This window comes from Bdellovibrio reynosensis, from assembly GCF_022814725.1.
Classification (GTDB): domain Bacteria; phylum Bdellovibrionota; class Bdellovibrionia; order Bdellovibrionales; family Bdellovibrionaceae; genus Bdellovibrio; species Bdellovibrio reynosensis.
In genome coordinates this window covers 1725331-1955269 of the sequence record NZ_CP093442.1, presented here as the reverse complement: position 1 = coordinate 1955269, position 229939 = coordinate 1725331, and the positions used below count along the sequence as shown (strand labels likewise).

The window sequence follows — 229939 nt, the reverse complement described above, 5'->3', positions numbered from 1 at the left end:
AAGTGAACTTCCCGAAGATTTATCTTCTGGATGGTGACCAAGATATGTTTTTTGAAGAGTCACGCAAAGCTCAAAACGCGAAGGTGAAAATCGACGGTTTTGAAATTGAGATCCCTGATAATAAATCATCGGATCTTATTCCGGGTGTGACACTGGATTTAAAATCCGCAGCTCCAGGTCGGGAAATCCGCTTGGGCGTAAAAGAAAATTTAGAAGTCATCAGCGGTAAAATTAAGTCTTTCGTTGATGCCTACAATGCGGCCCTGGATTTTATCCAGAAGCAAAGTAAGTTGCAGGCCAATGCAGGTGGAAAGCCAGCCCTGGGACCTCTGGGTGGCGACGGTATGATGCGTTCGATTGAGAACAGTCTGCGCCGGGTGATTTTAAATCCACAAATGGGTGTGGATACACCGATCCGCCGAGTGGGTGAGTTGGGAATTGAGTTTAATAGAAACGGTACTTTGAATTTCAACCAGGAAAAGTTCAATAAAACATTGAACGCGGATCCAGGTGCAGTAGCTAACTTCTTTAGAGGTGATGGATTCAATACCGGTTTCGTTGCGACTGTAAAAAGAGAAATTGGCAATTTAATGAATGGCCAATTCGGTGCGATTTCAAACCGTAAGAAGGGTTTGCAATCCCGTATCGATCAGGTGAACAGCCGGATTGAGACAAAAGAAAGACAGTTGGAACGAAAAGAAGAAAGCTTGCGCAAGAAGTTCGCTGACCTTGAAGGCAAGATGTCAGCGATGCAGGCGCAACAAGCCAAATTCGCAGCAATGGCCCAAGGTGGCGGTGGCGGATAATTTATTTGGATTTTATAAGTTTAAGTAATTTGGGACGAGTGTAGGTGAGAGGGGTATATGTCAAACGCATATCAAAAATATAAGACGACGGCAGTGCAAAGTGCATCCAAGGAAAAAATCCTTTTGATGCTTTATGAAGGCGCAATCAAATTCACGAAGCTTGCGATTAAAGCAGCCGAAGAAAAGAAGATTGCAGATCGCGGTATGAACATCGGCCGTGCCTTTGACATTATCATGGAACTTAATAACACCCTTGACCACAAAGTCGGCGGAGATGTCGCTGTTCAACTTGAACAGTTGTATATGTTCATGATGGAACAATATACGAAAGCAAACATCACCGGCGATGCAGAACCATTAAAGGCCAATTTAAAGCTATTGAACACGCTTTATGATGGTTGGGTTCAAGCTGTTGAAAAAATTAAAAAAGAAACTGAAAAAGCGGGCTAATTACCACGGAGGGGAACTGTGAATAGGATTATCACGTTGCTGAACGAAAAGAATCATTACCTTGAAAAATTCTACGCCTTGAATGAAGTAGAATTGGCAAACTTTGCGCAAGGTCAATTCGACAATATCGAATATTTTTATCAAACCCGCGAAAGAATTCTAGACGTAATCAAATACGTTGATGCGCAAATTGATAAGGCCCATGACGGTGTCCAACAAATGGGCGGCATCACAGAATCCCAACGCAACGAAGTTAAAGAAGCATTGGCAATCAAAGATGAGTATGTAGCCCGTATCATCGAACAAGATATTCAAGTACTTGCATGCATCGAAATGGCGAAAAATTCGATCATCAAGGAACTTCAAGAAGTTCGCCGCACCAAAAAAGGTGTGAGTGGATACAAGACTAAGACATTCACAAATCGTTTAGACGAAGAGGTCTAGGCAATTTATTCTCATTCACTCCGGCTTCGCCGGAGTAGCGATGACAAAAACCTGACGGAGCTTTCAGCGAAAGAGTCAAAACTTTAGGCGGAAGGCTTCCCAGATCAAATTAAATCAGTTCTTAAAGATGGCATCTGTGTTGCTCCTCGATTTTGGTGAGGAGACAAGTTCAGATGTTGGAAAATCAGTTCGTTCAAAAGTCCAGTGAAGTTTCAAGTCAACAGGCACCCGCTGATCCGTTAAACGAAGGCGCTGGAAAAATCTATTTAGATCCACAAGAAGCCATCGCCGATTTCGAAGCAGATTTACAGACTCAAAGAGAAATCACACAACTAGATCCAAGAGTTTCTTCTTACATTCGTCACGCGCAAACGCTGATGAAACACAAAGAATTTTCTTTGGCGATGAATCTATTACGCCAAGCTAGCAATTTTGATTCTAAAAATCCAATTACCTTGGACATGCTTGGTATGTGCTTGGAAAATTCAGGCCGCTTCAGCGAGGCATTGATCGCCCGTAAAGCTTTAACGGGTGTCGATTATGGCTTTGACAGTCTTTATAAATTGGCAACAACATATTATAAATTAGGCCAAGATCAAGAAGCTTTGAATAAATACTATGAAGCCTTGGCTGTATTAACTGAAGAAAACAGTCATCTTTTTGATTTATATAAAAACATGGGAAATATTTTTGTGCGCCAGGGTGATTTCGACGGCGCAGAAGAATATTACAATAAAGCGTACACTTTAAATCCTCAATCAGATGTTTTGCTGGTGAACTTCGGTACTCTTGAAGTGCAAAGAAATGATTCTGATAAAGCTCTTTATTGTTTCCGCAAAGCTGTAGAGATCAATCCACAAAATGACAAAGCATGGGTGGGGCTTGCCATGGTTCATAACCAATTGGGCGACAGTGATCTTGCTTGGGCCAATATTGAAGCGGCGATGGATATCAATCCGCAAAACCGCACGGCTGTTCACTTGGCTGCGAACTGGGGCTTAAGAGATTCCAAAGTTCACAGAGCCATCGAAGGCCTGCAGGCTTACCTAGCGACCGTAGAGGAAGATGAAGACATGTCTTTGGTGCTTATCAATCTTTTCTGCACAGTAGGGCAAATCGACAAAGCTCTTTTAGAAATGGAAAGAGTCCTTTTGTGGAATCCAGATCACCAAGAAGTACGCAATTTAAAGAAACAACTGCTTTCATCTCAGAAGGTTGCATAATTATGTCATCAATTACTTTTTCAGAAAATCATGAATCCTCTTTTATCGCTTACGACGATGGACAACCTTTAGCTTGCCTTCGTGATCCGCGCGCAGAAGGTCTTAAATGGGCTTATTCTTTAGGACCAATGCCCGCTAATCACGTTGTTATCGTTGGGTTGGGTTCTGGTTTTCACGTGGCAGCTCTTGCTGACATCGATGCTGAAGTTCAAATCACAGTGGTGGAATCAAGAGAATCCCTGATCACTGTTTTTAGATCACAGTTCCCAGATCTAAAAGACCGCGTAAATATCGTGGTTGCTCAAAACACTGAAGACATCTTTAAAACGGATTTCTATCAGGAAGTGGTTGATCACCGCGCTTATGTTCTTTCTTTCAGAGAATGCTGGGGCCCACGCACAGAATTTTTCTCGCAAATGTTTGCGCACCTGACGGGTCGCACTTTGGAAGCTGTGAAATATCACTTCCAAGAATTTGGTATCAATATGAAGGCTCTTTACCTGCAACCAGATCATCTTTTATCAATTAAAGATGTTTTGCCAGTGGTGGAGTCTTCAAACATGGATGACAACAAAAAGAAGATCTTCCGTGTTTTAGGTGAATTGGTGAAATAATGAAGATTTTGGTTCTTTCGCTTCTTAGATTAGGTGACATCATTCAGCAAGGCCCTTTGTTAAGGGCTTTGCGCGCCAAATATCCAGAAGCGCAGATCCATCTTCTTTTAAACCATCAGTTTGCAAATGTAGAAAAGGTTTTAGACGGGGTCGTAAATAAATTTATTTATTTTGATCGCGAGCACATCCAAAAAGGGTTGGGTGAAGCTAATTACAATATCTTATGGTCCTATACCCAGGTTGAAAATCTTGTGAAGGAATTAAACAGCGAAAACTACGACCTCGCACTTAATTTCACCCACAACAAACTTTCAGCCTTTCTATTGGGAACTCTGCAAATCCCAGATCGTCGTGGTCTTTACCAAGATGAAGGACGCTTCCAAGGATTAAATAATCCTTGGCTTCGTTATTTTAACGAACGCTTTTCTGGAACTCAGAAATCCTTGTTCCATTATGTGGAGCTTTTAGGAAATGCTTTTGACTTACCATTAGATAAGTCACCGGTTCCTGCTAAAGACAGAAAAAAGAAAACAGTTCTTTTTCAATGTCTTACCAGTGACCAAAAAAAGAACTGGGGATTGGAAAATTTCCGTCAGTTAAAAAGGACTATCGAGCTTGCCTTAAACGACTACCAAGTAAAGATCTTGGGCGCTTCGTTTGAAAGAGACACGTTATCTAAAGTCTTCGCAGAAAGTGAACTTTTGATCTGTGATCTTTCCGAAGTAAAAAGTCATTTAAAGGAAGCCGCACTTTTAGTGACTGGCGACACCAGTATTAAACACTTGGCTGCGCAGTACGGAACTCCGATTGTAGAATTGGCATTAGGTTCCAGTGATTCTTCAAAAACCGCAGCTTATTCTGAGAACTCAGTAGTTATCGAAACTAAAGTTCCTTGTGCGCCTTGCAACCATTCACAAGCTTGTCATCAGCCACGTCAGTTCTGTGCAGAGGATATCTCTGTGGAAGATGTGTTTGCTGCGGCGTGGGATCAGTTGAGTGGCGAAAAAATGCAGCAGAAAAATCTTAGAAAGTATCTAGATCGTTCTGTGTGGGAATTACACTTAAATAGAAAATCCCCAGAACAAAAGCCTGACTATTCCGCAGCTATAGCTTCGTTATATCTGAACCCAGCCATGGTGACTTTCCAGGAATCTTTGCCAAGCTGGAACGCTGATACTGAATTGCTAAATACTTGGTATAAAAAGGCTAAACAAGTTTTGCCAGCTAGGGAAGTGTTGGCAACTAAAAAGAATTTTCAATCTAGCGACGTGTCTGAACTGATCATGATCGCACAGGATATTTTAAAATCTAAAAAAGACGGAGCAGGTTACTTCCAAGGTTTCATTGAAGCCTTGCTGACTCGCTTCACCCATCCCGTTCAAATTTATGACCGTGTTAACGGTGCCTTACTAGAAACTGCAGAGCTTTTAAATATACGTGAATCATTGACTCAACAGTTGTGTTCACTTTCTACGGAAGGAAATTTTTATGCAAAAGGAATTGGACAATTACCTCAGCATGGCTTTGAAGAGGCTCGAGAAAGCCTACGAAGAAATCCGAAAGACGCAAGCCTATAACCAGGAAGCCGAACGAATTCAACTGTTAAAGGAACTCGTAAAGGAACAGGTTAAGAATGAAAATTCTAGTCATCCAGCTCGCTAGGCTTGGGGATATTTATATGACTTGGCCTGCTTTGCGGGCGTTACGCCGTAGCTATCCCGCGGCAGAGATTCATTTTCTTTCCCGTCCTCGTTTTGAAGGCGCCGTGGAAGGTCTGTCGGCGATTGATCGCCATTGGACTTTACCTACTAGCAATATCTTAGCTCCCCTTGTTCAAGAAGAAGCTAACGTCACTGAATCCCTTCAACTTCTTGGGAACTTTATTGATGAAGTTAAAGCGCAAAACTTTGATTGGATCATCAATTTCACGTTCTCTCCGGCTTCAAGTTACTTAACTCATTCATTAAGTTCTTTATTTACTAAAGTGAGCGGTTATTCCCGCTATAAAGATGGAACATTGTGTTTGCCTGATGAAATCAGTGCTTATTTTTATGCGCAGGTAGGAATTGGTAAAGCAAACCGCGTGCATGTTGCAGACGTACTTGCATCCATGATTGACGTGCAGTTTGTTGAATCTGACTGGGCACCACCAGAAGCCATGGCGACATCTTTAAATTTGCCAGAGCAATACCTAGTTTTGCATGTAGGCGCGAGTGAAAAACAAAAATCACTATCTCCGGCAACCTGGGCGCAGACTTTAAATTATTTCGCTAAGAGATATTCGTCATTGCCGATCGTTTTAATAGGTGCCGCTTCCGAATGGAATTTAGCTGACGAAATTCAAAGGTCCGTTCCAAATCTGACTTTCTTGAATCTTGCGGGTAAAACTAAGATCTCCGATTTATTTTCCATCATTCAAAAAGCAGATTTGCTTATTGGCTGCGACAGCGCCCCGATTCACATGGCTTCCTTAACAGATACGCCGACTTTGAACGTCAGTATCGGTGAAGTGAACTTTTGGGAAACAGGTCCCAAAGCGACTTTGGGATTTATCTATCGTAGTGATAACGAAGGAACCCTGGTGCCAGAACGCTTGGGTGAAGTCCTTGCCTTGCTATTAGAAGGTAACGTTGCCCCTGAACTTATCACTCGCACAAGTGGCATGGTCAGTTACGACAAACCAGAAACGCCGGCAGAAAAATTCCGCTGGCAGTTAACCGAAGCTTTATATCTTGGTGGAAGTTACCCAGTGGCAGAACGTATAGAAATCATCAAAGGCGCTATGCAATTGAATGATATCAATAGCTTCGCCATGGAACAGATCCGGTTAATTCCAACCAAAGGTTTAGAGTTCGTAGGTCCCTTATTAGATCGCGCAGAAGAAGTTATACAAACTATTAGCCAATCGGTCCCTGAGCTGGGTCCTCTAATTAGCTGGTACCAAGCGGAAAAAATCCGTATCGGTCCTGGCACCCTAGAGGAGATTTGTACCGCAGCTTTGAGTGTTCATGAGAAGATGGCTCGCCATATTCATGTCTACATTCCTCAAGAGGCCATTGATGAAGAGGTAGACAATGGAACGCTTTAAAGTATCAGGTGATGATTTAAGAAATTTCTATCAAGGCAATATCGAGCTTGGAAAGGTCTTTAGCGACATCGAGTCTGACTTAAGATCTACAAACCAAGTCGTATGCCGTTATATCGTCAACGGTCTTGAGATCGCTGAAGCCGAAGAAGCGAAATTTGCGACAGTAACCTTAGAGCAAATTGAAACGTTGGAATATCTTACGGAAAACAGCCGTGACCTTACTTCGATTGTCCTTAAAGGATGGATCGAAGCATTGCCAGAATTGATTCAAAACACCGAAAACCTGGCGCAGAGAATGCGCACCCAAGGGTTCACGGGTCTTTTAAAATCAATTCACGAACTGGTATCCAATTGTGAGTATCTGATTGACAGTACAGTGATGATTAAGAGCACAATGGGGGACCAATTCTTGGTCACTAGTCCAGTTGATTGGTTTAAAGCCGAAGAAGAAAGCAAAAGAACTGTGACTGAGGCACTTCAAGCTTTAGAAAATAAGGATTTTGTTCTTTTAGCCGACGTCCTAGAGTATGATTTGAACAATGTTCTGCAGATGTGGTTAGATCATTTGCGGATGTTGGAGAAGTCACTTAATGGGGAATACACCGGACCTAATTCTATCGATACCAACCAAACTAGATCCAATTCTATGGGTGGGAAACGTATCGCCAATTAGACTTCCGCATTTTTTTCCGTTTCAGAAAAAAGAAGTGCAGATTATTTTCAGGGCCTCGGTTGAAGAGGCCTTGCCTCTTTTAAAAATCCAAAAGTTTTCCTCGATCTTAGTCCAGAACACGGAAGATGCCTTAGAGTTCCTCGTCGAAGCGAGAATGTATCAGCCTATGGCGCCGAGACTGCTCATTGCCGAAAATCTGTTAGAACAAGAAGTGCGCGAGGGCATCAATCGCGCTCAAATCTATCGCTTCATGCGCTGGCCCTTATCTGAAAAAGAAATCTGGGAGCAATTGGAAAGCGCCTTGCAGCGCCACTCGATGTTTTTGTCACGTTCTTTGCTGTTAAAAGAGTCTTCCCACCAGAATAAGGAATTGGAGGCGTTAACCCATTCCCTAGAAGGTTTGGTTGAAGAGCGCACGAAATATATTGAATTGTCCCATAATGAAGAAAGTGAAAAGCTGAACCGTGAACGCCAGCTTCTTCGTTTCATCAAAGATCTAGCAACCCAAACATCGTTTGAAGACATCCTGGGAATATTAAGAAAAGAACTTCGCAAATTCCACAAAATGGGGGATCCGGTCTTAGTTTATCGTCTTGCCGGGGATAAAACTTTTTTCATTAGTTTTCAGCTAGGCCACTTTACCCAAAGTGAATCCCTGACTCATTTCGAATTTCCTAAAGCAGCACAAATTCCCAATTCTGAGTTGATCAGACATTTTGCAAATCATTTCGGAAGACCGTTTATTAAAGCTTACGTTTTACCACTAGAACTTCGCTTAACCAGTCACTTCGTGGGTGGCCAAGCTGAAGCCATCTTGTGTATTGAAAACTCACTGACTGATAAAGAAATGGGCCCGTTCGTTGATTTCATTTCAGATCGCATGCGCCCGTTAAGCATGGCTTTGGACCGTGTACTATTGGAAAATCAGCTTTCAAGCTTTTCTTATCGCTGGGAAAAAACCTTCGATAATATGCGCGACCCCATTGCGATCGTTGACCTTGAATACAATGTGGTTAGAGCCAACCGTAAGTTTAACGATAAGTTCATTCACGAAAAGTGCTATCAAAGTTTTGCCCATAAAAAAGCTCAATGCGAAGGTTGCCCCGTGCCCCAAGCATTGAAAGAAGGAAAACCTGCCGCAGGACAAATTCAAGTCGACGGGCGCGTGTACCAGGTGCAGTCGTATCCGTTACTTTTGGATGAAGGTGTTCGTCCTACAAATGTGGTGAATCAATATGTGGATATCACCCAAAGCCGTGAACTTTACTTGCGCATGTTGCAAAGTGAAAAGATGGGCGCCATCGGTATGCTTGCGGGGAATATTGCCCATGAGCTTAATAATCCATTAACCGGGCTTAGAGCATTAGCTCAGGTTCTGTTACAAGAAGCCCCTCAAGACGGAAACCTTCATTCTGATTTGATCGAGATTGAAAAGGCAACTGCAAGATCACAAAGAATTATTAAGAATTTGTTGGATTTTTCTAAGGGCGAAGACCAACCTTCTGAGTTTATCAGTGTGGATGAGGTGATTGAGCGTACTTTACCGATGTTGAAATCGGCACTGCGCACCCATCGCCTTGAAGTGGATTTGCAGACGCTGAATATTACTGTGTCCGTGGACTCTCACTTGCTTCAACAGGTGGTGTTTAATCTGATTAACAATGCCTGTCAGGCCATGAAAGACCCAGGTCGTCTGCGAGTCACAACTCGCTTGGATGGCGGTAAGGTTTTAGTAGACATTGAGGATACCGGTCCAGGCATACCAGCAGATATTCAACGACGCATCTTTGAACCTTTTTTTACCACAAAAAAAGAGGGACACGGCACCGGTCTTGGGTTAAGTATGTCAAAGTCCATAATTGAAAAATTTGGGGGCACCATCCAATTTCGCAATGTGGAACCTCATGGAACCTGTTTCACTATCGTGCTCCCTCATAAAAGTCCGGAGTCTGCCTAACTCCGGGTTCACCGGGGCCGGCTTATGAAAATTCTGATCGTAGATGATGAAGTTTTAGTCCGTCGCTCTTTAAGTCGCGCCTTAAAAAACAAAGGTTATGAAGTTACTGAAGCTGTAAACGGAACCGAAGGTCTTCAATTTTGGAAAAGTATTAATCCTGATTTGGTTTTCTTAGATGTCTTAATGCCCGGAATGACGGGCCCTGAAGTTTTAAAAGAAATCGGTTCAGACTCAAAAGCAAAAGTTATCTTGATGTCGGCATTTTCCGGTGAGCATAATATGCAGACGGCTCAGCAGATGGGTGCGAATCTTTTTGTACCTAAACCGTTTGAAGATATTTTTGCAGTCGTGAAGATGGCTGAGGATTTGTTAGCATGAGAATTATTGCCGGTAAGTACAAAGGTCACCAATTAGTTGCATTTAAGGCTGATCACATTCGCCCGACCACAGATCGCGTGAAAGAAACTCTTTTCAATAAATTGCAATTCCAAATGGAAGATTCCAAGGTTGCTGACCTTTTTTGTGGAACAGGGAATCTGGGAATCGAAGCACTTTCCCGTGGTGCGAGCTTTTGTACATTTGTCGAAAAAAATCCAAAGTCCTTAACCATCACCAGACAGAACCTTGAAAAGCTAAAGGTACCTGCTGACCAGTTAAAAATTATTAACATGGATGTCTTGGCCTTTTTAAAGTCCTATGAAGGCGAACCTTTTGATATTATTTTTGCCGACCCACCTTTTACTGAAAAGATGGCCCATTTCGTAATGGAAGCGGCCAGTGTCAGTGCTGGATTTGGAGCGCACACAGTGTTAGCAATTGAATCAGAGCGTAAAGAACGCATGGAAGATCGCTATGGTTCACTTGTCCGCTTCAGTAAAAAAGAATTTGGCGATAAGATCCTAAGCATGTTCTGCCACGAAAGTGCCCTGGAAGGTGAGCAAACGAATGACTAAAATTGCGGTATATCCTGGAAGTTTTGATCCGATCACAATGGGTCACGTTGATATCATCAATCGTATCGCACCTTTTTATGACCAAGTGATCGTACTGGTTGCTCAATCTTCGCAAAAACAATCTTTGTTCACGGCTGAAGAAAGAAAGGCTTTGATCGAACAGTCATTGCCGCACACAAAAAACGTAAAGGTTGATATCTTCGGTGGCCTGACCGTCGATTATATGAAAAAAGCCAATGCCCAAGTGATTGTGCGTGGACTGCGTGCTGTGGTGGACTTTGAATATGAAATGACCATGGCGAATATGAATAAAAAATTAGCGCCGGAAATTGAAACTCTTTTGGTGTTCGCAAGCCCTGAGTATTATTACATCTCTTCCCGTGGCGTAAAAGAAATTGCCGTGAATGGCGGAGCACTTAAAGATCTTGTTCCGGAAATCGTTATCTCAGCTTTGGAAAAAAAATATAAAAAAAAGGAGTAAGTCTTGATACAACTTTCTAAAAGAGCCCAAAACTTAAAGACCTCTCCCACTCTTTTCCTAGTGGCAAAAGCCCGCGAACTAGCTTCGCAAGGTCACGATGTCATCTCGTTGACAGTAGGTGAGCCTGACTGGCCAACGTTCAAAGCGCCGTCAGAGGCGGGGATAGAGGCGATTCAAAAAGGAATCACAAAATACACTCCTGCAAGTGGAACTTTAGAGTTGCGTAAAGCTATCTCTGAGAAAATTAAAACGGAGCTTGGCTTTGAATACACTCCTAAAGAAATCACCGTAGCTTCAGGTGCCAAGTACATCATCTTTGCAGCTTTGCAGATGTTATGCAGCCCTGGCGATGAAGTGATCGTGGCGACACCATATTGGGTCAGCTATCCAACGATGATCGAACTTGCCGACGGGGTTCCCCACATCGTTGAATGCGGTGAGGTTGAAAACTTCAAAATCACTCCGGAGCTTTTAGAAAAAGCCATCAACGCCAAAACGAGAGCGTTCTTGTTCTGCTCGCCAAGCAACCCAACTGGATTGCAGTATTCTGCTGAAGAACTAAAGGCATTGGCGGAAGTTTTAAGAAAACATCCGCACGTAGCGATCATTTCTGATGACATCTATAACCGCTTGGTTTTCGATGGCACAAAAGTAGCGCCCCACATCTTGCAAGTGGCACCGGATCTTCGTGATCGTACGGTGCTGGTGAACGGCGGCTCAAAAGCTTATTCAATGACGGGCTGGAGAATCGGTTGGGCCGCGGGCCCTGAACGTTTAATCACGGCCATGGCTGATTACCAAAGTCAGTCAACGGGTTCACCTTCAAGTATTTCACAACATGCGTTGCTTGCGGGCCTTAAGGTAAGTGAAGGCGATATCGCAGAAGTGGTTGCAAAGCTTATTAAAAGAAAGTTTTCGGGCTTAAAAGAATTGTCTTCTATTGAGCAATTCAAAGTCGCTGAGCCTCAAGGCGCGTTTTATTTCTGGGTTGATATCAGATCTTGTTTGGGAAAAACCTATAAAGACAAACTGGTAAGAACTTCAAAAGACTTCTGTGACATTTTATTAGACCAATACTTCGTCGCAACAGTACCTGGCGCTGAATGTGGAACCGAAGGTTTTATGCGTTTAAGCTTTGCAGTTTCGGAAGAAACGATGAGCAGAGCCATCAAACGAATGAAAGAATTTGTAGGGGAGCTAGCCTAAGCGACTCTCGGTACCGACTTTATCCCAAAAAAAAGGAGAGCTTAGGCTCTCCATTTTTATTTCTAAATTTTCAAACCAGATGTTAGAACAAGCTCTTAAAGAAGTTAACGATCTTAGCGAAGAAACCTAGCTCTTGCGCTAAAGGAACCGCTTTCGCCACAGAACTTGGTGCGCGGTCACTACATTGATATTTAAGCGCAATGCTGTGACCCGCAGGCACTGGAGTATCAAACACTAGGTTCTGACCTTCGATACGGGATTGCACAGGTCCAATCGTTGGAGTGATTGTTACCGTGATATTGCCATTGTAAGGGCTGCATTCTAAAGGAACCGAGCTTAATGAATCTTGAATACGCTCTAGGAACAAATTCAAGTTTGTAGCGTAGTCTTCAGCACAGATACTTCCAACGCCACCACCAGTTAAATTAGAAAGTTCAGCATATTTGAAGCCATAGTGACTCTTAGCTCCACCAGCATCTTGCGAAGATTTGCAGGCTGTGTCCCCTGGTTTTACGATGATTGAATTCACTGTAAAACGGCGAGCGCTACCGAAGACTTCTTTAATATAAGATACAAGAACTGCAGGCTTATCTTCTTCTTCTAGCGGTTTATTTTCACCAGAATAAACCTGTTGGGAGGCATCACCCGCGATACTTCTTTCATCTTCATCAGAAATGATAATGTAGGCGATCGCTGAATCTTCACGGTAGCAACCACTGTTCGGTTGATAACGAAGATCACCGTTGTAAACGTGATGCCAGGCCGCTTTAATACCGCGCTCGTCATCAGAATTCGCCCAACCTGCGTTGATATAGTTGATAGTGTTCGTGAATATATTTGAAAGGTTCGCAGTCCCTTTTTTAAGAACCATTCCTAAGCTATTAGAAGCGGTCGTGGAGTTCTGCCAGTAAATCGAAGCACCCCAGGCATTTTGCGTAGAAGAAACAGGCAACGCACGGGTTACTGTCGCACACATTTGCCAGTCAATATTTGAATTTTGAAGTTGGGTTACGAAACCATTTAACTTGGCAGCAAGCTTTTGATTATCTGGAAGCATTGAGTTCGAGTCATCGACCACAAGAATGATATCAAGCTTGTTATCAGTAGCTTCAATCATTGTATTCGTTTCAATATCACGCAAAGTTGCCTTCGGATCTGTTGGTGTCGGCGTGTTCTCTTCAGTCACGTTCGGAGCGTCTTTAACTGCGGGAGAAGTAAACTGAACGGGGCCGCAAGATGTTAGAAACAGAAAACCAATTAAAGAGGTTGATAGAACCCCTTTTGATAAATTTTGAAGCATATACAACGCTCCCCTTTGTTGCATATTAGCACACGGTAAAACGTGTACCAAAGCGGGTTAGGGTCTAGGTCTTGGTTTGAAACAATATGGACCATCGTCTCATTGTGAGAATCCTCACGTCGAGTTTAGAATTTATATTAATAGTGGCGGGGAGGCCGGGTGAGCTTTTGGTTCTTACTTCAAGTGCTTGTAAATTTGATTCTTTTGGCAGGCGTTGTGGGATTGTGGATTCGACTGCAAAGACCCCCTAAAGATGACCCAAGACTAAGTAAAGGTCTGCAGCTTTTGCAAAGTAAAATTGCTGTATTAGAGGACCTTTCTGATCGCACCGAAACCCAAGTAAATCAATTAACGGCTTTGCTTGAACAAAAAGTAAAAGACATTCAAATCAAAATTCAATCTGCTGATAAACAATTAGCTAAGATTGAACAATCGATGCAAAAAAGTTTGGAAGTGGCAAAGATCTTTCAAGATCGTATTCCCCACACTGAAATCGTGGAACGCAAAAACACTATTAAATATGTAAAAGCAGCGCGCCTTGCCCATCAAGGTTTAAGCGTTGATGAAATCGCAGATCAAGTGGATCTTTCTCGCGGTGAAATCGAATTCATCGCTAAAGTTAATAAAGATCAATTGATGTTCTGTGAAGACAGTCTGCCAGAGTGGATTCAAGACGATGCAGACACTGCAGCTTCACAAATGCAGTCGGATTTAAGTGATGTTGATAACATCAGCTTTATGACTCCGCTGCACCGTGAATCGGTTCCAGATTTGAGCACAGTATTCGAAGTTCCAAAGACGGACCAAGAAGCATTGAAAAAATTAGGTGATGCATTTAAAGCGGCTTGCGCAGAAGTTAAAGAGCAAGAAGAAGCGTCTCAACAAACGGCGAACAATGTTTCTGCGTTATTCAACGTAACTCAAAATATGGCGCAAACTTTCTTAAGTGAAAAACCAACTCCTACAGCTCCGACGGCAACCCCGATCGCAGCTACTAAAGGTAAAAAAGATGGAGTGGTTCGTCCTGTAGAATTCCGCCGTATCGACATGACCAAGGATTTAGGTTAATCCTTGGCTTCCACCGCCTTTTTAAAGTCATTACAAAAAGGCCAAATCTTAAAGGCCAAAGTGGAAGAGGTCACTTCACCCACTTCGGCCCTTTGCAACTTCCAGGGCGAACTTTTACTGATCGCCAATCAAACAGGAAAATCTTTGCAAGTCGGTGATCCGATCACCTTGCAAGTGATAAGTGTGAATCCTCTGCAGTTTGAAATCTTTAATTCTAGAAAATTCGAACGAGTAATATAAAAAAGCCCCGTTCCCGGAGCTTTTTTTCGGACTCGTCACGCCGTAGCTTTAGCGGAGGCGGAAGCTTTAGCGAAGGCGGAGGCTTTTGAGTTTTCTATTTGGAACTCTCTTTAATGAACAAAGTCAGATAGTGGCGAACCATGTATTCCAGTTTCACCGGCAAACCTTGGTAAGTCCAAGCAAGCTCACCGAAAGCACCCCACTTAGCTTCAACGATATGTTCATCCATAACGTTGGTTGCAACTTGCTGAGCTTCTGTAGAACCCGGAGTAGGAATGTAGTTCGTACCGATAAAGTTAAAACGAATGCTGATTTGTCCCGGAGCTTTCAAAGAGAAAATCATCTTAAAGCCATTACGGAATAACATGAAATCCGCATGGGTTTTTGCGATGCCATAAATTTTAATGCGGCCTAAGGCAGAAGGCTTCAATTCATTGAATGAAGTAGAAGCATCGACAAACTCAGTTTTAAGTTCCAACAAAAACTGAATGGTCTCGTTGATAAGAATCTTATCAGCGTCAAAGCCAAAGCTCATATCCACAAGCCCAGACTCTTCCATCTGTTGTTCAGCCTTCACAAGTTCTTTAATCCAGCTGATTTTTTCCATCAGTCCTCCAAGACGCGAGTTGTCGTTATTGTTAATGATTTCGAGGGCCTGCAACTTTGTCAAGACCACACAGTTAGGCACACCGTGACATAATCAATCGAAGAAGATTGGCCCTCGTCCCGCCGTCTCGTCCGCCGTAGCTTTAGCGAAGGAGGAAGCCGCAGGCGAAGGAGGACCGCAAACCAAGAGTTCCCCCGAAGAAAACTCCGTTAAAACCCCGTGATCTGCAAAGTAGATCCCAACACTCCCTCAACTCCACGAGCCGTATTGAAGGCAGCATAATACCCAATAACAAAATTTATCGGAATCACATAGCCAACAGTAGTTTCTAACTTCACCTCGGCCCCCGCCGACCAAAACGAACGCTTCATCGAGATTCTTTCAGAAAACAACTCATCAAACATCATCCCATCAGCCGCAACCCCATCAACGATCACCGCCCCAGACAGTCGGCGCATAAAAATAGGATCCGTTCCAGAGCCATTATAAATTGAAGCAATTGGGAAACGATATTCAGCATTCACACTTAAAAGATTTTTTCCACTGATTTGCCCACGACGATACCCGCGCAGAATATACTCTGGCAGTGGATTGTCAGAAACAAACACTAACGGTTCGGTTGAAACCCCATAGATGTGGGATTCTTTATCAGGAGTATAAACGCCATTGGCTTTTAACATGATGGCGTGATGGCGAGGTAACCACTTCGAAAGATAAATCTCTCCACCAGCAATGACTTGCGAATGATAAACATAGTCTTCGTACTTAACGTAGTTGTAAGCGCCAAGATAAGCACCACCGCCAGATTCAGGCGAGATCTGCGCACCTGATTGACCATAATTTGAATAACTAGCTACCGCGAACGGACCCACCCGTTTGATCGAAAGAGCAACATCAGTTCTTTCTAAATACTGAACACCCAACTGCAAAGAGCTGTATTTCGAAACACCAAAGGTATCCGGCAAAACAGCAAGCGTAGTTCCGTAATAATCAATCGGGTTATGAATAGTGCCTAAGTAAGAACTGCGTTTGTAAGCTAAAACCGCAAATGGAAGTTCAGTCACTTGATTTAGATAAGACCCCTCAAAACTTCCGCGATTAAGTCCCGTGTCGTAAGAAACGCCTAACGAATAAGAATGTTTTTTTAAAGGATCAAAGCCAGAGGTTAACGCTCTAAAAATAATTCCAGAATCACTTGTCGATCCCCAAATGAAAGGCAACCAATAACGAGGCCACAGATATCCGTAAGGGGAATAGTCTTCTAACTTTCCTTCTTGCACAGCCTTCGCACCAAACGCTTCACTTTCAACGTTCTTCGCAGCGCGATCAGGATAACGATCTGCCATTAAGGCGCTGACCTGAGGAATTTCTTCGCGATTTTCTTTCCAATCTTTTTCTAAGATGGCAGAAACACGTGGGCCTTGGGCCGTCATGTGAGTTGCAAAGATTTCTTTACGAATCGGATCAAGATCCGCCGTCATAAATGCAGTAAGGGTGTTTGTAATAGGGCGAGCCGACCTCAATTTATTGTCAGCCATGTACAAATTCAAAACGCCGTTGGCGGCCGAAGTGAACATCAAACCTTCAGTAGTCTTTCGCGCAAAACGGATATTTTTAAAATCACCAAGCACAACTTCAGAAGTTTTCGCTGAAAGCGAAAACTTATAAAGCTGTTCGACACCATTTTCCTTACGTAACGAAAATAAAATCCCGTCGTCGTAAAAAAGTGGATAAGAAATGCGCTCTTGCAGGGAAGGCGAGAATAGAATTTCCTCAGTCCATTTGTTATTTGCAAACTTTAAAACCGCCAAATGGGTCCGGCCGCCCTCTAGTTTCACAAAAGTGATTGCACCACCATCGGCAGAAACCGAAGGCTCACGCCCACGAAGTCCTTTCGTTAGGCTTTCAGTTTTCTTAGATTGCAAATCGTAAGTATAAAGATCTGAATAACGTTCAATGCGATTCACATAGTCAATTTTGTCATAAACGATCTTTTGCGAATTCGGAAACCAGCTGACCCGTTGAATACTTCCTGTCGGTGGCCCATCTTGCGGAACATTCGGTTCCAATTCCTGGTTAAACTTTTCAACTGTATCAGCAGCGGGCGCATCTAGGAAACTTTGATCATCCTTTTCGCGGGTGATGATTTTCACCGAACGCGAATTACTATCGTCTTCCGTGATCACCGCCAAATGCTTCCCGTCAGGGGAAATCGCCGGAGCCGTCACCGAAGTGAAATTATTTTTAGGAATGACCACCGGGGTGATGGGACTTTCACGCAAGGTCTTAAGCTGATTCTGCGCGCGGGTGATGGTATCACTCATCATGCGCTCGTATTCCTGCTCATAGCTTTTGCCTAAAGCTTCACGGGCAGGAACTTCAATAAAGTACGGAACCCTTTCACCGTGACGTTCATTCAAAGCAGCAATGACGGATTCCCCGCGGTCAGCCAGCATTTGACTCCACATTAAAGAACCAAACAGATACGGGCGCATACCTTCAGGCCAAGTCGGAATATATTCATTCGCTTCGGCGATGTCATAGGTGTAAAAACTGTTGTCTTCAACCATGGCGCGGATTGTGGCTTCTTGATAGTACGAGCGTAAGCGCCCCTGGTGACCCAACCGGGTTTCCATCTCAACCGCCAAACCTTCTTTCCACCAATTCGGCAGCAAAATATTGGGCGCAATGATGTTACCAAAGATCATACGCAAGGGTTTCATCACTCCGCCGGCGGGCTCAAATGTAAGAATGTGTGTGTATTCGTGGGCTAAAAGTTCAAAAGCCCAGTCTCCAGAGTCTGCCAAGCTTTCTTCAGGTCCCGGAAGTACAGGGTATGCCATGATGTGTGGGTAAGGAATTCGAGTAGCGTAGCCATTGGTGACATCCGTTTTGTCATTGATAACAACGACGGTCTTCTTTGGAAGTGAACGAAAAAATGGCAAAAGTGCGTGATAGGCTTTTTCTAATTTCTGCGCATACAGATGACCTAGGTCCTGCTGCTTGGCATTAAAAATGACTTCAAAATGCTCTGTCTTAAGGGTTTTCCACGAAATACTCGGAGGAACTTCAAGTGCGAAGGCAGATTGAATGAAAATTAAAAAACCTGTGAAAGCGATGCTGATCAAGACAAGGTGTTTGTTCATAGTTTTTCTTAGCTGTACAGCAACGCCATATCAATTATTGACAATGAGCCGCTATAAATTAAAGTTTTCTTTGTTAATGATAACTATAGGAACTTCATTGGAGGACATCATGCTTCGTAAATTAGCTCTTGGTCTTGTTGCTTGCGCCCTAGTTGCAGGTTGTAAAGGAAAACAAACTCAATCTGACCAAGCAATTGAAACTTTGCCTACGGGCGGATCAACACAAATCGACACGGCTCCTTTGGCATACGATGCTATGGGTTCTGATTCTGGAAAAATCGATGGTTTGGTAAGCGTATTCTTCGGTTACGATAAATCAAACTTGGATGCTCAAGCGAAGAAAGACATCGCGACAAACGTACAGTGGATGAAATCTCATCCAAACGTGAAAGTTCAAGTTGAAGGACACACTGATTCTCGTGGTACTATCGAGTACAACGTAGCGTTGGGTGAGCGTCGTGCTAACGCGGTGAAAGCTTACATGGCAAGCCTTGGTATTGCTTCAGACCGTTTAAGTGTTATCAGCTACGGTAAAGAAAAACCACTTGAGATGGGTGAAACAGAAGCAGCTTGGGCGAAAAACCGCCGCGCGAACTTCGTACCTGCTCAATAGGTCTACACTCCGGCTTCGCCGAAGTAGGTAATGAAAGGGAGCGCAGTGAATTTGCTAAAACTGATCATCGTAGTACTTGTAACAGTGATCGTCAGTTGTCAGACAGTTCCTGCGCCCGTCGAGGATTATTCCTTAGCACGAGCCGCTTTAGATGCGGCTCGTTCCGTTCAAGCCGCCCGCCATTCTCCCGGTTACTGGCATCAGGCCGAGGAGGCCTATCGCAAAGGGCGCATTTATTTTGAAGACCGCGATTTTTCAAAAGCCAAAGAACAATTCGTTCGTGCCCGTGTTGCTGCTGAAAAAGCTGAAAATTCAGCCCGTCTGATTCGTCAAAGAACTGGAGATGTTCTATGAAGTTAGTTTTTATTCTTGTATCTGCGTCCCTATTTCTAACGGGTTGCTTGAAAACCCGTAACGAAGTGAAAGACGTTGAACAACGTCAAGTTATGCAACAACAGGTGACTACACTACAAAGAAGTAACGCCGACGTTTCAAACCGCTTTGCCGAACTTGAAGAAGAAATGAGAAACCTGAACGGCCGCGTGGATGTTGTCGAAAACAAAGTCGGTCGCAGTGATTCTGGTTTTGATAGCGCCCTTAAATCATCTCAAGCGCAAAATCAGGAATTAAATCAAAAAGTCATGATCCTGCAGGAAGCCCTGACAAAAATGGAACGCGACATGATCGCGCTCAATGCCGAACTTCAGGCAGTGAAAGCGGACCGTGCCTCTGCCCAAGCGGAAAGAACTTCAAGACAAGCTAAGAAAAATGTTTTCGAAGTGGGTGAAGAGTTCTTTGAAAAAAAGGATTGGAAGCAAGCAATTCTTAATTTCCAGAAATACCGTGATGAAAATCCAAAGGGCGGCAAGTTCGCTGAAGCCACATATAAAATCGGAGTTTCCTTCCAAGAACTTGCAATGCGCGAAGAAGCTAAAACTTTCTACGACGAAGTCGTAAACAAGTTTCCTAAATCGGATGAAGCCCGCAAAGCTAAAATCCGTCTTAAAGGCATGAAAAAATAGTGATCGAAAAAGTCTTGGCCATAGAAACCAGTTGTGATGACACTTCCGTTGCGATCGTGAATCGCAGCGGTTGGGTGCATTCTGTGGTTGCAGCTTCCCAAGATTTAGAGCATGAAATGTACGGCGGAATCGTTCCAGAGATCGCCGCCCGCAATCATTCCATCGCGCTTATCCCTTTAATTGAAGAAGCTTTTAAAAAAGCTGGTATGACGTGGTCTGATGTTGACGGCATTGCCGTGACCAATAGACCAGGTCTTATTGGCGCCTTGATCGTGGGATTAGTGACTGCGAAGTCATTATCTCAAGCAAAGAAAATTCCTTTTCTTGGCGTGAATCATCTTGAAGGCCATTTGCTTGCGCCATTCTTAAAAGATGCACAGTACGCTCCACCAGAAGACTTCGATTACCCTTATGTGGGTTTAGCAATCAGCGGTGGACACACCAGTCTTTACCACATCACAGAACTTGGCGAATACCGCGTTTTGGGTGCGACTAAGGATGATGCCGCTGGGGAGTGTTTTGATAAATTCGCAAAAATGGCAGGCCTTGGTTTCCCAGGCGGTCAGCGCATTGATCAAATGGCGAAAACGGGAAATCCCAAAGCCTACGAATTTCCTCGCAGCATGATTCACGATGAAACTTTCGATATGAGTTTCTCTGGGTTAAAATCCTCTGGCCAACGCATGCTTGAACAATTAGGCCCTGAACTGGTTCAAGAACATCTTCCAGATCTTTGTGCTTCCTTCCAAGAAGCGATCGTCGATGTACTTATCGCTAAACTTGAAAGAGCCGCTAAAGTCTTCAGAAGTAAACGAGTGATCTTAACGGGCGGGGTGAGTGCAAATTCGCGCTTACGTGCACGCGCTGAAGAGTGGGCTGCACAAAAAGGTTTAAGACTGGTGATCCCACCTTTACGTTACTGCACCGATAACGCTGCCATGATTGGCTATGTAGGTGCTTTACGCATGGCCCGCGGCGAGTTTTCAGAATTAGACCTGGGACCTTCACCCCAAGCACTGGCAACGGATTTTAAATGAGTCAATCCAGAGAACGTTTAATGCAAACCCTGCAAGAGCTAGGGATCTTAGCCAAAAGATCCTTGGGCCAAAACTTTTTGGTCAGTGATTTAGTTATTGAACGAATCATCAATCAGGTTAAAGAATTTGCACCAGAGGAATTAATCGAAGTGGGACCCGGTCCCGGTGCTTTGACTTATTTTCTAAGACAAATGAATGTGCCACTGCAACTGATTGAACTAGATTCAAAAATCGCAGCTTACTGGAAAGAACAGGGCTTAGAAGTTCTTGAAGAAGATGCCTTGCAACTTGATTGGTCACGGTTCTTTACCGGTAAAAAAATCGTCTTCGTCAGCAACCTTCCTTACCAAATTTCTTCTAGCATCGTGATTGAAAGATCCCTTGAAGCAAACGGTGTGGAACACATGGTGCTGATGTTTCAAAAAGAAGTAGCCCAAAGAATCCGCGCACCAGCAAAGAATGAGCATTACGGTCTTTTAAGCGTCATCGCCCAAGTCTTCTGGAAAACAGCCATGGTGACTGAGGCGGGGCCACGGGATTTTGATCCACCTCCAAGGGTGGCAAGCCGCGTCCTTTCATTCAGCCGCTTGCCAACGGAAATCTCAAACCGCAAAGCCTTCTTAACCTTTGTTAAAACCGCATTTGCGCAAAGACGTAAGCTTCTTAAATCAAATTTATCTGGTCTTTTAAAACAAAAGCAGCTAACTGAAGAGCAATTAGTAAGTCTGCTTGCCGAACTGGGTTTTAAAGAAACCGCAAGGGCCGAAGAACTAAGCCCTCAACAGTTTGTGACAGTGTTTAAAAAACTTGGATTTGATACATGAGCATCTTGATCATTCAAGAAAACAAAAAAGCCCGCTTTGATTATACGATCGTAGAAACCTACGAAGCGGGTCTTATGCTTATGGGAAGCGAAGTGAAGTCTTTGCGCAATAAAGACGTTCAGCTGAAGGATTCCTACATTTCTTTTAAAGGTGATGAAGCTTTCCTTCAGAACGCCCATATCGCTGAATACAAGGCTTCTAGTTACAACAATCACGCCCCTGAACGTCTTAGAAAGCTTTTATTAAATCGCAAGGAACTTGACGAAATCTTCGGAGCTCTTCGCGAAAAAGGCTATTCCTGCGTGCCATTAAAAATCTATTTCAAAGATGGCAGAGCGAAATTAGAAATTGCTTTAGTGAAGGGTAAAAAGACCCACGATAAGCGTGAGGCGATTAAGAAACGCGACGTTTCTGATCATATTCGCTCAAGCTTGCGACGTTCTCGTTAAGAATAAATTCTTCCTTAACTCCCAAACGAGCGCGCTTTTCTGCCAACAAGTGTTTCCACGCGGCATAAGCTTCGCGATTTTGCGGATCGATACTTAACTTTTCTAAAAGTCTTAATTCAGTTTCCGTATTCGCTTTCAAGGCGCGATAAAAATAATCATAGGTCATCGCTAAATCACGGAAATCGTCATCTTCTTGCAAATGGAAGTCAGGAATATTCCATTGTCCCAACATCAATGAATGCATGTGTTTTTCCATGCTTACTAACGGGGACAAAAGGTTCTTAGTCATGCGCACGCTCAAAAACAACGTAACGCCGATTAAGAACATGAAGCTCGCAGCAAGGAACACCGTCAGCCACGTCATCTCTCGTTCAAGATGCTCTACCAAGTGGGGTTGAGTATCGAAAGCTAGACCTTTGAATAGTTCAAAGTTCTGACTAATGAAGTAATAAGATGGAAGTAAGAATAGAAAAGCGCCACCCGCAACCGCAGTGATCATGTACCAGCAATACTTATATTGAAACGTTTTATTCAATATATAGCGGCGAGATCCTTGTCCCGCGGGTACTCGTTGAGGTTCGATCACTCGTCTTCCGTATAACATAGCTCCCTTATCGGCCGGTTGTGTTTTAAGAAGAGTCCAATTATTCTCAAAAAAAGACATTGTTGGAGGTTTTGATGAGTCTAACACGACTGCCATTTGAAAAGAGGTCCCGAGGTCCTCTTATTGGTCTTTGGACTTTAATAATTATTGTTAGCTGTCTAAGTATGAACACTCCTGCAATGGCCGACGAAAACGCGCCAGAGACTTTGGTCGATGAGAAGTATTCATTGAAAGCCGATCGCGAAGCTTTAGAAAAGCTTCGTAAAGACATTCCGGCCGACGTAAAAAAAGAAAATGACGAAAAAGCCTTCATGGATCAGATGATGAGCGATCTGTCCCGCAATCCTAGTGAAGTACGGGGCAAGTTTTCAAGCCTGTTAAATAAAAAGCGCACACTATTTAATAAAGATATGACCAAAGCGCGCGAGACTTTTACCAAAGCTCAGAAAAAAGAACGTGATGAGTTCAGTAAAGATCTTGGTGAACAAAGAAAAGACGCTTCTAAAAAGAAAATGAGCAGTGAAGAGCGCAAAGATTTCTTTGATGACCTAGAAGCAAAACGCAAAGACTTCTACGCCAACCAAAAAGAAAAGCGCGATGAGTTTGAAGCGAACATGCGCGATAAGCGTAAGGACTTCGACGATTATGCTCGCAGCAAGAACGATGAATTCAATCAGCTTCATCGTGATTACTCCAAACGCTATGAAGAAAATAAGAAACTAGAAAAAGACCGAAAAAAAGAAGCTGAAGAACAACGTAAGCAGCAGACTTTCAATTTGGATCAAGAATACGAGCCAGTCAGAAAAAAAGCGCCAAAGATCTTGGCGCCGAATGAATCAGAACCGAGTAACTAGGAAGGGCGTTTAAAGACGTCCTTATGTATTTCCATCGTAATCGCAAACAATTTGTTTTCAATGATCGGCGATAGGGGAGTGAACTCAATTCCGAAAGTTTGAATCACTTTATTGCCTTCATCCACGCGAATATGGCGAACGATCCCTTGAATTTCCATCGGTGCTCTTTTGCCAATGACTAATAGACCTGTCACGGTGTCGCCAACTTTCATTAGCGGAGCATCCATACGATAAACCACGCGACAACCTTGGCTGCTTAGGTCCGCTAATGCTCCGCTGATTTTCTGCGGTTTATCGTTCACAAGAATGATGTTGTAAAAGGCGTTGTAGCTTTCTGGAATGCGCACGCGATAATTCTGACGGCGTTGCAGGTGATAAAGTTCCTTCGGAATTGGTACGACGACTTTACCCTGATGAATCTGCGCTTGGGCTTGGAAATAGTATTTTTCGCCGCCCAAAAAGAAATGCCCTAGGTATTCTTCAAGGTTTGCCATGGTGGTCGAAGATTCAACAACGCATTCAAGGCTTAAAGTTTTTGAATTATAAAATGAAACGCGCAGTTTACAGATGGATTCTTCTTTTCCCTTACATAGAAGTTCGCCTTTGGCTTGGGCTAAGTCCTGCCAAAGTTTGATTTTTTCATCTTCCCTTCCAATCAGGGTGAAGATGTCTTTATCCATACAGTAACCTCGTGCTTGTTGTGATACAAATGTTGAACCTTGGCTTTTTCCATGGACTGAAACTTCTTTAATGTCGCAAAATCAGTCTTACCTTGAAATTTTATCGTGCAAACGAAGTTGCGGCAAAGTCCTGAATTTTGCCACTGCTGAACAAGTTCTAAAAGTTTTTCTGGATAACAAATGATATCTGAAAAAAACCAATCAATGGCCCCAATGTCCTCGGGCTTCACAGTGAAGGCATTGGTTTTCATAAAGTGAATTCGTGGCAAACGTGCGATATGGGGTTCAAGGGGTGCGCGATCAATGCTGACCACTTCACAACCCATTTGTTGTAAAACCCAGGTCCACCCACCAGGGCAACTGCCGAAGTCGACAACTTTCTGACCCGCTTCGGGTTTAACTCCATAAACTGTAAACAGCTCCCAAAGTTTTAAGTAAGCGCGAGAAGGCGGATTCTTTTTATCTTCGTTAAACTGAATTTCACCCAAAGGAAAAACAGAGTTCGTTTCGCTAGAAACCAGCAAAGTATTTTTATCTAATAAAGTCCAAGCACCCAATGGATCGCTGGGCAGCGGACTTAAAAAATCCATAATTCGGGGTTTTAACTTAGGAAGGTTGTCTTGAATCAGTTGCGCGCGACGATGGTTATCAACGCTATAACAAGCCCACAGTTTGCCGCGTTCTTTTAAAGCCTTAGCCGCTTGAGTGATAGATTCAAAAGTGATCACTTCTGGATTCAACCAGATTTGTTGAGCCCAAACAGAATCCTGAACGGGGCCATCAGCAATAATCAAATTGCCGTGCACTGATTTGATGTTTTTGATTTCTTCTTGAAGTTCGGGAAGAAACTGTTCGGTGGTGAGGTAAGCGATCATGGGGGAGATTATAAAGGAAAAAGGGAGCCTTGGCTCCCTTTTATTTGTTTGTGTAAATTGGTACTGCCCCAGCTTTGCCGGCGTCTGCCAATTACGCTGCTCTCGTTGCCACTGCCGGAGTCAATAGACCTCTGCTATTCCAGCAAGTCATAGCATCTGCCCAGAACTTTTCTTTCAGTTTAATCTCTGCAGGACTGAATTTAACCTTAGGATAATCCTGTTTAGTGAAGTGCTCAGTAAAGTGAGCTTCATCAGAACCACGGACGATTTTCATCATCATGTTGAAATGAACTTCAGAGAAAGGTTTGTTATCGACGAGCATTTTTCTGAGACCAGCCTCTGGCGTTTGAGTTAAGAAATTATAGAGGTTTGGTACATCATATTGTTGACTCATTTTGAGACTCCCTTTGATTTGTTGCATTTAATTTATCGGTCAGGAGTTGTCGGAGCTTGAATCAACTTCCAGTCAAAGGTCTAGGAAAAACGATTAAAACTTTTCCAGTTTCAATTTAATTGGCAATAAGTTTCAAAGAACCCTCAGAAAAAGGTCTAGGTGACCTTAAGTCCTAAGACCTTCCTCCGATCTAGGAGGCATGACAACACATAAAAGAACAAACATCATTTTAGCCGCTTTATTAACAACTGTGTGCGCAAGCTCTAGCTTTGCGATGGCAAAAAAACCACCTCAAGAATCTAAGGCGCCATCGACTCCAAGCCCGGCTCCCGCACCCACACCGGCTCCCGCGCCGACCCCTGCTCCAACTCCAGCTCCGACACCAACGCCGCCGCCAGCGCGCGAACCAGCAGCAATCTCTGATGATCTTACTCCGGAAGGATTTAACCCATTTACAGAAGTGGCTTATCCAGTAGGTGGCATCGTCGATACGACTTACAAGGGTTACCGCGAACTTCTTCCGGTGCGTGATGCTTCTAAAGGTCATCGTACTGATAGCTGTGATGCAAGCCTTGATGGTAACGATCGTTTCGCGGATCGCATCGCTTACGCAGTAGAACTAAAAATGCATGCTTCAAAAGCGCAGCTAGGTTATGTGGCTTCTTATTTTGGTTTAAATAAAGACGTAAACACGTATTTACCAAACAGTTTGATTTCGCATCCGTTGTGCAACGTAACTAATTCAACTCTGAATACAACTTACGGCGGGAAAAATGTACCGGGCGCAGCGACCATCAAAAAGATGAACGTTTTTGCTGATAAAATGAACGGCTATCGTCGCGAAGCTTTAGCAGGGAACCGTGATGGTTACGTGAAGGCTTCAAAACTTTGGTCAAAATATATGATGTGCTTATCTTACCTAGAGTCGTTAACGTCAGCGAACTCTTCAAGTACACAAAGAGTGGCTGAAAAGTATGCTCCATCTGGTTACCGTCGTCCTGCAAGTGTGGCTTTCTATGAAGATCCATACCAAGACGAAGCTTCTAGATTGAACATTGGTGTGTTCCAATTCACTCCGACAGCAAGTGGTAACATCCAAGCATGTATCCGTGAGTGGAACCAGGTTTACCCAAGCTGCGGTATTTCAACAAGCGCAAGTCAGTCTGAATTAATCCGCATTCTGGGCAGCTCTTTACAGACTTTCAATTCTTTCTGTGCGGCTTCGAAAGTAACAGGAATGTTTGCGGTGCAAGTGAATGCAGTAAAGGCTTACAATACGCATCCATATAACGTGAATTCAAGTGGCAGCTTAAAAGCTCCAGCTGAACGTTGCGTAAGTCCGCATATGTCGGTGGGGCGCTCGTACAACCACTTCGGTCCTTTCCAAAACGTGATGGGCGATACGGTGGATAAATTGTTATCTTGTACATTGAATGGTGAATACTAAAAAAAAAGCCCCTGAAACGGGGCTTTTTTCGTTTAGGCCTTTTCGGTTTGGCCTAGGCGTCCTACTGATTTGATCAGCTTTTCCATGCCGCTGCTAATCGACTGCTTTTCCTCGACAGAAAAGTCAGACCAGAACTTAGAAATACGCTCGTGATAAAGCGGAGCGATTTCTTGGCAAGCTTGAATGCCTTTTTCAGTTAAAAGGATAACGAACGAACGACCATCTTTTTCATGGGTAGTTCTTTTCACAAGTTCTGCTTTTTCAAGACTGTTAATAAGGCCAGAAATCGTTGCTTGCGTAACGCCCACTTTTTGCGCGATCTCTGAGGGCATCAAGCCACCTGGAGTTCTGTTTAGCAACAACATCAAGGCAAAGCGACCCGATGAAAGATTGTATTGCGAAAAGAATTTATCAAGGTTCACTTCAAGATCAGTACTGATTTTACGCAAAAGGATATGGGAGTAGAATGTTAAATGATCCAACTCAGGATGCAGCATTTTAGCACTCTCTTGAATCTCTTTATACGTTGGAATTTCCGTAAAAAACAATTTAGCCATGTTCCGACTCCACCTAATAAGGCCAGCAATTTAATTTCGTTGCATAAGCAGTTTATTTGGGAACAAATACAGGCGCAAGAAAAACACCACATTTGTAGGACAAAATCCTTTGATAAGAAACCAAAAATCGTTTTGAATTTCAATACTTTAGGTGGTGTGATGTTAAGAAATCTTGTTAACTAAGGAGAACTTAAAAAAAAAGCCCCTCCGAATGGAAGAGCTTTCTACATTTGTTTGTCAAAACAGTTTGTTATTCCAAAGTGTAAAGAACAACTTTTACTGAATCTCTAGAACCCAATGATTTTTGCAAGCATCCTTTAGCTACTTCAAATGGAGTAAGGCCTTTTGCTGCAGAGAAAGTGATGAATAGCATTCCATTCACGCTTTCGCCTTCAACCAAGCAGCGGTTGTCTCTAAGATTCAAAACGCGGCCTTTAGTTACAGGAAGCTCGCCGTCTTGAGTGAATTTAATCGCGCATGAAAAGAAAGTTTTTGGTTTAACAGTGTCAGCTTCATCGATTGTGCTGATGCAAGAGTTATAAACGTTAGAGATAGTTCTTTCTACCGCGATTACGTTTCCAACTTTACGATCGTTTGCTTGAGCAGAAAAAGCCAAAAGTAGCGATGCTACGACAAAAAATAGTTTCATAAGTCCTCCGTCTTTAGACCCTGATAGCCTTTCATTTTTTTGATAGGACTCAAGCCTAAAGGCGGCGTGTCTATGTAAAAGAATCGCAACTTGTTACATTAACTTCCGGCGGTTGCCATTTTGGTCGACTTTAAGAGCGCCCGTGGTCCAAAGAACCCCTGAATAGATCACCCACAGCAATAACACCGCTGACGAGATTTCGACGGCGAAAGGAAGGCCTGTAGGAAGTGTCAGATCAGTAAAAAGCTTATCCATAGCGGCTCCCAGCGTGGTTCTTAAATGCTAAACCCTAAAAACCGCTCGGAGCAAATGAACTATATACAGGTGTCTTTATACAAGACACTAGGCATAGAAATCGGGGATTGTGACAATCAAAGCACGGTCTTTCATGACGACCATCGTGTGTTCAAATTGAGCCGTTCGATATTCAGGCCCTGTTACCAGAGTCCAACCGTCAGCTTCTTCATCCACAAAGCGCGCACCCGTAGAAACGAAAGGTTCAATTGTGATCACATGACCTTCACGCAGTTTGCGTTTGTCGTTCTTGTCAAAGTAACCCGCGATAAATTTTGGCTCTTCATGCAGTCCCTTGCCGACACCGTGACTTCCTAAATTTTCGATGACTGTGTAGCCGTGTTCTGTGGCGACTTTTTGAATGTTGTAGCCGATGACGTTGATGTTTTCTTGCGCCTTAACAGCGGCGATCGCGGCGTCTAATGCGGCCTTAGTAACATCCAGCAATCTTTGATCTTCCTTACGACCCGGAGGAACGATGAATGAGCCACCATTGTCGGCAAAATAACCACCAAATTCAGCAGATACGTCGATGTTGATGAGATCGCCTTTTTTGATTTTCTTGCTGGAAGGCACACCGTGGGCAGCTTCGTGATTTAAGCTGATGCAATTAAAACCAGGAAAGTTGTAAGTCACTTTAGGACCTGACTTGGCACCGTGCTTTTCTAAATAAGCTCCGCCTAAATCATCAAGTTCTTTCGTAGTCATGCCCGGTTCCATGGACTTTGCCATGTGCTGCAAACAGTTTGCTACGATTTTGCCAATTTTCTTCAGACCTGCTAGATCTGCTTCCGTCTTTACGATCATAGGTTAGGGTTATACACTTAAAGCGATGACGAAATCCACTGCTCCCGTATTAATCTTAAAGAAAGCAGCGGCCCGGAAACTTTTACCGGTGATTTCAGAACAGGATCATAAAGGTTCCCGGGGGCGCAGTTTAATTTTAGCAGGAAGTGCGCAGTTCCCCGGTGCTGCCGTTTTAGCAGCAAAAGCTGCATTGCGAATGGGAAGTGGCTACGTTTGTGTCGCGCAAAAAAATGTTTCTATTTCCAGTCTTGAAAATCCCGATTTCCTGGTGGCTGATTTGAATAAAACACCCTGGCAAGAGATCCAATTTAATTCGGTCCTCGTAGGCCCTGGTTTTGGAATAAACGATTTTACTGCTTCGGTCATCCAGCAGTTAAAGCAGGCTCAAGTCGAAAATGTAGTGCTTGATGCAGATGCCCTTCGAGTTTGCGCTGACGAAAAACTTTTTCCTGTTCCAGATCAGTGGATTCTTACCCCTCACGCCGCTGAAATGGGATATTGCTTAGGTATTAACAGTTCCGACGTCAATAGTGACCGCGAAGCCAGCATTCGTGAAGGGCATGCCCTGATGGGGGGGGTGGTGTTGCTTAAAGGTCATCGAACACTGATTTTTAGCGGCAAAGATGTTTATACAAATGCCACCGGCAACTCCGCTTTGGCGAAATCAGGAACCGGGGATGTTCTTGCTGGGATCATTACCGCCTTAAGAGCCCAGGGTCTTTCCGCCCTTAAAGCCGCTTTATTAGGTGCCTACGTCCATGGTGCCACGGCCAACTTATGGAAAGCGCATAAAAAGGATCTGATATCCATGACTGCCAGTGATGTTATTGATTATTTGCCTGAAGTCTTATTCCGGATCCGGAACTCTTAAAAATTTTACTATTTGTGAACCTGTCACGACTCTGACTTTCTTTTTTGAATCCTCCCAGGTAAAACCTTCGGCAAACCAGGGAGATAAACATGAATCGCCAGCTATTTTTAGCAGCTTTGATGACTTTGACCGTTCAAGCAAATGCGCAGACTTCAACTACCACTGTATCAGCACCAGCTACCCAAGAATCTGTCCTTAAAACAGACAGCGTTTTGCAAAATAAAAAATTCGAAGACAATAAAGAAATCACGGATTCAAAACTTAAAGCTGAAGGCGGCTCATTCTCTCGTTACTCTTTAAAAGTTTCTTTAAACTTCAGCGGCCCTCCAGTGGGTGACCTTTCAAACAAACGCCAGCCAAACCCAGATGGAAACATCGGAAACTCTGAAACTTCTTTAGGTGGTAGCTTAAGTGCTCGTTACCGTCTGGATAGCAAAAGCGCATTAAGCACAGGAACAGGCGTAAGTGCTTTGACTCCTTTTCACGGTGTTGAGCGTGTTGACGTTAGAAATCCTTTTTTACGCTACGACCGCAGTTCACGCCTAGGCGAAGTTCAAATTCGTAACTCTTACGACGTATCACTAAATACCAATCCTGCTTTCCAAAAAGTAGGTCAAACTTCTGGTGTTGGTTACGATAACTCGGTGGTTTACAACATTGGTACTTCTGGATTCGCTGTGGGTTTAGATTCTTCGATCAGTGCTTTCATCTATGACCGCGGTTATGAAAAAAGCGATAGAACTGCTAGCCGTTACTATGTAGGCTTTTACCCGCAAGTGAAATACAACTTCTCTGATAAAGTGAACATGTATAACTCTTTTGCCTTTGGTTTTGCGAACCCACGCGCTCGCGATAGCGAATTCGATCTTTTAAACAAAACAGTTTCGGGTCGCTTGGGAATGGGCATGGCCTTTACTAAGGACATCTACTTTGCTCCATTCTTGAACTACTACCCAGAAAATCTAAGAACTGAGTCGACGACGTTCAGTTTCTCGACAATCTTCTCGATTCTTTAATAGGGTCCAATTTCATTCTTAAAAAACACCAAAGCCAGGATTACACTCCTGGCTTTTTTTGTTGGACATAGGTCTATGGCGTTTGAGTCCTCTTGACGGTCTTTGCAGAACACCGAAAAATATTACTTCGGAGGCCGCATGGACTTAAAAATGCTCAAATCAATTTATCTTTTTTCTGAATTTTCTGATGCAGATTTGCAGAAGGTCGCTTCAGTTGCTGAACTTAAAAATTTCGTTCCTGGTCAGGATATCTTTTCTGTCGGGCAGGAGGCGGATGCTTTTTATGTCGTGGTGATGGGTTCCGTAAAAATCTCTGTTAGCACGGGTGGCGGTGATGAGATTCAAATCAGAACTTTAGGATCTGGTTCTCATTTCGGTGAAATGCCCTTCATTGATGGTGGCAAAAGATCTGCGACCGTTCAAAGTATCGAATCATCCCATATCGCCGAAATCCCGTTTGCAAAATTAAGCAATCTATTTCAAGCAGATCCAGCAATGGCTTTGAAGTTTTATAGAGCCACGGCGAAGTCATTAGGTGTGCGTTTGCGTGCAACAACATCTGATTTAAATGCGATGAAAGAACTAAAATTCCAGCAGTAGCTTGATTTGCAAACTGCCAAAAAAAACAAAAACCATAATCCCTTGTGCGATTATGGTTTTTTGTTTTGTAGCTAATTTTTCTAGCTTAGTTAAGGCGGCCCCGTCTCCGTATGTAAAGCCAATTCACGAATCTCCCTGTTATAGATATATTCGCGACGTACTACTTTAAAATTCGCCATTAAGGCTCCTTTCGTACAAGGTAGTAAACTTATCGGCTAGACCTTTGTAGAGTTAAGGCCTTTTTATTTTTTTCTGCGGATTTTTATCCGAATCTAGAATTGAAACGGCTTTTTTTTGCTCACAAGTTTTTCACTGTCGAACTTTTATATGCGCTTAATTTCAAACGATCAAATAAGTTAAGAATCATCATATAAGTTAAGCCCCATAATGGTGGATCCCTGTCTAAATGAACTGCAGGCAAACGAATTCCACCGGTATCGCGCACGACTCCATAAAATGTTTGTCGGTGCGGTGACAGGATTTCTTTCAGAGGCGTCCAAAAGAAATCGGCCACCTCAGAAGCATCCAATGTGATCCCAAATTCGCGATCAATATGAAACACGAAAGGTCGAATATAAAAATCCAGCATCGTTCCTGATTTGCGGGCTTGTATATCGTCAAGACGACCTACAAGCTCATCAGGTGAAAGTTGCAAGCCGACCTCTTCCTGAGTTTCGCGCAAAGCTGCATCCAGATCCGAAGCATCAGATTCTTCCCTTTTGCCACCAGGAAAAGCGATGTGTCCTGACCAGCGATCGTCGGGATTGAAGGCTCTTTGAATAAAAGCGACTTCTAAATCTTCCATTTTTTGACCCCGAAGAATCACTGCGACACAGGCATGACGGTGCAGTTTTTCATGAAGATCCAAGGGCGCCGGGTTTAAAAACAATGACTTTAAGCTATTCGTCAAAGGGTGTTCCTTTTGTTACTTAAATATCAGAACAATATTTACGGCATTTTTCATCTTGTTTTCAGTGAGCTGATGAGTCAGGCTCGACCCTAGACAAGCAGCTCCTTTTATTAGACACATCAACCTTACTTGGAGGTTCAAAAATGAAAGCACTTTTAATGTCTTTTGTCCTATTAGCGTCTGCGGTTTCTTTTGCTGGTCCTGATTGCACAAAAGAACCAAAAGAAAAATGGATGCCAGAAGCCAAAATGAAAGAGATGATTTTGTCACAAGGCTATAAAATTAAAAAATTCAAAGTCGACGGCAATTGCTATGAAATCTACGGTTGGGATAAAGAAGGTAAAAAAGTAGAAATTTACTTTAACCCAGTAGATGGAAGCATCGTAAAACAAAAGTAAGACCGATGAAAAAGGCCCAACTGACTGCGTTGTCGGGCCTTGTCCTCGCTCCAACGTGGCGCTGCCACGTCTGCGCTGTGGGAAGACCCTCCGCCTTGCATTTGGACCTTTTTGATCGGTCTTGTGCTGTGGAGTTGGCTTAAGGAGAAAAATGGAAATGAAGAGCCCGGAAAGAATATACGTTTGGGATATTTTTGTTCGGGTTTTTCATTGGACTTTGGTGATCTGTGTTTTTTTAAACTTCTGGGTTACTGAAGAAGGCGATACTCCGCACGAAGTTCTTGGGTATATTGCTGCGGGGTTCGTCGTTGCGCGATTGTTTTGGGGATTTTTTGGTAGCCCCTATGCGCGTTTTAAAATCTGGCTTGCTTCACCCAAGTCTATTTTTTCTTATCTTCGTAATTTCAAAACCCGTAAAACCTATCAGTCCCACAACCCGATCGCAGGTTGGATGATCATTTTTTTAATGAGCTGTATTATTGGATTAGCAGTTTCAGGTTTCATGATGGGCACAGATAAATATTTCGGCGAGGAGTGGGTCGAAGAGCTTCATCACTGGATTTCAGACATCTTAATGGGTGCTGTCGCGATTCATATCATCGGGGCACTTTATGAAAGCCGCCACGAAAAACAAAATCTCGTGGCGGGGATGGTTCACGGATATAAAAACAAAGTGGACTAGCGGCAAGAACGGCGGGATACCTGTTCTGAATTTTCACTGCAGTTTGTGATTCGGCAGTTTTCATAACGATACTGGCAGCGATCCATAGCATCGCGTTCAGCATCGAAGCGATACTCAGAACGACCTTGAACTGTCATTTTGTAGCCGCGGTAATCAACACCTTCAGCAGTGCACGTCGTGTTTTTGATGCTGCAAGTTTCAACGCAGTCGCCATGTTTTTTCAAACACTCTCGACAACTGCCATGACCACCCCAGTGTTCTTCCCAGCCGTTGTCTGTCGCAGAACAAGTGACTTGTGAATGACCGCCACCTGGGTAACGAGGAGGACGACCTCCATCACCTGGACGAATCCAATCAAAGATTCCTGCGTAAGTGTTCAAAGCAAAAAAACTAATTAAAAAAATGGTGGTTAGTTGTTTCATTCATTCCCCCTTTAAATGGTTAAGCACTATTTTGCTTTTCAAAGAGGGTGCCAACAAAGATGGAGTCATAATGTAACCAGAGCGCTTTACGCACTTCGGCTTTTTCGCAGCAGTTCTTACGCTTCTTTTTTTCTTAAAAGAATCAACCAACAGACGACGCTGACGATGGCTGCAAAAAAGTATGGAGCACCAGGCAGGTACACATCAGTCCTTTGCGCAGTAAACATCGCAAACAGTTTTGTCGTCACGATCGGAGTGATGATCGCAGCTAAACTTGCAAGACTTACAAGTGTTCCTTGCAGCTCGCCTTGTTCATGGGGCGGAGTTTTGTGACTGATTAAAGACTGCAAAGCCGGCGTGGCCACCCAAAATACCGAAGAGAAAATTAGAACGACATACATCATCCAGCCCTCATTTGCTAAACCGAACAGTGCAAAAGCAACGGCATAACCCAAAGATCCGTAAGCGACGGATTTATATTCACCAATCCACGGAATAATGACTCGAGTCAGCCATCCTTGCGCTACGGCACTTAGTAAGCCCACAACCGCCAAAGAAAAACCAACCTCTGCCGTCGACCAGTTGAATCTTTTCTCAGTATACAAAGTCCAAATCGATGGATGCGTCTGCCCAGCCAGCGAGAACAAGAAATAGATAATTAGAAATGCCAGAATGTGTTTCGCATCAAAAACTTTTTTAAGTGAACTTAGCGGGTTGATTTTGCTGATGTCGACCTGGCGACGTTTTTCCTGCGGCAATGATTCAGGCAAAATAAATAATCCAAATAAGAAATTCAGCAAGTTCATTCCTGCCGCCATCAAGAATGGATAGTGCGGGCCATAGTGACCAAGCAGGCCACCAATTGCAGGACCTATAATAAATCCCAAACCGAAGGCAGCGCCAATCATCCCAAAGTTTGCCGCGCGATTTTTATCATCACTGACGTCAGCAATATAAGCCATTGCCACTGTGATATTCGCACCCGTTAAGCCCGCAAGAATTCGACCTGCAAAAAGAATCCAAAGATTTGGTGCAAAGGCCATTAACAGATAATCAAAACCGGCCACCAACAAACTTACTAACAACACTGATCGACGCCCGAAGCGATCAGACAGCGCACCCAATAGCGGGGAAGCTAAAAACTGCATCAACGCGTATAAGGAAATGAAATAACCAAAATAAGAAGACACCGAAGTTTCTGAACTTACAAAGCGTCGCATGATGTCGGGTAGGGAAGGAATGACTAGGCCGATACCGATCATATCCAAGGTGACAGTGATAAAAATGAATATAAGGCCTGCTTTAGAATTTTTCATAAGAAAACGGTAACAACAAAAAAATGCACTGGCAATTAACCACTCTAGAAGGCCCGCGGTTCTAGTAGATAACGGAGGGCAAGGATGCGCTTCTTAATAGTAATAATAAGTTTATACGGTTCATTTGCAAATGCAGCGGTACAGGATTTCAACTCTCTCGTAAAGGAGGCATCGATCCAGCAAAAGATCATTCACAAAAAGTTATTGCAGTCGATTCAAAATACGAAAGTTCTAGTGGCTTCAAATGAAGTTCAAGAAGGGGAGTTTGCAGAGAATCCAGAGGACATTAAAGTAAGACTAGTACGTGCGAATTAAATAATAACAATATCAAAAAATAAAAAAGGCTCAGACGTAAAACGCTGAGCCTTTTTATTTTCTAAGTTAAAAACTTAGATTAGTAACGAGGACGTCCGCCGCCGAAGCCGCCGCCACGGTTTCCACCGCCACGGTTGCCGCCGCCACCGAAGCCACCACCACGGTTCTCACGAGGAGCCATTGGTTTAGCTTCAGAAACGTTGATGTTACGACCTTGTTGGTCTGTACCGTTTAATTTTTCGATAGCTGCAGAAGCTTCTTCGTCAGAAGACATTTCTACGAAACCGAAACCTTTTGAACGACCAGAATCGCGATCCATAACGATGCGAGCTGATTCAACAGTTCCAAACTCACCAAAGATATCTGCTAAGTATTGGTCGTCACATGAATATGATAGATTTCCAACGTAAATTTTTTTGCCCATGAATTCCTCCTTAGGATTGGGTGCCACTAAAGAGAAGAAAGGCCGAACGCTATTCACTCAAGAGAGACGGTATTGGAGTCTTCTTTCTAGCGTAAAGTGTTGCGGATTTAAAGAGGAAACTTTCAGACTGAGTAAAAATGTGCCTCAGATCAAATGTATTAGATTTCAAATCGAATATATGAGATCTGGCCTTACATCTGTGTCACATAGAACGAAAGCACCATTTTCGTGTGTTGAACGGGGGTTCTCTGGTTGTCGGCACTTCTAAAGGGAAGCTCTTGCTTAGCGAGGCTTAAGTGTTCGAAATACAAATTCAAAGAGAGGTGTACGATGAAAAAATGGATCCTGTTAGTGATCTGCAGTATCGCCTTTAGCGCCTATGCCGCAGAAAAAGTAAAAGTATCAGCAGAGCAAACTCAAGTTTACGATGATATCAAACAAACTTTAGGAATGGTTCCCACTTTCATGAAAGAATATCCTGCAGAAGGTATCGCCGGAGCCTGGGAAGAGTTTAAGGGCATTCAATTAAGTCCAAACACAGCCCTTGATGGAAAAACAAAGGAACTTATTGGCCTTGCAGTGTCTTCGCAAATTCCTTGTCGTTACTGTATTTACTTCCATAAAAAAGCATTGGCATTTCACGGCGCAAAACCGGAAGACATTCGTTTAGCCATCGCTATTGCGGGCTTCACCAGAAAGTGGAGCGCAAATCTTTACGGTAATCTTTACGATGCAGAAGTCTTTAGAAAAGACATCGATCGTATGGTTGCAGCTACGGCCAAAATGCCTCAGCAAACGGAAGTCAAAGAGCCTGTTCAAGTGACTGACGCGCAAAGTGCTTACAAAGAAATCGAAAAGACTTTTGGTTTTGTTCCGGCCTTCTTAAGAAATTATCCCGAAGCTGGAATTGCAGGAGCATGGAAAAACTTTAGGGACATGAATGCGAATCCGAACACGTCTTTGTCGCCTAAAACGAAGGATCTTATTAGCCTAGCTGTTTCAAGTCAGATTCCTTGTGATTATTGCACCTATGCTGACACGCGCTTTGCAACAGCAAATGGTGCAAGTCCCCAAGAAATTAAAGAGGCTGTTGCCTTAGCAGGTATTGTGCGTAACTGGAGCACAGTGCTTAACGGTGTTCGGCAGGATGAAAAAGCATTTGAAAATGAAGTAAATCAAATTTTTAAATACTTAGATAAATCAAAAGCAATGCCGCCAAAAAAAGTGTCTCAAAGTAAATAATGCCAAGATCAAGGTTGCGGGCTTCTTGAAAGCCCGCTAGCTTTTTAGAATGAAAGTCATTCGAAGTTTAGAATATCAGACGATGTCCTGGAAAAACGGACTGGGCTCTACCGCCCAAATTGATATTTATCCCGCATCAGCCGTTTTCCCTCAGGATTTTTTATGGCGCATCAGTTCTGCCACGGTGGAAGCGTCATCGCCCTTTTCAAATTTTCCTGGTTATGATCGTTTGTTAAGTGTTTGGAAAGGAGCGGGACTGTTTCTTAATGGCGAAAAACTTGGGCAAAGTCATATTCTAGCATTTCCTGGCGAGCGAGTGATCGAATCAGAACTTGTCACCGACACAGTTGTCGACCTGGGAATTATTTTTAACCGCGCAAAGGTAATTGCTCATATGAGTTTTCAAAAAATACAAGATGAAGAGTTTCACTTTGATTGTGCTGAGACAGCGAACTACTTTTTCTGCTGTGAGGGATCTATCAAGGTTCAAGGATTTGGCGAAGCTGTCTTATTGAAACAAGGCGACACATTAAAGGTTGATGCTAAGGAAAGTATAAAGCTAAGTAGCGCTTTCAAAGCGGCCTTCTATCGTTTTCAGATACAGATACTGTAAACGGATGTACCAAACAGAGAAATTTCATTTTGAGAATGTGTTGAATGTGACAACGCCTGTTAATTTTCTGACGATCAAGTGCCATTAAACGGCTCAATAGCAGGCCCAGTCTTTGCTTTATAGCTTTGTATGACAAACGCAAAGAACTCAGTACATACAGTGAAAGTCGCAACTAAACTTGTTACGAAAACTATTCTAGCAAGTGTTTTCGTCATCGTTGCGGAAGCGGGGATCGCACCACTGTGCTCAAGTAGCACAGCAACGACTTCTGTTTATTTCATCCCGCATGTGAAGGACTACTGTCAGTCTTCGCAACCTTGCGCAGCTTTCCGTCGTGAGGTTCGTATGCAGGGTTCAGGGATCCTTCCGGGGAATCGTCTGTTAACTTATAATAATAAAACGATTTCGATGGGAAATTGTGAAACTGCTTTTGGGGCTTCAAACCAATGTTTGATTCCCTATATCTCTGTAGCTGCTGATCCAAAGTACTATAGCATGGGCGACATTATCGAAATGCCATCACTGAAAGGTAAAGTTATGACTTTACCAAACGGTAAATCCTTTGTTCATCCAGGCTATCTGATTGTGCATGACAAAGGTGGAGCTATTAAAGGTCCAAATCGTTTTGATCTTTTCACTGGCACAATGGGCATGCATGATGAAAGAAATTCGTTTGGTACAAATGCAGATGTTAATACTATCATGGCCGACGTAAGTGATTGTTCTGATCGCAAAAACTTCTGGGTTACTCGCCGTGGTTCAGAACAAAATGAAATGAAAATGGCAGTGATTCACGAAGCGCTTGAAGGTACAAGTTCAAACTCTTCGATGCAAATTGCGATGGTTGCAAATTCAACATCAGGAGTGAGATAGGATGCGGGCTTCTTTGATTTTCATCTTAGTTTTTATCGGCTACTTAAATCTAAGTATGGCGGCAGACAAGATTGATATGTCTGCCCCGCCATTTTGGATGTCTTCGTATGACGAATTTAAAGATCTGCGCGCAGATCAAAAAGAATTCTATCTAGAAAAACTGCAGGTTTCGCTGAAATCGATTCCTGGCCTAGAAAAGACGTCGAAAAGTAAATTAGAAGAAGCTGCAGAATGGTATCAAACCTGGAATAGTATTCGTCGTAAGCTTTACCAGGCTTGCCAAGATAAAGAACTGGTGAAAGAGTGCGAACAGATCGCAGACATTCGTATCCAGGCTTTAGATATGTACGGTAATCAAAAGCTTGAAAATCGACACGCCCAGGGACTTGATCTAGATGTGAAGGCTGAGGAAACGGCTCCAACCAAAAAGAAAAAATAACAAAAAAAGCCGGGAACACCGGCTTTTTTATTTTATCTTAATTCCAAAATAAAAAGGGATTCGGCCGACAAGGTCGTTGCCATTTAAAAAAAGAGCTGAGGAAGTAGAAAATCCCTCTGTTACCAAAGGTTTCACCGCGAAAGTTTTTTCGTCTATGCTACTAATTATGAACTTTTCAGTGTCATTCACTTCAAAGCGTATTGAAAAATCGGGGAACCGTTTTAAAACTGCATCGTTCATAGAGGCCGATAAAAAAAGAATACCGCTTGGGGTCAAGCGATATCGATTCAAAGAGGAATAACTAGCATTGGTAGGTTTTATTGAAATTTCTAAGGCACTGGACTTGGCAAAGCAGATGTCTTTTGATGATTCTTCGGTGCGGATGCGGAACTTTTCTAAATCAAACCAAGTGTCTTTATCCAGCCAGCTATGATTTTTTTCGATAAGGTGGGAAACCAGCGCATTTCCTTTTTCATGGGACCCGGTGACCAAGGCGTAGCAAAGTTTTGTAGCATAGCTTCTGATGGCTTTTTTATCGGTATAAAAATTTTCACCAAATTCTTCATCTTGTGAAATCTGTTGGGCAAAAAAATCTGCCAACGCTTCGTGAGTTGCACGGTGATCAATCGAATCTAAAAAATCCGTTGTGCACGTATGGGGGAACTTCTGACAAAACATTGCATGAAAAGTTTCATGATAAATGACGTCTGAAGAATTTAAGCCCATGTTGATGACGGATTTATTGCTGCAAAAATAAATAAGTTGGTCTGTATAATTATAACCAACGCGAAGGCAGTTACTGCTATTTAAATCGATCTTGATGTCTTTAGATAACTGGCCAAATATCTTTTCAAATTCTGAAATTGCTAGCCGGGCGTGTTGTTGTAAGAAACTAAGATCACTGTCATTTTGGGCGCCAAAAATCTGCACGTTCGCAGACCAGGCCCTCGCACCAAAGAGAACTAAAATGAAAATTAGAAAACAGGCTTTCACAATACCACCGTAACCCAAACGCAGAATAGATACTAAGAGTTCAAAGTAATTAGAAATAAATTTAGTGTATGGACGTAGAATTGACGGTGCCAGTATAAAATTGACTCTATGAAGGACCAAAAAATGTCATTCGTTGCCATAATTTCATGCTGGGTAAAATAAGCACAACCTCTTTCAATGCGCAGTGATAGCTCGAAGTGACGGCGTTGAACTTGCAATAGATTTCTCAAATTCACTTTTTAAGATCTCTAGGAAGGAGTTCTTCTATGTTGGCAATGACCTATCGGGGACCCTATAAAATCCGCCTTGATCATAAACCGATGCCTGATATTGAACATCCCAATGACGCCATCATAAGAGTCACCCGCGCTGCCATTTGTGGCTCTGACGTTCATATTTTCCATGGTCTTGTGCCAGACACCAGAGTTGGATCTACGTTTGGTCATGAGTTCACAGGGGTGGTCGAGGCTGTTGGATCTTCAGTGCAAAACTTAAAAGTCGGCGATCATGTACTAGTTCCGTTTAACATTGCCTGCGGAGCTTGCTTTTACTGTACAAAACAGCTTTTCGGAAATTGCGACAACACCAATCCTAACTCGACGGTAGGTTCCGGAATTTATGGCTATTCGCACACCACGGGGGGATATGATGGTGGCCAAGCAGAGTATGTGCGAGTGCCTTTCGCTGATGTGGGACCAATGAAGATTCCACCTGATTTCAACTTAGAGGACGCGCTGTTACTGACCGACGTAGTTCCAACGGGTTATCAAGCAGCCGAAATGGGTGAAATTAAAGAAGGCGATACGGTTGTTGTTTTTGGTGCAGGTCCGGTTGGAATTATGGCAGCAAGATCTGCGTGGCTGTTCGGTGCAGGGCGAGTGATTGTGGTTGATTATTTGGAATATCGACTTGAGTTCGTAAAAAACTACGCAAAATGCGAGGTTGTAAATTTCAGAGAGCACAAAGACATCGTCCAATATCTGAAAAGGATGACTGATGATTTAGGTCCTGATGTTTGTATCGACGCTGTCGGTTGCGAGGCGAAAGGTTTGAAGTGGCAGGAAATTTCTGGGATCAAAATGAAAATGCAAGCCGGATCTGCGACAGCTATTATGTGGGCCATTGATTCTGTAAGAAAAAACGGGGTTGTATCTATAGTTGGGGTTTATGGCCCGCCATTTAATACAGTCCCTATCGGTACAGCCTTAAATAAAGGCCTTACGTTAAGAATGAATCAAGCAAACGTAAAAAGATATTTGCCGCACTTGATTGAACATGTTCGCGCTGGAAACTTAGACCCTAAAGCGATCATCACTCATCGTGTTCCACTTGAAGGAGTCGTCGATGCGTATCACATGTTTGATAATAAGGAAGATGATTGCATTAAGTGTATTTTAATTCCACCAAGCGAAAGACACTAGGAGGTTCAAATGGAAATGGAACAAACGCGTATTCCATCAGGTGTGCCAGGTTGGGGAGCAGATCTTCCCAAAGCCAACCGTCCTGGTGTTCCTCGAGAAAGAAAAGTCGATAAGGAAGATAACGGGGCAAGATGGCAAGCCATGGATCGTCAGCAGCCGCACATGAAAATTCATAAAAGTATTGAAAGGCCCGCGCTAACGCCAGTATTTGGCACGGCTTGTCCGCCAAAAGGTCTTAGCGGGTTTTTACGCGATCAAGCTTATAAGCTCGGCGAAGACAAAGTGTCTCGCTGGATGATGCTGATGCTGGCTGACCGTTGTGACATGGTTGAAAGCGGAATGGATGAACTTATTTTCGGCCCACCAACTCAAACAGAAGAAGAACGTCGCAAAAGAAAAAACACTGTTTATGGCGTCGGTGCCGGGCTTGGCATCGCAGCACTAGCGCTGATTCTAAAAAGTCGCAAAAAATAGTTTTTATCTCGACACAGATTCGAAAAGGCACCTAAAAAAGGTGTCTTTTCTTTTTGGTCTCCGTATTAAACTTGATCTTATTTCTAATCATTCTTCAATTCATATTTTTTATGACTCTGGCGCGAAACCTTTGTCCAGAGCCAATCTAGAGCTCTGCCGCAATTTCCTATAAGCTTGAAAGGTTCTGTGAAGTATTAATTAGGAAGTGAGATGACTGTACTTAAAAAACTAAAAGCCATCCAGAAAGGCATTGCTAGTTGCAAAGAGTGCCCGCAGATGTGCGGTACACCCGTGCATGGGCCAGCCATTGAAAGTTCCGTAATGCTTATTGGTCAGGCCCCAGGAGTTCATGAAAGTACTTTTGGAAAGCCCTTTGCCTATACTGCCGGTAAAACACTTTTTAAATGGTTTTATGAGGGCACTGGCATTGACGAAGAGACATTTCGTACAAAGATTTACATTGCGGCCGTGGCGCGCTGTTTTCCTGGAAAGGCGGGGAAGGGTGACAGAGAGCCCAGCGCCGCTGAAATTGCGAATTGCCGAAATCATCTGCAAAAGGAGGTAGAGGTGTTAAAACCAAAACTTGTGATTGCAGTGGGACGCGTGGCGATCACGGAAGTCTTGGGCGCAAAAGATTTTCCTAAATCGAAAACTTTAGGGGACGTCGTCGGCAAAAAGTTGAAGGGACTGTTTCATGGCCAAGCAGTGGATGTGATTTGCTTACCTCATCCCAGCGGAGTTTCAACTTGGCCCCACAGTGTGGAAGGAAAAAAGAAACTCAAAAAAGCATTTAGCCTTTTAGGATCCCATCCTGATTGGCAAGAAAGGGTTCAGTGAAAAAAGCCATGCTTGTTTCTATTATGGTATTTTTTAAATCAATTTTTTCTTGGGCTGATGATTGGCGTACAGCGGATCGCAGTTCTATTGGTATAGCTCCGACTCCGCAGTCAGAAACTAGAGCCATGGTGCAGGTCTATTCTGCACGCACCTATGGATGGAAGGGAAATCTTGCTGTCCATTCCTGGCTTGCTGTGAAACAGAAAAATGCCAAGCAGTACGATGTGTATGAGGTGATGGGCTATTACGCTAATCATGGAATGAAAGTCGTGCGCTTAACCCATCGTCAACCTGATCAAAAATGGTTTGGTAATGAGCCGACATTGCATTTTGATTTGCGCGGTGAAGAAGCTGAAAAGATGATTCCCCATGTGGTGAAAGCTATTGAGTCTTATCCCTATCCCGATTCTTATCGAATTTGGCCTGGGCCAAATAGTAACACCTTTGTTTCCCATGTGATGCGCAATACTCCGGGCTTGTATGCAAGCTTGCCTCCCCATGCTGTTGGTAAAGATTGGATCGGCACGGGGCAGCCTGTTGGGTTTTCTGAATCCGGCACGGGCGTACAACTTTCTTTGTTTGGCTTGTTGGGTGCCACGGTCGGATTAGAAGAAGGAATTGAGCTAAATCTTTTAGGCATGAGTTTCGGTGTTGATTTCGCAAATCCTGCGATCAAACTTCCATTTCTTGGAAGATTAGGAATGAAGGACAAAGCTTTATTTCAAAAAGATTTTACCGTCCCAGAAATCACTGAAGGACAGAAGTTATCCAAGGAAGGATCGTTATGACTATTTATACGGTCGGCTATGAAGGCTGTGACATTGATCAATTTTTAGAGGGTTTAAAGAAAAACAAAGTTAGCTATATTATTGATATTCGCAAGAATCCAGTCAGTCGCAAAAAAGGTTTTTCAAAGTCTCGCCTGCGCGAGCGTCTTGAGGAAAAAGGCATCGGGTATATTCACTATGGCACTTTAGGAACACCCAATGCCTGGCGAAAGGAAGAAAAAGCAAAACTGATCACTCGCAATCAGATGTTTGGAAAGTTTGTTGATGAAATCATTCCAAAAACGCAAAAAGAATTGCAGGAAGTGGTAGAGCTTGTAAAACAAACTGATCGTGCGGCCTTGTTGTGTTATGAAGCTGATGCTTCGGATTGCCATAGACATTTTGTGGCTGAAGAGCTTCGTAATAAAACCAAAATGAAGGTCATTGACTTAGATGTGTTGCCTGAAGGTTCCGATCTAGGAATGTTTGGAAAGCCTTTAAAGAAGGCCAAGAAAGCATCATAAAGAAAGGCTGCATGAAAGCAGCCTTTTCCTTTTCTGGATTACTATGGCAATTCGTATTCTAAATCGACTGAGGTTGGAAGTGAGCCTGTCTGACCATTATTCCAAACATTTACTGGAGTAGAAACTGTTATAGTTCCAGTTACTGTATCAAGTTTGATGGCATCTAAGAATTCAGAATTTGTGGCAGGGAACTGTGGTAAGACGAAGTCACGGCCATTACCAGACTGATGACAGTTTTTACCCGCGATATTTAATTCAGTCGAGATCTGTGTTTCATCGAAGTTTGTCATACATCCTGGCGCATCGTTTAGATAAGCAGCCCAAGTTCCCCACGAGTACATGGTCATTAAGGAAGTAGTCATTGTATAAGCGATGGCATAAGTATCAGTCAGGGTAGGAATAGCATCGCCCACTGCAAATGCCCCCGCTGTGGTATATGTCCACAGGGCTTGACCGCCCGCTGAACAATTTGTACCAGTATAAAAGAAAACAGACATTGTATAGGTGTTATCATCATTAAGATCTAGGCTTCTAAAATAAGAGTTACCATTTAGGTCAGGTCCCATAGAGCTTCCAACTGGAATACATGCTGAATATCTGACATCACCGGCAAGATCAGCGGCGGTAATTCCGCCTGTGGAAGCTTCTTCTTCCAGTTTCTTTTCACAGGCCGCCGTAGTGATAAGAAGTGTTGTGGCTAAAATTAATTTAGTGAGTACATTTCCGGTAACGTTCTTCATTTGTTTCTCCTAACAAGGTGAATTTGATAAGCAGATGTAGAACTCTTCGGTAAGGTATTAAACGGGCTAAAACATTTTTCCTCTTAGAAATCAGGAATTTAAGATTGCGAAGTGCCCGAAATGGGATTTTGCTTCGTTATGAGATTGGCTGTTTCGGGGTCACCTCACTGTGGAATTTTGATCACTGTCTTTTTTGATGCGATTGATAATTTAATTACGACAATAGGTCCCATTCATGCTCTTAAACATAATTCTTCGATGAAAGTTTTTTGCATTCTGTCGCAAGGCCTTATCTTCCTGTGAGTAGGTGGTATGAATAGTATATGCATTTTGCATCGATCGTTTTTTTATTTTTAAATATTTGGGTGTGTATAAGCAGCTTTGCAAAAGGTGAAGCGAGAACGCTTACATGGATTCGTTGGAATGATCCTCCGATTTTTATTTTTGAAGCTCCATTTAAAGGCCAAGGGGTTTTAGATGTTGTGGAAAGGGAACTTATCGCGGCTTTACCGCAGTACCGACATAAACATTTAGAAGCCAATGTCCCCCGTGTTTTGAAAGAAGCAGAAGAAAAGTCGCCCATATGCAATGCGGGGTGGTTAGATACCCCGGAGTGGGCTAAGCTTTTTTATTTTTCTAAACCCGTTTTTTTGATTCCTGCAAATGGTGTGCTTTTAAAACAAAGCAAACTGCGTGAAGTGAAGGGACTTAAAAGTCTTCAAGATTTTTTAGATAAAAAAAGTCATTGGCTTTTAGGCGTTGGTCGTCTTTATGGTGAAGGTATTGATGAAGTTCTTTTTAAGAATGACTATAAAAAGAATAAAAAAATCCTGCCGGTGGCTTCAAGCCTGTTAGTTCATCGCATGCTGAACACGAATCGTGTGCAGTACACGCTTGGTTATCCTTTTGAAGCGAAATACTATGATGAGCTTTTTGGAAACACCAAGGATCGCGTCGTGCATGTTCCGTTAAGCGATAACAAACCTTTCGTAGAAGTTGTCGTAGCTTGCCCTAAAACGGAGTGGGGTAAACAAGTCATAAAAGATGTGAACAAAGCCTTAACCAACCTTTCTCTATTAAAGCGTCTAGAAAAAGGAGTTGCTCGGTGGCATTCGCAAGAGGACCAAAAACGTTTGGAGCCAGAACTAGTAAAGTTCTATCAACGAAATTATCCAGGCTTATAATTGAATCCCATTGATAAAAACATGAGACCTCACTTTCTGAGGAATTATTTAGATTTCCCTTGAGGTTGCCTAAGTATTACCGATGAGTAATACATGACGGGCACATACTTGCACATTCTTAAATCTGTCTTCCTTCTGCTAACACTGCATCTTCTTGCAGGATGTACTCTGGACATTGCCATTTTTAAGAAAGATTTAGAACAGCCAAGTCTGTTATCTCCGGTTACCATCGATCTTTCAAATAAAGTTTCAGACTTTCCAACTTCGGTTCCTGAGTCTTACCCGTACTATGGCGAAATGGATCTTTCTGGGATTCCTTCGGGGGCAACTCTTTCTTTAGCGGATAATACTTGTACAGGACTTAGTATCGCACAAGACGGAATGTTGTCCGGTGATATTGATTTATTAGATGGTGCAAATTGTGAATATAAAATTCAAGCGACGTACGGTTCAGTGACGGCGCTTTCGCCAGTAGTGTCTTTGACAATTGGACCAAGTCTTACAATGACTTTTGCTCAAGCCGATTATGTCTTAAAAAGTTCTGCTACAGCGCAAACAGCAACTTTAAATCTATCAGCAGCAGCGCCGTTTGATACGTACGTCAAGTATTCTTCGTATTCATCTTCCAGCAATCCTATTCCACTTGAAGACCTCAATGCTGAAGGACGAATTTTTATTCCTGCCGGTGCAACATCTGTAAATGTAGCCTTAAAAATTCCGACCGGCACGACTCTTTCAAGTAAAGACTTACAGGTACTACAACTTAATAATGGAATGTCTCTTTTAAAAGCTGCTCTGAATTTTTCGATAGTTCCGGGAAATCCAGCTATCGCGAAATCATACGATGTTGTACAGGCAGGAGCTAAACACGTCTGCGCGATCAGCAGCGGAAAGCTTTATTGCTGGGGCAATAACGATTATGGCCAGTTAGGGTTGGGGCATTCGGATCCGCAAACAAGTCCTACGCGAGTTGGCACTTCCACCACGTGGCAATCCCTTGCATTAGGTGGTGAGCATACTTGTGGAATTAACGCCGGCGAACTTTTTTGTTGGGGTCGAGATTCCAGTCAGGCACTTGGAAATGGCCCTGGAAATACACCGTCAACAGTTCCGCAAAAAGTAGGTTCTTCAAACACTTGGCAAAGTATCTCTGCAGGGATGTTTTTCACTTGTGGAATCAATGCTGGAGAAATGTATTGCTGGGGTGACAGTCAATTCTATCAACTTGGACTAGGGAATAACCTTCCACAAAATGTTCCGACGAAGGTGGGCGCTAGCACGACCTGGACTTCAATTGGTGTTGGATCCTCTCATAGTTGTGGGATTGATGCCGGAAAGCTATTTTGCTGGGGGCGCGACAACCGCGGTCAGCAAGGTAACGGCGCGCCAACAGCGAACGTGCAAACTCCAGCGCAAATCGGTGCTTCAACAACTTGGGAAGAGGTCAAGGGTGGCGGAGATCACACTTGTGGTATCAACGCTGGCCAACTTTATTGCTGGGGCGATGACATGTATGCCCAGCAAGGAAACGGAGCCGGCGACGTGAGCACTACAACGCCGCAATTGATCGATGCTGGGACTGACTGGGAAAAGCTGACGTCTCGACAAAGTTATTCATGTGCTATTTCTAACGGTGAACTGCACTGCTGGGGAACTATATATTTCGGTGACGAGGTTGAATCAGTGACCCAAGTCGGAACTTCAGCGCAGTGGAGTGCTATTACTACCGGAGACTATTTTGCTTGCGGTTTAGATGCGGGAAAAATGTACTGCTGGACAACAGACGATGACACCGGCAGAAGAGATTTAGGCTTATATAGTCCCGAAGAAATTGGCAGAGTAAACACTCCTCATCAAGCCAGTGATGCCACAGGGTGGACCCATGTGACCGGAGCATTAGGTTTTGCCTGTGGAATTAAAAACGGCGAACTTTACTGCTGGGGCGAGAACGTTGATGGACAACTTGGAATTAACGATCCTGCCCTAGTTAAAAAGTATGTTCCGCAAAGGGTTGGTAACGGAAGCACTTGGACCGACGTTGCTGGCGGCGTTTTCGCTTCCTGCGGAATTAAATCTGGCGGGTTGTACTGTTGGGGTGATGATCAGAATGGTGAACTTGGAAATGGTGCAGGTTCAACTGCAAAGGTTTTAGTTCCTGAACGAATCGGTGCATCGACTCAATGGCAAGAAATTGCTGCAGGCCCAGTTTCCTTCTGTGGAATTGATGGCGGCAAATTATTTTGCTGGGGTAATAATGTTGATACTCCTCAACAAGTGGGAACATCAACAACGTGGCAATCATTGGGCATGGGTGCTGGGCATAACTGTGGTATTGATGGCGGGAAATTATTCTGTTGGGGCATGGGCGGGGATGGACAGCTCGGCGATGGCTTAGGTCAAGACTCTGCTACACCTGTGCAAGTGGGTACTTCGACAACATGGACCGCGATTGCAGCAGGTTACATGCATACTTGTGGTATCAATTCAGGAAAATTATTTTGCTGGGGTCAGGACACTGTGGGTGCTGTTGGAAACGGAGCCGGGTCTGGGAATGTTCTTACTCCGCAGCAGATTGGTATTTCGACGTCTTGGCAGTCTTTAGGTATCACTGTTTTTTCAGAACACTCTTGCGCTGTGAATGGCGGTAAACTTTTTTGCTGGGGCTATAATTATTCCGGCCAAGTTGGCGACGGTACTTACATTGATAGTGAGTCGCCAGTTCAAATAGGCAGTTCAGACAAGTGGACTAAATTGGGTGAAGGCGACAGCCATACCTGCGGAATTAACGAAGGTCGCCTGCACTGCTGGGGCGACAACTGGTACGGGCAAATTGCTGTGCCTAATCCACCTTCGCTTACAGGTGTTGACTATAGTTCACCGATTTTAGTGGGGACTGTGAAAGAATAAGAAATAGATTCTCGAACACATTATCTTTGCGATATGTTTATTCATAGACGGGGAAAAGACATGTCCAGAGCGCTAACGAATTTTTCAGTGAAGCAAGTTTCTGCAGAAGAACTTAATGAGATTTTAGAAAAGCATTTTGATAATGCTTTTTCGAATCGATTTGCAGCTGCGCTTAATTTTGATATTGATGAACAGTCTAAAAATAAAATCAGCGATAGAAAGAAAAATGACCAGCGGTACCGTCTGCGGTTATTAGCTTATGAAGGTTCAGAAGTTATTGGGTGGCATTTTGGTTATGCTGTTGATGCAGAAACTTATTACATGCAAAACTCTGCCATTGTTCCCGCATATCGCAAGCGCGGCGCTTATTCTAAACTGTTAGATCATGTATTGCACATCCTTACCGAAGAAGGCTTCCAGGTCGTAACAAGTAATCATCATCCGAATAATTCTGCTGTTCTGATTCCAAAACTAAAAAAAGGTTTTGTAATAAGCAGCATGCAATTTCACGAGCGATTTAAGTTTCTAATTGAGCTTAGATTATTCTTAAATAAAGAACGCCGAACTGCTTATGGAAAGCAGCTTGGTTTGGAATTGGATGAATAAAGCGACCGGGCGATCGCTTTATTTGAATCTAAAAACTATTTGCAATTCAAGGTGCCAAGGTAGTTGAAGATATTTTCAACTTCAGTTTCGTGATAAACTTCAGCGGTTGCATTTTTCATGTTCACTTTAAACTTTACGCCTGATGGAACTTTTTCTACACATGTGATTGCAGAAAAATCTTTTTGGCTGCGTTTACAGTTAAAGTACACATCATAGTCTCTGTCTTCGCCAACAACCATAATCGCCGTTAGGAATGTTGGAACTGCAGTCGAAGAGATTTCGAATTGCACGTATGTTCCGCTTTTTAATTCACCGTCACAGAATGAAGTTTCGTTAGTTACACGAGCTTGAGCAGAGAACGCAGTTAAGACTGTTGCAATTGCGATAAGTAGTTTCATTTTTCTTCCTTTGTTGATGGCGCACTTTAATTGTAAAGAAGGAAAATGTGAAAGTTAGGGTTGTGTTGGGAAGTGCGTTTTAGTTCTGGGATGTTCCGCGGGTTGCCTCAAGTCAATTACGTGTGGCTCATATTATGTATTTCAGTAGGATATCTCCTGCGAAGCGCTATTTCGTGATTAGCATCAAGTCTCAAAATGCTATCGCGAAGGAGCAGTCATGGCGCTTTATCTGACGAAGTTCAGCTACACACCCGAAGCTTGGGCCCGATTAATCAGTCATGGCGAGGATCGTCGCAAGGCTGCGCAAACTTATATTGAAGCTGTGGGTGGGAAACTAAATGGCTTCTGGTATGCGTTTGGCTGTCATGATGGATACATTGTCTGGGAAGCTCCGGATAACGTTGCAATGACGGCTGTGGCGATAGCGATCACCGCTGGAGGCGCCGTCAAAGATTATGAGACTACCGTGCTTGTGACGGTAGACGATACATTAGAAGCGCTTAAAAAAGCTGCGCAAGTGAAGTACAAGCCCCCAGGGACTGCGTAAAAATAGAAAAAGCTCTTCTATTCTCATCTTGAATCATTTTCTTTCCAAAGCCTGGCTAATGGTCTGGCTGAAGCGTCCGATAAGCTTTGCATGAGATGGCTTAAAAGACGCTTTTACAGTTTCCTTTGGTTTATTGCCAAGCTTCCTTTCAAGCTGATCTTTCTATCTTTGCGCTGGGTCTTTTCTGACAAGCGGTTAAATCGTGATGGTTACGTTCTTAAGAAATCGCATTCAGATGGCAAGGATCGCCTTGAGCATCGAGTTGTGGCGGAAGGAATTCTTGGTCGGCGTTTGGAGCATTGGGAAGTAGTACATCACATCAATGGCAAGCGTGACGATAACAGAGCTTCTAATCTGTGTGTTATGTCTCGAACGGGGCATGATCGATATCATCGCTGGTACGACAAGGTTTATGAGAGTTATAAAAGGTATCCACCTCGGGAAACCCAGCTTCGTCAGTTGACGGAGAGGTTTGGCGGAGTGCTTTTGGGGGATTCGGTTAGGAAGAAAGCTGGGTAATCGGGTGAAACTCATCGGCCTTCGAGGCCGCTGACTTTCATAAGTGCCCCGCGAGGGAGTGCGACTGCGGGCCGTAGTGGCCCTTGCCCCTTCGGGGTGATCGCTTTGCGATCATCGAAAAATTAGCGTACTGCTAATTTTTGGAACCCCCAAAGTTTTAAGTCCAAGTCCCTAACGAGAACTAAGTGTAAAAATAAAAAAAGCGACCTCTTTGGGTCGCTTTTTTTATTTTTAGATTTGGTGCCCCGCGAGGGACTTGAACCCCCACGCTTGCGCACTAGATCCTAAGTCTAGCGTGTCTGCCAATTTCACCAGCGGGGCAGCACCTTTAAAATCGAGAACTAGGTTTAGCGCATTTTAGGCCGAGATTGCAAGAAAAAAGTTTCTGCATTCTGCGGCTCTAATGCCTTTTATTTCTCGCTGATCAACTTTTTGTAATCAGGAGCTCTCATAAGGTTCGCTAATTCTTTTTCAGTATCCATTTCGATGCGAACCAACCAGCCTTCATTTACTGGGTCGTCGTTCAATACTGAAGGATCGTCACCCAAAGCTGTGTTTACTTCGATAACTGTGCCTGAAACAGGAGCATAAAGGTCGCTCACGGCTTTTACTGATTCGATAACACCGAAAGTTTGGCCTTGAGTGATTTTTTGACCTTCTTCTGGAAGTTCCACGTAAACGATTTCACCAAGTTGGTCTTGAGCAAACTCAGTGATACCAACAGTTACGATGTTCTCGTCAACCTGAGCCCATTCGTGTTCTTTTGTGTAGTAGTAGTCTTCTGGGATGTGAAATGCCATGTGAGGCTCCTTATTTCTGAACAAAAGGGGTCTTAACAACCACTGCTTTTACTTTACGGCCGCGGATATCCAGGTGGAACTCTGTTCCCTCTTTAGCATACGCTAGATCGATGTAAGCGATGCCAATAGGTTCATCCAGGGTCGGTGAGTGTGTACCACTAGTTACCTTGCCGATTTCTTTGTTGTCAAAAGAAAATAGGCTGTAACCCTGACGTGGAATGCCCTTCTCTAGCATCTTAAAACCGATCAAACTTTTCGTTAGACCTGCTTCTTTTTTGCCCACGATTAACACTTTACCCATGAAGTCTTTTTTAGCTGGTTTAATTACCCAACCAAGGCCGGCTTCATAAGGATTCGTTGTGTCATCAATTTCGTGACCGTACAGAGAGTACTTCACTTCCGTGCGCAAAGTATCACGGGCACCGAGGCCGATGGCCATGACTCCCAAGTCTTTGCCTTTTTCTAGAAGTTCATTCCACAAAGCCACTGTGCCGCCAGCCTCAACGAAAACTTCGCAGCCTTTTTCGCCGGTGTAACCCGTTGTTGCCACCATGATCTTGTGATTTTGGAAAGTGCCGTGTTGAAGATGGAAGGGTTTCATTTCGCTAACTTTGAAACCGAAAACGCGATCGCAAAGTTCAAGTGCTTTTGGTCCTTGAATCGCGATTTGCCCCCAAAGGTCACTTTCATCAACAAGGTCTGCACCGTTGTTGTGTTTATTCATCCAAGCAAAGTCTTTGTCTTTGTTAGAAGCGTTCACGCAAACAAGATAGTCTTCATTTTTCTTTAAGCAATAAACGATGATGTCGTCAACCAAACCACCTTGGTCATTCGGAAGAAGAGAGTATTGCGCTTCACCGTCATTTAGTTTTGCAACGTCATTCGTTGTTAACCACTCTAAAGTTTCTAAAGCTTTTGGTCCCTTCACACGAACCTCACCCATGTGGGAAACGTCGAACAAACCAACGTTCTTACGAACATTATCATGTTCTTCGCGAAGGCCAACGTATTGCACAGGCATATACCAACCAGCGAAGTCGACCATGCGTGCACCCAAATTTACATGCGTATCTGCTAAAGGCGTCTTTTTCATGGCGCGAGTTTCCTTTCCTCTGGACAGACAGTCAATGAAACATTTATTTGATCCTTATGTATCAACTTACTCCGCGACTGCAGTTTATCCATGATCATCTAATTTCTGGAGAGCCCGTATGGGACTTCTGTTGTGATCACGGGATTGTTGGCCTTTCTGCTTACAAAAGCGGCAAGTTCCCCGAGATCTATTTTGTCGATCAAGTCAGCAGCATTATGGAAAAACTAAGCCGACGATTCGCTGAAAAGTTCCTTCGTGTGGAACAAAACACACAGGTTCAGTTTTTAACTCTTCCAGGTGAAGAAGTTAAAGACGTGTTAAAGGGAACAGTGGTGATTGCTGGAGTTGGTGGCATCGCCATTCATAAAATTGTTAAGAATCTGCACGAGCAAGGTTTGTTAAAAGCCACACGCTTGATACTGGGGCCACAACGTGACGAACAAAAGTTGGAAGAAATGCTCTGTCAAATGCTCGATTCTGACTACAAGATTTGTAATGTAGATTACAGAATTGAAGAGCGAGGACGCACTCGTAAGTTATTGATATTTAATAAAAAATAAGTAAGGTTCGTAGTCCAAATGACGCACCCCGAATGGCATTATTAAAACTATGTAAGGTGTGAACAACTATTTGATTATTAATGCCCCTCTGAATAATTGTGTCCTCATGCAGGACGTAAAACAAAACTCAGATTTTAGACAGTTTCTTGAAGATGAATTGGCTCGCCGTAGCCAAAACTATCCCCGTTATTCATTGCGTGCGTTCGCGCGCCACTTGGAAGTGGACTCGTCTTTCTTGTCCAAAATTCTAAATGGCAAACGAACTGTCACAATGAGAACAATTCGTATGTTCGGGGAGCGTTTGAACCTTACTCCAGACGAATTATCGCGTTTCGGCGAAATCAGCCGTGAAAAGAAAATGAAGCGCAAACTTGAGCGCCTTTTGGAGAAAATGCCGACAGAAGAGCGCGAGCAATCTACAATTTCAATCACTGTAGATGAAAATCGTCTTCCTGAAGCAAAAGAAAAAATCAAAGCATTCCGTAAAGAGTTGGCTCAGTTCCTTGATACAGGTGTTGCTGGTGGCAGAACTTACCAAATTTCTGTTTCACTTTTCCCAGTATCAGGTTTCGGTCCTAACGAATAGTTCGGAAAAAACCTTTTAACAAATTCGACTAAAAAAATGCCGAGAGAGATCTCGGTATTTTTTTGCCTTTTTAGTGAATCTTTTTGTTTTCGAAAAGGTTGAAGCTAAAGCTACAGGACTTTAATTTCGCTTTTTAAACGAAGTTCGTTTGAAACAACCTGCATATCATTGGGAAGTTCCACCAAAACTCCTCTTGGAATTTCTTGGCTAATACCGGTCTTGTGCATCCAAGCTAAAAACTCGCGTTGAGGCCCTCGGCACACCAACTGGCGATCCTTTCCTTTTTCCTTCAGTAAATCACCGACCATGCGAGCCGCTTGAATAGGTTGTGGAGGTGTCTTACGCATTAAAACGTAACTCATCGTCAGGGTGCGGTTTTTCATTGGAAGCTGTTCTTCCATTTTTAAAAACCATTCTGGCGCCTGGAAATGAACTCGGTCATGGCACCAGTCAGTTTTAGAATTCATTAACAGCGGGCAAGCTAGTTGATGAGTACATGGTGCCCACGCATAGTAACCCTTATCTAAAAGCTTCTGGCGTAATCCTAAAAGCTTTCGGCCATCTTGTTGCGTAGACGGTTCCACTAACATCAACGCTTCACATTCATAAGCCCAATCAGGAAGGTCTGCTAATTCAGTCAGTGAATAGGAAAACAGCGCCAGAGTTTTTTTAGGATCTTTCAGTCGGCCAGAGCTAAAAGTTCTGACCCATTCTTCACACTTAAATTGCGGGAAGAAGTTTTCAATCAGTTGCTGTGGTTCTGCAGCTCTTTCAACTAAATGAAACTTCAAAGGATGTTTTTCAGACAAAGTAAGTGAAGCTGTCGCCAAGCCCGCACCGAAATCAATCACTCGATCTAAGCCATCAAAAAAGCCGCGTTTGTCACCCTCATCAATCAGCGCGCGAAGGCGGGTGGAATTAAGCGGTAAATAGTAACAAAGGTAGGCAACCTGGGCCCAAGATTCATTCCACGGTGTTGGGGATTCAGGGCGATGAATGAAATAATCCGATAAAGCCATTACACATTTCGCTAGCGCTTTGGAATCCTTAAGCGTCAGCTGATGCTTTGATAATGCACGGCTGATGGATTCTTCAAATGAAGCTGGGTAAGTGTAAAGTCTTTGCATGCAGCGATTTTACAGCGAATTTAAGGCCTTTAGCAAATCATCCGCCTGAATCTCAAGCATGCATGAAGGATCTACTTGGTCCGGGTCTTGGTTTTCAGGCATGAAGATCTGAACGTTCTTCCCGCGGGCAGCCCAGCGACGGGGATGCTGAACACGGACTGGCGAATAAATGCCTAAAACTGGGGTTCCTAATGAAGCTGCCATATGAGCAACTCCCGTACTTGGTGCAACAACAGCTTTCGCATTTTTTAAAACGGTAAACAGTTCCCCGGCATTCAGCTGATTTTGCAGAGATAAAACCTGAGAATTATTTTTAAAGGTTTCTTTAATTTCAGTCAGCCATACTTCATCGGCAGGAGTACCGGTAAGCACCATCATCGATTGCTCAGAGGCTTTTTTAATAAATTCAATATAGCGCGGGATCGGCCAATTCAAAGCTGAACCCGCCATCCCGGGATGAACCACAACGTAGGATTGTGGCTTTAAGCCGTGCTTTTCTAAAAGCGGAGCATTGTCGGCGGCATTCAATTTTAAAACAGGGATATCCGTGCCGGGCGAAGAAGTATTTAAAGCGTGGGCAAGCAAATCCATGTTGTAAGCAGCTTCATGTTGAACTGCTCGGCTTCGTTTCTGTCGTAATCCTTTATTTAAAAACAAAAAGCTATGCCACTGAGATAGAACGCCAGCGCGAACTTTCACGCCTTCAGCCCAAAGCGCGAAATTCACCCACCACGGGGCCTGAAAGCTGACCGCCACATCGGGTTGATATTCTTTAATAAACTTGCGTAAGGCATTTAAGGACGTTTTCCAGTCCTCTTTAGAAAGCTCCAGATAATTTCTGCGTGGTTCTGCGTTTTCCGGGATAAATTTAAGTCCCTTGGCGATAACCCACTGAACTTCATAGTCCTTCAAAAAAGAAACCTGATCTACACACATGGTGCAAATCAGGTCGCCAATTTTATCAAGTCTGATAAGAAGAACTTTTTTCTTCATCTAAAAATTATTTGTATTCATCCAATGAAGGGCAAGAACAAATTAGGTTACGGTCCCCGTAAGCGTTATCCACGCGGGCAACCGAAGGCCAGAACTTGTTTAGACGCAACCACTCTAGAGGATAAACGGCTTCTTCACGGCTGTACGGATGATTCCATTCAGGTTTCATCAACATTTGAGCTGTGTGAGGCGCGTTCTTAAGCGCATTGTTTTCTTTATCGATTTTTCCACTTTCAACTGTCGCGATTTCTTGGCGGATAGCGATCATAGAGTCGATGAAACGATCCAATTCTTTTTTAGATTCAGATTCAGTGGGCTCAATCATCAAAGTTCCCGCAACTGGGAAGCTCATAGTTGGCGCGTGGAAGCCAAAGTCCATCAAACGTTTTGCTACGTCAGTAACATCCACGCCTGAAGTTTTTTTGATTTCACGAACGTCAACGATACATTCATGGGCCACAAGACCGTTTTTACCTTTGTAAAGAACTGGGAAATGGCTTTCTAGTTTTTTAGCAATGTAGTTCGCATTTAAGATACTTACTAGCGTCGCTTTTCTTAAACCTTCTGCACCCATCATCGTAATGTAAGCCCAAGAGATCGGAAGGATACTAGCGCTTCCCCATGGAGCAGACGTCGTCGCAGAAATGCCGTCTTTAGGTCCACACTCTGGCACCAAAGAATGTTTTGGCAAGAATGGGGCTAAGTGAGCGCCCACGCCGATAGGACCAACACCCGGTCCGCCACCACCGTGAGGGATCGAGAATGTTTTATGTAAGTTCAAGTGAGATACGTCAGGACCGAAAGTTCCAGGACGGCACATACCAACAAGGGCATTCATGTTGGCGCCGTCCATGTAAACTTGACCGCCGTTATCGTGGATGATTTTGCAAATCTCAACGATACCTTCTTCAAACACACCGTGAGTTGAAGGGTAAGTGATCATCAAAGCAGCAAGATTGTTTTTATGTTGTTCAGCCTTCGCTTTAAGATCAGCAATATCGACGTTACCTTGATCGTCACACGCGACTACTACAACTTCCATGTTCACAAGCGCTGCAGACGCAGGATTTGTTCCATGGGCAGAAGATGGGATCAAGCAGATGTTACGATGACCTTGGTTGCGAGATTGGTGATACTTACGAATCACCAATAGACCCGCGTATTCACCTTGGGAACCCGCATTTGGTTGCAAACTCACAGCCGCAAAACCAGTGATGTCAGCAAGTTTCTTTTCTAGGTCATGAATCATTTCAATCAAACCAGCCGCTTGAATAGTCGGTGCAAATGGATGAAGTTTGCTTATCTCTGGCCATGACACTGGAACAAGTTCTGTCGTTGCATTTAACTTCATCGTGCATGATCCAAGTGGAATCATGGAATGAGTCAAAGTGATGTCTTTGTTTTGCAACTGATGGATGTAGCGCAAAATTTCAGTTTCGCTGTGGTGAGAGTTAAACACCACGTGAGTCATGTAAGCTGAGTTACGGGTCAGGTTCGCAGGGATTTCGATATCTTTAAGCGCTTCATCCACTGATAACGCCGTGAATGTCGGCATGTTGCCAAGATTGAAAGCAGCCCAGATCATTTCAACATCTTCCAAAGAAGTTGTTTCATTTAACGAAACACCCAATTTGTTGTTGCCGAAATTGCGGAAGTTCATTTGCATTTTTTCAGCACTTGCAATGATCGCGGCCGCTTTATCTGTCGTCACAGTCACAGTGTCAAAGAAAGCGCCCGGCGCTACTTTGAAACCAAGCTTGTTTAAACCTTCAGCTAAAATACCAGTCAGACGCTGAACACGAAGAGCGATTTTCTTAAGACCTTGAGGTCCGTGGTAAACCGCATACATCGAAGCCATATTTGCTAATAACACTTGGGCTGTACAAATATTTGAAGTCGCCTTTTCACGACGGATGTGTTGTTCACGAGTTTGCAAAGCCAAACGCAAAGCAGGCTTCCCTTGTGAATCCACGCTAACGCCCACAAGACGACCTGGCATCAAACGCTTGTAAGCATCTTTAGTTGCCAAGAAAGCCGCGTGAGGACCACCATAACCCAATGGTACACCGAAACGTTGGGTGTTACCCACAACCATGTCAGCGCCCCATTCACCCGGAGGAGTTAGAAGAGTCATCGCCAAGATATCAACAGAAGCAGTAACTAATGCGCCTTGGTCTTTATATTTTTTTGCAAGGGCCGAGTAATCTTCAACCACACCAGAAGTATTTGGGTATTGGAAGAAAACACCGAACACAGGTTTTGCAAAATCATATTTCGCTGGATCCATAACAATCATTTCAAAGCCCAACGGCTCTGCGCGCGTTCCAATAACTTCGATGACGTGTGGATGCATTTCTGGCGAAACAACAAAAGCGTTTGCTTTAGTTTTGCAAAGTGAGTGCGCCATGAACATCGCCTCAGCTGCCGCCGTTCCTTCATCAAGAAGAGAAGCATTTGAGATTTCCATTCCAGTTAAATCAGCCACCATTGTTTGGAAGTTCAATAAAGCTTCCAAGCGGCCTTGAGAAATTTCTGGCTGATAAGGAGTGTAAGCCGTGTACCACACTGGATTTTCAAAGATGTTTCTTTGAATCACAGTTGGAGTGATCGTATCGTGGTAACCCATACCGATATAATTTTTAAAAACTTTGTTTTTAGAAACCATCTGCTTCAGGTGATTTAAAAGATCGTATTCAGAAATGCCGGGTCCAACATCTTCGTACTTATGTTGATTTCTGATTTGCGCAGGGATGACCTTGTCAGCCATTTGCTCAAGAGAGTTAAAGCCCAAAGTTTTCAACATCGCGTGGATGTCTGAATCAGAGGGACCAATGTGACGTGGGATAAATTCATTGCGTGGGGAAAGATCGGCAATTTTCATGAAACACCTCGAGGTTTTTTACGCGCTCGAGAGTAGCATAGCCCTCTAAGGTATGAAAGATTTGTAAGGCACGGACCTGCCCTAATGCGAGGCGAAATGTTAAAAAACCGAACCCTGACTTGAATTAGAGGCCGCGTCAGTTTGGAATCAGAGATTCACACTCTGCAAAAACCTGTTTTTTCGGTTTTAAACCCATCTGGCAGGACCTAAATAGTTCCCGTAACGGCTTACGGTTTTGAATCTGGTTTTGGATTTCATCCCAGGCCATAGCTATTTGAGTTGCTTCAATCAAAACCGCCGCTTCAGCTTGCATTGCTAACATCAGCTTATCGGTTGCACTGAGGACAGGACGATTTAGGTTCAAAACCACTTCACGTAATCTTGGTGCATAAACCTGCGCTAGCAATTCCGTTTCTTTGGTCACAATTCTAAAAAGTGGATCTTGGAATGCGCGCGTGCCTTGTTCTTTATAGTAAGCAGCTAAATAATTAGCGCCTTCCAGTTGTAATCGCTCTTTGCTTAGTGCGACTGGATTGCAAAGTACTGAGCATAGCTCTGGCTTTGGTTTAAATTTCGTAGCGTCAGTCAATTGATCGAAAAGATTAAATTCCGAAGCATAATTTTTCGCCAACCGAGTAAGCTCACGCAGATTTGGATTTACTTCGTTTTTGTCTGTAGGCAATTCGGGAACAGAAGGAAGTAACGAGGCTTTAGCTGTACTTAAGGGCAGCTCGGGTTTGGAAATAGAGGCTTTATGAACTTGATCAACACCATAATAGCTTACTGCTAGTAAACCGATGAAAGTGGCTGCGACAGCACCAAAAACGAAAAAGCCAGTATATTTAAAAAGAGACAAAAGAATTCGGATCATTGGCTTTAACTAGCGAAGGTTTGCCTGTGGGGCAAGCGAAACTCTATATCCGTGCAGCGAATTCCAAATAGATATATTTCTGTTTTGAAGAATGAAATTTCTGATTTCTGGGATTTATCGAGGTTAAAACAATTATAACAGCATTTCAGCTTGGAACGGGGACTGCAAAAAGCGATTTACTTATAGGAGAAATGCCATGAGCTTCATCAAAAAAGGAAATCAAAACTTTATCAACAGCTTCAAAACTAAGGATGGGTCCCTGAGTCTTTTCCAAGTATTTATTTTCGCTTTGAATTTGCTCTTGGTTTTTTATGCAATCGGCAGCTTGATGAAACAATGATTCTAAAAAAAAAGGAAGGCGATGCCTTCCTTTTTCAATTCAAAACTAACGAACTAAGTTTAAGCTTTTTTCTTAGTTGTTTTTTTCGTCTGCTTTTTACCAGCTGCTTTTTTTGTAGTCGCTTTCTTAGCGGCTTTAGCTTTTGGCGCTGCAGTTTTTTTCGCAGTCGTTTTTTTAGAAGAAGCTTTTTTAGTCGTTGTTTTGTGGAAAACAGCTTTTTCTAAAATAGTTTTTTGCGCGATCGCCTTTTTCTTATAAGTCTGGATGTTTTTTTCCAAATCATCCGCAGACTTTTTGATCTTTTTGATGGCCGTGTTCACTTCTTTTTCTAGCTTTTCTTCAGAAGTGCTTAGAACTTTGATGATTTCTTGGTACTTCTTCCAAGCCAATTCAATTTTTTCTTCTTTTTGTTGGTCAAACTTATCTTTAAGCTCAACTTCTTTTTTCTTAATTTCGTCGTTCAACTTTTGGAAGTTTTCAAGAAGGTTTTGCACACCTTTGTTTCCAGATAAGTTTTCTAGAATTTTTTGAAATGCTGCTGTAGCCACAAAGAGCCTCCTATAAAGGTTTTATCTTTTTCAACATACACCGCACTAGGCGGAAAGGATAGAGGCAGGCCTGTTTTTTGACGTAAAATTAATATATCGGGAATCTTCTACTTGGTCGGGAGCTGCTCGCGGTGAACGAAAAAACTAGAGTACGCATTCAAAAAAAACGCCGATTTCACTCGGCGTTTTTGCTCTTTAGGCGTTGAACCCTTCAGTCTCTAACCACACTTCGCGGCTGGCAGAGAATTGTCCTGGGAACTTTTCAAGACCCTTTTCACGCAGTTTCATCGCGTATTCGGTCATATAAAGCTTCATGTGCTCTTCGTCTTTGATTCGGTAAACGACTTTCACTTCTTTGCTAGAAGCTTCAAGATTACCACCTTTTCTTAGGCATAAATCGGCCCCTAAGAATCCAGGGCACGCTAGGACTTCTTTGATGTGTTCTTTTTTAAGCCATTCGACGTACTCAGGGTAAACCTCGTGGCGAACGGTTAGGTGAACGATGTATGTAACCATGAAAGAACTCCTATAACGTAAATTTGAAGTCCCTGATTAGCATACCCGGGATTTTTTTGCCACCGAAAGAGCGGCTTTCATAAGTGGAAACCATCGGGTCGACCTCTTGGAAATCCGTGATGGCCTCTAAATTCGCGCCTAAGCAGTCATAAAGGCTTTCATCAAAACGCAAATCCGCGATCGGCGCGATGATTTCACCATTTTCTACCCAGAAGCACGCATAGCGAGTCATGCCGGTGATGCGAGCATTCAAACGATCCGACCAGTTGATATAGTGAAGATTTGAAAGGTAAAGACCTGTTCCCAGTTCTTTTAAGATGTCTTCTTTTTTCAAAGTGCCTGGCAGAATTTCTAAAGCTCTTGGAGCTTCATAGTTATCAGCGGCATTTCCTTCTAAACCGTACTCTTTTGCTGAACGGGTGCTAGTTAAAAGATTTTTTAGCTCGCCCCCAGTAACAAGTTCCATTTTTTCCGGCGCTAATTCACCCAATGAATTAAAACGGTGAGTTAATCCCATCGAGTAGTTTTCAATAAGGTTTAATTTCGGTGATAAAGACTTTTCTTTATTCACTAATTTTTGGAAGGCGCTGGCCCCTGTTTTATAAGAGTTGCAGCCCAAAGCACCCCAAGAAAACATCGAGCTAATTTCAGCAACGGCTCCTGGAGCTAGGTAAGCGCGATAGGCACCCGGCTTCAACGTGATCTTAGGACGATCCATCAGGCGAAGCTGGTTTTTACTTTGTGCAAGATTTGCTTCAAAATCAGTTTGATTCCAAGTGGTGCCTGCGTAAATCGACTTTACAGCTTTTTCGCCAAGATAAAGCGAATAATCCATAAAGAAGTTTTCCGTCGCGAACCAGTGGCTTTGGCCAGAAGAGTTTTTATTAGCACTGATCAAGGGACCGGCACAGTAAAGACCAGCGAGGTCTGTTCCCACCGCCGGTTTTGTGATGGCAGCGATCACTTCTTCATCATTAAGAAGTTTGCCTTTGAAGGTGCTATCACTAACGCCATTATTTTTTAATGGCACTTGAAATGGATCTTCAGGCAGAAGGTCACACTCTTTACGAGCTTGGGCCAGCCAGTGATCCGCACGTTTGATATCTTCTGTTACGTCACCGGTGATAGAAAAAGTAATGTTCGCTGTCTTTCCCTCGTGTTGTAGCAACAGACTTAAATGGCGTTGTTCAACATGGGTGTTCTGACGAACCTTGTTGCCGTTAAAACGAACGAACAAAGATTCTTCCGCATGTAAGTTTACGTTTGCAGCTTCGCCGGACTTTAAGCTTCCCAGAATATGGTCAGCGACTTTGTTGAAGGTTACCTTCATGTTTTCAGTGAAATTCATTTTATGCTCCAAACACTTCAACGTCTTTAAATAAGCAATACGGAGTTGTGTGACCTACGCGAATAACTTGATTCGGTTCACCTTTTCCGCAGAAAGGGGAGCCATAGGTTTCACGCACGTTGCTGACCGCTTTTAAGTTATTCCAGAACTGCACCGTGGTGCCGCGATAGTTTGGATTCTTTAAAGTCTTAGTCAATTTCCCGTTTTCAATCAGTTTCGCGTATTCACAACCGAACTGAAATTTGTTGCGATAGTCATCGATGGACCAAGACTTATTCGCAAGCATGAAAACACCACGCTCTACAGAGGCGATCATGTCTTCTAATTTTGAATTTCCAGGCTCAAGATTAATATTAGCCATACGATCAATAGCAGCTCTGTTCCAAGATGAAGAACGCGAATTTGCAACACCAGGAAGACCCAAACGAGCTTGGGATTCTAAGCCGCCCAAGCCGCGAAGAAGGACTCCGTCTTTGATAAGGAATTCTTTGGTTGCTTTTAATCCTGTGTCATCAAAGGCATAAGAGGCCATGGCGTCGGTGATCGTCGGGTCAAAAGTAACGTTCATTAAGTTTGAACCGTATTTAAGATTGCCGAAGTCGTTTGGTTTTACAAAGCTCCAACCGGCATAGTTTCTTTCATCACCCAAGATACGGTCATATTCTAGCGGATGACCGATGGATTCATGCACCTGCAAAGTCATTTGATCAGGGGCTAATAACAAATCCATTTTTTCATCTGGACAGTTTTCAGCTGATAACAATTCAACCGCTTCGCTTGAGATCTTTTGGCAGCGCTCAAGGATGGTATTGCGATCAAAAATTTCTGCTCCTACTTGCAAACATCGAGCAAGGCCTCCGCTATCGGAACGCGTTTGGGTTTCACTTCCTTCTGCCGCAGTCGCCGAAAAATCGGTACTTACGATTGAGAAGCTTTGATCCACTTCGCTGCCAGAGGAGCTGATTGTGTAAAATTGAGTTTCTGTGATCATGGTCGTTGCAGAACGACTGACGATTTTGTCTGAAGTTTTCATCGCGCGAGTAGCTTCGATGAAAATGTCAGAGATTTCTTTGGCCGAAAAAGCGTCTAAAGGTTTTACCACTGGCGAGCGGTAAGTCCCTTGGGCCACCGGGCGGTGATCGGCTGAAAATTCATGAACCCTGAAGGCGGCAGCACTTTTTGCCATGGCCGTAGCCTTAGCAAAAGCTCTTTTGATTCCTGATTCAGTGAGGTCGCTAGTGCCTGCGAATCCAAAATGCCCCTGGACCAGGACTTCAACCATGACCCCTTGATCGAAAGTGATGTTGTTGCGATCCGGTTTTTCATCGCGAACGGAACGTAATGTGGTTTTTTCGGTCACGTATCTGAGGCTGACCCAATCAGCGTCGTTCCGCAGAGTTTTTAGCGTGCGTTGCAAGTCTAGCATAAAATGCCTCTTTCCTGAGTGTAATTCCACACTTGGAATAATGGATGATTAACTGCAGATCAATATGTTTTTGGGTGGTGTTGAACCGACTTGGCAAGGGCTTTGCTTTATATGGAATGCAGGAGGCAACTGGTGTCATTTAAGACCCAGTTTTTAAAGAAGGGGCAACATATGAGAGTTTTATTCGCTGTTTTAACTACCTGTTTAATCGCACTTTTATCTTCACTGCCAGCTCAAGCAACGCCAGTGGAAACCCCTTCTTGTGGCCTAACTAGCGAAGGAATCTATAACGGTCTTTGGGTTAAACACCGGATCTACGTCAACGAAGACGTGGTTTTCGGTGCTAACGATATGGATTCTATTCTATCCCAACTTGAAAACTTGCGTGGTCAGGGTCTTTGCCGCTAAAGTGGCAGGGCTTTGACCAGAACTGATTATTTAACCAACATTTGGAAACCTTACCCCGCGATGCCAGCGACTTTTTTAGTGGCTGGTCGAATCTATAAGCTTGAGCGTGAGGGCGAGCTATTAGAAGTAACCGTCGCTCGCGATAATCAAAATCATAAAATCAAATTCGAAAAAGCACCTTCACACAGCGAGTTTCTAAGTGAAGGTGATTTGATCGCCGTTGTTTCTAGCGATGAAATCGTGTTATTAGCGCCGCAGTTGGCGGCACTTCCCGTTAGAACTTTGGATTCTGATCTTTTAAAAAAATACGAAAATTATCTGAAGGTTCTGCGTCAGTTCTTTTATGAAAAAGACTTTCTAGAAGTGCAAACGCCAACACTTGTGCCCTGCCCAGGAACGGAACCCAGTCTAGATGTTTTTTCTAGTCAGCTAAAGGTGGGCTCGCGTCAGGAAAAACTTTTCTTACGCACTAGCCCTGAACTTCACTTGAAAAAGGCCTTAGCTTTAGGTGCGGATAAGATTTTTGAATTTGCACCTTGTTACCGTAATGGCGAGATCACGGAACGCCACCAGCCTGAATTTCTGATGCTTGAGTGGTATCGCGCTTTTGATAATTTAAAAACTATCAAAGAAGATGTGTTGAAGCTTGTTGGCTTCCTTGCAGAGGTTTTGCAAATCTCTGCGCCTAAAGAGGTAAAAAGCTATTCAGTAGCAGAGCTTTTTAAAATCCACTGTCATTTTGATTTTAAACCAGAGACTTCAATCCCAGAGCTCAAAGCACTTGCGCAAAAACTAAACGTCGACGTGCGGAGTGCAGAAAGCATCGATGATTATTTCTTTTTGATCTTTATGGAAAAAATCGAATCGCAATTGTGTAGCGATGATTTAGTTTTTGTTGAAAAGTATCCTCCCTACCAAGCGGCTTTGGCGCGAATGACAGAAGACGGGTGGGGAGATCGCTTTGAAGTTTATTGGAAGGGTTACGAACTAGCTAACGCCTTTAACGAACTGAACGATCCAAAAATTCAACGTCTTCGCGCTGAGGAAGATCTAATTAAAAAGAGCGAGATGAAAAAAGAAGAAATTCAACTGGATGAAGAGTTTTTTAAAGCTCTTGAAGCGGGAATGCCACCGTCAGGTGGAATTGCTCTTGGGGTTGATCGTTTGTTTATGTGCCTTTACGGCATCGATGAAATCTCAGACCTTCGTACGTTTGCGTATAAATAAAACGCCTGTAGTTTCCAGCTGATAGTTTTCCATTTCTCACTCTGAGACGGAAATGTGAAAACTCCGTTATTTCGGCATCTTTATTTTCAGGAAAACACCAATAATTCCGATAAGATTAATATGAAAACTCGAGCAATCGCACGTCAATTAATCTCGATGGTTGTTTCTTTAACTGCGTCTTTCGCTTTGGCGACACCTGCGTCGTTGATGTATCAAGGACGAATTTTAAAAACTGATGGAACTGCGCTGAATTCTGGAACGATCAGTTTTCTTTTTGAAGTAACGAATCCATCTGGGTCTTGCATCATTTATCGCGAACAAGTGAATGGTATTTCCATGAATAATTCCGGTGGTGTGTTTGACGTACCCATCGGTCTTGGTACCATCACTTATCCTGATATCGCGGCAAATCCGACGTTTAATGTTCTAAGCGCATTTGAAAACAGCACAAGTTTCGTCTGTGAAGGGAATACGCCGTACAACGCAGGTCAATCTGACGAAAGAAAGCTGCGCGTGCATTTTCACGATGGAACGGGATGGAAGCTAATTACTCCTGATAACGTGATTCGCACTGTACCTTATGCAGCCCATTCCGCTGTGGCGACAAAATCCAAGTCGGCAGAAACTTTAGATACTCATCCCATTGCAGACTTCGTTTTAAAAAATATGCTAACTACTTGCGTGAGTGGTCAGTACTTAACATACGACGGAACTACTTTTGCCTGTCAGAACGACGCTGGCGGTGCGGGGATGGTATCTGACGTCAACGTATCAGCTCCATTAACAAAAGGTGGAACTGCAAGTATTCCGGTGATCGGTGTTTCTGTAGGAACGACTGCGGGCACTGTGGCAGCAGGTAACGATGCAAGATTTACTGATGCACGTACTCCAACCGGTGCTGCCGGCGGTGACCTTGGCGGTACTTATCCAAATCCGTCTGTAACGAAACTTCAAGGTGTGGCCGTGGCATCGGGCGCGCCAACGAGTGGGCATTTTTTAAAATATAACGGCACTCAGTGGTTAAGTGCAGCCCTCGCGATTTCAGACGTTACAAACCTTTCTACAGCACTTGCAACTTACCAAACGACTGCTGCCTTTAATACTGCAGTAGGCAGTGCGAACTGTGCAGCTCACCAAACTCCTTACTGGAATTCGGTTTCGGGATCATTCCAATGTCAGGCAATCAATGTTTCTGTCGCGGGTGACGTAAGCGGCACTATTGGTGCTGTCAGTGTTGATAAAATCAAAGGTGTCACCGTTGATACAACAGGTTTAGTAACAGGTCAGGTTTTAAAATACGACGGTACGAAGTGGGCACCTGGTTCAGATACTTATTCTGGTACAGTTACAAGTATTGCAACTGGCACTGGCTTATCTGGTGGACCTATTACTGGAAGCGGAACAATTTCTTTAGCAAATACTTCGGTCACTGCCGGTTCTTATACCAGAGCTTCCATCACAGTGGATGCACAAGGTCGCTTAACTGCAGCAAGCAGTGGAGCCGCAATTAACTTAGCTTCAGATGTGACAGGAACTTTGCCGATTTCAAGCGGTGGTACGGGACAAACGACAGCCGTGGCTGCGTTTGATGGATTGTCTCCGTTAACAACAAAGGGCGACATCGTTGTTAACGACGGCACCAATGATATTCGTTTGGCGGTTGGTACGAATGGACAAGTGTTATCAGCGAACTCTGCTCAAGCATCTGGGCTGCAATGGGTAACGCCAACTAATGGAACTGTTACAAGTGTAACCGGTACAGCTCCTATCGTTGTAGCTACTGGTACAACAACACCAGCTATTTCAATTAACGATGCGACAACTTCAACTAAAGGTGCTGTACAAGTAGGTGCGGGTATCGCAGTCAGTTCTGGAACGATCACTGCTGATCCTGCAAACTTTCCTTCGGCAGTTCCGGTTTCTAAAGGTGGAACAGGTGTCACTTCGATCACTGCAAACAGACTTATTGCATCGAATGGCACGGGTAACGGCCTAGTGCCATTTACATGTGCTGTGGGTGAGTTAGTGACTTTCAATGCATCGGGTGTAATGGGTTGTACTACTTATTCATCATCTGGAATCTTTGCTAATGGAGGAAACTCATTTGCAGCGATTGCAACTTTAGGAACGAATGATAACTATGCTTTAAATTTGGAAACAAACGGCGCAACAAGAATGACTCTGGCAGCTGGCGGAAATGTCGGCATAAATGTGACAAATCCCACTGCAAATTTCCATGTGTATCGCGATGCTGTTGCTGCTCAGCCGGTAGCAATTTTCAGAGACGCTACGTCTGCCAACAGTTATAGTGATGTGGTTGTTCAGGCGTATAAACCCGGTGTTATTTTCAATGATCAAAGCACAACAGCAACGGATTTCCGTCTGGGTGTTGAATTAAATAAACTAATATTTTCTGCTGATACGGATGATGACGAAGTCAAAGAAGCAGACTCTCATTTCGATGACACTCAGATTATGACTTTGTTGGGTACAGGGCTTGTCGGAATCGGGACGACCAGTCCATCAGCGAAACTGCATGTTACGGGATCTGGCGACGGGGACGTGACGAGTTATCTTATGAACACCGATGATACCGGTACACTATCACGCGCACTATTTCAGGTGGGTACTTCTAATACGGGTGCACGCTATGGATATATCTCGCATCAAGGTGCGGGCTTCTCTGCGACGGGGCCGCAAAAACCACGAACGACAGTGGTTGCTGGTGTTGATACTGGAGGACTTAATTTATACTCGAACAATCAAGTTGGCTTCTGGATCGGTAACACTGAAATCGGGAAAGTAGACTCAACTGGTTTAATTGTGAATAACGATTTTGACTTAGGGGCCGTGAACCCAGTGTCGACGGGAACTATGCCCGGCTATGGCAACAAAATCTCTTTCCAAGGTGGGCCTTCGCCTGCAACTCAAGACAGTACTGTGACGGATCCACTTTGGATGGGGCGTTATAATTTAGCAGCTGACTCTGCAGAACTTCGCGTAAATATCAGTGACAATGCCCAAGCTGCAGATGCTTTTGCAGTCGGATGGAGTACGGCCGCAGGTGCATGGACTCAAATTTTCAGAGCTCAATCAGATGGAAAAGTGGGGGTGGGAATTACCCCTGCTTATAAGTTTCAAGTTGGCGGTGAAATGGCAGTCCAAAATGGTTACGGCGATCTTCTTTATTTCGGAGGCGATGCGGGCGGCAGCGACATCGAAATCGGTACGACTCAAGGGACGCGTAACTTGCTAGTTTTTTATAATCGCAATTTAGGTACTTTTATGGACCTTACTGCTCGCAACATCACCTATACGGGCTCTTTAACTCCGTCTGATCGCAGATTAAAAAGCGACATTAAAACTATCGATAACTCGTTAGATAGAATTCTGCGTGTCGAAGGTGTAACTTATAAATACAAAGACGAACTGAAGTACACAAGCGGTGTGCAGTACGGTGTGATCGCCCAGCAAGTTGAAAAAGTATTTCCGGACCTAGTAAATACAGATGATAAGGGCATAAAAAAAGTAAACTACATGGGCTTCATTTCACCAGTTATCGAAGCGGTGAAACAGTTCTATACATTGTGGTTCAACGACAGCCAAAAAATCCATAAAGAATTGGCTCAGCACAAACGTCAAATCGCCTCTTTGGAAGAAGAAAACAAGGCTTTGAAAACTAAGGTTCAAGAAGTAGATCTTATGAAAAAAGCACTTTGCGAAAAAGATGCTTCATTAGAGTTCTGTAAAAAATAATTAAGCGCGGTTAGATCCTTCTAACCGCGTAAAAATCACATGAAATTCTTTCTTTGTTTTGCATTTAAGGGCAGATCCCTTAAAACCTCGTTTATCAACTTCACCTAACGAGGAATTTCTATGAAAAAACTAATTCTTGCTGCTGTTCTTTTTGCTTCTCCAGCGTTTGCCGGAAAAATGAAAGAAATCTGGTTCATGACTAACGAAAGCGTTCTTGAAACTCTTGGTTTTGATGAAGAGACAGTGAATGTTCAAGGTCATAAATTCGTGACTGTAGAAGGCGCTGATCTTGCGATTACTACTGAAGTTCGTGGCTATTACGCTCGTGTGACTTTTAAATGTTTAACGACTTTCAAAGCAGCCAACGGTTTCTATGAAGTTATTAAAACTGAGTGTGTAAAATAAGCTGTTCTGACAGTAAAATTTAGGAATAAAAAAAGGGGCTTTTTAGCCCCTTTTTCTTTAGCCCTCTTTAGAGCCGTTGTTGATATCTTCTTTAAGTTCTTTTCCAACTTTGAAGAATGGAAGTTTCTTTTCCTCTACGTTGATGATTTCACCTGTACGAGGATTGCGGCCTTTATAAGCACCATATTGGCGATTCACAAAGGAACCAAAACCACGGATCTCAATACGATCATCACGCATAAGTGCTTCAACCATAGAATCAAAAATAGTGTTTACTACAGTCTCTGCTTTCACACGGGTGATGCCCGCTTTTTCAGAAATTAAATTAATCAAATCCGCTTTAGTCATCTCTGGTTCCTAATACTTAAAGTATTGATAACACTCTCGATTATACAGATCAGAAAGGCTGTGACTACCACTTTTAAAAGTTTTAACTCATTGCTTCTTATAGGCGCCGCTATTTATAAGGATTTTGCGGTAGGCATCTAACGTAGCCTGGACCATCTTGCTTGTATCGAACAAATCGACCACTTTTTGGCGGGCTCGATCGCCGATCTCATCAGCAGGCAGGGTTCCAGAGAAAATTTCCACCAAAAGATTACTCATAGAGTCCACATCGGCCGGTCTTAACAAGAATCCATCGCGACCATCTTCAATAATATTAGCGATCGGGGACACTTCGGAACCTAAAACGACCTTTTTTTGAGCCATAGCTTCCAAAGTAGATGGTTCAAAACCAGTTGTTCTAGAACTCATGTTTACAAAGACATCGCCTAACAAAATATAGTCTTCAAGTTCATTGGCGGGGACAGCGCCAGGCATGATCACTCGATTGCCTAAAGCTAGGTTTAATACTTCATACTCAATCTTTTTAAACTTCGGACCATTACCCACTAAAAGCAGATAGCTATTTGGTTTTTTGATAGCGACTTTTTCAAAAGCTCTTAATAGAGGTAAAACCTCTTGAACCTCGGTCATGTCAGTGATCGTGGCTGCAATGTGGGCGTTTTCAGGAATGCCAAGTTTTTTACGCAGCTCTAAGGATTTTTCCTTCGGGGATAAGTCACCTAACTCAATTCCATAGGGCACTGTGTAGGTGTGAAAGTCGGGATAAAGATAATAACGCTCTAAAATAATTCGTTGTTCAGGGTTGGTAACGAAGATCCCGTCGGCGGTCGAAAGTAAACGTCGGTCTCCACCATAATAAGTCGTCAAAAACTTATAAGACACCGCTAAGGCTGTCGTTAACATGCTTCCTAAGGTGTCTTGTTTCATCGCGCGGATCGCAAAAAGTTGTGACATCTGAGTCGCCTCAACGTCATAGGCAACGGCCACTTTTAGATCTTCTTTGCGAGTGGCAATACGGAACGCTGATTTATCAATACTGTGCACGATGTGAAAGGGTTCTTCCTTATGCAGCTGACTGAAACGCTGACGAACCGCCATCTGAAAATTCATATGGCTTAGGTTTTTTTCGCCTTCATGAAGAAAGTAAGCGCGCACGCCGTCCCTAAAAACTTCAGGTTTTTTTAAGGGGGAAGAAGCAGCTAAAACTGTGACTTTATGACCTTCGCGAGCAAGGCCTCTGGCGATGGGCCATAAAAAACCTAAATCCGTTGCGCGACTTAAAATCGGAAAGCGATGGGAAGTCAGACAGATATTTAAGCTTTCAGGCAGACGTGGTTTTTTAGCCATGTCTTATCTTAGATTATTTAAAGCCTTGTTGTACAGACGATTGAGTTCATTCAAGGACGAATCAATCACGTGACGGTCTTGCGCCAGTTGGTCTGATAAACTTTCAGGAACTCGTAAATGAGATTTCGCTAATAATCTCACCAGATCTCTTTGCAGATGATGATAGTCCAGGACCCAGCAATTCACGGCATGTTTCCACAAATCAGAATGCAAGCTGGTTTGTTTTGAATCCAGAATCAATGTGGCACTTGATTGAATGGCGCGCAGATAATACTCGGTCATTTCAACTGGGGTCAGATGTTGTCCTGCTAAGACAAACGCTTTTGAATTTTCCAAAAGCTGCTGACTGATTTGTGCCGATAAAAGTCCAGTCACGGTCCAACAATCTGAACAGCCAAAATCAGCCATCCATTTTGCGAACTTTTTTCGTTCCCTTAATGCCCAGTGAGAATAGCTTCCCCACAAGACCACTTTATACTTCTGCGCAAAAGCGCGGATGCGAACAAAAGTTTCAGAGTCTGGATCAAATTTGTCTTCACGAAAAGGAATAACCACATAGTCTTTATCGGCAAAGTGCTGGGCTAACGCGACTTCTTCGCCAGAGTAGACTTCGTCGTGAATTTCGTTTTTCAAGTCTAAAACCGGAGGCAAAATCCCGCGGCCCTGTCGAACAGATCGCACGTTCAGACCACGAAGCTGGCCCAATGAATCTACTGTTGGGCAGGTGACGATATCACTTTCTTCAATCAAATAGCGAACCGCATTGCCTCGGCTAAGTCCATGGCGGATGTGAAGCAATGACGTCGTTAAAACGCAAGAAGGATGGGATTTTGCAAAAGTTGAAAGCACCATCTGCGCGGCATTCATTTTATCTTCATCAAGCAAGATGTGCAGAATTTGCGGCTGTAAACCGAACAAGCCAGGGATGATTCTAATGCCTTCAAGCAGATTCCATCTTTTGAAATAAGCCATGAATTCAATGCCATTACTTTCAGGGGGAATTTCGCCGTAACTAGTAAGCAAGATGACTTCGTGTTGCTGGGCTTTTAAGGCCTGAGCAAGTTGCCAGGAGGTGGCGTCAACTTTTTTGCTAACTAGTATTACTTTCGCCATTCAAGTCCTAGAGCTTTATAAATCTTATGCAAGATTTTGCGATTGGCTTCAGGAATGTTTCGGTGTTTTAGTTCTTCAGGGTGAATCCACTCTAGCATCATGTGATGTTTCGCGCGGGGTTCGCCCTTCCAATATAATATTTCGTAAAACAAAATCAGGATACCGACATCACCATAGGAATGCGTACAAGCAAGTTTTAGTTCACCCACTTCGGCTTCAATTCCTAGCTCTTCGTTTAATTCACGGGCTAAAGCATCTTCAGGTGTTTCGCCAGACTCAATTTTTCCGCCAGGAAATTCCCACTGGCCCGCTAAAGAGTTATTTTCAGGACGCTGACCTACAAGAATTTTGCCATCTTTGCGCAAAAAACCAGCAACCACTGGAATCCAATGTCCTTTGCGGATTTTAGATTTTCTAGTTTTGCTTTCCACAGCGCTATCGTCCGTCATTATACCTTCTTGCTACGTCATGGAAAAAATGAGGTCCATGAAAAACTAAAGCAGAATAAATTTGAACAAGATCTGCGCCCATTTGCAATCTTTCAAAGACATCTTCGGGGGTCATAATTCCGCCTACGCTGACTAGAAGCTTGCCTTCGCGTTTTTGTCCTAAACTTTCTGTTGCGATTTTCAACGCACGTTTAGAAAGTTCCTTTAAAGGCGCCCCAGAAAGGCCGCCCTCTGCGGGGAAAGTGCAGCCAGCAGGTCGAGAAAGAGTCGTGTTTGTTAACACGAATCCGTCAACTCCCAAATTAGCCAAGTGCACAACAGTTTCTGACAAAACTTCTTCGCCCATATCTGGCGATAACTTCACCAGGACAGGTGTGGGTTCATAGCGAGAAACACGTTCAACAATAGGACTGATTAAAGAATCCAGATTCTCTTTGTTCTGAAGATCTCGAAGGCCCGTAGTGTTGGGACTAGAGATATTCACAACATAGGCATCTGCAAAAGGACGAAATTTATCGACTAGAGTCAGATAATCTTGAACAGCTTGATTGTTCGGAGTGTAGCGGTTCTTACCGATATTCACAAAAATCGGTGTACGATATTTCGGAGCGTACGAAGAAAGATTGTAAAAGACGTCGTCAGCGCCTTCGCTGGGAAAACCCATCTTATTCCACATCGCCTGAAGCTCTAGATCACGATCCATGATCTTACCAGGATTTGGATTTTGCGCGCGGGGAGTAACCGTTCCCACTTCAACAAAACCGCAGCCCAAAGCCCACCAGTCTTTCAAATTATCAGCATTTTTATCAACTCCGCCGGCGATTCCCAATGGGTTGGCGAAATGAAGTCCACGCCAGTCAAAGCTATTCCATTGCGGAGTTTTGCGACCGTGGATGAAAGAGTACAGAGGTAAAGCCAGTGAGCTCAGATCGTGAGCCCACTGGGGTGGTATAAGAAACCAAGGCTTGGACAAAGACATTATCTTGGATATAGACCGCGCAAAAGCATGGCTTTTTCAAGACGCTGAACAGATACAGCCATAGCTGCGTTTCTCATGTCGATGTTTTTTTCCTTCGATAAAGCATAACCTTTGTCGAAAGCTTTAGTGATAATACCTTTTAAGCGGCTATTCACTTCATCTTCATCCCAGAAAAGAGCCATCGTATCTTGAACCCATTCAAAGTAAGAAACGATCACGCCGCCACCGTTAGCAATAACGTCTGGAGCGATGAATACGCCACGTTTTGAAAGGATCTTTGTTCCTGCATTCGTGATAGGTCCGTTAGCACCTTCAACGATGATTTTAGCTTGGATCTTTTCAGCATTGTGCGTGTCGATTTGATTTTCAAGAGCACACGGGAAAAGAGCATCACATTTCACTTCAAGCAAATCTTCATTGCTGATTGGTTGAGCTTTAGGATAGCCCTTCAAGAATTTGTGAGCCTTTACGTATTCAACAACGTCAGCGATGTCTAAGCCGTCACCGTTATGGATACCGCCAGATACGTCACTTACTGCCACGATACGAGCACCGCGTTCAGCTGCGAATTTCGCTGCGAAAGAACCTACGTTACCGAAACCTTGAATCGCGATCGTAGAGCCCTTCATGTTCATGCCGCAAACTTCGAAAGCTTTTTCAGCAACATAAACAACACCAAGACCTGTTGCATGGTTACGGCCCAAAGAACCGCCGATTTCGACTGGCTTACCAGTTACAACACCAGGTTGCGCGAAGCCACCTTGTTCTTGAGAGTAAGTATCCATGAACCACGCCATAGTTTGTGGATCAGTGCCCACGTCTGGAGCTGGGATGTCTTTTGTTGGTCCAACAAAAGGTCCAATTTCAGAAGCATAACGACGAGTCAGGTTTTGTTTTTCGGTACGAGAAAGTTTAGTTGGATCTACGGTGATACCACCTTTAGCTCCACCAAGAGGAAGACCCAAAACAGAGTTTTTGAAAGTCATTAAAGCTGCAAGACCTACAACTTCAGAAAGGTCCACGTTTTGGTGATAACGAATTCCACCTTTGTAGGGGCCTAAAGTTGGAGAGTACTGAACGCGATAACCAGTGAAAACTTTAACGCTGTAGTCATCCATACGAACCGGTACCGATACAGTGATAGCGCGACGAGGACGTTTTAGGCGCTCAAGTACGTTCGGGTCACAGTTGATAATTTTTGCCGCTTCTTCGAGAGTTTGAATGGCGTTTCTGAAAAGAGGCCCATCATAAAGGGGCTCTATCTTGTGTTCCATGATTTGTGTCTCCTTAAAATCTCAGGCCTAAACTTTAATTAAGTAAATACTCAAAGTCACTCCGGAAAAAGGTGATGACTCAGTGGTTCTTTTTGGCCACAATACCCTTCATGCGTTGGTCTTGTATTTTATCTATCTGCCTTCTTACTTTTGCTTTATCCGCAAATGCGACAACTCCTCAACGAGCATTCCTAGAGCAATTTAAAAGCTCCCGGATCAGTTTTCCGCCAGAGAATTCACCGCTCCTTGGTAACAGCCCAGGGCGTTATTCTTATGCGCTGAACTTTGTATTCGAAAACCTGCTTAGCTGGACGCCTGATGGAAAGACTAAAGAAATGTCATCCCACTGTGTTCCGGCGGTTTGGCAAGAGCGCATGATGGATCCGCGTCTAGCAAAATCAGCGCAACTGCAAGGCGCGCTGGTGCAGAAATATTTTAGCGATTGTAAAGCCGATTTAAGTACTGGCGACACGGGATACTTTACGAATTTAGTCAGCATGATGTCCATGAAGTACCAACCGCAAGAGCATCCGTTTTTACGTCGCGTGGTTTTTAATCTTCCAGGAAACGTGAAACTGAAAGGCTTGTTAGCACTAAAAGGAGATTTCAAACGCCGACCGTTTGTGATCGTGCGCACAGGAATTTTTTCAAGTATCGAAGATTTTAAACCAGAGCGAGCTTGGTTGATGATGCTCTTTGAGCAATCGCCATTCAACGTGGTGATGGTTGAAAATATGTCCAGCTCTGATTTTGTCGCTAACAACTCTCAGTTTTCTTTTGGTGGTTACGACGAGGGAATTCAAAATCTTTTGATCGCTAAACTTTTGAAAAATCCAGATGAGCCTATTTCACAGATCGTTGATAGCGTGCACGTTTTCGGTGTGAGCTTAGGTGGGCATGGAGTTTTATTTTCGTCTTTGTTGAACAAGTACAACTCTGGCAAAACTCCGCTGATTAATAGCTTCACAGCACTTTGCCCGGTCGTGCAACTGCAACCTACAATGCTGAATTTGACCCATGGCGGATTTAAATCAGTGGTTGTCGATCTGTGGAGCCGCCAACGCCTTTTAGGTCTTGATCAAAAACTTCCTGCTTTGCTGACACATGACAATTTTGCTTTTCTTTCTAAGGCGATCACTGAGATCGCCAGAACCTACAAAGGTGGACTTTCTTATATTTCTTCAGTGCAGTTGCCGCCGGGAATGAAAGACGGAAATGATTTCTGGGGACTGAACGATTTCTGGAAATACTATAAAAATGTCGAAGAGCCTGTTTTGATCTATGCCACCCAAGAGGATCCAGCGGTTCCTTATTTTATGAATTCGCAGTTGCTTCAGAATAAAACTATCAAGTACGACAGCAAAAATATTCGCGTGATTGATTTACCTGAAGGCGTTCACTGCACATTGCCAATTCCCTATGAATGGAGCGCTTTTACTGGTTTATTTCAGTCCTACGTTCTATCCCATTCACCGAACTTTCAAATGTCCCAGCAAGGGCTTGAGGTTGAGCTATCAGATGATGAATGGGCAGGGTTTTTCGATAAAAACGTTAAACTTCATTTTGAAGTTCAAGAGCCAGGTAAAAAAGTGGGATTCGTTACCGTTGAAATCACTTTTGAGAACTCAAAAGGTAAAGAAAAAACCATGAGCTTAAGTCTGCCGCTTTCGCAGTTTGATTTCCGATTTTTGAATAAACAAATGCATCCGTCAGAACAAGAAATGATGGTTCGCTGGTTGAATCAAAATTTGAAACTGACGTGGGCTTTTGTGAAAAGCAAACCGGTTTTAAAGGCCTCGTGGCCAATCGCTTTATAGTTGGGATTTAAAAAATTCAGAGTGTTCGGCAAGCTTTTGCACGTAACCTTGCACGTCTTCCTTGGCTTCAGCCGGAAGGCGTGAAAAAGGTACGATGTGCTCGTCCGGAACGTATCTAAAGGTAAAATTAATTCTTCTAGTTTCGAAGTTGTCGATTTCATTAAGTGGGAAAATCGTGTCTTCTTTTTTCTCAACCCGTTGCACACGGTGAAACAGATGTCTCTTGAATTTATCGCCGCCAAAGATTTGTAGCGAGCTGTCTTCCAACCACTGTTGGAAAACGACATTGGACTTAGACTCCGTTCCACGGCTTGAAACAAACTGGAACAGCGCCTTTTCGCCAAAAGAAATTGAAGCCACCGGACCGGGTTCAAAATCCTTATGCTCACCCACGCGCGCACAGTCTAAGCGTTTGCCGTCTTCTTGAATCTGATTGCCATAATAATTGATCAAGCAGGTGTTTAAGTGCCACCCGCGAGGGATGTCTCGTTGTTCGTAACTATCGCGAACGATGGCTTCAATTTTTTGCACCAAATATTCTAAAATCGGCGGGTAACCTTCAGCTTGCACGCAGCGGTTATAGATGCCTTTTGGCGGATGATAGTAGTTCAGACAAGCAAACTGCCAGTTACCAAGCCAATAAACCGGGCGCAACAGGGGACGCTGTTTTTGATTTTCCGGCGGAGGATTATTTTTGGAATAACGCATTTCCCAGATTGGATAAAGCGTCTTTAGATAAGTCAGAATCTCTTGTTTTTCTCGGGCTGAAATAAACGCGTTTTTATAGATCAAATTGTGGGGCAAGGTCTTGGTTTCAGAAGGTTGTGACTTCTGAAAAAGCCCTCTTTTTGGCGGAGGGGAGCCTGATTTCGATGAAGAGCCCTTAGGTTTGAACATAGAAAGCCCTTTTACCATAGGCATCAGAGCCTAGCCAAGGAGAGTGACAGCAGGCAGCAGTTCCGTTACAAAGAAGCCTCAGGAGAATGAAAAAATGACAACACCTGTAAAGGCTCAAGTAGGTCCTCAAGATAAAGAACTTTTGGTGCAGCAGATTCCTCGTTTAAAGGGAAAAAAGATTCTTATTATCGGTGACGTGGGTCTTGATGAATACGTGATGGGGCAAGTTCGCCGCATCAGCCCTGAAGCTCCTGTGCCTGTTGTTGAAGTTGATGAAGAAGATATGCGTTTGGGCCTTGCTGCCAACGTTGCGCAAAACGTAGCAAGCCTTGGTGGCGAAGCGATGCTGGTTTCGGTTGTCGGTGAAGACACGGGTGCTGACCTATTAAAAGTTTTGGCAGCAAAAAGCGGAGTCAGCTGGGATTACATGATCGTTGATAAAGATCGTCCTACCACTCGCAAAACCCGCGTGATGGCAAAGCACCATCACATCGTGCGCGTCGATTATGAACTTCGTAAATATCTTTCTGCGGATGCCGAAGCCCGCTTGATTGCGACAGTTGAAAAGAACGTGGATAAAGCGGATTGCGTGATTATCGAAGATTATGCAAAAGGTGTTATTTCTCGCAATGTGGTCGAAAAAGTTTCTGCGATTTGCAAAAAGCATAATAAAAAATTGATGGTGGATCCACACCGTAACAATCCCGGTTCATTCTACTTGGGTGTTGATTTGATTAAGCCTAACTATGACGAAGCGGTTGTGTTGACGGGACTTGATTTTGACGATCTTCGCGACAATCCAAATAAGGTGGTCGAAGTAGGTCGTGCTTTACAAAAAATCACTGGCGCTAAAGAAGTTGTTCTTACCCGTGGTAAAGACGGTATGACTATTTTTTCAGATGACCATGTGACGGAAGTCCCAACATACGCACGAAAAGTGTTTGATGTGACGGGTGCCGGGGATACAGTCATTGCCGCTCTGGCTTTAGGTTTGGTTTCTGGTTTGTCACTTGTTCAGTCTTGTATGCTTGCAAACTATGCCGCTGGCGTGGTGGTTGGCAAAGTGGGATGTGTACCTTGTGAGATCCCTGAACTTATCGAATATATCCAAACAGCCCACTAGAATATTTTAAATAACATATGGCCTGTTTTTGGGCCTGTTTCGTAACCTGACATTATGAAGTTGGTGATGTCAGGTTTCTTCATACTTTGCCTTTCGTTTGTGGGTTGCAATGGTGTTCCTAAAACCTACATTTCACCAAAGGCCTACGCCATTAAAGAAACCTCTGACACCGTTCTGGGAAAGCTGCTAAGTCCCACCGTTCAAGCCCATAAAGGCAATTCTGGATTTGTTCCGCTTGAGGCTGGAACAGATGCATATAAGGCGCGAATCGTTTCCATTCAAATGGCCCAGAAGACTTTGGATTTACAATACTATCTTTGGGCAGACGACAGAATCGGTAAAGCCATGGGACATGAGGTAATCCAGGCGGCTGATCGCGGGGTACGCGTAAGGATTCTGCTGGATGATTTAAATTTAGGTCCTTACGAAGATGCGCTGCTTGCTTTAGATCGTCATCCGCAAATTGAAGTGCGCATGTTTAATCCATTTTCTTTTCGCAAAATACGCTTATTTGAAATTGTCCGGTTTCACCAAGCCCATCGCCGCATGCACGGCAAACTTATGATCGCCGATAATCAAACGGCCATCACGGGTGGAAGAAATATTGGTGAGCAGTACTTTACGGCCCACGGTGAAGAAAATTTCGGTGATTACGACGTGTGGGCTTTTGGTCCTATCGTGGGTCAGTGTTCTGATGCCTTTGATGAATATTGGAATAGCGGTTTTTCAGTGCCCATTTCTGTTTTAAATCAGCGTGAAATCACCGATGAAGATTATAAAAACCTTCGTGAAAGTTTTGCGTCCGCTTCTAATGATCTGCAAAAGTCATCCTATGCAAAGCAATTGGCAAGCTCTAGTTTAGATGCGGACTTTCGCGCGGGACGACTAAAAACTTATTGGGGCAGGGCGCAGATCTACTATGATTCGCCGGAAAAAATTGACCAGGAAAATCAAGATACCTACGACGGAAGAAATTTAAAAAAATATATGGAGGCGATGCCAATTTCACCTCCGACAAAAGAGCTCTTCATCGTTTCACCTTACTTTATCCCGGGTGCAAAGGGTGTTGAATATTTTAAAAACAAAGAAGCCAAAGGTGTGCAGGTTTCCGTTTTTACGAACTCTTTAGGTTCAAATGACGTCCCTTTAACTTTTGCTGGGTATAAGAAATATCGCAAACAACTTATCAGAGCGGGTGTCGATCTTTATGAACTTAAACCGCGCGTGACTCCGAAGGCTCGTAAATTTCGTTTGGTGGGAACCTCAGGAGCAAGGTTGGGTCTGCACGGCAAAGTTTTTATCTTTGATCGTCGTGCGATGTTTGTTGGTTCACTGAACTTAGATCCCCGATCTATTGAGCTTAATACTGAGTTTGGGGTTTTGTTTGAAAGCCCGGAGCTGGCTGATCAGTTTTTAAATAATGCCTTAAGATTCTTACCAGAACTATCTTATCGGGTAAGTCTTAATGATAAAAACGATGTGCAATGGAACACGGTCGAAAGTGGAAAGAGTATCGTCTTTAGCGAAGAACCCGACGCCCGCTGGTGGCAAAGCTTTCAGTCAGAATTTCTATCATTGTTTGTTCCAGAGACTATGTTATAAATCCTGGCCATGGAACGTCCCTACAAAGTAAATTCACAACTTTTGCCTGCTGGCTTCCCTCGGGAATTCGATGCGCATATCTATTTTTCCGCTGAACAAAGACAGCAAGCCGAAACCTTTCGTAAAGCCGCCATCGAACAATTTGCGGGTCTAAAAGTCTTCGTTGGGGAAATGATTCCTGAAGCCATTGGTCCTCATCCTGTTCCCATGTTTGAAATTAATTTCCCAAAAGAACTTTTTTCTGAAGTCGTTTTATGGCTTATGCATTCTCGTGGGGATCTATCTGTTTTAGTACATGAGCTGACAGGGGATGATCACTACGATCACACTCAAGCGGCACTTTGGCTAGGCGAAGCTGTCGAGCTAAAATATTCTGTTTTTAAAAAGTAATTTCTAAAGTTTCGTTTTTGGAACGCAGTTTGTTCAGTTCTGTATAAAGCACGGTCATACGATCATAGGTGTCGATACCAAGATTTTGCCATGAAGATCTTTGTTTTACATGCTGGCTTTGTGGCGCCAGCACTTGGCCGCCTTGAATCTTTAATTCCATTTTTTCTGCGATTTTAATGCGCGCATTTAATAGCTGAGTCAGCTTTTTTGTACGTAAATAGGTGGCAGCGGAGCGAATGAAATGACGTTCATACTTGTCGGCTAAGTCTTCCGCTGTGAGCTCGATTTCCACTTCTTCTTCATCTTCCGTTTCGGTGTCAGCTGCGGCTTCTTCAGGCTCTTCAATGATTTCTTCTTCCTCAGCTTCTTCGACTAACTTGCGATACCAGTTAAGGCCTACGGCAAGAACAGAGCGGACCGAACGAAAATCTTCTTTGCTGAAACCATGGCGATCACAAAACAAATCAAAACCGGCTTCAAGCAGTTCAGCATCAATCGGTTCGTAAAACATGTTTTCATCAAAGGATTGTTCTTTGACGGATTGGCTTAAACGCAAAACTGAATCCAAGGCCATGGCGTTTGAAAACGGACCTATTTGATGAATTTCATCAGCCACAGGACTTAGTGAAGTAAAATCTTCATTAAAGAAGGCAAGTTCCCTTCTGCCGACTTTTAAGCTGACATTGTACGGAGGATTTAAGCGTTTGATCTCGTCGGTCTCTAAAAGTGCTGATTCTAAAGGACTGCCAACAACCGTGACTTGCAAATCCCAAACTTGGGTCAGCATTTCAAGCTTTCGACTATCGCGATTCTTTTGCCCGCGGAAATAACTATTCACACGGTCATGAAGTGAAGTGGCTTTACCAACGTAAAGGACTTCGCCCCAGCGGCTTAGCATGCGGTAAACCCCAGGTTCCTTCGGAAGGCTTAAACGCTTTTCTTTAGGAAGTGGGTATTCGTATTTGACCCGGGCTGTTTTTGGAGTTTCGCTAAGCCAAGTGTTAAGATCGCTTAAAGAAAGAATGTTTTTTTCTGCTAGCAAACCCGTAAGACCTTGCCAGATCACTTGGGTGGCTTGCACGTGATTCGCAGCGCGTTTTAATTCCCCTGAAGGGCAGCCAAAGTAACCGGCCAGTCCTTTAATTCCTCGGGTCGGTAAGTTTGGTAAAAGTCTTTTTGCGATTTCGTGGGTGCAAAGAATTTGAAAAGGGAGTTCTTCTGTAAGTTTCTCGTAGGCATCAGCTAAGAACGGTTTTTCAAACTGAGCGAAATGAATGACCGCCACGGGATTTTCAAGGCAGTGTTCTTTAATGAAATCTTTAAGCTCAGCAAAAACTTGAGTGAAAGGTTTCGCCTCATTCATGTGTTTTTGGTAAATGCCCGTAATAAACTGAATACGGCGCGGAATCTCTTCGCCGTCGGGTTGTTCAACCAAATAACTTGTTACTTGTTCTGAAGATAAAACACCCCAGGCGATCTCTAAAATATTTCCTGACTCAGGTTTTGCCCCTGTGGTCTGCAAATCTAAAAAAAGAACGGGATGCTTTAACAGGCTCATGGCGTGTTTTCCCAAAAGTTTTTAACGTCAGCAAGAATTTGGCTAGAAACGAGTTCCTGTGGGGATTGATCATACCATCCGTCGGGCATTGTTTCAGCGTACGCATTTTGTAAAAAGCGTGAATCAAGCATCACAATTACACCGCGGTCTGATTCAGAGCGAATCACTCGGCCCGCAGATTGAATGGCTTTCGCCATGGCAGGGTAGACATAGGCATAATTAAAGGCTTTGTCTTTTCCATAACGGTTTTCATAATAGTTGCGGATCTGTTCACGTTCGAAGTCAAAGTTAGGAAGAGCCGGTCCCACGACAAATGCACCGATTAACATGTCACCAGGGAAGTCGACACCTTCAGAGAAAACTCCGCCTTGCACCCCCAACAACAATGTCGGATTGTTCGCAAGTTTCATTTCTTCTAAATAGCTTTGGGTCTGTTGCTGTTTCATTTCTCGTTCTTGCACCAGCACTTTGTAACCAGTGAGGCGAACCTTGCTTTCCACCAAGCGCATAAATTCAAAACTTGGAAATAAGGCAATGTAGTTCCCAGGTTTCACTTGAGTAATTTTATTAATCGTGTCAGCGATCTTACCGGCGTTCATTTGGCGGTCAGTGAACTTGGTTGAGATCTGCGGAATGATTAATAGCTTGCGGTTGTGTTTTTCAAACGGAGACTGAAATTCAACTTGTTTGGTGTCTAAATTCGAAAGACCTAAAAGTTCCTGATAATAATTAAAAGGCTTTAAAGTGGCAGAAAAAGCCACAACGTTTTTAAATTCCTTATAAGCAAGTTTTAGATGTTCCGAGGCATCACAGCAGGTGATCTTCAGCATTTCGGTGAAGTTGTTTTTTTGATAAGTCTGGAAGAACTCTTCGCCACTTAAAGTGATTGAGTTCACGAAATCGGACCACATATTGGTGAAGCGCAGAACCGGGTCTTGCGGCATGATTTCTACATCTGAATCCAGGTACTCCATCGTCAGGTCGCGAATATCCTTATCTAGTTCCATGAATGGATCTAAATCAATTTCAACGCGCCTATTGATTCCATCCTTGCCATAGGATTGAATGAGACGTCGAGCACGATGAACTAAAGCATTACCTTGAATAGAAAATGTCGCTGGAACCCTGATGAAGTCACGTTCAAGTTGACCTAGTTGTTGTAAAGAAAGGCTAGGCGAAAAATAGTCCTGGGATCTTGAAGGCAGGTTATGGGCTTCATCAATCACAAGATTTGCTTTTTCATTTTCTAAAAGCGGCGCTGAAAGTCGACCTAACAAACCACGTGGAGCAAACACGTAATTATAATCGCCTATGACAACATCGGCTCTTTCAATAGCTTCCACCGAAAGTTCAAAAGGGCAGACTTCGTATTCTTCACCCATGGTTTTAAGTTTGCTGCTGGTGATTCCACGCAGTTTTGCAAGCTTGTTAACCAAGTCGTTATCATAGATTTTTTTATAATAGTCTTTAGCGAATTCACAGTACTTGGGATTGCACAAAGGCTCAGCTTTTAGGCACATCTTGCTTTTTGCTGTGATGGTCAGACTGCGAACTTTGCATCCTTGCTCTTGGATTTTTTCCACAGCTTCTTCGGCAACTTGGTGCTGGGAATTTTTCGGAGTGACGTAAACAACCTTTTGCCCGCGAGCTAAAGATTCTTTTAAAGCTGGGTATAAAATTCCTGCGGTTTTCCCCAAGCCTGTTGGGGCTTGAACAAGTAAAGCACGGCCTTCTTCAAAGTTTTCAGCAACTGTCTCAACCAATTCCTTTTGGCCGCGGCGGGGAGCTGCGAAAGGGAAAGTCATTTCTTTAGAAATTTTTTGACGACGATCAAAAAGTTTTTCTTTGATCTTTGTTTCTGCAACCAACTCTTCAAGGCGCAGTTCTAGCCAAGCTTCATAACCTTCAATATCTAAATTTATATTAATGTCTTTGCTACGAAAGTTGCGTGAAGAAACAAGATGCAGATTTAGGCGGGGAACTTTTCCAGTTTCCTTAAAAAAGAAATATCCATAGGTGCGTAACTGCCACACATAAGGATGGTTGGGTTCTTTTAAAAGTTTGGCGTAAAGCTCTTCCACATCAAATGCGGATTTGATTTCTTCAATCAATGCGGGGTCTTCGACACAACCATCGGCGCGACCAGAAATGCTAAACTGATAAGGGCCTTTTTCAAAAATATAGGCTAAGCGCTTTTCTGCTTCATAGCCTTCATATTCGCGCATACGTTCACGTTGTACACGCACATGTATCTCTTGCCCGCTGACGGGCGAAGCACCGTAACCAGAGTGGGTTTCAATACTTCCTACTCTGGGAACAGGGACAGAGAATTGTTTTACATCAACGTGCACTTTACGCATATTACTCTATATTAAATTTCAATTGATCGCCGGGTCTTTGAAAGTGGGCGGTGGAAAGATTGAAATGTTTCATATTTAAATTATATTTGCGAGTATAAAGAGCGAACATCTGCGCCATTTGGTCAGCCCTAGGCCCTTCCCCGCGCATACGCGATCCAAACTGCGCGTCATTCAATTTGCCGCCCCGAATATCACGCACCGAGTTTAAAACCTTTTCTTTCTTTAAAGGCTGATGCACCTCTAGCCATTCTTCAAAAATAGGTAAAACAGAAGAAGGTAATCGCAAAGGTGTATATCCCGCCGAAGTAGCGCCCGCTTCACTGGCTGCTTTTAAGATCTGTGGCAATTCGTGATCGTTCAGGCCGGGAATACACGGAGCCACGTTAACACCAACAGGAACGCCGGCATTTGCCAAAGCTTCAATCGCTTGCAAACGAGCTTGGGGTCTTGAGGTACGTGGTTCTAAAACTTTTCCAAGTTCAGGATCTAAAGTTGTTACGGAAATATAGATTTTAATTCCATCGTATTCGATCATCTCTTTGAAGATATCGATGTCCCTAGTAATCAACGCATTTTTGGTGATCATCGAAACAGGATTTTTAAAATCTGCCAAAACGCGCAAGCACCCGCGAGTAAGTTCGTATTTTCGCTCTAAGGGTTGATAGCAGTCCGTAATCCCACTCATCATAATCACAGCGGGTTTCCACGATGGCTTCATTAAAGCCTCACGCAAAAGTTCAGGCGCTGTTTCTTTGATCACGATTTTAGATTCAAAATCCAATCCTGGAGAAAACCCCAAGTACTCGTGGCTAGGACGTGCATAACAATAGGCGCAACCGTGCTCACAGCCTCGGTAGGGATTTACCGAGAACTCAAAGCCGATATCAGGACTGTTGTTTTTCGTGATAATGGAGCGAGACGAATCCTTCAGAACTTCCGTTTTCAGCAAACTTTTTTCGGTTTCATAATTGTCGAAGTCTTCTTCGGTAGCTTCGTATTTTAAGGTGTCGTATCGATTGGTGACGTTGCTACTAGCTCCACGACCGCGAATGTCTTTTCGAAATTCACGCGCCATAGGCGGCTAGTATGGCACAGCTCTATTAGGGATGGAAGACCGTGGGACTAATATGAGGTGCCTTTGGTTTCACCTCGGGGCGAGTCGGCTTATGGAAGAGCGGTTTATAGCTGACAACCATAAGCAAAGAAATCACCACAAATGAGATACCCGCTAGTATCGCCGTTTGAATGCTAAAGACATCGGTCAGTTTACCAATAGCTAAGTGCATAAGAATTAAGACGATAGAATCCGATGCTTTCATATACGACACCGCAGCGTCTAGGTCGGTGGGAAATTCCGAGGACACCCAAGCAATCGACATTGGATAAAAAGGAGCAATTGTGAATCCCGTCAGAGCTAAGAAAAGCGGATTCACGTAGATACCCGCGGCAATACTTAGTCCTGTTAATATTAAAGAAGTTGAAAGCAAATACTGCGGCGATCTTCTGAAATGCAAAAATGAAAACAGTAAACGGCCCACCATCATAGATACGAAGAAGTAGGTGACGTAAAGGCTGGCAGCCTCTGTCGAAAAATTCAATGCTCTTTGCATGTAAAGGGCAAGACGGGAAGAGATCATAATCTCTGCAGCCACAGCGGAGCTTAACATAATCGCTAGGAAGATCTGCGGAGCTAAGTTTTTCTTTTTATTCGCCCTACGATCTTCTGACGATATTTCCACTTTTTTATGAAGGGATCTGTGTGTGGGATGAAAAGAATAAATTAGCAAAGCCACCGGAGCCAGCGCCACCGTCGCAAACACCCAGCGCCAATTCCCCGTCGCGGCAGCAATAGCCGCGGTTAATAACGGAGCTAGTAAGCTAGAAAGCCCATACATTGTATGCAGACCCGAAAGCATTCTTTGTTTACGTTGTGGGGTTGAGCCAATCGGAACCAGGATGTTTGGAATCAGACCCAAGATCCCAAGTGAAACACCCATCAGAAAACTGAATAACAAAAACACAGAGAACGCCGGGGAGGCGGCAAGTCCCACTAAAGCGATAACCATGGTTAGTGCTGCACCTTGGATGATTTGCAGGCGATCAAAACGGCGTAATAGCGAATGGGCGGCATAACTTGCAGCCAGCCCCGCAATACTGCTTAATACATACATTAAAGCGCCCATAGAGTCAGAAACGCCGAACTGTTTCATGATTTCAGGAAATAATGGCCCACGGACGTTGTCAGAAATGCCGAGAGTAAACAAGCTTGCGTAAGAGATAAAAATAAAAGGCCAAATCATGTCCTCATCTTAAAGGGGCCCCGCAGCCAAGACAAGGGCAACTAATTATGCGTGTTTTGCATCCCTATAGCCCTTGGCCCAAAATTTAGACAGCCTTGTAAGCATTTCCCTAAATGCTTGGCTATGTCGCTTAAACTGCCCCTTTCTACTAGGCAAATTACAGGAGCCTATGCTACAAACGGCGCCTACATATCCTTTAACCAACGGGACTAGTTTAAGGTCCCAGCTGTAATAAGCATGGCTGTAATAAGCCCCAAGGAGCCCAAGATGGAATTGAACCCAGTCACTAACGACTCTGTGTCGTCTGCCCCTTTTAATTATGCTGACGATAACGTCGCAAAACCTTTAGAAAATAAGCCCGTTAATTTTTATTCTCTGACATTGGAAGACCTTAAGGCTTACTTAAAAGGGAAGGGCAAAGAACAATTCCGCGCTCAGCAGATCTTTAAATGGGTTTATGAACAAAGAGTCACAGACCCCGAGCAAATGACAAACTTGTCTAAAGAGTTTCGTGCGTCTTTGCCAAGCATCCTGACTTTCGACCTTCCAAAAATTATTACTCACTTAAAGTCTGTCGATGGCACTCAGAAGATGCTTTTTGATATGGGAGCTGGCCAAAGTGTTGAGGCGGTATTGATTCCTTCAGAAGATCGCCTGACTTTGTGTATTTCATCTGAAGTCGGTTGCAACATCGGCTGTAAGTTCTGCTTCACCGGTAAACAGAAATTGAAACGTCGCTTACGTACTGAGGAAATCGTTGGTCAGTTCATGCAAGCGCATGATCGTCTTGGCGAAGGTCAACGCATTTCTAATATCGTATTTATGGGCATGGGCGAGCCGTTAGACAATCCTGAAGCGGTATTTAAAACAATCGACGTGATTCACTCTCCATGGGGGATTAATCTTTCTCGTAAAAAAATCACTGTGTCTACATCCGGTATCGTTCCAGAAATGTGGCGCGTGGCTGAAGCGAAGGTTCGTTTGGCTGTGAGTCTTAACGGACCTACTGATGAAATCCGTACGCAAGTGATGCCGATCAATAAAAAATGGAATACGACCGAATTGTTGAAGGCATGTAAGGACTATACCAATGCGACGGGCGATAAGGTCACTTTCGAATACGTCTTGCTTAAAGGGGTAACAGATCAAATCGAGCACGCGCGCCAATTGGTTAAATTAGTTCACGGTGTTCCATGCAAAATCAATATCATTCCATTTAACGAACACCCAGGTTCAGGTTACGAGCGTCCTTCTGACGAAGCTGTTGAAGCCTTCCATACAGAATTGATCCGCTTAGGGGCGCATGTTCTTTTAAGACGTTCAATGGGACGTGATATTTATGCGGCTTGCGGTCAATTGACCAGCCAAGTGCCAAACAAGCCAGATTCTATGGACATCTCCAATTCTAAATTGGCGGGTCTTCCAAAATATAAACGTGAAATGTTAGCCAACGCTGCACAGGAGCAACAATAATGTCTGAAATTTTAGTAGTCGGAAGTTTAGCTTATGATTCAATCCAAACTCCATCTGGAAAAGTGGATCGCGCCCTAGGTGGTTCTGCGAACTATTTTTCTTTGGCAGCTTCATTGTTTTCAAAAGTGCGTGTTGTTGGTGTTGTCGGTGAAGACTATGATCAAGAACACTATGAGCTTTTAAATAAGCGTGGTGTTGATCTTGGCGGTCTTTCTAAAGTTCCAGGGAAGACTTTCCACTGGGCAGGTTCTTACGAAGGTGATCTTAACGAAGCAAAAACTTTGAAAACAGAGTTGAACGTTTTTGAACACTTCAATCCACAATTGCCAGAGCATTTCAAAGATTCTTCTTTTGTATTCTTGGCTAACATCGCTCCTGAATTGCAATTACAAGTTCTTGAACAAGTGAAACAACCTAAGTTCGTTGGTATGGATACAATGAACTTCTGGATTTCTATTAAAAAAGACAAGTTGGTTGAAGTTCTTAAAAAAGTAGATTTAGTTTTAATCAACGAAGGTGAAGCTAAAATGCTTACTGGCGCTGCGAACGCTATCTCTGCAGCTCCATTGTTAACGGCATTGGGGCCTAAAGCTGTAGTTATCAAGCGCGGTGAGTATGGTTTTGCAATGTACACCAAAGACGAAGGTTACTTTATCCTTCCTGCGATGCCGATCCCTACGGTTGTTGACCCAACGGGCGCTGGTGATACTTTCGCCGGTGGATTCTTTGGTTATTTGGCTGCGCAAAAAGAAGTTCCAACGATTGCTAACTTGAAACAAGCGTGCATCATGGGTTCAATGATGGCCAGCCACACTATCCAAGATTTCTCAGTCAACGCGCTTTCTAAAGTTACGCTGGGGGATCTAGAGAAAAGACTTTCGGAGTATCGCAAAGTCATTACTGTCTAGGTCGGTCGCCGATAATGGCCCAATCGACTGCGTTGTGCGGTCCTTCTCTTCGCTGCAACGTACCCTACGGGTACGCCTCCGCTACGGAAGGATCCTCCGCCTTGCGCTTGGACCATTCTCGCCAACCTCGGTTAATGACTTCGAATTTTAAAGCCCCTTACGGGGCTTTTTGTTTTTGTATTTAGATTTTTTTGTTATTTGCAGAATGGGGCTTTTGAGTCTTTGGCGCAGAGGTAGTCTTTAAGCATTTTGTTTTCTTTTTTCAGATCTGCGATTTCTTTATCTTGGTGTGTGTTTTCAGTTTTTATTGAAGCGATTTGACGACCTTGTGTTTCGAGTTTGGCTGCTAATGCATTCCATTGTTTCTCTGAAGCTTTACACAAGCCGTAGGTTTCTTTTGATGCTTCGATCAATGGCGCCACTAACTTACTGTAAGCTACTGACTTATAGCCGTTCGCATCTGTTGTTACTGCTTCTGGGAAGATGGCTTCTACTTCTTGAGCGATCACACCGATATCAGCTTCGCGATCAGCTGTTACCACTGGCATCTCTGTTTTCCAGTTGAAGTGAACACCGCGCAGGCGGCTTAATTTTTCATTAGCATTTTCGATGTTGTGAACATCACGTTTGAAACGCTTATCAGAGGTCGTATTCCAAGCCGTTGCTAAGGCTGAACCATTCACAGTTAAAAGTTGGGTTGGGCTAGTGGTACCAATTCCAACATAACCATCACTTTCACGAATATGGACTTTGCCGGGGTTAGTACCATTCGTGTTAATAAAGAAGCCTGCACCATCTTCGTAAAGAATGCGGCCTCTATAGTCAGCAGCTAAGTTAGTGCTTCCTTTAAAATCGATGAAAGAACTTCCGTCATTACCACTGGCGATCTCAAGCCCACCATCAGATGGGGAGGCAGTGAAATACCCGTTTCCGCCCATAGTATCTTGGACGTGAAGGCCTGCTTGTGGAGTTGTAGTACCGAAACCGACTTTCCCATTTGAATCAATGAGCATACGCACGTAACCTGCGGTGTCGTCCTGGATCACAAAGTGATTTGAGGTATCACCCCGAACGGCCATGGCCCAACTGCGCAAAGTGTTTTTCACTCTCACTACAGCACTTGCCGAAGTCGCATTTGTATTTTCAACTAAAAGATTCACAGCTCCACTGGCTGTTGAACCTGATACGTGAAGTTTTTCCGCCGCTGTGGTTGAACCAATACCCACGTTACCATTGGCTTCGATTCTAACCCGGTCTGCATTGTTGGAAACTAACTTGAACGGGTGGTTTGAAATTGTGCCAAGGGCAAGAGTTGCACTATTTTGTTCAAATTTGGATTGAAACGAATTAGTAGAGTCTGCGATATATAGACCGCTTGTCGTACTGTTGTCGATACAGATACCTGTTCCACCAGCAGAGCAGTTTGCGGTTGCGATACCGGACACGGTTAGCTGTTTAGTTGATTGAGGTGTTGAACCACCAAAGGAAGCTTTACCGTTTGTATCGATGATGAATCGGGCAGCACCAGCGGTGTTGTCATAAACGCCGAAAGACCCTGCGGCTGTCGGGCTTCCGCCAGAAGAGTAGATTCCATAACTCTTTCCGTTAGTTGCTGTGTTAACAACGTTGATTCCAGTGTTGGCAGTGCTAGCACTTTCTACCTGTAACAAACTTGTTGGAGCAGTGGCACCGATACCAACTTTACCTCCCGGCATGATTCTCATAGCTTCGCTTAAAGTACCTGCTTGAGCTACTTGGAAGCGTAAAGAAGAATCAACAGACGTCGCCCAGTTGGCTTCAGCAACACCCGTAATCTGTGCACCATAGTTGAAGGCCGTCGAATAGCCCTTACCCGCAATACTTAAGAAAGTGTTGCCGCTTAAGATCGCCGTTGGCGCAGCGGAAGTACCTCGTGCTTTTTGCATCATGAAAGACGGTGAAGTGCTATCGGCATAAGTGACGATGCGCACATCATCGTCATACTCATTAGCCGTGTTTTCACTTTGTATATGAAGTCGATAAGCAGGGGCGTTGGTACCGATTCCAACATATCCTGCATTATAGTAAGTAGAAGTACCGTTTAAGGTCCATTGACCTAAAGTTGAAGGTAATGCACTTGCTGGCAAGCGTCCGCTACCATCAAGCAGGGCTACTTCATTGGCACCAGTACCAGCAGCTTTAGTTGAAGCCGTTCCCAATCCAGAAACTTGAGTGTTAGCGATAGCGATGTTTTGACACTGGAATTTATCAGTGATGGAACTCCAGTTCATTGTCTGCGCGGCCGTACAAGAAGCGATATCAAAAGCACTGCCGCCTGTAGAGTTTACGAGCTCACTTAATTTCACGAAGTTCGCGGTCCATTTACTTGTCACACCATCCCATTTTAAAACTTTGTTTGCAGCGGGGGCCGCAGAATCCACGGCATAACCTTGAAGTTTTGCGACTGTTGGACCTGGATAAGAACCACTTAAATCACCACTGGCACTTCCTGTTGGAGCCGCGCCCGTAGTTGCAATAGTGATAGAGCCATTGCCATTAGTAACTGAAATGCCTGTACCGGCAGTTAGTGTAGCTTTAGTTAAAGTATTCCCGGTGGTGTTACCAATTAACAATTGACCATCGGTGTAAGTCGATTGGCCTGTACCACCTTTCGCAACTGACACAACAGTTGAAAGGTTAGCAGGATTTAAATTCGTCAAAGCAGAACCATCCACAGCAGGCAATTTTGCGGAACCATCTAATTGCACAATTTGGTTGTTCCCGGTACCTGCATTCACATTCAAAGTAACAGTACCTGAAGAGCCCCCACCTGTTAAACCAGTTCCCGCAGTTACACCAGTAATAGTACCAGCATTTGAACTATCAGATGCTGGCGCCCACTTAGATCCATCATATTTTAAAACCTGACCAGTTGTTGGAGCTGTTGTATCTACCGCAACACCTTTAATTTTATCAACAGTGACTGCGCCGATCGCACCACTGACGTCCCCAGCAACTGAAACGTTAATCGCCTGACATTGAAAAGAGCTTGAAACAGAATTCCAGTAAGCCGTTTGATGAGCAGCACAGTTAGCGCTTCCCACAGCAGCGTTAAACGCAGCCGTAGTGTGCAAACCAGAAATAGTCGAAGTTAGGTTCGTCACATCAGAAATCGCAACCGCTACAGGAGCCCAATCAGTCCCGTTGTATTTCAAGAAATAACCATTTGTAGGTGCAGTGGAAGAAACCGCAACGCCTTGAAGTTTTGCTACACTTGGATTTGGGTAGGTACCGCTAAGATCCCCACCCGCAGTACCAGTCGGTGTACGAGCATTGGTGAAACGCGCGTCGTCACCTGCTGCCACAGTATTTGCAACCGAGCCGACATTTAAAGTTAACGCTGGTGTTGAAGTGCCATTAGCTACAGACAAGTAAGAATTCGTAGAAGAAACCGCTGTAACAGTACCACCACTTGCGCCAGTGACAGGAGCACATGAAAAATTGGTTCCATCAAAAGTTAAAAAGCTATTCGCAGGGCATGAAGTGATATTGTTTTTTAAAACAAAATCCGCAGCGACATTAGTGCCTAGGCGTTCTGAGGAATAACTAAAACCCGCATAGGGTACAGATCTAATTTCATTATCCGGTGAAATCGTCTTCCATCCTGATCCGTCATGGAATTTCACACGCAGCTTACGTTGATCACCGGCAGCGGCGTTATATGTCGATCCGCCATCACAAGTGAAAATGGATGAGTTATTAAATGAATCTAAAAGATTAAAAGTGCCAGCGGTAGGATAGCTTCTTGTGCCCCCACCAATTGGCACGTCAAACACGCCATTTGAGTTGGTCATGTCGACGTGATCGACTTGTTCACGATAGATGATACATAAACCATTTGGACTGGTGATTTCAAATTGGAAGCTCACATTGGAGTATTCCAAAGCTGTTCCATCGGTTTTTAAAATGCGCCCTTGATAAGTCAGTGCTTGCGGTGATGCCAAAGCATCCTTAGCAAAAAGAAGAGTAAACAGAATTAAGCCCGCCATTAACGTGCAAGTTTTAGCTATTTTCATAACTAATTTATCGGAATGTTTATGGATTTTCCTAAGTAATAAGGCCTTTTTTACATCAATATAATAGGGCGAACTTAGTGACTCAGATTGAAACAGAATGCCTCGTTCGGAACTGGCACCTAGACTTTGATATGAATATCCAAACATGACTCTTTTATCCTTAAGGGCGGCGTCCGAAATTCCGATATTTCAAAGAGATATGAGCAAAAAGAAAAAGAAATCCACAGCTGCAGACAACCTGATTGAATCCTTGATGGACGACCTTAAGGATATTCAAGCTGAGTCTTCATACCGTTCAGGTCATGAAGAGGAGGACTTTGACGGCTTGCCAACCTTAGATGGTGATGACCACCGTGTTGATAAAACAAATATCAGCACCAATATGTGGGATCAGCTTGAACAAGGTTTAGAAAAAGATCTTGAAGTTCCAGAATTTTCAGCCAGCTCAGAATCTTCTGAAGAAGATCTTGGTGAAAATACCAGCAATTCTGATTTTGAAATGCCCGAAGGCTTCGGTGATTTGCCACCTTCCGAGCGCTTTATGGTGGGAACTCCTTCTGTAGAGGAAGATTCAGTCTATAAAGGTCCATCGATGGATGGCGGCTATCAATCAGCAGATGAACTGTTCTCTCCGCCTGCATTTGATGGAAATAATGCGTTCGATGGTAATAACTTTGGTAGCGACAGTTCCGACGAGTCGACTCGTCCTGTAATGAGTGAAGATTTTGGTAGCAGCGGCCAAGGCGAAGATAAAACAGTTTCTATTCAACAAGACTTTGCAGTGACTTCGACGGCAGCTAGTGATGCTGAAAAAACAGTCGCAGTAGATGGCTTTGCCAATGCCCGCGTCGGTGGAAGAAAATCCGCTGAGGTGGATGTTAAAGTCAGTGTTGGAAGTTTCCGTGGCAGTCGTGGTGCAGCGAACGTAATGACTTCAGTTGATGCAAGTCTTGCGCAAGCTGAAAACTTAAAGATCGCCCAACAACGTATCTTAGAACTTGAAAAAGAAGTGGAACAGCTTCGAGCTGACAATGAAGAACTGGCTTCTGCTGGTGAAATCATTCAAAGCAGAGCAGATGATCTTGGGGTTCGAATCACTGCTTTAGAAAAAGAAAAAAGCGAAATTCAAGAATCGGCGCACAGTGAATTGCTAATTCTAAAAGGCAATTTGCAGTATAAAGAAAATGAAGTTAGCAAAGCCCGCATCAAAGTGGACGAGCTAGAGACTCGACTTAAATCTGATTTTAAAAAGATTCGCGTGCGTGAAAGAGAGCTAGAAAATCGTCTAGAGCTATTGCGTGCCGAAAAATCGGCCCTTGTTCGGTCTAAAGATGAGTATATTTTAGAACAAAAAAGAAAGATTGATCAGCTTTCACAGGAACTCGATAATTATCGTAAGAAGTGTCTTGAACTTAACAAGACCATCGAGGCAAACCAAGACCAGGTTAAACGTACTGAGCGTGCGTTGCGCCTGGCCCTTAGCAACTTAGAGGCTAAAGAGGAGAACCTCGTTCCGCTGAAGAAAGCTGAGTAGAATGGATGCTACCTCTCCAAGTGAAAACACCGACAATGCCGTTCCGGTAGCGAAACCCGCGCCTGTAAAAAAAATTAAAATTATTATCAGTGACCTTCATTTGGGGAAAGGCCGTCTTTTAGAAAAAGGCGGTATCAACTCCCTAGAAGAATTTTATTATGGGGAAAAGTTGGTGGAGTTCATTCACTACTATTCCACAGGTGCCTATCGTGATTACGAAGTTGAACTGATCATCAATGGTGATTTCCTTAATTTTCTTCAATGCGATTACAAAGGACACTTCCTTTCCGTAATCACGGAAGCCGTCACCCTTGAAATTTTCAAAGACATTGTTAAAGGCCATAAGAATGTTTTCGATGCCTTAGCAGAATTTGCGGCGAAACCGGGAAACTCTATCACGTATATCGTCGGCAATCATGACCAAGGGATGTTGTGGCCTGCCTGCCGTGCTTACTTAAATCAAGTTATCGGTACCCCAATTCGTTACAAGAATATCGTTTATTTCTTTGATGGCGTTCACGTTGAACATGGTCACATGCAAGAAGCTGCGAACCGCATGGATCCTAAAAAGTTTTTCTTAAAAAAAGATCTAGTAGAGCCGATTTTGAATTTGCCCTTTGGTTCGCATTTCTTTTTGGAAGTCGTTTTAAAGATCAAGGAAGAATATCCCCACGTAGATAAGATTCGTCCGTTCGGAAAAATGGTTCGCTGGTCTTTCATGAATGAAACAAAAGTGATGTTTAAGGCTTTCTTTATGGCCTTAGCTTATTTCGCCAAAAGCGCTTTCATTAAGGATCCCCGCAGGGCTTGGCCTTTAAAGCGTATCGTGCAAGTCATTGCTGAAAGCGCCATTTTCCCTGACTTAAGTGAATCAGCGCGTAAAATCTTAACAGATGAACGGGTGCACACCGTAATATTTGGTCACAGCCACGTTTATCAATATCGCCAGTGGTCAGAAAATAAAGAGTATTTCAATACAGGTACTTGGACAGAAATCACTTCATTAGACATCGTTTCGCTAGGGAAAATCACCAAATTGACCTACGTACTTATCGAATACCCCGAAGATGGCAGCCGCCCACGCGGACGCTTGAAGGAATGGAAGGGGTACCACAAGATCGAAGAAGACGTCGCTATTTCTTAACGGTCGTCGATAAGGGCCCATCTGACTGCGTTGGAAACCTCTTGTCCTCGCTCCGATGTGGCGCTACACCTGCGCTGCGGGAAGAGGCTTCCGCCTTGCATATGGACCCTTCTCGCCAACCTCCGTTTCAGTTTTTTTATTCTGGCTCATCGCGCTTGGGACGCGCTTCGCGTTTTAGTTCAGTAACGTTTTATAATGTTATTCTGCTACAATTTTTTGTTTTTTTGAGGGATGATCGGGGCATTCTTTAAAGGGGCACGTTGTATGTTAGAAATTACTCAATCTGGGCATAAAATTGATTCTTCTGTTTTGAAGGCTTGTGAAGAGTCTTTGCAAACTTTCTTAAAACGTAAAGATATTGGTTTTCCTCAATTGGTTGAAAGAATTTCTTTATGGGAACAATCCTATTCTGCTGGTAAGGAATTTAATCACCGTTTTAAAAGACTTGTGATTGTGGGACTTGGTGGAAGCTCTTTGGGCAACCGCGTATTGGCTGAAGTTTTCCGCGCCAAGAATCTTTTCTTCATCGACAACGTTGATGCTCTTGAGTTTGAAACTTTGATTGAAGAGCTGGGTGATCTTCGTGAAGTAGGTTGGGTTTTCATTTCTAAATCGGGCACAACAATCGAATCACTTTGTGCACTCGAGTTTATTGATCAAATTTACAAACAAGAAGGCTTAACAGTTGCAAGCCAAAGTTTGGTGATCTCTGAGCCTAAAGCAAACACTCTGACTGATTGGGCAAAAAAGAACTCTCTAACTATCTGTGAAATCCCGGTGGATGTTGGTGGTCGTTTCTCGATTCTTTCGCCGGTAGGTATGATGCCTGCGGCTTATCTTGGTTTAGACTTAGAAAAAATCCGCGTCGGCGCAGCGATGGCTTTGCAAGATACAAAGTTGGTTTCTGAAACCATGGCTCAAGTGGCACAAAGCTTTAAACGTGAAGAGTGGATTACTCTTTTATGGTTCTATAATTCTCGTCTTAAAAACTTCGGTTCTTGGTTTCAACAACTTTGGGCTGAATCATTGGGTAAAAAAGCGGGCCGCGATGGTGGCGCTGCGACTCGCGCAAGTACACCGATGTGGGCAGTTGGAGCTTCTGATCAGCACTCGATCCTTCAGCAAGTGATGGAAGGTGCGAAAGATAAGTTCGTGATGTTCATGCGTGTGGAAGAATCAGAAATGGGTTCGCAAAAATTGGCTAAATCCCAATTTAACGAAACTGCGGATCTTCAAGGTCGCACTATGGGCGAACTTCTGAAGGCAGAAGCTTTGGCAACTCAGGAAGCCTTAGCTGAAAACGGCATTTCTACGATGACTCTTAAGACTAAGGTCTTAGATGAACAAACTTTGGGATACATGTTTATGTTCTGGGAACTTGTTGTTGCTGGCATGGGCGAGTACATGAAAATCGATGCCTTCGACCAACCTGGTGTTGAGCTAGGCAAGAGACTAGCCAAAGCTAAATTGAAGAAAGCTTAATTGTCATTCGTTAGTCGCTAGCTTTATACTTTTTCGTATGGCTCATAACGACGACAACTCAGATAATTTAGAAAAAACCAGTATAGTTGCTAGTGATACATTCCGTGGTCGTTTGAAGGAGGCCGATGAGGTTCCTCCAGCGATCGTGGTGTTGATTGGTCCTCCGGGTTACGTGGGGAAACAATATCCTATCACCGCTAGCGATATCGTTATTGGTCGTTCTGTGGAAAGCCAAGTTTATATTGATGATAAATCTTTAAGTCGTTCCCACGCGAAGTTCGCAGTGAACGCCAGCGAAGTTTCCGTTATCGATTTAGGTTCCACAAATAAAACTATCGTGAATGGCCAAGTGATCCCGCCGTTAGCTTCATGCCTTTTAAAAAATAACGATCAAATCAAAACTGGAAACGTTATTTTTAAATTCCTAGAAAAGGGCAGCATCGAAGCGATGACGAATGCAGCGATGTACGAGCGTGCGCAAAAAGATGCTTTAACTGGTGCTCATTCTAAAGGTGCTCTTTTAGAAAAAGGCCCTGAAGCGATGAAACGCTCTGAAGTTTTAAATGAGCCATTCAGCTTAGTTACTTTTGATATCGATCATTTTAAAAAGATCAACGACTCCCACGGCCATCCAGGCGGTGACTATGTTCTTAAGGAACTGTGCCGCATCGTCATCACGAAGCTGATTCGTGCAAATGACTTTTTTGCTCGTTACGGGGGTGAGGAATTCGTCTTGCTTCTTTCTGGTTCGCCAACAAAAACAGCGGCCGAAGTAGCAGAACGTATTCGTCAAACAATCGAAGCCCATGAGTTTATCTGGGAAAATAAAAAAATCCCGGTAACGATTTCAGTGGGTGTTGCGACAAAGCTTCCGACAGAAACAGAATGGACTCAAATCTACGATAGGGCCGACAAGGCACTCTACCAATCTAAGCAGGGTGGTAGAAATAGAACAACAATAGCCAATTAAATTCTTTATGGGGTGCGGTTAGCACCCCTAGTTACCTTCATCTACTTTTCACTTAGCTTCTTTATTTCCATTTTGTTCCAGCATGTCCTACAAGGACGCAATGAGATTTTGGCGCAAATACCATAAGTGGATTTCTATTTTTATTACTATTCCTTTTTTGATCACGATCGTGACGGGAATTCTTTTGTTATTCCGTGGGAAGAATACTTTTTTCTCGCCAAAGTTTCCGCCAGCCACTGGTGAGCTGCAGATTGGCTTAAATGAAATTTTAAAGGTGGCTCAATCTGTTCCTGAATTGAAAGTGCAAGCTCTGACCGACATCAAGCGTATCGATATTAGACCGTCGTCAGGTTCAATTACAGTTCAAGGCAAAGCCGCCGATTATGAAGTTGCGATTGATGGAGCGAACGGAAATATCCTGGGCCAAGGTGTACGTAAAACTGGTTTACTTGTTTCACTTCATGAAGGAACGTTTTGGACTTCAGGGGAGATTGGCCGTTACGTTATCGGTCTGCCGATGGGCCTTGGCGTTTTGTTCTTACTTGTTTCTGGTGTGGTTATCTTTGCTCAGCCTTGGACGAAGAAGAGAAAGCTTAGTTAACCTTCTCTTCAATCGCAGAAACCACGGACCATGTTAATGGAACGCCGAAAGAAAAGTGCGGGAAGTCAGCTTTTGAAGTTGGTTTTATCTTAATGCCTGAATCTGTTGATCCAACAATATATAGACGCGTGTATCTTGCTGGGTTTTCTGGATCGATCACCGTAATCTCGCGAGTATTCGCATCAGCAACCACTTTTAAAACAAAATGAAAGCCACGGATCAAAGGTTCTTCGTGGGGCAGGTTATACATGGGTGGCGGACGACGTCCACCGATTCCCCCTGGAGGTCTTTCTGGCGCGCGAGGAATCTGTGCATACTTAACTAATAGGATCTGAACATTGTCAGAAAAAAGATCTGCCTCCCCTAGGACACTGCGACCTTTAATTTGATAATCGATTTTTACGTTTAAGCGCGCATTCATGAAGTTCATGAACTTCACAAGCTCATGTTCGGTCATGCCGTTGTTAACGCCTTGATAAGCAGGATAGTTCTTAGCTGAGATCTCTTTTACTAAACGAACCAGATCTTTTTTAGGATAAGCCTGGTTAGCAACTTTCAACTGAAGCCAATTCACTGCACTCGTAGGCCCACATAAAGAACTGTCATCGCCAGCACGGATGACTCCAAGGTCATAAAACAAACTATCCTTCTGATCTATCATCAATGCAGAAAGATCCTGCTCAATAGGTAAGGCATTTGCGAAAGCAAAGAATCCCGATAACAAAATCGCAAAGACTATTAATAGATGTTTCATGGAATAAAGTTCTAACAAAGAAGCGCGGGGACCAAAACCCATCCCGAAAACTTTGCAGGCTTGTTTGATTTGTCGACACCCATTTGCCCATAACATTTGCTTATGGGTCATATAACAAAATCGTAAATTCACGAAACATATCATGTATTTAGAGCCATTTTGACCACACTTCTTAGGCACCGACATTGCAGTAAGGAAAGAGCGTAGGCAGCTCGGGTTTGGGGGCGAATTTACCGGGGGCTGAGGGGGGCATAATGGCTCTTCAGAAAAAAAATTCAGAACGTTAACCGAAATATGAGAGAAACGAGTCATATATGCAGAAAGATCTTGGGGTAACGGATCTTGAACTGGTTGAAAAAGTAAAATCTGGTAACAGAGGGGCTTTTTCCGAACTCGTGAAACGACATCAAAGAAGTGTGCTGCGCTTGAGTTTGCGGTTTGTAAAAGACATGGACACCGCGGAGGATGTAACGCAAGAAGCGTTCATCAAGGCTTACGAAAAGCTGAACTCCTTTGAAGGACGAGCTTCCTTCAAAAGTTGGTTGTTCCAAATTGCGGTGAATACTGCCCGCAATAAACTTCGCGAATGGAAGCGCGACACGGTTGACATCGATGATGTGCAACTTGCTGTTGGCGCTGAAGCCGAAAAAACTTTAGTGCACACAGCGGTCGCAGATCTTCTGCAACAAGAAGTTGAAAAGCTGCCGTTTAAACAGCGTACAGCTTTAGTCCTTCGCGTTTACGAAGATCTAAGCTTTAACGAAATTGCCGATATCATGGAATGCCCTTATGACACGGCAAAAGCAAATTACAGACATGCGCTTATGAAATTACGTCAGACTTTTGAGCAACAAGCGGAGCTTAAAAATTGGACTGAAGAGGTAGGTGGATTTTTTATGGAAGTGAATCAACGTTTTGCAGAAGCAGAAGGATAAACGATGGATCGTGAAGACCAAATGACCCGGATGGATAAAATACGCAAAGGCCTGAAGGCCCATGATGAAGTCGAACTTCCGATGAACGATGAGTTTTTCGATCGGCTTCACAGTAAAATCATGGCGGAGGTGGAAAAAACGGAGATTGCTCCAGCTCCGGTCATGATGAAACCACGGAAGCTTTTACGCTCTCACTGGAGAGGTTGGCTTTATCCCCTTAGCGGCGTAAGTTCATTATTCCTGCTAGCGTTTTTGATTGCGCCACAGGTGACAAAAGTTAACCAATCTTTACAACGTACCGGCCTATTAAGTGATGGCCACGAAAGGATAGTTGCAGCAGCCCTATTGTCCCCAGAAGAACTGTCCCAGACTTTAATCAGCTCGCAAACTGAATCTGACTTTTTTATGGACGTAGCCACAGAATCATTTGAAAATTTATCTGTAGCTAAATTCAATAATATTATGGGTGAAGGCGAACGCTAAACACCCATTTTCGGGTGGTTTACGTGCGCTGGATGTTAAGTCTTTTTTCTTTCATTCTATTTTCCAGTTTAATAGGAATCTCTTCCCAAGCGGCTGAAAAAAATCAGCAACTGGAAGAGCTTCTTATCTGGAAAATGAGTGATGAGCTGAAACTAGGCTCTGTTGAAGAAAAAAAGTTCAGCGAATTAATAAAACATCTAAATAAAAGAAAAAGCGAAGTCGGGCAGTCCTTGAATGAAAGTATTCAAAGCATGTCCAATGCTAAAACGCCAAAGCAAAAGGACGAGGAGCTTGCGAAGTATCGTAAGCTGTTACAAAGTTACGGCAAAATTTCTGAAGAAGAGTTCGATCGCCTAAAGTCTTTGCTTGGCAACGATCGCATGATTCAGTATTTGGCGATCAAGCAAGATTTGACCAATCGAATTAAGACAATGCTGGTTCGCCCCGAGGCAGGCGCTAAACCTAGCAAGACCCTGCCACAACCTAAAGTCATTATTGAACACTAACTACTTCGTAGTTGTTGAAGTCGCTTCACCGGTGCGTGAAATCGCAATTTCTGCAGATTTTTTAGCAAGGTTTACGATTTGATTTTTGTATTGTTCAGCTAAGGAATTAACTGGAAGTTTTGCAGCCTCGCTACAAGACTTGCCAGTTTTAAAACTTAAATCCTTGGGCAAAATCAAAGTGCGTGATTCCACTGCTTTTGTTTTCAAATTCCAAAGCTGAGCTTGCATCATTCCATAGCCCATCAATTCGTCGCGGGCGTTTTGGCACCGCAGTCCATATCCGGCTTTATACTGAGGATAGTTTTCAGAACTAGTGGGGTGAAGGATCACCAAATATTGTGCTCCTTGTTTTTCAGCTTCACTCACTAGGTATTGTTCTAATCCCTGATAGCGATTTCCAAGATACAGGTTTTTTAAGCCACGGGCTGCCACTTTGCCAGTTTCGACCACCGTGGGATCGACTTTCACTGCGAAAGCTTGCTTGTTTAAACTTTGAAAGTACTGGGTCAGTTCGCTTTCCAAATTTTGATTTAAATTCCAGGCAAGAATGTCTGCTGTTTTTTCATTTTTGGAACCCATCAAATCGACGGGCAAAGTTTCATCAAAGACGGCGACCACGCCGACCTTATCTAGCTGGTTGATTTTATTTTCTTCAACCTCTTTGTGAGCGCAGGAAACACTTAATAATAGAATTGAAACTATCAGCAGGTTTTTCATAAAAAAAGCATAGGGAGTTTTTTAATTCTTGTCTAGATTTGGAAAAGGAAGCACCAGTGTCGGACGCCAACTATTTCTTTTCAAGTGTGGCAATCAGCTCTTTTAAGCCCTGATTCGGATCCTTGGCTGTTTCTAGGTTTTTGCATTTCTGTATGAAAAGGGCATAGTTCTGCCCCAATAAGTCATAGAGCTTTTGAAACTCACTAAGGTCTTGCATATAGGTTTTATAAACCAACAGTCTGGCGTTATTTAGCTTATAATCAGGAAAATTTTTGTAAGAATCCGTTTTTAACTTTGGCAAAAGCTCCGTGACGAAGTCTTCCTGAATCTTTTTAATGCGCGCCATGCGCTTATCTTCATTTCGATCAGAAGCGGGAAGATCCTGGTACCATTTTTCAAGTTTTTTAAGTTCATTAGAAATGAAAATAGAAAAAGCTTTCTGATCTTCGTTTTCCAGCTGAACTTGCTTAACTGTGGCCGAATCAGGGCCTTCTTTTTTTAAGTAAAATTGTTGGGCTCCGATGTTTCCTAAGAAAGTCGCAAGGCGTTCATTAAAGTCAGCGGCATGTTTAATATATAAAGTCGCATGAACGGTTTCATGAATGATGGTATTTACTAAATCATAGTCATCATATCGAAGCATGGAACTTAAAAGCGGATCATTAAACCATCCAAGCGTGCTATAAGCAGAAACTCCACGTAAATACGTGTCTAAATCTTCTTCTTTTTGCAGTTCTTGTTCTAACTCTTTTGCGTCTTCTTCCTTAAAGTATCCTTTGTAAGGCATCTTTCCCATAAATGGATAAGACCACTGGTAGTGGTCTAACTTCCAGCGAGGCGCTGCGCTCACCACATAGGTGACGTAAGGTTGATCCAATTCAACGTAAGAGGTGTAGTTTTTAGTGTGAGCTAAGTGAAGTTCTTGTTCCGCAAAAGCACGGGCCTCTTGTGCCAGGCGCAATTTGTTTTTTTTCTTTTCTTCAACTTTAGGATCTTTAAGTGCTTCGTCAATCGGAACTCGAGAGTTGAGCAACTTGATTTGGCCAACGCCGGACTTCATTAAATAACTAATCTGACAGCCAGGCAGAACAGCCAACGCGCCAGCAATAAGACACAGTTTAAAAGAGGATTTTACAACACCCAAGTCACGCCTGCACGAATGGAAGAGTCATCTGTTTGTAAGCCACCACCAATTGGTGTCTTCCACACATCATAACTTAACTTGATTCCAAATGTGTCAGTCAATTGAACTTTTAGGCCCGCACCATAACTTGGAACGGTTGCTGATTCGGGTTCGATAGTGAAGGTGTCTTGGCCTTCGATACGAACTTCTTGGTAACGGCTGATTTGTGCTCCGCCACCTTTTATGTAAGGCTGCAATAATGATTTTTTATCAGCGAAAACTAAGATCAAGTCAGCACCCATAATTTGCGATTTTTGCGTCGTTGTTCTTTGTGCATCGGAAGCACTGGCTTTTTCTTCGCGCAAACCGCGCGCATCGGTATAACTAAGTTCAACAGCTAATCTTTCTAAGAAATATAAAGATACCGAGCCAGTGATAGATTCTGAATCAAACGAATTGTTTTCATCGAAGGTCGTAGTTTTTCTTCCGTAAGACAGGCCCATTTCTGTCGTCAGGGCGTGTGCGGACAAAGAGCTTACTAACAACGTAACTAGAACACTGAAGAAGATCATTTTTTTCATAGACCTTCATTCTAACAAGGCTCTGTCAGGAGTGGGATGATTTCTGCCAAAGCCTGGACTAAAGGTTCTGGACCTGCTAGAAAAAGGTATGTCTGAAAAAAGATTGAAATGCGGTCTGCCGCAAGATGAAGCTGAGCTTAAAAAAATTCTGACTCCTGAGCAGTACCAAATCATGGTGGAAAATGGAACCGAACGACCGTTTTCAAATGCTTATTGGGATCATAAAGAAGACGGCATCTATGTCGATGCTATTTCAGGTGTCCCACTTTTTTCTAGCGAAGATAAATTTGATTCAGGAACGGGGTGGCCTAGCTTTACTCAAGCTATAACTCCCGAAGTGGTTATAGAGCTTCCTGATTACAGTCACGGGATGCAAAGAATTGAAGTTAGATCCAGATCGTCCAACTCTCATTTAGGTCATGTTTTCGATGATGGGCCTGGGGCAACAGGCAAAAGATTTTGTATCAACTCTGCTTCGCTTAAGTTTATTCCTAAGCGGGCAGTCTAATTTCTTTCAGCCATGGCTGGTGGATTGTAATTAACTGTAAAAGAATATTTTAAATGAATGTATCCATCGTCTTGAACCATTTCAGGCGGTGGATTAGGAAAAACTCGCGCTTCTCTGAATGCCAAAATGGCAGCTGCATCAAACGGCTTCACACCAGATTCTTTCATTAGTAAAGCTTGTCTTAAATATCCATTTTTATCTAATAGGAATTCTACTTGAGTCACCCAGTTGCGTTGGCCTAGAAGTTTTAGATTGGCGCGATCTAACGAGTTGATAACGTTTTGAACTTTAGATTCCCAACGGAAGCGAATCAATTCTTCAACCCGCGCATAAAATGTATAGAACAAATAGCGGTCTGTATTTAAAGCAGTGAAAGATCCGATCTTCACTTCGCTTGGCAGTGATTCGCCAATCGTTGAATAGCCATCTCCAGCGAAGTTTCTCATCTCTTGTAACTCTTTAGAGATGTCGACACTTTCATAACCATCTTTAGCTTTTGGTAACGGCTGTTTCTTGCCGGCTAATTGCGGAGGACGATTTTCAGAAACGCCTGGAAGGTTTGCGCGATTTGAAGTCATTCCAGATTTCGCAGCTTGAGTTTCTTGTTTCACCCGCTGTTTTTGTTCAGAAAGAAGGCGCGCTAGGTTTTCATCATCTTGCGCTTTTAGTTTTTCAGGAACTAAAGCCTGGCGCACGACTTGCTGTTTGTTGCGAGTAAGGGCTTCAAGGATTTGCCCTTCAGGATAAAGTTGAACCTCGATGGTTTCAGGAGCTTTATGAACTAATTGCGGAGCGATCCAGGCGATAACACCTAGAATAAGCAAGTGAAAGAAAAAACTGGATAAAACTCCACGAAGCACAGTCATAGTCTCATTTTAAGACGAAACCCGACCTTTGGGCAAGACGGCTAAAGTTGAAACACATCCTGCCGATAAGAAGTAATGTCCAGAGGGGGAAATAATGGGGAAAGTTCTTGATATCACGTCACGCCTAAAGGTTCAAAATTCTTTAGAAAATACCAAAAAAGAAGTAGGCGCTGAAATCACCGATATCACCGAAGCTCGCCAAGAAATCTTGAGCCGAGATCGCCGCGATGTAAAAAGAACAATTCTTACTGAGTTCATCGGTGCCTTTGTAGTCCTTCCTGAAAAGGGACTTTTGAAAGCTTCTATGTACGATATCTCTGACAGCGGTATGGCCTTTGACTTGGAACTTGCTGAGGGCGGTTTCACGACGGGCGATGAAGTTGCGATGAGAGTTTACCTTAATCATTCAACGTATTTTCCATTCACAATCCGAGTAACCAACAGCCGTGCTATTGAAGACGAGGGCGTAGTTCGTCATGGTGCTAGCTTCGTAAAAGGAACTATGAATGATGTCGCGCTCCATCATTTTGTGAAGTTCATCGAAAACGTCAGTGCGAGTTTGAAAACAGACTCTGGCGACGTACTTGTTTCGCACATTTCATAGCTGTCTTCACTGAGGCTTCATAAGGGCAACTACTAAAAAACGCAGGCAACACAGCCTGCGTTTTCTTTTTCAGCGGATAGTTAGCGGGCCCGCCACGCCGAAGCATCAAAGATGCGAAGGCGGGTTCTATTTCATAGACATTAGTCCTGCAATTTGTTGCAATTTAACCAGTGGGGTATAGTCGCAAAAAATGCGATAATTCCCATTGCTTTAGCAACGACGCTGAAGCCATTGCACTTAACTACGGAGGGCTGTCCTTGAGCAAATCTAAGCGCAGAAAAATTGTTGTTGATACCAATGTGATCCTTTTCGACGCTCAAGCGATTTTACGATTTGGCGAAGCTGATGTGCACATTCCAATATCAGTTATCGAAGAAGTAGATAAATTTAAAAGAGACCAAGGTGAAAACGGTCGAAATGCTCGTCAGTTCAGCCGCTTTATCGACGTGCTTCGCTCTAAAGGTTCTCTTTCAAGTGGTGTGCAGATCGATAACTCTGAAAGCATGGTTTACATCAATACGGATTTGATGTTGGCAGGTATGCCTTCAGAACTTGATCACCAAAAAGCTGACAACAGAATCTTGAACACAGCACTTGCTTTGCAAAAGCAACACCCTCGCTACAAAGTTGAGTTGATCACCAAAGACATCAATCTTCGTATCAAAGCAGACGTTTACGGAATTTTTGCAAAGGATTATGAAAGTTCTGACCAAAACAAAGATGACCTTTACGAAGGTTACCAAGAGATTTCGGTCACTCCCGAACAAATCGATTCTTTCTATAAAGAAAAACGTTTCGTCACCGATATCAAGTTGTATGCGAATCAGTATGTGATCATGAAAGATTCTGCTAATCCGAATCACTCTGCAATTGGCAGATTTAGCGGCGCAGAAAAAGCTATTGTTCCACTAGTGCAAGCTGCGGATTCAATTTGGGGTATTCACGCGCGAAACGTTGAACAAGCATTCGCGATGGACTGTTTACTGAACGACGAAATATTATTCGTTTCCTTAGTAGGTAAAGCCGGTACTGGTAAAACATTGCTTGCGATTGCGGCGGGTTTGCACAAGTGCTTAGATCAAGGACAATTCCAAAGATTGCTTGTATCTCGTCCGATTTTCCCTATGGGAAAAGATATTGGTTATTTACCAGGGGATATCGAACAAAAGTTAAACCCTTGGATGCAGCCGATCTTTGATAACGTGGAATTCCTGATGGGTGCGGACAAGAAGGCAGCAGGACGCGCTCAAGAGTTGATCAATCAAGGAATGCTAAACATCGAACCATTGACATATATCCGCGGTCGCAGCATACCTAAACAATATTTGATTGTAGACGAAGCCCAGAACTTAACTCCGCACGAGATTAAAACCATCGTGACGCGAGCGGGCCGTGGTACAAAAGTTATATTGACTGGAGACGTATATCAGATCGACAACCCTTATGTTGATTCTGCTAACAGTGGACTCACTTACGCCGTCGAAAGGTTTAAGGGACACGCAATCGCAGCTCACGTGACACTCACGAAGGGTGAAAGATCTGAGCTTGCTGAGTTAGCAGCAAATATTCTCTAGGAGTTTTAGAAAATGGTAACAGAGACTAACAATGCAGAACGTGACATCGGATATTCAGCTTCATTCACCACGAAGGTGACTGAAAAAATGGTGAATCAATTTGCTGAGCTATCTGGTGACTTTAATCCCATCCACGTGGATGCAGAATACGCTGCGAAAAGCAGATTTAAACAGCGTATTGCTCACGGGATGATTGTTGGTGCTCTGATCTCTAGAGCTTTAGTTGATGGTATTGGCAGACACGGAATTTATTTAAGCCAAAACATGAAATTCGTGAACCCTGTATTTCTTGATGACGATGTGACAGTGACAGTAACTATCACAGCGATTCGCAAAGAAAGAGGTTTAGCAACGGTTGAGACGATTGCGAAAAAAGGCAATGGCGATATCGTGGTTAAAGGCGAAGCGATGATCATGATGGCAAAACCAGTGTAATTGGATGTAATGAGTACTAACGTTTTTCATCTCGTTTATATTAGCGAGGCCGTTGAGGATATCAGTTATACCGATATTCACGATATCCTTAACGTATCTCGCAAGAACAACGCGATGGAAAACATCACTGGAATTCTTATATTTCGTGAAGGTTATTTCTTCCAAGTTCTTGAAGGCCCTGAAGCGGCCGTTCGCAAAGTCCTAGGTAAAATTATCATAGATGATCGCAACTACAACTTGCGCGTTCTTCTTGAAACATCAGATCACAGCCGCTTATTTGAAAATTGGTCCATGGCATTTTATGACGGGGACATCTCTTCAAATAATACCGAAGACCTTGTGAATCTTTTCGAGCTTTGCGTAGATCCCGCAAAACGCACGCCTCGACCTTTGATTATGTCCATGGTTAAAAAATTTAGGTCGACAGCTAGGGAATTAAGATAAAGACTTCTGTGCAAGCGGAGGAATTTATGCGCACAGTTTTAACCCGTCTTCTTTCAGCAAAAAATTATAACACCAAATATGACGATCTTGCTTTAGCATCCCTTAGAATTTTCATTGGTCTGACGATGGCCTTTTCCCATGGCTTAGGAAAGATGCCTCCGCCTGAAGGATTTGTTACGCATCTTCAGATGATGGGTTTTCCTGCCCCTGATTTTTTAGCATGGTGTGCAGCTCTTGCAGAGCTTATGGGTGGTTTGTTCTTGGCGGCGGGATTGTTAACTCGTCCTTCAGCTTTGTTTGTGATGATAACTATGGCCGTGGCAGCTTTCGGCGCGCACGGTGCTGATCCATTTGCCAAAAAAGAAATGGCATTATTGTATCTATTTGCTTCGTTGTTCTTCGTATTGCACGGGGCAGGTCGCTGGTCCGTGGATCACTGGCTTAGCAAGTACACTCGCTCAGAGAGCTTGTAATAGTTTATTCTTTAAACGTTCTTTAAATAGGTTTACGTCCACTGGCTCATTTAAGATTTGCTCTAAGCTAATCATGGTGTCGGTGGAAAAACCGCACGGGTTCATTCCCACAAAAGCCTTAGGATCAAACTTCAAATTGATCGCAGCGCCGTGATAGGTAACCCACCTACGAACACCAATACCTAAAGACGCTAGTTTCTTAGGTCCCACCCAAACGCCAGTTTCATCGGCTTCAGATTCATTGACGGAACTTTTTTGTACGGATCTTCCTTGCGCTTCAATTCCATAGGAACGAAGAACTTCAACTATCGAGTCTTCAAACACACGCAAGAACCCAACGACTTCGCGATCTCTGCGACCTTTACGTTGTTGGGTTAAATTCAAAATCGGGTAAACGATCAATTGGCTTGGGCCATGATAAGTCGCGCGACCTCCGCGGGATACTTCAACGACTTTTCCTTGCCAGTTAAAAACGTCACCTTCTTTAGTAGCTCTGCCTAAGGTAACAACAGGGGAGTGAGTGCAGAAAATAAGATAACCAGGAAGATTTTCTTCCTGAACTTTTTCAATCAGTGCAGTTTGTTTTGCTAAAGCCTCTTCGTAGTCGATCAGGCCCCAGTCTTGAAAAATAAGATCTGCCATTGGCTGAAATCATAATTGCAGTCCCAAATACTTGTCATGCAAAAGTGTGATTTTTCACGTTTTTCCCATGAACTGATCAGGTTTTAGCCAGCAATTTTAGTGCTTGTGTATAATCCTTATTCACAAAAATTTCAGAATGAGATTCGTTTGAAAATCCTCACGACCTGACCTCACAATCAAGACATAGCACAGGAGAAGGCTTATGAAGAATCTAGGACTGATTGTTGTGTTGGTTGCAGGCATGATGCTGACAGGCTGTTTGGAAAATGGCCAGGGCACCGAGGTTCTAAAGGATTTGAACAACGAAGATTTTTCAGTGGTCACGGAGCCCGGTTCGGATTCTTCAGGGAGTGAGGGATCCAACGGCGAGACTACTACGGATCAACCCGGCACAGAACCTTCCGCACCGGCCGATCGCGAAGGCCTAGAAATTAACAAAGGTGAAACACTGACTGCTTCCACTAATTTGTTAGTAGATTTTTACCCACCTTTTTTCAGTGCTCATATGAAAGTGTCTGAAAACGCAACTTGTGCAAATGGCGTATGGGTTGATTATGCCGATAGCAAATCAATGGTAAGTTCTAAGACTAATCAGTCTGTGCCATTAAGTGTTCAGTTTCGTGATCACGATGGTCGTTTAAGTAAGTGTTACACGCAAAGTATTGTGATTGATCAATTGCCACCGGAAATCTTGTTTTCAAAATATCCTTCTGCAAGTGTGGAAGAAGGAACTGATGTAGAAATTATTTTTACAGTCACCGATGCCGGTGCGGGTGTGAAAGAAGTGACTTGCCAGTTCGGACAGATTGCGAAACCCTGTGCCGCTGGGCAGAACAAAGTTATTTTCCCGCGCATGGCTGGTGGCGAATATACGTTTACAGTTTATGCGGTGGATAAATTAACCCAAAGCTCTGATAAAGCCATCACGTTCAAAGTTTCATCTTTGTACAAACAAATGGCGCAAACCGTGACAGTGAACGAATACAAAAAAGTGGATATCTTATTTGTGATCGATAACTCAGGGTCAATGCAATACGAACAAAAATCCATGGCTTCACGTGTTCGTAACTTTCTAGATGTGGTGAAAGGTCTTGATTGGCAGATCGCTGTTACGACAACAGACCCAACTCATAAAACATTAGGTGACGGTCGATTGGTACCATTATACGGAAAAACAAATTCCTACATCTTGAATTCATCAATGGCTGATGCCGATGCCAGATACACTTTGGGTATGACTTTGCAACGTCCTGAAACGGGAAGTGGTGCTGAGCAAGGTATCTATTCTGCTTACCGTGCAGTTGAAAGATCATTAGCATCTGTGGGTGGTAACACGAACTTTATCCGCTCTGACGCTCAATTGGCGGTTGTAGTGATTTCCGATGAAGACGAATCAGCAAATGGCGAAAAAAATGATCCAGGTAACTTCGTGAAATTCATCCAAGATAGTTTCGCTGGTCAAAAAGCAATGAGTTTCCATTCCATCATCGCACGCCCTGGCGACAAAGCATGCTTAAGTGGTGAAGGCTACTCTGCAGGCTTCCGCTACGACCAAATTTCTAAGCTAACCGGTGGTGTTATTGGTGACGTCTGCGCCACAGATTATGCAGCCCAAGTACAAGGCATCGCTGAAGGTGTCAGAAAAACACTAAAATCAATCACTCTAGCTTGCGAGCCGGTAGTTGATTCAATGAGAAGTGTCGTAGTTTTAAAAGATGGCCAAGTATACACAGGCACAAGAAAGATCGAAGGCCTAAACGTAGTATTCGACGAAATGCTGCCAACCGCAGAATACCAAGTTCAGTACACCTGCTTGAAATAGCGGCCGTTGAAAAGCAGCCAGCTGACTTCGTTGTGCGGTCCTGGCTTGCTCTCCGACGTACCTTCCAGGTACGCCTCCGTTGCAGCCAGGATCCTCCGCCTTGCATCTGACTACTTTTGAACAGCCTTGGTTCTGGTTTATTGTTCTAGCTTGTGCGCAAAGCGCACTCGCCTTTTAGTTTTGGCTTAAGTTATCTTCGCGATCAACTTGAGAAACTTTCGTTCCATCAAGCGGGCGGATGTCTTTAGTGATCAGGCTTTTTAATTCAGCCATCGCCTTATTATCCACGATGAATGTGAATCCTGACGGGATGCTAGCATTGCGATCAACGGCCTTTTTCAAGTCTGGATTGAACAAAATGAATTCTTCATGGGCAAGCTTGCTGCGACGAAGAAGTTCTTTTGCCGAAATAGCTCTAGCTAATTTTACTTTGTGAAGATCCAAAGTTTTTTCGTACTCTAAGCCTTTATAAATTTGCTCATGGTACATTTGCGCGTACAAAGCGCCTAAGAATTCACAGTAAAAATTTGAAGACGCAAAATCAAAAGTCGTCGAATTGTAGTTATTGATGATATGAGCTAAATCTTCGCTCTCAGCACCTTTCATAGCTTTACGCATACCGCCTGGGCCGTGGTTCCACGCCGTGATAGCTAAAGGCCATGAACGCTTAAGGATCATGTGATTTTCTTTTAAAAGTTTAGCAGCAGCCACAGTCGCTTTAAATGGCGAGTTGCGCTCGTCAATATGATCATTCACGATCATGAAGCTCTTACCTGTGTAATCCATGAATTGCCAAATACCTGAAGCACCCACTTTACTAACGGCGTGACGGTTAAAGCTGCTTTCAACGAACGGCAAGCGAGTTAATTCGATTGGAAGTTTGTGTTCACGGAAGATTTCTTCCATGCCGCTTAAATAAATTGGACTTACTTCTAAACCTTCAGCAAAGAAGTTTTTTTGGCCTGTTTGCACGCGCACGTTCTTAGCTGCGGCTTGAGCTTTTTCTTTAAGGCTGCCTTTAAGAGGTTCCAAAGCCGTAGCCAAAGACTCTTGCAGTTCGTTTTCCGCGCGACCCGTGCGAGCCATTTCTTTTAATGCTTCACGGATGCTTTGCACTTCATTAGAAACAAAATCATCGGCTTTCAGATTTCTCATCCAACGAGCTTTTGGAGTAGGGCTATTGATGATGTCTGAAATATCAACTACTTGAAAAACAATCCAAGGATATTCAACGTGATGAACAACCTTTTTCATGGAATCATAACGAGTATAAATGTCAAACCAGAAGCCAGCGCGATCACGTAATCCCGCTGGGATCGTGAATTCTTCTGAAATACGGTTTTCGTAGTCACTTAAGATTTCATCGCGGTTATAGACGATCTCTGGGTCTTTAGAAAAGACTACGCCGTCTAAGATAATCTTTTGAATCTTCTGGATTTTTGCTACAACAACCGGAAAGCTTGCTGAGTTAAAAAGCCCCACCATAAGAGTTAAAAGAGCCAAAGAGCCCAAAAACCCACGAGTGCTTCTTTTTGAGACAAAACGACTTAATGCTGATGTATTTTGTTTGTTATCCATACCCGCATACATAGCAAGGGACATGCTAGAAAAAGACCCTTCAAGATCCATCCATTCCATCTGAAGGACCCCGGGTGTCTAAAAGAACGACATTGTGAAGTAAATTGGCAAGCACTGAAACGGCCTCGGATTTTTATTCCTCCTCTGAGACGTGGCTTCGAACGGGGATTGGATTTTAGAGTAGATCTATGGTGCTTAGCCTACGCGAGGACGCCATCGTGGCTCAGTTGCCGCCGCAGCAAAGCTGCGGTTGTTGAGGGCTCCTGCCCTCAACCCCTGCGGGGCTGACGCGCAAAAACAGCATCCTGCTATTTTTGTCGCGCATCCATGCGCCGGCAAAGCCTCGCTGCGGGATAAGCACCATAGATCTACTCTAAAATCCAATCTCGTTGATGCGACGTAGGAGAAATAAAAAATGGACTGTAGCGAAAAATCGATGTTTTTTGTTGAGTGTCGAAGGCTCGCTGGTACAGTTGGTTTCAATGTTTTTAGGAGTGGGAATATGAAAATTTTGATTTCTATTTTTGCCTTATTTTTTTCGTTAGCATGTTTTGCGCGTCTTACTGATGGCAAAGTTCAAGTTGCTGTTAAAGATAACAAGTGGACTGCGACGATTGCTTCGGGATTTCATTTTAATAAAGAAGCTCCAGCTGCGTTGATGGCGAATGGGAAAGAGATTTCTCCGTCTACCAAAGAAGAACAGAAAATGGTTTTTGATATTTCTTCGGTGGCAGGAAAATCCTATGAGATTTCTTTTTACGTCTGTGATGATAAAAAGACTGTTTGTGAAGAGCATAAGTTTGCCTACCGATCTGAGGCAGGTCTTGTGGGTGATAAACCTTTAAAAGCGGTTCGCAAAGAACTCCCTGTTTCATCAAAAGTTCATGTGAATAGCCATGGTTTCATTGAAAACAATCTTGAGGCTGCTTTGTTGAAAGCGTCTAAAGAAAAGAAATTAGTGCTTGTCGATTTTGGTGCCCCTTGGTGCCCGGCCTGTGTTCGTTTAGAAACTGAAGTGTTTGGTACTGCGGAATTTAAGAAGGCTTCTAAGAAACTTGTGAAGTTGGCGCTAAATGCGGACATGCAAACGAATAAGGAATTCGGTGAAAAATACGCGATTCGCGCTTTGCCGACACTTTTAATCTTAAATGAAAAGGGTGAAGAGCTTTATCGCATTCTTGATTTTAAACCAGCACCTGCGCTTGTCGCAGAATTGAAATCTGTGCTTTCGAAAAAGCTAACTTCCTTAGCCGATGTTCAGAAAAAAGCTGAAGCAGGGGACAAAGCTGCGATGACTTTCATGGCAGAGCAAGCCTTTAATCGCCTGGACTTAGAATCTGCAGTGAAGTGGTATGCAAAAGTTGGCGAGATGAATCACTTCTATGCTTATAGCGAAATGGGCTTAGCAGCGGACAAAGATCTTAAAGATCAAAAAAATCGCGACGCCTACATCGCCATCTTAAAGAAGTGGATTCAGAAGCAGCCAGAATCGTACACAGCGATCACTGCACGTAATGATTGGGCAGGGCTTTACGAAGATAAAAAGAAAATCCCCGCAGAATTAAAGGCAGAACTTCAAAAAAACTTAGAGCTTTTATCTGGCTTTGCCCTGTCTGAAGAAAAGACCAAAAAGCTCTTTGCAGAATGGAAAGTCTCTGACTTAGCACCATTTGAGCACGAAGAGATTCTAGCGACCCTACACACCTCGTCGACAGCTGCCCAAAATGAAAAGCTTGCTGATGCTGTGAAAGCGCAATTACAGCAAAGCCTGCAAAAAAAGAATTTATCAGTCGACCGACCGGGAGAAATCTTAGCGGGACTTCCTTATTTCAGAAAAGCAGGCTTAGCGAAAGAAGAAGGGGAGTGGTTGCAAAAGTTAGTCACGGCCTATCCTGACACCTACGTTTACCATATGAAGTTGTCAGCGTACTATGTGCGCCAAAAAGATTTCACGAAGGCGCTGCCAGAAGCTAAAAAAGCTGTAGAGCTAGGTTCAGACTTAAAATTCATGAACCTGAAGAATTTAGCAGAAATTCAAAAGAATCTAAAACTAAAGGACGAAGCCAAAGCATCGATCGACCAAGCGCTGTCGCTGCCGGAAGCAAAATTAGAAAAATATAAAGCTACAACGACAGCTCTGACTGAGATGAAAAAGTCTCTTTAGTTTTAGATTTTAAAAACTTCATCAAAGTTTGCGCATCAAATGGCGCGCGAACTTTGATGTCATTATCAAAGTAAATATAAGCTTTACGTGTCTTCACTTCAGGTTTTTCATCGATAATCGTCAAAGCATCCTTAGGCTGACGACCTTCAGTCCACGTCTTAATACGATCTGCCCACCATCTTAAAGTTGGATCATCATAGCCACTCTTATAAAGTTCCTCCGGTCCGTGCAGTCGCAGATATAGGAAGTCACTTGTGATATCTTCCATATAGGGCCAAGTGCCTGCCGTATCAGCAAAGACCAAAGCGATGTCGTATTTTCGTAGCAACTTTATAAAATCAGGATTTTCAAAACTATGATGACGTATCTCGATGGCATGTCTTAATGGCCGGTTGGCTGAAGCAATATGTTTGGGGTATTCAATTGGGTGACGATCCGCTTTCTTTGAAAACTTCGCCGCCTCTTTGAAACTTCTAGGAAGCATCTTAAAAAAGTTTTCAAGCCGTTCTTCGTCGAATAGAAAGTTCGGCGGGAACTGCCAAAGAAAGACCTCTAATTTTTCATCTAGATAAAGAACACCCGTAGCAAAGAAATTAGCTAATGGAATTTCGACTTCTTTCAAACGGCGTATATGGGTAATGTAACGTGGTCCTTTGACTGAAAAACAAAAGTCATCAGGTGTCTCGGAATACCAATGCTTAAACGAATTCGGCCACTGTGAAGAATAAAAAGTGCCGTTGATTTCTATGCTTTGCACTTGCCGTGAAGCATAGTGCAGTTCCTTTTTTTGATTAAGATCTTCAGGATAAAAAATCCCACGCCAAGGAGGATAAACCCAACCGGAAATTCCAATTCTTGTATTCATGATTTATTTATAACAACGAATTCCCGAAAGGACTTTGCGCTGAAACAAACACCGTGAACAAACAAAAATAAAAAGCCCCGTTATTTCAAACGGGGCTTTTTATAGTCGGAGTTCAAAAAACTAAGGAACTAGTAACGAATGATTTCAAAAGTTGCTTGGCAACCGTTGCTCACCCACACGCGATCTCCGTAAGCACCCGCTGTGCGACCCCAGATACAAGGATCATAAGTGTGGCGGCTGTTCAAACGAACTTGCTGAACTCCCCATGGATGGAAGTAGCATTCGTTGTATTGATAGTTCCAAGATGAACACGTGATGTATTCAATTCTGTAAGGAGGTGGATTTGGATTGTGAGGTGGATGTGGACGACCCGGTCCCGGTGGGCGACCTGGGCGATCCGGCGGATAACCGGGCCCTGGATACGGATCCGGACGACGTCCCGGAGGACCCGGTCTGATCCACGAGTTTTCAACATTATTTATTTCATCACCGAAAGGTTGGATGTCTGCTTGAGCCATCGGTGCCAATCCGCACACGAATAGCATTGCGAAGATAATTCTTTTCATAAATTCCCCCGAATTCAGTGTCATAGTGACAACTTTTTTTAATGGTAAAAAGAATTATGCACGAACAGTGCCTGAACAAAACGACACCAAAAAAAATGGAGTTGTTTCCAACTCCATTTTCTACAAAAACTTTTTGCTGAAACTCAAATCTTAGTGCTTCAAAGGTTTTTGAATGATGTGAATCGCGTGACCCAAAGTCGCTTCCGCTGCTTCCATCATTGTTTCGCCCAATGTTGGGTGAGGATGGATCGACAATGCAAGATCTTCGATTCTTGCACCCATTTCGATTGCTAGAACTGCTTCAGAAATCAAGTTAGAAGCTTCTGGTCCAACGATGTGAACGCCCAAAAGAACATGTGTCTTTTTATCAGCGATCATTTTCACGAAACCATCTGTTTCCATCATGCTGACTGCGCGACCGTTAGCTCCGAATGGGAATTTACCGATCATAAGGTCGTTATAACCTTTCGCTTTGCATTCAGCTTCAGTCATACCCGCAGACGCGATTTCTGGGTCAGTAAATACTACTGCCGGAACTGTTTTTGCGTCGTAAACGCGGTTGGCGCCAGAAATCACTTCAGCTACCAACACACCTTCGTGTGAAGCTTTATGCGCAAGCATTGGTTGGCCACAGATATCACCGATAGCAAAGATATTAGAAACATTTGTGCGGCGTTGAGCATCAACTTTAACGAAACCACGTTCATCAACCGTAATGCCAGCGGCTTTCAAGTTTGTTTGATCGCCATTTGGACGACGGCCCACAGTCACAAGAATTTTGTCGCATTTAACAACTTCTTCTTTGCCGTTGATTTCAACAGTCACTTCGTAACCGTCTTTAACTTTTTTCTGACCTTTAGCTTTAGCACCGTACATGATGTTCACGCCGGATTTTTTAAGCTTACGTTCAACAACCTGAGCGCAGTCTGGGTCAACCACACCAGCAAGCAATGCTGATTGAGCTTCGATCACGGTCACTTCAGAGCCTAATTTTTTTAGGTAAGAAGAAATCTCTAAACCGATGTAACCACCACCGATAACTGCCACGCGCTTAGGAATAGTATCGAAAGCCAACGCACCAGTTGAAGAGCAGATATCTTTTTCGTCAAATTTGAAACCAGGGATTTCAATGGGACGAGAACCTGTTGCCACGATGAAGTACTTTGCTTGAACTGATTCAGTTCCAGAGGCTGACTTCACCGTGATTTCTTTAGAAGTTTTAAAGTTCGCTTCACCCTTAATGATGGTAACGCCATAACCTTTAAGAAGTTGGTTCACGCCGCCAGACATTTTATCACAAACAGATTGTTTCCAAGTCACAAGCTGTTTCATATCAACGCTGATGTCACCTTTGATCATCAAACCCATATCTTTAAAGTTATGTTGAGCTTTATGTAAAAGGTGAGTTGCAACGATCATAGCTTTAGATGGGATACAACCCACGTTCAAGCACACGCCACCAAGGAACTCGCGTTCAATAACAGCAGTTTTAAAACCAAGTTGAGCAGAGCGGATGGCAGCTACATAACCGCCAGGACCCGCACCAATAACTACTACGTCAAAATTTTGCATTACACTAACTCCACTAACAATTTACCAGGATTTTCGATACGAGCGATGAAGGCAGCCAAGAATCTTGCCGCTACAGCGCCGTCGATCAAACGGTGGTCTGCAGTCATCGTGTAGTTCATTACTTTGATTGCTGCTAACTGGCCATTTTTAATAACTGGTTTTTCATCGATTTTGTACATACCAAGGATCGCCACTTCAGGATGGTTGATCACTGGAGTCGCGTAAGTACCACCGATAGAACCGATGTTCGTCACAGTGATAGTTGCACCTTTCATTTCATCTGGTTTCAACTTACCGTCACGGGCACGCTTTGAAAGGTCCAAAATCTCTTTAGAGATTTCAAGAATAGATTTTTGATCTGCATTCTTGATGACTGGAACAACAAGTCCGTTTGGAGTGTCAGCGGCAAAACCGATGTTGAAGTATTTTTTGTAAACAACTTCACCCGCAGCATCGTCGATAGAAGCATTGAACATTGGGAATTCACGGATAGTCGCGATCAACGCTTTAATAACGATCGGAAGATAAGTGATCTTAGTTCCTTGTTTTTCAGCATGTTCTTTTAGACCTTCACGCAAAGCAACCATCGCATCAACCTTCGCTTCATCCATGATAGTGAAGTGAGGAATCACGTGTTTAGAACGTTGCATGTTTTCAGCAATCTTCTTACGGATACCGATTAATGGCACACGCTCTTCAGCAGCACCAGCAGGTCCTTGGTAAGAAGGTTTAGGAATAGTCATGCCACCAGCCTTCGCTGAAGCTCCGGCTTGGCTAGCCGCTGGAGCGCCACCTTTAGCAGACATAACATCTTCACGAGTCACGCGACCCGCAAGACCTGAACCACCAAGTGTATTGATGTCGACACCCATCTCACGAGCCAAGCGACGAGTCGCAGGAGTCGCCAGAACTTTTGAATCAGCTACTGGAGGGAAAATTCCAGCAGAAGCACCAGCCGGAGCTGAGCTAGTAGAAGTCGAAGCTTGAGCCGGAGCAGAAGATGCAGCAAAGTTCGCATGCGCAGAAGCTGGGATTTCACGTTGAGCACCCGCTGGAGGTTGAGCTGCAGCAGCAGTAGCGCCACCAGCACCCTCAAGAGTGATCATAGTTGATCCTACTTTTACCACATCACCAGTTTTAAATTTAACGTCTTTTACTACACCAGCTACTGGAGTTGGAACCTCAACAGTCGCTTTATCAGTTAATACTTCAGCAATAGCTTGGTCCGCTTTTACAGAGTCACCTGGTTTAACTAACCACTTAACTAGTTCACCTTCAGTAACACCTTCACCAAGTTCAGGTAGTTTTACGTCTTGAACCTTTCCCGCGCCGGGCGCAGGAGGTGCAGCAGCGGCAGCTGCGGAACTGGACTGAGTCGAAGCTTGAGCAGCAGGGGCTGCTTTTGCCGCAGGAGCGGAAGCTGTCGCACCAGCGCCAGCTTCAAGAGTGATCATAGTTGAACCAACTTTAACCACATCACCAGCTTTAAATTTTACGTCTTTAACAACACCAGCAACAGGAGATGGAACCTCAACAGTTGCTTTGTCCGTCAATACTTCAGCGATAGGTTGATCGGCTTTCACAGAGTCGCCGGGTTTTACCAACCATTTTACTAATTCACCTTCTGTAACACCTTCGCCAAGTTCGGGCAGTTTTACGTCAGTTGCCATGTTGAGAAAGTTCCTTTCCGTTTATGAGTCCTAAAAAGTTGTTATTAAATTCATGTTCAATTGAGCTCTTTCCTTATTGATGATTCCCTTCATAAAGAATTCACCAGCTCGGTAAGAACTGCGTACCAAAGGACCAGAAGCTACATATAAGAAGCCCATGCCTTCAGCGATAGTTTGCCACTCTTGAAATTTTTCAGGAGTGACATAGTCCACTACTTTCAAATGTCTTGGGGTGGGTTGTAAGTATTGACCAAAGGTCACTACGTCACAGCCAACAGCGCGCAAATCTTTCAGAGTTTGCAGAATCTCTTCGTCGGTTTCACCAAGTCCCAACATGATTGAAGACTTCGTGTAACGGCTTGGATCACGCTCTTTCACCATTTCTAAAACGCGTAAACTTTGGCGGTAACCTGCGCGCGGATCACGAACTTTTGGCGTTAAACGCTCTACAGTTTCAATGTTGTGCGCATACACATCAGGCTTAGCATCGGTCAGTTGATTTACCAAAGCTTGATCGCCACGGAAATCACCAGCCAAAATTTCGATAATCAGATTCGGAGACAATTTTTTAATTGTCGTTACAGTGCGAACGAAATGTTCAGCACCTTGATCAGGAAGGTCATCGCGGTCTACGGTTGTAATAACAACGTATTCCAAATTCATTTGCGATAAAGAGTATGCAACCTTCTCGGGTTCAAATTGATCAAGAACGCCTTTTGGATTTCCAGTCTTCACATTACAGAAACGGCAACCGCGAGTGCAAACCTCGCCCATGATCATGATTGTCGCCGTTCCACCTGACCAGCACTCGCCGATATTTGGGCAACGCGCTTCCTGGCAAACTGTCGCTAGTTTCAGGTCGCTCATCATCTCCTTGATACGCGTATAATTTTCGCCCGACGGCGCGCGCACCTTAAGCCACGAAGGCTTTGGAGTTATTGGCTTTTTCTGCAACATAGGACCATTCCTTTAGCATTCTTTTTTAGAACACTCCCTTCTAGTCTTACCCCAGGGTATTTGCATCGAATTACGCCATGCATAATAGAGCTTTTCATCAGTCGTGTAAAATAAGGGACGATCAAAAAGGTTCGAATGCAAAATGAAAGGCCTGACAACGCAGTCAGGCGGGCCCTTTTCATCGACCCTCGACAAAAGCGTTCCAGGTTGATTAAGGTGGCGCTTTATCGAGGTATTTTCATGAAGTTTTCATCAAAGCTGCAAGAGGGTGTGTTCCTAAAACGCTATAAACGCTTTTTCGCGGATATTGATTTTCAAGGTCAGGTGGTTACGGCCCATTGCCCCAACACCGGAAGCCTTAAAAGCATCAATAATCCTGGCCAAGCTTGTCTGTTTTCTGAAAGCAAAAACCCAGAACGCAAATTGAAATTCACATTAGAGATGATCAAATCGCCATCCGGCAGTTGGGTGGGAGTCAATACGGCGACACCAAACACTGTAGTGAAAGAGGCTCTGCAAAATGTTGTGGGCCGAAATGATGTGACGGGAAGTTTCGCTGCTTGGTCAGCTTTTCATGAAGTAAAACCAGAATACAAAATTAATGCGGAAACTCGTTTGGATTTTGGTTTAAAAAGTCAAAACTCTGACAAGGTTCATTTCATCGAAGTCAAAAACGTAACGTTGGCAGAAGAGGGAATCGCAAAATTCCCTGACGCCGTTTCCGAGCGCGCCCAAAAACATTTACGCGAATTGATGAATCTGATAGAGCAAGGTCATTCGGCTGAAATCGTTTTCACCATTCAGCGCGATGACTGTCATACCTTTGCGCCTGCCGATGATATTGATCCAGAATACGGCAGACTTTTAAGAGAAGCCCAAAGCAAAGGACTTAAGATTTCTCCGCTTGTGGTGGACTTGCAGCCCGACGAGGTTTCTTTGTCCGATAAAATTTTGGCGGTGAGTCTTTAAATTTTTCGTCCTTCTTAATGACGGTGATGTGGCCATTGGTTTCAATCATGGCCAACAGAACTTCCTTGGGATTGGCGACACCTTTCGCGCGTAAAGCTTCCTTAAGATCGTTATCACTTAAATGTTCATCTTTTCTTAATTTTTCATTAATCACCCCATTTTCAATCAGTCGCTTCGGTTCACCTTCGATGATTGAAGAGACTGGCTTGAATTTGAACGTCAACCAGCCGATGCCATATTCAGTAAGCAAAAGAGTGGTTACAACAATCAATCCACCTGCTAAAGATTCATCCCCGCCGATCAGGGAATTTTGAACCGCATCACTTAAAAGCAACAACACGATCAGATCAAACGGACTGAATTCACCGATTTGTCGACGTCCTAAAACTCTTAGGATCACGACTAAAAAGAAATAAACGGCCCAAGCCCGTAGCACAAACTCCCACCAGGGTAATGTCATGTCGCCCATTATTCCTCCTCAGGAAATAAGCCTTCTTCTAATAAATAAATTCTAAAACTTTCATCATCTAAACTGAGCGGAGGCAGGTAAAGTCCCAGATAAGTCCTCTCCCACCAGCCTTCTTTTAAATTTTTTGTAAATGAATAACGATACAGCTTTGCTTGAATGTATTTCGGCGGTTGACCGTCGAAGGGATCTTCTTTGAGTAAATCGATAACATCCTTATTCCCAGAAAGAATTCTTCCGACGAAATTTAAGATCCACGGATGATAGCGATAATCAGACATCGCGGCGAACCACATTTGCCAATCGATTTTGAAATGATAAGGACTTACTTGCGGAGGACAACGCTGGGGATTTCCCGGTTTTCCTTTAAATTCATATTCAACCCATTGGGTATGTTGATCAGGATTTTCAATCAAGGTTCCTTCTAAAACTACCTCCATCCGTTCGCGGGTGATGCTGCCGAAAGCGCCGTAGGTATTCATCAAATGCCACGGATCAAAACTGCGATTCATGACCTGGCGTTTTGAAATCATATTCATTAAAGGTTTTTTACTAAGGAAAAGTAAAATAGCTGTGACCAAAAACATGACGGGGGGCTGCCAGAATGTGGGGCCTTCGGCAACAATCGGTGGGAGCTCGCTGAAAAATTTAAAGAAATTATCATCGAAGCATGAAATGCACAGAACAATGGAAATCAAATTCAACCAGCTTAGGTTTCCACTTAACGCAATCAAACTTTGAAACAAGATTGTTGAAAGTCCCGAGATGTATCCGAGGTACGACGGGAAGAAATAAAAAAAAGGCATCACAAGTTCAACCAAGTGGTTGTAAAGCAGCGACAGTTTCTGAAACCATTTCGGCAAGCGATGAAAAAACCAACTTAGTGGATTTGGCAATGGCTGGGTTTCATAGTGATAGTACATACATGTTAGATCGCGCCAACACTCATCACCACGAATTTTGATTAAGCCTGCGCCAAACATCACGCGAAACAAAAGCCAGCGATAAAGCCAAATGACCGGAACGGGGACTGCTTGTTCTGTTGGACCTAAAAAGATCGCCAGGAAACCAGCTTCTAAAAGCAGAATTTCCCAGCCATAACCATAGAAAACCTGCCCGACATTTACGAAGGACATATATAGCAACCACAGCAGTGTCCAGATCAACATGGAAGTGATAGGACCGAACGAATCGCTGAACCCAAAAAAGGTTAGAGCAGAGACAGCGACACCGATCCACGCAAGTGATGTGTAAAGTTCGTCCGAATATTTAAAATAAAAAATGCTGGGATGATTGTTGAAGGTGGTTCTTTTCAAAAAAATCGGAATAGGTAGGATGCCGTTACTTCCTAACAAACCTCTTCCCTGATTTGCGGCGATTAAAAATCCAATGAAATATAAAAGTGCCAAGCCTCTTTGCAAAAGAAACCGTGTGAAAACATAGTCCTGGCTGTACAAAAAATCGAAAGACATTAGCTATGATTTTCGCGTTGTCTTACTGCGAAGTGCAGATGTGTTTTGACTATCGCCTAAAACATAATCCAGTGGCGGTTTTGCGAATGACATAAATCTTTAAAATCTTAGCTAGCTTTTGGTCGAAATCCGCCAAATTTCAGAGGGAAACTGTCAACTGAACAGACAGTTTCTGTCGCTTTAAAGTTTTAAAAATGAGCAGCCGATTTCCTTTAATACCACGGAGGATCGGCATGAAGTCTTTCTTTTCAATCAAAGGTCTAATGACCGTAGCAATGATGCTGACACTGACTGCCTGTGCAGGCGAGTTTGCAGCCTTACCAGATGATCCCAACAATGAGCCTGTTTCTAAAGAGGGTAGCAGTGAAGAACCTTCAACATCAACCCCAGAGCCTGAAACACCAAGCGCGCCAGCGCCTGTTGTGCCAGTGGATGCCAGAGCTGAAATTTTAAAACAATACAACTTCGTGGACCCAACACACATCGTTCCTACCACAGCTTTGGAAGATGCCATCATTTATTATCATGAAAAAAAGGCAACTTTAAAAAATCCAAATGTTTTGTCGGTATTGGATTTCAGTCAGACATCTAAGAATAAACGTTTTTACATCATCAACATGAAAACGGGCAGTGTGTGGAACGTGCATGTTTCCCACGGTAAGGGTTCTGATAGCAATCACGATGGTTACGCTGAAAAATTTAGTAATGTCGAAGGCTCTAACGCTAGCTCGTTAGGTTACTACAAAACTGCAGAAACTTACCAAGGCAGTAACGGCTATTCATTAAGACTTGATGGCCTATCAACGACGAATTCTAGAGCACGCGAAAGAGCGATCGTCATTCATGGTGCAAGTTACGTACAAGATTCTAACGTGATTCAAGGTCGTAGCTGGGGCTGTCCTGCGATCTCTACTGACAACCACAGAAAAGTTATCGATATGTTAAAGGGCGGAAGCATCATCTACGCTTTTAAATAAGGCGGTCGTCGATAAGGGCCCATCTGACTGCGTTGGAAACCTCTTGTCCTCGCTCCGATGTGGCGCTGCCACACCTGCGCTGCGGGAAGAGGCTTCCGCCTTGCATATGGACCCTTCTCGCCAACCTTGGCACTTGGGTTGGGCGATTTATTTAAAGAAGTTTTAGTTGTTCGCCTACTAGTTTTTTTAGGTTTTCTACGTGGGTTATGTATTCTTCCATGTCTAGGCGTTCGTCTTCGCGGATGTGGGCATTCGCAGAATTGTATGGGGTTAGTTCAATTACATCTGCGTGAGATGAAATTGCTGAGAAATTTGCTTCTTCAAGTGTCGACATTAAAGCATCTAAATCGTGATCGTCTTCTGGGTAACTTAGACCGCGCATGTCACACAATGCTTTTAAGTATTTTTCACAAGCTTGCGCTAGGTTGTAGCCGACTAGATCGTGCTGCTTTTCATCGTCTACGTGTTTTTTTGCTAAATCTAGGTCGTCTTGAGCTTTTAGAATTAATGATTTTGCATGTGCGCTCATAGAAGGTCCTTTGGCTAGAGGTGTTTATAGCTGTATTAAAACCGAGATGGGGACTGTCGCCAATATAAAACTTTGATCCGGAAATAAAAAAACCCACAGTTTTTCAACTGTGGGTTTGAAATAAGCAATTTATTAAAGAGCCTATTCTTTTTTCGCGCCAAGATGGCGATCGATGATGTCTTTGAATTCAGAGAACGGATAAGCACCACGAAGAGAAACACCGTTGATCAAGAAACCTGGAGTACCAGAGAAGTTGAACTTCTTAGCTTCTTCCATGTCAGCTTCGATACGTTTAGTGATTGCTTCGCTGTTAAGGTCTTTTTCAAGTTTCTTCATGTCAGCGCCAGCTTTTTTAGCAGCGTCTTTCAAAGCACCTTCTTTTTTAGTACGTAGGTCACCTTGGTTTTCGAAAACTAGGTCATAGAATTTTTTAGCTTTAGCATGATCTTGCATTGCAACTGCTTCGAAATATCTAGCAGCAGGCATCGCCATTGGATGGAAATCCAAAGGAAGGTGCTTAAACACAACGCGAACGTCATTTGGGTAAGCTTTCAAAACTTCTTCAACAGTCGCATGACCCTTAGCGCAGTATGGGCACTCGAAGTCAGAGTATTCAATGATAGTTACTTTTGCATCTTTTGGTCCAAAGATAGCGCGGTCTTCTTCAACAGTTGCTTTCAAAGGATTAGCGAATTCTTCATCACGCTTTTTGCCTTCTTCCTGAACTGCTTTTTCTTGAGCTTTACGTTGAGCGTTCTGCGCTGCTTTGTTAACAACTTCGATGAATTGTTCTGGATCTTTTTCGATGGCTACGAAAACGATGCTTGGATCTTTTTCGATGGCTTCTTTTAATTGTTTAGCTGAAGGAGCACAGTTCACTAATGAAAGTGCTAGCGCTGCGATTCCTAAAAACTTAAATGCTTTCAATGTTTCCTCCGAGGTGGATTTAATGTTTTTTGAGCGGCCTTCAGTTTGACATAGGTGATAACTGGCAGGGAAGGAAAAAATCCTGGACCAATGTCCTAAGCTTTTTTGGTCTTGTCTCGCTCTGCCGGCAGTCTTTAAACTAGAGGTCATGAAAAAAGCAAATTTCCTTTTAACAATGTTGTCCCTTGTATTTTGCGCACAGGCCCAAGCGGGTTTGTTATTTAATTACTCGCAATTGACAGTAAAAGACCTCGATCAAATGAACAAATTGGTCGAAGAGAAGATTAAAGAATCCAGAAAAGAAGCTGGGGTGGGCAAAGTAGTTCCGCTCAAAGAAGCTTTGCAATCTGTCTATGCGCGTCCTAATGATGACGAAATGATCGAAAAAATCGTGGCCCCACTGCGTGCAAAGTTGGATGAACTTGATGCCTGGGAAAAAACTGTCAGTCAATTAACTGACGAAGCCATCAATGCCTTAAAAAATCCAAAGGCATTTAAACCGGTCGTGCAAGTGACTTATGTTGTTTTCTTGGAAAATCTTATGGCAGAAATCAAACCTTATATCACAGCGCAGGGCTTTGAACGTAAAACGGTTGAGCGTATTAGAGATGCGAAGATTGAGCTGACTCGTGAAGCTGTCAATGAACGCAAATTGCGCATGATGAAATCAACAGCGTCACCATCGGAAGTGGCCGCAAAAATTCTGACCCAAGCAGATGAAAAGCCTGCGGCTCCTCAAGAAAACGCTGAAGAAATAACCACCGAAAAACCCGCTAACGGGCAATAATTTCCCTCGACCCGACCGTGCGCCTAGGCAATTCGACCAAAGGCGCGCGTCAAACGTTAGATCTCCTCAACTCTCTGAAAATCGCCTCAAATTGACTCAAGTTCTTACGAACTCCTACCGATAGAAACAACATGCGGGGCAGGAAGTCCCTAGAGCAATTAGGAGGATTCGATGTTTCTTCAAGGCGATTTACAAATAGTGTTTGATGCACTCTATTCAGTGGGCGCAATCGACCCTGTTTTAAAATTGGATTGGAGTATTATCACTAAGGAAATGATGGCGCAGCCCCAAATTCTTAGCGATGCCTTTCACACGATCAATTCATGTAAAGGAAACAAAGATCTTCTGATTCAAAAGCTCCACATGATGGATGAAAAATCCGTGAATTATATCGCTATGGAGGTCGCCCGTGAGTTTTGTGAATTCCAAGATCGTACAGACTTGCACTAAGATTGCATTGTTGTTTTTGGTAACACCGGCGGCAATGGCATGGGAAGTTGATTTTTCCCGTCGCCAAGTTGACTTCAACCGCGTTACTAACGAAGACCGTCTTCCCGCCAGCAGTATGAAGGAAGAGGATTCGACAACAATCTTAAATTCTGTTTTTCAATCGGTAGAACCAACTCAAGATATCGTCATCATGAACACCGAAAAAGGCTTTGTGCCAGATAAAGTTCACCTTAAAAAAGGTGGCAACTACCGTGTTCACGTAGTGAATGTGAATGGCAAAGAAAAGAACGTCAGCTTTGTGCTGGATGCTTTTTCTGAACATCACAACACAGTGTTTGGCCAACAAAAAACTTTTCATGTCACACCGAAAGCAGAAGGAATTTTTTCTTATCAATGCCCTGAAACAGCGGTGCAAGGTAAGTTCATCATTTATTCTGATGCCGGAACTTCTGACAGAAAACCAGCGTCTCACTAATTTTAAAGGGTAGCGTCCATGTCGGATCAATCCAATGTATTCAAACAGACCATTCAGCAGAATTTAGGTCCTGTATTGAAGTACCTTGATGACAAGGGCGTATCCGAAATTCTTGTAAATGGTCACAAAGAAATTTTCGTCGAAAGAAAAGGTAAGCTTGAAAGAGTTCCTGAAAGCTTTCCTTCAGAAGACGATTTGCGTGCAGCTGTAAACAGTATCGCGCAAAGCGTGGGTCGTCGTATTGATGACGAATCGCCAAGACTGGATGCGCGTTTGCCAGATGGTTCGCGTATCGCAGCCGTGATTCCGCCAATGTCACGCAAAGGTACTACTTTATCGATTCGTAAATTTACAAATAATAAAATCACTTTCGCCGATTACATCAAGTTCGGTGCGATCACAGAAGATGGCGCTAGATTCTTGGATATCGCGATGTTCTTAGGAAAAAACATCATCGTCAGCGGTGGTACTGGTTCCGGTAAAACAACTTTGTTGTCGTTACTGTGCACGCGTATTCCTAAAGGCCAGCGCGTGATGGTGATCGAGGATTCTTCAGAGTTGCAAGTCGACTACGACCACGTGGTGATGTTTGAAACTCGCCAAGCCGATCAACTTGGTAAAGGTGAAGTGTCGATCAAAGATCTTTTAAAAAGTGCACTTCGTCTAAGACCCGATCGCATCATCGTGGGAGAGGTTCGTTCCAGTGAAGCGATGGAATTATTAAACGCGATGAACACCGGTCATAAAGGCTGTATGGGTACGGTCCACGCGAACACTCCGGAAGATGCCATCGTTCGTTTAGAAGCTCTTGCTCAAGGCGGGGATGCAAAGATCAGTGAAAAGGCTCTACGTTCCCAAGTAAACTCAGCCATTGATTTAATCATCCAAGTAAGCCGTTTTAGCGACGGATCTCGCCGCATTGCCGCAATCAGCGAAGTCCTTGGATTCAATAACGATGGTTCATACAACGTCGTTCCAATTTTCGAAATGTCCAGAATGACCCGCCGTCCCGACGGTTCCTTAGAAGGAAAGCTTATCGCCACGGGCAATATCCCATCCTTCATGGAAGAAATCGTAGACAACAACCTACCATTCCCACGCAGTAAATTCGCCAAAACCGCCTAAAATCGATGAAAAGCAGCCGGCTGACTGCGTTGTCGGCCCTCAGTTCTCCTCCGGCCTACCTTCAGTAGGCCTACGTGCGAGCTGAGAACCTCCGCCTTGCATCCGGCTACTTTTGATCGATTTCCCCTTTTAGGTGCCTGCTTCTTTTTTGGGCCTACAGTGCGTCATTTTATGGCCTTCCAAGTGCTGATTTAAGCGATCATTTTCATTCTTATTTTTAGCTTTTTTGTTTTCAATTTCGCAGTCGAAAGGTTAAGACCTTTACGTGCACTTTAGTTGTAAGATTTCTAATGCAGTTTTAACCATTCTAGAGCAGCAGGGTGAAGACCTGTCGCAGCTCTATGAGCAGACCCATCTGCCGGTGGAGTTGCTGCGTGATTCATCGTATTGGATCAGCGCTCCTGATATGGAAAACTTTTTGGAAACTGCACTTCGTCTGCCGCTAAAACGCGATGGAAATATTCTGCAACGAGCAGGGCAAGAAGGTCCGTCACTCAGAGCGTGGGGCGTTCTTGACAGCGTTCTGCGCATGATGCCTAGGCCTCAAGAAATTTTCAATCAGCCTGAGCAATTCATCTCGTACTTCATTTCGCCAAAACCTCCGATCGAAAATCTTCGTCGCGATGAAGTCAGTATTTCATTCGATCTTCCGTTGCCTGCGGAACAATATCCTTTGGTTACAACTTACCTAAAAGCAGCGTTCGAATCTTTACCAGTGTACGTGGGGCAACCGCCAGCGACGTGCACATGGGAAGGAATCACAATTCAGTTGAACTGGTCGACGCAGCAAAATTCCATCTTCAGTGAAAGTGTCGGTCACCAAGTAAGCCCAGCATTATTCCAAAGCTTGATCGACGATTTGCAAAGAACTCAGCGCGAGCGAGAGGATTTGCAAAAATACGTTAGCGACCTTGAAGAAAAAGTTCGCGACTACGAAAAACAAAAATTAAAACTTTCCGTGCAAGCAGCTGCTGCCGCCGATGAAGCTCCTAGTTCTTCATTACTTCCTCAGGAAGGTACATTGGCGCACCTAAACTTCGATGGCGATTCTCCAGTGTATGCCCTAAGCCAAAACTTGGCGCGCATGCACGATTACATGGTCAGAGCCCAGCAGCTTATCACCATGCTTGTTGCCCAAGGAAAAATGACCTCGGCTGTGAAAGAGGCTATGCGACGCGTGGATTGGGAGCACGTAAAAACCCAATACCCGCGCACCGTGCATGAAAGCATGGACCTAGTTAGAAAAGTGAATATTAAAAACTCCGAGAAGGAAGAAGGAACTCATCATGTCTGAAATCGTCAGCGTCGTCTCTCGTGAAATTCTTGATAGCCGTGGTAATCCAACAGTTGAAGTTGAAGTAACAACTGCAGAAGGAAATGTCGGTCGTGCCGCAGTTCCATCTGGCGCATCAACAGGTGCCCATGAAGCCTGTGAGCTTCGTGACAACGACAAGAATCGCTTCCTTGGTAAAGGTGTTTATAAAGCGGTCGATAACATTCGTGAAAAGATCGCTCCAGAGATCATGGGCTTGCAAGTAACTGAACAAGTTTACTTAGATAAAGTTTTGCGCGAAATCGATGGTACTGAAAATAAATCTTCTTTAGGCGCCAATGCGATCCTAGGTGTTTCCCTTGCAGTAGCTAAAGCTGCGGCGTTGGATTCGAACTTGCCTTTATACCGCTACGTTGGTGGTTCACAAGCTTGCCGCTTGCCAGTTCCATTGATGAACGTTCTTAACGGTGGCGCCCACGCGAACAACGGCCTTGATATTCAAGAATTCATGATCGTTCCAACTGTGAATAACTCTTACGCTGAATCTCTTCGTGCGGGTGCAGAGATCTTCCAAACTTTGAAAAAGATTTTGGGTAAAAAAGGTCTTTCTACTGCAGTAGGTGATGAAGGTGGATTCGCTCCAAAATTAGGATCAAACCAAGAAGCAATGGACTTGCTAATGAATGCGATCGTTGATGCTGGCTATGACCCAGGTCAAAACGTATTCCTAGCTTTAGATGTGGCATCTACAGAGTTATTCAAAGACGGCAAATATACTTGGCAGGGTGGACAGATTTCTCCTGACGAACTTCTTGGCATCTACAAATCATGGGCTGAGAAATACCCATTGATCTCTGTCGAAGATGGTTTCTCTGAAGACGACTGGGATTCATGGGTGAAAGCGACTGCGCAAATGGGAACAACAATGCAATTGATCGGTGACGATCTTTTCGTAACAAATCCAAAACGTTTGCGCATGGGTTTAGAGAAAAAAGCCGGCAACGCATTGCTAGTCAAAGTAAACCAAATCGGTACTTTGACTGAAACATTCGAAGCTGTGAATTTGGCACAAAGAAATAAATACCGCACAATCATGTCTCACCGTTCAGGTGAAACTGAAGACGTAACAATTGCTGACCTAGCAGTGGCATTGAACTGCCATCAAATTAAAACGGGCAGTCCTTGCCGTGGTGAAAGAACTGCGAAGTACAACCAACTTCTTCGTATCGAAGAAGATCTTGGTGGCATGGGAGTATACTGGGACAAAGCCGCTTTCCGCTAATGGCGACAGCCGCATTGCTGAAGCACCGACAGGAATCGAGCAGCATTCCAAGAACCCGTTGTGAAAAACACAGCGGGTTTTTTTATTTCACAAATTCCTCAGAACAAATTCCTAGTCTTCAGTCTTGTAGCCATTGATCCTGCAATAAAGATAAAATGACCTCATGTCTTACACTGAATTTGCAATTGGCTTACGACGTTTTCTGAATCATCCAACGAAGGTTGCTTCGGTTTGTTTGATAGTGTTCTGTGTTTCTATCGTTTTAAATGGAAACGTTTTTCGTCTTTGGAATCTTCATCGTGACTTTGATCGCATCAATTCAGAGATTTCAGCAACAAAACAAAATATTTCAACGTTAAGTGATCAGCTTAAACAAGCGAAAGATCCTTCCTTCATCGAACGCCAAGCTCGCGATAGATTAGATCTGGCAGGTGAAGATGATCTTGTTTTCGTATTCGCAGAACAAGACTAATTCTTACATCGATCCAATCATATGACCCGTAGCATAAACTGATGTATTTAGGTTACAATACAACTAGTATTCTGACTCTATTCGCTAATAATTGTTAAGTGAAATTAGAGGTTTGTATGATTGATAATCACTCAGTAAATTGGAACAAAGAAGCTCTTAAAAATCTTCGTCTACGCCTTGGCTGGAGCCGTTCTGATCTTGCTCGTCGCCTTCATTGTTCCTATGACCTAGTTGAATCTTGGGAAAGCGGTGCCGACATTGAATCTCGCGCAAAAAGTGAATTACAAGTCTTGCTGGTGCAAGCTCAGGCGTTGGGTGACGAAGTGAAGTCCCTTCCTGCCGCAGAAAATGAATGTGAGCGCAAAGCCTTAGAGCAAATCGATTTTTCGAAAGTAAAGTTAGACTTAGAATAGAACCATCGACAAAAAGACAATCCCAGTGGTAAAACAGTTTTTTCACTGGGAGATACTATGAAAAAGCTTTATCTAGTGGACGTAAGCGCGATGTTCTTTCGCGCGTTCTATGCGATTCGTCCCCTGACTTCTCCGTCTGGTGTACCGGTAAATGCCATCTATGGATTTTTATCGATGATCATCAAACTTCTTAAAGAAGAAAATCCAGAATACCTAGTTTTCTGTTACGACCGTAAAGAGCCTTCATTTCGTAAAGAATTGTATGCTGATTATAAAGCCCATCGTTCAGACATGCCGGAAGATCTTGCGAAGCAAGTTCCTTACATCAAGCAACTTGCTGACGTACTAGGTGTACCTTCCTATGAAATCCCTGGTTACGAAGCCGATGACATCATCGGTGGCTTAACTAAATGGGGCCGCCACCACGACATGGAAGTTTTCATTGTCAGTGGTGATAAAGATTTCGGTCAGTTGATTCAAGATCACGTGTACCTGTACGACACCATGAAAGATGTGAAGTACGACGCTAAAGGTGTATTTGAAAAATGGGGAATTCGCCCAGATCAATTCATCGATTATTTGGCCATCGTTGGTGATGCTTCTGATAACGTTCCAGGCGTAAAAGGCATTGGTGAAAAAGGCGCAATTAAGCTTCTGGAACAATTCAAAACTCTAGAAGATATTTACGAAAATATCGACAAGGTTGAAGGTAAAAGCGTTAAAGAAAAATTAATCGCTTCTAAAGAAAACGCTTTTTTATCAAAAAAATTAGTTACAATTGAAACGAATGTGGCGGTTTCAGACGACTACAACTCGTATCGCTTAAAGCCTTTCAAAACTGAAGAGCTTAAGGCGCTTTTGCATGAACTGAACTTTAAAACTTTCGAAAAAAGTTTATTCGGAACAGTCTCTGATGCACCGGCAACGTCATTAATTCGTCCCGCGGCAGTAAAGCGAGCGTCTCAGGTGAAAGAAGCGACTCCGGCGGTATCAGCGACTTTAGTAATTACTAAAGAGGATAGAACTTTTCGTGAAGGAACAACGACCACTCGAGATTTAGCTGAATTCCTTTCAGAAGGACAAATCCTTTGGGGCTTAAGCGACACTCGCGGTGTTTTCGTAGGTACAGAAACAGACGTGATGGAAGTTTCTGATTTTGAATACTTGGGTAAACTGACGGACACATTCCAAATTCGTTGGAGCGGATACGATCTAAAATCTTTCTGGCATAAAATTGGCGCAAAAACGCCGGTTGCGGGCTGGGATTCCCAACTTGCTGCTTATGTTTTAAAAGCCGGCGACACGTCTGATTTTAAAGAAATCTACAGCAAATACATGGCTGAAAACTTGCCAGAGCTTTTAAGCCCGTCGGAGCTTTACAATTCTCACCGCAACCTTGCAGCAACTTTGCTAAATGAACTGCGCAACGTGGGCAGTGAAAAGGTTTACGAAGAAATCGATTTGCCACTAGTAAAAGTTCTTCTATCCATGGAACGCCTGGGTGTTCGCATCGATAAAGAACTTCTGGCGCAACAAAGTGCAGAACTTACGGAAGAAATCGCTTCTTTAGAAAAACAAATACACTCTGAAGCAGGGGAGTCTTTCAACGTGGGAAGCCCTAAGCAATTAGGTGTTATTCTATTTGAAAAGTTAAAACTTCCAGTCGGGAAGAAAACGAAAACGGGTTATTCAACGGGCGAAGACGTCCTTTCGTCCCTAGAGCATCCAATTGCAAAACTCATCCTGCAATGGCGTGAACTTTCAAAGCTTAAATCCACTTACGTGGATGCTTTACCAACAATGATCAGCCCTAAGGATGATCGTGTTCACACAAGCTTCAACCAAGCTTTGACGACCACAGGCCGTTTATCAAGTACTGCGCCAAACTTGCAGAACATCCCGATTAGAACTTTACGTGGGCAAAAAGTGCGCGAAGCTTTCGTCGCAGCTCCAAGAATGAAGTTATTGTCTGTGGACTATTCCCAAATCGAACTGCGCATCTTAGCTCATATCAGTGAAGACCCAAATTTGATTAAGGCCTTCCAAGAAGACCTGGATATCCATGCGGCAACAGCAGCTGAAGTGTTCGGAGTTCCACTTAATGAAGTGACTTCCAATCAACGTCGTTCAGCGAAAGCTGTGAACTTCGGTATTGCCTATGGGCAAGGAGCTTTCGGTTTAGCAGAAAACCTGGGCATTCCAAGAGGTGAAGCAAAAGACATCATCGAAAGATACTTCACCAGATTTAAAGGCGTAAAAGACTACATCGAAGGCACAACAAAGCTAGCTCACGAAAAAGGCTACGTTGAAACCCTGTTTGGACGCCGCCGTTACATCGACGAATTGAAATCAAGCAACAACATGCTTAAAAAATTCGGCGAAAGAGCAGCGATCAACGCCCCAATCCAAGGAACAGCCAGTGACTTGGTTAAAAAAGCAATGATCGAGGTCTTCGAAAAAGTCCCTGTAAGAATGTTATTACAGGTACACGATGAATTGATCTTTGAAGGCACAGAAGAAGATTTAAATAAACACACGCAACAGCTAGTGCACATCATGGAAAACGTAGCAAAACTAAAAGTTCCACTGAAAGTAAACTACGAAATCGGCAACAACTGGAACGAATCCCACTAGCTTCATCGGTAAGTAGTGGGAGCTGCGTCGGCTTTCGGCCTGGCTGTGGCTGGGGAAAGTCCTCGCAGCGAGTTCCGCAGACGAGCGCAATGACCCAGGCGAAGCCAGCAAAAAAAAGAAAGCGAGCGAGGACTGTCCGAGCGAAGAGGCCTTTCCCCAGCCACAGCCAGGTCGAAAGGCGCTACTCAGTCTCCCATCCTACAACGCGTCCGCCTTCAAAGTATACGTAGCGAACTTCTTGTCTAAATCCTTGTGGCGAAGAAACGTGTCTTAGGTATTTCCAACGCTCATTTTTATAAATGGGGTTCCCTGAAACCTCAACACTCGTTGGTTCGCCCCAAGATTTTTTAACGTAAGCTTGTGGCATTCCAACGGCGATATCTTGGGTTTCGATAAGGTCTTTAATCTCTTCAGCCGGGGCTTGTGATCTTGCCCATATATCATTGCGATTGATCCATTGCTGACGGCCTTCGATGGACGGGATCGCTAAGAAATCAATCTTCTCGTTATCATTCTTTAGCCACGGAAGAACCTTGGAATACTGCTCGCGCTCTTTTTTAGAACTTAAAGTGCGTTCCATTTCGCGAACCTTTTGGCGGGATCTGATTTCATCAAGGTCAGAAGGGCTTAAAGAGTTAGGATCTTTACCAAGTTCATAGGCAGTTTGACGGGTTTGTCGGTCATAAGAAGGGCGACTTGCATGTTCGGAATCCTGATAAGTCATGGGAGCTTGATATCCGCTACTGCTACTTCTTTGAAATTGGGCGCAACCTAAAACAGTAAAAACCACGGGCAAAGATATAAAAAGGAATTTCATCAATTACTCCTAACACTTAATGCTAGCTGATTGAGGAAAGATTATAAATTGTTCTTGCGACGTATTTGGTTCTTTTCTTACAATCGTCTTGGGAGACATCTTTGGCAAACAATGAAAGTCCGACTAAAGTAGAGGAAGAAAACAAGATCAGCCCGGAAGCTGAGGCGGAAGATTCGTTATCTTTAGAGTCGCTAGATAATATTTTAGCTGAAGAAGACCCTGAATTTGCCCAATCTCTATTAGATATCGGTCCCGACAATCCCACGGAAATTTATAACGAAAGCGTCGAACTTGAATATACTTTAGAAGAAGAGTTCAAACGCTGGAAAGAAGCTTCGCCTAAAAAAGCCAAAATAGCGAAGTATCTGCCATTTATTCCACGTTTGTCGTTTAAAGCTCGAGTTTTAAGGGCTTCCTTGCGCCTTACGATGCTAAAGCAAAAAGAGCAGGCCATTTACCGCGTAAAAAATGCGGGCCCCTTGTTATTAAAATGGGCGAAAGATTCCGCGGGTAAACTAAAGATGTCCGTGGGTGATGGACTTCATGCCTTCGCAAAGTTTTCGACATTAAAAAAAGTCGGCTTCGCGGCTCTTTTGTTAGTTACAGTCGCTGGTGGCTTTTTGATTTATCGGATTACAACTAAGGGGATTTTGCCACCTGAAAAAGAGATGTTTATTTCTTCCTTGGAGGACTGGGCACAAGGCAAGCATTTCTATGATCGTTCGGCGCAGATGGAATCCTTTTACGAATCCACACGCATGGCGCAAAATATTTTGTTAATGAAAAAGATGACGGTGAATTTAAAGCCCTCATCAGAATCAGGCCCTAATCCCATGGGAGCTTTTGAATTTTACGTAGAAGGTGCCGCCTCTGAAGTCGTCGTAGAAATCAAAGACCGCGAACCTGAAGTTGAAGATTTATTTTTAAGAACGCTTGAAGATATGACCTTTGATCAAGTGTCTAGCGGGGAAGGAAAACAACTTCTTTGCGAAAGGCTTCGCAAAGAAGTGAATAAAATTCTGACTAAGGGATATGTTCGTCGTATCTTTATTAAGAACGCGATCGTTAAACCTTAAAAGCCGTCACATCGATATCATAATATTTCAATCGATCATGCAGCGTACTTTTCGGCATTCCTAAATCCTGGGCTGTACGACGTTGATTTCCTTTATTCGCTGTCAAACGTTTAATGATCATCTGCTTTTCGATTTCTTTAATTACTGGAATGTCGTTAGAAACACGATCATCCACATGTTGAATCAAAGTACGGTCGATCAATTTTTCGATATGCTCTTCCGTAATATGTTCGCGCGGGTACAGGGCAGAAGCGCGAGTTACTAGGTTTTTAAGCTCACGAATATTTCCCGGCCATGGGTGTTTTTTTAAGCGGGCGATAGCGCCAAAAGAAAAACGCACTCTCATTTTTTTAGCAAAACCGTAAAGCAATTCTTCAAAATCTTCCATACGCAGAATTAAAGCGGGTGGAGTCACACTCACCACGTTTAACCGGAAGTAAAGATCAGAGCGGAAAAGTCCTTCGCGGATTTTTTCAGCCATATTTTGATGAGTAGCTGCGATAATTCGCACGTCTGTTTTGATGTTTCGGTCGGCACCCACAGGGCGAATTTCATTATTTTCTAGGGCACGTAAAAGTTTTGCCTGCAGGCTGTATGTAAGGTCGCCAATTTCATCAAGGAATAGGGTGCCACCGCGAGCCGCTTCAAAAGCACCTTTGCGATCGCTAATGGCGCCGGTGAAGCTGCCTTTGACGTGACCGAATAGTTCACTTTCAATCAACGTTTCACTTAAGGCACTGCAGTTAACGCCAACAAAGGGTCCATTTTTTCTAGTGCTGTTTTCGTGCAGGGCTTGGGCAAGGACGTCTTTACCCGTACCAGAAGGGCCTAAGATAAGGACCGGGAATTCTGTTTTTGCGACGTTGCCAAGATTTTTAAGTTCTTGATTCCAAACTTCGTTACGGCTTTTAAGTGGGAACTCTGCCGTTTCTTCTAATTTTTCTAAAAAGATAAGCTCTCGGTCGCCAATACGAATGATGTCGCCGTCTTGAAGAAAGGCTTCCATAACTCGTGCATCATTCACGAAGGTACCGTTATTAGTGCGAAGGTCTCTGATTAAATACGATTGATCTTTCTTTTCGATTCGTGCGTGGCGATCGGCGACGTTCTCTGACTCAAGGAAGACCTGACATTGGGTGTCTTTTCCCAGCGTCATAAATTCCGTAAGTGGAACTGTCTTCGTGTTTTCCCCTAAAATCTTTAAAAATGACTGGCTCATGCTTCCTCCCTGAGCGACTTTGTTTCGTATAGAGCCCTTTTCAATCCTCTTGCCAGCTGAAATCGATTTAAATGGGGTTTGGCAGGTTCATGACACTTCAGATTATTGGTAGGGGGACACGCTTCCTAGAATTGAGAATATTTTATAGCTCTGGTAGCATGCCCTATGCCTAAGAATATCCAATTTATCAAAAGCGCCGTTCTGGCTAAGGATTACCCAGTTCATAAAAAAGCGGAAATTGCCATCGCCGGTCGTTCCAATGCCGGGAAGTCCTCTTTTATTAACTCCCTTTGCACAAAAGTTAAAATCGCCAAGGTCAGTTCGACACCGGGTAAAACTCGTTTGCTGAATTTCTTTGATATGGATGATTCCTACGTTCTTGTGGATATGCCAGGTTATGGTTTCGCTGCAAGATCGGTTGATGAAATCGCAGAGTGGAATCAGATGATTGAAACTTATCTGATGGCTCGTGAAAACTTAGCGGGTCTTATTTTGGTGATGGATATTCGTCGTGATTGGACGCCTGAAGAAGAACTTCTAAAAAAGTTTTCGGAGGAGCGCGGTTTTCCTTTAGCTGTCGTTTTAACTAAAGCAGATAAAATGTCTCGCAGTCAGATGTTGCAAGCCGTGGCTAAAGTTAAAAAGACATCAGGCTTAAGTGCCGTGTTCCCGGTGTCAGCTTTAAAAAAGACCGGGCAAAACGAAGTTGAAGATTATGTTTACGAAAATTGGGTGAAAGCATGAAGATAGTCGGAGTTATCCCAGCGCGATTTGGTTCCACTCGCTTCCCGGGAAAACCCCTTGTCCCACTAAAAGGCCGCCCCCTGATCCAATGGACGATTGAGGGGGCCAAGAAATCCCAACTTCTTAATGATCTTATAGTTGCGACGGATGATGAAAGAATCAAAGCCGCCGCAGAAGCTGTCGGTGCCAAAGTCGTTATGACAGCCAGCGAACTTCCTACTGGAAGCGATCGCATTCACGCCGCCATTCAAAATATTTCCTGTGATGTTGTCGTTAATATTCAAGGTGATGAACCGCTTGTGACGGGTCAGTTGATTGACCGACTTGCCCAAGTATTCATTGATGAACCTAAGATGGATATGGCGACGTTGGCTCATCCTGTTTCCCAGGAAGAGCTGGATTCAATGAATTCGGTGAAGGTCGTTTTAAATCATAACGATGAAGCATTGTACTTCAGTCGTTATGCCATTCCGTATTCTCGTCATAAAGCTGCTGAGCTAGGAAACTATGAAGGGTGCCTAAAACACATTGGCATGTATGCTTATTCGAAAAATTTTTTAAAACAGTTCTGTGAAGCTCCTCCCGCTCTTATCGAAAAAGCAGAGAGCTTGGAGCAACTCAGAGCATTGTACCTAGGTGCAAAAATCAAAGTAATCAGGGTTCAGGAAGCAAGTCTCGGGGTGGATACTCCCGAAGATTTGGTTAAACTCGAAAAACTCTTAAGTCAGGGGATGTAATGGCAAAGAGAACGACGACAACAAAGAAAGTGTCGACAGCGAAGTCGACGAAGAAAGCTTTGAAACAAAAATTTATTTTTGTAACCGGTGGGGTTGTTTCCTCAATCGGTAAAGGCTTAACTGCGGCAAGCCTTGGAGCTTTGTTAGAAGCTCGTGGCCACCGCGTGACTATCATGAAGTTTGATCCGTATTTGAATGTGGATCCAGGCACCATGTCGCCTTTGCAGCACGGTGAAGTGTATGTTACTGAAGATGGTGCAGAGACCGATTTAGATTTAGGTCACTATGAACGTTTCACAAGTGCTTTGATGGTTCGTGCGAACTCTGTATCAACGGGTCAAATCTATGACACCGTTTTAGCGCGTGAACGTAAGGGTGATTATTTAGGCGGAACGGTTCAAGTCATTCCGCATATTACTGAAGAAATTAAAGCGCGTATTTATGAAGCGGCCCAAGGCAGTGAAATCATCTTAGTTGAAATCGGTGGCACAGTCGGTGACATCGAAAGTCAGCCGTTCCTTGAAGCCATTCGTCAGATGCGTATTGATGTGGGCTTAGAAAACTCTGTTCTAGTTCACGTGACTTATGTGCCGTACATCGCTGCTGCTGGAGAGTTGAAATCAAAACCAACTCAGCACTCGGTGAAAGAACTTCGCGAAATCGGATTGCAACCAGACTTCTTGGTGTGCCGTTCGGAAAAAGTGATTGATGAAAACCTAAAAGCGAAGATCGGTCTTTTCTGTTCTGTTAAACCTGAAAACGTGATCGCTGCTCAAGACAGCCGTTTTATTTATGAAGTGCCATTGGCTTTGAATAAAGAAAAGCTGGATGAGTTGATTGTCGAGCGCTTAGGAATCACGCCGGGTAAATTAAATCTTAAAGGATGGCAGAACCTTGTGAAGGTTCTAAGCAATCCGCAACACACTGTTAAAATCGGGGTTGTTGGTAAATACGTGGATCTTAAAGAATCCTATAAGTCTTTACACGAGGCTTTGGTTCACGGTGGTATCGCGAATAATTCGCGCGTTGAGATCATCTATGTCGATTCAGAAACTGTGACAGATAAAACTGTAAATCAGCTGTTGGGAAAAGTGGATGGTATCTTGGTTCCTGGTGGATTCGGTCCTCGCGGTGTTGAAGGTAAAATCACGGCGATTAAATATGCCCGTGAAAAACGCGTTCCATTCTTTGGTATTTGTTTTGGTATGCAGTTATCGGCAATCGAATTCGCGCGCAACGTGTGTGGCATTAAAGATGCTACCAGCCGTGAATTCCATGGCGAAACAAAACGCAGTGGCAACTTCGTTATCGATTCGATGGTTGAACAACGTGGCCTTGTGAATAAGGGCGGAACTATGCGTTTAGGTGCTTATCCGTGCAACCTTGTTTCAGGCAGTCGTGCTCAACAAGTTTATAAAGCTTCTTCCATCATGGAACGTCATCGTCATCGTTTTGAATTTAATAACAAGTACAAAGCTTTGTTTGAAAAAAACGGGATGCTGGCTTCGGGTATTTGTAAAGAACGTGATTTGGTTGAAATCGTCGAACTGCCGGACCACCCATGGTTTGTAGGTGTGCAATATCATCCTGAATTCAAATCAAAACCCTTGGCACCGCACCCATTGTTTGTGCATTTTGTAAAAGCTAGTTTGAAGAATAAGTAGAGAGGCCCTTAGTTATGTCTAAAATCGTGCAGCAAGCACTGAGAGTTCTAGAAGTTGAAGCCCAGGCTATTTTGCTTTTACGTGAGCGTATCGGTCCTGAGTTTGAAAATGTTGTGAACTTGGTTAGAAACTGTCAGGGAAAAATTATTGTGACTGGCATGGGTAAATCCGGTCAGATCGCGCGTAAGCTTGCCAGTACTTTTTCTTCTACCGGTACGCCTGCTGTATTTGTTCATCCAGCTGAAAGTTCCCACGGGGATTTAGGCATCGTTGATCCTAAAGACGTTGTTCTTGCTTTGTCTTATGGAGGGGAGTCACCGGAATTTGCAGGCATTCTTAAATTTGTAGCTCGTAAAGGTATTTCTCTAGTTGCTATCACTGGTAATGTGAATTCTTCATTGGCGAAAGCTGCTCAGTACACTTTAAACGTGAACGTTCCTGAAGAAGCTTGTCCATTGGGGCTTGCGCCTACTGCAAGTAGTACAGCTACTTTGGCGATGGGTGATGCTTTGGCAATGGCGGTGATGAACGAAAAAGGTTTTAGCTCTGAAGACTTTGCAGAGTTTCATCCAGGTGGCAGCCTTGGTTACCGCCTGTTAACTCGCGTGAAAGATGTCATGCATACTGGTGACGCTCTTCCTACGGTGGGTTTAGATACTCCAATTCGCGAAGTGTTTTCGATCATGACCCATAAAGATGTTCGTGGGGCTGCTGGTATTGTGGATCAGAATGGGGATCTTGTTGGTTTAATTACGGACGGTCAAATCCGGCGCAGACTTGAAAAAACCAATGATCCTTTAACTGGTTCTGCCAAAGATCTTATGACGACAAGCCCACGTACGATTGACGTGCAAGAGCTTGCTGAAAAAGCCTTATTCGTTATGGAGCAATTTCAGATCAATATGCTTTTCGTTCTTGATAAAGAGTCTGCTCATCCAAAAAGACCAGTGGGTATCTTACACGTTCAAGATTTGCTTCGTGCACGCGTGAGATAATCATCATGGATAACACAGAACTGAAGATAACCGACACCGTTGAAGGAACAGGTAAAGCCGCTGTGAAAGGGGCTTTATTGATCTGCAACTACGAAGGCTTTTTAGAAGACGGAACGAAGTTTGATTCTTCGTATGATCATGGTCGCCCATTTCAATTCGTCATTGGTTCTGGCAAAGTCATTAAAGGCTGGGATCAAGGTTTAATGGGAATGAAAGAAGGCGGGAAGCGAACATTGTTTGTGCCTTCGCATCTTGGATATGGAGAGCGCGTGAAACCTAAAATTCCCGCGCACTCAAATCTAATATTTCACGTAGAAATGATCGAAGTCCGTCCAAGGGAGTAGGTCTACACACCGGCTAATTTACCTCTAAGATTAGCGTATTCTTCCATGGCATTGATGATGTGATACAGGGAACTTGCCTTAGCGGAAGTTCCGTTGAAAGTATCTGTTTCTGAAGCCATGTCGTACCAAGTGCCTTCAAGTGGTGTTTTAAAGAACTTAGTTAAGGTGTTTAAAGCATCATCTGCTGCTTGAGCATATTGTTCCTGTCCAGTTGAAACTTCAGTTCCAAGGCGACAAGCCGCTTTGATTCTTTCACATTGGGGCCAGAAGCGGGAGGTCTGGGTTTTTGGAGTGTAATCGCTCCACATCTCATCGAAAACGACTTTGCGAGTTTTAGAAACTCCATGTTTTTCTGCTAACAAAAATAACTGATGGCGAACTGATTTTAAATCTTTACCAGTCAGTTCTTCATAAAGTGACATCAACCAAGCCCACTCGTATTGATGACCTGGCTCATAGATAAAGCGGCCGTTTTCACGAAGGTGATTCCAGTTAGAATCAAAATATTCACCCAAGACTTGGCTTTGTGGATCGATGAACTTGTTTAAAGCTAGATCAACTAGTTCTTTTCCTAAATCTTTCCAGTCTTGGTCATTGCGATCTACTTGCATCCAAGCGACCGCTGATTCAAACATGTGCATGTGAGGATTTGATTTAAAAGAAACATTGCCTTTTTCGTCTAGCTCTGTGAAACCGCCGCCTGGAACAGTTCTTTCTTTACGAAGATATTTCACCAATTGTTTTGCACGTTCTTTATAAACCGGGCGAGCTTCCACTGAATAAGCTTGGGCCAAACCAAAAAGCGCAAAAGCTTGAGTATACAGATCAGGATTTAAAATTTTCGGTGTTCCATCTGGATTTACTGAATAACTGAAAGCTCCTGAAGGTAACGAAAACTTATCAATCATATAGCCCGTGCCGCGGTGGATAGCTTCAAACGCTAAATCCGTTCTGCAGCAATCCATCTTAGCACCCGTTAAGAAAGAATAAATCTGACGGCTTTGTACCATCGCACGGCGAGGCACATCCATGGGCTTACCATCAAATGAAAGGCTTTCGACAAAGCCGCCGCTGTCGCGGTCGATGCCTTTAGTGCTCCATAGTGGAAAGACATCATTGCGAAGCCAGTCTTTGAATGTCTCGATATTTGCTTGATATTGGTGTGCCATAGATCTCTCGCGCCTACTCCGGCATAGCCGGAGTGATTTAGGAGGTTTAGGGAAAATATATATAATCCCTGGCGCAGTGTCTATGCTATTTCAATTCAACGGAATCAGCTCTGACAGCTTCAATCATTTCGATCAGGTCTGTTTCTGTTTTCTGACGGCTGTCTTGTTTGACCAAACTTTTAATGACTTGCCCATTGCCCATGATTTTAACGATGGTTTTGTCAGCTTCGATTTTATAACCATAGCGAGTTAAAAGCGCGCGCGTATCTTTAACTGCTTTAAGGTACTTTTTCATTTCTGCTACTTCGATGTCGTTATATTGGCTTAAATCTAAACTCCACTTCGTGCCAAACAAGCCAAGAAGTACTTTTGCTTTTAAGTCTTGATCCACGTGGCTGGCTTTGGCGACCAACATAGCAAGGATGAAGTTATGGCGGGCTTGTAGGATTTGTATCAATTTATCTTCAAACACCAACAGATCACGGGACGCTACAGCCATTTGATCAATTGTAATAGCGCCTTCTTTAAGAGCTTTGCCTTCGGCAAGGGCTCTTTCAATCAAGCTTAGCATCGACATTAGTTTATGTTCTGATTTTTCTAAGCGATTTTTTTGCTTATCGTTCACTTCATGCAAAGTAGTCGCTAGTGCTAAAAAGTTTTTATCTTTATTGTCTGAAGATGTAGGGCTGATGAAATCGTTGTGGGAAGCATATTCATGAATTTCGCGGATGAATTCACGAGCGGCCGAACCAGCCAGCTCTTCACGGCGCTCAATTCCGTCTAAGCCTTGATTCGACCAAAGTTGAAATTCAAAACTCCAAAAGTATTTTACCGCAAGACCCAGCTTTTTAGGCATCTCTTGGGAATCACTCATTGACTCTAAAAACTCTTTACGAAGAATAGCTGCATTACCCTGTCTAAGGGCATCGTAAAGCTCGGCTGTTTTTGCATCTAGATCAGCTGATTTTTTATCTAGTTCGCCAGTCTTTTTTTCCATGCGTTCCGTGGTATCGGCCATGGTGACGGTCGCATCATGCATTTCATCTAAATTCTGTTTCATTTCACAAGCCATGGTCAGGCTGCTTAAAACAACAAGTACGATCAAAGGTTTAAGTTTAAAACCACGGTTCATAGAATCCTCCGGCAATGGACTTCACTTAGCAGGATGGATGCCATTTTGGTTAGCACCTAAAAGCGGTTCCATGGTGTCAGCCTGTCACATATATAGACAGCCTTCTTAAAAGGGGCTGTAAAACGGCATTTTGCCAGGGCTAAAAGCTTGGGAAATAATGAAGTTTATGAAAAGAGTCTTATCCCAAACGCAGCTGGTTTTTTATGGCATTGGTATGATCGTTGGCTCCGGCATTTACTCGGTGATCGGCAAAGCTGCCGGAATAGCAGAGGGTTCACTTTGGTTAAGTTTTATAATTGCGGCGGCAACCGCTTTACTGACCGCTTTATCCTATGCTGAATTGTCCAGTATGTTTACCAAGGCCGGCGCTGAATATATTTACGTAAAGAACATCTTTCCACTAAAAGAGATACTGGCATTTTTCTGTGGTGCTATGATGATCTTTGCTGGTGTAAGCACCTCTGCCACTGTCGCCCATGCTTTCAGTGGTTACTTACAGCAATTTTTCGAAGCGCCAACTCTGATCGTGGCCTTTGTCGTTCTAGTTGTATTCACACTGATAAATCTCTGGGGAATTAAAGAAGCTAGTTGGGTGAATATTATCTTTACTCTGATTGAGCTTCTTGGTTTGGTTATCATTATTTATTTTGGTTTTGATAGTAGCAGTGTCGAAAAAAGTATCAGTACATTTCAACTTTCAGAAAACGTATGGAAAGCCAGCGCCCTGGTCATTTTTTCTTACTTTGGATTTGAAACGGTCGTTAATTTCGCTGATGAAACTGAGCAGCCTGAAAAAAAGCTTCCCCGGGCGATTTTGTTAAGTTTGTTGGTCGCTGCGGTTCTGTACTTCTTTGTGAGTATCGCCACTATGAACCTGGCTAAGCCAGAGGTGCTGGCCGCAAGTAAGCATCCAATCAGTGCTATCGTACAAAATCAATCAGCTCTTGCGGCGACTGTCTTAGGACTGATCGCTTTATTTTCAACGGCGAACACCGTTTTAATTTCAATGTTATCTACTAGCCGAATCATCTTTAGTATGGGTAGGGAAGGCGACCTTCCAAAGTTGTTTGCTACAGAAACTAAAAAGCACACTCCTAAAATTGGGGCTATCTTGGTTTTGATCCTATCAAGTGTGTTGATTCCAGCAGGCGGGGTTGAAGTTTTAGCTAGTACCTCGGCTTTTGCCACGATGCTGGTATTTGCGATCATCAATATTAGCTTAATCTATTTAAGATATAAGAAGCCCGATGAAAAAAGGCCTTTCAAGGTGCCCTTAAATATTGCACGTTTTCCGTTGTTGCCAGTGGCTGCAACGGTAAGCTCCATTGCTTTGCTTTTTTTCTTTGAATCCAAAGTGTACTTTTTGGCCTTTGCAGTTATTGCGCTTACATTGATATTTTATTTCTTTATACGCGACCGATTGATGAACTTATAAGATTTTACTTAGAAATAATCTTGTTCGTTCACCGTCAGCTTTGGTGAAGATTTTTTCTGGCGTTCCGACTTCCAGAATTTGACCACCGTCCATGAAAAACACGCGGTCACTGACCTGACGAGCAAAGCCCATTTCATGGGTGACGATAATCATCGTCTTTCCTCCGTGGGCTAGGCTTTTAATAACGTCCAAAACTTCGCCTACCATTTCTGGGTCTAAAGCAGAGGTGGGTTCGTCGAATAAAAGCACCTGCGGATCCATGGCCAATGCTCTGGCAATAGCCACGCGCTGCTGCTGACCACCACTTAGTTCATGAGGATAAGAATTTTCTTTGTCGCCTAAGCCCACTCGCTTTAACAACTCACGACCCTTTTGCCTTGCAACTTCTGTTGATTCTTTTTTAACTTTGATCGGCGCTAAAGTGATGTTTTCCAGCGCTGTCATATGGGGAAATAAATTGAAACGTTGAAACACCATACCAGCATGGGCGCGAAGTTTGTTGTGATCTAAGCGAGGATCGGTGACAACAAACTCGTTTACCTTAATGATTCCTTCCTGGGCTTTTTCTAAAGCATTCAAGCAACGTAAGAACGTACTTTTGCCTGAACCCGAAGGACCGATGACACAAACCACTTCGTTGTCTTTGATTTCGCAGGAAATATCCTTCAACACCTGTTTGTCGCCGAAATATTTTTGCAGGTTTGATACTTCAATCATGTGTTTTGATACTTTCTTTCAAGCCTATGCACGCCATAGGACATTGCTAAAGTTATCAGAAGATAAATGAAAGAGATAAATAAGTATGGCTCCCAGTAACGAGCATAGGTTCCTGCAGCTGTCCTTGCAGCGTAGGCTAACTCTGCAAGACCGATGGCGGAAACCAGTGAAGAGTCCTTTAATAAAGTGATGGCTTCATTTCCCAGCGGTGGAAGCATTCGTCGTGAAGCCTGCGGAATAATCACCGACTTCATAGTGTGAAAGTAACTTAAACCCAAAGAGCGCGCGGCTTCAAACTGCCCTCGGTCCACGGATTGAATACCAGCGCGAAAAATTTCGGCGATATAAGCTGCTGCATTTAAACTCAAAGCCAAGGCGCCAGAAATAAATGCTCCGTGTTCGCGTTTTAAGTACTGAGCAGTCTCACCTGATATTAAGAGCCCATTTTCTGGATGTATAAGAAGCGGGACGACAGCAAAGTGGATCAGAAGAATTTGAACAAAAAGCGGAGTTCCGCGAACGAAGGTAATATAGATTTGCGAGGGCAGGCGAATCAGCAAGGTCACCGGCCATCGCCAGGGTCCATGTTCAACCTGCGCGATTTTTCCTAAACCTAAAAGAAGTCCTAAGACAGTTCCGACACAAACTCCAATCAGAGTCAGCAGAACGGTTGTTTGCAGCCCTTGTAAAAACAAGGGCCAGTATTCAACAATGATGTCTGTACGAAACCAGGCAAACATTAACTCTACTTATCGCCAAAATATTTTTTAAAGATGCTGTCGTATGTCCCGTCGGCTTTGATAGCAGCAAGGCCTTCATTGATTTTTTTAATAAGTTCCGTATTGCCTTTCTTAACCGCGATTCCGTAAAACTCTTTCTTGAAAGTCGGATCAGAGATGGTTTTAAAATCGGACTTGTTATTGGCCATAAAATTATTAATCACGCCGTTATCCGCGATAACTGCATCTACCCCGCGGGCCGAAAGCTCTTGTAAAGCCAACGGAGTTCCTTCGAAGCGTTTGATGTCATCGCTTGTTTTACCTAAAAGTCCGCTAGCCACTTCGTCACCGGTGGTGCCGGTTTGTACGCCAATCTTTTTGCCTTTGAGTTCTGAAAATTTGCTGATCTTTGATGACAAAGGCACAACGATCAATTGTACGGCTTCAAAATATGGCTCTGAAAAATCCATCACTTTTTTTCGTTCATCATTGATGGTGATTGCAGAAATCAAAATGTCTCTGTCGCCAGATTCCAACTGATTGAATAAACCTTCCCATGGCGTATTTACAAAGCGAAGTTTAAGACCTGATTTTTCGCCGATGGCTTTAAGAATTTCGATGTCAAAGCCCACGATTGATTTGTCAGATGTTTCGCTTTCAAAAGGGGCATACGCTGCATCCGTACCCACCACTAACTCTGCATTTTGGGATTTTTGGGCTTCCGTTGCTTTACTTGGTTCTTCTTCAGTTCTTTTTGTGCACGAAGCAAAAAGAGAAATTGAAAGGATAGAGATCAAAATTAAACGCATCATAAAATACCTCGTCTAGACTTGATTAGGCTCACTTGACCATCGTTACTAGCGCGAGTCAAATGTCAATTGGGAGATATAAGATGAAGGAAACGGTCGGTAAAGTTCTTGGTTCTATTTTGCGAAGCACACTGATTTCCATCGTGATGTTCCTGGTGGTTTTCTCTGTAATCACCGGTGAATTTCCGCCAAACCTCAGCAGAATCAAAACAGCTTATCAATCGTTGCAAAGAATGACTCAACTAAGTCGTGAAATTCAAAACAAACAGAAAGCGCTGCAAAACCAATATGCAGCGGAAGGCATGGTGGAAGATGCTGACGTCCAAGCCTTACAAGAACTTAACCTAAAAAGGGCCGAAATCGGCGCTAATCTTTTGGGGGACGCTGCGCCGCCAGAAGTGAGTTCTAAAGAAATGACTGAATTAAAAAAACAAGTTCAAGAAATGCAAAATCAAGTCTTCCGCTTGCAACAACGGGTCAACGAACTTGAAGGGCAGAGCAAATGAATTTATTTTTTAGGCTCATCCATATTTTGATCTTTTCCCGGTTCCGTTCCAAGATTTCCTTGATGGATGAATGCAGTACTCCGTTCAGAACTTGGCCTACGGATCTTGACGTCCTGATGCACATGAATAATGGCGTTTATCTTTCGCTGCAAGATTTAGCGCGCATGGATTTTATGATCCGCATGGGGGCAGCCCCGAAAATTTCAAAACAGGGTTGGTACCCTGTTGTCGCTTCGGAAATGATCCGGTTCCGCCGCTCACTTCAAGTCTTTCAAAAATTTTCAATCCACACTCGCTTAATAAGTTGGGATGAAAAATCGATTTATTTGGAACATAAGTTTTTAAGCGGCGGGGAAATTATGGCGGCAGGCTACATCCGTGCGCGTTTTTTATCGAAAAAAGGTGGTACTGTTTCTCCGCAGGAACTTTTAGCGTTGATCGGCGCAGAAGCTTCTCCGCCTCAGTTTCCTTCGTCATTAAGTTCATGGATCACTGCGGATAACGAACTGCAAAAATAATTTTCGAATTATACAGGCCTTTAGTCCTGAAACCCGACACAACCCTAAGTCCTGTATCCAAGTGGCGCACTTGCCGCCTTAAGTATTATTTTCCACAATGATCTTGTGACATTAGAAATATCAAAACTTAAAAATATCAAGATGTTGGTCCTCGATGTGGATGGCGTCTTAACTGACACTCGTGTGTGGTTTGATGGCGGCGAGTGGCGTCGATTTTATTCTATTCGTGATGGTGTCGGCATCAAACGACTTATCGATTCTGGTTACAAAGTAGCTGTTATCACAGGAAGTAAATCAGAAGACATTCGCGCTCGGGTGAAAGCATTGGGCATTCATTTTCTGTATGAAGGCGCTTCTGATAAAGAGCCGTCATTCCAACAACTTCAAACTGAATCAGGCATTTCTGCAGAAGAGATGGCCTATGTTGGGGATGATATTTTCGACATCCCACTTTTACAGAAAGTGGCTTTCGGTGCGACAGTTCCTGAAGCCGTCGATGAAGTCTTAGAAATTGCAGATTACGTGACTCGCAGACCCGGCGGAATGGGTGCTGTGCGAGAAGTGAGTGACTATATTTTTAAATACGGAGCCTTTTCCTCTAGGTAGGTAAACATGATGAATGGATTTAAAGCCGTTGTGATTTTTGTGCTTGCGATGCTGCTGCAAAAAGCCGCGTTCGCTGCTGAAGTGGTAGAGCTTCCACCAGAGGAGCTCGCACAAGAATCAGTTCTTCCTGTATTTGACAGGCCGGTGAGTGTTCGTAACAGAACTATTGTCACTAACAAAAAATTCGAAGTGGATGGGTTTTATAGCTACGCGATGACAGAGCCTATTGCCAACGTAAGCAAACTTGGTATCGGCATCTATTATAATACCAGCGAAAGTCATGCCTGGGGTTTGTTGGTAGGTAAACACTCAACAGGTCTTTCAAGTTACGCCGAACAGTTGGATAAACAGTTCAATTTAGATTTTGCCAGAGCTCCGTATCCAGATCTAACGACCATGCTTGATTACAATCTGAAAGCTTTTTACGGCAAAATGAGTATTTCAAAATCTATCGTGTTTAACACCCTGCTATTCGGATCCGCTTCAGCGGGAATGGTTAAGTACATCCATAAAAGCTATCCGGCGGTGGCAGTAGGTATGGGGCAGAAGTTCTATTTTACTAAAGATTGGGCTGTTCGCTTTGATTTGCGTCTTTATGCCCATCAGGCACCTGTTCCGTTCTTGGCAAGCAGAATGAAAACGACAGATCCAACGCCTGAATATTCTGAGTTTGAAGAACGCTTAACTTTCACAACAAACCTTGATGTGGGTTTGTCTTATTTGTTTTAAAAGGGGCAAGAGATGTTGAACAAAAATATCATGACTTTGATGTTGTTCGGGCTTCTTGCCATTCCAGGTGTGGCATTCGCCCAAGCAGATGAAGCTGATGATTTAGATGTCATTGAGCTAGAGCTGGATAAGGGAACTCCGAAACAAGCTCCTCCGACGGCAAATGCAGCTCCGACTTATCAGGAATCGACACCGAAAGATAATACATTAACGGACTTTTCGGGCCTTGGAACTTTATCGCCGTTCAAGGAAGTTTCAGTTATTCAAAAAAGATTCTTACCTAAGACAGGTCGCTTTCAATTATTTGGCGGCGGCACCTTAGTAACCAATGATCCGTTTTTTAATACGATCGGTGCAGTCGGTAAAGCAAGTTACTTTTTAAGTGAAACTTGGGGCGTGGAATTAAATTATTTCGGTCTTTCAACTTCGACTCGTCAGGGTACTGATGACCTTCGTAATAATTTGAACGTATCAACTGAAAACCTCGTTTATCCAAAATCTTTTATTGGTGGCGATATTGTCTTCGTCCCAGTGTACGGAAAAATGACTTGGTTCAATGAGCGTATCGTTCCTTTTGATCTTTATTTTTCAGCTGGGTATGGAACAACTGAAACGCAATCCGGCGAAAATGCAGGAACTGTTCACTTAGCTGCTGGACAAATTTTTGCTTTAAGTAAAGCTCACGCAGTTCGTTGGGACTTTAGTTGGAACTTCTTTAACGCAACTGGAATCGATGGTGCGCAGAACTCTTTTAACAATCTCTTCCTAACGGTTGGGTGGAGTTGGTTCTTTCCGGAGGCTAGTTACCGATGAGAAAAATATTACTACTCCTGATAGCTTCAAGCATGATGGTTCCCGCTGGTACTTTTGCACAGCGGAAGAAATCTTTTTCGCCTAAAAAGGCTTCGGCATCTTCTTCAAGTTCCCGCGAATCAACTTTGCGCAACCAATTAAGCAATGCCTTAAGACAAGCGCAAGGCGGACAATACGAAGCAGCAGCTAATGCTTTATTTAGCTTAAGCCGTCGTCCTGAATTGGCCGATGAACGTGCGCAAATTAAATACATTCTGGGGACAATGTTAATTGAACTAAAGCTGTACCAAACTGCGGCTTTTCAATTCGTAGATGTTATCAGAATGAAAAATCCAAAGTATTCAAAGTTAGCGATCGAAAAGCTTTCGATTGTGGCTGATACGTTGGGTGATGATACGATTTTGAACTACGCGATTTCCCGCGTGGATTTAAATGATTTCCCAAGCAATCTAAAAGATATGATCCACTTCCGTTTAGGAGAGATCAGCTTACGTAACCGTGACTTTACAAAAGCCTCAGATCTATTTTCGCGAGTGGGATCGGGCAGCAGCTATTACTACCAAGCTCTTTTTAATAAAGGTTTGGCAGAAATGGAAGGCAGTCAACCTGCAGTTGCGGTTGGGACATTTAATAAGATGTTAGATGCTCGTCGTAGAGCACCAGTGACTGACACTAATAAAGTAGCAGCGCAACTTGGTTTGGCTCGTGCTCTTTATCAAAAACAAGATTGGGAAGGTTCAATTGAGGCTTATGCCCAAGTTCCTCGTGACACCGTTTTGTGGCATGACGCGGTTTTTGAACAAAGCTGGGCGATGCTGCGCGCGGCTCGTTTCCGTTCTGCTTTAAGTAACTTCCAAACTCTCCATTCGGCATATTATGAAGACTTTTATATGCCGGAGAGTTTACTGCTTCGTTCGATCGTATACTTATATATCTGTAAGTACGACGAGATGGAAAAAGTCCTAAGTCTTTTTGAAAAGACCTATGGACCTGTGCGTTCTAAAATTGGTGACTTCTTAAAATCGACGTCCGATGCGGCAAGCTTCTATGCCGAAGTTGAAAAAGCCAACTCTATGAAAATCAGCGAAAAAGGTTCTGGCCTAAGACTTCCATACATTGTTTCACGCAATGTTTTAGATCAAGGGGACGTGAAACGTTCGATGAACTATCTTGAAAAATTAAATCAAGAAAAACGCAGAGTCGAAGCGAATTCAGCATTCCGCGCATCACCACTAGGTCAGTACGCCCTTAAAATCATCGCAAATCGTGGTCGTAACACTAAATTTGCAATCGGTGACATGGTTAAAGCTCACTTGTTGAATATGCGAGTCGAACTTCGTGATCTTTATGAACAAGCTGGATTCATTCGCTATGAAATGATCACAGGCCGTAAAGAAAGCATTAAAAAGAAAATTGCCGGCAAAGATCTTGGCGCTGAACAAATCGATGAAAACATTGATCGTCAGTTCTACATCCAAAATGGCTATGAGTACTATCCATTCAAAGGCGAGTACTGGTTGGATGAAGTAGGAAATTACCATTACCTTGGCAAACAAAGCTGCGAGTAAAATATGAAATTAAACCGCCACCGTCTTCTTATCACGAGCCTAGTAACTGTCTTAAGCGCTGGAGAGATTTCTTTTGCGCAAAAAACGACGGTTAAAACCACCAAAGTTGTTAAGAAAAAAACGGTGGGTGAGTTGCTTTCCCAGGCCAATGACAGCTCTCGTGGCGGTCGTTTTCAAATGTCGAAAACAGATACCTCTTTACCTAGTTCAAGCCTGGGTTTTAGAGGTGAATCTAAGTCCGTCAATCTTGATGCTGTGAAGCCGCCTCGTTCCTCTGAAATCATGCAAAAAGAATCCAGCGGGGACAGAGCTGAATACGAAAGAGTTCTAGATCAGCAAATTCGTGAACTTTATAAGCTGACCCAAAAGTTTAAAACCAGCCCGAATCGTGGAGAACTGTGGCTGCGTTTAGCGGAACTTTATGTTGAAAAGGCGGGTCTTATTGATTCCCGCAAACAAGATGAGTACGACGCGAAACTTCGCGCTTTTCAATCAGGCAAAACGAAAGTGAAGCCTAAACTGGAAATTGCAGAAGCTCGGGAATATAACAAAAAAGCTGTTCAACTTTATGAATGGTTCCAACGTGATTTCCCTAGGGATGAAAAAAACAGCCAAGCTCTTTTCTTCCTTGGTTATAATTATTTTGAGTTAGGAGAAGTGGACAAAGGTGCTCGCTTTTACGAGGAACTGGTTCGCGGATATCCCAATTCGGCCTTTGTCGGTGAAGCGCACTTTGCGCTAGCAGAATATTATTTTGAAAATGAAAAATGGGGCCAGGCTTATAAAGAGTATTCTCATTTAATTAAGCAAAAATCCCATCGTCTGCACACGTTTGCTTTATATAAAGGGGCGTGGTGCTTATTCCGTCTTGGTAAAGTTCAACAAGGTATGAACTATCTTGAATATATTATTAAAACGGGTAAAGCAGATACAGGTGAACAGTTAGCCGGTCGCAAAACTGTAAATCGCAATCGTCTTGAAAGCGAAGCGTTACGCGATATCGTGGTTTTCTATGCTGAAGGTGGCGATCCTGCGAAAGCTCCCACGTACTTTAAGGATCTGGTAGGCAATAGTTATCTTTCATATTTAGAACGCCTTGCGTATCAATATTCTGACCGGGGTAACAAAGACTCATCTCGTGACGTATTTAAGTACCTTATTGCACAAAATCCAACATCGGCTAAGTCCTTTGAATACCAATATCAAATTGTTCAAAATTATTATTACGCTAAAAACACCGCCCGCTTTAAAGCAGAGCTTTACAGTTGGGTGAAAGACTTTGACTCACAAAGCGCTTGGTATGCAGCTAATAAAAATAATAAAGAGTTGATTGAAAACTCAGTGAAACTTCGTGAAACCACGTTGCGTAACTACGTTTTACAACAACATCAGACCGCTCAAAACTCTCGGGCCCCATTCTCTCAAAGTCAGGCTAATGAAGGTTATCAGCTTTATTTGCGTGAATTCGGTGATTCAGCGAATGCCGGCGACATGCGCTTTTATTATGGTGAACTTCTTTACGATATGGGCAAATATGATGAGGCTTCCATCCAATACAAATGGGTGGTGGATAACGCTCCTCAAAGTAAGTTCTATTCTAAAGCAGCCCAAAACTTGATTTTATCTGTTGAAAGAAGCATTCCATCAGATCAAGAGATGCAAAAACGTGTGGGCACTTCTTTAGACCCTGTGCCGTTAGAGCCTAAAGTAGAACGCTTTATTAAAGCGGGTCAATGGTACATCGAAAAATTCCCGAACACAGAAAAAGCAGCAGAGATCAAATTCCGTATTGGTCGTCTTTATTACCAAAGCAACCACTTCGATCCGGCAACCACTCAATTCCGCAATATCGTGCAACAACATCCAACGACGAAGTACGCTGAATACTCCGCAAACTTATTGTTAGATATTTATAATTTAAGAAAAGACTACGCGGGTCTTGAAAAAGCTGGTTCAGAGTTACTAGCAGTTCCTTCAATTGCTTCTTCAAAAGCCGGGGAAGATATCCGCGGGGTTCTTGAAAAAGCTTCCTTCAAACGTGGTCAAGATTTAGAAGTTGCGAAAAATTATGGCGAAAGTGCCCAGGTGTTTGAAGGTTTTGCGAAGCAGAACCCGAAATCAAATTTGGCCGTTATTGCATTATTCAATGCGGGCGTAAACTACGAGCGGGCCGGCAAAAACGCTTCGGCGATTAATGCCTACCAAGGTGTTATTAATTCTAAAGACCCAGCGGCGGATAAATTAAAATCCAAAGCGCGTCGCCTGTTGGCAAAACAGTATCAAGATTCAGCACAGTTTGAAGAAGCAGCACGCCTTTATAAGCAAGCGGCCGATGAAAATCCTAAGGATCCATTGGCGGCGAACATGATCTTCAATGCTGCGGTTCTTTATGAAGCTTTAGGAAAATCAGATGATGCAATCAGAGCTTACACTGAATTCACGAAAGTAAATAAAAAGCACTCTGATAATATCGAAGCAGTTTTTAGCATGGCACAAATTCATCGTAAAGCAGGACAAAATGGCGCTGCGATTGCACGGTACACTGAATACGTTGAAGGTGGCGGCCGTGATGCTGAAAAAGTTGTGGAAAGCGCTTACTGGGTTAGCGATTTGTCACGCAGACAAAAAGCTATTACTAAATCAGATGAATGGCGCGGTAAAACACTGGCAATACAAAAGCGTTTTGCGCCTAACAAAAAAGGTCCAGGTGCTTCTTTTGCCGCAAAAGTGAAATTTGCCCAAGCCATGGAAACTTTCAAAGAAATGAAAGCTATCAATTTCCCAGCTGATCCTAAAAAACAAAAGGCAGCTGTGGATAAAAAGACGGCGTTGTTAAATCAGTTAACAACTGAACTGGCGGATATCATTAAATATGATAGCGCCGAGGAAATCGTAAGTTCTTTAAGTCTATTGGGTGAAGCTTATCAAAACATGGCCCAGGCCATTTTAAACGCACCACTTCCAGCTGGACTAAATGCAGAGGAAACAAAGCAATATAAAGCGGGTGTAGAAAAGTTTGCGGAAGCACCAAAAGCGAAAGCTTTTGATAGCTTTAAGCTAGCAGTTGAGCGCGGCTTAGAACTTGAAATCTATAACGATGGTTTTAAAACCGCTTATGAATACATGCACCGTCAGGATCCGAAATCTTACTATAATGGTGAAGAAGTGGCTTCTGACATTCGTTTAGTGAATTGGATGGGGCAATAATGAAAAAGTTATTACTAGCATCGACATTGTTGACCTTGGTGGCCTGTTCTTCAGATCCCGTTAAGGAAACTAAAACTGAAGTGCCAACGACAGAAATCACGGAAGCTCCGGCAATAGAAAAAGAAGAAGCTAAGCCTGTTGCAACAGCAACCGAGCCTGAAAGACCGGTCGCTGTGATGACTCCGTCCCAGTATACTGTCTTAAATGAAGCCATTAAGGCTCAGTCAGACGATAGAATCTATCAAGCAGCGACCCAAATCTTGGCGCAATCGCCAAACGACGCGAAAGCATTAAATGCATTGGCGATGTACCACTATAAAAAGGGTCGTTTTGAACTAAGCAGATATCTTTTAGGTAAAGCCCTGACCGCTTCAGGTAAAAATGCAGACCTTTATTCCAACTTAGGAATAGTCCAGCTTGCGCAAGGTGAAAGAAGGGAAGCGATTAAGTCTTTCCGTCGCGCTCTTGATATTGATAACAACAACGCAGTGGCGGCGGCGAACCTTGGATCGTTATATGTTCAAGAAAAAGACTATGTGAAAGCTCACATTGTTTTAGAAATCGCCTATAAAAAAGGTGTTCGCGATCCGCGAGTTTTAAATAACTTCGCAATCGCATTAACCGCTCAGAAAAAGTATGACCGTGCCCAAGAAATCTATGAGCAGATTCTTAAGGAAAATTCGAACAACAAAGAAGCACTTTATAATTATGCAACACTGTTAGTAGAGAGTATGGCCAAGTACCAAGAAGGTATCGAGCTGATTAACAGACTAAAGTTTGTAGGTGGGCCTGCAGATACCCGCAATAAAATTATTGCTTTGGAAAATAAAGCAAAAGCTGGTTTAAAATAGAGTGAAGGATCAGGTGGAGTCTATGTTGCGAAATTTTAAAATTATAATTTTCGTATTGGTCTTAAGCTGTGTTTATTGCACAAGCTTTGCCCAGTCGACTCGTCCATCTGCCAGCGGCGACAAAAAAGAGCGAAAAGCGACATTGAATTTCGAAGACGAATTGGTTGAAGGTTCGACACAAAAGCCAGAGCTTTTTTATCTCTTTCAAAAAAAGAACTTCAACTATAAGCGCTTGATTAAACTTAGAGAGAATTTTTTGCCCGAGATGAGAAGAACAACAGAAGATATTCAGCGAGTTCGGGGTGTTAATTGAGATCGCCGTTAATATTTAGGATTTTTAAGAACAACCAGTTGGTGGGTGTTAAGCAATTTGATCAGGATCAGATCGTCGTTGGTCACAACGCCGAAGTGCATCTTGATTTAGAGTCAGACGCTGTTTCACCTATCCACTGTCTTATTGAGCTTCGTGATAACGGGTACTATGTCTGTGACCTTGGTTCGCAGCAAGGTACTTTCAAAAATGGACAGGCTGTTCTAGACGAAATGATTTCATCAGGGGATGAAATCGAGGTGGGTCCGTTTAAAATCGTATTCTTCGTGGGCGTACCGAAACCAAAAGCAGCGCCGGGTGCTTCGACCGTATCTGCAACGACCGCAGCAATTGATTTAGATAAAACTAAAAAAATTGAAATAGCGCCGATGCCTCCTCCGGCAGCGGTGAAAACAGAAGAGATCAAAGTGGTTCCGCCGGTCATTCCAGTGGAGATTCCAAAAGAAGATAAGCCAGTTATTACATCGGCTCCGGTAAGGCCGGAAATCCGTAAGGATAGAAGCTTCTTTAAAAAACAAAAGAAGACCAAAACTTTTGCTCCTGCCAGTGAAATTCAAGATTTAAAATCCTATTTAAAACCCACCAAGGGCACAACAGTTCAAGTTGTCGTCACTTGGAAGGAAAGAATTCTTACGACCTATCATTTCCGCGGAAATAAAACGATCCGTGTGAATGCAGGCGGTGATCATTCTGTCGCTTTACCAGAAGGTCTTTTAAATCGCGGATTCCCGATTGTTGAAATGGCGGGCGGTCTTAAGGTGAATGCCAATGCGGATATGACCGTTGAGTTGGTGACCTCAAACGGAACTCGCGCTGTGACTTCAGCTGCGGGAATTCGTGTCGATCAAAACGAAATGGCTTGCGTGACTTTACCGGGTGGAAACATTCACCTTTATATCAGACACGTGCCGCAGGCTGCGACCGTACCAATGTTGCCGATGATGCTTTCAAGCTCAGAGTTAACTGGCTTAGTGATGTCATTAGTTTTAGTTGGATTGTTAGCGCTTTATATCTCAGCAACGATCCCAAAAGACTGGCAGGAAAATAAACAAGAGGAAGTGCAAAGAATTGCCCAGGTTATTTTCAATAAACCACCTGAAGCGGCAACTCCTGTTCCAACTCCGCCTCCGCCAGAGCCACCGCCGGTTCCGACTCCGGTACCAACGCCGACTCCACCTCCGCAAAAAGTCGTGGTGTCAGATAAAACTCGTGATGCGCAGAAAAAAGGTGCGGTTGCTGAAAAAGCCGCAAAAACGCAAGTCGCAGCAAGAGCTAGTGAAGTGGCGCCTAAGCCAATGGCAAAAGACCGTACAAAAAAGTTCACTTCAACTCGTCAGGGGGGCGCAATTAAAACAGGCCAAACTGCTGGGGCGAACGCGCAATCATCTAATAAAGATATTTCTAAAGTGGGCTTATTCAGTGCCTTCGGTGGCGGCGGAAGCCGTAAAGAAATCGACAAAGCTTATTCTGGTGCCGGTGAAGTTCTTGGTATGGCCGATAAAGCATCGGGGGCATCAGGCTTTAACGAAGACCGTGCTGGTGATAATTTAGGTTCTAAGTTTAAAGATTCAGGTGCGGGCGGTAAGGGAACAGCAACTCAGGGTATCGCCGGAGTTGGAACCAAAGGCCGCGGTTCGGGCCAATCTGCTTACGGTGCCTCTGAAGGTTTCGGCAGTAAAAACTCTGTCGCGATCGAAGGTGGCGGAGCGGAAGAATCTTTCGTTGGTACCATCGATAAAGAAGCCATTCGCCGCGTGATTCGCGCGAAGAAGCACGAATTACAAAGCTGCTATGAGCGCGCTTTGAATACTCTGCAAAAGGGGACGTCTTTAGAAGGTAAAATTGTTTTAAGCTGGGAAATCGTGGCTCAAGGTCAGGCGCGAAATGTGAAAGTGAAAAGTTCAACACTGGGTAACCGCCAAGTTGAAAATTGCATTCGCGATCGTTTGGCAAGTTGGACATTCCCAGAACCTCCACCAGGCCTAGTGGCTGAAGTGCAGGCGTACCCGTTCGTATTGAATCAAGCTAATTAATTTTTAGAGGAGGAGTTCCCGTGAACCCAACAGTAACAGTAGACAACATGAATTTCATCCAGCGCGCATTCGCAGAGGGTGGTTTCGTCATGTACGTGATCGCAGTTATCGCTATCTTGGCGGTGTTTGTGATCGTGGAAAGATTGATGAAATTAAAAAACCTTTCAGTGGATAAAAAAGAATTCACTGACCAAATTTTCAGAATGGTTGTAGCAGGTGATTTACGCCAAGCTATCAGCTATTGCGATGCTCGTCCGGCTCCGTTGACGAACACGGTTAAAGCAGGTCTAGTTCAGGCGATGAATAAACGCCCTGACGAAGAAGTGCAAGTAGCAATGGATGCAGCAGTTATGAGAGAAATGCCAAAAGTAGAAGGTTGGACTTCGTTCTTGGCAGTTTTCGGTAACGTTGCCGTTCTTGCCGGTCTTCTAGGAACGATCATCGGTATGATCGGTTCATTCCGTGCAGTGGCTGCAGCGGATCCTGCAACTAAAGCATTGGAACTTTCAAAAGGTATCTCACACGCCCTGAACTGTACGGCGTTTGGTCTTTTAGTGGCGATCATCTCTATCGTTGCTTACGGTTTGTTCCAACATCGTATTCAAAAAACGGAAAACGAAGTTATCGAAACAAGCATGAGTCTTTTGAACTTGGTTGTAGCTAATAGAGAAAAGATTAAAGACTAGAGGTAATCAATGGCTCATATAGATAGCGGTGATTCCAGAGGAAGAAAGAAGAATATCGAGTTGAATCTCGTGCCTTTCATCGACTTGATGAGCGTTCTCATCACGTTCCTCTTGATCACGGCCGTATGGACCCAAGTGTCTATGATTCAAATTGGCAGTTCCCTGTATGGGAAGAAAATGGACACGCAGCCTTCTCCGACGCCGCCGCCGAATGCCGATGTGGTAGTGAAAGTGGACGTGAAAGAAGTGGGCTATGTTTTAACTGTTGGGAGACAAGTGATCAGTCTTCCTATGGTGAACGAGCAATTTGATGATGCAGGCCTTGTAGCGCAACTTCAGCGTGTAAAGCAGCTGTATCCTGAAAAAGTGGATGCAGTTGTCAGCGTTGCCGATGCAGTTCCTTATGAACAGCTTATCAAAGCCATGGATAATTGCTTAAGCGCTGGCTTTTCAGCAATTTCTGTAGCAACAGGAGGGCCGAATTAATGGCCATCTTTAGACCCGGTGAAAGACACCGTTACCATAACATTCTAAGCAAAAGAAAAGGGAAGCGTGATGTAACTGCGCTTCTATCACTGACAGCGATGGTGGATATGTTCACCGTGCTAGTGATCTTTCTTTTGCAAAACTACAATGCGACTGGCGAAATTCTTTATATTCCTAAAGAAGTTGTTTTGCCAAAAGCATCTGCGGTGCGCGAGTTAAAGCCTGCCCACGTAGTGACAATTTCTAATAAAGAAATTCTTTTGGATAAGGACACTGTAGCTACTTTCGATGAAGTAAAGGGATCAGAAGATTGGAATATTCCAAATCTGAAGACCCAGTTAGAAGCTGCGTTAGCTAAGTCCAAAGCAGAGCAAGAAAGTAAATTGCAAAACCAAATTCGCGACGTAGTTGAAACAACACGTGGTGAAAGTGAAGAAGATCCTAATGCATGGAGCAAAGTGACCATTCAGGCCGACAAAGGCGTGGACTTCTTAACTGTTAAAAAAGTGTTGTTCACCGTGACTGAGGCTGGAGCTGGCGAAATTAATTTCGCAGTGACTAAACAACCTCAGGAATCGACTTCCAACTAAAATTTCGATATTCTGCGCAGAACCTCTGACAAAAAGGGCTGCGCATCTTAATTATGGCTAAATTTAAGAATCTCATCTTTGGAACACTGCTAGTTATCCTGTTTGTCGAGATTCTTATCGTTTTCCCTTCAAAGCTTGAAATCGAAGATGAAGCGGCTGTGCGCAAAAGAGCCGAAGAGCAAGAACGTATCCAAGAAGAAAAAGAAAAACGTATTGCGCGCGGGGAAAAAGTCGAAGAGCCATCAAGTCTTGCAGAACAAAAAATGCAAGGCGTTCACCTTGTAGAAAGTCAATCAGGCACCCGCGACTGGGAGCTTTATGCAGCTTCCGCAGAAGGAAGCCAAACCGCAGGAACCTGGAAACTGAAGCAAGTTAAAGTCTTTTTTTACAATCAGGAAAAGGTTGAATTTACTGTGACCGGGGACAGCGGGACCATCGACTCTAAATCGAAAGATCTTAGCGTTATTGGCAACGTGGTCACTCGTTCTGAAAACGGTTATGTGTTCAACACGCCTTCTATTTTTTATTCAGCAAAAAAGCGTCAAATCGATAGCCCTGAAAAAGTCAGTATGAAGGGCCCCGATGATACAACAGGGGAAGGTCTTTCTGTACTTGGCGGCCGAATGCGAGTGCTTGTGGATCAATCTAAGATGTTGATCCAAGATAAAGTAGCAGCAAGCAAGTCTGTGAACGATAATAAAAGATTCGATATTTTAGCTGACTCTGCTGAATTTAGTGGAAAACATAAGCAAGCTAAATTCCAAGGGGCCGTGCGCTTAGTTTATGACAAGATGACTTTAGAAGGACCCGAAGCCTCCTTTTTATATAAATCGGGCGCCGACATTCTTTCTTCGGTGGCAGTCAGTGGTGGCGTGAAAGTCAGCGACTTAGATAAATTTGCTACCTCTGAAAGCGTCAACCTAGACCTTTTAACAAATAAGTACGTCTTCAAGGGCAGCCCAAAGGTCATTCAAAACAACGATGAACTTACCGGAGAGGAAATCATCTTCCTCGAAGGTGGAAAAAAGGTTAAAGTTGAACGAGTACGTGCCAAGGTGGAGAATAAAGATCAATGAGTATGCTCACCATCAAAGACATTTCTAAATCCTTCAAAAAACGCAGGGTCGTTGATGGCGTTTCATTTTCAGTAGAATCGGGCCAAGTCGTGGGTTTACTAGGTCCGAACGGAGCTGGAAAGACGACCTCATTTTATATGGTGGTGGGCCTTGTTCAGTCAGATTCGGGTACTATCAATATCGATGAAGTAAATATATCTAAAGAGCCTATGTACCGTCGTGCCCGGGTGGGTTTAAGTTACCTAGCACAGGAACCAAGCATTTTCCGCAAACTAACAGTGGCCGAAAATATCGTTGTGGCATTAGAAGCCCATGGTTATAGCGGAGCCCAACGCTCTGAAAAGTTAGAGCAGCTGATTGGCGACTTCCATATCAATCATATTCGCGACAGCTACGGTTATGCGCTGTCGGGTGGTGAAAGACGTCGTGTTGAAATCGCTAGAGCCTTAGCCGGCTCGCCAAAGTTTCTTTTGCTTGATGAACCCTTTGCCGGTATCGATCCGATTGCGGTCGCAGACATTCAAAATATCATCCGCGATCTTAAGGCCAAAGGTATAGGAGTTCTAATCACGGATCACAACGTTCGTGAGACTTTAGGCATTTGCGATTATGCTTATATTTTAAAGGATGGGAAAATACAGGTCAGTGGAAGCTCTGATGAGATTGCAACTTCTGAACTTGCCCGTAAGTTCTATTTAGGCGAGAACTTTAAGCTCTAAATAGATGTGCTCTAGCATAATGCTAGAGGTAGAAAGGATTTTCTAATGGCTCTTCGACAGACGATGAACCTGAGCCAGTCTCTGGTGATCACTCCGCAACTGCAGCAGGCGATCAAGCTTTTGCAGATGTCTCGTATGGAGTTAGAGTCGGCTGTTCGCTCTGAACTAGAAGAAAATCCAATCCTTGAAGAAGCAGAAACTTTGAAAGAAGAAGATCTGCAAAGGACTAAAGATGCGGCGAATGAAGTAGAACATTCTGAAGCTGCCCCTGATCAAAACGTTCAAGACCCGCAAAAACAAGATGAGTTTGAGTGGGAATCCTATATCGAAGCCAATCAAAAGCCACCTCAATCAGGAATGGCAGGTTCTGAAGAGATCATGAACTATGAGAACGTCATCACGGCGTCTCAGACTTTGCATGATCACCTTTACTGGCAAGTGAAGATGAACGGTTTTTCTGAAGAAGAAGAGCAAGCAGCCGATGCTTTGATCGGCGCCATCGACGACGACGGTTACATTAAGATTCCCTTAGAACAGATCGCGGAAGAAGAAAAAGTTGATTTAGGTCTTTTGCAAGACACCTTAACTTTGATCCACGAATTTGATCCAGCGGGCGTTGGCGCCAGAGATCTAAAAGAGTGTCTATTAATCCAAGCAAAACACTTGGAAGAAGATACCCACGATCTAGTGAATTTAATTAATAATCATCTTAAAGATCTTGAGAAAAAGAATTACGAAGCTATTGCGAAAGCGTTGAATCGTGATGTTGAAGATATTATTGAGATCTGCAAAATTATTTATGCGATGGACCCTAAACCAGGACGTGCATTTGTTGCTAGTGACACCCACTATGTGACTCCGGATGTTTACGTTTACAAAGTTGGCGATGATTACGTTGTCTCTTTGAATGAAGACGGTCTTCCGCGTTTAAAAATTTCGAATTTTTATAAAAACATGCTTAAAGGTGGCAAAACTACAGGTGATAAAACCCAGGATTATATTCAAGAAAAACTGCGTTCTGCGGTTTGGTTGATTAAATCCATCCACCAAAGACAGCGCACGATTTACAAAGTGGCTGAATCCATCGTTAAGCACCAACGCGACTTCTTTGATCGCGGTTCTGAATACTTAAAACCGATGGTATTGCGTGATATCGCAAACGACATCGGCATGCATGAATCGACTGTAAGTCGTGTAACAACTGCGAAGTACGTGCATACACCACAAGGTATTTACGAGCTAAAATACTTCTTCAACTCTGGAATCAGTTCTTCAGATGGAGATTCATTAGCAAGTGAATCAGTAAAAATTAAAATCAAAGACTTGGTGGCAAAAGAAGATCCAAAAAATCCTCTTTCAGACCAAAAAATCGTGGATCTTTTAAAAGTAGAGGGCATCCAAATCGCCCGTCGTACGGTAGCAAAATACCGTGACGTACTTAAAATTCTTCCATCGTCCCAGCGCAAAAAATACTTCTAAAGCGGTCGCCGATAAGGGCCCAATCGACTGCGTTGTGCGGTCTTTCGCTTCTCTCCGACGTGGCGCTGCCACGCCTGCGTTTCGCGAAAGATCCTCCGCCTTGCATATGAACCCTTCTCGCCAACCTTGGTTCTTGATTAGAATCTTTGCAGGAATTGAACGGCCGTTTTTCCTTGCGGCGATTTGATTACAAACCCTTTTGTATTGGCAGTTTCAGGAATTCCCGAATCCATAAACGAAATCCAACTTGGTAAGAAGCGCACGAAGCGATAGGTTTTTAAATTTTCTAAGCCGCGCGTCTTGTTTTCTTCTGCTGACTCGGTAAAGGCCTTTGAAACTTCGTCGCCTTTTTCCCACAAAGTTTCACCAGCTAGTAAACCAGTACCAATTATATAGCCAGCTGCTTCGCCTGCGCCGGACGCTCCACTCTGAGCAAGTAAATATAATCCACCACCAATGATCACGACTCCAGCAGCAATACCAACTCCGCGAATAGTATTGGACGCTACAAAGCCCGCAGACTTTTCGGCACCCACACTTCCTTTAAGACCATAATACTGCGCCATGTAGTTTGATTTCATCACCACATTGCGAATAGCGGTGTTGCGCTGTTGATGACGCTCAAACCACGGCAATGTTGAAAAATGCAATTCAGTCTTAGGAGTTTGCGTTCTGTTTAAAAATTCCGGTGTCGCATTACCTTCGTACCAACGCAATGTAGGTCCGCTGCCATCAAAAATAAGAGTGATGTTATCTGGCGCGCGCGACAACTCACTCAAACGCAAAGCCTCTTTGTTTTTCGTAAGCTGATAAACTTTGCGCAAATCAACTTGTGCTTCATTCCATTCACCTAAAGCCGCATAAATTCCCGCAAGCCACAATCGCAAAGCCGGATCATCAAAGTGGCTCTGATCTTCACGGAAATAATTCTGTAGAAAGAAAGTCGCCTTCCTAGTTTCCACACTCGCTTGGGCCCATTTTTTCTGCCGCATAAAATAGGTGGCGTTGATCAAATGCATGACGATGACTTCGTGCTCAGCGGGAATGTAACCATCTTCAGCTTCACTATAGAAGAAGTATTCAGTCTCGCGCAGAATGCTGGTGAATTTTCTTTCATCAAACGTGCGGGACTGTCGCAACAAATCTTTATTATCCGCTTCGCCAGTCCATAGACCTAGCCATGCTTTTTCAAGTGAAGTGATGTAACCCTTTTTTTCCTTCTTAGGAAAACGCTCTAAAGCTTGTGAAATATCGCCAGAACGATAGGCCGCTTCCGCATCCCGATATTCAGAATCACGGATGATCTGACGTGTCGAGCAGCCCATCAAGAAAAGACTTAAGTAAAAAAACACAAAAAGTCTAAATGCTGTCATTTCTGAAGCCTATTCCAAAAGTTTCTGCTCAGACACTCTTTACTCGAAGCGGCGTTTACATCAAAATAGTGCCTGTTTCGAGGTATCAGTGGGTAGACTAAGTACTCCGACGAAGTCGGAGTGTAGACCGGTGGAGTTGAGATGGATTTAAAAAGCCTCATTCGCGATGTTCCAGATTTTCCTAAAGAAGGAATTCTATTCCGGGATATGACGCCCCTTTTACAATCCCCAGAGGCCATGAGTTATGTCTCTAAAAACTTCATTCAGAATGTGGATCTTTCGCAAATTGATTATTTTGCGGGAATTGAATCAAGAGGATTTATCTTAGCCGCACATTTAGCATCAACTCATAACAAAGGTTTCCTGCCGATCAGAAAGGCCGGCAAACTTCCTCCGCCCACAAAAAGAATTTCTTACCAACTTGAATACGGTTCTGCAGAAATTGAACTGCCAATCGGACAAGGTCGCATCATGATCGTTGATGACGTGTTGGCAACAGGCGGAACTTTGCAAGCAGCTATTGATTTAAGTTTCCTAGCTGGATACAAAGTGCAGGAAGTTGCAGTACTCGTGAATTTAACATTTTTGAATCAAATGAAATTCAACAACAAAGAGGTATTCTCCCTTGTTCAATACTAATGATATTGCTTTATTAATGGCTCTGCCTGGGGAATCCCAAGGTCTTTTTGAAAAAGAAAACATCAATGTTCACTACACTGGAATCGGTAAAGTGAATGCCGCGATGGTCGCAATGGACGTCATTCAAAAAACCAAATGCAAAGTGATCATTAATCTTGGCACAGCTGGAAGTTCTAAATTTCCCACCCACGATTTGGTTGAAGTTAGCACTTTCGTTCAACGTGATATGGATATTTCACCCTTAGGTTTTAAAGTAGGGGAAACTCCTTTTGATCCGATTCCAGGGGCCATCGAGCTGATTCCTTTTTTTCCAGAGCTTTCCCAAGGTGTGTGCGGAACTGGTGACAGCTTTGAAACGGGTACGCCAAAGGTGCCTTGTGAACTGGTGGATATGGAAGGTTATGCCCTAGCGAAAGTATGCCGCAAGATGGGTGTTCAGTTGGTTTCATTAAAATATATCACCGACGGAGCTGACCATAACGCCCATAATGATTGGGAAGCCAATCTGGTTTTAGGGGCTAAAAAGCTTTTGGAATATTATAAGAAAATGGTGAAGTAAAATCTCAAAGTGAGACATCGAAACTCTTATCCAAGAGTGAAAACTTTCCGATAAGAGTTTCATGCAAGCTTTAAAATGGCTTACTTACTCGGTCGCACTCAGCGGCCTTCTTATCGGCTACTTAGGCAATCCTTTTGGCAAAAAGGAACCGCTGCCGACCTCCCAAGAATTTGAACAGCTTTACATGAAATCTAAAACCTATTTCGAAGTGGGTAACTTTGAGGGAGTTGTGGATTTATCCCGTAAAATCCCGAAAGATCTGCCCCCGAAATATTCTGATATCCGTGAATTTGAACGTCGTTCAAAGCAAGAGCTGGAAAAATATAAAAAACAGCTAAAAGAGGGAAAATCATTTTCCCAGGAAATCGATCGTCTTCCTGCAGCCTTGCGGGATTCTTATTTTGACGCCCAAATTTCTGCCCAAAGCGGTCGCTGCCGGGAAGCTTATGATCATATGTCCCCAGTAAGCCGCTATCTTGGAAATCGAGAAGACCTCAAGATCTTTCGAAAATGCCGATTAACCGAAAAAAAATCCTACTGAGTCTCAAATTAAGGCTCATCTTTGGTCTAGGTAGGCCGATAAGAATGGCATGAAGCCGAAGGGCTTCGCATACGCCTTGAAAGGGGAAAAAATGAAACTCAACTATACCTTTAAGCATTTGGATCATTCAGGTTCGCTAGTAAACTACACCAGCGAAAAGATGGATGAGGTCAGTCGCTTCCTGCTTAAAGAGGGTTACGGCAACGTGTATTTTTCTAAGCAGAATCACGAGTTCTGTGTCGAGATTTCCGTGAATACTAAAGAGAAGTACTTTAAAGCCACCGCCTACGCGTCAGATATCTATGCAGCAGTGGATTCTGTTTCAGATAAACTTGAAAAACAGTTTTTGAAGATCAGCAAGCAGTACAAAAATCATAAAAAGCCGGAGTTATCGAAGGATGTACGCTTCGAACCGGTGCGCTGGAAAAAAGCAGCGTAATAAACAAGATGCTATAGACTTGATCAAGAGAGTGGTTTACAAACAAACCACTCTCTTTTTTTTGGAACGTACTGGAACAAATTTATGAGCGATATGGAACAAGCACAAAATTGGAACGATTTTGTTTTCTCAGCCGTGATTGAGGAAAGCGAAACGGTCCGCTTATTTAAGTATAAGCTTCTTACGCTCATAACCGTGTTTACCGGTTTATTGATGTGGACTTATAGCTTTATTGCACTTCTTTTGGTTGAAAGAAAAGAAGTCGCTTATATCGGCTTTGCTTGTTCTATGGTTCACGCCCTGGCACCTGTGGTGGGAAAGTGGACTAAATCTATTTGTTCGGGCGCTTACTGCATGGTCGTGCCCGGAATGATTTTCCAGTTCTCATTTTCATTTTTCACTGGGGGCTTTTTTGCTCCAACGTTGATTTGGTTTGCTGTTTTGCCTTTAATTGTGGGCATTCTAACTAATAAATTCCACGCCGCTTTGTGGATTTTTATCACCGCCCTCGGATTTCTTAGCATGTACTACCTACACGCAAGCGGCTATGTGCCTGAATCCAGCCTGACTCCATTGGGGCAAACGGTCGCCCAATTCATGATTGGCTTAGGCCTCATTGGCTTGGTCGGTGGTTTCACCATATTTTTCCTCGAGTTGAGCTATTTTTACCACGAGAAATCCAAGGGTTCTTGACCCGTCTATCTCACTTTGATAGCTTGGCGCCTCGCTAAATGCGAAGGGCATTTAGGATGGTTTCAGGTACACTTAAGCATCCTGCAACCGAGCTCATTAACACCTTTCCTAATGAGGAAGCATTACTGTGAAGAACTATTTGTTTACCAGTGAATCTGTATCTGAAGGCCATCCGGATAAAATGGCTGACCAAATTTCTGATGGCGTTCTTGATGCCATCTTAGCGCAAGACCCAAAAGGTCGCGTTGCCTGTGAAACTCTTCTAACTACAGGTTTGGTTGTAGTAGCTGGTGAAATCACAACTTCAGCAAAAGTGAACTTTTCAGAAGTAGCCCGCGATGTAGTTAAACGCATTGGTTACGATCATTCAGACAAGGGTTTTGACTACAAAACTTGCGCTGTGATGGTTGCGGTAGGCCAACAATCTCCAGATATCGCAGTAGGTGTTAAAGAAACTCTTTCTGACGATCAAGGTGCTGGTGACCAAGGTTTGATGTTCGGTTACGCAGTAAACGAAACTCCAGAATTGATGCCTCTTTCAATCGCGATGTCTCATAAGCTAGTTCATGATCTAGCGGGTCTGCGTAAAGCAAACAAAGTAGACTGGTTACGTCCAGATGCTAAATCTCAAGTGACTGTTCAGTATGAAAACGGTCTTGCAAAACGTATCGACGCGATCGTTATCTCTACTCAACACGCAGACAATGTTTCAAACGCAACAATCCAAGAATTCATCACTGAAGAGTTGATCAAAAAATCAATTCCAAGCAAATGGATCGATGCAAAAACTAAATTCTTCATCAACCCAACGGGCCGTTTCGTAACAGGTGGTCCAATGGGTGACGCTGGCCTTACCGGCCGTAAAATCATCGTAGATACCTACGGTGGTCACGGTGCCCACGGTGGTGGTGCATTCTCTGGTAAAGATCCCTCAAAAGTGGATCGCTCTGCCGCTTACGCATCTCGTCATATTGCTAAGAACATCGTGGGTGCTGGTTTAGCAGACCGTTGTTTGGTGCAAGTGGCGTATGCGATTGGTGTTGCTGAACCTGTAAGCATCACTGTTAACGATTACGGCACAAGCAAAGTGGGCCCAGAGGTTCTTGAAAAAGCAGTACGCCAAGTATTTGACTTGCGCCCTGCAAGAATCACTAAGGAATTGGACCTACTTCGTCCAATTTACAGCCCAACAGCTGCTTACGGACACTTCGGCCGTAATGAAGAAAGCTTCACATGGGAAAAATTAAACAAAGTTGAACAGCTTAAAGACGCTGTAAAAACTTTGGCTTAATAATATTCAAAAAGCTTAGTCATTGCGCCGAGTTGTCTCTAGCAACTCGGCGCTTCTTATTTGTATACTGCCGGCTACGCGCTTAGTTTCTCTGGGCAATTAGCCGCAAGGGTGGATATGGATCCAAAATTTATTCGAAACTTTTCAATCATCGCACATATCGACCACGGTAAATCAACCTTGGCTGACGGACTTCTATCCGCTACCGGCTCTCTTTCAGATCGCGAAAAGAAAGATCAATTCCTAGATAACATGGAACTTGAGCGTGAACGCGGTATCACAATTAAAGCGCAAACTGTCTGCTTAGATTTCAAATCTAAAGACGGCAACATGTACCAAATCAACTTGATCGATACTCCGGGGCACGTGGATTTTTCTTACGAAGTATCTCGCTCTTTAGCAGCCTGTGAGGGTGCTATCCTAGTTGTGGATGCAGCCCAAGGGGTGGAAGCGCAAACATTAGCCAACGTATACTTGGCGTTAGAAAATGACCTAGAGATTATTCCTGTTCTAAATAAAATCGATCTTCCTTCCGCGGACCCAGAAGGTGTAGCAAAACAAATCGAAGATACAGTGGGCTTAGACTGCACTGGAATCATCCATGCTTCTGCGAAAGAAAAAATCGGTATCACTGATATCCTTGAGGCCATAGTAGAAAAAGTTCCGCCACCGAAAGCGGATCGCAGTCTAACTCCGCGCGCTTTGATTTTTGACTCTTGGTTTGATGCTTATCAAGGCGTTGTAGTTCTAGTTCGGGTGATGGATGGAGCTATTAAAAAAGGCGACAAAATCAAGTTCATGGCGACAGACCGTGATTACGAAGTTTTGCGCATGGGTAAATACAAGCCATTCCCAGTTATGCAAGACACTCTTGAAGCTGGTGAAGTGGGCTTCATCGTGTGTGGTATTAAAGACATCCGCGACGTCCAAGTTGGTGACACTGTTACAGCGGCAAAGCACCCAGCAACAGAACCATTAGCAGGTTTCCAAAGAATTAAGCCGATGGTATTTGCGGGTATCTTCCCTGTAGTTGCTTCAGAGTATGAAAACTTAAAAGATGCTTTGGACAAACTTTGTTTAAATGACTCTTCATTGACTTTTGAAATCGAAAAATCAGCGGCCCTTGGTTTTGGTTACCGTTGCGGTTTCTTGGGTCTTTTGCATATGGAAATCGTGCAAGAGCGTTTAGAGCGTGAATTCAATCTAGACCTCATCACAACAGCGCCAACGGTTGTTTACAGAATCACTAAAACTGATGGCACCGAGATGATGTTAGAAAATCCATCAGGCATGCCAGCTGAAACCCAGATCGCGAAATTTGAAGAACCTTACGTAAAAGTGACTCTGCATACTCCGACGGATTATATCGGCGGTATTTTAAAGTTGTGCGAAGACAAACGCGGTATTCAGCAGAAGATGGAATACGTCACTGATAAAAAAGTGATCATCGAATACAAACTTCCGATGAATGAAATGGTTATGGATTTCTATGACCGTTTGAAATCTATCTCTAAAGGGTACGCTTCTTTGGAATATGAATTCGTAGGTTTTGAAGAGTCAGACTTGGTGAAACTTGATATTCTTATCAATGGTGAACCTATTGATGCCCTTTCATTGATCGTCCATAAATCAAAAGCGGTTACACGTGGTCGTTTATTGACTGAAAAGATGAAAGAATTGATCCCGCGCCAACAATACCAAGTAGCGATTCAAGCTGCGATCGGTGCAAAAATTATTGCCCGTGAAACCTTGGGTGCGATCAGAAAAGACGTGACCGCTAAGTGTTATGGTGGTGATATTTCTCGTAAGCGTAAGCTTCTAGAGAAGCAAAAAGAGGGTAAAAAACGCATGAAGGCCATCGGCCATGTCGAAGTGCCGCAAGAAGCCTTCTTAGCGATTTTAAAAGTGGAAGACTAGTACAGACCCTAGAGGAGCATCCATGAGCGACAACAAGAATAGCTGGAACTGGCGCACAAAACATTTTTGGACTGAAGGGTGGGGCTCTCTATTCTTAGCTGTGTTTATCGCCTTGTTCATTCGCTGGGGCTTTATTGAAGCTTACGTGATTCCTTCTGGATCGATGCTTCCATCGTTGTTGATTCATGACCATATCTTCGTAAATAAACTTACTTACGGCCTTCGCGTCCCATTCAGCGAAAAATGGTTAGTGAAGTTCAACGAACCAAAACGTGGTGAAGTGATTGTCTTTAAATATCCTAAAGACATGAGCACATTCTTCATCAAACGTATCGTGGGTGAATCCGGCGATAAGATTTATTATGAAAACGGAACTCTTTACGTGAACGATAAGCCCGTTGAAAAGAAAGTTCCTGCAGACATGGAAGATTTCGAATGGCTGCGCGATGCTGACTTCCAACGTGACGGCAATATCAACGACAACAAAGACAACTACGTAGAATTCTGGGAAGAACTTCCAGGTGGCAAAGGTCACGCGATTCTTTTGCGCAAAGGCGATATCTACGAAACGTTTGGGCCTGTGACTGTTCCTAACGACCATCTTTTTGTGATGGGTGATAACCGCATGAATTCTTCAGACGGCCGTGTGTGGGGCTTTTTGCCGAAGCAAAACATTTTGGGCCGGGCGATGTTCGTATGGTTAAGCTGTGAAGAAACAATTCCGGTACTGCCGATGCTGTGCAATCCGTTGACTGTGCGTTGGGGCCGATTCTTCCACCCAGTTAATTAATGTCTGAAACAAGCGACACTTCAAAACAGACCAATTTAAAAGGAACGTGGAATCAAGCCATTCTAACGTTCCTTTTTCCGTTACTACTTGTGTTTGGAGTGCGTTGGGCGGTGGTTGAACCCTTTGTCATTCCTTCTGGTAGCATGATCCCAAATCTTTTGGTTCATGATCATATCTTAGTTAAAAAATTCGCTTACGGTTTACATATTCCTTTTAGCAACACCTGGCTTGTGAAATGGTCTGCTCCAAAACGTGGAGAAATTGCCGTTTTCAAGTACCCTGAAAATCCCGACGTTTACTACATCAAACGCTTAATAGGTCTTCCTGGCGATAAAATTGAAATCATCAATGGCCGAATCACAGTGAATGGACAAAGCTTTCTTTTGACACCGCTGGATCTTCCGGGACAAGACGCCGGTTTTAAATATTTTGCTGAAGAAAATCTGGATAGTTCTGCTTACACAGTTCGCTTCTTGTCGGATGCCGAAGGTGGTAGCCCGCAGGTGTTTGTTGTGCCTGAAGGAAATTATTTCTTCATGGGCGATAACCGTGACCAATCCAGTGATTCCCGCGCGTGGGGTTTTGTAAAAGATGATTACATCGTCGGAAAAGCCTGGGTTGTATGGTTGTCATGTGAAAACACTTTGCCAACAATGACTTTTGTCTGCGATCCATCGCAAATTCGTTTTCAACGCCTTTTTAAAAACGTCTATTAGAATTTGTCTTTCCTTATTAAAGCAGATGGTCCTAGAATTAAATCTATGAACCGTTGGCGAGATTATTTAACAACTTTGATTTTAGCAGTCCTGTGTGCGCTTTTCGTGCGCAGCTTTTTAGTGACTGCTTATAAAGTGCCAACGGGATCAATGCAGCCCACTCTTAAACCTGGCGATTTTATCTTTGCGACTCGTTTTAGTTATGGTCTTTCGATTCCCTTTGCCAATAAAAAGTGGGAAGCGACGGTGCCAGATCGCGGTGACTTAGTTGTATTCACTTATCCGAACCAGCCGGGAGTCACATACGTAAAACGAGTGGTCGGCCTGCCTGGTGATAAAGTTCAAATCACTCAAGGTCGTTTGATTTTAAATGATCAAGCGATGGAGTATGAAAAAGACTCAAATCCATCCAAGGACAATCCAAATCCAGAGCTTTTTGATATCTTCACAGAAAACTTAGGCGAAGATCAATGGCGGGTGATTTTCCAAAAACAACCCGAAATAAAAGATTTCGGTCCTTTAGTAGTTCCTCCTGGAGAGGTTTTCCTGTTAGGGGATAACCGTGACGCAAGTGACGACTCGCGCTATTGGGGGACGGTCCCCATGAGCCAAGTGGTTGGAAAAGTTGTTTTTATTTGGCTTTCCTTAGATTGGCAAAAGAAGTGGGGGGCGGATCGTTACCCTTCAGTGCGTTGGGAAAGAGTTTTTTCTAGGGTGTATTGACATATTTGTCTTCGATCCATATTCTCGGGTTCTAGATGTTATCTAGAACAAAGCACTCCATTCTTGATCTTAATTCTCTTGAAAAAACTAAAATCGACTTTCTATTTTCTGTGGCAGACAGAATTGCTGCCGATGAGTCGTTAGACTTTAAGGGCTTCGGAAAAACCGGAGCCCTTTTGTTTTTTGAAGCTAGCACTAGAACTCGCATGAGCTTTGAAACCGCCTGCGCGCGATTGGGAATCCACTCTTTACGGTTGGATGGCAAAGCGGGAACTAGTTTAGAAAAAGGCGAAACTTTAGAAGACACCGTTTTAAATGTCGACGCCATGAACCCGTCATTCTTGGTTGTTCGTTGTGGCGACGACTTGGATCTTGAAGATTTAAGCAAAAAGGTTCAAAGCCCCATTTTAAATGCAGGTTGGGGTAAAAAGGGTCATCCGACTCAGGCGTTATTAGATGCTTATACTATTCGTAGACACTTAGGAACTTGCCATGGTCAGAAGGTTTTGATCGTCGGTGATGTTCGTCACAGTCGCGTAGCTTCCTCTCACTTTGAATTGGCGCAAAAACTTGGTTATGAAGTCGCTTTGTGTGGACCAAAAGAGTTCTTACCTGAAAGTGCAAAAGTAAAAGTCTTTTCTTCATTGCGTGAAGGTTTAGAGTGGTCGACAGCGGCAATGGCTTTAAGAGTTCAACTTGAACGTCATCAAGGTTCTTATTCATTAGAAAACTACCGTGCCCAGTTTGGTTTTACGGTGGAAAATCTAAAACACCTGTCCAGTAAAGCATTGATCATGCACCCAGGTCCTATCAATCAGGGGACAGAGCTTGATACAGAGGTGCTAAGTGATCCACGTTGCAAAGTTTTGGATCAAGTCACGAACGGTGTTTATATTCGTCAGGCTTTAATTTATCTCACAGTTCAATCCATGTCGGAGGCGCAGTCATGAAGGGCTATCTTGTTTTAGAAAGTGGAGAAGTGTACTCAGGTCTATGGCATGGTGGACAAGATCGCGCTGGCGAAGTGGTTTTTAATACTTCCCACTCTGGTTACGAAGAAATCGCCACGGATCCTTCTTATTTTTCACAAATCGTCGTAATGACAGCACCTATGCAAGGAAACTACGGAATCCAAGATGACGTGTGGGAATCCCGCAAGCTTTGGATTGAAGGTTTCTTATGTTTGGAAATCCAAGACACGGCCCGTGACCAAGCTTGGAAAAAGCGACTCACTGATAACGGCATTCCACTTTTAACGGAACTTGATACACGCAACCTTGTTTTGCGACTGCGCCAAGGGGGGACACCTTGGGGTGCATTAGTAAATGCCGCTTCTGAAGATGAGGCTAAGAAAAAAGCACAAGGTTTGATCGATCAGAAAAAACAGATGGATAAAGACTGGGTTTATCTGACATCACGATCTGAAGTGGAAGTTCGCCGTGGCGACAATATGGTAGGACCTAAAGTCGCTGTTTTAGATTTCGGCAGCAAAGAAAACATCTTGCGCGAACTGACGCAAAGATGCTCTGAAGTGAAGGTTTTTAACAGCCGTTCTACAATCAAAGACATTCTAGATTACAACCCAGACGGCATCATGCTTACTAACGGTCCTGGCGATCCTGCAGATGTGAAAGTGGCGGCCGGAACTGTGCGCGAACTTCTAGGGGTCAAGCCGATCTTCGGGATCTGCATGGGCCATCAAATTTTGGCGCTGGCTTTAGGGGCAAAAACCTACAAGCTTAAATTCGGTCACCGCGGCAGCAATCATCCCATCCGCGACACTCTGCTTAATCAAATTTATATGACAAGCCAGAACCACGGTTATGCTGTGGAAGCTAGCAGTTTGCCTTCTGACGTGAAAGTCACCCATGTAAATTTAAATGATGGCACTGTGGCAGGTTTTTATAGTGAAAAACTAAAGTGTTTAGGAATACAATATCACCCGGAAAGTTGTCCTGGGCCGCATGAAGCGTCGGGGCTATTTAGTTATTTTGTCGAGCGGATGATATGAACGAATATGAAAAGCTAATAGAAAAAATTCTGAACCACTTTGTAAGCGAAAATTTCAAGGACGAGTTGGCCATGGCCAAAAAAGAGTTCTTTGAAAACGCTGGAACGTTGGATGAAAACTCCACCCATTACGAATCCCGTATGGCACAGTTTTATGATTGGTATTTTTTCACCAGAGAGCTTAAAGGCATGGGCCAGACGCCTCTGAATGCTTGCCACTTGGTTCGTGAGCTTCGTTTTTCTGAAGAAGAACTAAGAACTTTGGAAGTTTTAAAACAAAACCGACATTCGATTTTCGAGTTTATTAAAATCAAAAATGGTGATGTGTACATTAAAGATCTTTTGGCGAATAAAAAGCTGGTTGTAAAACAATCACCTTATGTCTTCGGTTTCGATCCAGATGAGTTATTCGAAGTGCGCTTGATTCCTCACGGGGATTCTTACGTTTTCACCCGCGGCTTCTGTTTTCATCCCGAAAGTGCGAAGAAATTTATTTTGGGCGAAGTAAAACGCCATCGTAAAGATGCGGATTTAGATCCGAATCTTTTGATGCTTCGTCTGATTAAGATGCGTTACAAGTTTGAGCAATATAAACATGTGAAGCCCGAAATGATTTACTCGAATGAAGGTAAATTGGGCATCTAAAAGGGGGAACGAGTGTCGCGCAAGTCCAGTCTAAAAAGAGTTTTGATTATTGGATCTGGACCTATCGTAATTGGACAAGCGTGTGAGTTCGATTACTCTGGCACTCAAGCCTGCAAGGCTCTGATGAAAGAAGGATTGGAAGTTATTTTAGTTAACTCCAATCCAGCAACCATCATGACAGATCCTGAAGTGGCAACAAGAGTTTACGTAGAGCCACTTAAAGTCGATTACCTAGAACAAATCATCGCTAAAGAATTGCCAGATGCTGTGATCCCAACTTTGGGAGGACAAACAGCGCTGAATCTTGCCTTAGAACTTCACGCCAAAGGCATTCTGCAAAAATATAAAGTTGAACTTCTCGGCGCGACTCCGCAGGTGATTAAAGCCGGTGAAGATCGCGAAATCTTCAGAGGCATCCTCGATAAAATCGGTGCCCGTTACCCGAAAAGTCACCTGGTTCGTACATTTGAACATGGTATGCAGATCGCAGATGATCTTGGTTACCCAATGATCCTTCGCCCGAACTACACACTAGGGGGCGGCGGCGGCGGTATCGCGTACTCTCCAGAAGAATACAAAAAGATGCTTGTTCAGGCTTTGCATGAAAGTCCAACGTCCGAAGTTCTAGTGGAAGAAAGCATTCTTGGCTGGAAAGAATTCGAACTTGAAGTCATGCGCGACCATAAAGGCACTTTCGTGGTTGTCTGTAGCATTGAAAACTTAGATCCTTGCGGAGTTCACACTGGTGACAGTATCACCATCGCTCCTCAACAAACTTTAAGTGATCGCGAATATCAAGCGATGCGTGATGAAGCCTGCAAAATCATCAATGAAGTGGGCATTCAAACGGGGGGCGCTAACATTCAGTTTGCGGTTCATCCAACAACGGGCGAACGCGTAGTCATTGAAATGAATCCCCGCGTAAGTCGTTCTTCTGCGCTAGCAAGTAAAGCCACTGGATTCCCGATTGCAAAAATCGCAGCGTTACTAGCAATCGGTTACAGCCTTGATGAACTTCAAAATGACATCACAAAAGTAACACCATCTTGCTACGAGCCTGCATTAGATTACGTTGTTACTAAAATCCCTCGTTTCGCTTTTGAAAAATTCCCAGGCTCAAAAGACAGCCTAACGACGCAAATGAAAAGCGTCGGCGAAGTCATGGGGATCGGCAGAACTCTGCAAGAATCCATGATGAAAGCTTTAGCAAGCTTAGAAAAAAATCCCCAAGGGATCCCTGAAGTCATTTTAGAAACAGGTAAAGTCTCTTATCCAAACAGCCAACGTATTTATCATCTTTTCCAAGCTTTCCGTGATGGGAAGACAGTGGCGGATGTCGAGGAATTAACTCGCATCAATCCTTACTTCTTAGAACACATCGATGCCCTGATTAAATTTGAAGCTAAGTTCAAAAAAGAATTTAGCGAATCAAATTTAGATCTTCTGGTGGCAGCGAAAAGAAAAGGTTTTTCTGACGCCCGTTTGGCCGCTTTAGTTGGCAAAAAAGAAACTGATCTGCGTGCGTTAAGAGAAAAGCACAATCTGCTTCCAAAATACCAGCAAGTGGACACTTGCGCGGGCGAGTTTGAATCTTCGACTCCTTATTTCTATTCATCCTACTGGCCAAGTGCTTCTGCGAAAGTGGATGCGCCGAATGCTGTGGTGATCATCGGTAGCGGACCTAATCGTATCGGCCAAGGTATTGAGTTTGACTATAGCTGCGTTCGCGGTGTGAAAGCATTTCAGAAAAGCGGCAGCAAAGTTATCATGGTGAATTCAAACCCTGAGACTGTATCAACAGACTACGACACTTCCGACGTTTTGTTCTTCGAACCGCTGACTTCAGAAAGCCTAATTGAAATCATGCGCTTCATGAAACCAAAAGGTTTTGTCGCTCAACTAGGTGGACAAACACCAATCAATGTCGCTCCAGAATTAGTCAAAGCGGGATATACTTTATTAGGTTCTTCATTAGAAACGATCGACCTAGCAGAAGACCGCGGTTTGTTCTCTAAAATTTGCAGAGAGCTCAACTTTGAAATTCCAAACTCTGCGATGGCTGGTTCATTATCCGAAGCTTTGAAGTATGAATCTAGCGTTGGTTACCCGATGATCTGTCGTCCAAGTTATGTTCTGGGTGGTCGCCGTATGGAGGTCATCGAAAGTAATGACGAATTGATTTCATACTTCCAACGTCACGGGGATTATATTTCCGCTGATAAACCTTGCTTGATGGATCAATTCCTAGCAGGTGCCTTAGAAGTGGACGTAGACTTAGTTCGCGGCCCTGATTGGACAATCATCGGTGGCGTTGTCGAACATATCGAAGCAGCCGGGGTTCACTCAGGGGATTCGATGGGAGTGCTGCCTCCGCACCGTCTTAAAAAAGACACTTGCGATCGTATCGAAGAGCTAAGCCAAAAACTTGCCAATCGAATTGGCGTCATCGGGCACCTAAATCTGCAACTAGCGGTAAAGAACGATGTCGTCTACATGCTTGAAGCCAATCCGCGCAGCTCACGTTCAGTGCCATTCGTTGCCAAAGCAACCAGCATTCCATTGATTGATTTGGGTGTGGCCGCAATGCTTGGTAAAAAGAAAAGCGAGTTGAAACTGGATGGACTTAATTGGAGAAGCACGAAAAGCGTTTCAGTTAAGGGCGTGGTCTTTCCATTTAAGAAATTCCCAGAGTCTGATTCATTGTTAGGCCCTGAGATGAAATCCACGGGTGAAAGTATGGGACGCGGAAGAAACTATTCCGAAGCTCTTTCAAAAGCTTTCCTTTCAAGTAACATAAGACTTCCAAAGATGGGCCAAGTGTTCTTCTCTTTAAGAGATAAGGACAAAGACGGCATGCTGACTTTGGCTAAAGAATTACAGCGTATGGGATACGGGGTTTCAGCTACCACCGGGACCGCAACTTTCTTTAACGAACACGGTGTGAACTGCTTATCATTAAGAAAAGTAGATGAAGGTCGTCCTCACTGCGTGGATAAAATTCGTTCAGGTGAAGTTGCTTTCGTTATCAATACTACTTCGGGCCGTCGTGCTATCGAAGCAAGTTTTGATATCCGTCGCGCATGCACGGATTACAACATCCCATGCTTGACTGAAAGTGATGCCGCTGAAGCCTTTGTTCTTGCTTTAAAAAACGAAAGAAATGAGTCATCATCAGTCGAGGCCCTTTCGGCGATGGAGGAATTTTGAAAAGACTGATTCTTGGACTGATCACGCTGCTTGTTTTTTCACCAGTATTTGCTGAAAACACTCCAGCTGAGGAAGCACCACCAGCAATCACCATCGGTGTTATTCCAGGCGGCAATCCAGAAAACGTCCGAGAGCAAGGTCTAACGTTAGCAAAAGAGTTGCAAACGCGCTTAAACATTCCGGTAAACATCTACATTTCTAAAAATTATTCTGGCCTCATCGAGGCCATGAAAACAAAAAAAGTCGATTTCGCATTCTTTAGCTCAGCGACTTACGTTCTTGCTGAAGAACAAGCGAAAGCCAAAGTTCTATTAAAAAAATCATGGCATGAGCCTTACTACTATTCTATGGTCATCACGCCATTGCGCTCTGGAATTAAAAATCTGAAGCAGCTTAAAGGCAAAAGAATGGCCTTTGTCGATGATAAGTCATCATCTGGCTATCTTTATCCGTGGGCTGAGTTCAAAAAACTGGGGTTCAGTGAAAAAGATTTTAAAGAGATGGTCTTTACTGGCAATCACCAAGCTTCAATTCAGTTCTTAGAGGCTAAAAAAGTCGATGCCGCGGCTGTTTTTAGCGATGACGACAAAGGGGAACAAGGCGCTTGGAAGAAATTCGGCACCGATAAAAAAGCCAAATATCGTATCATTTGGCAAAGTCCTCCGATTCCGAACGATCCCTTCGCTGTTCGTCAGGATTTCTACGATCTATACCCTAAAACCACTCATTCTTTAATGTTTGCTTTGATTGATTTAGTTCAAGAAAATCGCGGTAAAGACACTTACACTGAAATTTTAGGTTCTCGCGACTTGATGCCAGCCACTTCTAAACAGTATGATCCTGTCAGGGAGATGGTGAAAGCTTTAGGGTTGAAGCCATAAAATTCAAACATGGACGTACTTTCAGTTAGAAATTTGAATAAGACATTCAAAGGGGGACTTTTTGAAAAGGACCGCCACGTCTTACAAAACGTGAGCTTTTCAATTCCCTCCGGTCAAACTACAGGTTTTGTCGGCAGCAATGGGGCGGGTAAAACCACAACGATCAAATGCCTTTTTGACTTCATTCGTCCTGATGCTGGTGACATTCACTTTTTCGGTAAACCCCTTTCCAGTGAATCTAAAACCCGTATTGGGTATCTTCCAGAGCGTCCATATCTCTATGAATTCCTAACCGGAATGGAATTTCTAAAGCTTCATTGGAATTTGTGTTTTGGATCTTCTTTAAAGAATTTCCACGAAAGTGCGCAAACAGCATTAAAAAAAGTCGACTTACTTGAAGCAAAGGATCGCCGCCTTCGCACTTATTCTAAAGGAATGTTGCAAAGAATTGGAATCGCTCAAGCCATTTTAACAAATCCGGATCTTATCATCTTGGATGAGCCAATGTCAGGCTTGGATCCCGATGGGCGAGCTTTAGTGAAAGACATCCTTCGTGAAGAACAAAAACGGGGGGTCAGCATCTTCTTCAGCAGTCATCTGCTTCAAGATATGGAAGAACTTTGTACCCATCTAGTGGTGGTCAATAAAGGTCGTATTCTTTATGACGGCGTCTTAAGCAGCTTCATGTCTGAGTTTAGTAGCTTAGAAAAGGCCTTTGCGGTTCTAAAGGGAAAAGAGCAATCCAATGGCTAAAATTTGGGCTTTGGGTCGCACCACATTACAAGAGATGCTTCGAGAAAGATTCTTTTTGGTCGTTCTTTTTATCGCGGCCATCATGTTAGCGCTCAGTTTTTTGCTTGGCGCTTTATCGTTTGCCGAACAACGAAAAATTCTTACTGATTTTGGCTTTTTATCTATCCAGATCGCTTTACTAGGCGTTTCGATTTTCGCCGGCGCTTTTCTAATTTCAAAAGAAGTTGAAAAGCAAACCTGCCTGCTTATTCTTTCCCGCCCGGTCAGCCGCCCGCAATTTTTGTTAGGTAAAATTCTGGGCGTATTAGGCTTAAATACTTTGTTGCTTTTGTTTTTATCGGTACTTCTTTTCTTCTTGTTAGGCTTGGCGAAGTCGCCTCAGCAGCTTGTTGCTTTCGCCGAAATCTGCCTCAGTCTTTGGTTTGAAAGTGCTATCGTCTTAGGATGCGTGATCGCCTTCAGTCTTGTCGTTCGCCCGGTGTTAGCTTTAACTGCAGGAGTGATGGTTTTTCTTTTAGGGCACTGGCTGAACGATCTTTCTTTTTTTGCAGAAAAAAGCAAAGATGCTTTTTTCATTCAAGCCGTCAAAGTTTTGCACTGGATGACTCCGAACCTTTTTAAAATGAATTGGAAGTCTTCTTATTATCTTGAAAACGGTATTCCAGCTCAGAACGTATTATGGATGCTGACCCACAGCTTAGGATGGGTGGTTTTACTGATTTTGATATCCAATGCGCTGTTTAGGAGAAAAGACATTGTCTAACATTGATTTCACATTTCTAGGGTTCTTTTTCATACTTGGCGCGATCTTTGGCAGCTTTGCCAACGTTATTATTTATCGCCTCCCAAAAGATGAAAGTGTAGTGAAGCCCCGCAGTTATTGTTATTCCTGTAAAACTCCGATTAAGTGGTATGACAACATCCCGATTTTAAGTTGGTTCATCTTAAAGGGTCGTTGCCGTAAGTGTAAGGCAAAGTATTCTTTCCGTTATCCATTGGTCGAACTTATTATGGCGAGCCTTTTTGCCTTAAGTTTTTATTACCTTGGATTTTCTTGGAGTCTTCCTGAATATTTGATTTTCATTTTCGGATTAGTCGTATGTACATTCATCGATCTTGATCACATGATCCTTCCCGATGAATTTACTCTTTCAGGGATTGTGATCGGACTTGTGGGTGCCGCCTTAAACCCTCACCGCGAATTTATGGATGCTTTTTGGGGTGTTTTAATGGGCGGTGGCTTTCTTTGGGGAATGGCTTACATCTACTACCTTTTAACTAAAAATGAAGGCATGGGTGGCGGCGATATAAAATTGCTTGCTTGGATCGGTGCTTTGTTAGGTTGGAAGGCCATTCCTTTTGTGATCATGACATCTGCGATCGTTGGTAGTGTCGTAGGTCTTTTTATGGCAAGAAAGCAAAACGCTGGGTTAAAAACCGTGATTCCTTTCGGACCTTATCTTGCGTTGGGCGCGGTCATTTATCTTTTTGGCGGCGAAACGATCGCTCTTTGGTATTTGAATCTGTTTCTTCCATCAGTTTAAGGGGATAGAAAGCTAGACTAAGGACGGTCAAAGCAAGACCAAAGTTCACCTCGCTTCTGTGCTATTTTGTTTCTTCAAACGGTTCACTGGACCCTTGTTTGACATTCCCACTTTGAGCAGAAATAATTTTACTATTAGGACTTGTGTCCCAAAGACGTAAGTCGTTGAAATGACATCTTTGTGGCACAACCCGGGGAAGCAGCAAACGCATGTTTTTTAAGTCAAAGAAAGTTATAGGACTCGATATCGGAACGAGTTCGATTAAGTTAGCTGAGATGGACTTCAATGGAAAAGGAGCCCAACTGCTTTCTTTTGGTTTTGCACCCACTCCTCCGAACTCCGTGACTGGCGGGGAGATCGTCGACATTGCTTCTGTCGGAATCGCGATTCAGTCATTAATAAACGAAGTAAAAACAAAACGAAAAAATATTGCCACTGCCATGTGGGGAACTGCCGTGATCGTTAAGAAAATCACCATTCCCCGTATGGATAAAAAATTGATTAAAGACCAAATTCGTTTTGAGGCTGAACAATACATTCCTTTTGATATCAACAATATCAGCTTAGCCCATCACATTCTTGCAGCCAGCAGTTCCCCAGACACAATGGATATTCTTCTTATTGCTGCTCAAAATGAGCTGGTCACGCAATACACCCAAGTGATCGAGGTCAGTGGTTTAACTTGTGGGGTTCTTGACGTCAGCGGTTTTGCATTAGCGAACGCCTTTGAATTGAACTACGGAAAAATCCCAGGTGAAATCATCGGTATCTTAAATTTCGGTGCTTCAATTACGAACTTCGTCGTCGTTCAAAACGGGGAAGTTATTTTCTGCCGCGATATTCCTGTGGGTGGCGCTAACTATACAAATGAGATCCATAAAGCGATGGGTGTCACTGTCGGTGAAGCAGAAGCTTTAAAACTCAGCGCCGTTTCCCGTCGCGAAGTGCCCGATGAAGTTCACAGTATCATTAGTGCAACCAATGAAGCCGTGACGGAAGAGATCCGCAGCAGTTTAGACTTTTTAAGTGCCACAACAAATGGCCTTGTTCTAAATCGTTGTTTTTATACTGGCGGAAGTTCGGCAACTTCGGGTCTTATTGAAACAGTGTCACGCGTAACGGGTATTTTGATGGAACCCTTCAATCCGTTCTTAAGAGTGAAGGCCAATCCTAAAAAATTCTCTCCTGAATATTTAGATCAGATCAGTTCTTTTGCTGGTGTAGTAACGGGTCTTGCTCTTAGAGAAAAGGGGGATGCATGATTAAAATCAATCTTGCATCCAACGCCGCCATCAGTGCTGGATCCCCCATAAGTGCTAACCTTGGTATTTCTTCAGACACATTTTTAGCGCCTGATGAAGTAAGAAAAGAGGCTCTGAAGCGTTTGATCGTCATATTGATGGGTCCCTTGGGCTTTTTCATTTATGAAAACCAAAACGTCCCAGCTAAAATTGCTGAATTGAATGCTAAGCAACAGATGCTAGCAGAGTTGCAAAACTACAACTCTAGACAAGCGGCTTCAGTGGCTGAAATTAAAAAGTTTAAAGAAGACGAGGCTTTGATTGAAGCCCGTATTTCTGCCTTAGAAAAAATCGCTAAGGATCGCCAACGCGAAATTCGCGTCTTGGATCTATTGCAAACAGTTATCCCGGAAAAGGCGTGGTTAACACGTATTCAGGTAAATCCGGATAAAGTGAATGTTCAAGGTCTAGCATTAAGCGACTTTGAGGTTTCTCAGTTTTTGGAAGCTTTGACGAAAAGTGTATTCCTGATGGATGTGAATTTGGTTAGTTCAAGCGAGATCACACAAGAAGGTGTGGTCTTAAAAAAATTTGAAATCAGCTGTGTATTGGAGAGAGCAGAATGAATAAATTCTTCGATCAACTCGCAGCTCAACCATTTAATAAGGTCCTATTCATCGGTTTAGTACTAACTGGATTGTATTGGTATGCTGTTTATGATGACGGTACAGCTGTTGATGAACAAATTGCTACCATTGCTCAACAACTCCAAGAAGAAGAAAATAAGAAAAAAGACACCGACGCGACATTAAAGCAAGTTCAAGAGATGCAAGAAAAAGTAGGACAGTTAAGTGCGAAGTACCAAGAAATCTCGCGCCGTCTTCCGTCCGTTTTATTCTCGATTGATATCAATAAAGCGATCGATGATTTTGCTCGTAACTCTGGCGTCAGTGTAAAATCAAAGAAACCTAGTGAAAACATCAAAAAGGAAGTAGTTGAAGAAGTTCCGGTGGAAGTCAGTCTTGAGGGCTCTTACGCCGAACTTGCACAATTTACTTTCTTGGTTTCAACAGCAGAAAGAATGGCTCGGGTAAAAAACATTGTCATTTCAGAGCCAGAGCCGAATTCAAAACGTATTAAGTTTGAAGGTCAGGTAGTAGGATACAAACTTGCTCCTGAAGAAAAAAAGAAACCTGAAGGCACGGAGACTCCACAGTGAAGTCTTTAAGATGGGTTGTATCTTACATACTAGTTGCATCATTGGGACTGTGGGCGGCCTTCGCAGTCAGCATGAAGTTTATGACCCCGGCTTATTCCCAGGGCAATGCGCCTGCAAGTGGGGATTTGCCTGCTGAGTTTTTAAAAGAAATGGAAGCGACTCAAGTTCCTGGCAAGCCAGATGCTAAAGACTTGGTCCCACCAACTCCAGAATCAGCGACGCCTCCTCCAGCACAAGCTCCGACTCCAGGTGGCGGACCTGCTCCAACCCAAGAGCCCGTTCCCCAGCCACCTGCGGAATCTATGCCTTCGCAAGTGCCAGCTCCTCCACAAGGAATGGATGCGCCCGTGGGTGATGGTGCAACGGCGGCTCCGGCCCAGCAGTTCATCCCTAAGGATGATTATTTTTATGACCCAACTGGCAAAAGAGATCCTTTCAAAGTTTTCCGCACGGCACGTCCAACAACGACAGTGTCAGCAGATAGCTCTGTAAAACAACAAGAAGTTCTTGAGCCGTTACAACGTTGGGAACTTGAGCGTTTACAAATCGTAGGAATTTTGTGGGATGTTAAAAAGCCCCGTGCCATGGTGAGAGATCCAGATGGCACTGTTTACACTGTAGTTAAGAACTCAAAGATCGGCCGAAACGAAGGTTTTGTGGCGGCCATCCGTGAGGGAGAAATCGTCATCATGGAAACTAGGTACGAAGACGGAAAATCCCTTAAAGAACCACGTATTTTGGAATTAAAAAAGTAGTACTTTTTTTCAGGAGGAACTAATGAACGGATTCATTAGACTAGTAATCCTTAGTGCAATGATTGCATCACTCACCTCATGCGCCAGCCGCCCGGTTGAAGACGATTTGTCTTTAGATGGTGCTGAGTCCACTGAAGAGGTTGCTGCGGCAGACAGCGAAACCAGCGAGGGCAGCGAAGATTTTTCTGATTTTGAAGAATCAGATGTTGATAAACAAGCTCAGACTGAACAAGCTCCCGCTGAACCTCAGCAAGCACAGGGTGATCAAGACCTTGCTGTTGAAGAAGAAGTAAACCAAGCCGGAGTAGAACAACCTGCAGATGTTCCTCCACCAACAGAACAAGCGGCGGCGGAACCTCCTCCACCAGAACCAACACAAGAGGCAGCACCAACGGAAGACCCGTTTGCCGATAGTGGAATTGCTGACAATGAGCCAACTCCACCAGCTGAGCCTGTGCAAACAGAAACTATTCCAAGTCCTGTGCAAGAAACTTCGCCGCAAGTTGCAGCGCCGACGGGCGCCCCTGCAAACATCACTGATTTGCAGTTTAAAGCCAATGAGTCTGGTGGCACCATTATCGTTCAAGCTGATAAGCCGCTATCTTATACGACAAGAACTAATCCTGAATTGCGCCAATATATTATTGAAGTGAACAATGCGATTCTTCCAGATCGTTTAAAACGTTCCCTTAACACTCGTGATATCAAAGGCAGTGTGGGTGCGATTGATGCCTATCAAAATCCAGGTTCAAACACCGCGCGCTTCGTGATTCAGCTTCGTGAAGGCGTGGGCGAGCCCGCAGTACAAACAGAAGGCAACAGTCTGTTAGTGGTTGCAAGTGGCGGATCTTCTTCTGATGTGGCTTCGCAAGAACCGCAAGCAGTTCAAGGTGCCGAAGTTGACGGTGAAAGCCAAATTTTACCAAGCCAAAATCTGACAGAGTTCCTTGCTGGCAACAACAAGTTCTATGGTAAGAAGATCTCTTTAGAAACCAACAATATGGATATCCGCGACGCCTTAAACTTCATCACTGAAGAAAGCGGCGTCAACATGGTGATCTCTGAAGATGTTAAAGGCGCTGTCAGCTTAAAGCTGCGCCAAGTTCCTTGGGACCAAGCTTTGGTTGTGATCATGAAAGCGAAAAAGCTTGGATACACTCGCCAAGGTAACGTTCTAAGAATCGCGCCACAAACTGACTTAAGAGCGGAAGAAGATGACGCGACTAAAATGGCTCAAGCAAGAAAGAACATTGAACCTCTTAAAGTTCGTATGTTCCCAGTAAGCTATGCCCGTGTTGAAGAGCTTGAAAAGAAAATCAAAGATTTCTTAGGTGATCGCGGCAGAGTCGTCGGTGACGCTCGTACCAACGCCTTGGTAGTTACTGACATCGAAGAAAACTTAGAGCGCGCAGCTAAACTTATCGCAAGTTTGGATACGCAACCTCCGCAAGTTTTAATCGAAGGTAAAATCGTAGAAGCAAAAGAAAGCTTCACTAGAAATATCGGTGTGAACTGGGGCGCTTCCGGCTCACCAATCAAACTGGGCTCAACAGCGCGTGGCCCGGTGAACATGAATCCAAGCTTTAACGTCAATCCAGGCGCGAACACTCCAGGAAATTTGAATTTCAACTTGGCAGTGGGAACTCTGGATGTATTCGGTACTTTACAGGCAGCACTTTCATTATCAGAAAGCGAAGAGCAGGTTAAAATCATCTCGGCTCCAAGAATCATGACAATGACCAACGAAAGAGCCGACATTAATCAAACGACTGAGGTGCCAGTTCGTCAGGTGACTCAAAACGGGACAGCGACTCAAGAGACGTTCCAGTTTAAACCGTTAACTTTAAGATTAGAGGTTACACCTCAAGTGACGGCAGACGGTTCTGTTATAATGAAAGTACTTGTAAACAGACAGTTTAGAGGTGCAGACGTCAGCAGTGCGGGACAAGGCGCTTTTGCGGTGAATAGCCGGGAAGCCAATACCCGCGTGCTAGTTAAGAACGGTCAAACAGCAGTCATCGGCGGTATCTATCAAAGTGATGCGACAGACGGTGAAACGGGTGTGCCATGGTTCCGTGAACTTCCTTTCGTGAGTTATTTGTTCAAGACAAAAAATATCTCGAAAGAAAAGTCTGAACTTCTTATCTTCCTGACCCCAAGAATCGTGGGACAGTTAGATACGGGGGTAACTGCGGCACCTAACACTCAAGACTTCTAAAAGGAGCGGACATGAAAAAAATATTGTGCGTTCTTGTGGCAAGTTTATTTCTTGCCAGTTGTTCAACCGAAGACCAAAACGTAGAGGTGGCGATCAGTTCGTCGTCACTTCCACTGATTCCGGCGACAGCCATTAGCTGTCTAGCAGTTCAAAACGCGGGCGGTGACGCTCCCACAGCCGACATTTCCCCGAGCTACTTCAAAGTTCCGACAATTACGTTTTCCCGAAAAGATGCTAGTAAGATTTTAATTATTGCGTTCCTTCGCATCAGCATCCCGATTCCTGGCAGCTCTACTCCAGTAACTTGTGAAGTGGGCGGTGACGCTTTAGCAGCACTAAAAAGTACATGGTTTGCAAGTTCTACGAAGGAAGCGGCCATTGCAGCAGGCACTGCTACAGATGCCACCGACTGTCCTCTTTATTGCGGCGGTATTCAGGCTGATACTCAGTTCACCGCAAGCGGAACAATGGAAGTCTTCGGGTTAGAGCGTGATCCTACTTCTCTTGAAGAAACTCCGGTGCGGATTCAAACACCAATCACCATCCAAAGCTACTAACTTACGGCTGATGAAAAGGGCCCAATCGACTGCGTTGTGTTTCGGGCTCCTGCCCGAAACCCCTGCGGGGCTTGCGCGCAAAAATGCCCTCCTGGCATTTTTGTCGGACTCTTCACTTCTTAGCGCCGCCCTTCGGAAAAAATGGGACAATAATCCGGATAGATTTAAAAGGTGCCTGCTTCTTTTTTCGGTCCATGGCGCGTCAAATAGTGTTGGGGGCTGGGTTCTTTCAGCGGGGACCTGAACTTTTAGTCGTACGTTAATTAAGATTAGTGCCTTCTTCCTTTCTTTTAATATGTTGGTTCTTTGATTTACTAAATCTGTGATGCCAAACCCGTCGGGGTTGGTTTATTACCTATGCATGGATTTATTTTCTGCCTCTAATGCTGCTTTAAGTTCTTCTCCGCTTTCAGAGATTCTTCGTCCGAAAAATCTGGATGAAATCATTGGGCAGGAAAAGACACTGGGGGCTCATTCAAAGTTAGGGCAGATGCTTCGTAAGGGATATCTTCCTAGCTTGATTATCTGGGGGCCTCCAGGTACGGGTAAAACGACCTTCGCCCTTGCACTTTCCCAGCACTTCAATGCGCATTTCGAAAACATCAACGCTGTCGAAGCGGGTGCCAAGGTTCTTCGTGAAGTAGGGGAGGCGGGTAAAGACCGTCGTCTTCAGTTCCAACAAAAGACTGTGCTTTTTGTGGATGAAATTCATCGCTTTAATAAAGCTCAACAAGACGTTCTTCTGCCTTTTGTTGAAAAAGGCGATCTTGTTCTAGTTGGTGCTACTACTGAAAATCCAAGCTACGAATTGAATCGAGCTCTTTTAAGCCGCTGTCGCGTTGTGATTTTCGAGCGTCTGTCTGAAGAAGATCTCAGTAAGATCGTCATACGCGCCGAAAACCACTATAAAAAGCCCCTTGAATCGGTCCTTACAAAAGAAGCGATCGATAATCTTTTAGAATACTCAGACGGGGATGCACGCAGGCTTATTAATAGCCTTGAGATCATCTACACCTACACAAAAGACGCCGAAGAAGGCGAAAGACTTGATCGCAATGAAATGCGCGAGCTGCTCCAGCAAAATCCCCTGGGCTACGATAAAAGCTCCGAGATGCACTATGATCTCATTTCTGCCTTCATTAAAAGTGTGCGCGGAAGCGACCCAGATGCAGCCGTTTATTATCTAGCAAGAATGCTCGACGGCGGGGAAGATCCTATCTTTATCGCTAGAAGGCTTATCATTCTGGCATCAGAAGATATCGGGAATGCAGATCCCCGAGGTATTACGGTAGCCACTTCAGGCTTGCAGGCCGTAGAAGCCATCGGTCTTCCAGAAGGCGCTATAACTTTAGCACAAGTGACGACTTACCTAGCTTCGTGCCCAAAATCCAATGCTTCTTATATGTCTTTAAATAAAGCCCGTGAACTGGTTGAGAAAACTAGAACCTTACCAGTTCCGTTACACCTGCGCTCTTCAAAAACCGCACTTTCAAAGGAACTTGGTTACGGGAAAGACTATCGATATCCCCACAATTATCCCACAGGCTGGGTAGAACAAGGGTATCTCCCTGAAGAAATTCAAGGCGCACAACTTTACGAGCCGACAAACCGGGGCTTCGAAAAGAACATCAAGGACTATTTAAGCTGGATGAAAAATAAGTGATCAGAAATGCCTTCAAGAACTGAAGGCATTTTTTTTAGATCGCACGATGAGCGCAAACGCAAATGCAGTTTTGATTTCCCTGAGCCATATGAGAGTGCTTAGTGTTAGCAGGAATTTCCACTCTGTCGCCAGGACGTAAAACAAATTGATTTCCAGAGATATTAAAAATCATTTCTCCAGATACAACCACTCTGACTTCAGCAAAGGGATGGCGATGATCTTGAATCTTAATGGAAGGTTCGTAAACCTCTTCGTAAGGTTCTAATCCTTCAGACTCAAGAATCATTTGAACCTGTTGTTTTGTCGGAACTATTGGTGCTTGCCAACGCGTGATCATCATAGGGAGGGCCCTCTTTCGAATAATGTTATCTCAAATCGAAACGGCAAGTACAAGTCACGCCGCCTATGAATCTCGCCTTGAAACACTGTCCACACAGAATGCTCAATTTGCTACAGGCTATCCGACCTGTTTATTACCTTTTTTTGTTTTGTCGTTAAGTCCGCGAATGAATTGTCGATACCTAGAATGTAAAGAGGAAAGCCCTATTATTAGGGGAGGGTATTTTGAGCAGTAAAACGAAATCGACACATGCTGAATTAGATCACATCTTGAATTTTGTCGATGCCTCGAAAGGTCTTCGTGCGAAGATCAGCGAGTCAGGTCGAGTTCAGATTTCGCAAGACCTAGATGGTAAGGTGTTTTCCTTCATCACTCAGGATCTCAGTGAGATCCTTCATCGTGCAGACTCAGAGGGTAAGCCCTTCATTCAAGTTAACTTCAAGAATGGCACAAAGGTGCTTTTGACAGAGAACCTTGTAGGCTTCAAACCTCTAGAGACTTTGGGGTTAGACATGGCTCGAATCCCAAAAGTAGTTACGACTCCAGATCTAGTAAGCGTATTTGAAGCTATTGAAGAATCATTAGGTTCAGATGCGGGCGGCGATCAAGAGACCGAAATCCTTAAAAAAGTGTATATGGCCATCGTTTCTGGCGGAGAAAAAGTAGGGTTTGACCTAAGCTTTGAAAGAAAGTGGTTGAATAGACTTTTGGCGTCAAAATTTAACGCCAGCGCTTAAAATTAAGTAAATACAGCAACTTAAATAAGATTTTTGTAAACCGAGGCGCAAGCCTCGGTTTATGTCTTAGGCAACTTCAACGAACTAATTAAATTTTCGAAAAAAAGCTATTGACCTTTTTGGGCCGTTACGAGAAAACAGCTCCACTTCGTTCGGGGGCATAGCTCAGCTGGGAGAGCATCTGATTTGCATTCAGAAGGTCGCAGGTTCGATCCCTGTTGCCTCCACCAAACTTTTTTAGACTTTTGTCGAATGACGAAAAAATAAAAAAAAGAACGTTGACGAGGACAAAAAAATCGATAAGATTGTTACCTCGCGCTTTTGAATAGAAAGCGAAATTGAATTGAAAAATTCGCTCTTTGAAAACTGAATAGCTAGATATGATAGATTTTTGGGCTCTTTGAATGATGAGTAATTATCATTCACAATTTCAAAAAATATATTCGAACAAACACAGCGTAAGCTAGTTGTTTGCTTAGAGAACAGAATTATAACTGGAGAGTTTGATTCTGGCTCAGAACAAACGCTGGCGGCGTGCCTAATACATGCAAGTCGAACGGGGAAAGCTTTCGGGTGAGTACTAGTGGCGCACGGGTGAGTAACGCGTGGATAATCTGCCTTGAAGAGGGGGATAACTAGTCGAAAGATTAGCTAATACCGCATAAGACCACAAGAACTGAGGTTCAAGGGGTCAAAGGTTTTTCGCTTCAAGATGAGTCCGCGTAAGATTAGCTAGTTGGTGAGGTAATGGCTCACCAAGGCGACGATCTTTAACTGGTCTGAGAGGATGATCAGTCACACTGGAACTGAGACACGGTCCAGACTCCTACGGGAGGCAGCAGTAGGGAATATTGCACAATGGAGGAAACTCTGATGCAGCGACGCCGCGTGAGTGATGAAGGCCTTCGGGTCGTAAAGCTCTGTCGCAGGGGAATAACACAATGAATGTACCCTGTAAGAAAGGATCGGCTAACTTCGTGCCAGCAGCCGCGGTAAGACGAGGGATCCTAGCGTTGTTCGGAATCATTGGGCGTAAAGCGGGTGTAGGTGGCTATGTAAGTCAGGTGTGAAAGCCTAGGGCTCAACCCTAGAAGTGCATCTGATACTGCGTAGCTTGAGTGCTGGAGAGGATAGTAGAATTGTTGGTGTAGTGGTGAAATACGTAGATATCAACAGGAATACCGGTGGCGAAGGCGGCTATCTGGCCAGACACTGACACTCAGACCCGAAAGTGCGGGGATCAAACAGGATTAGATACCCTGGTAGTCCGCACCATAAACGATGGATACTTGTTGTTGGAGGTATTGACCCCTTCAGTGACGAAGCTAACGCGTTAAGTATCCCGCCTGGGGAGTACGGTCGCAAGATTAAAACTCAAAGAAATTGACGGGGGCCCGCACAAGCGGTGGAGCATGTGGTTTAATTCGATGCAACGCGAAGAACCTTACCTAGGCTTGACATGTACTGGAAGACTGGCAGAAATGCCGTCGCCCGCAAGGGTCGGTACACAGGTGCTGCATGGCTGTCGTCAGCTCGTGTCGTGAGATGTTGGGTTAAGTCCCGCAACGAGCGCAACCCCTGCATTTAGTTGCCAGCATTCAGTTGGGCACTCTAGATGGACTGCCGGTGTTAAACCGGAGGAAGGTGGGGATGACGTCAAGTCCTCATGGCCCTTATGCCTAGGGCTACACACGTGCTACAATGGTGGTCACAGAGCGAAGCTAAGCCGCAAGGTAGAGCAAATCGCTTAAAAGCCATCTAAGTTCAGATTGATCTCTGCAACTCGAGATCATGAAGTTGGAATCGCTAGTAATCGCGGATCAGAATGCCGCGGTGAATACGTTCCCGGGCCTTGTACACACCGCCCGTCACACCATGAAAGTCGGCTGTACCAGAAGTCGCTGCGCTAACCGCAAGGAGGCAGGCGCCCAAGGTATGGTCGATGATTGGGGTGAAGTCGTAACAAGGTAGCCGTAGGGGAACCTGCGGCTGGATCACCTCCTTTCTAAGGATTATCCGGTCAATCTTCATTAAGACTTGTTCTTAATAAGTTAAAATGACCCAATCTTAGGTCAACTCACTCTTCCCGAGTGGGTGAGTCCCAAAAATCTCATCTAGCTATTTAGTTTTGAAAGAGTGATTTCTCACTCGAAAATCCCACACGGGCCTGTAGCTCAGTTGGTTAGAGCACACGCTTGATAAGCGTGGGGTCGGATGTTCAAGTCATCCCAGGCCCACCAACTTAGTCGCAGAAGTGTGATCGGTAAACGATCCATGGCCTAAGTTGCCGATTCACTCCGACTCCGTCGGAGTAGATTTGTAAGGGATGCGCGAGAGAGAATTTGCTTCGAACGATTTTCGTTCTTTGACAACTGAATAGATTGATTTAATTGATTTTTAGCGAGGTTAGTTCCATTTTTTTAAGCTACAAAGGGCTTACGGTGGATGCCTTGGCACTAAGAAGCGATGAAGGACGTGGTAAGCTGCGATAAGCTTCGGGGAGTGGCACACACACTTTGATCCGGAGATTTCCGAATGGGGAAACCCACCATTTATGGTATCACTCACTGAATTCATAGGTGTTTGAAGCGAACGAGGGGAAGTGAAACATCTCAGTACCCTCAGGAAGAGAAATCAAATCCGAGATTACCCTAGTAGTGGCGAGCGAACGGGTAACAGCCTAAACCTTAATCATTTATTTGATTGAGGGGTCGTGGGACCACAATGTGGGACTTAAGAAGTTAGATTAACAGTCTGGAAAGTCTGGCGAAACAGGGTGATAGCCCCGTAATCGAAAACTTCAAGAGCCCTAGTGGCATCCCGAGTACCACGGAACACGTGAAATTCCGTGGGAATCTGCGAGGACCACCTCGTAAGGCTAAATATTCCTTAGTGACCGATAGAGGACAAGTACCGTGAGGGAAAGGTGAAAAGAACCCCGAGAGGGGAGTGAAATAGAACCTGAAACCGTAAGTCTACAAGCAGTTAGAGCCCTTTATATGGGCGATAGCGTACCTTTTGCATAATGAGTCAGCGAGTTATGTTTGCATGCGAGGTTAAGCCGTTGAAGGTGGAGCCGTAGCGAAAGCGAGTCTGAATAGGGCGATTTAGTATGCAGGCATAGACCCGAAACCCGGTGATCTAATCATGGCCAGGTTGAAGCGGAGGTAACACTCCGTGGAGGACCGAACAAGTTGAGGTTGAAAACTCTTTTGATGAGCTGTGATTAGGGGTGAAAGGCCAATCAAACTGGGTGATAGCTGGTTCTCCCCGAAATATATTTAGGTATAGCGTTGAGTAAAAAGTATCGTGGAGGTAGAGCACTGAATGGGCTAGGGGTCTTTACCGGATTACCAAACCCAAATAAACTCCGAATGCCACAGATATGTTCCTCAGCAGGCAGACGCAGGGTGATAAGGTCATGCGTCGAGAGGGAAAGAGCCCAGACCAACAGCTAAGGTCCCTAAATGCACGCTCAGTGGAGAACGTTGTGGAGTTACTTTGACAACTAGGAGGTTGGCTTAGAAGCAGCAATCCTTTAAAGAAAGCGTAATAGCTCACTAGTCTAGTGACTCTGCGCGGAAGATACAACGGGGCTAAGCGTGTTACCGAAGCTTTGGATTAAGATATTTTATATTTTAGTGGTAGGGGAGCGTTCTAGTGTAGGATGAAGATTGACCGGTAGGACAGTTGGACGAACTAGAAGTGATCATGCTGACATAAGTAGCGTTGAACTCGGGTGAAAAACCCGGGCGCCGAAAACTCAAGGATTCCTGGGCAAGGATAATCCTCCCAGGGTTAGTCGAGACCTAAGATGAGGCCAATTGGCGTAATCGATGGCAAAACGGTTAATATTCCGTTACCTAGCAAATTGTGTTTAAGGAATGACGGTGTAGGATATCACAGCCTCTTATTGGATTGAGGTGTAAGCATGTAGGAGGATCAGTAGGCAAATCCGCTGGTCGTAACTCTGAGGTGTGAATGCGAGGGACTTTGTCCCGGAAGTGTGAAAAGCCATGCATCCAAGAAAAGTTTCGTAAATTTAGATTTGTTAGCTCGTACCGTAAACCGACTCAGGTGAGTGGGGTGAATATCCTAAGGCGATGGGGTGAATTTTGGTCAAGGAACTCGGCAACTTAACACCGTAACTTCGGGAAAAGGTGTGCCTAAGAGAGTGTAAGGGCTTGCCCCCCAAGCTTTTTTAGGTCGCAGAGAAATGGGAGTAGCGACTGTTTATCAAAAACACAGGTATGTGCAAAGTCACAAGACGAAGTATACATACTGACGCCTGCCCGGTGCTGGAAGGTTAAGAGGATTAGTTAGCGCAAGCGAAGCTGAGAATCGAAGCCCCAGTAAACGGCGGCCGTAACTATAACGGTCCTAAGGTAGCGAAATTCCTTGTCGGGTAAGTTCCGACCTGCACGAATGGCGTAACGACTTCTCCGGTGTCTCGACCAAATGCCTCGCGAAATTGAATTCTCGGTGAAAATGCCGAGTACCCGCAGAAAGACGGAAAGACCCCGTGAACCTTTACTGTAGCTTGGCAGTGATTTTAGAGTTGGCATGTGTAGGATAGGTGGGAGACTTTGAAGCCGGGGCGCTAGCCCCGGTGGAGTCAACCTTGAAATACCACCCTTGGCAACTTTGAAATCTAACCTGCTGCTCTTTACGAGCAGAGGGACACTGTCTGGTGGGCAGTTTGACTGGGGCGGTCGCCTCCCAAAAAGTAACGGAGGCGCGCGATGGTCCCCTCAGCCTGATTGGAAACCAGGCGTCGAGTGCATTGGCATAAGGGGGCTTGACTGCGAGACCTACAAGTCGAGCAGGTGCGAAAGCAGGCCAAAGTGATCCGGTGGTCCCGCGTGGAAGGGCCATCGCTCAACGGATAAAAGGTACTCCGGGGATAACAGGCTTATTCCATCCAAGAGTCCATATCGACGATGGAGTTTGGCACCTCGATGTCGGCTCATCACATCCTGGGGCTGGAGCAGGTCCCAAGGGTTTAGCTGTTCGCTAATTAAAGTGGTACGCGAGCTGGGTTCAGAACGTCGTGAGACAGTTTGGTCCTTATCTTCTGTGGGCGTATGAGATTTGCGCAGACCTGTCCTTAGTACGAGAGGACCGGGATGGACGAACCTCTGGTGTTCCTGTTGTCGCGCCAGCGGCAATGCAGGGTAGCTATGTTCGGAATTGATAACCGCTGAAAGCATCTAAGCGGGAAGCAAACTGCAAGATTAGATCTCACTGGGGCTTCGGCCCCCTAAAGACTCCTTGGAGACTACGAGGTTGATAGGCAGAAGGTGTAAGTGTAGTAATACATTCAGCTGATCTGTACTAATAGGTCGTGAGGCTTTTTTAAATTTTTTCTTCTTAATTTTATTAACGAAGATTTCGTCTCTAAGACTTCTTTGAAAAAAGAACGAGAGACTAGCTCTCTGAATAAGTAAGAGAGTGATAATTGGAACTAACAGAACCTTACTCTAACGAAGTTAGAGTGTATAAGGCTCGCTAAAAATCAGTTAAATTAATCATTCGGTTGAATAACCAAAGTTCTATCCGGATCGCGAGATCCTGGATAAAACAAGAGGGAGAAATCCTCTTGGAGAGCTAAGAACACTTTGTTTTAATAAACGCTTTGCTGGTGTTTATAGCAGAGGGGCCACACCTGATCCCATTCCGAACTCAGAAGTTAAGTCCTCTTGCGGCGATGGTATTGCATGGGCGACCATGTGGGAGAGTAGCACGATGCCAGCTCTTTTTTACTCGAACCCGGGTTACGAAAGTAATCCGGGTTTTTTTTTGTCTTCTTCGGGCCGGTCGTCGATAAGGGCTCAATCGACTGCGTTGGAATCCTCTTGTCCTCGCTCCGATGTGGCGCTGCCACACCTGCGCTGCGGGAAGAGGCTTCCGCCTTGCGCTTGAACCCTTCTCGCCAACCTTTGTTCCTCGGTCTTCGCTGCGCTCGCAATGCCTTCGGCATTTCTTGCTTTAAAGGTGCCTGCTTCTTTTTGCGGTTGCGCTGTGTTGTTATCTCTTAAGAATCCCTTTGGTCTTTTTTTGCTTTAGAGGTTCTTTGTTAGGGCTGTCCAGAATTGTTCGAAATCTTCTATGAAGGGCATGTGTCCTAGTTTTGGTAGTTCTACTAGTTTTGCTTTTGGGAACATTTTTGTGACTTGTTTTCCTAGGGCCGGGTAATTTCCCATTTTTTCTTTTATGTCTGGTGGTGCCCAGGCTTTGCCTATGGCCGTTCTATCTCTTTGACCTACGATTAATACTGTTGGTGCTTTGATATTTTTGAATTCGTAAACTACTGGTTGAGTGTAAATCATGTCAGAGGTTAAAGCGGCATTCCAGGCGATCACTGGATAATCGGGGTCTGCTAGCCAGCCTTTTGGGATTTCTAGCCACTTGTCGTATTCAGGTTTCCACTTTCCGTCATAGTAGCTGTCTAATTGGTATTGTTTTAATTTTTCTGGGGTTGAAGCTAACTCACTCTTAAAAGCTTCATCTATATTTCTATAGCCTGTCATTGTTTTCCAATCTTCTAAGCCGATTGGATTTACTAGAATTAGTTTTTTGATTTGATCTGGATACATCAACGTATATCGGCTCGCTAGCATTCCGCCCATGGAATGACCTAGTAGCGTGAATTTTTCTACCTTTAAAGTTTTTAAAAGTTCGTGGGTGTTTTGGGCAAGAGTTTGGAAACTATATTGGTAGTGGTGTGGCTTTGATGATTTTCCGAAACCGATTTGGTCAGGAACAATCACTCTGTAGCCTTCTTGATTTAGCCCTAGGATTACTTGTTCGAAGTAAGCCCCGGGAAAGTTTTTTCCATGGAAAAGAACAATGACCTTATCTTGGTTGTCGTTATCTTTGCCCGCCGGGATGTCCATGTACGCCATCTTCAGATTTTGTTTTTGAGAATGCAGAGAGAAGTAAGAAACAGGAAACGGATATTTATAGTTCGACAACTCTGCGTCGAAAGCCCGCGGAATTTTTGTTACTTCAGTTTTCGTTGAAGGTTTTGTAGCGGTTGTGCATCCACCACAGATTAGAAAGAACGCGATAAGGGTATTTTTCATTTATAACTCCTAAAAAACTGAGAACTTCGAAAACAAACGCGAACATAGGAACGGGAAAAAGCAGTTAAAAAACCTAACAAACAGCTACGAACAACGAAGTACAATTTAAGAACCAAGAACCAAGAACTAAGAACTAAGAACCAAGAACCAAGAACCAAGAACCAAGAACTAAGAACCAAGAACCAAGAACCAAGAACCAAGAACTAAGAACCAAGAACTAAGAACCAAGAACCAAGAACCAAGAACCAAGAACCAAGAACTAAGAACCAAGAACCAAGAACTAAGAACTAAGAACTAAGAATCAAGAACCAAGAACCAAGAACAAAGAACTAAGAAACTACGAAGCTAAGTTAATTTAAGAACATTAAGCTCACTATCTAAGGAAAATTTTTAACCTCATTGAAATAACAAGATATGAAGGGACAATAGCCCCTCATATTTTATCTGGAATCTTACTTCGTCATTTTAGGTTCCTGAGTGTTACCAGGCGTCGCTTGTTTATCTTGTGAAGAAGCAGGTTCTGTTGTCGTGGTTCCTTGCGGAGACTGTTGTGCTGGCGTTGCTGTTGGACTTGCGCTTTGCGTATTTTCCTTTGCTTCTGCTGTAGGCGTAGCTGCTGAAGCTGGCTCTGGAGTTACTTTATTTAAGTCATTCATTGTGTAAGTACGGCCGATTTCGAAGATTTTGTTTTTTGTTTTAATGTCGAACAAACTTGCTTGAATGATAATTCCTGGATTTTCTTCGTCAGGAAGATCGACGATTTCTAATTCTAAATATGACGTCCCATCTTTTACTCTTTGGATACTAGGTCTTTCTTTTCCTAGGATTGTTTTTGCAAGCTGTGAATTCATACGAAGCTCTACTGTCGCGATGGAATTCCATGCTGCCGGAAGCTGTTGAGTTTGCGCCAAGTTATTGAAATCATCGTTGATCATTTTTGCTAACTGCTGAGCAGGAGTTAACTGCACACATTCAGCAGATGCTTCTGTTTTTTCCTTTCTCGCGCTCAGGATAGAGCCTGGCTCATCTTGCAAAATCATATAGGCTAGTACGCCTGCTACAGCAATAATCACGGCTCCGATAAGTTTGTACATCATGATGAAAATCTCCTGCTCATTATTATTGGAAATATTCATCGCAGCCTCAAAGCCTTTCCATACTCGGCTCAAAATCGCACCTTCGGGCTAGGGGCAATTTGGGATCTAAATACTCGAAAATCTTACACAAAAGGTGCCCCAGTTGGGGCTCCTGTCAAAATCCTCGACAGGTTTGGCAATTACTTCAAAACACTGTATGTGGCCTAAAATCTAGTAATTTCATATAGTTACGCACACCTTTCAAAACTGGCATTTTCATTGGAAGTAATACTGCGAGAGAGGTGTCTTATGAACTCGCTAACTAGAATGGCAGCACTGTCCTTTTTGATCGGGCTTTACGTCGGTTGTTCACCGGTGAAGTTCTCTTTGGATGACAGTAAATGTAAAGATAGCGGATGTGTCGTTGAAAACGGCAAGTACTCATTTAATTATTCAGCGACGGCTGGTTACGGCAAAGTCGATATCCTTATCGTCAACGATAATTCGGCTTCGATGTCGTTTGAACAAGCACGCTTGGCACCTCGCTTTGCTAACTTTATCGGTGATCTTGATAGCCGCAATATCAATTATAGAATTGGTATGGTCTCTACGGACGTTGCTGGGGCCAACAAAGGAGCACTTCTTAGTTTCGGCGGGTCTCCGTATCTGACGCCACAAAATGCAGATCGTTTGAGTTTGTTTAACCAAACTATTCAACGTCCTGAAACATTAGCTTGCGAAAAGTTTATCGCTAACTGGATTCGTAATAACGGTGGGAACACAAGTTCCATTAATAGCTCAGCATATTCTGCAGCCTACGCACAGAATTGCCCTTCAGGGGATGAGCGCGGTGTTTATGCGGCAAACTTGGTCGTGAATAACAATCCTTCAAGCTTCATTCGCAGCGATGCGCATTTAGCAATCATCTTCTTAGGTGATGAAGACGAGCGTAGCGGTCTTTACTGTGAACAACGTAATTCAAACGGAGCTTGCGTAAAAATGAGCAGCCAATTTGCTTTTGATCAAATGGATCAACCAGGTTTCTTGATCTCGAATGTTAAAGATAAACTTGGCGCCGATAAATTCAACTCACTCAGTGTTCATGCGATTGTCGTGAAAGATCAAGCGTGCTTAAACCAACAAAACTCACAGGCTCTTGATAATTATGCTCCGACTACGGGGTTAGTGAGTGGCAGTTATGGCGCAAACTTCTTAGCTTTCACGAATCAAGGCTGGGGTATGGCTGCTGATATTTGTTCAAGTGATTATACATCTCAACTTGGTCAAATCCGCACTCAAATCACAGACAGAATTAAGGACATCGTTCTGAACTGTTCAAACCCTACGGACTTGATTGTTACGGTTTCAGGTTCTCCGGTGTCTCACCACATTGATGGTAAGACGTTGAAGTTCAATCAGTACTTGGCTCCAGGTACAAGCGTTACTCTTTCTTATAAGTGTGACAGCCTTAACTAGATTTAAAATATAAAGGTAAGATGCGAAAGGCAGAGCGAAATGCTCTGCCTTTTTTCTTTTTGGTGTTTCTTCAGAAAAAATCTTTCAAAGGTATAAATAACTGACTCTTTCTTTGAAACAAATTGGAGCATTTTGAGACGAACTTAACATAAGATTTCAAAGTCCCATGATTTTCTTAAACCCTCAAAATTTATTTCGCTCAGTCCTTTAGTCCTGGAATTCATTTCCGATAAAAGCATCATGGGCATGTTAGACAGATACAAAAAAAAGGGCGGCTTTAATCAACTTCTTCAATTGTTGGAGACTTCACCATCGGCTAAGAGAGAACAGTTTTTAGGACTGATCTCAAGTGAAAGCCCCGTATGGGAAGACGCTCTTCGCAAAAGAATTCTGACCATAAATAGAGTGTATGGCTGGGATGGGCAGTACTTAGTAGAGATTTTCTCTCGCGTGCAGCCATTGACCTTGGCTAATGCTTTACACGGTACTCCAGTAGCGGACGTTGATAAACTTCTTAGCTGCCTCCCGCCGATTTCTAAAAGAAAAATCACGGATCTTATGGCGGAATCAAATCCGACTCCGGCCGAAAAAGCGACTTGTATTGGTCGTATGCTTTCTGAGGTGCGCGGATTTATTTCTCAAAGAATTATCACACTTGAAAAAGTCGATCCTGAGTTAGCGGTTCCAGAAAATATCGAAGAGATTCTTGCGGTAACACCGTTTTCTGCTCCGATCTCTGAGGATGTTCCTTCGTCGACTTCTTCAGAAGAAAGTAAGCCACTTTCATTTGGTGTTTATGATAATCCGCCGACGACTGCTCCCTCAGGTGCAGGGGCGCAAGCTGAGGTTGATTTCCTTAAGCGTAAGGTAAATCAATTAACTAGCGAGGTGAATGCCCTTAAGCACGAGAACACGGTGCTAAAGGATAAGCTCGCGCAAATTAAGAAAATTGCCTAAGAGCGATAGTAAAATTCAAGGAAATACAAAACGGCTTTGGTGATACCAAGGCCGTTTCTCTTTATAAGACAATATTCTTCAATGAAGTCACATTTTTTCGTCCAGACTTTCGACAGATCCGCTTTTTTCTAAACCTAGCCTAAACCTCAGTCGATATGCCTCTTGAAGTACGTGAGGTAGAGTATGACATCAAAGATTCTTAGCATCGCTATGAGTGCCTTCCTGTGTTCCCATGCAGTAGCCCAAAGCAAAATTGGTCTGCCCGTGGTGGACTTAGAGACCCAATTCTATCAAGAAATCACTAGATCAGAAAATCCAGAAAAGCCCACTATCCAAGGTATTTTTGAAGAAGTACCCGATGGACTTAGTAATAAAGATATTCAGCCAGATTGTGATCCGCGCCGTTTTGAGGACAGCATTCTTGGTAAAAACCTGACGACAGCAAAATACTTTCAAGCGGCTCGGAAGTATTTTGAAAAATGCTCTAGAGAGTTAACTTCCGGGTCATGGTTAGGAATTCCTGGCTTACTTAAGTTTTCTAAATTCCAATACCCTTTTTTCTCTCATCCACAAGTCAAAGAATTCACCGTGAAACTTCCAAGTGGCGTTCGCGTGCCAGGGATTTTAGCTTTAAAGCAAGATCCTCGTCCGCGTCCTTTGGTTATTGTGAAGTGCGGGGTGTTTTGTTCTGCGGCTCAAGGACCTTCCTTAAAAAGTTATTTGATGCATCTTTTCGATCAATCGCCGTTCAATGTTTTGCTGTTAGCAAACCAAACAGGCATGGACTACATCTATCTTAATAAGATGGTGACCATGGGCGGATGGTCTGAAGGCTATGAGGGACTTGAAGTTGGAAAGTGGATGTTAACAAAGTGGGAACATAAAGATCGTATTTCCAGTGTTCACTTTATGGGCATCAGTCTTGGCGGTAACGCTGCTGTGATGGGAGCGGCTTTCAACGACAAATACCTTCTTGAAAGTGGAAAAAAGATTTTCAATTCAGTCACTGCGATTTGTCCAGTAGTCAGTTTAAAGCCAACACTTGATAATCTTTATGGCGGTCAAGTTGTAGGACGTGTGTTCGCGAAGATGACAAAAGAGCATTTCTCGGAAGCTCGCAACTATATCCAAGACGTACCAGAGATGTTAACCGATGATAAAATTCCAAGTCGAACAGGTCTTGCGGATTTTATCGGCGACTTGAATTCCACGTCTTTACAACGTCGTGGAATTGCAAGTACTCCGCAATCATATTTTAAAAGCAATAACTTCTGGAATTGGAAAGAAGAAGTAAAAACGCCGTTGATGGTGTGGGCTTCAAAAGACGACATGGTTGTAAATAATAGAATCAACGCCCAAGTTATCGAGCAAAATGATTTCTATGAGAAATCTCCGTGGGTGGGAGTGCTAAATCTGAAATATGGCAACCATTGTGGTTTTTCTTCAGCTTACGGCTTTGCTGCATCTGCAGCGGTATTAAGAACTTTCGTTCTTAATCACAGCCCTGAGTTCGTGAACAGCTATAGTGTTCAGCAAGAAGTTCCTTGGAATTATGGTTTTAAAAAATTGCCAATTCAATCCATTCATCTAGGCCAAAGCTTTAACTTCTATTCGCAATCAGAAGAGGCCAAGGTCACTTTTAGAATTTACAATTCTCAAGGTGGAGAGTCTTGTTATGAAAAAGGACCATGGGATTTAAATACGTGTTCGTATGCGAAAGACTTTTGGATTCCAATCAAGGATCTAAAAGCACTGGGTGCCCGTGTTCCAAGAACCGAGGCAGAAGCCCAGTCTATCACTCGCGAATTCAACACCAAGGTGGAATTCCGTGTAAAAAACGGTCCGCTCAGTGGTACAAATAGTAATGAATTTGTTCTGCGCTGGAGACACGGATTTGAATAATAGCCCGCAAATTTTAGTAACTGGTTTTCAGCCTTTCTTAGGCGAAAAAATCAATCCAAGCGAAATCCTTCTTGAGTGGATCCAGAAGGATTTTGCCTCTGCTGGGGTTGACACCCTATTGCTACCAGTCTCATTTCATGAAGCGCCGGAATTAATTTTGAAAAAAGCCACTGAAAAAAATTACGACCACATTTTAATGCTAGGTCAGGCGGGTGGAAGAAATAAGGTGAGTTTTGAAAGAGTCGCACTGAACTGGACTGAAACCTCTCACCCTGACGAATATGGTTTCATGCCACAAAGGGGAAAAATCTTTGAACAAAATGCAGAAGCTTTTTTCACTCAAAGTCCCATCGAGATATGGAAAGACGGACTGATTAAGTCAGGCCATCACGTTGAGATTTCGTTAAATGCAGGCGGGTATGTCTGTAACTATATTTATTATAAAATTTTGCATCACATACAGCAGAACAACCTTAAGTCAAAAGCTTGTTTTATACATGTGCCGTATTTACCAGAGCAAACTGCCAGCAAATCCCCAGCACCAGCAAGTATGGAACTTGATGCTATGAAGAATATTCTTCTATTCGTCTTAGACCGCGTTCGAAATTAAAAAAGCACCGGTATTTCACCGGCGCCTTTTTATGCTGCCATTTATTCTACAGTTGAAAGTGCATCACGAAGTGCTTTTTCATCTTTAACGCCCATAAAGATAAGTTCGGCACGTCTATCTTGATCCAAATTACCAGTGGCTTCTTCAGAACCACGTCCGACCGCAACGACATCAATTTCTGTAAGGCCATTTTGTTGCAGAATGGTGCGAACTTGTTCTGCTCTTTGTCTAGATAACATTTGATTTGTTTCTTGATCTCCAGATGAATCTGCAAAGCCACGAACTTCGATTCTTTCGACTAGATCAGGATTTTCTTTTAATGCTTCTGCGACTTGAACTAATCGTTCTTCATCTTCTTCTGCAAGTTCTGTTTTCGAAGGCTCAAACATAATCGCATCACCTGCGACGAGGTTTGACATGGAGATGTCTCGTAAAGCCCACTCGGGTTGTGCTACGGCAACGGGACGAGCTGGCTCAATTTTTGTTCTTAACCCAGTATCAGTCATCTGTACGGACGTAGGTTCCTCTTCAACGTCCATAGCGGCTTGGGGATCACGTTGTACTGGATTTTCTGCTGATTGACGTACACTAGTTTGGTAGGCTTGAGGATTCCAACCCAATTGTAAATCCACGAGGTACATATTCACAGCATCCCCGGTATTATTAGTTAACGTCATAGCTCTTGCACCGACACGAGCTAACCAAGCTTGTGTGATGTTGAATTCACGCAAAGCTTGAAGACCCACAAATTGAGCATCGCCTTGTTCTGCCGCCAGTTGACGACCTTGTTCAAACATATGATTTGCAACAAGACCAGCTTGCCAACGATTATCCCATTTATAGCGAGCCGCTAATTCAAGAACACCACCAGAAGTAGCAGTCTCTAAATTAGTACCTTCTGATTTTATGAATTGTTGGTTGTTAACACCGTAACCCACATCAAAAACTTGATGTTCTAAATAATAAGAACCTAAAAGTTTAAATGAAACCGGCGAACTTTCGACATCGCTTAAAACGTCACCACCAGTGTAGCCCCCACCCAGAGTTAAAAATGGAAGCAGTCCTCTTGGGGCTCTTGCAGCTTCTTCCCTGGTGAATTCCATGGTACTTGCGCCTTCTGTTTCTTGATTTGCCCAGGAATGGGCACCGATAAATAGCAAAGATATCAGTAATATTTTTTTCATGGCCAACTCCTTTTTTATCGATTTCAGTATTGATCTACTGAAAGGGGATGCAAATTTTTGCCGGATCAAAGATGGGCTGTGTGTTGAATTAAATGACGCAGGCTGGTCGTCAGTCCTTTGGGCAGTTGCCTGCTTGTAATTGACCTTCAACATAGCGCTATTTACGATGAACCGATGTGGAGGCTTTCATGAAAATGCTACTTATCGTACTAATGATGTTCGCCGTGTCTTGTTCGTCAACTCACAAAGCTAAAGATATCGATACAAAAGTAGATATCGCAGCACCTGTTCGTAGTGATTCCGTTGTTGGAGTTAAAGATGGCGACATGGTTTACCAACGTAAAGTTTCAATGGGCGAAGAGTTACGTCGAATTGAATTAGATGTTTATGATTTAGAAGCAAAAGTTTACGGAGGTCCTCGTTATTTAGACAATCGTGGTTTATATGGTGTTCTAAGAGACTGCCGTACACAAATGGGTGATTCCAAGAATGGTGGAGATGGCAAAGTACGTTGGACGGAATCAAGAGAGTATGTAACACCAGAAGATGATTTTTCAGCCATCGGTGTTGAAGACAAGCGTATTATTGTAGGACTTTCTGAAGAGTTTTTGAAAGATCGTCTAAACCGTTTCCGTGGTTATAAAAAGACTTTGGAAAAACGCCATGACGAATATGAAACGAAGGTCAAAGTGTGCCAGCTAGAATTGGCTGCGCAGAAAAAAAGCGCGCAAGCTTCAGAGGGACAATAGGCAGCATGCCCCATATTCGAATGCGTTCAGTAAAGAGTTCTGATGTGGCTAAGTTATCATCAACGATGGTGAAGGACTTAGCTGCCATCATCAACACTTCAGAAGATAATTTTACGTTCGAGGTAGTTTCTTCCCAGTTTTTTTCTGAGGGACAAGAAACCGCATCTTATCCGTTTGTTGAAGTCCTTTGGTTTGCGCGAACTCAAGAGGTGCAGAATAGCTGTGCTTCTTACATATGCGATAAGGTCAGAGAGCTTACCAAACAGCCAGATGTCGTTGTGATCTTCGTCGAATTAAATAAGACTGCTTACTACGAAAACGGAAAGCACTTTTAAACCCATTTGTTCATAGCCTGTTTCAATGCATCTAATGTTACAGGCTTTGCTAAGATATCGTCCATGCCACATTTTCTGCAGCGTTCTTCATCTTCCGTCATAACATTCGCAGTGAAAGCTAATATTGGAATCTTTGCTTCTGAGGATTCGTTCTGTATTTCACGGATTTTTTCAGTGGCCGTGTAGCCATCCATTTCGGGCATCTGGCAATCCATTAGAATCAGATCGTACGCGTAATTCTTGTAAACCTTAACAGCTTCGCATCCATTACTTGCCACATCTACTTTATGACCTAATCCTTTAAGCATCGAGATGATGATTGTTTGATTCACAAGATTGTCTTCCACAACCAAAATCTTTTTGCTTACGGTGAAGGATTTTGTCGCCACTTCAGTTTTTGCGCTGGATTTTTTGCCAGCTGTGGCTTCTAGATCAAAAGTGACATCAACAGTAAACCAAAAAGTGGAGCCTTTACCTGCTTCACTTTCCACGCCGATTTTTCCATCCATCAATTCTGCAAGACGTTTACTAATTGAAAGCCCCAAACCAGTGCCTCCATACTTTCTGGAAGTAGATCCATCTCCTTGAGTAAAAGGCTGAAACAATTGTTTAGTCTGGGCGTTTGTCATGCCTATTCCAGTGTCTTGCACTTCAAATCTTAATGTTGCAGTCGAACCTTGAGTTGATTGAAGTGTGGCTGCCACACTGATGTGGCCCTTCTCAGTAAATTTCACCGCATTACCTAAAAGATTTAAAAGGATCTGACCAATTCGGTTAGAATCGCCTTGAAGCACGTGGGGAATTTTGGGATCCACGAAAATTTGTAAATCAAGATTTTTACTTTTTAGACTTCCTTTTAGAAGGTGTGAATATCGGGTTAATAACTCTCGCACGTCAAATTCAGTAGATTCCAAAACAATTTTACCAGCTTCGATTTTAGACAGATCTAAAATACCATTAAGAATCGAAAGCAGTGCGGTGCCAGACTCTTGGATGATCTGAGCAAAATTCTTTTGCTCAGAATTTAACTGAGTTTCGTTTAATAGATCCGTCATTCCAATGATACCATTAAGGGGAGTACGTATCTCATGGCTCATGTTCGCGAGGAATTCAGATTTCGCCTTAGAAGCAGTTTCAGCCGCTAATTTAGCATTTTGCAGTTCCTCGGCTATTTTCTTAGATTCAGTAATATCGCGGGCCGTGCCGTAAGTGATATCTCCGACAGGAACAGATCTCCATGAAAGCCACTTGTAGCTTCCGTCTTTACAGCGATAACGATTTTCAAAAGACATGACCGTATGGCCTTTGGCCTGTCGTTGAATTTCGCGAATTGTTGATTCGACATCATCAGGATGAATAAATTCAATGGCTGGTTTAGAGCAGAACTCCTCTGCAGAGTATCCCAAAAGTTCTACGAACGCGGGATTGATCTTTCGGAAATAACCCTTGGTATCCGCCATGGCTAACAAGTCGATGGAAACGTTGAAAAACTGGTTCAGGTCTTGTTCTGCTTTTTTTCTTCCCGCATTATCGCGAAGGACCATTATCATAGCGACGAGAATAAAAAGAATTGCAAAAAAACTTCCTGCCAAAATGATCACATAGTTAGTGATCGCATTACGATTAGACAGTGCCTTTTTTTCTTGAAGCTTCTGTTCCCCATAACCTAACATCTCGCTGATAGCACTGTTCAAGGTGCCCTCAATTTCTTTACCTTTTTTTAAGCGGATCGCGGTTACAGCTTTCGGCCCACGAAGTTTTCTTTCTGCTAGGAATTCATCAAGGAAATTGATGCGAACTTGTAAAATGATTCTTAAGTTTTCCCACTTGTCTTTAAGATTGTTATCTTTAAGCACCAGACTGCGAATTCGTGTTAGGGTAGCGGCGACTTCGGATTTTGTATTCTGATACTTTGTAAGATAACTTGAGTCTTCGGTTATATGATAACCGCGCACTTGGGCATTGGCTGTGGCAATATGGTGCGCGAGATGTTCAAGCTCAATTTGTTGACGATAAACATGGCTTACATCGGAGTTGGTTTTGAGAAGATTTCGTGTACTGATAACTGAGTTGACCCCAATCAGTATGATCAACAGGATACCTAGTATAAACCCGATGTTTGTTTTATTAAGCTTCTTCATTCACCTTCCACGTAACTTACTCTTCGGATAATACTATAGAAAATAGAATTTTGTTGAGTTCAGATTTCGTCTCGGCTTTGTGATTCATTGCCGATATACAGGACTTGGCAATTTATATTTGTTTATAGAGGTTTAGTCTCGGAAAGAGGCATGAATTGTCAGCAAAAGTTAACAATTTTTTTGCCGAGAAATAGACTTAGGTATTTATGAAGCCTTATGAATTCGTGGTGCGTTTGCCATAACCCAACGGCGAATTTTGTGATGCTCGGACTCTGAAAGACCAATAAACACTGTCTTTACTAAAAATGAAGTGGTGTGATCCCCACCTTGCGCACAGGATGCCACTCGCAGGGTCGGTGTTTGAATTCCGATATGCGTAAACAAGTCACTTTGGATTTTAAATTTTTTGTTCAGAGGAATGGATAAAGGGGACAAGAATGTTAACCCTTGCTCTGAAATTCCAATAAGATCAAAAAAAATTTCCCAAGTGCCAGAAAACTTAACCGGCGTGTCTTTAAAACTATGATCACTTCTTTTAGATAAAAGAGCTTCTACTTTTGCCAGTAGAATATCGTGATCTATGGGCTTAATAAGATAGTCATCAACCCCGGAACGAAGGGCTCTTTCAACATCTTTTTTCTCTCTTAAACCCGTTAATAACATAGTTGGAATTTGATTAAATCGCTGTTCTTTTTTAATTGTCGCAATTAAGTCAAAGCCTGACAGGTTAGGCATATTGATGTCGGAAATAACCAAATCAAAGATTTCGTTTTGTAGCTTATCAATGGCAGCAAAACCGTCGATTGCAAGAACGACAGAGTGACCAGCTTTTACTAAAGCCGCTTCTACGATTTTAAGAATTACTGGGTCATCGTCGACCATCAGTATATTTGCCATAACACCTCAAAGGATTTTTCGACAAATTACGGGAAAAACTTAAATTTGACCTTTGAAAGTATTCTCAGCTAACTTATAGATAAAGGGAGGCACCGTGTCCGTAACACTAGACCGTGGGGCTTTAGACAGTCTTCGAGTTTTAGAAACTCCTGATAATCCTTTTTTGAAAAATCTAATTAATACTTATCTTTCAACCAGTGAAAAGATTGTCCAAGATCTGGTGACTGCTGCTAGAAGTGGCGATCTTAAAAGCATGGGTGAAATCGCCCATAGTTTAAAATCTTCTTCTGCAAGTTTGGGCGCGATTCGTTTATCAGAAATGTGTTTTGAGTTGGAAAAGATAGGTCGTGGAAATTTGCAGAATAATGATTATGCAAATCTGGCTGACGAAGCTCAAAAAGAATTTTCTGCTGTAAAAATAGAGCTTCAAAAAGAATTGAAGTAATTCATCGTCTTTATTGCCCGATGCGTAGCGACTTTTTGTTGCTTCGCGCTTCGTATTAGCTTTTATTAAGTTCCGTCTAGTGGAGCTGTCTGTTCGTGAAGGTATCTACCTTTTGTTTTCTAATTTTAATTGTTCTTTCGGGTGTTGCCCAGGCAACGACCTTTAAAAAATTTATTGGAACTTATAAAATCACGAGTTGCGATAATCAAAGTACAAGGCCTTCCACTATGAACGAAGAACTTTGTAAATCCCTCGTACTTCTGATCGAACCTCAAAATTTTCTGACAAATTTTTATTTCGTCGGTGTTAACAATGATATTTTACGCAACATTGACTATTTGCCCGAGCGCAGTCTGCAGACCGGAAACGCAAAATACGAAGAATTTGAAGATGAGGCAAAGTATGGGATAGAGCTGCGTGACTATGCCATGTTTACACGCCTTAAAAAGACCCAAGCAGATGAATATCATTTGTCCCTTTACAGTCGATTTAAATCGTCTGAGGATCTTTTTGAACTTGATTTAGTTAAGGTCTCATCAGACTTTAAGTTGCCGTGTTCTAAATAATGTTTAAACCATTTGATTGCATGGTCCACAACCTGATCTAGGGCACCTTCTTCCTCGAAAAGGTGGGTGGCGTCAGGCACAATGATTAGTTCACAATTTCTGAGTCTCTTTTGCGCTTGCATATTTAAAGTGATGACTATGTCATCAGCCCCGCCGACGATAAGTAAAGTCGGCGCTTTGACCTTAGATAGATATTCACCCGCCAAATCCGGTCTGCCTCCGCGGCTGACCACGGCTTTGATTGATAAGTTGGGCTTGGTTGCTGCTACAAGTGCGGCTCCGGCGCCGGTACTTGCGCCAAAATATCCTAAAGGGGTATTTTTAAATTGGTTGTGAATCCATAAGGTCGCTGTCTGCAGTCTTTCGGCAAGTTTGGGAATATCAAACACCTGGCTGCGCTCTAAGGCTTCTTCTTCGGTTAAAAGATCCAATAATAAAGTTCCGAAGTTTTCTTGATTTAAACAGTCAGCCACATATCTGTTGCGGGGACTTAGGCGACTGCTGCCACTTCCATGGGCAAACAACACTAACCCCTTCATATCTTTAGATACGTGGAGATCTCCCTTTAAAGTTCCTCCTTGAATAGGAATCTGCACGGATTTTTTGGAAGTAGAAAGCGACAGCTTCTGCGGTTTTAAGAGCTCCCTGACCTCTTTGTCACTGACTTGATCAAAGGTTTCATACCATAGACCTACGGCAATAAAATCCACAGGCGCCATTAAAACGATCACGTCATCGGCAATCTTTTCAATTTTTTTAATAGTGTCTTTGGCGCCGACCGGCGCTGCAACGATGATCTTCTTTGGATTTTTATGTCGTAAGAATTGAATGGAAGAAATCAAAGTAGCTCCGGTAGCAATTCCGTCATCAACAATAATGACGGTGCGATCTTTGATTTCAAAACTGGCTCGGTCGCCAAGCAACCTTTCTTTTTGTTCTTTTAATTCCGCTAATTTTGTTTGGGCTAACTTATTTTGGGTTTCTGAGGTAATGCCCAATATTTGTACGAGCTCTTTATTGAAGAAGGTATGGCCATCTTCACTAATTGCGCCGATGGCTAGTTCAGGATTATGGATGGCGCCAATTTTTTTAATCAGAACTAAATCCATGGGCGCATCCAACTGCTCGGCGACTTTCGCCGCTATTGGTACAGCTCCACGAGGAATAGCGAGCACAATGGGATTTTCATTTTTTAGATGAATCAGTTTTTCGGAAAGAAGCTTTGCAGCTTCCTCCCGATCTTTAAAGCGCCCTAAAAAATCCATACTAGTGATGAGAAACGCCAGAAAGGACCTGATGACTGATGGACGGGTCCTTTACCTTGGTAGCGATATCTCCAAGACTGACCATTCCGACCAATCTTTTATTGGCATTCACAACTGGAAGACGTCGAACTTGATTGCGCGCCATTTTTGTAGCAACGGAGTTGATTTCATCTTCTTCAAAGCAGTATTCAATACCTTCACTCATCACTTCTTCAACGGTTGTGATGTTTGGATCCCTGCGCTGAGCAACAACTCGTATGCAAATATCGCGATCCGTGATCATACCAATCATTTTGTCATTTTTTTCTACAGGGATAGAGCCGACATCCTGGGCTTCCATCATCATGGCAGCCTCAACCACAGTTTTATCGAAGTGGATCACGGAAGCACGGGGAGACATCACATTTTTAATTTTCATAAAATACCTCGCTTGATGAGTGTTATTATAAAGAACTTCTTAAAAACGATAGGCTGTAATTTATCTTAAGGAATGGCTAATGCGGCTGCGGTCGGGATCCTGTTCCGTGGCTTTTATCCGATTCAGGATATTTTTAATGCCAGTTATATGTTCAATGCTGTTTTCCACATAGCGACCAAGACTTTTTGTTTCAGTTGTGCCACTGAGTGTGACTTCGCCATTTCGAACTTTGACTTCAATGTCGGAAGCATCCACATCTGGATCTAACGTCAGGATTTCGCAAATTTCCTCGTAGATACGTTCATCAGACCTTTGATAATTTTTAGGCCCTTTGCCGGCAAAGTTGCGCAATCCGCCGCGATCCCCAGCGAAGCGCAAGCTTCCATCATAGGTTCTTTCATATCTTTGATAACTTTCGTCAGGATCGTTCGGTGAATAGTAGTAATCATCTTGATTCATGATGCCCCCTAAGTAAGTTTTAATTTTGAATAACTTTTACCATGGGGTCTTAAAGATGGACTGACCTAAGAATTAGAGTTGATGAATTACATTTTCATTTTCGTTGTTGTCCAGCAGTTGACCTTGTCTCTATTAAAGATGACTCTGTTTCCATGGGAAAAATTCAATTAGTTATACCACCTCGAGAAAAAGATCTTGGTGGATTCAATGTTAGACGTATTCTTCCATATGCCACCCATCGCATGGTCGGTCCTTTTATTTTTTTTGATCACATGGGGCCAGCTGATTTTAGATCCCATGAAGGAATGGATGTAAGGCCTCATCCTCATGTTGGGCTTGCAACAGTAACGTACCTATTTACGGGAAAAATTCGACATCGTGACAGCTTAGGTTCAGATCAGTTGATTGAACCAGGGGCGATTAACTGGATGACTGCTGGAAAAGGAATAGTCCATTCAGAGCGCACACCATCGTTTGAGCGCGAGCATGAAAACCATATGCACGGAATCCAGTTGTGGGTGGCATTACCAGAGGAATTCGAGGATGTTGCACCAAGCTTTATTCATCATCCCGCGGACACTCTTCCTGAGTTTACTATTGGGGAAATAAAACTGAAGCTTTTAGTTGGGAATGCCCTAGGACACACAAGCCCTGTCAAAGCTCATTCAGATCTTTTTTATTTAGAAGCAAATATTACGGCCGGGCAGCTACTTAATTTTCCAGTGTTAGGATGTGAAGCTGCAGCTTACGTGGTCACAGGGAAAATCAGGGCCGATGGCAAAGAAGTCGATCCTTATTCAATGGCCATTGTTGAAACAGGGGATGACTTAGAGTTAGAAGCCCTGACTGATTCGAAGGTCATGATCCTTGGTGGAAGTCCCGTTGGAAAAAGATTTATTTACTGGAACTTTGTCGCTAGTTCGCAAGAAAAATTAGATCGAGCGAAGAAAGCCTGGTTGCCGGGACCTGGTCCTAGCAACGAACTTTTCAAAGCTATTCCTGGAGACGATCAGGAATTTATTCCGCTGCCAGCTGAGGTTGGAAATCCAAAGGGAACAATAATGTAAAAAAAAGCCCACTTTTTAGGTGGGCTTTTTTTATTTATTTATTTTCAAAAGGATCTTTGCTTCGCCCCTTTTGTTCTTCAAGCTTGGCGACATACCAAGAACTTAAAGCTGCGGTGGCAAGAATGGCCGTGATCACTAGCAAAGACACCCAGCTTGGGATCTTCACAAAATCAATGATTAACATTTTTGTTCCGATAAAACCAAGAACTGCAGCAAGACCGGGTTTAAGATATCTTAATTTAACCACCCAATCGGCAAGCACAAAGTACAAAGCACGCAGACCAAGGATCGCTAAGATATTTGAAGCAAAAGCGACGAAAGCATCTTGAGTGACCGCAAACACTGCGGGAATTGAATCCACTGCAAAAACTAAGTCTGTAACCTCAATAACGACCAAGGCTAAGAAAAGTGGAGTTACTTTTTTCACACCATTTTCAAGAACGAAAAAGTTTTGACCTTCGATTTTATCCGTAGTCGGGAAGAACTTTTTCAGTAGGCGAATAGACCAGCTTTCTTTGGCGTCGATTTTTTCATCAGACTCACGAATGAATTTGATGGCCGTGATGACAAGAATTGCGCCGAACACGTATAAAATCCAGTGGAAAAGATTCAGCAACTGAGCACCAAGAATAATAAAGAAGGCGCGCATCGCGATGGCACCTAAAACACCATAGAATAAAACTCGGTGCTGGTATTTTTCCGGAATTTTAAATGAGCTGAAAATCAGCAAGATGATAAATAGATTGTCGACGCTTAAGCTTTTTTCAACCAGATATCCGGTAAGGAACTCGATCCCTAGATCTTTACCATACTCGTATCCAAACCAAAGGTTGAACAAAAGTGCGATACTAATCCACAAAGCACTTTCAATTAATGCTTTTTTCTTTGAGACCGTATCGTGACCTTTTCCAAAAAGGCTTAGATCAATCGCTAGCAAAACTAGAATACCGATGGAAAACACAATCCAAAGCCAGTTTGGTGCAACCGAAACAGATGAAATAAAATTACCCATGGTGGTCTCCTGCTGGTTTAGCATCTTTATGATGGGAAGAATGAAGGACCTTTTCGGTATAAGCGAGCATCAATGTAGAAATTAGGAAAACCACATGGATTACGATCTGCCACTGTACCTGGGCAAAGTCCTTATTGTTGATGTTGATAAATGATTTTAATAAATGGATCCCAGAGATGCCAACAAGGGCGCCGGCTAGTTTTACCTTTAAAGTTCCAGCGTCAATCTTTTCAAGCCAGTCTGGACGATCTTCATGGTGTTGCAAATTCATACGGCTAACGAAGGTGGCGTAACCACCAACAATAACCATGATTAAAAGATTTAATACCATCGAGATATCAACAAGGGTCAGGATCCCTAACATCAAGAGTTCTTCTGAAATAGTGCTTACTGTGGCGCAAAGATGAATAAGCTCTACTAGAAATTTATATGTATATAAAACGGCCCCCACGATAAGTCCGCCATAAATAGGGGCTTGGATCCAACGGCTGGAAAAGATAATGCCTTCAAATAGATTTTCAATCTTCTTAGATACTGTACTCATAAGTTTCCTTTTCAAAAAACCATTATAGTTTTGACAGACACTTCTGAAAACACGATAAATCAGAAGAAATAGTTTGTTTTTTCCAAAGTGAGATTTATTGATGCAGTGGCTTAATTATCATCACCTTTATTATTTCCGCGCGATCGCCAATGAAGGCGGTATCGCCAAGGCCTCTGAAAAATTGCGCATTGGGCAACCTACCTTAAGCACCCAGCTTCGCCAGCTCGAGGATATTTTAGGAAAATCTCTTTTTGAACGTCGCCATCGTAAACTGGTTCTTACTGAAGCAGGCAAAGCAGCCTTAGACTATGCAAACGAAATCTTTCGTTTGGGCGATGAAATGTTAGAAGTGATAAAAGACCAAACATCTCAGAATCAAACTCATTTGCAGATCGGCGCATTAGATGGCGTTCCAAAAAATGTGCTTTTGTCTTTAGCTAAAGAAGCTTACAAAATTGCCCCGTGCACAGTTTCTATTCTTGAGGGGCGGGGCGACGAACTCCTTAGGGAATTAAGGGCCCATCGCTTGGATCTTATTGTTTCAAATTATCCAGCGCAGTTGATGGAAGAAGAAAAAGTTTATTCCAAGTCCGTAGCAAAAATGCCAGTCGCTGTTTATGGTTCAGCAAAGTTTGGAGCACTAAAAAAATCTTTTCCCCAGTCTTTGAACGGCAAGCCCTTCGTTTTACCGACTTTACACAGTAAACTTCGGCACGACCTTAATCACTTTTTTAAGCTTAAAGGTATTCATATAGAGCCTGTTGCTGAAACGCAGGATACATCACTTCAGAAACTTCTTGCTGAAGATGGCCTTGGCCTAGCTCCACTATCAGAAATGAAGAATCTGAAAGAAAAGAATCTGATCCGTTTAGGACGTCTGGAGGGGGTTTACGAGGAACTTTGGCTTATTTCAGCCCAAAGAAAAATCGAAAACCCAATCGCTGCTAAGTTGATGCAGCAGTTTTCTTTGTAGACCTTAAACTGTCAGATTCCAAGCTTGTTAAAGGAAACGGTTGCGCCATTTGCGGCTGCCCTATTCGCAATTTAGAATTTCCATTAAGAGTGGAGGTCTAATGCTTGAGGGTCGGCAAGTTAATCAAAATGAAGATCTTTCTCCGGACAGCACACTTTCACTAATCGCTGATCCCTATCGTTTTATTTCAAGGCAGTGTCTTAGGTTGAATAGTGACTTGTTTGAAACCCGCCTCTTAATGAAAAAAACAATATGTATGACCGGGAAAGAAGCAGCAGTTCTGTTTTATGATCCCACTCGATTCACCCGTGTCGGTGCTGCTCCTGAACCTTTACGTGCTACTTTGTTTGGAAAGGGGGGAGTGCAAGGATTAGACGGAATTGAACATAGCCTGCGTAAAGAAATGTTTATGTCGATCATGTCTGAAGAAAGCATAGTGAAAATTTCAAACATCACGTCCCGCTGGTTTAAATATTATTGCCGAATGTGGGAAAAAAGGCGTCGTGTGACTCTTTACGATGAGTTGCAAGAACTACTGACACGCTCTGTTTGTGAATGGGCCGGGGTTCCGTTAAAAGAAGATGAAGTGAAAACAAGATCGCGGCAGCTGACGGCTCTATTTGATTCGGCAGGCTCGGTAGGGATTCGTCATGTAAAATCGCGAATGCAGAGGAAAAAAGCAGAAAGTTGGATCATGAATCTTGTCCAGGACGCGCGCATGCGTGCTCCCTCAGCCATCAATACACCTTTTCAGGCTATTGCTTTACATAGGGATGTTAAAGGCGATTTCTTAAGCGTTAAAACAGCGGCTATCGAGATATTAAATCTTTTGCGACCGACAGTGGCCATCTCGGTATTCATGGTCTATGAGGCCTTGGCGTTGCATATGCATCCTTCAATCAAAAAAAGCGTTCAGCACAGTGGACCAGATTACAATGAAGCTTTCGTGCAGGAGGTTCGCAGATTCTACCCTTTCTTTCCTTCGCTTTTAGCAAAAGTAAAAGATAATTTTGTCTGGAAGGATGTTCACTTTAAAAAAGACACACAGGTCATTTTGGACATCTATGGAACCAACCATGATCCGCGCATATGGCAAGCACCTGAAGAGTTTATTCCCGAAAGATTCTTACAACGCGAAAATGATAAATTTGGTTTTATTCCGCAAGGTGGCGGCGACCTTACAGGGCACAGATGCCCCGGGGAGTTTATAACCATCGCCTTGATGAAGGTGGCGTTGGAGTTTTTCGCTTTACGAATGAAATATGAAGTTCCGCCGCAAAACCTGGACATTGATCGGAAACGTATGCCAGCTATTCCTAAAAGCAGGTTGGTCATACAGCACGTATTTTTTGATGAGATGTAGTTTTTCATAAACCAAGAACTGAAGGACATAAAAAATGATTCTAATTGAAGGCGGAGAGGTTTTTTCACCAGAGCCAAAAGGCGAATTAAATGTTCTTGTTGGAACTGAAAAAATTATCCATGTGGGTGCATACAAAGATATATCAGCGTTAAAACTTATTGATCAAGATTTAGAAACCCTTGATGCACGTAACTGTTACGTTATCCCCGGGTTGATTGATCCCCACGAACATCTTAGTGGTGGTAGTGGCGAAGATGGCTTTTCGACCCAAACACCTTGTATCTATAGCCATGAGCTTGTTAAAGGTGGCATCACCACAGTTGTCGGCTGCCTGGGATCCGACACGATCACTAAAAACATGGCGCATCTTTTAGCCAGGGTAAAATCATTTGTCGAAATTGGTTTTTCAGCACTTTGCTACACGGGCGGCTATGAAGTTCCACCTCGATGTCTAACTTCGGATGTGCGCACTGATATTTTATTTGTTAAAGAGATCATTGGCGTTGGGGAAGTCGCTCTTTCTGATGAGCGCTCTCGCGATCCTGACCTTAACCAATTAGCTAAAATCGTAGCCGATGCACGGGTCGCAGGAATGCTTTCAAAGAAAGCGGGGCTTACGCATTTTCACATTGGTGAAGGTAAAAATGGTTTAAAGCATATTTTTGAATTGATGGAAGAATACGAAATCGAAGCTCGCTACCTTTATCCTACCCATCTAAATCGCAATGATCGACTTTTAGCTGAAGGTGCAAAACTCACCAAGAAAGGTTGTTTTGTAGATATCGATATTTCAGAGGAAGACGCCTTTGAGTGCTTAAAAACCTTCGTTTCCCATGGGGGCCACAAAGACAAAATGACTTTTTCAACGGACGCCTCTGTGAATTCTCCAGAGACATTATTTTCTCAGGTGCGCGACTGCTTTGTTAACCATGGCCTAGATCTTACCGAAGCGTTGGGATATGTAACAAAAAATACAGCTGAAGTTTTGCAGCTGAAGGACAAAGGATCTTTAGCTGCCAAAAAGGATGCGGATATTTTAATTGTAGATAAAAAGGATTTTGCAATTAGATCGATGATTTCACGAGGTCGCGTTCTATTTAAAGACGGAAAAATAAAATACGTGGACCCTCAGGAAAATGAATCTAAGAGAGAATTCCACTATCGTGGGAACGAACGTCCCTACACAAAATGAAAGGGACGTAGCGCAAAAATCTAGAAGTACTTAAGTTTGATATTCACCAACGAATCATCATTCAGTTCAACCGCGCATTTTGAAAAGTCAGGAGCGCCTACAAGAACTCTTGGATTATTTGAAAAACCGAAGCCTTCGCGAGGATAACCAAGCACCGTGTTTAATTTTTTATTTCCATCTTCATCATGAAGAAGAGCAATGGCATATTTGCCAGCAGGAACATTATCTAATTTAATCTCAATTTTTTTATTCTGAGGAATTGGAAGGTAAAAAGTCTTGTAAGCTTTCGCCGCTTCGCCAGGGAATGCTCTTTGTTCTCTTTCGTGGAACACGCTGATAGCCGCAAAGCCTTCTTTATTTCTAAAGCCTTCGATAGTTACATTGGCAGCCTGAGCTGGCGGAGTTTGGAATAAAAATAAAGATAGAACCGTTGCTAAAGACATGATTGCTCCTTTTGGTGTTTTTTTCCCAGTTTCTTGAAGTTGCGTCACGAAGAATGTTAAATGGTGTTAAGTGTTAGGAGTGTCGAATGGCGTTCAGGGTGGGTTCAAAGGTAAAATGGGCATGGTATGGGTCCTTTATTCATGGACGCGTGGAAGAAGTGTTCCATGAGGCAGTCACGAAAACCATCAAAGGCAAAAAGATCACGCGTCGCGGAAGCAAGGAAACCCCGGCTTACTTAGTTAAATCAGATGCGGGAAACCTCGCTTTAAAATTACAAACTGAGCTTGAAAAGGACGCTAAACAAACCCCATCATCTCCGCGAATGTTTCAAGATCCTTAACTGTAAACAGTTTGAACAGCGGCTTTGAAAAATATTAAGGACTAATCTTCCTTTTTCTGCAATAAACATGAAAGAAATGGCTGAAAACCTCATTTTTATTTAGTTTTCATGGGGTCCATTTTCCAACTGAGGTTGCAATGAAGTCGTCACGTTTTTTTCCTTTTGTTATCAGTTTTTTAATTACCTTTGCAGGCCCGCTAATGGCAGCAGCGGAATATGTGGCTTGTGAACCAGGCAGCTCTTCTCATGTTCGTGTCGCAACCTTGAACCTTATGACTACAAATGTGCCTTATTCATTTCTTTTTGGTTCCTGGGATACACGGTCTAATTCTATATCAGCGTGGGCCAGGGATCAGCAGATCGATATCTTAGGAACCCAGGAAGGCACAGAGGCGATGCTTTCCACACTGTCTAAAAAAACTCCACACCTTCAAAAAATCTTCCGGTCTAGACCCTCTCCAAATCACAATACCGAGTACACAACGTTGTTCTTTAACGCTGAAAAGTTTGAGATGATCACTGATGGCGAATTTTGGATGTCAAAAACTCCTGATGTTCCGGATAGCAGAAACTGGGGAAGTTCTATGGCACGCAGAACGGTTTGGGTGCAGCTTCAGAACAAACAAACGGGTAAAACTCTTTTCGTATTTAATGCGCATTTTGACTTTTTAAGTGAAAAGGCCCGCGTTGAAAGCGCGAAGTTGGCTTTAGAAAAAGTCAAAGCGATTGCGGGCCAGAATCAAGTTGTTTTAATGGGTGATTTAAATGTCACGACTTCAGAAGAAACAATGTCGGTCTTAGATCAAGAGCTGGTTGATACCAGAACAAGCTCGCTACATGCTCCGGTAGGGCCGTTAAGTACTTACATCATCATGGAGCGCCGCTTAGATTATATCTATACGGATCATGGTACTAAAACCTGCCTATACCAGGTGCAAACTCCAAAAACTAAAAACGGCACTTGGGTTTCTGATCATTTGCCTGTCATTGTCGATATCGAAAATTAAAACTGCTAATTGATTTAGCAATCTGCTGTTTTTATTAGGCGATGAAATAGCGAGCATGGTAATCCATTTCCCCTATGCATCGTGATGTTCACCATTCGCCACGAACCCTTTCCGTGGTTGACGATAATGAAATTCGCAAAGACCTCTTCTTTGCTTCATCGAACTTGCTAAAAAAAATCCGCAAGCTTGAAAAAGATCATGCTAATCTTTTGCTGTGTGATCAGATTCTTTATCACGATTGGTACAATCTGACTTTCAGGGATGAACTTCAAGCAGGCGAATTGCTCGAAAAAAGACATAAAATTTTGACCACTTTTCACGTGCACTTAAAACATGTTGCTGAAACCTCTAAGGTCTCTTTAGAGCGTGCTTATTTCATGCTTAAGGAAGAAGAAAGCCAATATCAGGCCGGCGATGATGTTTGGCGATTTGTGATCGATAAGCTTAGAAAAAATCGCTTCGATGCTGCGACCCGAAGTTTAGCTGACGGCAGCGCTATTTCTAAAAAAGTTATCCAAGAGCCCGCCGTGAACTTCGCTGAAATCTTTTTTAAAGATGATTCGGCGTTAAGCGGTTTAAAACGAAAAGCTCGTTCCGTGTATCATTATTTAAACGAAGTTGATGATGATATGATGGCTCGGCATTTGTCAGTGCCTATGGCGGGCTATCAACTTTTTAAAGAAACCTTTCATATAGCCATGAAGTGTGGTGATTGGAAGCTGTTAGGGCGTGTCTGGAAAGCGGCAAATCCCGCCTATCAACAACGGTTCCTTAGAAACATGCCGTTGCATCTAAAAGAATTTCTGCAACAGATTATTGCAGATAACGCCGATGAAGTGGCACTTGAAAAAGAAAAATCCGAAGCTGAAAATCAAGCTCGCACTGTTTATCGAAAACTAGTGCGCCTGCTTCACCCCGATAAGCAGGTCGGAATGTCACAGGAACACCAAGAGTGGGCTTCCATAAAATGGCAGCGCGTTCAGGCAGCTTATCGAAACTTGGATTACGAAGCTTTAAAACGCATCGATCTGCTTTGTATGGCAGAGCTAGGGCAGCTTAACGACCTCACCACGGATGAGATATATCAAAGTTCTTTAGTCCTAAACGAAGAGTACAGCATGCTAAAGAAAGCTTTAAAGGCCTGTCAAAAAAATCCGGCGTGGAAGTTTTCTAGTCGCCGCAACTTTACAGTTCTTAAAAACCGGGCACGCACTGAGCTTCGAAAGAAATATGCGCCATTAGAAGCAGAAGTAACAGCCCTTGAAAAATTATTAAGAACTTTTGCGGCTGCCGAATCCCTTCAGTAAAAGTAGTCACTATAAGCTGATCGAAGCGTTAGGGAAGTAAGTCTTAAATCTTACCTTCAGTTTTTGTCTGACGATAGGATTCTGGTTCGTGCGCAGGCTAATAACATTTAGGTGCCCTATTCGTTGGTACTAGACCATCGTCATATTTGGGCGGACTCTTAAGGACAAAAATGAAAATTTATTTATCTGGAAATTATGAGTTTCCTTAAAGGTTTATTCGATATAAGCCGACCTAAATATCATGTTAACTCTTGGACGTGTCTTGTTTCGATACATTATAGCCTTGGCTAGTGCACTGGTATTAACAGGCTGCTTTATTGATGCGAGGATCTTTGCAGGTGAAGATCTTGCATCGTCCATTGAACCCACTCCTGCGACGCCAGCAACACCTTCCTTAATTATTACCGGTCCAGCCCCAACTTTTGGTACATCGGCAACAAGCTTCGTATATACAGTGACTTATTCTGATGTAACGACGGTGAATTTAACTAATGCCAATATCTCTTTAGGTGGGACTGACACTGTGGGATGTAGTGCTGTTGTAACAAATGGTACGACAACAGCTGCAACGGTAACGGTGAGTGGATGTACTGGCGATGGAACTGTGAATATCTCGGTTGCCGCAAATACAGCAGAAGATGCTTTAGGAAATCAGGCACCGGCTGCGGGGCCGTCATCGAATGGTTCGATTATGAATTCTTTTATCGCAGTGTTTGATACGCGTCTTACAGAAGGCGGATCCTCTGCTAACACAGACGTCACATTTCCCTTGGTTAATTGGATTGATTACGATATCGACGTCTTTTGGGGAGACGGAAATAGCCAGAATGTGAACAGTCTTGGAGCTGCCGGAAGAGTCATCTCCCACACCTATGCGACACCCGGAATATACGAAGTAAAAATCAAAGGTAGCAATTTTCCATGGCTGCAGTTCTGTTTTGGCAACGATAAATTAAAAATCGTCGACGTAAAACAGTGGGGTAAGAACGCTTTCTGGAAGCTTGAGTTCATGTTCGCTTACTGTAAGAACATCCAAATCTCTGCACCAGATGCTCCTAATATAAGTGCACTTCAGCCGTCGGGCCTGCGTGGAATGTTCCAAGCAGCAGAAAATTTTAATAGTGATATTGAACACTGGAATGTTTCTACGATAACTAACTTCGGGGATATGTTTGCTGGCGCTGAGCTCTTCAATCAACCGCTAAACGGTTGGGATGTATCAAGCGCTACGACTTTCAGAGCTATGTTTAACGGGGCTTCGGCCTTCAATCAAGACATCAGTTCTTGGAACACATCTAACGTTGTTGATATGAGTCTTATGTTCCTAGAGGCAACAGCGTTTAATTCTCCGCTGGCAAAATCAGGAAGTTCTTGGAACACGTCAAATGTAACTGCGATGAATGGAATGTTCCAAGATGCCGATGCATTTAATCAGGATATTAGCAGTTGGACATTTGGAGCTGGCTTACTGGATATGGATCAAATGTTCTTAAACGCTGATTCGTTCAATCAAAACCTTAGCCCGTGGATTTTACCTGGTGGGGTTAGCAACAACCTCTTTGATTCGGGGGCAGCAAACTGGGTTCTTCCGAAACCTACGTTTCCTCCATAATCCCTGCCTTTTCGAAAATCCTTACAAAAAGGCAATTTTTGTAAGGTGACTACCTTATTAAGCACAGTGTGATATAAACCGCCGCTCATTTACCTGAAAGGCGTGAAAAAATGAAGATGCTTGTGCTTCTTGCTTTAATAGTTTCTCCTGCTGCTCTTGCTCAAAAAGCAGGTCCTCCAATTCCCCCTAAAGCTCCAGTGTCCTGCCAGGTGACCCATCCGACGGAATTGGTATGGCAGGCTCCTGATAAATCCACATGGACTGGTGCGTGTGCCGGAACCAAACCCCACGGTTATGGTTGGTATAAATTCGACCTTAGCAAAGATGGCTATCAAACTTCGCGTGTGGAAATATTATTAGAACTTAAAAATGGCGAGGTCGCTAATACATACTATTACGCAAAAATGTTCACTGATGAACAACTCAGTTTTCAAGGTTTTGCACAACTGGGCGGATATCAAATCGAGGAAGCAACTTGTCTTAATTCAACTGAATGCTCGCGAATAGCAGACACCTTAAAAAATGGAATTAAACCGCCAATGCCACCGGCTCCTCCAGCAAAGGAAGATCCGAAAGAAAAAGAGCCGACAGTTCCTGATTTTGCTCCTCCATATCGTTCCCGTGCCGAGGCCCACGAAAAGTTCTTTACAGCAATTGATACTGTAAGAACTCATTTTTTCAAAAAAGCGTATGAAGCTGGAGAAGACACTGAAGCCTTTTGGAATGCCATCAGCCGTTTTCAAGAAAACTTCGCTCTTTATGCCCAATTTATCTGTCAAAGAAACAAGCAAGAGCTAGAGAACTGTGAAATTTATCAATACGAAGCCGCCGGAAGATCATTGCATGCTTTGTTGAATGGAAAAAAGGGCAGGGAAATGGTTTTCTCTCACACGCACTATCAGACACTGGCTGTGAACTGTGATGATAGCTCTGAGCATGCATATATGGAATGTTGGTATCGAAAATTGGATCAGTTCGCTAACAAGATAGCTCAGCGCCATCCCAACGGAACTCGATTTGCGAAAGAAGCCTTTGGTCACTATGCAGATGCTTTAAGTATCCTTTACACGAATTACTCTGGTGGATCTTATCGCTTTGAGCGTGCTGCATTTTACGAACAATTTTTGTTTTTCTTGCATGAGCAAGCTAACACGAATTGGACTAACTAGTCTTATCTAAGACAAAGGCAGACGGCTCTTTGCGTAGAGCCACCGCATTCTGTTGCGACACCTCCTGGGTAACCTTGTCCCGGGATCGGTGTTGTGCAGATCTGGTCCTGGCCACCAACCTCGCACCCGATACTGCAGTACCGATGGCAGGCAGAATCCCAAAACATTTTTCCGGTGTTCATATTTCCGCAGCCGAGGTCAATCTGGCTGTGGAACTGTCGTAAATAGGGTGTACCTAAAAGAAATGATCTAGAGCCCGAGCTTGTACAACCCACGATACGTCGAGCGTTAGGTGGATCCGAAGGATTAACAATAAAGACAACTTGTGTAGTAGCGTTCTTAATAGAGCGCACTAGGGTACTTTCATCGAAAGAGACGTGGAAAGTACCAATGAATTCATTTGGAGTACCTGTGCTGAAGATGTCTCTTAAGATGATACTTGCGACTCTAAGTGAGCTTTGACTTACTGAAACGCTTCCGCCTGTTTGCGCGATGACGAATGAGTTCGTATTAAGACCTGCATAAAGATTTTGAAGGGTAATTGTTGTCGAGCTTGCATTAGTTGAGGTAACTCCAGTGGTCCGAATCGTTCTACCTTGAAGCTGCCAGCTGCACACGTTGGAATTCGAAAGAGCTAATATCATGCTATTGCGAAGTTCTGCAGCGTCGGCTTTCTGAGTAAGGCCTTTCATTTCTTTCATCATAGTCGTGGTGAGAGAGGCGAAGGCTAGAGCGATGATCATAATGATCGCTACTCCGATGAGGATTTCGGTAATGGAGAAACCGGAACGGGTTTTAATTCTCAAGATGCTGCTCCTACGAGTTGCTTACTTGAATATCGTAACGTGATTTGTCTTTAAAGGCGTCTGTCGAATAAAAATTTGGACCGGGAGATTGTTGATAACCAACGTTTTTTGGTAGCGCGAGGATGGGGCTCGCGCCGTCGTGGCGCTCGGTCCTGTTCGGACTGCCTCCGGCACCCTCACGTTTGCATCCCGCTAAGGTGAGCGAACCCACGACCCGGGTATGACCGAAGGATCGAATCCTATCTCCCCGAAACGAAAAAAGCCTTTTGAAACTAATCACTCTTGTGATCACTATCAAAAGGCTTTATGAAGAACAAATTGGTCGGGGAGAAGGGTTTCTAACCTCTGATGACAAGTGGCGCCTTTATTTGTACACATCCTAAATAGAGCTTTTTCTGAATGGCCTTTATAGAAAAGTTACATGGGCATACGCGGAGGTTCGTGAGTTTCGATTGTCCGCCATTTGGTAAGGAAACTAAGTCTTTAGTCCGTACGACTTTTCCCTCGTGAGTTTTAAGCCACAGATAGAATTAATGTAATCAAGGTCTTGTTTTACCCAAGCATCCTCTAAATCTCTTCGAGAAAATTTAGCCATAATAAATAATGGATTATTCATAGGGCATATCTCAGGAGGATGGGTGCAGCGGCAGGCTTTGAATTTAGATCGAATTTCTGTGTTTTGTGCACAAAGCCCAGATCTCAGTATTTTTAATGCGCCTAGTGCTAATGAGTACATATTTCTTCTATTCGAAATAGAGCGCACGATGGAACAAGATGCGCAAACGAAACTAACCGCGCATCAAACGATGGCTATTATCCGAGAGTTCTACGCAAAGAAGGACTTAATTGGCATCGATGATAAGACTTCTAATGTATTAAAATCGTATATCGAAAACTATCAAGTGCTGCGCGACTTCTACGAAGGACGCGAACGATTCGTAGCTTTCACGAGTCTGGGAAGAGAGCTTTTGAATATTGTTAGAAACAGGATTTCAGAAAGCCCGCGCTTGTCGGGGCTTTCGATTGAACAGTTCTTCAATGATATAACTGCACTTGCCCAATACAATCCAGCAGAGAGTCGAGATCAAAAGATTCAGAAGGCAAAGAGTCTTCTCGAAGAACAAGCGGCAAGAATCGCTCGTGCTGAAGCTGGGGATGAAGACGCTTTAGCTGAACTTGGTACACAAATGTCGCCAGAGGAATATCTGGTCGATGCTGAACGCCAACAGCAATACACTCTCTTGGCTGGTGAGGATGTTAAAAAAGCAATTAAAGACACTCGAAATGAAATTGTGCAATCGACAGTTTCCGTCGGTAGAAATATTAAGATTTATTCTGCGTTTAATGAAACATTAAAAAGTAAACCCGCGTACAAAAGTTATACCAGGGCAAAAGACCTTGTATCTCACATTGATGCTCTATCCTCGAGAAACCCATACAGAGTAGTGTCAAAGGCTTTAAGGCAAATACAAGCTCTGGGGATTATCTCAGATGAACGACTAATGAAGTCTTCGTTGTGGCAGTTCAATCATCAGTTTGACATGTTAAAAAAAGAAATTGCTGAGGAAGAAAATGCGAATTTGCGTTTACTTGCTGCCCAGGTTCGTGTGACCACAAGCTTTGACGGAAAGAAGCTGACAGAGGATTTGAGGGAATTAATACAGCTGATCTCAAAGTCTCCCGAACTTTCAGAAGAATATTTGCGATCAAATCCTGTTTCGTACGAATTGGTTGAGCCAGTTGCCGCAACGGATTTCAAAATTAACTCATTCCAAATTAATGAAAAAGTAAAGTCCTCAGCGCCGGTAGAAGATGCAGTTACTGATGAAGATAGGCTGATGGCAGCACGGCAACTGGCGGAATCTGAAGAAAGAACTTTTAAGGCTGTCATGAAGAGCTTGAAGCAGCATATTGCTGAGCGTGGGAGTATTAGAATTTCTGACCTAAAATTTAGCGCGGGCCTCATGGAATTCATATTCATCTACTTCGCGCCTGACCTTGGCGATGAGTTTCTAGAAGAAGTGATAGGCGAAGATTCGATTGAGTTTGTTGTAACTGATAAAAGGGGACCATTTAAGGTAACAAACTTAAAAGACAAGCTTCTTTTTTTAAATGAAAGAGTGAGTGATGGCGTTTGAAGACATAAAGAAATCTCGTAGGTTTGTTGAAGCCGCAAGACGTTTGGTAAAAGGACGATATGTTCTCCGTTCTGA

The 229939-nt window shown here is 43.5% G+C and carries 226 protein-coding genes, 3 tRNA genes and 3 rRNA genes (2 of these 232 running past the window's edge); 154 read left to right on the top strand and 78 right to left on the bottom strand.

Annotated elements, in window-relative coordinates:
* The 13 genes from fliD to MNR06_RS09110 all read left to right on the top strand — a co-directional run.
* Nucleotides 1–806 carry the 3' portion of a flagellar filament capping protein FliD gene (gene fliD, locus MNR06_RS09170; protein ID WP_243535254.1) on the top strand. It extends 568 nt beyond the left edge of the window, so the window shows 806 of its 1374 coding nt (coding positions 569–1374); its start codon lies off the left edge, out of view; the stop codon is at nucleotides 804–806.
* A 57-nt stretch (nucleotides 807–863) separates the two neighbouring features.
* Entirely contained in the window at nucleotides 864–1256 is a 393-nt protein-coding gene (fliS, locus tag MNR06_RS09165) for a flagellar export chaperone FliS (protein WP_243535251.1), read from the top strand.
* 18 nt (nucleotides 1257–1274) lie between these two features.
* A complete protein-coding gene (locus tag MNR06_RS09160; protein WP_243535249.1) occupies nucleotides 1275–1700 on the top strand; it encodes a hypothetical protein in 426 nt (141 codons plus the stop codon).
* A gap of 173 nt (nucleotides 1701–1873) precedes the next feature.
* Nucleotides 1874–2923: a tetratricopeptide repeat protein gene (locus MNR06_RS09155; protein WP_243535246.1), complete on the top strand. Its 1050-nt coding sequence runs from the start codon at nucleotides 1874–1876 to the stop codon at nucleotides 2921–2923.
* 2 nt (nucleotides 2924–2925) lie between these two features.
* Nucleotides 2926–3537, top strand: coding sequence for a hypothetical protein (locus MNR06_RS09150; protein WP_243535242.1), 612 nt, complete (start codon nucleotides 2926–2928; stop codon nucleotides 3535–3537).
* Nucleotides 3537–5114, top strand: a complete 1578-nt coding sequence (locus MNR06_RS09145; RefSeq protein WP_243535239.1) for a glycosyltransferase family 9 protein — start codon at nucleotides 3537–3539, stop codon at nucleotides 5112–5114. The genes MNR06_RS09150 and MNR06_RS09145 overlap by 1 nt, the downstream gene beginning before the upstream one ends.
* A 56-nt stretch (nucleotides 5115–5170) precedes the next feature.
* Entirely contained in the window at nucleotides 5171–6625 is a 1455-nt protein-coding gene (locus MNR06_RS09140; protein ID WP_243535236.1) for a glycosyltransferase family 9 protein, read from the top strand.
* On the top strand, nucleotides 6612–7298 hold the full coding sequence (locus MNR06_RS09135; protein ID WP_243535233.1) for a hypothetical protein: 687 nt from the start codon (nucleotides 6612–6614) through the stop codon (nucleotides 7296–7298). The genes MNR06_RS09140 and MNR06_RS09135 overlap by 14 nt, the downstream gene beginning before the upstream one ends.
* 166 nt (nucleotides 7299–7464) lie before the next feature.
* A complete protein-coding gene (locus MNR06_RS09130) occupies nucleotides 7465–9255 on the top strand; it encodes an ATP-binding protein (protein WP_243535231.1) in 1791 nt (596 codons plus the stop codon).
* 24 nt (nucleotides 9256–9279) lie between these two features.
* Nucleotides 9280–9633 (top strand): response regulator, encoded by a 354-nt coding sequence (locus tag MNR06_RS09125; protein WP_243535229.1) that lies wholly within the window; start codon nucleotides 9280–9282, stop codon nucleotides 9631–9633.
* Nucleotides 9630–10208, top strand: coding sequence for a 16S rRNA (guanine(966)-N(2))-methyltransferase RsmD (rsmD, locus tag MNR06_RS09120; protein ID WP_243535227.1), 579 nt, complete (start codon nucleotides 9630–9632; stop codon nucleotides 10206–10208). The genes MNR06_RS09125 and rsmD overlap by 4 nt, the downstream gene beginning before the upstream one ends.
* Entirely contained in the window at nucleotides 10201–10689 is a 489-nt protein-coding gene (gene coaD / locus MNR06_RS09115; protein ID WP_243535224.1) for a pantetheine-phosphate adenylyltransferase, read from the top strand. Before rsmD ends, coaD begins: the two co-directional genes overlap by 8 nt.
* 3 nt (nucleotides 10690–10692) lie before the next feature.
* Nucleotides 10693–11895 (top strand): pyridoxal phosphate-dependent aminotransferase, encoded by a 1203-nt coding sequence (locus MNR06_RS09110; protein ID WP_243535221.1) that lies wholly within the window; start codon nucleotides 10693–10695, stop codon nucleotides 11893–11895.
* An 82-nt stretch (nucleotides 11896–11977) separates the two neighbouring features.
* Here the strand turns inward: MNR06_RS09110 and MNR06_RS09105 are convergent, their stop codons facing one another.
* Entirely contained in the window at nucleotides 11978–13195 is a 1218-nt protein-coding gene (locus MNR06_RS09105; protein ID WP_243535218.1) for a hypothetical protein, read from the bottom strand.
* A 159-nt stretch (nucleotides 13196–13354) separates the two neighbouring features.
* On the opposite strand from MNR06_RS09105, the gene MNR06_RS09100 reads away from it, so the two are divergent.
* Nucleotides 13355–14263: a DUF2802 domain-containing protein gene (locus MNR06_RS09100; RefSeq protein WP_243535216.1), complete on the top strand. Its 909-nt coding sequence runs from the start codon at nucleotides 13355–13357 to the stop codon at nucleotides 14261–14263.
* A 3-nt stretch (nucleotides 14264–14266) separates the two neighbouring features.
* Nucleotides 14267–14503, top strand: coding sequence for a hypothetical protein (locus tag MNR06_RS09095; protein WP_243535214.1), 237 nt, complete (start codon nucleotides 14267–14269; stop codon nucleotides 14501–14503).
* Nucleotides 14504–14597: 94 nt separating this feature from the next.
* Here the strand turns inward: MNR06_RS09095 and MNR06_RS09090 are convergent, their stop codons facing one another.
* Both MNR06_RS09090 and MNR06_RS09085 read right to left on the bottom strand, forming a co-directional pair.
* Nucleotides 14598–15110, bottom strand: coding sequence for a hypothetical protein (locus tag MNR06_RS09090; protein WP_243535212.1), 513 nt, complete (start codon nucleotides 15108–15110; stop codon nucleotides 14598–14600).
* Between the two features lie 209 nt (nucleotides 15111–15319).
* The gene (locus tag MNR06_RS09085; RefSeq protein WP_243535209.1) at nucleotides 15320–18256 is read right to left on the bottom strand and encodes a TolB-like translocation protein; all 2937 of its coding nucleotides are present in this window, start codon (nucleotides 18254–18256) and stop codon (nucleotides 15320–15322) included.
* A 109-nt stretch (nucleotides 18257–18365) separates the two neighbouring features.
* Here MNR06_RS09085 and pal point away from each other — a divergent pair, with 109 nt between their 5' ends.
* The 6 genes from pal to smpB are packed head-to-tail and all read left to right on the top strand — an operon-like array spanning nucleotide 18366 to nucleotide 22201.
* Complete coding sequence (pal, locus tag MNR06_RS09080) at nucleotides 18366–18869, top strand: peptidoglycan-associated lipoprotein Pal (protein ID WP_243535207.1); 504 nt, start codon at nucleotides 18366–18368, stop codon at nucleotides 18867–18869.
* 30 nt (nucleotides 18870–18899) lie between these two features.
* Nucleotides 18900–19223, top strand: a complete 324-nt coding sequence (locus tag MNR06_RS09075) for a DUF4398 domain-containing protein (protein ID WP_243535204.1) — start codon at nucleotides 18900–18902, stop codon at nucleotides 19221–19223.
* Nucleotides 19220–19891, top strand: coding sequence for a tetratricopeptide repeat protein (locus MNR06_RS09070; RefSeq protein WP_243535201.1), 672 nt, complete (start codon nucleotides 19220–19222; stop codon nucleotides 19889–19891). Before MNR06_RS09075 ends, MNR06_RS09070 begins: the two co-directional genes overlap by 4 nt.
* 2 nt (nucleotides 19892–19893) lie before the next feature.
* A complete protein-coding gene (gene tsaD / locus MNR06_RS09065) occupies nucleotides 19894–20928 on the top strand; it encodes a tRNA (adenosine(37)-N6)-threonylcarbamoyltransferase complex transferase subunit TsaD (RefSeq protein WP_407933218.1) in 1035 nt (344 codons plus the stop codon).
* Complete coding sequence (gene rsmA / locus MNR06_RS09060; protein ID WP_243535196.1) at nucleotides 20925–21752, top strand: 16S rRNA (adenine(1518)-N(6)/adenine(1519)-N(6))-dimethyltransferase RsmA; 828 nt, start codon at nucleotides 20925–20927, stop codon at nucleotides 21750–21752. The genes tsaD and rsmA overlap by 4 nt, the downstream gene beginning before the upstream one ends.
* Nucleotides 21749–22201 (top strand): SsrA-binding protein SmpB, encoded by a 453-nt coding sequence (smpB, locus tag MNR06_RS09055; protein WP_243535193.1) that lies wholly within the window; start codon nucleotides 21749–21751, stop codon nucleotides 22199–22201. The genes rsmA and smpB overlap by 4 nt, the downstream gene beginning before the upstream one ends.
* On the opposite strand, the gene MNR06_RS09050 is transcribed toward smpB, so the two are convergent.
* Complete coding sequence (locus MNR06_RS09050; RefSeq protein ID WP_243535190.1) at nucleotides 22146–22805, bottom strand: hypothetical protein; 660 nt, start codon at nucleotides 22803–22805, stop codon at nucleotides 22146–22148. The two genes, smpB and MNR06_RS09050, sit on opposite strands and share 56 nt — an antisense overlap.
* A 74-nt stretch (nucleotides 22806–22879) precedes the next feature.
* Here MNR06_RS09050 and MNR06_RS09045 point away from each other — a divergent pair, with 74 nt between their 5' ends.
* Nucleotides 22880–23659 (top strand): hypothetical protein, encoded by a 780-nt coding sequence (locus MNR06_RS09045; protein WP_243535188.1) that lies wholly within the window; start codon nucleotides 22880–22882, stop codon nucleotides 23657–23659.
* Here the strand turns inward: MNR06_RS09045 and MNR06_RS09040 are convergent.
* The 3 genes from MNR06_RS09040 to MNR06_RS09030 all read right to left on the bottom strand — a co-directional run bounded on the left by MNR06_RS09040 (nucleotide 23656) and on the right by MNR06_RS09030 (nucleotide 25608).
* Complete coding sequence (locus MNR06_RS09040) at nucleotides 23656–24339, bottom strand: flagellar brake protein (RefSeq protein ID WP_243535187.1); 684 nt, start codon at nucleotides 24337–24339, stop codon at nucleotides 23656–23658. The genes MNR06_RS09045 and MNR06_RS09040 overlap by 4 nt on opposite strands.
* Nucleotides 24315–25214, bottom strand: a complete 900-nt coding sequence (locus MNR06_RS09035) for an SAM-dependent methyltransferase (RefSeq protein ID WP_243535184.1) — start codon at nucleotides 25212–25214, stop codon at nucleotides 24315–24317. Before MNR06_RS09035 ends, MNR06_RS09040 begins: the two co-directional genes overlap by 25 nt.
* A gap of 91 nt (nucleotides 25215–25305) precedes the next feature.
* Nucleotides 25306–25608 (bottom strand): hypothetical protein, encoded by a 303-nt coding sequence (locus MNR06_RS09030; RefSeq protein ID WP_243535180.1) that lies wholly within the window; start codon nucleotides 25606–25608, stop codon nucleotides 25306–25308.
* Nucleotides 25609–25807: 199 nt separating this feature from the next.
* Here MNR06_RS09030 and MNR06_RS09025 point away from each other — a divergent pair, with 199 nt between their 5' ends.
* The gene (locus MNR06_RS09025; RefSeq protein ID WP_243535179.1) at nucleotides 25808–27055 is read left to right on the top strand and encodes a hypothetical protein; all 1248 of its coding nucleotides are present in this window, start codon (nucleotides 25808–25810) and stop codon (nucleotides 27053–27055) included.
* Nucleotides 27056–27087: 32 nt separating this feature from the next.
* Here MNR06_RS09025 and MNR06_RS09020 read toward each other — a convergent pair whose 3' ends face one another.
* The 4 genes from MNR06_RS09020 to map all read right to left on the bottom strand — a co-directional run bounded on the left by MNR06_RS09020 (nucleotide 27088) and on the right by map (nucleotide 29362).
* Complete coding sequence (locus tag MNR06_RS09020; RefSeq protein ID WP_243535176.1) at nucleotides 27088–27612, bottom strand: MarR family winged helix-turn-helix transcriptional regulator; 525 nt, start codon at nucleotides 27610–27612, stop codon at nucleotides 27088–27090.
* A gap of 250 nt (nucleotides 27613–27862) precedes the next feature.
* Nucleotides 27863–28261, bottom strand: a complete 399-nt coding sequence (locus tag MNR06_RS09015; RefSeq protein ID WP_243535174.1) for a hypothetical protein — start codon at nucleotides 28259–28261, stop codon at nucleotides 27863–27865.
* A 93-nt stretch (nucleotides 28262–28354) separates the two neighbouring features.
* A complete protein-coding gene (locus MNR06_RS09010; protein ID WP_243535171.1) occupies nucleotides 28355–28516 on the bottom strand; it encodes a hypothetical protein in 162 nt (53 codons plus the stop codon).
* A gap of 87 nt (nucleotides 28517–28603) precedes the next feature.
* Nucleotides 28604–29362: a type I methionyl aminopeptidase gene (gene map, locus MNR06_RS09005; protein WP_243535170.1), complete on the bottom strand. Its 759-nt coding sequence runs from the start codon at nucleotides 29360–29362 to the stop codon at nucleotides 28604–28606.
* Between the two features lie 25 nt (nucleotides 29363–29387).
* Here map and MNR06_RS09000 point away from each other — a divergent pair, with 25 nt between their 5' ends.
* The 3 genes from MNR06_RS09000 (at nucleotide 29388) to MNR06_RS08990 (ending at nucleotide 31849) form a co-directional block, all read left to right on the top strand.
* On the top strand, nucleotides 29388–30233 hold the full coding sequence (locus tag MNR06_RS09000) for an NAD(P)H-hydrate dehydratase (RefSeq protein WP_243535168.1): 846 nt from the start codon (nucleotides 29388–29390) through the stop codon (nucleotides 30231–30233).
* Between the two features lie 89 nt (nucleotides 30234–30322).
* Nucleotides 30323–31249, top strand: a complete 927-nt coding sequence (locus MNR06_RS08995) for a hypothetical protein (RefSeq protein ID WP_243535164.1) — start codon at nucleotides 30323–30325, stop codon at nucleotides 31247–31249.
* Nucleotides 31250–31387: 138 nt separating this feature from the next.
* On the top strand, nucleotides 31388–31849 hold the full coding sequence (locus MNR06_RS08990; RefSeq protein ID WP_243535163.1) for a Crp/Fnr family transcriptional regulator: 462 nt from the start codon (nucleotides 31388–31390) through the stop codon (nucleotides 31847–31849).
* A 298-nt stretch (nucleotides 31850–32147) separates the two neighbouring features.
* Here MNR06_RS08990 and MNR06_RS08985 read toward each other — a convergent pair whose 3' ends face one another.
* A complete protein-coding gene (locus tag MNR06_RS08985; RefSeq protein WP_243535159.1) occupies nucleotides 32148–32759 on the bottom strand; it encodes an NUDIX hydrolase in 612 nt (203 codons plus the stop codon).
* 143 nt (nucleotides 32760–32902) lie between these two features.
* Here MNR06_RS08985 and MNR06_RS08980 point away from each other — a divergent pair, with 143 nt between their 5' ends.
* Both MNR06_RS08980 and MNR06_RS08975 read left to right on the top strand, forming a co-directional pair.
* On the top strand, nucleotides 32903–33157 hold the full coding sequence (locus MNR06_RS08980; protein WP_243535156.1) for a PepSY domain-containing protein: 255 nt from the start codon (nucleotides 32903–32905) through the stop codon (nucleotides 33155–33157).
* A gap of 151 nt (nucleotides 33158–33308) precedes the next feature.
* A complete protein-coding gene (locus tag MNR06_RS08975) occupies nucleotides 33309–33839 on the top strand; it encodes a cytochrome b/b6 domain-containing protein (protein ID WP_243535154.1) in 531 nt (176 codons plus the stop codon).
* On the opposite strand, the gene MNR06_RS08970 is transcribed toward MNR06_RS08975, so the two are convergent.
* Both MNR06_RS08970 and MNR06_RS08965 read right to left on the bottom strand, forming a co-directional pair.
* Complete coding sequence (locus MNR06_RS08970) at nucleotides 33836–34261, bottom strand: hypothetical protein (protein ID WP_243535152.1); 426 nt, start codon at nucleotides 34259–34261, stop codon at nucleotides 33836–33838. The two genes, MNR06_RS08975 and MNR06_RS08970, sit on opposite strands and share 4 nt — an antisense overlap.
* Before the next feature lie 116 nt (nucleotides 34262–34377).
* Nucleotides 34378–35577, bottom strand: a complete 1200-nt coding sequence (locus tag MNR06_RS08965; protein ID WP_243535150.1) for a TCR/Tet family MFS transporter — start codon at nucleotides 35575–35577, stop codon at nucleotides 34378–34380.
* 84 nt (nucleotides 35578–35661) lie between these two features.
* On the opposite strand from MNR06_RS08965, the gene MNR06_RS08960 reads away from it, so the two are divergent.
* Entirely contained in the window at nucleotides 35662–35892 is a 231-nt protein-coding gene (locus tag MNR06_RS08960; protein ID WP_243535148.1) for a hypothetical protein, read from the top strand.
* A gap of 79 nt (nucleotides 35893–35971) precedes the next feature.
* Here MNR06_RS08960 and MNR06_RS08955 read toward each other — a convergent pair whose 3' ends face one another.
* Nucleotides 35972–36316: an RNA recognition motif domain-containing protein gene (locus MNR06_RS08955; RefSeq protein ID WP_243535146.1), complete on the bottom strand. Its 345-nt coding sequence runs from the start codon at nucleotides 36314–36316 to the stop codon at nucleotides 35972–35974.
* A gap of 330 nt (nucleotides 36317–36646) precedes the next feature.
* Between MNR06_RS08955 and MNR06_RS08950 the strand changes: the two genes are divergently transcribed.
* From MNR06_RS08950 to MNR06_RS08935, 4 genes are all read left to right on the top strand, one after another.
* Nucleotides 36647–37558 carry a carboxymuconolactone decarboxylase family protein gene (locus tag MNR06_RS08950; RefSeq protein ID WP_243535143.1) on the top strand — a complete coding sequence of 304 codons (912 nt, stop codon included), beginning with the start codon at nucleotides 36647–36649 and terminating at the stop codon, nucleotides 37556–37558.
* An 82-nt stretch (nucleotides 37559–37640) separates the two neighbouring features.
* Nucleotides 37641–38171: a HutD/Ves family protein gene (locus MNR06_RS08945; protein ID WP_243535140.1), complete on the top strand. Its 531-nt coding sequence runs from the start codon at nucleotides 37641–37643 to the stop codon at nucleotides 38169–38171.
* Nucleotides 38172–38300: 129 nt separating this feature from the next.
* Nucleotides 38301–39044 (top strand): 3D domain-containing protein, encoded by a 744-nt coding sequence (locus MNR06_RS08940; RefSeq protein WP_243535138.1) that lies wholly within the window; start codon nucleotides 38301–38303, stop codon nucleotides 39042–39044.
* Between the two features lie 13 nt (nucleotides 39045–39057).
* A complete protein-coding gene (locus MNR06_RS08935) occupies nucleotides 39058–39483 on the top strand; it encodes a hypothetical protein (RefSeq protein WP_243535136.1) in 426 nt (141 codons plus the stop codon).
* Between the two features lie 27 nt (nucleotides 39484–39510).
* Here the strand turns inward: MNR06_RS08935 and MNR06_RS08930 are convergent, their stop codons facing one another.
* Nucleotides 39511–40413, bottom strand: a complete 903-nt coding sequence (locus MNR06_RS08930) for a hypothetical protein (RefSeq protein WP_243535135.1) — start codon at nucleotides 40411–40413, stop codon at nucleotides 39511–39513.
* Between the two features lie 329 nt (nucleotides 40414–40742).
* On the opposite strand from MNR06_RS08930, the gene MNR06_RS08925 reads away from it, so the two are divergent.
* The 5 genes from MNR06_RS08925 to MNR06_RS08905 all read left to right on the top strand — a co-directional run bounded on the left by MNR06_RS08925 (nucleotide 40743) and on the right by MNR06_RS08905 (nucleotide 44499).
* Nucleotides 40743–41897 (top strand): zinc-dependent alcohol dehydrogenase, encoded by a 1155-nt coding sequence (locus MNR06_RS08925; protein ID WP_243535132.1) that lies wholly within the window; start codon nucleotides 40743–40745, stop codon nucleotides 41895–41897.
* 9 nt (nucleotides 41898–41906) lie between these two features.
* Nucleotides 41907–42371: a hypothetical protein gene (locus MNR06_RS08920; RefSeq protein WP_243535129.1), complete on the top strand. Its 465-nt coding sequence runs from the start codon at nucleotides 41907–41909 to the stop codon at nucleotides 42369–42371.
* Between the two features lie 210 nt (nucleotides 42372–42581).
* The gene (locus tag MNR06_RS08915; protein ID WP_243535126.1) at nucleotides 42582–43208 is read left to right on the top strand and encodes a uracil-DNA glycosylase family protein; all 627 of its coding nucleotides are present in this window, start codon (nucleotides 42582–42584) and stop codon (nucleotides 43206–43208) included.
* On the top strand, nucleotides 43205–43996 hold the full coding sequence (locus tag MNR06_RS08910; RefSeq protein ID WP_243535123.1) for a DUF3750 domain-containing protein: 792 nt from the start codon (nucleotides 43205–43207) through the stop codon (nucleotides 43994–43996). The genes MNR06_RS08915 and MNR06_RS08910 overlap by 4 nt, the downstream gene beginning before the upstream one ends.
* Nucleotides 43993–44499 carry a DUF488 domain-containing protein gene (locus MNR06_RS08905; RefSeq protein ID WP_243535120.1) on the top strand — a complete coding sequence of 169 codons (507 nt, stop codon included), beginning with the start codon at nucleotides 43993–43995 and terminating at the stop codon, nucleotides 44497–44499. The genes MNR06_RS08910 and MNR06_RS08905 overlap by 4 nt, the downstream gene beginning before the upstream one ends.
* A gap of 41 nt (nucleotides 44500–44540) precedes the next feature.
* Here the strand turns inward: MNR06_RS08905 and MNR06_RS08900 are convergent, their stop codons facing one another.
* Nucleotides 44541–45239 (bottom strand): hypothetical protein, encoded by a 699-nt coding sequence (locus MNR06_RS08900; protein WP_243535117.1) that lies wholly within the window; start codon nucleotides 45237–45239, stop codon nucleotides 44541–44543.
* Between the two features lie 323 nt (nucleotides 45240–45562).
* Here MNR06_RS08900 and MNR06_RS08895 point away from each other — a divergent pair, with 323 nt between their 5' ends.
* The 3 genes from MNR06_RS08895 to MNR06_RS08885 all read left to right on the top strand — a co-directional run bounded on the left by MNR06_RS08895 (nucleotide 45563) and on the right by MNR06_RS08885 (nucleotide 49936).
* The gene (locus MNR06_RS08895; protein WP_243535114.1) at nucleotides 45563–46423 is read left to right on the top strand and encodes a TIGR02285 family protein; all 861 of its coding nucleotides are present in this window, start codon (nucleotides 45563–45565) and stop codon (nucleotides 46421–46423) included.
* A gap of 93 nt (nucleotides 46424–46516) precedes the next feature.
* Nucleotides 46517–49330, top strand: a complete 2814-nt coding sequence (locus MNR06_RS08890; protein WP_243535112.1) for an RCC1 domain-containing protein — start codon at nucleotides 46517–46519, stop codon at nucleotides 49328–49330.
* Nucleotides 49331–49390: 60 nt separating this feature from the next.
* On the top strand, nucleotides 49391–49936 hold the full coding sequence (locus MNR06_RS08885) for a GNAT family N-acetyltransferase (protein ID WP_243535110.1): 546 nt from the start codon (nucleotides 49391–49393) through the stop codon (nucleotides 49934–49936).
* Between the two features lie 35 nt (nucleotides 49937–49971).
* Here MNR06_RS08885 and MNR06_RS08880 read toward each other — a convergent pair whose 3' ends face one another.
* Nucleotides 49972–50334: a hypothetical protein gene (locus tag MNR06_RS08880; protein WP_243535108.1), complete on the bottom strand. Its 363-nt coding sequence runs from the start codon at nucleotides 50332–50334 to the stop codon at nucleotides 49972–49974.
* A gap of 217 nt (nucleotides 50335–50551) precedes the next feature.
* Between MNR06_RS08880 and MNR06_RS08875 the strand changes: the two genes are divergently transcribed.
* Entirely contained in the window at nucleotides 50552–50881 is a 330-nt protein-coding gene (locus tag MNR06_RS08875; protein WP_243535105.1) for a GYD domain-containing protein, read from the top strand.
* Nucleotides 50882–50971: 90 nt separating this feature from the next.
* Nucleotides 50972–51400: an HNH endonuclease gene (locus MNR06_RS08870; protein WP_243535102.1), complete on the top strand. Its 429-nt coding sequence runs from the start codon at nucleotides 50972–50974 to the stop codon at nucleotides 51398–51400.
* A gap of 238 nt (nucleotides 51401–51638) precedes the next feature.
* On the opposite strand, the gene MNR06_RS08865 is transcribed toward MNR06_RS08870, so the two are convergent.
* The 3 genes from MNR06_RS08865 to gcvT form a co-directional block, all read right to left on the bottom strand.
* A tRNA-Leu gene (locus MNR06_RS08865) sits at nucleotides 51639–51721 on the bottom strand.
* Between the two features lie 89 nt (nucleotides 51722–51810).
* A complete protein-coding gene (gcvH, locus tag MNR06_RS08860; protein ID WP_243535100.1) occupies nucleotides 51811–52200 on the bottom strand; it encodes a glycine cleavage system protein GcvH in 390 nt (129 codons plus the stop codon).
* A 10-nt stretch (nucleotides 52201–52210) separates the two neighbouring features.
* A complete protein-coding gene (gcvT, locus tag MNR06_RS08855) occupies nucleotides 52211–53293 on the bottom strand; it encodes a glycine cleavage system aminomethyltransferase GcvT (protein WP_243535097.1) in 1083 nt (360 codons plus the stop codon).
* A gap of 56 nt (nucleotides 53294–53349) precedes the next feature.
* On the opposite strand from gcvT, the gene MNR06_RS08850 reads away from it, so the two are divergent.
* Nucleotides 53350–53853: an SAM-dependent methyltransferase gene (locus MNR06_RS08850; RefSeq protein WP_243535094.1), complete on the top strand. Its 504-nt coding sequence runs from the start codon at nucleotides 53350–53352 to the stop codon at nucleotides 53851–53853.
* 106 nt (nucleotides 53854–53959) lie between these two features.
* Nucleotides 53960–54439, top strand: a complete 480-nt coding sequence (locus MNR06_RS08845) for a DUF4423 domain-containing protein (protein ID WP_243535091.1) — start codon at nucleotides 53960–53962, stop codon at nucleotides 54437–54439.
* Between the two features lie 110 nt (nucleotides 54440–54549).
* On the opposite strand, the gene MNR06_RS08840 is transcribed toward MNR06_RS08845, so the two are convergent.
* From MNR06_RS08840 to MNR06_RS08805, 8 genes are all read right to left on the bottom strand, one after another.
* Nucleotides 54550–55566, bottom strand: a complete 1017-nt coding sequence (locus MNR06_RS08840) for a small ribosomal subunit Rsm22 family protein (RefSeq protein ID WP_243535088.1) — start codon at nucleotides 55564–55566, stop codon at nucleotides 54550–54552.
* 9 nt (nucleotides 55567–55575) lie between these two features.
* Complete coding sequence (locus tag MNR06_RS08835) at nucleotides 55576–56559, bottom strand: glycosyltransferase family 9 protein (protein ID WP_243535085.1); 984 nt, start codon at nucleotides 56557–56559, stop codon at nucleotides 55576–55578.
* 7 nt (nucleotides 56560–56566) lie between these two features.
* Entirely contained in the window at nucleotides 56567–59440 is a 2874-nt protein-coding gene (gene gcvP / locus MNR06_RS08830) for an aminomethyl-transferring glycine dehydrogenase (RefSeq protein WP_243535083.1), read from the bottom strand.
* A 136-nt stretch (nucleotides 59441–59576) separates the two neighbouring features.
* Nucleotides 59577–60296, bottom strand: a complete 720-nt coding sequence (locus tag MNR06_RS08825; RefSeq protein ID WP_243535080.1) for a hypothetical protein — start codon at nucleotides 60294–60296, stop codon at nucleotides 59577–59579.
* Between the two features lie 414 nt (nucleotides 60297–60710).
* Nucleotides 60711–61199 carry an actin-binding protein gene (locus MNR06_RS08820; protein WP_243535077.1) on the bottom strand — a complete coding sequence of 163 codons (489 nt, stop codon included), beginning with the start codon at nucleotides 61197–61199 and terminating at the stop codon, nucleotides 60711–60713.
* 195 nt (nucleotides 61200–61394) lie between these two features.
* Nucleotides 61395–61715 (bottom strand): DUF4286 family protein, encoded by a 321-nt coding sequence (locus MNR06_RS08815; protein ID WP_243535074.1) that lies wholly within the window; start codon nucleotides 61713–61715, stop codon nucleotides 61395–61397.
* Between the two features lie 10 nt (nucleotides 61716–61725).
* A complete protein-coding gene (locus MNR06_RS08810; RefSeq protein ID WP_243535071.1) occupies nucleotides 61726–63063 on the bottom strand; it encodes a TldD/PmbA family protein in 1338 nt (445 codons plus the stop codon).
* Between the two features lies 1 nt (nucleotide 63064).
* On the bottom strand, nucleotides 63065–64489 hold the full coding sequence (locus tag MNR06_RS08805) for a TldD/PmbA family protein (RefSeq protein WP_243535068.1): 1425 nt from the start codon (nucleotides 64487–64489) through the stop codon (nucleotides 63065–63067).
* Nucleotides 64490–64660: 171 nt separating this feature from the next.
* On the opposite strand from MNR06_RS08805, the gene MNR06_RS08800 reads away from it, so the two are divergent.
* From MNR06_RS08800 to MNR06_RS08785, 4 genes are all read left to right on the top strand, one after another.
* Nucleotides 64661–64897, top strand: coding sequence for a hypothetical protein (locus MNR06_RS08800; RefSeq protein ID WP_243535066.1), 237 nt, complete (start codon nucleotides 64661–64663; stop codon nucleotides 64895–64897).
* 12 nt (nucleotides 64898–64909) lie between these two features.
* A complete protein-coding gene (gene epmA, locus MNR06_RS08795; protein ID WP_243535064.1) occupies nucleotides 64910–66124 on the top strand; it encodes an EF-P lysine aminoacylase EpmA in 1215 nt (404 codons plus the stop codon).
* A 120-nt stretch (nucleotides 66125–66244) separates the two neighbouring features.
* Complete coding sequence (locus MNR06_RS08790) at nucleotides 66245–69880, top strand: tail fiber domain-containing protein (protein ID WP_243535061.1); 3636 nt, start codon at nucleotides 66245–66247, stop codon at nucleotides 69878–69880.
* Between the two features lie 120 nt (nucleotides 69881–70000).
* Nucleotides 70001–70285: a hypothetical protein gene (locus tag MNR06_RS08785; RefSeq protein WP_243535059.1), complete on the top strand. Its 285-nt coding sequence runs from the start codon at nucleotides 70001–70003 to the stop codon at nucleotides 70283–70285.
* A 57-nt stretch (nucleotides 70286–70342) separates the two neighbouring features.
* Here the strand turns inward: MNR06_RS08785 and MNR06_RS08780 are convergent, their stop codons facing one another.
* From MNR06_RS08780 to MNR06_RS08755, 6 genes are all read right to left on the bottom strand, one after another.
* Entirely contained in the window at nucleotides 70343–70633 is a 291-nt protein-coding gene (locus MNR06_RS08780) for an HU family DNA-binding protein (RefSeq protein ID WP_243535056.1), read from the bottom strand.
* An 87-nt stretch (nucleotides 70634–70720) separates the two neighbouring features.
* The gene (locus MNR06_RS08775) at nucleotides 70721–71980 is read right to left on the bottom strand and encodes a glycosyltransferase family 4 protein (RefSeq protein WP_243535053.1); all 1260 of its coding nucleotides are present in this window, start codon (nucleotides 71978–71980) and stop codon (nucleotides 70721–70723) included.
* A gap of 3 nt (nucleotides 71981–71983) precedes the next feature.
* Nucleotides 71984–73093, bottom strand: a complete 1110-nt coding sequence (locus MNR06_RS08770; RefSeq protein WP_243535051.1) for a hypothetical protein — start codon at nucleotides 73091–73093, stop codon at nucleotides 71984–71986.
* A complete protein-coding gene (gene mutT / locus MNR06_RS08765) occupies nucleotides 73081–73542 on the bottom strand; it encodes an 8-oxo-dGTP diphosphatase MutT (protein WP_243535048.1) in 462 nt (153 codons plus the stop codon). Before mutT ends, MNR06_RS08770 begins: the two co-directional genes overlap by 13 nt.
* Nucleotides 73529–74515: a quinone-dependent dihydroorotate dehydrogenase gene (locus MNR06_RS08760; protein WP_243535045.1), complete on the bottom strand. Its 987-nt coding sequence runs from the start codon at nucleotides 74513–74515 to the stop codon at nucleotides 73529–73531. The genes mutT and MNR06_RS08760 overlap by 14 nt, the downstream gene beginning before the upstream one ends.
* 5 nt (nucleotides 74516–74520) lie before the next feature.
* Nucleotides 74521–75795: a Glu/Leu/Phe/Val family dehydrogenase gene (locus tag MNR06_RS08755; protein ID WP_243535043.1), complete on the bottom strand. Its 1275-nt coding sequence runs from the start codon at nucleotides 75793–75795 to the stop codon at nucleotides 74521–74523.
* Nucleotides 75796–75869: 74 nt separating this feature from the next.
* On the opposite strand from MNR06_RS08755, the gene MNR06_RS08750 reads away from it, so the two are divergent.
* Nucleotides 75870–77612 carry a hypothetical protein gene (locus MNR06_RS08750; protein WP_243535041.1) on the top strand — a complete coding sequence of 581 codons (1743 nt, stop codon included), beginning with the start codon at nucleotides 75870–75872 and terminating at the stop codon, nucleotides 77610–77612.
* Here the strand turns inward: MNR06_RS08750 and MNR06_RS08745 are convergent.
* A complete protein-coding gene (locus tag MNR06_RS08745) occupies nucleotides 77607–78509 on the bottom strand; it encodes an alpha-ketoglutarate-dependent dioxygenase AlkB (RefSeq protein ID WP_243535038.1) in 903 nt (300 codons plus the stop codon). The two genes, MNR06_RS08750 and MNR06_RS08745, sit on opposite strands and share 6 nt — an antisense overlap.
* Before the next feature lie 94 nt (nucleotides 78510–78603).
* Between MNR06_RS08745 and rfaE1 the strand changes: the two genes are divergently transcribed.
* The 3 genes from rfaE1 (at nucleotide 78604) to MNR06_RS08730 (ending at nucleotide 81624) form a co-directional block, all read left to right on the top strand.
* Nucleotides 78604–79632 carry a D-glycero-beta-D-manno-heptose-7-phosphate kinase gene (rfaE1, locus tag MNR06_RS08740; RefSeq protein ID WP_243535036.1) on the top strand — a complete coding sequence of 343 codons (1029 nt, stop codon included), beginning with the start codon at nucleotides 78604–78606 and terminating at the stop codon, nucleotides 79630–79632.
* A 66-nt stretch (nucleotides 79633–79698) separates the two neighbouring features.
* Entirely contained in the window at nucleotides 79699–81234 is a 1536-nt protein-coding gene (locus MNR06_RS08735; RefSeq protein ID WP_243535035.1) for a phospholipase D family protein, read from the top strand.
* A 9-nt stretch (nucleotides 81235–81243) separates the two neighbouring features.
* Nucleotides 81244–81624 carry a DOPA 4,5-dioxygenase family protein gene (locus MNR06_RS08730; protein WP_243535033.1) on the top strand — a complete coding sequence of 127 codons (381 nt, stop codon included), beginning with the start codon at nucleotides 81244–81246 and terminating at the stop codon, nucleotides 81622–81624.
* Here MNR06_RS08730 and MNR06_RS08725 read toward each other — a convergent pair.
* Genes MNR06_RS08725 through MNR06_RS08710 form a run of 4 tightly spaced genes read right to left on the bottom strand, consistent with a single transcriptional unit; the run spans nucleotide 81614 to nucleotide 87842 of the window.
* The gene (locus tag MNR06_RS08725) at nucleotides 81614–83182 is read right to left on the bottom strand and encodes an exonuclease domain-containing protein (protein WP_243535030.1); all 1569 of its coding nucleotides are present in this window, start codon (nucleotides 83180–83182) and stop codon (nucleotides 81614–81616) included. The two genes, MNR06_RS08730 and MNR06_RS08725, sit on opposite strands and share 11 nt — an antisense overlap.
* A complete protein-coding gene (locus MNR06_RS08720; protein ID WP_243535028.1) occupies nucleotides 83179–85542 on the bottom strand; it encodes an ATP-dependent DNA helicase in 2364 nt (787 codons plus the stop codon). Before MNR06_RS08720 ends, MNR06_RS08725 begins: the two co-directional genes overlap by 4 nt.
* 1 nt (nucleotide 85543) lies before the next feature.
* Complete coding sequence (locus tag MNR06_RS08715; RefSeq protein ID WP_243535025.1) at nucleotides 85544–86617, bottom strand: PA0069 family radical SAM protein; 1074 nt, start codon at nucleotides 86615–86617, stop codon at nucleotides 85544–85546.
* Nucleotides 86618–86642: 25 nt separating this feature from the next.
* Complete coding sequence (locus MNR06_RS08710) at nucleotides 86643–87842, bottom strand: MFS transporter (RefSeq protein ID WP_243535022.1); 1200 nt, start codon at nucleotides 87840–87842, stop codon at nucleotides 86643–86645.
* Between the two features lie 267 nt (nucleotides 87843–88109).
* Between MNR06_RS08710 and rlmN the strand changes: the two genes are divergently transcribed.
* Both rlmN and MNR06_RS08700 read left to right on the top strand, forming a co-directional pair.
* Complete coding sequence (gene rlmN / locus MNR06_RS08705) at nucleotides 88110–89315, top strand: 23S rRNA (adenine(2503)-C(2))-methyltransferase RlmN (protein ID WP_243535018.1); 1206 nt, start codon at nucleotides 88110–88112, stop codon at nucleotides 89313–89315.
* On the top strand, nucleotides 89315–90223 hold the full coding sequence (locus MNR06_RS08700) for a PfkB family carbohydrate kinase (RefSeq protein ID WP_243535015.1): 909 nt from the start codon (nucleotides 89315–89317) through the stop codon (nucleotides 90221–90223). The genes rlmN and MNR06_RS08700 overlap by 1 nt, the downstream gene beginning before the upstream one ends.
* A gap of 194 nt (nucleotides 90224–90417) precedes the next feature.
* Here the strand turns inward: MNR06_RS08700 and MNR06_RS08695 are convergent, their stop codons facing one another.
* Nucleotides 90418–94278, bottom strand: coding sequence for a tail fiber domain-containing protein (locus MNR06_RS08695; protein WP_243535012.1), 3861 nt, complete (start codon nucleotides 94276–94278; stop codon nucleotides 90418–90420).
* Between the two features lie 199 nt (nucleotides 94279–94477).
* Between MNR06_RS08695 and MNR06_RS08690 the strand changes: the two genes are divergently transcribed.
* The 5 genes from MNR06_RS08690 to MNR06_RS08670 all read left to right on the top strand — a co-directional run bounded on the left by MNR06_RS08690 (nucleotide 94478) and on the right by MNR06_RS08670 (nucleotide 100009).
* The gene (locus MNR06_RS08690; protein ID WP_243535009.1) at nucleotides 94478–95812 is read left to right on the top strand and encodes a hypothetical protein; all 1335 of its coding nucleotides are present in this window, start codon (nucleotides 94478–94480) and stop codon (nucleotides 95810–95812) included.
* A gap of 1 nt (nucleotide 95813) precedes the next feature.
* Nucleotides 95814–96956, top strand: coding sequence for a metallophosphoesterase family protein (locus MNR06_RS08685; protein WP_243535006.1), 1143 nt, complete (start codon nucleotides 95814–95816; stop codon nucleotides 96954–96956).
* A gap of 264 nt (nucleotides 96957–97220) precedes the next feature.
* Nucleotides 97221–98438, top strand: a complete 1218-nt coding sequence (locus MNR06_RS08680) for a glucose-6-phosphate isomerase (RefSeq protein WP_243535004.1) — start codon at nucleotides 97221–97223, stop codon at nucleotides 98436–98438.
* 37 nt (nucleotides 98439–98475) lie between these two features.
* Entirely contained in the window at nucleotides 98476–99408 is a 933-nt protein-coding gene (locus MNR06_RS08675; protein WP_243535001.1) for a diguanylate cyclase, read from the top strand.
* Between the two features lie 100 nt (nucleotides 99409–99508).
* On the top strand, nucleotides 99509–100009 hold the full coding sequence (locus MNR06_RS08670; protein ID WP_243534998.1) for a PepSY-associated TM helix domain-containing protein: 501 nt from the start codon (nucleotides 99509–99511) through the stop codon (nucleotides 100007–100009).
* Here MNR06_RS08670 and MNR06_RS08665 read toward each other — a convergent pair.
* Nucleotides 100002–100895, bottom strand: a complete 894-nt coding sequence (locus MNR06_RS08665; RefSeq protein WP_243534994.1) for a hypothetical protein — start codon at nucleotides 100893–100895, stop codon at nucleotides 100002–100004. The genes MNR06_RS08670 and MNR06_RS08665 overlap by 8 nt on opposite strands.
* 182 nt (nucleotides 100896–101077) lie before the next feature.
* Between MNR06_RS08665 and MNR06_RS08660 the strand changes: the two genes are divergently transcribed.
* Genes MNR06_RS08660 through MNR06_RS08650 form a run of 3 tightly spaced genes read left to right on the top strand, consistent with a single transcriptional unit; the run spans nucleotide 101078 to nucleotide 102687 of the window.
* Nucleotides 101078–101698, top strand: a complete 621-nt coding sequence (locus tag MNR06_RS08660) for an RNA polymerase sigma factor (protein ID WP_243534993.1) — start codon at nucleotides 101078–101080, stop codon at nucleotides 101696–101698.
* A gap of 3 nt (nucleotides 101699–101701) precedes the next feature.
* Entirely contained in the window at nucleotides 101702–102181 is a 480-nt protein-coding gene (locus MNR06_RS08655; protein WP_243534991.1) for a hypothetical protein, read from the top strand.
* A gap of 32 nt (nucleotides 102182–102213) precedes the next feature.
* A complete protein-coding gene (locus MNR06_RS08650) occupies nucleotides 102214–102687 on the top strand; it encodes a hypothetical protein (protein ID WP_243540784.1) in 474 nt (157 codons plus the stop codon).
* Here the strand turns inward: MNR06_RS08650 and MNR06_RS08645 are convergent, their stop codons facing one another.
* The 3 genes from MNR06_RS08645 to MNR06_RS08635 form a co-directional block, all read right to left on the bottom strand.
* On the bottom strand, nucleotides 102688–103404 hold the full coding sequence (locus MNR06_RS08645; protein WP_243534989.1) for a hypothetical protein: 717 nt from the start codon (nucleotides 103402–103404) through the stop codon (nucleotides 102688–102690).
* A 70-nt stretch (nucleotides 103405–103474) separates the two neighbouring features.
* Nucleotides 103475–104464: an aminopeptidase gene (locus tag MNR06_RS08640; RefSeq protein WP_243534987.1), complete on the bottom strand. Its 990-nt coding sequence runs from the start codon at nucleotides 104462–104464 to the stop codon at nucleotides 103475–103477.
* A gap of 71 nt (nucleotides 104465–104535) precedes the next feature.
* Nucleotides 104536–105108, bottom strand: a complete 573-nt coding sequence (locus tag MNR06_RS08635) for an outer membrane beta-barrel protein (protein ID WP_243534985.1) — start codon at nucleotides 105106–105108, stop codon at nucleotides 104536–104538.
* A gap of 88 nt (nucleotides 105109–105196) precedes the next feature.
* On the opposite strand from MNR06_RS08635, the gene msrB reads away from it, so the two are divergent.
* Entirely contained in the window at nucleotides 105197–105616 is a 420-nt protein-coding gene (gene msrB / locus MNR06_RS08630) for a peptide-methionine (R)-S-oxide reductase MsrB (RefSeq protein WP_243534983.1), read from the top strand.
* Here the strand turns inward: msrB and MNR06_RS08625 are convergent.
* The gene (locus MNR06_RS08625; RefSeq protein WP_243534980.1) at nucleotides 105613–106482 is read right to left on the bottom strand and encodes an energy transducer TonB family protein; all 870 of its coding nucleotides are present in this window, start codon (nucleotides 106480–106482) and stop codon (nucleotides 105613–105615) included. The genes msrB and MNR06_RS08625 overlap by 4 nt on opposite strands.
* Nucleotides 106483–106576: 94 nt before the next feature.
* Here MNR06_RS08625 and MNR06_RS08620 point away from each other — a divergent pair, with 94 nt between their 5' ends.
* The 5 genes from MNR06_RS08620 (at nucleotide 106577) to MNR06_RS08600 (ending at nucleotide 110012) form a co-directional block, all read left to right on the top strand.
* The gene (locus MNR06_RS08620) at nucleotides 106577–107086 is read left to right on the top strand and encodes a PilZ domain-containing protein (protein WP_243534978.1); all 510 of its coding nucleotides are present in this window, start codon (nucleotides 106577–106579) and stop codon (nucleotides 107084–107086) included.
* Between the two features lie 230 nt (nucleotides 107087–107316).
* Entirely contained in the window at nucleotides 107317–108660 is a 1344-nt protein-coding gene (locus MNR06_RS08615; protein WP_407933217.1) for a PhoH family protein, read from the top strand.
* Nucleotides 108661–108672: 12 nt separating this feature from the next.
* A complete protein-coding gene (locus MNR06_RS08610; RefSeq protein ID WP_243534973.1) occupies nucleotides 108673–109095 on the top strand; it encodes a MaoC family dehydratase in 423 nt (140 codons plus the stop codon).
* Between the two features lie 9 nt (nucleotides 109096–109104).
* Nucleotides 109105–109539, top strand: a complete 435-nt coding sequence (locus MNR06_RS08605) for a BLUF domain-containing protein (protein ID WP_243534970.1) — start codon at nucleotides 109105–109107, stop codon at nucleotides 109537–109539.
* Between the two features lie 26 nt (nucleotides 109540–109565).
* On the top strand, nucleotides 109566–110012 hold the full coding sequence (locus tag MNR06_RS08600) for a DoxX family protein (protein ID WP_243534966.1): 447 nt from the start codon (nucleotides 109566–109568) through the stop codon (nucleotides 110010–110012).
* On the opposite strand, the gene lipB is transcribed toward MNR06_RS08600, so the two are convergent.
* Nucleotides 109998–110654 (bottom strand): lipoyl(octanoyl) transferase LipB, encoded by a 657-nt coding sequence (gene lipB, locus MNR06_RS08595; protein WP_243534963.1) that lies wholly within the window; start codon nucleotides 110652–110654, stop codon nucleotides 109998–110000. The genes MNR06_RS08600 and lipB overlap by 15 nt on opposite strands.
* Nucleotides 110655–110856: 202 nt before the next feature.
* Here lipB and MNR06_RS08590 point away from each other — a divergent pair, with 202 nt between their 5' ends.
* Nucleotides 110857–112476: a hypothetical protein gene (locus tag MNR06_RS08590; RefSeq protein WP_243534961.1), complete on the top strand. Its 1620-nt coding sequence runs from the start codon at nucleotides 110857–110859 to the stop codon at nucleotides 112474–112476.
* 174 nt (nucleotides 112477–112650) lie between these two features.
* Here MNR06_RS08590 and MNR06_RS08585 read toward each other — a convergent pair whose 3' ends face one another.
* On the bottom strand, nucleotides 112651–114114 hold the full coding sequence (locus tag MNR06_RS08585) for a lytic transglycosylase domain-containing protein (protein ID WP_243534958.1): 1464 nt from the start codon (nucleotides 114112–114114) through the stop codon (nucleotides 112651–112653).
* A gap of 442 nt (nucleotides 114115–114556) precedes the next feature.
* On the opposite strand from MNR06_RS08585, the gene MNR06_RS08580 reads away from it, so the two are divergent.
* Nucleotides 114557–116218: a thioredoxin fold domain-containing protein gene (locus tag MNR06_RS08580; RefSeq protein WP_243534957.1), complete on the top strand. Its 1662-nt coding sequence runs from the start codon at nucleotides 114557–114559 to the stop codon at nucleotides 116216–116218.
* Here the strand turns inward: MNR06_RS08580 and MNR06_RS08575 are convergent.
* The 5 genes from MNR06_RS08575 to lipA all read right to left on the bottom strand — a co-directional run bounded on the left by MNR06_RS08575 (nucleotide 116178) and on the right by lipA (nucleotide 121848).
* On the bottom strand, nucleotides 116178–117086 hold the full coding sequence (locus MNR06_RS08575; protein ID WP_407933216.1) for a DUF72 domain-containing protein: 909 nt from the start codon (nucleotides 117084–117086) through the stop codon (nucleotides 116178–116180). The two genes, MNR06_RS08580 and MNR06_RS08575, sit on opposite strands and share 41 nt — an antisense overlap.
* A gap of 125 nt (nucleotides 117087–117211) precedes the next feature.
* Nucleotides 117212–117649, bottom strand: a complete 438-nt coding sequence (locus MNR06_RS08570; RefSeq protein ID WP_243534951.1) for a DUF3011 domain-containing protein — start codon at nucleotides 117647–117649, stop codon at nucleotides 117212–117214.
* 150 nt (nucleotides 117650–117799) lie between these two features.
* A complete protein-coding gene (gene lpdA / locus MNR06_RS08565) occupies nucleotides 117800–119221 on the bottom strand; it encodes a dihydrolipoyl dehydrogenase (RefSeq protein WP_243534949.1) in 1422 nt (473 codons plus the stop codon).
* A complete protein-coding gene (locus tag MNR06_RS08560; protein WP_243534946.1) occupies nucleotides 119221–120891 on the bottom strand; it encodes a 2-oxo acid dehydrogenase subunit E2 in 1671 nt (556 codons plus the stop codon). Before MNR06_RS08560 ends, lpdA begins: the two co-directional genes overlap by 1 nt.
* 30 nt (nucleotides 120892–120921) lie before the next feature.
* The gene (gene lipA / locus MNR06_RS08555) at nucleotides 120922–121848 is read right to left on the bottom strand and encodes a lipoyl synthase (RefSeq protein ID WP_243534943.1); all 927 of its coding nucleotides are present in this window, start codon (nucleotides 121846–121848) and stop codon (nucleotides 120922–120924) included.
* A gap of 240 nt (nucleotides 121849–122088) precedes the next feature.
* On the opposite strand from lipA, the gene sfsA reads away from it, so the two are divergent.
* Complete coding sequence (sfsA, locus tag MNR06_RS08550; RefSeq protein WP_243534941.1) at nucleotides 122089–122817, top strand: DNA/RNA nuclease SfsA; 729 nt, start codon at nucleotides 122089–122091, stop codon at nucleotides 122815–122817.
* On the opposite strand, the gene MNR06_RS08545 is transcribed toward sfsA, so the two are convergent.
* Nucleotides 122738–123286 carry a DUF421 domain-containing protein gene (locus tag MNR06_RS08545; RefSeq protein WP_243534939.1) on the bottom strand — a complete coding sequence of 183 codons (549 nt, stop codon included), beginning with the start codon at nucleotides 123284–123286 and terminating at the stop codon, nucleotides 122738–122740. The genes sfsA and MNR06_RS08545 overlap by 80 nt on opposite strands.
* Nucleotides 123286–124692, bottom strand: a complete 1407-nt coding sequence (locus tag MNR06_RS08540) for a lipase maturation factor family protein (protein ID WP_243534937.1) — start codon at nucleotides 124690–124692, stop codon at nucleotides 123286–123288. The genes MNR06_RS08545 and MNR06_RS08540 overlap by 1 nt, the downstream gene beginning before the upstream one ends.
* 296 nt (nucleotides 124693–124988) lie before the next feature.
* On the opposite strand from MNR06_RS08540, the gene MNR06_RS08535 reads away from it, so the two are divergent.
* Entirely contained in the window at nucleotides 124989–125732 is a 744-nt protein-coding gene (locus MNR06_RS08535; protein ID WP_243534935.1) for a murein L,D-transpeptidase catalytic domain family protein, read from the top strand.
* A 151-nt stretch (nucleotides 125733–125883) separates the two neighbouring features.
* Here the strand turns inward: MNR06_RS08535 and MNR06_RS08530 are convergent, their stop codons facing one another.
* Nucleotides 125884–126261 carry a HEPN domain-containing protein gene (locus MNR06_RS08530; protein ID WP_243534934.1) on the bottom strand — a complete coding sequence of 126 codons (378 nt, stop codon included), beginning with the start codon at nucleotides 126259–126261 and terminating at the stop codon, nucleotides 125884–125886.
* Nucleotides 126262–126402: 141 nt separating this feature from the next.
* Complete coding sequence (locus tag MNR06_RS08525; RefSeq protein WP_243534932.1) at nucleotides 126403–127188, bottom strand: DsbA family protein; 786 nt, start codon at nucleotides 127186–127188, stop codon at nucleotides 126403–126405.
* A gap of 148 nt (nucleotides 127189–127336) precedes the next feature.
* Here MNR06_RS08525 and MNR06_RS08520 point away from each other — a divergent pair, with 148 nt between their 5' ends.
* The 9 genes from MNR06_RS08520 (at nucleotide 127337) to polA (ending at nucleotide 136099) form a co-directional block, all read left to right on the top strand.
* Complete coding sequence (locus MNR06_RS08520) at nucleotides 127337–127975, top strand: hypothetical protein (protein WP_243534930.1); 639 nt, start codon at nucleotides 127337–127339, stop codon at nucleotides 127973–127975.
* A gap of 171 nt (nucleotides 127976–128146) precedes the next feature.
* On the top strand, nucleotides 128147–128425 hold the full coding sequence (locus tag MNR06_RS08515; protein ID WP_243534927.1) for a cytochrome: 279 nt from the start codon (nucleotides 128147–128149) through the stop codon (nucleotides 128423–128425).
* A complete protein-coding gene (locus MNR06_RS08510) occupies nucleotides 128385–128900 on the top strand; it encodes a cupredoxin domain-containing protein (protein ID WP_243534924.1) in 516 nt (171 codons plus the stop codon). The genes MNR06_RS08515 and MNR06_RS08510 overlap by 41 nt, the downstream gene beginning before the upstream one ends.
* Before the next feature lie 18 nt (nucleotides 128901–128918).
* On the top strand, nucleotides 128919–130025 hold the full coding sequence (locus tag MNR06_RS08505) for a CpaF family protein (RefSeq protein ID WP_243534922.1): 1107 nt from the start codon (nucleotides 128919–128921) through the stop codon (nucleotides 130023–130025).
* A gap of 265 nt (nucleotides 130026–130290) precedes the next feature.
* Nucleotides 130291–131319 carry a hypothetical protein gene (locus MNR06_RS08500; protein ID WP_243534919.1) on the top strand — a complete coding sequence of 343 codons (1029 nt, stop codon included), beginning with the start codon at nucleotides 130291–130293 and terminating at the stop codon, nucleotides 131317–131319.
* A complete protein-coding gene (gene eno / locus MNR06_RS08495; RefSeq protein ID WP_243534916.1) occupies nucleotides 131312–132580 on the top strand; it encodes a phosphopyruvate hydratase in 1269 nt (422 codons plus the stop codon). The genes MNR06_RS08500 and eno overlap by 8 nt, the downstream gene beginning before the upstream one ends.
* A 163-nt stretch (nucleotides 132581–132743) precedes the next feature.
* Nucleotides 132744–133052, top strand: a complete 309-nt coding sequence (locus tag MNR06_RS08490; RefSeq protein WP_243534913.1) for a septum formation initiator family protein — start codon at nucleotides 132744–132746, stop codon at nucleotides 133050–133052.
* A 116-nt stretch (nucleotides 133053–133168) separates the two neighbouring features.
* A complete protein-coding gene (locus MNR06_RS08485; RefSeq protein ID WP_243534911.1) occupies nucleotides 133169–133465 on the top strand; it encodes a helix-turn-helix domain-containing protein in 297 nt (98 codons plus the stop codon).
* 57 nt (nucleotides 133466–133522) lie between these two features.
* Nucleotides 133523–136099 (top strand): DNA polymerase I, encoded by a 2577-nt coding sequence (gene polA / locus MNR06_RS08480; RefSeq protein WP_243534908.1) that lies wholly within the window; start codon nucleotides 133523–133525, stop codon nucleotides 136097–136099.
* Nucleotides 136100–136280: 181 nt separating this feature from the next.
* Here polA and MNR06_RS08475 read toward each other — a convergent pair whose 3' ends face one another.
* Nucleotides 136281–136916, bottom strand: a complete 636-nt coding sequence (locus tag MNR06_RS08475; RefSeq protein ID WP_243534905.1) for a hypothetical protein — start codon at nucleotides 136914–136916, stop codon at nucleotides 136281–136283.
* Nucleotides 136917–137017: 101 nt separating this feature from the next.
* Between MNR06_RS08475 and MNR06_RS08470 the strand changes: the two genes are divergently transcribed.
* Nucleotides 137018–137992: a flagellar basal body-associated FliL family protein gene (locus MNR06_RS08470; RefSeq protein ID WP_243534902.1), complete on the top strand. Its 975-nt coding sequence runs from the start codon at nucleotides 137018–137020 to the stop codon at nucleotides 137990–137992.
* Here MNR06_RS08470 and MNR06_RS08465 read toward each other — a convergent pair.
* Nucleotides 137982–139211 (bottom strand): sigma 54-interacting transcriptional regulator, encoded by a 1230-nt coding sequence (locus tag MNR06_RS08465; protein ID WP_243534899.1) that lies wholly within the window; start codon nucleotides 139209–139211, stop codon nucleotides 137982–137984. The two genes, MNR06_RS08470 and MNR06_RS08465, sit on opposite strands and share 11 nt — an antisense overlap.
* Before the next feature lie 165 nt (nucleotides 139212–139376).
* Between MNR06_RS08465 and yihA the strand changes: the two genes are divergently transcribed.
* The 5 genes from yihA to MNR06_RS08440 are packed head-to-tail and all read left to right on the top strand — an operon-like array spanning nucleotide 139377 to nucleotide 143695.
* A complete protein-coding gene (gene yihA / locus MNR06_RS08460; protein ID WP_243534898.1) occupies nucleotides 139377–139955 on the top strand; it encodes a ribosome biogenesis GTP-binding protein YihA/YsxC in 579 nt (192 codons plus the stop codon).
* Nucleotides 139952–140692, top strand: coding sequence for a 3-deoxy-manno-octulosonate cytidylyltransferase (kdsB, locus tag MNR06_RS08455; RefSeq protein WP_243534895.1), 741 nt, complete (start codon nucleotides 139952–139954; stop codon nucleotides 140690–140692). Before yihA ends, kdsB begins: the two co-directional genes overlap by 4 nt.
* Before the next feature lie 59 nt (nucleotides 140693–140751).
* Nucleotides 140752–142356, top strand: a complete 1605-nt coding sequence (locus MNR06_RS08450; RefSeq protein WP_407933215.1) for a CTP synthase — start codon at nucleotides 140752–140754, stop codon at nucleotides 142354–142356.
* A gap of 14 nt (nucleotides 142357–142370) precedes the next feature.
* Nucleotides 142371–143351, top strand: coding sequence for a KpsF/GutQ family sugar-phosphate isomerase (locus tag MNR06_RS08445; protein WP_243534889.1), 981 nt, complete (start codon nucleotides 142371–142373; stop codon nucleotides 143349–143351).
* Between the two features lie 5 nt (nucleotides 143352–143356).
* Nucleotides 143357–143695: an FKBP-type peptidyl-prolyl cis-trans isomerase gene (locus MNR06_RS08440; protein WP_243534886.1), complete on the top strand. Its 339-nt coding sequence runs from the start codon at nucleotides 143357–143359 to the stop codon at nucleotides 143693–143695.
* Between the two features lie 2 nt (nucleotides 143696–143697).
* Here MNR06_RS08440 and MNR06_RS08435 read toward each other — a convergent pair whose 3' ends face one another.
* Nucleotides 143698–144864: an AGE family epimerase/isomerase gene (locus tag MNR06_RS08435; protein WP_243534883.1), complete on the bottom strand. Its 1167-nt coding sequence runs from the start codon at nucleotides 144862–144864 to the stop codon at nucleotides 143698–143700.
* Between the two features lie 85 nt (nucleotides 144865–144949).
* Nucleotides 144950–145996, bottom strand: a complete 1047-nt coding sequence (locus MNR06_RS08430; RefSeq protein ID WP_243534880.1) for a hypothetical protein — start codon at nucleotides 145994–145996, stop codon at nucleotides 144950–144952.
* 166 nt (nucleotides 145997–146162) lie between these two features.
* On the opposite strand from MNR06_RS08430, the gene MNR06_RS08425 reads away from it, so the two are divergent.
* Nucleotides 146163–147431 (top strand): APC family permease, encoded by a 1269-nt coding sequence (locus MNR06_RS08425; RefSeq protein WP_243534877.1) that lies wholly within the window; start codon nucleotides 146163–146165, stop codon nucleotides 147429–147431.
* On the opposite strand, the gene MNR06_RS08420 is transcribed toward MNR06_RS08425, so the two are convergent.
* Genes MNR06_RS08420 through MNR06_RS08410 form a run of 3 tightly spaced genes read right to left on the bottom strand, consistent with a single transcriptional unit; the run spans nucleotide 147426 to nucleotide 149679 of the window.
* Entirely contained in the window at nucleotides 147426–148148 is a 723-nt protein-coding gene (locus MNR06_RS08420) for an amino acid ABC transporter ATP-binding protein (RefSeq protein ID WP_243534874.1), read from the bottom strand. The two genes, MNR06_RS08425 and MNR06_RS08420, sit on opposite strands and share 6 nt — an antisense overlap.
* Entirely contained in the window at nucleotides 148145–148888 is a 744-nt protein-coding gene (locus tag MNR06_RS08415) for an amino acid ABC transporter permease (RefSeq protein ID WP_243534871.1), read from the bottom strand. The genes MNR06_RS08420 and MNR06_RS08415 overlap by 4 nt, the downstream gene beginning before the upstream one ends.
* Nucleotides 148889–148893: 5 nt before the next feature.
* Nucleotides 148894–149679 (bottom strand): basic amino acid ABC transporter substrate-binding protein, encoded by a 786-nt coding sequence (locus MNR06_RS08410; protein ID WP_243534870.1) that lies wholly within the window; start codon nucleotides 149677–149679, stop codon nucleotides 148894–148896.
* 80 nt (nucleotides 149680–149759) lie between these two features.
* On the opposite strand from MNR06_RS08410, the gene MNR06_RS08405 reads away from it, so the two are divergent.
* The 16 genes from MNR06_RS08405 to rpoN all read left to right on the top strand — a co-directional run bounded on the left by MNR06_RS08405 (nucleotide 149760) and on the right by rpoN (nucleotide 165874).
* On the top strand, nucleotides 149760–150182 hold the full coding sequence (locus tag MNR06_RS08405; protein ID WP_243534867.1) for a hypothetical protein: 423 nt from the start codon (nucleotides 149760–149762) through the stop codon (nucleotides 150180–150182).
* Complete coding sequence (locus MNR06_RS08400) at nucleotides 150179–150700, top strand: acyl-CoA thioesterase (RefSeq protein WP_243534864.1); 522 nt, start codon at nucleotides 150179–150181, stop codon at nucleotides 150698–150700. The genes MNR06_RS08405 and MNR06_RS08400 overlap by 4 nt, the downstream gene beginning before the upstream one ends.
* A 105-nt stretch (nucleotides 150701–150805) precedes the next feature.
* Nucleotides 150806–151306 carry a KdsC family phosphatase gene (locus MNR06_RS08395; RefSeq protein ID WP_243534861.1) on the top strand — a complete coding sequence of 167 codons (501 nt, stop codon included), beginning with the start codon at nucleotides 150806–150808 and terminating at the stop codon, nucleotides 151304–151306.
* 6 nt (nucleotides 151307–151312) lie between these two features.
* Nucleotides 151313–152035: an outer membrane beta-barrel domain-containing protein gene (locus tag MNR06_RS08390; protein WP_243534858.1), complete on the top strand. Its 723-nt coding sequence runs from the start codon at nucleotides 151313–151315 to the stop codon at nucleotides 152033–152035.
* A gap of 12 nt (nucleotides 152036–152047) precedes the next feature.
* The gene (locus MNR06_RS08385; protein ID WP_243534855.1) at nucleotides 152048–152848 is read left to right on the top strand and encodes an outer membrane beta-barrel domain-containing protein; all 801 of its coding nucleotides are present in this window, start codon (nucleotides 152048–152050) and stop codon (nucleotides 152846–152848) included.
* Complete coding sequence (locus tag MNR06_RS08380; protein WP_243534852.1) at nucleotides 152845–154416, top strand: tetratricopeptide repeat protein; 1572 nt, start codon at nucleotides 152845–152847, stop codon at nucleotides 154414–154416. The genes MNR06_RS08385 and MNR06_RS08380 overlap by 4 nt, the downstream gene beginning before the upstream one ends.
* Before the next feature lie 3 nt (nucleotides 154417–154419).
* Nucleotides 154420–157623 carry a tetratricopeptide repeat protein gene (locus MNR06_RS08375; RefSeq protein WP_243534850.1) on the top strand — a complete coding sequence of 1068 codons (3204 nt, stop codon included), beginning with the start codon at nucleotides 154420–154422 and terminating at the stop codon, nucleotides 157621–157623.
* The gene (locus MNR06_RS08370) at nucleotides 157623–158474 is read left to right on the top strand and encodes a tetratricopeptide repeat protein (RefSeq protein ID WP_243534848.1); all 852 of its coding nucleotides are present in this window, start codon (nucleotides 157623–157625) and stop codon (nucleotides 158472–158474) included. Before MNR06_RS08375 ends, MNR06_RS08370 begins: the two co-directional genes overlap by 1 nt.
* Nucleotides 158475–158496: 22 nt before the next feature.
* Complete coding sequence (locus MNR06_RS08365; protein ID WP_243534845.1) at nucleotides 158497–158787, top strand: hypothetical protein; 291 nt, start codon at nucleotides 158497–158499, stop codon at nucleotides 158785–158787.
* A complete protein-coding gene (locus MNR06_RS08360) occupies nucleotides 158784–160838 on the top strand; it encodes an AgmX/PglI C-terminal domain-containing protein (protein WP_243534842.1) in 2055 nt (684 codons plus the stop codon). Before MNR06_RS08365 ends, MNR06_RS08360 begins: the two co-directional genes overlap by 4 nt.
* A gap of 20 nt (nucleotides 160839–160858) precedes the next feature.
* Nucleotides 160859–161524, top strand: coding sequence for a MotA/TolQ/ExbB proton channel family protein (locus MNR06_RS08355; RefSeq protein ID WP_243534840.1), 666 nt, complete (start codon nucleotides 160859–160861; stop codon nucleotides 161522–161524).
* Between the two features lie 9 nt (nucleotides 161525–161533).
* Nucleotides 161534–162010, top strand: a complete 477-nt coding sequence (locus MNR06_RS08350) for an ExbD/TolR family protein (RefSeq protein WP_243534839.1) — start codon at nucleotides 161534–161536, stop codon at nucleotides 162008–162010.
* Nucleotides 162010–162600 (top strand): ExbD/TolR family protein, encoded by a 591-nt coding sequence (locus MNR06_RS08345; protein ID WP_243534837.1) that lies wholly within the window; start codon nucleotides 162010–162012, stop codon nucleotides 162598–162600. The genes MNR06_RS08350 and MNR06_RS08345 overlap by 1 nt, the downstream gene beginning before the upstream one ends.
* A gap of 53 nt (nucleotides 162601–162653) precedes the next feature.
* Nucleotides 162654–163676: an LPS export ABC transporter periplasmic protein LptC gene (gene lptC / locus MNR06_RS08340; RefSeq protein ID WP_243534835.1), complete on the top strand. Its 1023-nt coding sequence runs from the start codon at nucleotides 162654–162656 to the stop codon at nucleotides 163674–163676.
* Nucleotides 163673–164395, top strand: a complete 723-nt coding sequence (lptB, locus tag MNR06_RS08335; protein WP_243540775.1) for an LPS export ABC transporter ATP-binding protein — start codon at nucleotides 163673–163675, stop codon at nucleotides 164393–164395. Before lptC ends, lptB begins: the two co-directional genes overlap by 4 nt.
* A 45-nt stretch (nucleotides 164396–164440) precedes the next feature.
* Nucleotides 164441–165874: an RNA polymerase factor sigma-54 gene (rpoN, locus tag MNR06_RS08330; protein WP_243540774.1), complete on the top strand. Its 1434-nt coding sequence runs from the start codon at nucleotides 164441–164443 to the stop codon at nucleotides 165872–165874.
* A 137-nt stretch (nucleotides 165875–166011) separates the two neighbouring features.
* On the opposite strand, the gene MNR06_RS08325 is transcribed toward rpoN, so the two are convergent.
* Nucleotides 166012–167247 (bottom strand): hypothetical protein, encoded by a 1236-nt coding sequence (locus tag MNR06_RS08325; RefSeq protein ID WP_243540773.1) that lies wholly within the window; start codon nucleotides 167245–167247, stop codon nucleotides 166012–166014.
* Nucleotides 167248–167388: 141 nt separating this feature from the next.
* Here MNR06_RS08325 and MNR06_RS08320 point away from each other — a divergent pair, with 141 nt between their 5' ends.
* The 25 genes from MNR06_RS08320 to MNR06_RS08200 all read left to right on the top strand — a co-directional run bounded on the left by MNR06_RS08320 (nucleotide 167389) and on the right by MNR06_RS08200 (nucleotide 192248).
* A complete protein-coding gene (locus MNR06_RS08320) occupies nucleotides 167389–167886 on the top strand; it encodes an adenine phosphoribosyltransferase (RefSeq protein WP_243540772.1) in 498 nt (165 codons plus the stop codon).
* A 16-nt stretch (nucleotides 167887–167902) separates the two neighbouring features.
* Nucleotides 167903–168445 carry a 5'-methylthioadenosine/S-adenosylhomocysteine nucleosidase family protein gene (locus MNR06_RS08315; protein ID WP_407933214.1) on the top strand — a complete coding sequence of 181 codons (543 nt, stop codon included), beginning with the start codon at nucleotides 167903–167905 and terminating at the stop codon, nucleotides 168443–168445.
* 61 nt (nucleotides 168446–168506) lie between these two features.
* Nucleotides 168507–168986, top strand: coding sequence for a hypothetical protein (locus MNR06_RS08310; RefSeq protein WP_243540770.1), 480 nt, complete (start codon nucleotides 168507–168509; stop codon nucleotides 168984–168986).
* A gap of 91 nt (nucleotides 168987–169077) precedes the next feature.
* Nucleotides 169078–169425, top strand: coding sequence for a ribosome hibernation-promoting factor, HPF/YfiA family (gene hpf, locus MNR06_RS08305; protein ID WP_243540769.1), 348 nt, complete (start codon nucleotides 169078–169080; stop codon nucleotides 169423–169425).
* A gap of 84 nt (nucleotides 169426–169509) precedes the next feature.
* A complete protein-coding gene (locus tag MNR06_RS08300) occupies nucleotides 169510–170118 on the top strand; it encodes a hypothetical protein (protein ID WP_243540768.1) in 609 nt (202 codons plus the stop codon).
* A 127-nt stretch (nucleotides 170119–170245) separates the two neighbouring features.
* On the top strand, nucleotides 170246–171409 hold the full coding sequence (gene metK / locus MNR06_RS08295) for a methionine adenosyltransferase (protein WP_243540767.1): 1164 nt from the start codon (nucleotides 170246–170248) through the stop codon (nucleotides 171407–171409).
* A gap of 117 nt (nucleotides 171410–171526) precedes the next feature.
* Nucleotides 171527–173326: a translation elongation factor 4 gene (gene lepA / locus MNR06_RS08290; protein WP_243540766.1), complete on the top strand. Its 1800-nt coding sequence runs from the start codon at nucleotides 171527–171529 to the stop codon at nucleotides 173324–173326.
* A 22-nt stretch (nucleotides 173327–173348) separates the two neighbouring features.
* Nucleotides 173349–174116 carry a signal peptidase I gene (lepB, locus tag MNR06_RS08285; protein WP_243540765.1) on the top strand — a complete coding sequence of 256 codons (768 nt, stop codon included), beginning with the start codon at nucleotides 173349–173351 and terminating at the stop codon, nucleotides 174114–174116.
* A complete protein-coding gene (gene lepB / locus MNR06_RS08280) occupies nucleotides 174116–174832 on the top strand; it encodes a signal peptidase I (protein ID WP_243540764.1) in 717 nt (238 codons plus the stop codon). The genes lepB (MNR06_RS08285) and lepB (MNR06_RS08280) overlap by 1 nt, the downstream gene beginning before the upstream one ends.
* A 45-nt stretch (nucleotides 174833–174877) precedes the next feature.
* Nucleotides 174878–175555 carry a signal peptidase I gene (lepB, locus tag MNR06_RS08275; protein WP_243540763.1) on the top strand — a complete coding sequence of 226 codons (678 nt, stop codon included), beginning with the start codon at nucleotides 174878–174880 and terminating at the stop codon, nucleotides 175553–175555.
* Between the two features lie 35 nt (nucleotides 175556–175590).
* A complete protein-coding gene (locus MNR06_RS08270) occupies nucleotides 175591–176505 on the top strand; it encodes an aspartate carbamoyltransferase catalytic subunit (RefSeq protein WP_243540762.1) in 915 nt (304 codons plus the stop codon).
* Entirely contained in the window at nucleotides 176502–177566 is a 1065-nt protein-coding gene (gene carA, locus MNR06_RS08265) for a glutamine-hydrolyzing carbamoyl-phosphate synthase small subunit (RefSeq protein ID WP_243540761.1), read from the top strand. Before MNR06_RS08270 ends, carA begins: the two co-directional genes overlap by 4 nt.
* Nucleotides 177563–178210 carry a hypothetical protein gene (locus MNR06_RS08260; RefSeq protein WP_243540760.1) on the top strand — a complete coding sequence of 216 codons (648 nt, stop codon included), beginning with the start codon at nucleotides 177563–177565 and terminating at the stop codon, nucleotides 178208–178210. Before carA ends, MNR06_RS08260 begins: the two co-directional genes overlap by 4 nt.
* 12 nt (nucleotides 178211–178222) lie before the next feature.
* Complete coding sequence (gene carB, locus MNR06_RS08255) at nucleotides 178223–181417, top strand: carbamoyl-phosphate synthase large subunit (protein WP_243540759.1); 3195 nt, start codon at nucleotides 178223–178225, stop codon at nucleotides 181415–181417.
* Nucleotides 181414–182298, top strand: coding sequence for a substrate-binding domain-containing protein (locus tag MNR06_RS08250; RefSeq protein WP_243540758.1), 885 nt, complete (start codon nucleotides 181414–181416; stop codon nucleotides 182296–182298). The genes carB and MNR06_RS08250 overlap by 4 nt, the downstream gene beginning before the upstream one ends.
* A gap of 9 nt (nucleotides 182299–182307) precedes the next feature.
* Nucleotides 182308–183051 carry an ABC transporter ATP-binding protein gene (locus tag MNR06_RS08245; protein WP_243540757.1) on the top strand — a complete coding sequence of 248 codons (744 nt, stop codon included), beginning with the start codon at nucleotides 182308–182310 and terminating at the stop codon, nucleotides 183049–183051.
* Nucleotides 183044–183814: an ABC transporter permease gene (locus MNR06_RS08240; RefSeq protein WP_243540756.1), complete on the top strand. Its 771-nt coding sequence runs from the start codon at nucleotides 183044–183046 to the stop codon at nucleotides 183812–183814. Before MNR06_RS08245 ends, MNR06_RS08240 begins: the two co-directional genes overlap by 8 nt.
* Entirely contained in the window at nucleotides 183807–184595 is a 789-nt protein-coding gene (locus tag MNR06_RS08235) for a prepilin peptidase (protein WP_243540755.1), read from the top strand. The genes MNR06_RS08240 and MNR06_RS08235 overlap by 8 nt, the downstream gene beginning before the upstream one ends.
* 209 nt (nucleotides 184596–184804) lie before the next feature.
* A complete protein-coding gene (pilM, locus tag MNR06_RS08230) occupies nucleotides 184805–185857 on the top strand; it encodes a type IV pilus assembly protein PilM (protein WP_243540754.1) in 1053 nt (350 codons plus the stop codon).
* Nucleotides 185854–186462, top strand: coding sequence for a PilN domain-containing protein (locus MNR06_RS08225; protein WP_243540753.1), 609 nt, complete (start codon nucleotides 185854–185856; stop codon nucleotides 186460–186462). The genes pilM and MNR06_RS08225 overlap by 4 nt, the downstream gene beginning before the upstream one ends.
* On the top strand, nucleotides 186459–187055 hold the full coding sequence (locus MNR06_RS08220) for a type IV pilus inner membrane component PilO (RefSeq protein ID WP_243540752.1): 597 nt from the start codon (nucleotides 186459–186461) through the stop codon (nucleotides 187053–187055). Before MNR06_RS08225 ends, MNR06_RS08220 begins: the two co-directional genes overlap by 4 nt.
* Nucleotides 187052–187810 (top strand): pilus assembly protein PilP, encoded by a 759-nt coding sequence (locus MNR06_RS08215; RefSeq protein WP_243540751.1) that lies wholly within the window; start codon nucleotides 187052–187054, stop codon nucleotides 187808–187810. Before MNR06_RS08220 ends, MNR06_RS08215 begins: the two co-directional genes overlap by 4 nt.
* A gap of 22 nt (nucleotides 187811–187832) precedes the next feature.
* The gene (gene pilQ, locus MNR06_RS08210; RefSeq protein ID WP_243540750.1) at nucleotides 187833–190028 is read left to right on the top strand and encodes a type IV pilus secretin PilQ; all 2196 of its coding nucleotides are present in this window, start codon (nucleotides 187833–187835) and stop codon (nucleotides 190026–190028) included.
* 11 nt (nucleotides 190029–190039) lie between these two features.
* Nucleotides 190040–190585, top strand: coding sequence for a hypothetical protein (locus MNR06_RS08205; protein WP_243540749.1), 546 nt, complete (start codon nucleotides 190040–190042; stop codon nucleotides 190583–190585).
* A gap of 361 nt (nucleotides 190586–190946) precedes the next feature.
* A complete protein-coding gene (locus MNR06_RS08200) occupies nucleotides 190947–192248 on the top strand; it encodes a replication-associated recombination protein A (RefSeq protein WP_243540748.1) in 1302 nt (433 codons plus the stop codon).
* A 34-nt stretch (nucleotides 192249–192282) separates the two neighbouring features.
* Here the strand turns inward: MNR06_RS08200 and MNR06_RS08195 are convergent, their stop codons facing one another.
* Nucleotides 192283–192588 carry a cupin domain-containing protein gene (locus MNR06_RS08195; protein ID WP_243540747.1) on the bottom strand — a complete coding sequence of 102 codons (306 nt, stop codon included), beginning with the start codon at nucleotides 192586–192588 and terminating at the stop codon, nucleotides 192283–192285.
* 224 nt (nucleotides 192589–192812) lie between these two features.
* Between MNR06_RS08195 and MNR06_RS08190 the strand changes: the two genes are divergently transcribed.
* The 6 genes from MNR06_RS08190 to rrf all read left to right on the top strand — a co-directional run bounded on the left by MNR06_RS08190 (nucleotide 192813) and on the right by rrf (nucleotide 199079).
* Nucleotides 192813–193325 carry a hypothetical protein gene (locus MNR06_RS08190; protein WP_243540746.1) on the top strand — a complete coding sequence of 171 codons (513 nt, stop codon included), beginning with the start codon at nucleotides 192813–192815 and terminating at the stop codon, nucleotides 193323–193325.
* A 154-nt stretch (nucleotides 193326–193479) separates the two neighbouring features.
* Nucleotides 193480–193555 (top strand) — tRNA-Ala (locus tag MNR06_RS08185).
* A 261-nt stretch (nucleotides 193556–193816) separates the two neighbouring features.
* Nucleotides 193817–195330 (top strand): 16S ribosomal RNA (locus MNR06_RS08180).
* A 158-nt stretch (nucleotides 195331–195488) separates the two neighbouring features.
* Nucleotides 195489–195565 (top strand) — tRNA-Ile (locus MNR06_RS08175).
* 178 nt (nucleotides 195566–195743) lie between these two features.
* Nucleotides 195744–198684: ribosomal RNA gene (locus MNR06_RS08170) — 23S ribosomal RNA — on the top strand.
* Nucleotides 198685–198962: 278 nt separating this feature from the next.
* Nucleotides 198963–199079, top strand: a 5S ribosomal RNA gene (gene rrf / locus MNR06_RS08165).
* The 16S, 23S and 5S rRNA genes sit together here with 2 tRNA genes alongside, the layout of an rRNA operon.
* 308 nt (nucleotides 199080–199387) lie before the next feature.
* Here the strand turns inward: rrf and MNR06_RS08160 are convergent.
* A complete protein-coding gene (locus MNR06_RS08160) occupies nucleotides 199388–200410 on the bottom strand; it encodes an alpha/beta fold hydrolase (protein WP_243540745.1) in 1023 nt (340 codons plus the stop codon).
* Nucleotides 200411–200862: 452 nt separating this feature from the next.
* Nucleotides 200863–201579: a hypothetical protein gene (locus MNR06_RS08155; protein WP_243540744.1), complete on the bottom strand. Its 717-nt coding sequence runs from the start codon at nucleotides 201577–201579 to the stop codon at nucleotides 200863–200865.
* 216 nt (nucleotides 201580–201795) lie between these two features.
* Here MNR06_RS08155 and MNR06_RS08150 point away from each other — a divergent pair, with 216 nt between their 5' ends.
* The 4 genes from MNR06_RS08150 to MNR06_RS08135 all read left to right on the top strand — a co-directional run bounded on the left by MNR06_RS08150 (nucleotide 201796) and on the right by MNR06_RS08135 (nucleotide 206431).
* Nucleotides 201796–202962, top strand: a complete 1167-nt coding sequence (locus MNR06_RS08150; protein WP_243540743.1) for an MIDAS family adhesin — start codon at nucleotides 201796–201798, stop codon at nucleotides 202960–202962.
* A 246-nt stretch (nucleotides 202963–203208) separates the two neighbouring features.
* Entirely contained in the window at nucleotides 203209–203919 is a 711-nt protein-coding gene (locus MNR06_RS08145) for a FliG C-terminal domain-containing protein (RefSeq protein ID WP_243540742.1), read from the top strand.
* 183 nt (nucleotides 203920–204102) lie between these two features.
* Entirely contained in the window at nucleotides 204103–205821 is a 1719-nt protein-coding gene (locus tag MNR06_RS08140; protein WP_243540741.1) for a hypothetical protein, read from the top strand.
* Nucleotides 205814–206431, top strand: a complete 618-nt coding sequence (locus MNR06_RS08135; RefSeq protein ID WP_243540740.1) for a pyroglutamyl-peptidase I — start codon at nucleotides 205814–205816, stop codon at nucleotides 206429–206431. Before MNR06_RS08140 ends, MNR06_RS08135 begins: the two co-directional genes overlap by 8 nt.
* Nucleotides 206432–206472: 41 nt before the next feature.
* Here MNR06_RS08135 and MNR06_RS08130 read toward each other — a convergent pair whose 3' ends face one another.
* Nucleotides 206473–207615 carry an OmpA family protein gene (locus MNR06_RS08130; protein WP_243540739.1) on the bottom strand — a complete coding sequence of 381 codons (1143 nt, stop codon included), beginning with the start codon at nucleotides 207613–207615 and terminating at the stop codon, nucleotides 206473–206475.
* Between the two features lie 188 nt (nucleotides 207616–207803).
* Between MNR06_RS08130 and MNR06_RS08125 the strand changes: the two genes are divergently transcribed.
* Together MNR06_RS08125 and MNR06_RS08120 are read left to right on the top strand one after the other, a co-directional pair.
* The gene (locus MNR06_RS08125) at nucleotides 207804–208364 is read left to right on the top strand and encodes a hypothetical protein (protein ID WP_243540738.1); all 561 of its coding nucleotides are present in this window, start codon (nucleotides 207804–207806) and stop codon (nucleotides 208362–208364) included.
* 5 nt (nucleotides 208365–208369) lie between these two features.
* Nucleotides 208370–208699, top strand: coding sequence for a DUF1904 domain-containing protein (locus MNR06_RS08120; RefSeq protein ID WP_407933204.1), 330 nt, complete (start codon nucleotides 208370–208372; stop codon nucleotides 208697–208699).
* Here MNR06_RS08120 and MNR06_RS08115 read toward each other — a convergent pair.
* Both MNR06_RS08115 and MNR06_RS08110 read right to left on the bottom strand, forming a co-directional pair.
* Nucleotides 208696–210840 (bottom strand): hybrid sensor histidine kinase/response regulator, encoded by a 2145-nt coding sequence (locus MNR06_RS08115; protein ID WP_243540736.1) that lies wholly within the window; start codon nucleotides 210838–210840, stop codon nucleotides 208696–208698. The two genes, MNR06_RS08120 and MNR06_RS08115, sit on opposite strands and share 4 nt — an antisense overlap.
* A 204-nt stretch (nucleotides 210841–211044) precedes the next feature.
* Entirely contained in the window at nucleotides 211045–211737 is a 693-nt protein-coding gene (locus MNR06_RS08110) for a response regulator (RefSeq protein ID WP_243540735.1), read from the bottom strand.
* Between the two features lie 94 nt (nucleotides 211738–211831).
* Between MNR06_RS08110 and MNR06_RS08105 the strand changes: the two genes are divergently transcribed.
* The gene (locus MNR06_RS08105; protein ID WP_243540734.1) at nucleotides 211832–212182 is read left to right on the top strand and encodes an Hpt domain-containing protein; all 351 of its coding nucleotides are present in this window, start codon (nucleotides 211832–211834) and stop codon (nucleotides 212180–212182) included.
* Between the two features lie 478 nt (nucleotides 212183–212660).
* Here MNR06_RS08105 and MNR06_RS08100 read toward each other — a convergent pair whose 3' ends face one another.
* The 3 genes from MNR06_RS08100 to MNR06_RS08090 are packed head-to-tail and all read right to left on the bottom strand — an operon-like array spanning nucleotide 212661 to nucleotide 214890.
* The gene (locus MNR06_RS08100) at nucleotides 212661–214013 is read right to left on the bottom strand and encodes a phosphoribosyltransferase family protein (protein ID WP_243540733.1); all 1353 of its coding nucleotides are present in this window, start codon (nucleotides 214011–214013) and stop codon (nucleotides 212661–212663) included.
* A 1-nt stretch (nucleotide 214014) separates the two neighbouring features.
* A complete protein-coding gene (locus MNR06_RS08095; protein WP_243540732.1) occupies nucleotides 214015–214431 on the bottom strand; it encodes a CBS domain-containing protein in 417 nt (138 codons plus the stop codon).
* A 60-nt stretch (nucleotides 214432–214491) separates the two neighbouring features.
* Nucleotides 214492–214890, bottom strand: coding sequence for a BON domain-containing protein (locus MNR06_RS08090; RefSeq protein WP_243540731.1), 399 nt, complete (start codon nucleotides 214888–214890; stop codon nucleotides 214492–214494).
* Between the two features lie 152 nt (nucleotides 214891–215042).
* Here MNR06_RS08090 and MNR06_RS08085 point away from each other — a divergent pair, with 152 nt between their 5' ends.
* Nucleotides 215043–215957 carry a pirin family protein gene (locus MNR06_RS08085; protein ID WP_243540730.1) on the top strand — a complete coding sequence of 305 codons (915 nt, stop codon included), beginning with the start codon at nucleotides 215043–215045 and terminating at the stop codon, nucleotides 215955–215957.
* 34 nt (nucleotides 215958–215991) lie between these two features.
* On the opposite strand, the gene MNR06_RS08080 is transcribed toward MNR06_RS08085, so the two are convergent.
* A complete protein-coding gene (locus MNR06_RS08080; protein ID WP_243540729.1) occupies nucleotides 215992–216969 on the bottom strand; it encodes a TerC family protein in 978 nt (325 codons plus the stop codon).
* On the bottom strand, nucleotides 216962–217513 hold the full coding sequence (locus MNR06_RS08075) for a TIGR00645 family protein (protein ID WP_243540728.1): 552 nt from the start codon (nucleotides 217511–217513) through the stop codon (nucleotides 216962–216964). Before MNR06_RS08075 ends, MNR06_RS08080 begins: the two co-directional genes overlap by 8 nt.
* A 100-nt stretch (nucleotides 217514–217613) precedes the next feature.
* Here MNR06_RS08075 and MNR06_RS08070 point away from each other — a divergent pair, with 100 nt between their 5' ends.
* The 3 genes from MNR06_RS08070 to MNR06_RS08060 all read left to right on the top strand — a co-directional run bounded on the left by MNR06_RS08070 (nucleotide 217614) and on the right by MNR06_RS08060 (nucleotide 221041).
* Nucleotides 217614–218486 (top strand): LysR family transcriptional regulator, encoded by an 873-nt coding sequence (locus MNR06_RS08070; RefSeq protein WP_243540727.1) that lies wholly within the window; start codon nucleotides 217614–217616, stop codon nucleotides 218484–218486.
* Between the two features lie 100 nt (nucleotides 218487–218586).
* Nucleotides 218587–219849, top strand: a complete 1263-nt coding sequence (locus MNR06_RS08065; RefSeq protein WP_243540726.1) for a cytochrome P450 — start codon at nucleotides 218587–218589, stop codon at nucleotides 219847–219849.
* Between the two features lie 34 nt (nucleotides 219850–219883).
* Nucleotides 219884–221041: an amidohydrolase family protein gene (locus MNR06_RS08060; protein WP_243540725.1), complete on the top strand. Its 1158-nt coding sequence runs from the start codon at nucleotides 219884–219886 to the stop codon at nucleotides 221039–221041.
* 20 nt (nucleotides 221042–221061) lie between these two features.
* On the opposite strand, the gene MNR06_RS08055 is transcribed toward MNR06_RS08060, so the two are convergent.
* Nucleotides 221062–221484, bottom strand: a complete 423-nt coding sequence (locus MNR06_RS08055; protein WP_243540724.1) for a DUF2141 domain-containing protein — start codon at nucleotides 221482–221484, stop codon at nucleotides 221062–221064.
* A gap of 86 nt (nucleotides 221485–221570) precedes the next feature.
* Between MNR06_RS08055 and MNR06_RS08050 the strand changes: the two genes are divergently transcribed.
* The 5 genes from MNR06_RS08050 (at nucleotide 221571) to MNR06_RS08030 (ending at nucleotide 226920) form a co-directional block, all read left to right on the top strand.
* The gene (locus MNR06_RS08050) at nucleotides 221571–221825 is read left to right on the top strand and encodes a hypervirulence associated TUDOR domain-containing protein (RefSeq protein WP_243540723.1); all 255 of its coding nucleotides are present in this window, start codon (nucleotides 221571–221573) and stop codon (nucleotides 221823–221825) included.
* A 137-nt stretch (nucleotides 221826–221962) separates the two neighbouring features.
* Nucleotides 221963–222832, top strand: a complete 870-nt coding sequence (locus MNR06_RS08045) for an endonuclease/exonuclease/phosphatase family protein (protein WP_243540722.1) — start codon at nucleotides 221963–221965, stop codon at nucleotides 222830–222832.
* A gap of 113 nt (nucleotides 222833–222945) precedes the next feature.
* The gene (locus tag MNR06_RS08040) at nucleotides 222946–224139 is read left to right on the top strand and encodes a hypothetical protein (RefSeq protein ID WP_243540721.1); all 1194 of its coding nucleotides are present in this window, start codon (nucleotides 222946–222948) and stop codon (nucleotides 224137–224139) included.
* 262 nt (nucleotides 224140–224401) lie between these two features.
* Nucleotides 224402–225751, top strand: a complete 1350-nt coding sequence (locus MNR06_RS08035; protein ID WP_243540720.1) for a BspA family leucine-rich repeat surface protein — start codon at nucleotides 224402–224404, stop codon at nucleotides 225749–225751.
* Between the two features lie 110 nt (nucleotides 225752–225861).
* Nucleotides 225862–226920 (top strand): hypothetical protein, encoded by a 1059-nt coding sequence (locus MNR06_RS08030; RefSeq protein ID WP_243540719.1) that lies wholly within the window; start codon nucleotides 225862–225864, stop codon nucleotides 226918–226920.
* A 2-nt stretch (nucleotides 226921–226922) separates the two neighbouring features.
* Here the strand turns inward: MNR06_RS08030 and MNR06_RS08025 are convergent, their stop codons facing one another.
* On the bottom strand, nucleotides 226923–227726 hold the full coding sequence (locus MNR06_RS08025) for a type IV pilus modification PilV family protein (RefSeq protein ID WP_243540718.1): 804 nt from the start codon (nucleotides 227724–227726) through the stop codon (nucleotides 226923–226925).
* A gap of 638 nt (nucleotides 227727–228364) precedes the next feature.
* Between MNR06_RS08025 and MNR06_RS08020 the strand changes: the two genes are divergently transcribed.
* Both MNR06_RS08020 and MNR06_RS08015 read left to right on the top strand, forming a co-directional pair.
* Entirely contained in the window at nucleotides 228365–229864 is a 1500-nt protein-coding gene (locus tag MNR06_RS08020; protein ID WP_243540717.1) for a hypothetical protein, read from the top strand.
* A protein-coding gene (locus MNR06_RS08015; protein ID WP_243540716.1) for a DUF4194 domain-containing protein crosses the window boundary here: on the top strand, nucleotides 229854–229939 show its start. 511 nt of this gene lie beyond the right edge of the window; the window shows 86 of its 597 coding nt (coding positions 1–86); its start codon is at nucleotides 229854–229856; its stop codon lies off the right edge, out of view. Before MNR06_RS08020 ends, MNR06_RS08015 begins: the two co-directional genes overlap by 11 nt.

Excerpts from the sequence above, each read along its gene's own strand:
- MNR06_RS08120 (WP_407933204.1), top strand. The coding sequence starts at position 208,370 with ATGCCCCATATTCGAATGCGTTCAGTAAAGAGTTCTGATGTGGCTAAG.
- lptC (WP_243534835.1), top strand. The coding sequence starts at position 162,654 with ATGGCTAAATTTAAGAATCTCATCTTTGGAACACTGCTAGTTATCCTG.
- coaD (WP_243535224.1), top strand. The coding sequence starts at position 10,201 with ATGACTAAAATTGCGGTATATCCTGGAAGTTTTGATCCGATCACAATG.
- MNR06_RS08620 (WP_243534978.1), top strand. The coding sequence starts at position 106,577 with ATGGGGAAAGTTCTTGATATCACGTCACGCCTAAAGGTTCAAAATTCT.
- MNR06_RS08075 (WP_243540728.1), bottom strand. The coding sequence starts at position 217,513 with ATGAGTACAGTATCTAAGAAGATTGAAAATCTATTTGAAGGCATTATC.
- MNR06_RS08300 (WP_243540768.1), top strand. The coding sequence starts at position 169,510 with ATGAGCGATATGGAACAAGCACAAAATTGGAACGATTTTGTTTTCTCA.
- MNR06_RS08805 (WP_243535068.1), bottom strand. The coding sequence starts at position 64,489 with ATGCTAGACTTGCAACGCACGCTAAAAACTCTGCGGAACGACGCTGAT.
- MNR06_RS09015 (WP_243535174.1), bottom strand. The coding sequence starts at position 28,261 with ATGAAACTATTTTTTGTCGTAGCATCGCTACTTTTGGCTTTTTCTGCT.
- MNR06_RS08885 (WP_243535110.1), top strand. The coding sequence starts at position 49,391 with ATGTCCAGAGCGCTAACGAATTTTTCAGTGAAGCAAGTTTCTGCAGAA.
- pilM (WP_243540754.1), top strand. The coding sequence starts at position 184,805 with ATGTTTTTTAAGTCAAAGAAAGTTATAGGACTCGATATCGGAACGAGT.
- MNR06_RS08980 (WP_243535156.1), top strand. The coding sequence starts at position 32,903 with ATGAAAGCACTTTTAATGTCTTTTGTCCTATTAGCGTCTGCGGTTTCT.
- MNR06_RS09050 (WP_243535190.1), bottom strand. The coding sequence starts at position 22,805 with ATGTTATACGGAAGACGAGTGATCGAACCTCAACGAGTACCCGCGGGA.
- MNR06_RS08590 (WP_243534961.1), top strand. The coding sequence starts at position 110,857 with ATGAAGAATCTAGGACTGATTGTTGTGTTGGTTGCAGGCATGATGCTG.
- MNR06_RS08560 (WP_243534946.1), bottom strand. The coding sequence starts at position 120,891 with ATGGCAACTGACGTAAAACTGCCCGAACTTGGCGAAGGTGTTACAGAA.
- MNR06_RS08650 (WP_243540784.1), top strand. The coding sequence starts at position 102,214 with ATGTTAAGTCTTTTTTCTTTCATTCTATTTTCCAGTTTAATAGGAATC.
- MNR06_RS08785 (WP_243535059.1), top strand. The coding sequence starts at position 70,001 with ATGAAAAAACTAATTCTTGCTGCTGTTCTTTTTGCTTCTCCAGCGTTT.
- MNR06_RS08960 (WP_243535148.1), top strand. The coding sequence starts at position 35,662 with ATGCGCTTCTTAATAGTAATAATAAGTTTATACGGTTCATTTGCAAAT.
- mutT (WP_243535048.1), bottom strand. The coding sequence starts at position 73,542 with ATGACGGACGATAGCGCTGTGGAAAGCAAAACTAGAAAATCTAAAATC.
- MNR06_RS08515 (WP_243534927.1), top strand. The coding sequence starts at position 128,147 with ATGTTTCTTCAAGGCGATTTACAAATAGTGTTTGATGCACTCTATTCA.
- MNR06_RS08430 (WP_243534880.1), bottom strand. The coding sequence starts at position 145,996 with ATGAACCGTGGTTTTAAACTTAAACCTTTGATCGTACTTGTTGTTTTA.
- MNR06_RS08585 (WP_243534958.1), bottom strand. The coding sequence starts at position 114,114 with ATGGAATGGATGGATCTTGAAGGGTCTTTTTCTAGCATGTCCCTTGCT.
- rsmA (WP_243535196.1), top strand. The coding sequence starts at position 20,925 with ATGAGTCAATCCAGAGAACGTTTAATGCAAACCCTGCAAGAGCTAGGG.
- MNR06_RS09045 (WP_243535188.1), top strand. The coding sequence starts at position 22,880 with ATGAGTCTAACACGACTGCCATTTGAAAAGAGGTCCCGAGGTCCTCTT.
- MNR06_RS09145 (WP_243535239.1), top strand. The coding sequence starts at position 3,537 with ATGAAGATTTTGGTTCTTTCGCTTCTTAGATTAGGTGACATCATTCAG.
- MNR06_RS08570 (WP_243534951.1), bottom strand. The coding sequence starts at position 117,649 with ATGAAAAGAATTATCTTCGCAATGCTATTCGTGTGCGGATTGGCACCG.
- MNR06_RS09090 (WP_243535212.1), bottom strand. The coding sequence starts at position 15,110 with ATGGAAAAAATCAGCTGGATTAAAGAACTTGTGAAGGCTGAACAACAG.
- MNR06_RS08600 (WP_243534966.1), top strand. The coding sequence starts at position 109,566 with ATGCGCACAGTTTTAACCCGTCTTCTTTCAGCAAAAAATTATAACACC.
- MNR06_RS08505 (WP_243534922.1), top strand. The coding sequence starts at position 128,919 with ATGTCGGATCAATCCAATGTATTCAAACAGACCATTCAGCAGAATTTA.
- MNR06_RS08140 (WP_243540741.1), top strand. The coding sequence starts at position 204,103 with ATGACATCAAAGATTCTTAGCATCGCTATGAGTGCCTTCCTGTGTTCC.
- MNR06_RS08260 (WP_243540760.1), top strand. The coding sequence starts at position 177,563 with ATGAACGAATATGAAAAGCTAATAGAAAAAATTCTGAACCACTTTGTA.
- MNR06_RS08220 (WP_243540752.1), top strand. The coding sequence starts at position 186,459 with ATGAATAAATTCTTCGATCAACTCGCAGCTCAACCATTTAATAAGGTC.
- MNR06_RS08660 (WP_243534993.1), top strand. The coding sequence starts at position 101,078 with ATGCAGAAAGATCTTGGGGTAACGGATCTTGAACTGGTTGAAAAAGTA.
- MNR06_RS08635 (WP_243534985.1), bottom strand. The coding sequence starts at position 105,108 with ATGAAAAAAATGATCTTCTTCAGTGTTCTAGTTACGTTGTTAGTAAGC.
- MNR06_RS08995 (WP_243535164.1), top strand. The coding sequence starts at position 30,323 with ATGAATCGCCAGCTATTTTTAGCAGCTTTGATGACTTTGACCGTTCAA.
- MNR06_RS08725 (WP_243535030.1), bottom strand. The coding sequence starts at position 83,182 with ATGAGCCTGTTAAAGCATCCCGTTCTTTTTTTAGATTTGCAGACCACA.
- MNR06_RS09000 (WP_243535168.1), top strand. The coding sequence starts at position 29,388 with ATGACGAAATCCACTGCTCCCGTATTAATCTTAAAGAAAGCAGCGGCC.
- MNR06_RS08840 (WP_243535088.1), bottom strand. The coding sequence starts at position 55,566 with ATGCAAAGACTTTACACTTACCCAGCTTCATTTGAAGAATCCATCAGC.
- MNR06_RS08955 (WP_243535146.1), bottom strand. The coding sequence starts at position 36,316 with ATGGGCAAAAAAATTTACGTTGGAAATCTATCATATTCATGTGACGAC.
- MNR06_RS08745 (WP_243535038.1), bottom strand. The coding sequence starts at position 78,509 with ATGTTCAAACCTAAGGGCTCTTCATCGAAATCAGGCTCCCCTCCGCCA.
- msrB (WP_243534983.1), top strand. The coding sequence starts at position 105,197 with ATGTCTGAAAAAAGATTGAAATGCGGTCTGCCGCAAGATGAAGCTGAG.
- MNR06_RS08520 (WP_243534930.1), top strand. The coding sequence starts at position 127,337 with ATGAAAAAAGCAAATTTCCTTTTAACAATGTTGTCCCTTGTATTTTGC.
- MNR06_RS09010 (WP_243535171.1), bottom strand. The coding sequence starts at position 28,516 with ATGGATAAGCTTTTTACTGATCTGACACTTCCTACAGGCCTTCCTTTC.
- MNR06_RS08990 (WP_243535163.1), top strand. The coding sequence starts at position 31,388 with ATGGACTTAAAAATGCTCAAATCAATTTATCTTTTTTCTGAATTTTCT.
- fliS (WP_243535251.1), top strand. The coding sequence starts at position 864 with ATGTCAAACGCATATCAAAAATATAAGACGACGGCAGTGCAAAGTGCA.
- MNR06_RS08110 (WP_243540735.1), bottom strand. The coding sequence starts at position 211,737 with ATGGCAAATATACTGATGGTCGACGATGACCCAGTAATTCTTAAAATC.
- MNR06_RS08475 (WP_243534905.1), bottom strand. The coding sequence starts at position 136,916 with ATGAAATTCCTTTTTATATCTTTGCCCGTGGTTTTTACTGTTTTAGGT.
- MNR06_RS08325 (WP_243540773.1), bottom strand. The coding sequence starts at position 167,247 with ATGACAGCATTTAGACTTTTTGTGTTTTTTTACTTAAGTCTTTTCTTG.
- MNR06_RS09020 (WP_243535176.1), bottom strand. The coding sequence starts at position 27,612 with ATGGCTAAATTGTTTTTTACGGAAATTCCAACGTATAAAGAGATTCAA.
- yihA (WP_243534898.1), top strand. The coding sequence starts at position 139,377 with ATGCCTAAGAATATCCAATTTATCAAAAGCGCCGTTCTGGCTAAGGAT.
- MNR06_RS08445 (WP_243534889.1), top strand. The coding sequence starts at position 142,371 with ATGTCTAAAATCGTGCAGCAAGCACTGAGAGTTCTAGAAGTTGAAGCC.
- MNR06_RS08945 (WP_243535140.1), top strand. The coding sequence starts at position 37,641 with ATGTCCTGGAAAAACGGACTGGGCTCTACCGCCCAAATTGATATTTAT.
- kdsB (WP_243534895.1), top strand. The coding sequence starts at position 139,952 with ATGAAGATAGTCGGAGTTATCCCAGCGCGATTTGGTTCCACTCGCTTC.
- rlmN (WP_243535018.1), top strand. The coding sequence starts at position 88,110 with ATGGAATTGAACCCAGTCACTAACGACTCTGTGTCGTCTGCCCCTTTT.
- MNR06_RS08315 (WP_407933214.1), top strand. The coding sequence starts at position 167,903 with ATGGCTCTGCCTGGGGAATCCCAAGGTCTTTTTGAAAAAGAAAACATC.
- lepB (WP_243540763.1), top strand. The coding sequence starts at position 174,878 with ATGAACCGTTGGCGAGATTATTTAACAACTTTGATTTTAGCAGTCCTG.
- MNR06_RS09040 (WP_243535187.1), bottom strand. The coding sequence starts at position 24,339 with ATGGATAAAGACATCTTCACCCTGATTGGAAGGGAAGATGAAAAAATC.
- MNR06_RS08030 (WP_243540719.1), top strand. The coding sequence starts at position 225,862 with ATGAAGATGCTTGTGCTTCTTGCTTTAATAGTTTCTCCTGCTGCTCTT.
- MNR06_RS09125 (WP_243535229.1), top strand. The coding sequence starts at position 9,280 with ATGAAAATTCTGATCGTAGATGATGAAGTTTTAGTCCGTCGCTCTTTA.
- MNR06_RS08780 (WP_243535056.1), bottom strand. The coding sequence starts at position 70,633 with ATGACTAAAGCGGATTTGATTAATTTAATTTCTGAAAAAGCGGGCATC.
- MNR06_RS08115 (WP_243540736.1), bottom strand. The coding sequence starts at position 210,840 with ATGAAGAAGCTTAATAAAACAAACATCGGGTTTATACTAGGTATCCTG.
- MNR06_RS08790 (WP_243535061.1), top strand. The coding sequence starts at position 66,245 with ATGAAAACTCGAGCAATCGCACGTCAATTAATCTCGATGGTTGTTTCT.
- lepB (WP_243540765.1), top strand. The coding sequence starts at position 173,349 with ATGAGCGACAACAAGAATAGCTGGAACTGGCGCACAAAACATTTTTGG.
- rfaE1 (WP_243535036.1), top strand. The coding sequence starts at position 78,604 with ATGACAACACCTGTAAAGGCTCAAGTAGGTCCTCAAGATAAAGAACTT.
- MNR06_RS08530 (WP_243534934.1), bottom strand. The coding sequence starts at position 126,261 with ATGAGCGCACATGCAAAATCATTAATTCTAAAAGCTCAAGACGACCTA.
- MNR06_RS08045 (WP_243540722.1), top strand. The coding sequence starts at position 221,963 with ATGAAGTCGTCACGTTTTTTTCCTTTTGTTATCAGTTTTTTAATTACC.
- MNR06_RS08400 (WP_243534864.1), top strand. The coding sequence starts at position 150,179 with ATGAATTTATTTTTTAGGCTCATCCATATTTTGATCTTTTCCCGGTTC.
- MNR06_RS08895 (WP_243535114.1), top strand. The coding sequence starts at position 45,563 with ATGCATTTTGCATCGATCGTTTTTTTATTTTTAAATATTTGGGTGTGT.
- MNR06_RS08270 (WP_243540762.1), top strand. The coding sequence starts at position 175,591 with ATGTTATCTAGAACAAAGCACTCCATTCTTGATCTTAATTCTCTTGAA.
- lpdA (WP_243534949.1), bottom strand. The coding sequence starts at position 119,221 with ATGCAAAATTTTGACGTAGTAGTTATTGGTGCGGGTCCTGGCGGTTAT.
- MNR06_RS08085 (WP_243540730.1), top strand. The coding sequence starts at position 215,043 with ATGGGAAAAATTCAATTAGTTATACCACCTCGAGAAAAAGATCTTGGT.
- MNR06_RS08975 (WP_243535154.1), top strand. The coding sequence starts at position 33,309 with ATGGAAATGAAGAGCCCGGAAAGAATATACGTTTGGGATATTTTTGTT.
- MNR06_RS08490 (WP_243534913.1), top strand. The coding sequence starts at position 132,744 with ATGTCTTACACTGAATTTGCAATTGGCTTACGACGTTTTCTGAATCAT.
- MNR06_RS08810 (WP_243535071.1), bottom strand. The coding sequence starts at position 63,063 with ATGAATTTCACTGAAAACATGAAGGTAACCTTCAACAAAGTCGCTGAC.
- MNR06_RS08640 (WP_243534987.1), bottom strand. The coding sequence starts at position 104,464 with ATGAAGTCCGGCGTTGGCCAAATCAAGTTGCTCAACTCTCGAGTTCCG.
- MNR06_RS08410 (WP_243534870.1), bottom strand. The coding sequence starts at position 149,679 with ATGATGCGTTTAATTTTGATCTCTATCCTTTCAATTTCTCTTTTTGCT.
- MNR06_RS08245 (WP_243540757.1), top strand. The coding sequence starts at position 182,308 with ATGGACGTACTTTCAGTTAGAAATTTGAATAAGACATTCAAAGGGGGA.
- MNR06_RS08435 (WP_243534883.1), bottom strand. The coding sequence starts at position 144,864 with ATGGCACACCAATATCAAGCAAATATCGAGACATTCAAAGACTGGCTT.
- MNR06_RS08485 (WP_243534911.1), top strand. The coding sequence starts at position 133,169 with ATGATTGATAATCACTCAGTAAATTGGAACAAAGAAGCTCTTAAAAAT.
- MNR06_RS09130 (WP_243535231.1), top strand. The coding sequence starts at position 7,465 with ATGGCGCCGAGACTGCTCATTGCCGAAAATCTGTTAGAACAAGAAGTG.
- MNR06_RS08625 (WP_243534980.1), bottom strand. The coding sequence starts at position 106,482 with ATGACTGTGCTTCGTGGAGTTTTATCCAGTTTTTTCTTTCACTTGCTT.
- MNR06_RS08345 (WP_243534837.1), top strand. The coding sequence starts at position 162,010 with ATGGCCATCTTTAGACCCGGTGAAAGACACCGTTACCATAACATTCTA.
- rsmD (WP_243535227.1), top strand. The coding sequence starts at position 9,630 with ATGAGAATTATTGCCGGTAAGTACAAAGGTCACCAATTAGTTGCATTT.
- MNR06_RS08970 (WP_243535152.1), bottom strand. The coding sequence starts at position 34,261 with ATGAAACAACTAACCACCATTTTTTTAATTAGTTTTTTTGCTTTGAAC.
- hpf (WP_243540769.1), top strand. The coding sequence starts at position 169,078 with ATGAAACTCAACTATACCTTTAAGCATTTGGATCATTCAGGTTCGCTA.
- MNR06_RS08465 (WP_243534899.1), bottom strand. The coding sequence starts at position 139,211 with ATGAGCCAGTCATTTTTAAAGATTTTAGGGGAAAACACGAAGACAGTT.
- MNR06_RS08415 (WP_243534871.1), bottom strand. The coding sequence starts at position 148,888 with ATGTTTGCCTGGTTTCGTACAGACATCATTGTTGAATACTGGCCCTTG.
- MNR06_RS09075 (WP_243535204.1), top strand. The coding sequence starts at position 18,900 with ATGAAAGGGAGCGCAGTGAATTTGCTAAAACTGATCATCGTAGTACTT.
- MNR06_RS08835 (WP_243535085.1), bottom strand. The coding sequence starts at position 56,559 with ATGAAGAAAAAAGTTCTTCTTATCAGACTTGATAAAATTGGCGACCTG.
- MNR06_RS08310 (WP_243540770.1), top strand. The coding sequence starts at position 168,507 with ATGCAAGCTTTAAAATGGCTTACTTACTCGGTCGCACTCAGCGGCCTT.
- MNR06_RS08915 (WP_243535126.1), top strand. The coding sequence starts at position 42,582 with ATGACTGTACTTAAAAAACTAAAAGCCATCCAGAAAGGCATTGCTAGT.
- MNR06_RS09140 (WP_243535236.1), top strand. The coding sequence starts at position 5,171 with ATGAAAATTCTAGTCATCCAGCTCGCTAGGCTTGGGGATATTTATATG.
- sfsA (WP_243534941.1), top strand. The coding sequence starts at position 122,089 with ATGAAGTTTTCATCAAAGCTGCAAGAGGGTGTGTTCCTAAAACGCTAT.
- map (WP_243535170.1), bottom strand. The coding sequence starts at position 29,362 with ATGATCGTAAAGACGGAAGCAGATCTAGCAGGTCTGAAGAAAATTGGC.
- MNR06_RS08375 (WP_243534850.1), top strand. The coding sequence starts at position 154,420 with ATGAAATTAAACCGCCACCGTCTTCTTATCACGAGCCTAGTAACTGTC.
- MNR06_RS08100 (WP_243540733.1), bottom strand. The coding sequence starts at position 214,013 with ATGGATTTTTTAGGGCGCTTTAAAGATCGGGAGGAAGCTGCAAAGCTT.
- MNR06_RS08730 (WP_243535033.1), top strand. The coding sequence starts at position 81,244 with ATGGAACGTCCCTACAAAGTAAATTCACAACTTTTGCCTGCTGGCTTC.
- MNR06_RS08870 (WP_243535102.1), top strand. The coding sequence starts at position 50,972 with ATGAGATGGCTTAAAAGACGCTTTTACAGTTTCCTTTGGTTTATTGCC.
- polA (WP_243534908.1), top strand. The coding sequence starts at position 133,523 with ATGAAAAAGCTTTATCTAGTGGACGTAAGCGCGATGTTCTTTCGCGCG.
- MNR06_RS08050 (WP_243540723.1), top strand. The coding sequence starts at position 221,571 with ATGGCGTTCAGGGTGGGTTCAAAGGTAAAATGGGCATGGTATGGGTCC.
- MNR06_RS08685 (WP_243535006.1), top strand. The coding sequence starts at position 95,814 with ATGGATGCTACCTCTCCAAGTGAAAACACCGACAATGCCGTTCCGGTA.
- lptB (WP_243540775.1), top strand. The coding sequence starts at position 163,673 with ATGAGTATGCTCACCATCAAAGACATTTCTAAATCCTTCAAAAAACGC.
- MNR06_RS08580 (WP_243534957.1), top strand. The coding sequence starts at position 114,557 with ATGAAAATTTTGATTTCTATTTTTGCCTTATTTTTTTCGTTAGCATGT.
- MNR06_RS08440 (WP_243534886.1), top strand. The coding sequence starts at position 143,357 with ATGGATAACACAGAACTGAAGATAACCGACACCGTTGAAGGAACAGGT.
- MNR06_RS08130 (WP_243540739.1), bottom strand. The coding sequence starts at position 207,615 with ATGAAAAAAATATTACTGATATCTTTGCTATTTATCGGTGCCCATTCC.
- MNR06_RS08125 (WP_243540738.1), top strand. The coding sequence starts at position 207,804 with ATGAAAATGCTACTTATCGTACTAATGATGTTCGCCGTGTCTTGTTCG.
- pal (WP_243535207.1), top strand. The coding sequence starts at position 18,366 with ATGCTTCGTAAATTAGCTCTTGGTCTTGTTGCTTGCGCCCTAGTTGCA.
- MNR06_RS08850 (WP_243535094.1), top strand. The coding sequence starts at position 53,350 with ATGTATCAACTTACTCCGCGACTGCAGTTTATCCATGATCATCTAATT.
- MNR06_RS08320 (WP_243540772.1), top strand. The coding sequence starts at position 167,389 with ATGGATTTAAAAAGCCTCATTCGCGATGTTCCAGATTTTCCTAAAGAA.
- gcvT (WP_243535097.1), bottom strand. The coding sequence starts at position 53,293 with ATGAAAAAGACGCCTTTAGCAGATACGCATGTAAATTTGGGTGCACGC.
- MNR06_RS08350 (WP_243534839.1), top strand. The coding sequence starts at position 161,534 with ATGGCTCATATAGATAGCGGTGATTCCAGAGGAAGAAAGAAGAATATC.
- MNR06_RS08205 (WP_243540749.1), top strand. The coding sequence starts at position 190,040 with ATGAAAAAAATATTGTGCGTTCTTGTGGCAAGTTTATTTCTTGCCAGT.
- MNR06_RS08845 (WP_243535091.1), top strand. The coding sequence starts at position 53,960 with ATGCAGGACGTAAAACAAAACTCAGATTTTAGACAGTTTCTTGAAGAT.
- MNR06_RS08605 (WP_243534970.1), top strand. The coding sequence starts at position 109,105 with ATGAGTACTAACGTTTTTCATCTCGTTTATATTAGCGAGGCCGTTGAG.
- MNR06_RS08800 (WP_243535066.1), top strand. The coding sequence starts at position 64,661 with ATGAGAGTTTTATTCGCTGTTTTAACTACCTGTTTAATCGCACTTTTA.
- MNR06_RS09025 (WP_243535179.1), top strand. The coding sequence starts at position 25,808 with ATGACAACACATAAAAGAACAAACATCATTTTAGCCGCTTTATTAACA.
- MNR06_RS09135 (WP_243535233.1), top strand. The coding sequence starts at position 6,612 with ATGGAACGCTTTAAAGTATCAGGTGATGATTTAAGAAATTTCTATCAA.
- MNR06_RS09150 (WP_243535242.1), top strand. The coding sequence starts at position 2,926 with ATGTCATCAATTACTTTTTCAGAAAATCATGAATCCTCTTTTATCGCT.
- MNR06_RS08695 (WP_243535012.1), bottom strand. The coding sequence starts at position 94,278 with ATGAAAATAGCTAAAACTTGCACGTTAATGGCGGGCTTAATTCTGTTT.
- MNR06_RS08390 (WP_243534858.1), top strand. The coding sequence starts at position 151,313 with ATGATGAATGGATTTAAAGCCGTTGTGATTTTTGTGCTTGCGATGCTG.
- MNR06_RS08195 (WP_243540747.1), bottom strand. The coding sequence starts at position 192,588 with ATGATGATCACGCGTTGGCAAGCACCAATAGTTCCGACAAAACAACAG.
- MNR06_RS08720 (WP_243535028.1), bottom strand. The coding sequence starts at position 85,542 with ATGCGTAAAGTGCACGTTGATGTAAAACAATTCTCTGTCCCTGTTCCC.
- MNR06_RS08905 (WP_243535120.1), top strand. The coding sequence starts at position 43,993 with ATGACTATTTATACGGTCGGCTATGAAGGCTGTGACATTGATCAATTT.
- lepA (WP_243540766.1), top strand. The coding sequence starts at position 171,527 with ATGGATCCAAAATTTATTCGAAACTTTTCAATCATCGCACATATCGAC.
- MNR06_RS08405 (WP_243534867.1), top strand. The coding sequence starts at position 149,760 with ATGAAGGAAACGGTCGGTAAAGTTCTTGGTTCTATTTTGCGAAGCACA.
- smpB (WP_243535193.1), top strand. The coding sequence starts at position 21,749 with ATGAGCATCTTGATCATTCAAGAAAACAAAAAAGCCCGCTTTGATTAT.
- MNR06_RS08070 (WP_243540727.1), top strand. The coding sequence starts at position 217,614 with ATGCAGTGGCTTAATTATCATCACCTTTATTATTTCCGCGCGATCGCC.
- MNR06_RS08775 (WP_243535053.1), bottom strand. The coding sequence starts at position 71,980 with ATGGCTAAAAAACCACGTCTGCCTGAAAGCTTAAATATCTGTCTGACT.
- MNR06_RS08380 (WP_243534852.1), top strand. The coding sequence starts at position 152,845 with ATGAGAAAAATATTACTACTCCTGATAGCTTCAAGCATGATGGTTCCC.
- MNR06_RS08920 (WP_243535129.1), top strand. The coding sequence starts at position 41,907 with ATGGAAATGGAACAAACGCGTATTCCATCAGGTGTGCCAGGTTGGGGA.
- MNR06_RS09155 (WP_243535246.1), top strand. The coding sequence starts at position 1,874 with ATGTTGGAAAATCAGTTCGTTCAAAAGTCCAGTGAAGTTTCAAGTCAA.
- MNR06_RS08225 (WP_243540753.1), top strand. The coding sequence starts at position 185,854 with ATGATTAAAATCAATCTTGCATCCAACGCCGCCATCAGTGCTGGATCC.
- lipA (WP_243534943.1), bottom strand. The coding sequence starts at position 121,848 with ATGTTGCAGAAAAAGCCAATAACTCCAAAGCCTTCGTGGCTTAAGGTG.
- MNR06_RS08385 (WP_243534855.1), top strand. The coding sequence starts at position 152,048 with ATGTTGAACAAAAATATCATGACTTTGATGTTGTTCGGGCTTCTTGCC.
- MNR06_RS08200 (WP_243540748.1), top strand. The coding sequence starts at position 190,947 with ATGGATTTATTTTCTGCCTCTAATGCTGCTTTAAGTTCTTCTCCGCTT.
- lipB (WP_243534963.1), bottom strand. The coding sequence starts at position 110,654 with ATGGCAGATCTTATTTTTCAAGACTGGGGCCTGATCGACTACGAAGAG.
- gcvP (WP_243535083.1), bottom strand. The coding sequence starts at position 59,440 with ATGAAAATTGCCGATCTTTCCCCACGCAATGAATTTATCCCACGTCAC.
- MNR06_RS08675 (WP_243535001.1), top strand. The coding sequence starts at position 98,476 with ATGGCTCATAACGACGACAACTCAGATAATTTAGAAAAAACCAGTATA.
- MNR06_RS08950 (WP_243535143.1), top strand. The coding sequence starts at position 36,647 with ATGAAAAAATGGATCCTGTTAGTGATCTGCAGTATCGCCTTTAGCGCC.
- MNR06_RS08095 (WP_243540732.1), bottom strand. The coding sequence starts at position 214,431 with ATGAAAATTAAAAATGTGATGTCTCCCCGTGCTTCCGTGATCCACTTC.
- MNR06_RS08680 (WP_243535004.1), top strand. The coding sequence starts at position 97,221 with ATGTTAGAAATTACTCAATCTGGGCATAAAATTGATTCTTCTGTTTTG.
- MNR06_RS08535 (WP_243534935.1), top strand. The coding sequence starts at position 124,989 with ATGAAGTCTTTCTTTTCAATCAAAGGTCTAATGACCGTAGCAATGATG.
- MNR06_RS08060 (WP_243540725.1), top strand. The coding sequence starts at position 219,884 with ATGATTCTAATTGAAGGCGGAGAGGTTTTTTCACCAGAGCCAAAAGGC.
- rpoN (WP_243540774.1), top strand. The coding sequence starts at position 164,441 with ATGGCTCTTCGACAGACGATGAACCTGAGCCAGTCTCTGGTGATCACT.
- MNR06_RS08610 (WP_243534973.1), top strand. The coding sequence starts at position 108,673 with ATGGTAACAGAGACTAACAATGCAGAACGTGACATCGGATATTCAGCT.
- gcvH (WP_243535100.1), bottom strand. The coding sequence starts at position 52,200 with ATGGCATTTCACATCCCAGAAGACTACTACTACACAAAAGAACACGAA.
- MNR06_RS08875 (WP_243535105.1), top strand. The coding sequence starts at position 50,552 with ATGGCGCTTTATCTGACGAAGTTCAGCTACACACCCGAAGCTTGGGCC.
- MNR06_RS08065 (WP_243540726.1), top strand. The coding sequence starts at position 218,587 with ATGCTTGAGGGTCGGCAAGTTAATCAAAATGAAGATCTTTCTCCGGAC.
- MNR06_RS09085 (WP_243535209.1), bottom strand. The coding sequence starts at position 18,256 with ATGAACAAACACCTTGTCTTGATCAGCATCGCTTTCACAGGTTTTTTA.
- MNR06_RS09070 (WP_243535201.1), top strand. The coding sequence starts at position 19,220 with ATGAAGTTAGTTTTTATTCTTGTATCTGCGTCCCTATTTCTAACGGGT.
- MNR06_RS08545 (WP_243534939.1), bottom strand. The coding sequence starts at position 123,286 with ATGGGCGACATGACATTACCCTGGTGGGAGTTTGTGCTACGGGCTTGG.
- MNR06_RS08080 (WP_243540729.1), bottom strand. The coding sequence starts at position 216,969 with ATGGGTAATTTTATTTCATCTGTTTCGGTTGCACCAAACTGGCTTTGG.
- MNR06_RS08770 (WP_243535051.1), bottom strand. The coding sequence starts at position 73,093 with ATGGCGAAAGTAATACTAGTTAGCAAAAAAGTTGACGCCACCTCCTGG.
- MNR06_RS08715 (WP_243535025.1), bottom strand. The coding sequence starts at position 86,617 with ATGGCGCGTGAATTTCGAAAAGACATTCGCGGTCGTGGAGCTAGTAGC.
- MNR06_RS08150 (WP_243540743.1), top strand. The coding sequence starts at position 201,796 with ATGAACTCGCTAACTAGAATGGCAGCACTGTCCTTTTTGATCGGGCTT.
- MNR06_RS08750 (WP_243535041.1), top strand. The coding sequence starts at position 75,870 with ATGACTCAGTGGTTCTTTTTGGCCACAATACCCTTCATGCGTTGGTCT.
- MNR06_RS08900 (WP_243535117.1), bottom strand. The coding sequence starts at position 45,239 with ATGAAGAACGTTACCGGAAATGTACTCACTAAATTAATTTTAGCCACA.
- MNR06_RS08425 (WP_243534877.1), top strand. The coding sequence starts at position 146,163 with ATGAAAAGAGTCTTATCCCAAACGCAGCTGGTTTTTTATGGCATTGGT.
- eno (WP_243534916.1), top strand. The coding sequence starts at position 131,312 with ATGTCTGAAATCGTCAGCGTCGTCTCTCGTGAAATTCTTGATAGCCGT.
- MNR06_RS08690 (WP_243535009.1), top strand. The coding sequence starts at position 94,478 with ATGAGCAAAAAGAAAAAGAAATCCACAGCTGCAGACAACCTGATTGAA.
- MNR06_RS09035 (WP_243535184.1), bottom strand. The coding sequence starts at position 25,214 with ATGATCGCTTACCTCACCACCGAACAGTTTCTTCCCGAACTTCAAGAA.
- MNR06_RS08890 (WP_243535112.1), top strand. The coding sequence starts at position 46,517 with ATGACGGGCACATACTTGCACATTCTTAAATCTGTCTTCCTTCTGCTA.
- MNR06_RS08925 (WP_243535132.1), top strand. The coding sequence starts at position 40,743 with ATGTTGGCAATGACCTATCGGGGACCCTATAAAATCCGCCTTGATCAT.
- MNR06_RS08670 (WP_243534998.1), top strand. The coding sequence starts at position 99,509 with ATGAGATTTTGGCGCAAATACCATAAGTGGATTTCTATTTTTATTACT.
- MNR06_RS08365 (WP_243534845.1), top strand. The coding sequence starts at position 158,497 with ATGTTGCGAAATTTTAAAATTATAATTTTCGTATTGGTCTTAAGCTGT.
- MNR06_RS08880 (WP_243535108.1), bottom strand. The coding sequence starts at position 50,334 with ATGAAACTACTTATCGCAATTGCAACAGTCTTAACTGCGTTCTCTGCT.
- carA (WP_243540761.1), top strand. The coding sequence starts at position 176,502 with ATGAAGGGCTATCTTGTTTTAGAAAGTGGAGAAGTGTACTCAGGTCTA.
- MNR06_RS08370 (WP_243534848.1), top strand. The coding sequence starts at position 157,623 with ATGAAAAAGTTATTACTAGCATCGACATTGTTGACCTTGGTGGCCTGT.
- MNR06_RS09030 (WP_243535180.1), bottom strand. The coding sequence starts at position 25,608 with ATGAGTCAACAATATGATGTACCAAACCTCTATAATTTCTTAACTCAA.
- MNR06_RS08755 (WP_243535043.1), bottom strand. The coding sequence starts at position 75,795 with ATGGAACACAAGATAGAGCCCCTTTATGATGGGCCTCTTTTCAGAAAC.
- lepB (WP_243540764.1), top strand. The coding sequence starts at position 174,116 with ATGTCTGAAACAAGCGACACTTCAAAACAGACCAATTTAAAAGGAACG.
- MNR06_RS09105 (WP_243535218.1), bottom strand. The coding sequence starts at position 13,195 with ATGCTTCAAAATTTATCAAAAGGGGTTCTATCAACCTCTTTAATTGGT.
- MNR06_RS08240 (WP_243540756.1), top strand. The coding sequence starts at position 183,044 with ATGGCTAAAATTTGGGCTTTGGGTCGCACCACATTACAAGAGATGCTT.
- MNR06_RS08700 (WP_243535015.1), top strand. The coding sequence starts at position 89,315 with ATGTCTGAAATTTTAGTAGTCGGAAGTTTAGCTTATGATTCAATCCAA.
- MNR06_RS08710 (WP_243535022.1), bottom strand. The coding sequence starts at position 87,842 with ATGATTTGGCCTTTTATTTTTATCTCTTACGCAAGCTTGTTTACTCTC.
- MNR06_RS08965 (WP_243535150.1), bottom strand. The coding sequence starts at position 35,577 with ATGAAAAATTCTAAAGCAGGCCTTATATTCATTTTTATCACTGTCACC.
- MNR06_RS08145 (WP_243540742.1), top strand. The coding sequence starts at position 203,209 with ATGTTAGACAGATACAAAAAAAAGGGCGGCTTTAATCAACTTCTTCAA.
- MNR06_RS08090 (WP_243540731.1), bottom strand. The coding sequence starts at position 214,890 with ATGAATCAAGATGATTACTACTATTCACCGAACGATCCTGACGAAAGT.
- MNR06_RS08940 (WP_243535138.1), top strand. The coding sequence starts at position 38,301 with ATGACAAACGCAAAGAACTCAGTACATACAGTGAAAGTCGCAACTAAA.
- MNR06_RS08160 (WP_243540745.1), bottom strand. The coding sequence starts at position 200,410 with ATGAAAAATACCCTTATCGCGTTCTTTCTAATCTGTGGTGGATGCACA.
- MNR06_RS08420 (WP_243534874.1), bottom strand. The coding sequence starts at position 148,148 with ATGATTGAAGTATCAAACCTGCAAAAATATTTCGGCGACAAACAGGTG.
- MNR06_RS08655 (WP_243534991.1), top strand. The coding sequence starts at position 101,702 with ATGGATCGTGAAGACCAAATGACCCGGATGGATAAAATACGCAAAGGC.
- MNR06_RS08055 (WP_243540724.1), bottom strand. The coding sequence starts at position 221,484 with ATGTCTTTAGCAACGGTTCTATCTTTATTTTTATTCCAAACTCCGCCA.
- MNR06_RS08815 (WP_243535074.1), bottom strand. The coding sequence starts at position 61,715 with ATGGTTACATACATCGTTCACCTAACCGTTCGCCACGAGGTTTACCCT.
- MNR06_RS08645 (WP_243534989.1), bottom strand. The coding sequence starts at position 103,404 with ATGAAAAACCTGCTGATAGTTTCAATTCTATTATTAAGTGTTTCCTGC.
- MNR06_RS08735 (WP_243535035.1), top strand. The coding sequence starts at position 79,699 with ATGTCAGGTTTCTTCATACTTTGCCTTTCGTTTGTGGGTTGCAATGGT.
- pilQ (WP_243540750.1), top strand. The coding sequence starts at position 187,833 with ATGAACGGATTCATTAGACTAGTAATCCTTAGTGCAATGATTGCATCA.